This is a genomic window from Streptomyces sp. B21-105 (assembly GCF_036898465.1).
GTDB lineage: Bacteria > Actinomycetota > Actinomycetes > Streptomycetales > Streptomycetaceae > Streptomyces.
On the sequence record NZ_JARUMJ010000001.1, the window covers coordinates 3,265,574 to 3,496,259 of the forward strand.

Sequence of the window (230,686 nt, forward strand, 5' to 3'; positions counted from 1 at the left end):
TCCTGCGCCGCGTTGAACGACAGGCAGAGGGCGCGCAGCTCCTCGGGGGTCACCCGGTCTCTTCCTCCTCCGACGGCACGGCGGGCTCCACCGGCCGCACCGGCTCCACCAGCACCGTCACGATCTTGTTCCGGCGACCGGCCGCGGACTCGGCCGTCAGCCGCAGCTTCCGCCCGTCGGGCAGCTCGACCTCGGAGGACGCCCCGGCGATGGGCACCCGGCCGAGGGCCTTCGCCAGCAGGCCGCCGACGGTCTCCACGTCCTCGTCGTCGTACTCCTCCAGGCCGTACAGCTCGCCCAGGTCGGTGATGTCGAGGCGGGCGGTGACCCGGTGACGGTCGTCGCCCAGCTCCTCCACCGGCGGGAGCTCGCGGTCGTACTCGTCGGTGATCTCGCCGACGATCTCCTCGAGGATGTCCTCGATGGTCACGATGCCGGCCGTGCCGCCGTACTCGTCGATGACGACGGCCACGTGGTTGCGGTCCTGCTGCATCTCCCGCAGCAGGTCGCCCGCGTTCTTGGTGTCGGGGACGAAGACGGCCGGCCGCATCGCCGTCGACACCAGCTCGCCCTCGGCGTCCCGGCTGATGTGCGTCTTGCGGACCAGGTCCTTCAGATACACGATGCCGACGATGTCGTCCTCGCTCTCCCCGGTGACCGGTATCCGGGAGAACCCGGAGCGCAGGGCGAGGGTGAGGGCCTGCCGGATGGTCTTGTAGCGCTCGATGACGACGAGGTCGGTCCGCGGCACCATGACCTCGCGCACCAGGGTGTCACCGAGTTCGAAGACCGAGTGCACCATGCGGCGCTCCTCGTCCTCGATCAGCGACTCCTTCTCCGCGAGGTCGACCAGCGCCCGCAGCTCCGCCTCGGAGGCGAACGGACCCCGGCGGAAACCCTTGCCGGGGGTGAGCGCGTTGCCGATGAGGATCAGCAGCGACGGGATCGGGCCCATGATCCTGGCCAGCGGCAGCAGCACGTACGCGGCCGCCGTCGCCGTGTTCAGCGGGTGCTGACGGCCGATGGTGCGCGGCGAGACGCCGACCGCCACGTACGACACCAGCACCATCACGCCGATCGCGGCGAACAGCGCCGGGGCCGTGCCGTCGATCTCCTGCAGGCACTCGTAGGTGACCAGCGCGGCGGCCGCCATCTCGCACGCCACCCGGACCAGCAGCGCCACGTTGAGATAGCGGGTGGGGTCGGCGGCGATCTGCGCGAGCTTGGCGCTGCCGCGCCGCCCGGACCGTACGGCCTCCTCGGCGCGGAAGCTGGACACGCGCGCGAGGCCCGCCTCCGCGCAGGCTGCGAGCCACGCTACGACGACCAGGGCGATCGCGCCGGCGATGAGGGTGGGGCTCATGAGACGGTCGGCGCCGGCGACGGACCGGTCAGGCCCTTCTCGGCCCGCCAGCCGTCCACGATGGCCGCCTGAAGGCCGAACATCTCGGCCTTCTCGTCCGGCTCCTCGTGGTCGTAACCCAGCAGGTGCAGCACCCCGTGGACCGTGAGCAGTTGCAGCTCCTCGTCCATGGAGTGCTCCGTGGGCGCTTCCTTGCCCTGCCGCTCGGCGACCTCGGGACACAGCACGATGTCACCGAGGAGGCCCTGCGGGGGCTCGTCGTCGTCCTTCGACGGCGGCCTCAGCTCGTCCATCGGGAAGGACATGACGTCGGTCGGCCCCGGCAGGTCCATCCACTGGATGTGCAGCTGCTCCATGGCGTCGGCGTCCACGACGATCACCGAGAGTTCGGAGAGCGGGTGGATGCGCATCCGCGCGAGCGCGTAGCGGGCGATGTCGAGGACCGCCTGCTCGTCGACCTCGGTTCCGGACTCGTTGTTGACGTCGATCGACATGGCGCTGCTCGTCTACTTCCGCTTGTTACGGCCGCCCTGGTGGGTGCCGTTCTCCGTACCGTTGTGGCTGTCGTACTTCTCGTACGCGTCGACGATACGGCCGACCAGCTTGTGCCGGACGACGTCCTGGGACGACAGGCGGGAGAAGTGCACGTCGTCGACGCCCTCGAGGATCTCCTGGACCTGCCGCAGGCCCGACTTGGTGCCGTTCGGCAGGTCGACCTGCGTCACGTCACCCGTGATCACGATCTTCGAGTCGAACCCGAGCCGGGTCAGGAACATCTTCATCTGCTCGGGGCTCGTGTTCTGCGCCTCGTCCAGGATGATGAAGGCGTCGTTGAGCGTGTTGTGCGTCAGCAGATAGTCCGTGGTGACGTAGAGGGAGTCCTCGGCGGCCACCTGGATGCAAACGGTCTCCTCCCGACCGGCCGGCTCGATCGAGTCGATGAACCGCATCGGGCGTCCGCCGCCTCCAGACGCGATGTACTTGTCGCGCTTGCGAGCGAGGCGGAAGGGCTCGATGCCTTCAGGGAGGCGGATGTCGACGACGTGGGCGTCACGGCGATGCACGACTTCCCGCCCGCCCGCAAAGCCCGGTTCGCGGCCCTCCGCCGGCCTGCGGCGGGTGTACGCGACTCCGCCCAGCGACTGCACGAGCGCGATCACGTCGTCGCGGAGCAGGATCGATGTCGTCGTGTACTGAATGCGGCAGGTGCGGTCCTTCTGCGTGACGGGACCGCCGTCGGAGTCGAGCAGGCCCTGCAGGACGGCCAGTCGGACGTCGGCCGAGTTGTACAGGTAGTCGTCAGGGACGAACTTGGTGTGCGAACGGGTGCGCAGCAGGTCCATCTGGCGCAGAGCCCGTGTGACGGGATTCTCCAACGTGACCACGTCACCCGGAGACTTGATCCGGTTGAGGACGTAGTCGGGTCCGCTCGTGTGTCGCACCACGACACCGGGAAGCGCGCCTTCCAGCGCCTCGGCCAGCTCCGGATCTTCCGTGGCGAAGGACGGCGTCATGGAGCCGGTGAGGCACCCGTCACCCAGCAGCAGCCCCAGCGCGTAAGGGTCCATCGGGACCTCACGCTCGGGGAAGCACACCGGTGCCGTGAGCGTCGGCAGCTCGTACCGGCGCGCGTGCGCCGCACGCAGGTTGCCGATCATCTCCTGGGTCTCCAGGACCCGCCAAGGCTTGTTGCGGCGCACATCGGCGCGTGTCCTGACTGTCCACAGATGCTCACCGCAGCACAGAGTCCAGGAACCGTCCTGGGCCGTAACGCGGTAGATGTCCCGCTCCCCCTGCGGGTAGACACCAAGGACCGGCGTCGGCTCACCATTCGAGCCGATGACCAAGTCACCGACCTCAAGGTCGCCCATAGGGCGCCAGCCGTCTGGCGTCAGCACGTTCGTGAACACAGGTTGACTGCGGCCCCGCATGTATGCCAGCGGGGCCACCTCGATCGTGCCCGAGGCCATCAGCTTCGGGATCGAGTCCGGGTCCAGCATGTCGTGCAGCGCGTCGTAGAGCGGGCGCAGGTAGGGGTCGATCTTCTCGTAGAGGGTGCCCGGGAGGAAGCCGAGGCGTTCGCCGGCCTCGACCGCGGGGCGGGTCAGGATGATGCGGTTGACCTGCTTCGACTGCAGGGCCTGGACCGCCTTGGCCATGGCCAGGTAGGTCTTGCCGGTGCCCGCGGGGCCGATGCCGAAGACGATCGTGTGCTTGTCGATCGCGTCGACGTACCGCTTCTGGTTGAGGGTCTTGGGTCTGATGGTGCGGCCGCGCGAGGACAGGATGTTCTGCGTCAGAACCTCGGCCGGGGTCTCCTGGCCGTCGTTCGTCCCGTTCTCACTCGCCCGCAGCATGGCGATCGAGCGTTCCACTGCGTCCTCCGTCATCGGCTGCCCGGTGCGGAGCACCAGCATCATCTCGTCGAACAGGCGCTGGACAAGGGCGACTTCCCGAGGGTCGCCGACCGCGCTGATCTCATTGCCCCGGACGTGGATGTCGGCCGCCGGGAAAGCCGTCTCGATCACGCGCAGGAGGGAGTCTCCGGATCCCAGCACGGTCACCATGGGGTGCTGGGCGGGAACGGTGAACTGTGCTCTCGCCTTGCCCTGCGCGGGCGTGTGAGCTGTCGGTGTGTGAGTCATAGGCCGGCCCGAAGGCCTCTACGTCCTCCCGGATACGTCTCGCCTGCCACAAGGGCGGCCTGGCGGTTCAAGGGTACGCCAGGGGGCTGACAACGCCCCAGCGCTTTTGTCATGTGCCGGTGGTCGTGCCGAACGGCCGGCGGTCAGGCCGAACGGCCGAAACCGATCGTCGGCACCGCCCTGCGCAGCGGCCACGGGGCGGCCTCCGCCGCCGGGAGCAGCGCCGGCAGCAGACCGTCCAGGAACGCGTACCGGTGCAGCGCCTCGGGGTCCTGGCCGTCGACCGACTGGACCCTGCGCCACCAGGCCGCGATCTCGGACCAGCCGGGGGCGGAGAGCGAGCCGCCGAACTCCTGCACGGACAGGGCCGCCGTGAGGCCGGCGAAGGCCAGCCGGTCGGCCAGCGGCCACCCGGCCAGGGTGCCGGTGACGAAGCCGGCCACGAAGACGTCCCCGGCGCCGGTGGGGTCGAGGGCCTCGACGGCGATGGCGGGCACCTCGGCGCTCTCGCCCGTCGCACGGTCCACCGCGTACGCGCCCTCCGCGCCGAGGGTGACGACCGCGAGCGGGACGTGTTCGGTGAGGGCGTGCGCGGCGGCGCGGGGGCAGTCGGCGCGGGTGTAGCGCATGGCCTCCTGCGCGTTGGGCAGGAACGCCTCGCAGTGCTCCAGGTCGGCGAGGCCGGCCAGGTCCCAGGCGCCGGTGTCGTCCCATCCGACGTCGGCGAAGACGCGGGCGCCGCGGCGGGCGGCCTGGGCGATCCAGGGGGCGCGGATGCCGGGGGTGAGGGAGGCGACGGCGGCGCGGGCGTGCGGCGGGCACTCGGGCGCCGGCTCCTCGGGCGGCGGCTCGTGCCCGTGCGAGACCATGGTGCGTTCGCCCTCGTAGGCCATGGAGACGGTGACCGGGGAGTGCCAGCCGGGGACCGAGCGGGAGGGGGTCAGGTCGATGCCCTCGCCCTGTTCCAGGGCGTCCCAGCAGTACTCGCCGTAGTGGTCGTCGCCGAAGGCCGCAGCGAGGGAGGTGCGCAGGCCGAGGCGGGCGAGCGCGGTGGCCATGTTGGCGACGCCGCCGGGGCTCGAGCCCATCCCGCGCGCCCAGGACTCGGTGCCGCGGACCGGGGCGGAGTCGAGCCCGGTGAAGATGATGTCGAGGAAGACGGTCCCGGTGAGGTAGACGTCCCACGGCGGATCGTCGGCGGTGCGCCGCTCCCCCAGCGGGTCGACCCGGGCGGCCCGCCGCCCCTGACCCGGGTGGCCGTTCTGGCCGGTGTGGCCTGTGTGGCCGGCATGACCGGCGTGGCGGTCCTGGCCGGCGTGGTCGGTGTCGCCGTTCGGGCCGGTGTGGCCGGTATGACTCTTCGGGTCGGTGTGGCGGTGGCGTCCCTCTCCGGTGGACGCGTTGGACGCGGTCACGGTGCGCTCCCTGACGTGGTGCCGATCTGGCCAGTGTGCACCACGGTGCGGACACCGCGGGGTCCGTCACGCCCGGGGCGGCACGGCCTACCCGCCGGTACGCGACGCCCTCGGCCTGCCGCTCCGGCGTGTCGTGGGGTCGCCCGGAGGGGTGGCCGGTCGCGCGACGCGCCGCGTGTCCCGCGCGGGGGCGCCGGTCACCAGCGCGGCATCGCCGGCGTCACCCAGTCCGGGTCGGCCACGCGCATCGCCGCCGCGTCGTCGCGGTCGCGCAGGGCGCCGTCGTCGTCGAGCCAGCGCCGGTGGAGGAAGGCGAGCCGGTCGTGGTCGAGTGCGACGCCGAGGCCGGGCGCGTCGGAGACCGCGACCTTGCCGTCGTCGAAGGTCAGCCGTTCGGTGAGGACGTCCTCCGACTGCCAGGGATAGTGGGAGTCGCAGGCGTGGTGGAGGTCGGGGACGGTGGACGCCACGTGGGTCATGGCGGCCAGCGAGATGCCCAGGTGGGTGTTGGAGTGCATGGAGACGCCGACGCCGAACGTCCGGCAGATCGCGGCGAGTTGCCGGGTGTTGCGCAGTCCGCCCCAGTAGTGGTGGTCGGACAGGACGACCTGGACGGCGTCGCGGCCGAAGGCCTCCTTGATCTCGGCGAACGTCGTCACGCACATGTTGGTGGCGAGCGGCACGTCGGTCCGCGCGGCGACCTCGGCCATCGCCGGGGTGCCGAGCGCGGGGTCCTCGAGGTATTCGAGGAGTCCGCCGATCTCCCCGGCCACCTTCAGCGAGGTCTCGACGGACCAGGCGCCGTTGGGGTCGAGGCGCAGGGGGCGCCCGGGGAACGCCTCGGCGAGGGCGCGTACGGCGGCGATCTCCTCGTTCGGCGGGAAGACGCCGCCCTTGAGCTTGAAGGAGGTGAAGCCGTGGCGCGCGGTGAAACGGCGGGCCTGTTCGACGATCCCGGCCGGGTCGACGGCGGCGCCCCAGTCGTCCTTCTCCGCGGGCACGCCGTCGGGGTGGTCGGCCCACTTGTAGAAGAGGTAGGCGCTGTACTCGACCGCGTCGCGCACCTTGCCGCCGAGCAGCGCGTGCACGGGGAGGCCGAGCGCCTTGCCGAGGGCGTCGAGGCAGGCGACCTCGAAGGCGGAGACGACGGACAGGCGCAGTTTGTCGGCGGTCTGGACGCCGCGGAGCCCGCCGACGTCGACCTGCCCGGAGGTCCGGGAGCCGTCGACGTCCACCTCGTCGGCGAGCGTGAACAGGCCGTTCAGGTCCAGGGCCTGACGACCGATCAGTTTCGCGGCGTACGGGCGGGCCAGTTCCAGGTACTTGGTGTCGCCGTACGTCTCGCCGACGCCGGTGGTCCCGTCGGCGGTGACGACCTCGACGATCAGCCGGGGGGTGTACGGCTGGTGCACGCCCTGGGTGTTGAGCAGGGGCGGGTCGGCGACCAGGATCGGGGTGAGGCGGACGTCGGTGATCGTGAGGTTCACAGTGTGGCTCCTACGAGGGCGAGGCCGGCGGTCAGGAGGGTCCGGAGCTCGTCGAGGTGGGCGGGTGAGGGGTCGGTGAGCGGGGCGCGGACCGGGCCGACGGGCCGGCCGCGCAGCCGGGCGGCGGCCTTCACCAGCGACACGGCGTATCCGGGCACCCGGTCGCGGAGTTCGACGAGCGGGACGTAGAAGTCGCGCAGCAGCCGGTCCGCCGCCTTGTCGTCCCGGTCGCGTACGGCGGCGAAGAAGGCGTTCGCGATCTCCGGGGCGAAGGCGTGGACGGCGGAGGAGTAGGCGGGGACGCCGACGGCGGCGTAGGCGCGGGCCTGGATCTCGGCGGTGGCCGCGCCGTTGAAGAAGAGGAAGTCGTCGGGGGCGGCGAGGGTGAGCCGCTGGAGGCGGTCGAGGTCGCTGTGGCCGTCCTTGAGGCCGACGACGGTCGGGAGGGCGGCGACGCGTCTGAGGGAGGCGACCGTGAACGCGACCTGGCCGCGCTGGTAGGCGATGAGGGGCAGCCGGGTGCGGGCGGCGATCTGCTCCAGCTGCGCGACGAGGCCGTCCTGCGGGGCGGCGACGAGGTAGTGCGGGAGGACGAGGAGGGCGTCGGCGCCGGCTTCCTCGGCGATGCGCGCGAATCGGACGGCCTGGGCCCAGCCGTAGCCGATGCCGGCGACGACGGGCGCCCGGCCGGCCGCCTCCTCGACGGCGATCGTCACCACCTGCCGGTACTCGTCCTCGTCGAGGGAGAAGAACTCGCCGGTGCCGCAGGCCGGGAAGAGGGCGCCGGGGGCGGTGGCGAGCTGAGCGGCGACGTGCGCGCGGAAGCCGTCGGGGTCGAGGGAGCCGTCGTCGTGGAAGCTCGTGAGCGGGAACGACAGCACCCCCTGCGCCATGCCGTTCCGCAGGCGTCGGACCGTGTCCTGGTCGGGGCTCACCGTCACCATGTCCCGCCATCTCCCTATGTAGACGTCATCCATGTATGCAGATGGAGGTTAGATACACGAACGCCGCTCGTCAATGGAGCCGTGCCCGCCCTTACGATCGGCTCATGCCGGAGACAGGGGAGACAGCGGAGACGGGGGGCGTGCGGGAGGTGAAGTCCGCGGCGCGCACGGTCGAGCTGCTGGAGCTGCTCGCGGCGCGCGGCGACCGGCCCGCGCGGCTGCAGGAGCTCGCGGACGAGCTGGGCGTGCCGCGCAGCTCGATGTACGCGCTGCTGCAGACCCTGATCAGTCGCGGCTGGGTGCGCACCGACGTCACCGGGTCTCTCTACGGCATCGGCATCCACGCCCTGCTGACGGGCACGAGCTATCTCGACTCCGACCCGCGGGTGCGGCTGGTGCGCCCCTACCTCGACGAGGCGTCCGAGGCGCTGGGCGAGACGATCCACCTGGGGCGGCTGGACGGCCGGGGGGTCGCGTATCTGGCGACGCGCGAGTCGCACGAATACCTGCGCACGATCAGCCGGGTCGGCAGACGGCTCCCGGCGCACGTCGGCGCGCTCGGCAAGGCACTGCTGGCCCAGCGGCCGGACGAGGAGCTGCCCGACGGTCCCTACGAGGCGCTGACCCCGCACTCCCACACCAGCAGGCGCGCCCTGCTGGCGGATCTCGCGAAGACACGGGAGCGCGGTCACTCCGTGGACCGTGAGGAGGGCGTCCTCGGCATCGTCGGCTTCGGCTTCGCCCTGCGCTACGACACTCCCGCGCAGGACGCGATCAGCTGCTCGGTACCGGTGGCCCGGCTGACGCCGGAGCACGAGGAGCGGATCGTGACGGTGATGCGGGAGATCAGGGCCAAGATCGAGGCGACCGCGCCGGGCTCCGCGGGCGCGGGCGACTGGCGTTAGCGTGCTCAGAAACGCCCTCGGCTGCCGCTCCGCCGTCCCCGGCACACCGGATCAGAAGACGTAGGCGTCCACCTCGGCGAGGTAGCGTGCCCGCCGCTCCTCGTCGTCCTCCAGGAACGAGGCGACGAAGGAGTTGCGGGCCAGCTCGCGCAGCCGCTCCTCGTCCAGGCCCAGGGCGGTGCGCACGGCGTCGAAGTTGTCGCCGGCGTAGCCGCCGAAGTAGGCGGGGTCGTCGGAGTTGACCGTGCACAGCAGCCCGGCGTCGAGCATGGCTGGCAGCGGGTGCTCCGCCAGCACGTCGACGGTCCGCAGCCGTACGTTGGACAGCGGGCACAGCGTCAGCGGGATCCGCTCCCGCACCAGCCGCTCCACCAGCGCCGGGTCCTCCATGCAGCGCAGCCCGTGATCGACGCGCTCGACGCCGAGGACGTCGAGGGCCTGCGTGATGTACTCCGGCGGGCCCTCCTCACCGGCGTGCGCGACCCGCCGCAGCCCGAGCGCGGCGGCGGCCTCGTAGACCTCACGGAACTTCACCGGCGGGTGCCCGACCTCGGCGGAGTCCAGTCCGACGCCGGTGATCCGGTCGAGGTGCGGCTTGGCCGCATCCAGCGTCGCCAGGGCCGACTCGGCGGACTCGTCGCGCAGGAAGCAGAGGATCAGCCGGGTGGAGATGCCGTGCCGGGCCTCGCTGCGGCCCAGCGCCCGCCACAGGCCCTCCACCACGGTGGCCATGTCGACCCCGCGGGCGAGGTGCGCCTGCGGGTCGAAGAAGATCTCCGCGTGCCGCACGCCCTGCGCGGCCGCCCGGGCGAGGTAGGCCTCGGCGAGGTCCTCGAAGTCCCGCTCGGTGCGCAGGACCGTCATGAGCTCGTAGTACAGGTTCAGGAAGGACTGCAGGTCCTCGAACCGGTACGCCTCGCGGAGCTCGTCGGTGTCGGCGTAGGGCAGCGCGATCCCGTTGCGGGCGGCCAGCGCGAACGCCAGCTCCGGCTCCAGGGTTCCTTCGATGTGCAGGTGCAGTTCGGCTTTGGGGAGGGGCATCAAAGCATCGTACGGCCGTTTCAGCGCCGTTTCGGAACCGGGACCCGCTGGAGGTCGTGGGCGACGGTCAGCTCGCCGTCGAACCCGGCGGCGCGCGCCTGCCGCTCGAACTCTCCCCCACTCTCGGCTCCGCTCGAGCGGGAGGTGCCCCCACGCTCGGCGTAGCGCTGGCTGAAGTGGGTGAGGACCAGATGCCGTACCCCGGCGTCCCGGGCGACCCGGGCGGCCTGACCGGCGGTCAGATGACCGTGGTCCACGGCGAGCCGCTCGTCCTCGTCGAGGAAGGTCGACTCGATGACGAGCAGGTCGGCGCCCTCGGCGAGGGCGTGCACGCCGTCGCACAGCCGGGTGTCCATCACGAACGCGAACCGCTGTCCGCGGCGGACCTCGCTGACGTCGTCGAGCGAGACCCCGCCGAGCGAGCCGTCGCGCTGGAGACGGCCGACGTCGGGTCCGCCGATGCCGTGCGCGGCGAGCCGTTCGGGCAGCATGCGGCGGCCGTCGGGTTCGACGAGGCGGTAGCCGTAGGACTCCACCGGGTGCGACAGCCTGGCGGTCTCCAGCCGGTAGGAGGCGGCGGTGGCGAGCGGCCCGTCCGTGTCGACCGGCGCCTCGGTGATGCCGACGGTCTCGCGGTAGGCGGTGGAGTAGCGCAGCCGCTCGAAGAACCGCTGCCCGGAGCGCGGGTAGTGGGCGGTGACCGGATGCGGCACCTGGTCCAGGTTGATGCGCTGGATGACGCCGGCGAGGCCCAGGGAGTGGTCGCCGTGGAAGTGGGTGACGCAGATCCGGTGGATGTCGTGCGCGGCGACCCCGGCGCGCAGCATCTGGCGCTGGGTGCCCTCGCCCGGGTCGAAGAGGAGTCCCTCGCCGTCCCAGCGCAGGAGGTATCCGTTGTGGTTGCGGTGCCGGGTGGGGACCTGGCTGGCGGTGCCGAGGACCACCAGTTCGCGTACGGACACGGCGGCCTAGCCGGGGGGCCAGTGCAGACCGCGGCCGCCGAGGACGTGCGCGTGCGCGTGGAACACGGTCTGGCCGGCGCCCGCGCCGGTGTTGAAGACGACGCGGTAGCTGTCCAGCTTGTCCTCGTCGGCCACGGCCTGGGCCTCGCGCAGGAGGTCGGCGGTGAGGGCCGGGTCGGCGGCCGCGAGGGCGGCGGCGTTCTCGTGGTGCGCCTTCGGGATCACCAGGACGTGGGTGGGCGCCTGGGGGTTGATGTCCCGGAAGGCGACGGTCGTTTCGGTCTCCCGCACGATCGTCGCCGGAATGGTCCCCGCGACGATCTTGCAGAACAGACAGTCGTCCTGCGCTTCCCCTGCCATGCGGGTTCCTCCTCAGCCGGTTGATCAGTACGGGGGCATGGTAGCGGGGGACCGCGTCGCACCGGCCCGTGCGGGCGGCGCGGGTCGCGGTCCCGGTCAGGGCGGTACGGGCGGCTGCCCCGGTCAGGGCAGGACGGGCGGTGTCTTCGCCGGGGTGGATTCCAGCGAGGCCAGGGCCGACGCCACCGCAGCGTCGAGCTGGACGTCACGGGCGGCCGCGTAGTCCTGCGGGGCGCACACCACCTCGACGTCGGGGTCGACGCCGTGGTTCTCCACGCCCCACCCGTAACCCTCCAGCCAGAAGGCGTACTTGGGCTGGGTGACGAGCGTCCCGTCGACGAGCCGGTAGCGGCTGTCGATCCCGATCGTCCCGCCCCAGGTGCGCGTCCCCACCACCGGCCCGATGCCGAGCGCCTTGATCGCCGCGTTGACGATGTCCCCGTCCGACCCGGAGAACTCGTTGGCGACGGCGACGACCGGCCCCCGCGGCGCGTCCTCCGGATAGCTGGACGCGCGCATGCCGCGCGGCAGGTCCCAGCCGACGATGCGCCGGGCGAGCTTCTCGACGACCAGCTGGGAGGTGTGGCCGCCCCGGTTCTCCCGGACGTCCACGATCAGCCCCTCCCGGGCCACCTCGACCCGCAGGTCGCGGTGGATCTGCGCCCAGCCGGGCGCCTGCATGTCGGGCACGTGCAGGTAGCCCAGCCGGCCGCCGGAGGCCTCGTGCACGTACGCCCGCCGGTCGGCGACCCACGCGTGGTAGCGCAGCGCCTCCTCGTCGGCGACGGGGACGACGACGGCGTGCCGCGGCTCACCCCCGCCGGACGGCGAGATCGTCAGCTCGACGACCTTGCCGGCCGTGCCGATCAGCAGCGGCCCGGGCCCGGTGACCGGGTCCACCGGCTGCCCGCCGACGGCGACGATCGCATCCCCGGCGCGCACCGCGACGCCGGGCGCGGCGAGCGGGGAGCGGGCGTCGGGGTCGGAGGTCTCCGAGGGCAGCACCCGGTCGATGCGCCAACTGCCGTCCGCGTGGCGGGAGATGTCCGCGCCGAGCAGGCCCTGCCGGGCCCCGCCGCCGTGGCCGCCGCGCGGGGAGACGTAGGCGTGCGAGGTGCCGAGCTCGCCGTGCACCTCCCACAGCAGGTCGACGAGGTCGTCGTGGGTCGCGACCCGCTCCAGCACGGGGCGGTAGCGGTCGAGGACGCCGTCCCAGTCGACGCCGCCGAGGTCGGGCCGCCAGAAGTTGTCCCGCATGATCCGGCCGGTCTCGTCGTACATCTGCCGCCACTCGGCGGACGGGTCCACGACGCGGCGGATCCGGCCGAGGTCGACGGTGACGTTGCTGTCGCTGTCCTCGTCGCCGGAGGCGCGCCGGTCGCTGGGGACGACCTTGAGCTTGCCGTCGGTCCACAACAGCAGCCGCTTGCCGTCGCCGCTGACCTCGAAGCGGTCGGCGTCGCCCGCGAGGTGCTCGATGCGCAGGTGGACGAGGTCGTAGCGCTCCAGCTCGGTGTCCGGGCCGGGGTCGTCGGGGTTGGCGCGGGATGCGCCGAGGACGCCGTGCACGGGATGCCGCAGCCACAGCACGCCGTCCTTCGCCGCGGCGAGCCCGGAGTAGCGGCCCGCCTCGACCGGGAAGGGCACTATCCGGTCGGCGAGGCCCTCGAGGTCGATACGGGTGGTGGGGGTGCCCTCGCTGTCGGGCGTCTCCTCCTTGTCGGGCGCCTCGAACGGCTTGCCGTGCCGCTGCGGCCCGAACGGCGAGGGGGTGGTCGCCGCGAGCGTGATGAGGTGCGGGCGGGCGCCGGCCACGAAGGAGAGGTCGAAGACGTGCTCGTCGTAGACCGGGTCGAAGGCGCGCGTGGAGAGGAACGCGAGGTGCTTGCCGTCGAGGGTGAAGGCCGGCGCGTAGTCGCGGAAGCGCAGCGGCGTCGCCTCGGTGACCGACAGGTCGGTGACATTGGCGAGCTTGAGCTGGCTGAGCGGGCGCGGGCCGGGGTGCGACCAGGCGAGCCAGGCCGAGTCCGGTGAGAAGACCAGGTCGGACACCTCGCCGTCGGGGCTGCTGTCGACCTCGCGGACCTCCCCGGTCTCCCGCTCGACGAGCAGCAGCCGTCCGTCGTGCGCGGCGACGGCGGCCCGGCTGCCGTCGGGCGCCATGGCGAGCTCGAGGACCCGGCCGAGCCGTCCGGCGGCGAGCCGGCGCGGGGTGGCGCCCGGGGCGGGGCCGGTCGCCGGGGCGAACTCCAGCGCGTCCTCGCCCTCGGCGTCGGTCACCCACACCGCCCACTCCTCCCCCTCCGTGCGGAAGGTGCGCGGCAGCCGGGCGCGCACGCCGGGTTCGGCGGCGAGCGCCCGGGCGGGCCCGGAGCGGTGGGTGACCCAGTGGACGGCGCCGCGCACCTCGACGGCGCTGCCGCGCGCGGTGTGGTCGGGCGCGGCTCCGCCCAGCCAGCGGGAGGCAGCGACGGGGTAGGGACGGCGGTCGGTGCGCTGGCCGCCGAGCCGGACGTCGAGGCGGCGCGGTTCGGCGCCGTCGAGGTCGTCGAGCAGCCACAGCTCGCCCGCGGACATGTACACGATGCGGGTGCCGTCGCCGGCGGCCTGACGTGCGTAGAGGCCGTCGAGGGGCGTGTGCCGACGCAGGTCGGAGCCGTCGGCGAGGGAGGAGTACAGGGCGCCCGTGCCCTCGTGGTCGGAGAGGAACGCGATGCGGTCCCCGGCCCACACCGGGCACTCGATGTTGCCGTCCAGCTCCTCGTGCAGCCGGACGAACTCCCCGTCGCCCTCCCGGTCGATCCACAGCTTGCCCGCGGTGCCGCCCCGGTAGCGCTTCCAGTGGGCGGCCTCGCGGCCCATCGGCGCGGACAGCAGCACGGTGTGCGGGCCGTGGGCGACCGTGCCGACCGGCCCGTACGGCAGGGTCGTCGCCGGTCCGCCGTCGACGGGGACGGCGCGGGCCCAGCTGCGGCGCAGGGTCGCCTGGTCGTAGGTGCTGACGGCGAGGACCCGGCCGTCCGGGGTCCAACCGCGCACCCGGGTCTGGGCGTTGCCCCAGTACGTCAGCCGGGTCGAGGGTCCGCCGTCGACGGAGGCGATGTGCACCTCGGGCGCGCCGTCACGGGTGGACGTCCAGGCGACGGTGGCGCCGTCTGGCGAGATGCGCGGCGAGGAGACCGGCATGTTGTCGGAGCTGACCCGCCAGGCGCGGCCGCCGTCGAGGGGGGCGAGCCACACGTCGTCCTCGGCGACGAAGGCGGCCAATTCGCCGTGCAGGTGCGGGAATCGGAGATATGCGGCAGGCGTCGCGGACTGGGTCACCGGATCACTGTATGCATCGATGGGCCCGCTGGTCAGGGGTTTACGTCACTTCCCCGTACCGCTCCCGCCGCTCCCGCCGCCCGTGCGGACGGTCTCGGTGACGGTGACCGTCACGGTGACGGTCGGCCGGGCGCCGGGGGCGGCGCTGCCGGACGGCTTGACCGGCGACGGCGTCGCGGACCCGCAGTCGCCGAGCCCGCTGACCCGGAACAGCTGCTTCCGGCCGACGGCCGCGGTGAGATCCCCCCGTACGCAGGCCCCGTCGACCGCCCGCGCGACCTGCCCCTTGACGGTGATGTCGCGTCCGTCGGCGGTCTTGCCCCGGCAGTCGACGGCGGCGACGGCGCCCGCCTTCTTCTCGTCCTCGTAGTGAGCCGTGCAGGTCAGCCAACGCACGTCCACGTCCCGCCGCTGGATCTCGGCCGTCACGGCCACGTCGGTGGTGTGCGCCACCGACATGGTGCTCAACCCGCCCGGCTCGCACCCCACGACACCGATCGCCGCGACCGCGACCGCCGTCACCGGAACCAGCCGAATACGCCTCAATGCCCCCATGGACGGCAGCGTGCCACTCGGGCGCACGGTGCGGTAGCCCGTATGCGGTCACGTTCCACGGCGTTCCACCGTGTTCTACCGTGGGCCCATGAGCGGCCGGCGGCACAGAACCCTCGTCGTGGACGAGACGACCGTCTACGGGTGGACGGTCCGGCACCGGCACGGCGACGGACAGCCGTGCCGGGAGATCCTCACTCTGCACCGGGACGGCCTGCGCACCCGCATCGTCTTCCGGGACGGCGAGGGCCGGTACTCGGGCGGCGGCGGATACGGGGCGCACAGCGGCGGGGTGGGCGATCGCCGCCATCACCTCAACCTCCACGAACCCGGAGTGGTGCGCGCCTTCGTCGACGAGGCCGTCCGGCGCGGACTGCTGCCGCCGGACGGGGGGTTGGACGGGGAGCTGGACGGCTGGGAGCTGTTCACCGCCGTCGCGCTCAGCCGCGCAGCAGGAGCCACTCCTGAAGCTCCACCAGGTTCCCCTCCGGGTCCTTGAGGTGGGCGACGCGCATCCGGTCGGTCATCGGGGCGGGGCCGTGGATCAGTGCGGCGCCGCGAGCGGTGACGCCCGCGCAGTAGGCGTCCAGGTCGTCGACGCGCAGCACCACCAGAGAGCGGTGCCCGTTCGCCGCGTCGCCCAGCTCACCGAGCACCTCCGCCATCATCGCGCGGTCCTGGATCGCGATGCCCGCCGACCCGGTGGCGGGGCTGAACTTCTCGTACGGCCCCTGCTCCGCCCCCGACTGCGGCTTCAACCCGAGAACGTCGGCATAGAACCGGTAACAGAGCGCGAAGTCCGAGACCAGCAGCCTGACTTGGACAAGTTCCACATGGACCTCCGAAGGACGGGCGAACAAGCGACCGCCGACCGGCCGGGCCGCCGCACGAGCGGGCGAGCGGAAGACGGGCGGCGAACGGCGGAGCGAACGGGCGGCCGACAACCGACAGCCGGACGGGCAGACGGCATGCGGGCGGGGCGAGCAGACGGACATGCGGGCCCACACCGAACCAGACGCCACTGCCGACAAACGGACTGCGGCGGGCCGGACGGCGCAGCACACGGGCAGGCCGCCAACAGCCGGACGGGGCGAGCAGGCGGACAGGCGAGCAGGCGGACAGCCGACCGGCATGCAGGCGGGCAACCGACATGGCGGGCGGGCGGCGGCATGCGCGGGCCGTCAGGACCAGCGGCCGGTGCGGCCGAGGACGAGGGCCGCGGCCGCCGTGCCGGCGGTCGAGGTGCGCAGCACGCTCCGGCCCAGCCGGTACGCCTTCGCGCCCGCCTCCTCGAACAGCGCCAGCTCCTCCGGCGACACGCCCCCCTCGGGACCCACGACGAGCACGATCTCGCCCTCGGCGGGGAGTTCGGCGGCGGCCAGCGGCTCGCTGCCGTAGTCGCGGTCCTCGTGCAGGACGGCGGCGAAGTCGGCCCGGGCGAGCAGTGCGGCCACCTGGCGGGCGGTCGACGCCTCCGCGACCTCGGGGAAGCGGACCCGGCGGGACTGCTTGCCGGCCTCGCGGGCGGTGGCCCGCCACTTGGCGAGCGCCTTGGCGCCGCGCTCGCCCTTCCACTGGGTGACGCAGCGCGCGGCCGCCCACGGCACGATCGCGTCGACGCCGGTCTCGGTCATCGTCTCGACGGCCAGCTCGCCCCGGTCGCCCTTGGGCAGGGCCTGTACGACGGTGATCCGGGGCGTCTCGACGGGCTCCTCGACCGTCTCGCCCAGCCGCACGACCAGCCGGTCCTTGCCCTCGGCGGCGACGACCTCGGCCTGCGCCCAGCGTCCGGCGCCGTCGGTGAGGACGACGTCCTCTCCGGCCCGCAGCCGCTTCACCGAGACGGCGTGCCGGCCTTCCGGCCCGTCCAGCACGAACTCCGTCCGGCCGTGCGGGAGTTCGTGCGGGAGTTCGTCGACGACGAAGACGGGGGCGGTCATCGGGCACCGCCCTCGCCGGGTGCGAAGCCCTGTGACAACGCTGTCCGCGCCGCGGCGAGTTCGGACATCAGTACCTCCACCAGTCGGCCGGCGGGCAGTTCGCGGGCCATCCGGTGGCCCTGCCCCGCCCACAGCGCCATCCCCTGGGCGTCCCCCGCCTTGGCCGCCGCCTTGCGCAGCGGCACGGTGAGGTGGTGCACCTCCGGGTAGGCGGCGGGCGCGTACGGGCCGTGCTCGCGCAGGAAGCGGTTGACCAGGCCGCGGGCCGGGCGGCCGGAGAAGGCGCGGGTCAGCTCGGTGCGCACGAACAGGGGGTTGGTCAGTGCCTGCTTGTGCACGGCGTGCGCGCCGGACTCGGGTGTGGCGAGGAACGCGGTGCCCAGCTGGGCCGCGCTCGCGCCCGCCGCGAGGACCGCGGCGATCTGGCTGCCGCGCATGATGCCGCCGGCGGCGACGATCGGCAGGCTCACGGACTCCCGGACCTGGGCGACCAGGGAGAGCAGACCGATGCCGCAGCCGTCGTTCTCGGGGTTGTCCCGGTGGCTGCCCTGGTGTCCGCCGGCCTCCACGCCCTGCACGACGACCGCGTCCGCCCCGGCCCGCTCCACCGCGAGGGCCTCCTCGGTGGTGGTCGCCGTGACCAGCGTGAACGTTCCCGCGCGGCGCAGCGCCTCCAGGGTCTCGCCGCTCGGGACGCCGAAGTGGAAGGACACGACCGGCACCGGGTTGTCCAGCAGCACCGCGAGTTTGGGGTCGTACCCGTCGTCGCGGCCGCTGTCCGGATCGCCGAGCTCCGTGTCGTACCAGACAACCTCACCGGCCAGCTGGTGGGCGTAGACGTCGACGGCGCCGGCAGCGGGGGGCGCGGCGACAGCCGCTCCGGTGGAGCCGGTGCTCGCACCGGGGTACTCGGGCTGCGGCATGAGCAGGTTGACGCCGAAGGGGCGGCCGGTGAGGCTCCGCAGCTGCTTGATGTCCTGGTACACGCCGTCGGCCGTCTTGTACCCGGCCGCGAGGAAACCGAGGCCGCCCGCCTCGGACACGGCGGCCGCGAGCTGCGGGAGGGAGACACCGCCCGCCATGGGGGCCTGCACGATCGGGTGTGGGAAGAGATCGGTCAGCGCGGAGGACATGACGGCATGTTGTCACGTCCTCCGAACAAGTCCGAATCAACCCTTCCCCCTGGCATCCGGTGTCACCGTCAGCCCGTCCGGCGCTTGAGGACGAGGCCCTTTCGGGGCCGAAAGCGGGGGTCCGGGGGCGCGGCCCCCGGGGACGGGAAAGGGAAGGGGCGGCGGGGGCGGAAACAGCCCGCCGCACCCCCACCCGTCACCGCCCGTTGAAGGCGTCCTTCAGCCGTGAGAACAGCCCCTGCTGCCCGGGCTGGAACTGCCCCGTGGGCCGCTCCTCGCCCCGCAGCTTCGCCAGCTCCCGCAACAGCCGCTCCTGCTCGGGATCCAGCTTCGTCGGCGTCTGCACCTCGACGTGCACGATGAGGTCGCCGCGCCCGCCGCCGCGCAGATGCGTGACGCCCCGGGAGTGCAGGGGGATCGACTGACCGGACTGGGTGCCGGGCCGGATGTCGACCTCCTCCAGGCCGTCCAGCGTCTCCAGCGGCACCTTCGTGCCCAGGGCCGCCGCCGTCATCGGCAGGGTCACCGTGCAGTGCAGGTCGTCGCCGCGCCGCTGGAACTGCGCGTGCGGCAGTTCGTGGATCTCCACGTACAGGTCGCCGGCGGGGCCGCCGCCGGGGCCGACCTCGCCCTCGCCCGCGAGCTGGATGCGGGTGCCGTTGTCGACGCCGGCCGGGATCTTCACCGTCAGCGTGCGACGGGAACGGACCCGGCCGTCGCCGGCGCACTCCGGGCACGGGGTCGGCACGACGGTGCCGAAGCCCTGGCACTGCGGACACGGCCGCGAGGTCATGACCTGGCCCAGGAAGGACCGGGTCACCTGCGACACCTCGCCGCGGCCGCGGCACATGTCGCACGTCTGGGCGCTGGTGCCGGGGGCGGCGCCCTCGCCGCTGCACGTCGTGCAGACGATCGCCGTGTCGACCTGGAGGTCCTTCGTGGTGCCGAAGGCGGCCTCCTCGAGGTCGATCTCCAGCCGGATCATCGCGTCCTGGCCGCGCCGGGTGCGCGAGCGCGGCCCGCGCTGCGACGCCGTGCCGAAGAACGCGTCCATGATGTCGGAGAAGTTGCCGAAGCCACCCGCCCCGAAGCCGCCGGCGCCACCGCCGCCCGCCTGGGACAGCGGGTCGCCGCCGAGGTCGTAGACCTGCTTCTTCTGCGGGTCCGACAACACCTCGTAGGCGGCGTTGATCTCCTTGAACCGCTCCTGGGTCTTCGGGTCCGGGTTGACGTCCGGGTGCAGCTCGCGCGCGAGCCTCCGGAAGGCCTTCTTGATCTCTTCCTGCGACGCGTCGCGGCGCACGCCGAGGACGGCGTAGTAGTCCGTGGCCACTTACGACTCCGCCAGGATCTGTCCGACGTACCGTGCCACCGCTCGTACCGCTCCCATCGTTCCCGGGTAATCCATGCGGGTCGGTCCGACCACGCCGAGTTTGGCGACTGCCTCGCCGCCCGAACCGTAGCCGACCGACACCACCGAAGTGGAGTTGAGCCCCTCATAGGCGTTCTCGTGACCGATGCGTACGGTCATGCCCGAATCCCCCGCCTCGCCAAGGAGCTTGAGGAGCACGACCTGCTCCTCGAGGGCCTCCAGGACGGGCCGGATGGTGAGGGGAAAGTCATGTCCGAAGCGGGTGAGATTGGCGGTTCCGCCGATCATCAGCCGCTCCTCGTTCTCTTCGACGAGCGTCTCCAGCAGGGTGGAGAGCACCGTCGTGACGGTGCCGCGGTCCTCGGCCTCGAAGGCCTCCGGCAGATCCTCCACCAGCCGCGGCACGTCCGAGAACCGGCGGCCGGCCACGCGGCTGTTGAGCCGCGCGCGCAGATCCGCCAGCGAGGACTCCCCGAACGGCGCCGGGCAGTCCACCAGCCGCTGCTCGACCCGACCGGTGTCCGTGATCAGCACCAGCATCAGGCGGGCGGGCGCGAGCGAGAGGAGCTCCACGTGCCGCACGGTCGAACGGGTCAGCGACGGGTACTGCACGACGGCGACCTGCCGGGTGAGCTGCGCGAGCAGCCGTACCGTCCGCGCCACGACGTCGTCGAGGTCGACCGCGCCGTCCAGGAAGTTCTGGATGGCGCGCCGCTCGGGGCCGGTCATCGGCTTGACGCCGGCCAGTTTGTCGACGAAGAGCCGGTAGCCCTTGTCCGTGGGGATGCGCCCGGCGCTGGTGTGCGGCTGGGCGATGTACCCCTCGTCCTCCAGGGCGGCCATGTCGTTGCGGACCGTCGCCGGGGAGACGCCGAGGTTGTGCCGCTCGGTGAGCGCCTTGGAGCCCACGGGCTCCTCGGTGCCGACGTAGTCCTGGACGATGGCGCGCAGCACCTGGAGCCTGCGTTCACTCAGCATCGCGCGCACACCTCCAGAATTTCGTCCCCCAGTCCCCTGGGCCCTCGCGTTTGGCACTCTTCACATGCGAGTGCCAGCGTTCCCCGGCCAGTGTACGGCTGTGGGGTACACCCGGGGCAAGGTCGTGCCCGGCATGGATGCCGTGCGGTTAGCGTCGCGGGATGACAATGACTTGGGAAGAGCTGGGATGGGAGCGGGTCGCGGCCGGAGTGGGCCGGTGCCGGCTGCCGGGCTGGGACTGCACGGTGGGGCTGGTCGTCGGGGCGGGCGCGGCGCTCGTGATCGACGCCGGATCGACCCTGGCGGAGGGGTCGCTGCTGCGGGCGCAGAGTGAGGCGCTCGCCGGCGGGCGTGTGACTCATCTCGCGCTCACGCACCCCCATTTCGACCATGTGCTGGGTGCGGCGGCGTTCGCCGGCGCGGAGGTGTTCGGGGCGGTGGGCATCGACTCCGTGCGGGCCGACGAACTGAGGGAGGACGCGGTCCGGCAGGGCGTCGACGAGGCGGTGGCGACGGAGGCCGCGGACACGCTCGTCCGGCCCCGGCATTTCGTCTCCGGGGAGTGGACGCTCGACCTGGGCGCCGGCCGGCAGGTCCTGCTGGCGAACCTGGGCCCCGCACACTCCTCCCACGACCTGGTGGTCCTCGTCCCGGGTGCGGCGCCCGGCGAGCCCGAGACGGTCTTCTGCGGCGACCTGGTCGAGGAGTCCGGCGACCCGCAGGCCGGCCCGGACGCCGTTCCGTCGCGCTGGCCCGCCGCCCTCGACCGGCTCCTCGACCTCGGCGGCGAGGACGCGCGGTACGTGCCCGGTCACGGGGCCGTGGTGGACGCGGCGTTCGTGCGGGCGCAGCGGGACGCGCTCGCGGCGCGGTTCGGCGTGTCGCCGTAAGCCCGCAGCCGGGATTCTCCTATCGTCATCAGAATGCGCCAGTACTCCGCCGACCTGACCCCTCCCTGGAAGAAGCCGGCGCCGGTTCCCGAGGTCGCGGCGGAGCCCGGCCTGGTGGTGGAGGAGCCCGGCACCGGCTTCTGCGGCGCGGTGATCCGCTGCGAGGCGGGCACGGTGACCCTGGAGGACCGCTTCGGCAAGCACCGGGTGTTCCCGCTGGAGCCGCGCGGCTTCCTGCTGGAGGGCAGGGTTGTGACCCTCGTCAGACCGCCTTTTGGACCGGTACGTCCCACCCGTACCGCCTCCGGTTCGGTCGCCGTCCCCGGCGCCCGCGCCCGGGTCGCCCGCGCCGGCCGTATCTACGTCGAGGGCCGGCACGACGCCGAGCTGGTCGAGAAGGTGTGGGGCGACGACCTGCGCGTCGAGGGCGTGGTCGTGGAGTACCTGGAGGGGGTGGACGACCTGCCGTCGATCGTCGCCGAGTTCGGTCCCGGCCCGGACGCGAAGCTGGGCGTCCTGGTGGACCACCTGGTGCCGGGAACGAAGGAGTGGCGCATCGCGCAGTCGGTGACCAGCGAGCACGCCCTGGTCGTCGGACATCCGTACATCGACATCTGGGAGGCCGTGAAACCGGCGTCCCTGGGGATCGCGGGGTGGCCGCGGGTCCCGCACGGCCAGGACTGGAAGACGGGCGTGTGCCGGGCGCTGGGCTGGCCGTCGGAGAACACCGGGGCGGTGTGGCAGGCGCTCCTGAAGCGGGTGGAGTCCTACCGGGACCTGGAACCGGAACTGTTGGGATGTGTCGAGCGTCTCATCGACCACGTGACCGTGCCCTGAGCCCTGACGCATGCCGAGCCGTTGCTTCACCGGGACCGGTGGACTGCTCTCCGCCCGCGCGGAGGTGATCCGTCGATCAGTTCGTCCACGCGGCCGAGCAGGTCGTGCTCCCCGCTGTCGCGGGGGTTCGACCCCTCAGTCCACCAGGTCCCGCACCACCGCGTCCGCCAGCAACCGGCCCTGCAGGGTCAGCGCCGCCCGGCCCTCGTCGTAGGCCCCCTGCCGCAGCAGTCCTTCCGCGAGCGCCCGGACCGCGGCCGCGAGCCCCGCCTCCCGCAGCAGCGCCAGCGGAATGCCCTCCTTCAGCCGCAGCTCCAGCAGGATCCGCTCCACGCGGCGGTCCTCGTCCGACAGCAGCTCACGTCCCGCGCCGGGCGAGCGCCCGCCCGCCAGCGCCGCCGCGTACGCCCCCGGATGCTTGACGTTCCACCAGCGCACCCCGCCGACGTGCGAGTGCGCGCCCGGCCCCGCGCCCCACCAGTCGGCGCCGCGCCAGTACAGCTCGTTGTGCAGGCAGCGGGCCGCCCTCGACGTGGCCCAGTTGGAGACCTCGTACCAGTCGAAGCCCGCCGCCGACATCACCTCGTCCGCGATCAGATAGCGGTCGGCGTGCACGTCGTCGTCGGTCATCGGGACCTCGCCGCGGCGGATCCTCCGGGCCAGCTGGGTGCCCTCCTCGACGATCAGGGCGTACGCGCTGACATGGTCGGGTCCGGCGCCCAGGGCCGCCCCCAGCGAGGCCCGCCAGTCCTCGTCCGACTCGCCCGGAGTGCCGTAGATCAGGTCCAGGTTGACGTGGTCGAAGCCCGCCGCCCGCGCCTCCGCCACACACCGCTCGGGCCTGCCCGGCGTGTGCGTGCGGTCCAGCACCTTCAGCACGTGCTGCCGCGCGCTCTGCATGCCGAACGAGACCCGGTTGAAGCCGCCCTCGCGCAGCGCCGTCAGATAGGCGGGGTCGACGGACTCCGGGTTGGCCTCCGTCGTCACCTCGGCGTCCGCCGCGAGGCCGAACTCGTCGCGGATCGCGCCCAGCATCCGCACCAGGTCGGACGCGGCCAGCAGGGTCGGTGTGCCGCCGCCGACGAAGACCGTGCGGACCTCGCGCGGGTCGTCGCCGAGGACCTTGCGGGCCAGCCGGATCTCGTCGATCACGGTGTCGGCGTAGTTGTCGCGGGAGGCGAGGACCCCGCCGGTGCCGCGCAGCTCGGTCGCGGTGTAGGTGTTGAAGTCGCAGTACCCGCAGCGGGTCGCGCAGTACGGAACGTGCAGGTAGAACCCGAGGGGGCGGTCGGCGGCGCCGGCGAGCGCGGACGCCGGGAGCGCGCCGTCGCCGGGAACCGGCTCACCGTCGGGGAGTGCGGAAGGCATACGGCCCATTGTCCCGCACGCCCGCGGCGATCCTCGTCGGCACGGGTCCAGGACTGCGGCCGGGCCGCCTCAGCCCAGCAGTTCCGCCCCCAGCGGACGTCCCGGACCGGCGCCCGGCAGGACGTACGCCACCGCCGAGCCCCGCGTCTGGGTGAACGCGGACAGGTCGTCCTGTGCGGCCATCCGGCGCTGGACCCGGGCGAACAGCGCCGGATCCCGCATGAAGGCGAGGAACAGCAGGCCCTGGTCGGTGGGGCCGTCCGCGTAGGAGTAGCTGCGGCGCAGCATCCGGGCGCCGTCGTCGAGGCGCGGGCTCGCGACGCGCACGTGGGAACGCGGCGGCGTGGTGTGCCGGCCCTGAGCGTCCTTGGCGAGCGGGTCGACGTCGTCGTGCTCCGATCCTCCGTCGAGCGGGGCGCCGGTCGCGCGGCGGCGGCCGACGATCTCCTCCTGACGGTGCACGGCCAGCCGCGCGAAGTCCTCGACCCGCAGGTGGACGCGTCGCACGACGAGGTAGGTCGCGTCGCCCGACCACACCCAGCGCTCGCATTCCTCGGCGGTGGGGTTGGCGCTGCCGTTCTTGAATCCGAGCAGGTCGCGCGGGGTGCCGCCGCCGTCCGGGGAGGGCGGCAGGAAGCCCGCCTGACGCCAGCGCGGGCTCAGCGCGTCCCCCGCCAGCCGGGTCAGGGTGGCCGCGGTCGCCTCGGTGGCGTCGGACGAGTCGGCGCACAGTTGCACCAGCACGTCGCCGCCACAGCGGGCGGGGTCGAGCCGGTCGCCGGGGAACGCGGGCAGGTCGCGCAGGGCGTCGGGGACGCGCAGGCCGAGGCGGTCGGGCAGCCCGGGGCCGATGCCGAGCGTGACGGTGAGACGGGCCCCGCGGCCACCGCCGGCCTCCCTGCCCTCCCCGGCCTCCCTGCCCTCCGGGCCGATCTCCCGGGGTTCCTGGGGTTCCTGGGGTTCCTGGGGTTCCTCGGGCCCCTGGAGCCCCTCAAGGGCGCGGGTCCACCTCCCGAGCACCTCCTTCAGCTCCCGTGCGCCCGCCGTACCGCGCAGGGCGGGATCGAGGTCGTACGCGAGGATCAGCGCGGTGGCCTGTCGCGGGGTCGTCACCCCGGCCTGGCGGCGGCGCGCCGCGTGGGCCCCGGGCCCGGGCGCGCCCGCCGGCGCATCGGCCTCGCGGGTGCATGCGGTCGCGGCGGTCGCGGTCAGCCCGATCCCGGCGCCGGCGAGCAGGACGCGTCGGCGGGTTGGCGTGTCATCTGCGGCTTTCTTCGCCTTCGGCACAAAACGGGACCATACATGCGCGGAGCGCGCCCGGCCCGCGTCCCTCGCCGCCCGGCTCACGCCCTTCGCGGCCCCACTCCGACCAGCCACGCCCCCCGGGCCGCCCCCGCCCCAGGGCGCCGGGACCGCAGCGCCGCCGCCCCGACCACCAGCCGACCGACACCCGACCGCGGCATCCTCGCCGCCGCACCGGCTCCTTCGCCGCTGACCGCCGAGCCCTCCGCCCACTTATCGCGCCGACCATCACCCCGGCCGACCCGGGGACCGCCGACCCGCAGCCCCGACCACCAGCCGACCGACACCCGACCGCCGCCGGCACGCCTCGCCGCCGCCCCGGGCTCCTTCGGCCGTCTCGCCGGCAATCCGAGGGCCTGTTTCGGAAGTCCCGTCTGCCCGGCGTCGAGCGGCTCGCTACTGCGCCTGGAGCACCAGCAGGGCGAGGTCGTCGTCGGGCGGCTCCTCACCGAACTCATGCACCAGCTGCCGGATCCGGTCCGCGATCAGCTCCGCGTCCAGTCCCGTGCAGCCCGCCAGCGCCGTCGCGAGACCGTCCTCGTCGTCGAACTGGCGCAGTCCCGAGCGCCGTTCCGTCACGCCGTCGGTAACGCACAGCAGGCTGTCGCCGGGGTGCAGTTCCAGGCTGTCGCAGGTGTAGACGACGTCCTCGACGACCCCGAGAAGGGTCTGCGGGCGGCCGGCGGTGGCGACCGCGCCGTCCGGCCCGAGCAGCAGCGGCAGCGGGTGTCCGGCGGAGGCGAGCGTGCAGCGGATGCCGCCCTCGAAGGGCGCCAGTTCGCCGTACAGGAGCGACAGGAAGCGGGTCTGCGGGCCGTCCGCGGGACCGGCGGGGCCCACGAAGGCGCGGGCTGCTGCGTCGGCCGCCTCGGTCGCGTCGTCGAGGAGGAGCTGGTTGAGGCGGTCCAGCACATCAGGGACGCCGTACCCCTCGCGGGCCAGCAGCCGCAGCCAGGGCCGCGCCAGGCCGATGACGACGGCCGCCTCCGGGCCCTTCCCCTGGACGTCCCCCACGGCGAAGCACCAGCGGCCGTCGCCCGCCGGGAACAGGTCGTAGAAGTCGCCGCTCGGCCCGCCCTGCTCGCGCGGCTCGTAGACGAGGGCGCTGCACACGCCGGGGATCTGGGCGACCGCGCCGGGCAGCAGCCCGCGCTGCAGAACGGCGCTGATGGTGGCCTGGCGGGCGTACTGACGGGCCGCCCCGATGGCGAGCGCCACCCGGCGGCCGAGATCCTCCACGAGCCCGGTGACCTCGTCGGGGAAGACGCCCGGCCCGGCCCGTCCGAGGACCAGGGTGCCCAGCGGCCGGCCGCCGGCGATCAGCCGGTAGGCGAGCGAGGAGCCGTGCGGACCCAGCGCCGTCGCAGGCCAGGGATAGGGCTCCGGTCCCGAGCGGGGGCCGCCGTCGGGCGGGCACGGCGGGTCCTTCTCCAGGGCGCGGCGCAGCTCCTCGATGCGGTTCTCGCTGCTGTGCCAGACCCGGGCCAACCGCGGCCCCGGCCCGCCGGCCCAGTCGCCGCGGCCGCTGACCTCGTCCTCCAGCCACACCGCGCACCAGTCGGCGAGCCGCGGTACCAGCAGCTGGCCGGTCAGCGCGGCGACCAGGTCCTCGTCGAGCTGACCGGCGAGCAGGTCGGACGCCTCGGCGAGGAAGGAGAGGGCTCCGCGGTTCAGCCAGTTCGGGTCACCCCGCCGGTTCCCGCCGTTTTGGCCGTTCGGCTCGGGTTCGGGCGCGAGGACGTCGAGGAGACCGGTGAAATCGGCATGGCCTGGGTCGTGGCCGCATCCGTTGCCGTATCCGTTGCCGGGATCATGGCTGGGGTCGTGGTCGTGGCCGAGGCAGTCGTCGCACTCGGCGTCGGCCTCGCGCGCATCGCCGGTGAGGCCCGCGCCGTCGCCCGACAGGCCCAGCCCCTCGGCGGCCGTGGCCCCGCCGCCACCGGCGAAGCCCGACTCGGCGGACTCGATGGAATCGATGGTCTCGGCGGACGGCAGCAGCCGCGCCCAGACCGTCTTCGCTCCCCTGCGGTACGTGACGCCCCAGGCGTCCGCCAGCGTGGCGACCAGACGCAGGCCACGACCGTGCTCCGGCATGCCGTGGGGCGGATCGGGGGCGTGGTCGCGCGGGGTGCGGGAGGGGTGCCGGTCGCAGACCTCGACGACGACCGCGAGGTCGCCGTCGGGCGGGCCGGGCTCCGCCTCCAGCCGGCACACCAGCTCGACCTCGGTGCCGGCGTGGACCACGGCATTCGTGACGAGCTCGCTGACGACGAGTATCGCGTCCTCGGCAAGGCGCTCGCGCAGCTTCACGGCGCCGGGCAGGCCGGTCGCGGCCCACTCCGACAGTGCGACGCGGATGAGGTCTCGGGCGGTGCCGGGCGCGAGGGAACTGCCGGCCAGGATCGCGCGCGCGTGCGGGAGCCCACCCGCGCGCGCGGGCGCGCCGCCGGCCCGGGAGAGGGTCTCCCGTTGCGTCGGAATGGCTCCCATGCGCTGCTCCCCGGACGGTACGGATACCCACAGGGTGACAGACCGGTTCCGTCCATGAGCGCTGGGTCACCGAAGTGGGCCGCACGGAGCGAGAAGCGTGCTATGCGGGGGCATGCGTGTGCCCGTTGACGCACGATGACGCACGGTTGGGGTGGCATCCGAACATTCGGATGCCACCCCTCCACTTCTCACCGGCGTGGCGCCCGCGACACGCGCGAACTACGCCTCGCCCGAACTACGCCTCGTCCGAGCTGCACCTCACCCGAGCTGCACCTCACCCGAAACTACGCCTCGCGCGATCCGGCGTACATCTCGTCGATGAGGTGCTTGTACTCCCGCTCCACGACCGGCCGCTTGAGCTTCAGGCTGGGCGTGATCTCGCCGTGCTCGACGTCGAGGTCGCGGGGCAGCAGCCGGAACTTCTTGATGGTCTGCCAGCGCTGGAGGCCTTCGTTGAGCTGCTTGACGTAACCGTCGACGAGCTCGACGGTGACGGGCGCGGCCACGACCTCCGCGTACGACTTTCCGGCCAGGCCGTTGTCCTTCGCCCAGTCCAGGAGGGACGGCTCGTCGAGGGCGATGAGCGCCGTGCAGAAGTTCCGGTCGGCCCCGTGCACGAGGATGTTGGAGACGTACGGGCAGACCGCCTTGAACTGGCCCTCGACCTCGGCGGGCGCGATGTACTTGCCGCCGGACGTCTTGATGAGGTCCTTCTTGCGGTCGGTGATCCGCAGGTACCCGTCGGGCGACAGTTCGCCGATGTCGCCCGTGTGGAACCAGCCGTCGGCCTCGAGGACCTCGGCGGTCTTCTCGGGGAGCCCGTGGTAACCCTCCATGATGCCGGGGCCGCGCAGCAGGATCTCGCCGTCGTCGGCGATGCGCACCTCGGTGCCGGGCAGCGGCTTGCCGACCGTGCCGGTGCGGTAGGCCTCGCCCGGGTTGACGAAGGAGGCCGCGGAGGACTCCGTCAGGCCGTAGCCCTCGAGGATGTGGATGCCGGCGCCGGCGAAGAAGTAACCGATCTCCGGCGCGAGGGCCGCCGACCCGGAGACACAGGCGCGCAGGTTGCCGCCGAAGGCCTCGCGGATCTTGGCGAAGACGAGCGCGTCGGCGACCTTGTGCTTGGCGCCGAGCCCGAAGGGGACGGACGCGCTGCCGGTGCGCCGGAAGTTGTCCTGGGCGGCCTTGGCGTACTCCCGGGAGACCTCGGCGGCCCACTGGAAGATCTTGTACTTGGCCCCGCCGCCCGCGCGAGCCTTGGCGGCGACGCCGTTGTAGACCTTCTCGAAGATGCGCGGCACGGCGGCCATGTACGTCGGCCGGACGACCGGCAGGTTCTCGATGATCTTGTCGACGCGGCCGTCGACGGCGGTGACGTGGCCGACCTCGATCTGGCCGGAAGTGAGCACCTTGCCGAAGACGTGCGCGAGCGGCAGCCACAGGTACTGCACGTCATCGGGGCCGACCAGGCCGGTCGCGGCGATCGCCTTCGCCATGTACGACCAGTTGTCGTGCGGCAGACGCACACCCTTGGGACGGCCGGTGGTGCCGGAGGTGTAGATGAGGGTGGCGAGCTGGTCGGAGGTGATCGCGGCGACCCGCTCCTTGATCAGCCCGGCCTCCTTCTCCAGCCGGGCCGCGCCGCGCTTCTCGAGCTCGTCCAGGGTGAGGATCCAGTCGGCGGTCTCCACGCCGGCCGGGTCGATCACGACCACATGGGTGAGGTCGGGCAGCTCGGCGCGCTTCTCGACCGCCTTGGCGAGCTGGGCGGCGTCCTCGGCGATCAGCACCCGGCTCTCGGAGTCCGAGAGGATGAACGCGGACTCGTCGGCGTTGGTCTGCGGGTAGACGGTGGTGGTGGCGGCCCCGGCGCACATGATGCCGAGGTCGGCGAGGATCCACTCGAGGCGCGTGGAGCAGGCGAGTGCGACGCGCTGCTCGGACCGCACACCGAGCTCGATGAGGCCGGCCGCGATCGCGTAGACCCGTTCGGCGGCCTGCGCCCAGCTCAGCGTCTTCCAGGCGTCGGGTCCCTCGCCGGACGCGGCGGGCACGGGGTGGCGATAGGCCTCCGCGTCGGGCGTGGCCGCCACGCGCTCCAGGAAGAGGCCCGCGACGGACGGCGGACGGTTCTCGATCAGTGTCTGTGTGTCGCTCACGACATCCTCCGGGGCCCGCGACGGTGCGGCGGCTGGCTCGATGCGGCGTCGTTCGACGCGCGGCTGCTGTTGACGACGGCTCTTGTTGACGACGGCTGTGCTGGACGGCGGTGTAACTGGACGACGGTGTACTGGACGGCAGCGTGCTGAACGGCGGCTGTGTTCGGCTCAGCTGTTGTTCGGCTCAGCTGTTGTTTAACTCATGAGTAACTACCGAGCAGGCATCAGAGTAAAGGGCGACTGGCCAGCGCGTAAGGGTCTCCGGGCAGTCACTTTCTCCTGAGTACAGCCAAAGGGCCCGTCGCGCTACAGCACGACGGGCCCTCGGTACGCCCTGCACACCGGCCTACGGCGCGGCTACTTCTTGCCCTTGCCGGATCCCGCGCTGTCGTCACTGCTCAGGACGGCGATGAAGGCCTCCTGCGGAACCTCCACGGAACCCACCATCTTCATCCGCTTCTTGCCTTCCTTCTGCTTCTCCAGCAGCTTGCGCTTACGGGAGATGTCGCCGCCGTAGCACTTGGCGAGGACGTCCTTGCGGATGGCGCGGATGGTCTCGCGGGCGATGACCCGGGAGCCGACGGCCGCCTGGATCGGCACCTCGAAGGCCTGCCGCGGGATGAGTTCGCGCAGCTTGGCGACGAGCCGCACACCGTAGGCGTACGCGGCGTCCTTGTGGGTGACCGCCGAGAAGGCGTCCACCTTGTCGCCGTGCAGCAGGATGTCGACCTTGACCAGGCTGGAGGCCTGCTCGCCGGTGGGCTCGTAGTCCAGCGACGCGTAACCGCGCGTCTTGGACTTCAGCTGGTCGAAGAAGTCGAAGACGATCTCCGCGAGCGGCAGCGTGTAGCGGATCTCGACCCGGTCCTCGGAGAGGTAGTCCATGCCGAGCAGGGTGCCGCGCCGGGTCTGGCACAGCTCCATGATCGACCCGATGAACTCGGAGGGCGCGAGGATCGTGGCGCGTACGACGGGCTCGTAGACGTCGCTGATCTTGCCCTCGGGGAACTCGCTCGGGTTGGTGACGGTGTGCTCGCTGCCGTCCTCCATCACGACCCGGTAGACCACGTTGGGCGCGGTGGCGATGAGGTCGAGCCCGAACTCGCGCTCCAGCCGCTCCCGGATCACGTCGAGGTGCAGCAGACCGAGGAAGCCGACGCGGAAGCCGAAGCCGAGGGCGGCGGAGGTCTCCGGCTCGTAGACCAGCGCGGCGTCGTTGAGCTGGAGCTTGTCGAGCGCGTCGCGCAGCTCCGGGTAGTCCGAGCCGTCGAGGGGGTACAGGCCCGAGAACACCATCGGCTTGGGGTCCTTGTACCCGCCGAGGGCCTCGGTCGCGCCCTTGTGCAACGTGGTGATGGTGTCACCGACCTTGGACTGACGGACGTCCTTCACACCGGTGATCAGATAGCCGACCTCACCGACGCCGAGGCCGTCGGCCGACTTCATCTCCGGCGCGGACACGCCGATCTCGAGCAGCTCGTGTGTGGCGCCGGTGGACATCATCCGGATCCGCTCGCGCTTGTTGAGCTGGCCGTCGATGACACGCACGTACGTCACGACACCGCGGTAGGAGTCGTAGACCGAGTCGAAGATCATCGCGCGGGCGGGGGCGTCCTGGACGCCGACCGGAGCCGGGACGTCGGCGACGACCCGGTCCAGCAGCGCCTCGACGCCCAGACCGGTCTTGGCGGAGACCTTGAGCACGTCCGCGGGGTCGCAGCCGATGAGGTTGGCCAGCTCCTCGGAGAACTTCTCGGGCTGGGCGGCCGGCAGGTCGATCTTGTTCAGCACCGGGATGATCTTGAGGTCGTTCTCCATCGCCAGGTAGAGGTTGGCGAGAGTCTGGGCCTCGATGCCCTGGGCGGCGTCGACGAGGAGGACGGTGCCCTCACACGCGGCCAGCGACCGGGACACCTCGTACGTGAAGTCCACGTGCCCGGGGGTGTCGATCATGTTGAGGATGTGGGTCCTGCCCGGGTCCTCGGTCGGGGCCCAGGGCAGCCGGACCGCCTGGGACTTGATCGTGATGCCGCGCTCACGCTCGATGTCCATGCGGTCGAGGTACTGAGCACGCATCTGCCGCTGATCGACCACTCCGGTCAGCTGGAGCATGCGGTCGGCGAGCGTGGACTTGCCGTGGTCGATGTGCGCGATGATGCAGAAATTACGGATCAGAGCCGGGTCGGTACGGCTCGGCTCGGGCACATTGTTAGGAGTCGCGGGCACGCAGGGTCCTGTCTCTTGAGGCGCCTTGTGCCTCGGGTCGGATCGATACGTAGGCTCCATGGTCCCACGGGTGGCGACCGGAGACCGGTTTGGGCCACTCGGGCAGCCACTGCTAGTCTGGGCAGCTGTGTCTCATGCCCTCTCAGCGCGAGACACGCCCCAAGAAATCACCTGGTACGAGCCCGTGCGGCTCCGTGCCTGAACCTGAAAAGGCTCATTCGTGGCGAACATCAAGTCCCAGATCAAGCGGAACAAGACCAACGAGAAGGCTCGACTGCGCAACAAGGCCGTCAAGTCCTCCCTGAAGACCGCGATCCGCAAGGCTCGCGAGGCCGCTGCCGCGGGTGACGCCGAGAAGGCCACCGAGTACCAGCGCGCTGCCGCGCGTCAGCTCGACAAGGCCGTCTCCAAGGGCGTCATCCACAAGAACCAGGCCGCCAACAAGAAGTCGGCGCTTGCTTCCAAGGTCGAGTCCCTCAAGGGCTGAACCGCTTCACTGATCTGATCGTCGGCAGGGACCACAGCGGGCCCTCTCATCCGCTCCCGTCCGGCACCCTCGATGCCTGTACGCGGCCTGCGTTCGCCACGCGGGTACGGGCTCACCAGCTTGAACCGCTTTTCCCGCAAGGCCCCGGCGCTCCGCCCTTCCCCAGGGCGGGAGCCGGGGCCTTCGGCATGGCCCGGCTCTCACTGTGGCCCGGTCTTCAGCCCGACCCGGTCTTCAGCCCGACCCGGCAATCGGCCTTCACGACCAGAAGTCGTTGCTCTTGTCGATGTCCGAGACGCATTCGTCGAGGTCGGTGATCTTGTCGCCGACGACCCGGAAGACGATGCACCCGTCTTCCTCGAGATGCTTGCCGTTGCGGTCCGCGGTGAAGCGGTGCATGGCGACGGCGTGCCCCCGGCCGTCGACCATGATGTTGCGCAACTCGACGCGCATCGACCCCGCCGTCTCCGAGAAGAGCCTGCCGTACATGTCCGTGATCGCGTCGAGGCCCTTGAAGTCCCCGGAGAGCAAGTGGGAACCGGGCACGTGATGCGTACAGTCCCCCGTCATCAGCCCGCGCAGGGTGTCCATGTCACCGCGGGAGAAAGCCTCGTATCCCTCACGGACGAGTGCCGCGTGCGGGTGTTCAGCCATGTCGAACGCCACCTTTCGCATACGCCGGCGATGTGCGGCTGGTACGTCCGATTCTCCTCCCCGGCGGAAGAACGGCGACTGGATCACCCTGGCCCCACGAGCGTGAAGGCTTGCGGCGTGAGGCACACGGTATGAGGCGCCCGGCTTGGAGGCACTCGGGATGAAAAGGCAGCCGGCGTGACGCACGCGGACGGGACGGCTATCCGCGCCCCGCGGACCGCGCCGCACGCGCGATGGCCACGACGGCCTTCTCGAGGGCGTACTCCGGATCGTCGCCGCCGCCCTTCACTCCTGCGTCCGCCTCGGCCACCGCGCGCAACGCGACGGCCACCCCGTCCGGCGTCCAGCCGCGCATCTGCTGACGTACCCGGTCGATCTTCCAGGGCGGCATGCCGAGCTCCCGCGCCAGGTCGGCCGGACGGCCGCCACGCGCCGAGGACAGCTTGCCGATGGCCCGCACGCCCTGGGCGAGCGCGCTGGTGATCAGCACGGGTGCCACGCCGGTGGCCAGCGACCAGCGCAGCGCCTCCAGCGCCTCGGCGGCCCGCCCCTCCACCGCCCGGTCGGCGACGGTGAAGCTCGACGCCTCGGCCCGCCCTGTGTAGTACCGGCCGACAACGGCCTCGTCGATGGTGCCCTCGACATCGGCGACCAGCTGGGACACCGCCGAGGCCAGCTCCCGCAGATCGCTGCCGATGGCGTCGACCAGCGCCTGGCACGCCTCGGGCGTGGCCGATCTGCCGGTCGCCCGGAACTCCTGTCTGACGAAGGCCAGCCGATCCGCCGGCTTGGTCATCTTCGGGCAGGCCACCTCGCGGGCGCCGGCCTTGCGTGCGGCGTCGAGCAGCGCCTTGCCCTTGGCGCCACCGGCGTGCAGCAGGACGAGCGTGATCTCCTCGGCGGGCGATCCGAGATACCCCTTGACGTCCTTCACCGTGTCGGCGGACAGGTCCTGCGCGTTGCGTACGACCACGACCTTGCGCTCCGCGAAGAGCGAGGGGCTGGTCAGCTCGGCGAGCGTGCCGGGCTGCAGCTGGTCCGGGGTGAGGTCGCGTACGTCCGTGTCGGCGTCGGCGGCCCGGGCGGCGGCCACCACCTCCTGCACGGCACGGTCGAGCAGGAGGTCCTCCTGGCCCACGGCGAGCGTCAGCGGGGCGAGAGGGTCGTCATTCGCAGTCTTCCTTGCCATCACCGAAAGCATCCCACGAGCCACTGACAACGCGGCCTACGCGGCCTACGCACCCTACGGCTCCTCCCGCCAGCCCTCCCACTCCGCCGCGAACTCGTCCAGCGCCGCCGCGTCGAGCCGCCCGCCCTCGTCGTGCAGCAGGACGAGCCACTGCGCGTCCTCCGCGTCGTCCTCCCCGGCCAGGGCGTCGCGGACGATCCTCGGCTCCTCGCCGACGCCGAACCGCTCCCCGAGCGCCTGAGCCACCTCCTCCGCCGCGTCACGGTCGGGCAGCACCAGCACATGTCTCACATCGCTCACGGCACCATTTTCCGGCACACGCACCCGGCCCCGACCCACCCGGCCCGACCCACCGGGTCCGACGCGACCACCGAGGGCTCCGGGGGCCGGAGGTCCAGGGGTCCAGGGGTCCGGGGGGTCCGGGGGGTCCGGGGACTACCTCCTCGCGAGAACGGTCGGCACCCGCTCCAACTCGATCCCGAACCGCTCCCGATACACCCCCAACACCTCGACGTCGGCTTCCAGTTCACGTTCTCCGCTTGTCCCGTCCGCGGACGTCGTCTTGAACCGGCGTCCGCTGAGCGTGATCCTCCCTCCGTCCTCCGTGAGTCGCGAGCAGATCAGCGACCGTGTGAAGTGCGACTCCGGTGAGGTGCTGTGCCACCAGGCTCCCGCCACGAAGTCCGCCAGCACCCGGGGCCGCATCTCCAACCGGTACACCCGTGTACCGTCCCGCACGACGTCCATGTCCCGCGGCTGCGTCACCCCACCGGCTCCTGCCCCCGCGCCGCCCGGTTCCGGGCCGGCCTCGACGATCCTGAACGTCCCACCGGGGTCGGCCTGTTCGCCGTCCTGCCGCCATCGGAGCGGGTGGTGGCTGTGCGCCCCGAACCCGACGTCGGCCAGCCACTGCCCGCCGTCCACCGTCCTGACGAGCAGAGCGAGATGGTCGTACGGGACACCGAGCCGGCCCTCTTCGCCGTACACGCGCGCCGCCAGCAGGGTGACCTCGAAACCCAGCGCGGTCAGCAGGGCCCCGAACGCCCCGTTCAGCTCGTAACAGAAACCTCCCCTCCGGGCCTCGACGACCTTCGCGACCAGCCGCCTCTCCTCCAGCACGATCTCCTCCCCGAAATGCACCGACAGGTTCTCGAAGGGCACGGCCCGCAGATGCCTCAGATGCAGCTCACGGAGAATGCCGACGGTCGGAGGCGGGAGCGGGCCCTCGAGGCCGAGGCGGTGGAGATAGGCCTCGACCGAACGAGCGTCGGGAAAGCGGACGTCCTGGTGCCGCCCGTCGTCGGGAGGAGGGGCGGCCACGGGACGGGCGGCGTCCTGCGGGACCAGGTTCCGGGCCGGTTCGTCCTTCGGCTGTGCGGGATTCATGCCCTCAGTCTCGCGCCACCCGCAACTCCCCGCCCCCGCCCTCGCCACCCCCTCCGACGACCGCCAGCGCCCCGTCCCGGTCCGTCCGCAGCACCGCCGCCCCTCCCGCACGCAGTGCCGCCACCGTGCTGGGCGCCGGGTGTCCGTACGGGTTGTCCGCGCCGCAACTGATCAGTGCCAGCCGGGGCGCCACCGCCCGTATGAGGTCCGGGTCCTGATAGGCCGAGCCGTGATGCGCCACCTTCAGCACGTCCACTCCGCGTACCAGCGCCGCCGCCGGCGATCTCGACAGCGCCCGCTGCGCCGGAGGTTCGAGGTCGCCCAGCAGCAGCATGCGCAGCCCGGCCGATCGCACGAGCAGCGTCACACTCGCGTCGTTCGGCCCCTCCGGTTCCGGCGCCGGGAACGGCGCAGGCCACAACACCTCCCATTCCAGGGCGCCGACCCGCCGCCGTTCCCCGGCAACGGCCCGCACCACGGGGATGTTCCGCGCCCTCGCCTCCTTCCGTACGAACTCCACCTGCTCCACGGGTTCCTCGAATCCCGTGGTCTCGACAGCCCCCACCTCCCGGCCCCGCAGCACCCCCGGCAACCCGGCCACATGGTCGGCGTGGAAGTGCGTCAGCACGACGAGCGGTACCCTGGTGACGCCGAGCGTGCGCAGGCACTGGTCGACCAGCGCCGGATCCGGACCGGCGTCCACAACCACGCCGGCGCCGTCGCCCGCCGCGAGAACGGTCGCGTCGCCCTGTCCGACGTCGCACATCGCCAGCCGCCAGCCCGGCGGCGGCCAGCCCGTGAGCACCCGCGTCAGCGGCGGCGGGCGCACCACCACGAGCAGCAGCAGCGCCCCGCAGACCACGCACAGCCACGGATGTCTCGACAACCGCCGCCCGGACATCACCGCCACGGCCGTGACGACCCCCAGCAGCAGGGCTCCGGCCCAACTGCCCGGCCAGTCCATTCCCGCGCCCGGCAGTGCGGCGCCCGTTCGGGCCACGCCCGCGATCCACTCGGCGGGCCAACCTGCGCACCAGGCCAGTGCCTCGGCCACCGGCATCGCCACCGGCGCGGTCGCCAGCACCGCAAAGCCCAGCACTGTCGCGGGCGCGACCGCGAACTCCACGAGGAGGTTGCAGGGCACCGCCACCAGACTCACCCGTGCCGACAGCACGGCGACGACCGGTGCGCACAGGGCCTGCGCGGCTCCGGCTGCCGCCAACGCCTCGGCGAGCCTCGGCGGCACCCGCCGCCTGCGCAGTGCGGCACTCCAACGCGGCGCCAGTGTCAACAGGGCCCCGGTGGCGAGGACGGACAGCAGGAAGCCGTAACTCCGGGCCAGCCACGGGTCGTACAGCACCAGGAGCAACACGGCGGTCGCCAGTGCCGGGACGAGGGACCTGCGTCGGCCGGTCACCAGGGCCAGGAGCACGACCGCTCCGCAGGCCGCCGCGCGCAGCACGCTGGGGTCGGGCCGGCACACCACCACGAATCCGAGCGTGAGCGCCCCGCCGAGCACCGCGGTCGCACGGAGCGGGACGCCCAGCCGGGGCGCCAAACCACGCCGCTCGACCTGCTGGGCGAGGCCGGGCGGGCCGAGGAGCAGCGCGAGGATGATCGTGAGGTTGCTCCCGGAGACGGCCAAAGTGTGGGCCAGGTCCGTCTCCTTGAAGGCCTCGTCCAGCTCGGGCGTGATCCTCGAGGTGTCCCCGACCACCAGCCCCGGCAGCAGCGCTCTGGCGTCCGCCGGCAAGCCGTCGGTGGCCACACGCAGGCCGGCCCGCAGCCGCCCCGCCGACCGCTGCGCGGCAGAGGGACGTCCCACGATCGACGGCGCCGCCCGATCCCGCACCCGCAGCACCGCCGCGAACCGGTCCCCTCGGGCCAGGGCAGGCGCGAGCCGCCCGGCCACCCGCAGCCGGGTGGACGGCAACAACGCAAGCCACGGAGCCTCGGCCCGCCCTTCAGGACCTCGCGCGCCGCCAGACTTTTCCCGCCCGTCCGGCCCCGCCCGTCGGTCGCCGTCTCCGCTGCGCGATCCGGCGTCCACGATCAGCAGGACCGGCGTCCGCGTCGCCACCGCCGTCCGGCCAGCGCTCTCGACCCTGCGCACCTCCGCCTCGATCAGCACCGAGTCCGGCATCACATGGTCCCCTCTGACCCGGGGGCGCGTGAGCCGTGGGTCCGAGGTGAGCTCGACCTCCGCGGTGACGCTCGCGTACCTGTCCGCCAGCGCCGGCACCGGCCCGCGGCGCAGATCGGTGCCGTGCAGCCCGGCCGACGCGGCGGCCGCGGCCACACAGAGCAGCGAGGCGGCGACGGTCACACGCGGCCAAACCCTCCGCCGACCCGACAAGCCCGCACCCCCCGACCCCACATCCGCATCCGCGACGGTGACGGGCGGCGAACCCGTCCGACGCCCCGACAAGCCCGCTCCACGCCCCTCCCGCGACGCCACGCGCGGCGAAGCCCCGTGCCGACCCGACGTGACGGCGACATCCACCTCTCCGACGGTCGCACGCGGCCTTGCGCTCCAAGGGGCCGACGCGCCCGGCACATTCCTGTCCCCGCCCCTCCCCACGACGAGCAGGGTCGCGGCGACCGCCAGGCAGCCGACCACGAGGCCGCCCACCAGCCCCGTGGACGCGTCCAACGTGAGCGCGGCCGTGGCCCAGGCCGCGAGTGCGGGCGGCACGAGCCGGAGATCCAACGGCGCTTCCTGACGCGGGTGGGCGTCGCCCAGCCGCTTTCCGGAGTCGGCGTGCACGGCCTGCCGACCGCGCCGGCCCGGCACCGGCCGGACACCGCTCACAGCGGCCTCGGCCTCCTCCCCGCCCCGGCTCCTGAGCCCTTGAATCGTCCGTGAAGCGTGCGCCCGCCTCATGGCCGCACGAGATTTCGCAGGTCGGCGAAGCGCCGCTCCCCGATGCCGTTGACGTCCCGCAGTTCGTCCACCGACCGGAAACCGCCGTGCTGCGCCCGATGGTCGATGATGTGCTGCGCCAGCACCGGTCCCACACCGGGCAGGGCCTCGAGTTGGTCGACCGTCGCCGTGTTGAGGGACACGGGCACCGCGGGCCCACCGCCCGGACCTGCCGCGCCGCCGTACCTCGCCGATCCCGAACCCGCTCCTCCCGCTGCCACCCCGGCCACGGCGACCGGAGGGCCGCCGACGACGACCTGCTCGCCGTCCACGAGGAACCGGGCGCGGTTGAGGCCGTCGGTGTCGGTGCCCGGCCGCACCCCGCCGGCCGCGCCCAACGCGTCGACGACCCTCGACCCGGCCGGGAGGCGGTGGATCCCGGGTTTGCGCACCTTGCCGCTGACGTCCACCACGATCTCGGCGCCGCCCGTGCTCCCGGCGTCCCCCGCGGTTCCCGGCCCGGGTGGACCGTCGGTCGCTTCCGGCTCAGCCGCCGCCCCAGCCACCGAGCCCCGCCGGCCCTCCACCGCCCCGAAGGGGGCCGCTGCTCGCACCACCTCCGGCACCTTCACCGGCTGGACCCTTCCGGCCCAGAAGTGCTGCACGGCGAAGCCGGCGGCGGCGACCAGCAGTACGGTCAGCGCCAGCACGCTCCTGCGCTCCAGTCCGCACCGTGCCTGCAACCAGACCGGCATCCGCTCCCGCAGCGCAAGCCCCGTCCGCTCCCACCACGCCGCCCGGACCGACCGGACCGCCCGTGACGCCGGGCCCGCGGCCTCGGACGTACCACCGTCCGCAGCGACGACGGCACCCTCGGACGTCCCACCGCTCGCGAGGACGACTACGGCATCAGCGCCGGCGCTCTCGGCGTCGGCCGGTGCCCCACCCCCGAGACCCGGTGCCGCCGCACGGTCCGCCCTACGCGCACTCCCCGTGCCACTCCCAGGACCACCGCCGCCGGCAGCACCGCCCCCAAGGGAATCCGGCGGGCTGCTGACCCCACAGCCCTCACGGGACCCCGGCCGCCTGCTGCCACCATCACCCTCACCGGATTCCGGCCGCCTGCTGCCTCCGCCGCCCCGGTCGCCCGTGCTGCCGCCGCCCGGCGGTCCGACCCCCGGCTTCTCGGGCGCTCCCGCCTCCCGGGCCCGCGCGGTGAACAACGCCTGCGCTCGACGGCGGTTCTCCTCAGCCGAGGCGTGACGGTGTCCCGCCCGGCTGCCGCCAGGTGGACGAAGGCGGCGGGAACGGCCGTCGGAGCCGCGGGAGCGGCCGGGGCCACTGGTCGCGTAGGTGCTGCGTGAGCGTGATCGAAGTGCCATGCCACGAGGATCGGACACTCCGCCACATCGCGATGATCTTGCTCAATTTCCGTGGACCGACGCCCGGTTGTGGATAACTCCGCCACTCACAGGAGTGAGGGAACCCTCAGCGTGGCGAGACCACGACTCCCAGCAGCCCTGGTCCGGTATGGGCTCCGATCACCGCTCCGACCTCGCTGACATGCAGGTCGACGAGCCCGGGCACGCGGGACCGCAATCGGTCCGCGAGGGCCGACGCCCGGTCGGGGGCGGCCAGATGATGCACGGCGATGTCCACCGGTGCGCTGCCCGCCCGGTCGGCGCCGAGTTCTTCCAGGCGTGCGATCGCCTTCGAGGCGGTCCGTACTTTCTCAAGGAGGTCGATGCGCCCCGCGTCCAGCTGAAGGAGCGGCTTCACGGCGAGCGCCGAACCCAACAGGGCCTGGGCGGTGCCGATCCGGCCGCCCCGACGCAGATACTCCAGGGTGTCGACGTAGAAGTAGGCGGAGGTGCCGGCGGCTCGTTTCTCCGCCGCTGTGACCGCCTCGTCGACCGTCCCGCCCGTCTCGGCGACCTCGGCCGCCGCGAGTGCGCAGAAGCCGAGCGCCATGGCGACCATGCCGGTGTCCACCACCCGCACCGGCACCGGCGCCTCGCGCGCCGCGACCACCGCCGCGTCGTACGTGCCGGACAGTTCGGCGGAAAGGTGGAGGGAGACGATGCCGGCGGCGCCGGACTCGGCGACCCTGCGGTAGGTCTCGGCGAAGTACTGGGGGCTGGGGCGCGAGGTGGTGACGGGGCGTCGCTTCTGCAGCGCCTGGGCCAGCGAGCGGGTGGAGATCTCGGTGCCCTCTTCGAGTGCCTGGTCGCCGAGGACCACGGTCAGGGGCACCGCGGTGATGCCATGACGCTCCATCGTCCGCTGCGGCAGGTAGGCCGTTGAATCCGTGACGATCGCGACATGGCGGGACATGACCTGGAGGTTACCTGGCGTAGCCGCCGTGCGGCAGTCCGGCCCCTGGCAGCTGGGCTGCCCTTGACCGAATCAAATACCACGCCGAACAGTGCCCGAGCCGGGATCCCGTAAGGCGCCGGACCCGGGTCTCGCGACCCCGTCGCCGCGCGACGACCGCAGCATCAGCGTGCTTGCCGGCCGCTCTGCCGGCGGAGTGCGGGACCCTCGAATCCCGGATCCGCTCAGGTGGTGCTCTCCGGGCGCGGTTTCTTCTGCCAGGGGTAGGTCTGGCGCGGTCCGGGCGGGGTGATGGCAGACGGGGTCGGTTCGTCCGCGGCACGTGCGCCGGGGGTCTTCGGCCAGGTCTGACCCGCCGTCGGGCTGTCGGCCGCCGGTGCCTCGGGCCACGGCGGCGGCGGCCGGTCAGGTTCCGGGGTGGTCCAGTGCCGCAGGGCGCCGGCCTCGACGTCGATCTGGGCGCTGAGGGAGTCGAGGTCGTCCTCCGCGAAGCGGCGGGCACGGTCCCGGGCCGCCCAGCGCAGCGAGTCGGCCCCTCCTGTGATGCGCTCGGTGCGCTGTCGCAGCGAGGGCAGACGCTCGATGAGCGTCGCACGGTCCGGCTCCGACTCCAGGCGCTTGAGTTCGGCGTCCAGTTCGTGGCCGTGCGCGCTGAGCCGCTGGAAGAGGCCGAGGGACTCCTTGAGGGACGCGTCGTCCACGGAGCCCGCGTGCAGTGCGTCCTGGGTGGCTCGCATCGACGTGCGCAGGGTGAGCCGCAGCTGCGCGATTTCGCCCGCCGGTCCGAGCTGGGCGAAGGACTTGGCCCGCAGAGTGTGGTCCTCGACCGTGCGGCGGGCCTGGGTGATGGTGCGGTCGACGCCCCGCTTGGCGGCCCCGATCACCTTCACCGTGGCGTAGACGCCGAGGGCAAGGCACAGCACGAAGAGAAGGGCCATGACGGCGATCACTGCATCCACGAGCTCCTCCTTCGACCTGCACGACCGTCCGGCCCCGCAGACGGCACACCGCACTCGGCGCCCCGCCCTTCAAACGGTAAACGAGACGGGCGGGCCCGGAGTTCCAGAAGAACCCCGAACCTGCCCGCACGGAACCCCTAAGGGACGGCCGAAACCAGTGGACACCCCCGACCGAACCAGTGGACGCCCCCGGTCGAAACCCATGGACGTCCCCGGTCGGCGAACGAAGCCCTACGCCGGAACGATGTTCACCAGCTTCGGCGCCCGCACGATCACCTTGCGGATGCCGGCCCCGCCCAGCGCCTTGACGACCGCCTCGTCGGCCAGCGCGGCCTTCTCCAGCTCGTCGTCGGAGATGGCCGGGGAGACCTCCAGGCGCGCCTTGACCTTGCCCTTGATCTGCACGACGCAGGTCACGCTCTCGTCCACGACGTACGCCGGGTCGGCGACGGGCAGATCCGTGTGGACGACCGAGTCGGTGTGGCCCAGCTTGCGCCACAGTTCCTCGGCGATGTGCGGGGCCAGCGGGGCGGCCAGCAGCACCAGGTCCTCGGCGACCGTGCGCGGCAGTGCCCCGCCCGCCTTGGTCAGGTGGTTGTTCAGCTCGGTGATCTTGGCGATGGCGGTGTTGAAACGCAGGCCCTCCAGGTCCTGGCGCACCCCGTCGATCGCCTTGTGCAGCGCTCGCAGGGTCGGCTCGTCGGCCTCGACGTCGACGACGGTCACCTCGCCGGTGGACTCGTCGACGATGTTGCGCCACAGCCGCTGCAGCAGGCGGTACTGGCCGACCACCGCACGGGTGTCCCACGGGCGCGAGACGTCCAGCGGACCCATCGCCATCTCGTACAGGCGCAGCGTGTCGGCGCCGTACTCGGCGCAGATCTCGTCCGGAGTGACGGCATTCTTCAGGGACTTGCCCATCTTCCCGTACTCGCGCTTCACGGGCGCGCCCTGGTACAGGAACGTGCCGTCCCGCTCCTCGACCTCGGCGGCCGGGACGTACACGCCGCGGGCGTCGGTGTACGCGTAGGCCTGGATCATGCCCTGGTTGAACAGTTTATGGAACGGCTCCGCGGAGGACACGTGCCCGAGGTCGAACAGGACCTTGGACCAGAAGCGCGCGTACAGCAGGTGCAGCACGGCGTGCTCGGCGCCGCCGACGTACAGGTCGACGCCGCCGTGCGGCTGCCCCTCGCGAGGGCCCATCCAGTACTGCTCGACGGCCGGGTCGACCAGCCGCTCACTGTTGTGCGGGTCCAGGTAACGCAGCTCGTACCAGCAGGAACCGGCCCAGTTGGGCATGGTGTTGGTCTCGCGGCGGTAGCGTCGCGGACCGGCGCCGTCGCCCAGGTCCAGCGTGACGTTCACCCAGTCCGCGTTGCGGGACAGCGGCGTCTCCGGGGAGGTGTTCGCGTCGTCCGGGTCGAAGGTGCGGGGCGAGTAGTCCTCGACCTCCGGCAGCTCCAGGGGCAGCATCGACTCGGGCAGCGGGTGGGCGACGCCGTCCTCGTCGTAGACGATCGGGAAGGGCTCGCCCCAGTAGCGCTGGCGGCTGAACAGCCAGTCGCGCAGGCGGAAGTTGACTGTGCCCTCGCCGATGCCCCGGCCCTCGAGCCATTCGGTGATGCGCGCCTTGGCGTCGACGACGCCCAGGCCGTTCAGGCTGATCTCGTCGTTCGCCGAGTTGATGATCTTCGCGTCGTACGACGCGAAGGCGTTCTCCCACGTCGACGTGTCGGTGCCGCGGTCGTCGGTCGGCTCGACGATGCAGTGGATCGGCAGCTCGAAGGCGCGCGCGAACTCGAAGTCACGCTGGTCGCCCGCCGGGACGGCCATGATCGCGCCGGTGCCGTAGCCCATCAGGACGTAGTCGGCGATGAAGACGGGAACCTGCTCGCCGTTGACCGGGTTGGTCGCGTACACGCCGGTGAAGACGCCGGTCTTGTCCTTGGCCTCGGCCTGGCGCTCGACATCGGACTTCGAGGCCGCCTGCGCGCGGTACGCGGCGACGGCGTCGACCGGGGTGGCGTGGCCACCCGTCCAGACGTCGTGCGTGCCCTCGGGCCAGGTTTCCGGGGTGAACTTGTCGACCAGCGGGTGCTCGGGGGCCAGAACCATGTAGGTCGCGCCGAACAGGGTGTCCGGGCGAGTGGTGAAGACCGAGATCCGCTCGCCGTCCACGGGGAAGTCGACGCGCGCGCCTTCGGAGCGGCCGATCCAGTTGCGCTGCTGCAGCTTGATGGCCTCGGGCCAGTCCAGCGCGTCCAGGTCGTTCAGCAGGCGGTCCGCGTAGGCGGTGATGCGCATGTTCCACTGGCGCAGCTTGGCCTTGAAGACGGGGAAGTTGCCGCGCTCGGAGCGGCCGTCGGCGGTGACCTCCTCGTTGGCCAGCACCGTGCCCAGGCCGGGACACCAGTTGACCGGCGCGTCGGAGGCGTAGGCCAGGCGGAACTCCCCGAGAACGTCGGCGCGCTCGGCGGCGGTCAGCTCGTGCCACGCGCGCGTGTGCCCCGGTACGGGACGCTCACCGGACTCGAACTGGGCGACCAGCGCGGCGATCGGGCGGGCCTTGTCCGCTTCCGTGTCGTACCAGGAGTTGAAGATCTGCAGGAAGATCCACTGGGTCCACTTGTAGTACTCGGGGTCGATCGTGGCGAACGACCGGCGCTTGTCGTGGCCCAGGCCCAGCCGGCGCAGCTGGGACTTCATGTTCTCGATGTTGGCCTCGGTGGACACGCGCGGGTGCGTGCCGGTCTGCACGGCGTACTGCTCGGCGGGCAGCCCGAAGGCGTCGAAGCCCAGGGTGTGCAGGACGTTGTGGCCGGTCATGCGCTGGAAGCGCGCGAAGACGTCGGTCGCGATGTACCCCAGCGGGTGACCGACGTGCAGGCCCGCACCGGAGGGGTACGGGAACATGTCCATGATGAACTTCTTGGGCCGGGCGGCCATCTCGGGGTCACCGGCCAGGTCGCCCTGCGGGTTCGGCGCGGCGTAGGTGCCCTCGGCGTCCCAGAAGTCCTGCCAGCGTGCCTCGATCTCGGCGGCCATGGCTGCCGTGTAGCGGTGCGGCGCGGCCTCTGCCGGGACAGCGGCGGCAGCGGGGTTCGTCTCGCTCATGGTCCTCAAAGCTCCATCGATCGTCTCTGCCAGCGGGTTGTCGTCCAGGAAACGAAAAATCCCCTCGCACAGGAGGGGACGCCGCGCCGATTCCGAACCGTCCGATCACCGGCGGTCGGGACTGATCAGCGCGGCTCGCTAAGCAGAAGGCGTACAGCACGCATGGCGTTAGGGTACCGCAGGCCTTGAGCACGAGGCCACGCGCTTACGTATGCATGGTCGAGACAACGTTGCTGTGCCGAGAACGGGGGGTCGGAGCTGCATCCAGGGTCATGGTTACTTCGCGTAACAGCCGCTAAAGGACATCACAACAGCCACATCGTCGTTTCATAACAACGCAATAACTCAAACCTCGTACCCATCGGTATGGAGCCACTTAGAGTTCGGCAGCGGGACCGCTTTCCCGAAACTGCTCGGAGTTGCCCCCATGAACCCTCGTTCCAGTAACAGCACGCTCCCCAAGCCCGGCCGGTCGGCCTACGGGTTGGCGACGGCTGTCGTCCTGGTCCTCATACCTGTGGTCGTGCTGGTCGGCGGCGACCAGTTGCAGGCATTCCTCAACTTCGGTGCGGGTGTCCTGTCGCTGGTGTGCCTCACCTGCTCGGTCATCTGGGGCCTCGTCGCCCAGGACCGGCTCATCCTCAACACACGTCAGCGGATCCTCGCGCAGGGCGTCCACCGCGTGACCGCCGTCGGCTCCATCGCGTTCCTCGTGGTGCACATCACCGTCAAGCTGGCGCTGGAGCACACCGTCCTGATCGCCGCGCTGATCCCCTTCAGCCTGGGCGTCAAGGGCACTGCCGGGCTCATCGGCCTCGGCTCCCTGGCGGCCCTGCTCATGATCTTCGTGGGCATCACCGGTGCGCTGCGCAACCAGTTCGCCGCACCGGCCGAGGTCGCCGCCCGCTGGCGCGCGATGCACATGCTGGCCTACCCGGCTCTGTGCGCGGCCCTCATCCACGGCCTGTACGCGGGGCGCGCGGCGAAGCCGTTCTTCATGATCTCGTACGAGCTCTGCCTGGCCGGCGTCATGGCCGCCCTCGCGCTGCGCGCCGCTCCGCGCCCGTTCAAGCGCCGGGTCGCCGACCGCATCACCGCGCTCCTGGGCGCCCCGGACCGCTCCGCCATGGACGGCCTCGAGGCGTCACGCGCGCGCGTGTCGGAGACCGGCTCGTCGGCGCTGCCCGGGTACGAGGGCCGCTCCGGCCGATCGCCGCTGACGGACACGATGAGCTCCACCCGGATGACCCCGCCGTCGGCGTCGCCGCTGTACGGCACGCCCGCCACCCCCGAGCCGGCGAACGGCTTCGCGGCCGCCTACCGCGCCGTCAACACCCCGCCGCGCGGCCAGCAGCCGCCCTACATCGCCGATCAGACGGCTCGCATGAGCATGCCGTTCGACCTGCAGCAGGCCACCGAGGCGATCCCGCGGGCCGACAGCGGCGGCAGCACGTCGGGCAACTGGCCGATCCCGTCCCCGCCTCCGGTCGGCGAGGCGCCCCAGTCCGTCTACGACCCGCTCCAGGACACGGGATTCACCATCCCGGTCTATGGCAATCCGGGCAGTCCGGGAGCTGGCGGACGTGACGTGTACGACACAGGTGAGACGAACCCCGGGTACGGCGCGTACAACCAGAACGACACGTACAACAGCGGTCCCGCCAACGAACCATCGCCCGGTGCGTCGTACGACGCACCGGGTTCGGGCGAACCTTGGAACACGCCTTCCGGAGGCTATAGGTGAACGAGGCCCTGCCCGACGTCCCCGAAGTCCGCGTGGTCGGCCTTCCGCAACTCACGTCGGGTTTCGACCTTGTCGAGAGACTTGACCTGCCCATGCACCTGAAGGTGCACGGGCCGTTGGAACCCCTGGGCGGAGAGGCCCTCGCGAAGCTCTCCGAGAACATCAACCTGAAGGGCCGCGGCGGCGCGGGCTTCCCCTTCCACAAGAAGCTGCGCTCGGTCGCCGAGGCCGCGATCAAGCGCGGCGTACGGCCGGTCGTCGTCGTCAACGGCAGCGAGGACGAACCGGCCTGCCGCAAGGACACGGTGCTCATCAACCGTGCCCCGCACCTCATCCTGGACGGCGCGCTGCTCGTCGCGGAGGCGCTGGGTGCCCGCACGCTCGTGGTGGGGGTCACCCGCGAATCGACTCAGCGCTCCATAGAGGCCGCACTCTCCGAACGCGGACTCAGCAACGGCCGCCGATCGGCGCTGAAGGCGTTCGTCCAGCGCAACCCGATCCGCATGGTCACCGGTGCCGCGGCGTCGCTGATCCGTTCGATCGACGGCGGCCCGCCGATCCCGCCCGGCCGCAAGGTCAGCGCCTCGCAGAACGGCGTCGGTGGCGCGCCCACCCTGCTCTCCAACGCCGAGACGTTCGCCCAGCTGGCCATCGCCGCCCGGATCGGTCCGGAGCGGTACGGCAACACCGGCCTGTACGACGAGCCGGGCACCGTCATGCTGACGGTCTCCGGCGCGGTCGCCCGCCCGATGGTGATCGAGGTCCCCACCGGCGTGCCGCTGCGCTACGTCCTCCAGCTCGCGGGCGCCCCGCCGGTGCCCCAGGGCGTGCTGACCGGCGGCTACCACGGCAAGTGGATCGACGCGGCGACGGTCAACGAGGCGGTCGTCTCCCGCAACTCGCTCGACGCGGTGGGCGGGGCGCTCGGCGCCGGCGCGATCCTGCCGATCAGCCAGGAGACGTGCCCGCTGGGTGAGTCCCTGCGCGTGGCGCAATGGCTGGCCGACGAGAGCGCGGGGCAGTGCGGCCCCTGCTACCTCGGCCTGCCGGCCGCCGCGCGCGGCATGGAAGACATCATCAACGGCGGTGGCCCGGCCGCCCTGGAGGCGCTCAAGCAGGTCGCCAAGAACGTCAAGCGGCGCGGCGCCTGCTCGCACCCGGACGGCTCCGCGATGTTCCTGGAGTCGACCATCAAGGCGTTCACCGACGACCTCGCCGCCCACGTCCTCGGGAACGGCTGCGGACGGCCCGTGGAGGGCGTTCTGCCGCTCTTCGAGGCGGGCACGGCACCCGCGGCCATCACGAGCGGCAGAGCGCCGGAGGAGAGCGGCTCGAGCCGCCAGAAGATCTTCGTCGACTGGACGCTCTGCCGCGGCCACGGCCTGTGCGCCGACATCCTCCCCGAGGTCTTCCAGCTCGGCGCCGACGGCTTCCCGACAGTGGCGCAGGCGAAGGTACCGGAGTACGCCGAGGCAAAAGCTCTACGCGCGGTGCGTCGCTGTCCGGCGCTCGCCCTGCGCATCGAGGAGGACACGCGCGCGCAGGCGCCCGCCCGCAACCTCCCGGTCCTCTCCCAGGGCCGCGGCCGCCGCGCCCTCGGCCGCTGAGGGCACGCCGACGACCGACGGATCGGGGCCGCCTGAGAACAGGCGGCCCCGATCCGTCGCTCCGGACGACACCCCGAGAACGGAATGCCCCAATGCCCCAACGCAAAAAGATCCCGCCGGATCGCATCCGATCCGGCGGGATCTGCTGTGGAGCTAAGGAGAATTGAACTCCTGACCTCCTGCATGCCATGCAGGCGCTCTACCAACTGAGCTATAGCCCCTCGCGGTCAAGCGGCAGAACCACGATCTTGACCGTGCCGCCCGGTTTCCCCGGCGGCGACGCCAACTTTACCGGTCGGGCGGCGGACCACCAAATCCTTTCCGCCCCGTCCGATTTCGACCGTTATGCGACGTCAAGCGGTGACGAACGAATAGAACCGCTTGAGCGTGCAATGCTCCTCCAGGAGCCGGCCGTAGATCGGCTCGCCCTCCAGTTCGCGATACGTCTCGATCGGGTCGCCCTTTATGATCAGCGCCCGCGCGCATTCCTCGCACCAGTACTGGTAGTCGGGGTTGACCGGCTCCATGTCACGGACGATCGGAGTGCCGCTGCCGCACCAGTCGCACTTCCGCCTGTGTGCACCCATCGATCAGCTCCAGCTGTGGCCGCAGGCCGTGCACACGTAGGAAACCCCTCCGTTGTCGCCGAGAACCTGAGCCACGTGGGCCGAACCGCAGGAGAGGCAACGAAGACGGGTGGCCTTGCCCCGCCCCACCGCTGCTTCGGAGAGACGACCGACCCCTCCGCGGATGCTCGCAGGCATCGCTACTCCCTCCCGTCGGGCCGCGCCCCCTCCGGTCGTTTGATTCTGCCACGGCCGGAGCAATACGGTCAGCGACGCCTCAGTACCAGTCCGGACACGGCACCCAGGGCAGCTGTCGTAGCGAGCGCGTACATGCATGTGAGAAGCGCTTCCGAGGAGGTATACGCCTCCGGGGCCCCAAGTGACTCAAGGCGGTTGAAGAACAGTGTGCCGAAGACGGCCACACCGATCAGCTGCCCGAGCTGGGTGACCGTGGCCAGCAGCCCGCCGGCGTCCGCAGCGTCCTCGGGCAGCACGGCAGCCAGCGCCCCGGTCAGCGACGGGCTGAAGGCGAGCGCGAGCCCGACGCCCACTCCGGCGTACGCCGCGTAGAGCCACACGCCCCCGTCCTCACCACCCCGGAAGAGCAGCCCCACCGCGACCACGGACAGCGCGAGAAGCGCGAACCCGGACGGGATCAGGGCCCGTTGCCACGCGGCCGGCCACCTGCGCCAGGTCAGCCCGACCACGCCGAAGACGACCGCCGTCGGCGCGAAGGTGAGACCGGCGCGCAACGCGCTGAAACCCAGGCCGCCCTGGACGTGCAAGGTCAGCACGAACAGGAAGCCGCCGTTGACCGCCATGACGGCCGTCACCCGCAGGACGGCGAGCGCCATTCCGGGGTGACGCAGTACCCGGGGCGCGATCAGCGGGTCGCCGCCACGCCGGGCGAGCCTGGTCTCGGCACCGCAGAACAGCAGGAACACGAGGGCTCCGGAGGCCAGTGACCACCAGGACCACAAAGGCCAGTCCTCCTCCCGCCCGAGCACGAGCGGGACCGTGACCAGCGACACGGCAGCGCCCAGAAGCACCAGACCGGGCCAGTCCATCCTGCGCGACCCCTTCCGCGCCGCTGCGCCCTCCGCTCGCTCCTTCACCGCCCCCACGTCCGCCGTCGAGTACCCCGGCAGCCCCCCGCCCCGCGGCAGCACGCGTCCGCCCACGACCAGCAGGACCAGGCCCACCGGCACGTTCACGAGGAACACCGGACGCCAGCCGGCGCCCAGCAGATCGACGTCCACCAGCACACCGCCCACCACCTGTCCAGCGGCCGCGCCCACCGCGAGGACCGCGGAGTAGACGCCGAGCGCCCGGACCCGGGCCTCCCCGCTGAACGTGCGCTGGATGAGGCTGAGCACCTGCGGGATCATCACCGCCGACCCCGCGCCCTGCACCAGCCGGAACACGATCAGCTCGGTACTGCCCTGCGCCAGACCGCAGGCCAGCGAGGCGGCCGTGAAGAGGGCGAGCCCGACGAGATGGACCCGGCCGGGCCCGAACCGGTCGCCGAGCCGCGCACCGGTGATCAGCAGCACGGAGTACGTGATGGCGTAGCCGGCGACGACCAGCTGGAGATCGGCGCCGGAAGCATCGAGGTCGGAACCGATCGTGGGGGCCGCGACGTTCACGATGAAGACGTCGAGCAGTGCCATGAACTGGGCTGCGAGCACCACCGCCAGCAGCCGCCGGGGGTGACTGTCAGTGCCGGGGTCTTTACTGACAGCAGATCGTGAAGCGGGTGGGGCAACGGGGGGAACCGGGCTCGTCCGGGGTCTCGTCGTCATGCCGTCGAGCGTGACGAAGAACCGGTACGGGTGCCGAGAGCCCGCCGATGCTGGTACTGACAGCACCTGGCAGAGGACGGACGGGAGGCCGACCATGGGGGACGTGACGATGGGGGACGTGACGATGGGGACGTGGACAGGCATGCAGACGCGCGCACGGGAAGAGCAGCGGGCGGAGCGCCGACGACGGGCCGCGGCGGAACCCGGGCAGGGAAGCCGGCCGGAGACGGGACCCGGGCAGGGAAGCGGACCGAAGGCGGGAGGACGGTCGGGTCCGCCTCCGGCGGCGGAGCCAGGGCGCCCCAAGGCGCAGACGGCAGCACGGCGTCGGCCCGAGCTGGCCGTCTTCCTGCGCAGCAGGCGCGCCCGGGTGACACCGGGCGACGTCGGAATGCCGCCCGGACTGCGGCGACGCACACCGGGCCTGCGGCGCGAGGAGGTGGCCCAGCTCTCGGGCGTCGGCGTCACCTGGTACACCTGGCTGGAGCAGGGGCGGCCGATCAACGCTTCCGCGCAGGTCCTCGACGCCGTCGCGCGCACGCTGCGGCTGGACCCGCCGGAGCGGGAGCATCTCTACCACCTGGCGGACGTACCGTTCACGGCCGCCCCGGAGGCCCTGGTGCAGAGCGTGGGCCCCGAGATCCAGGGCATCATCGACGCGCTGGCGCCACGGCCGGCCGTGGTCTACAACTCGCGCTACGACATCCTCGCCGCCAACCCCGTCTACCGTGATCTGTTCATCACCCCGGTCGAAGCCTGCGCACCGGGTCCTGACAACGCCTTGTGGCGGCTGTTCACGGTGCGGGAGGAGGACTGCCCGCTGATGTTCCGCGACAAGGAACTCCCGGTGATGGTGGCAACCCTGCGGGCGGCCTACGGACTGCATGCCGGCGAGCCCGTCTGGGAGGAGTTCATACGCAGGATGTCCGAGGCGAGTCCGTTGTTCGCGCGGTTGTGGGAGACCGGTGACGTGGCGGAGCCCGGCCGCCGTGTGAAGGTCTTCCGGCACGCGGCCGTGGGCGAGCTGCGAATGACCTCCACCTCGCTGACGATCAACGGGATGCCGGAGTGCAGGATCGTCGTCTACACACCCGACGACGAGGAGACGGAGCGGCGCGCGGCTCTGCTACGCGACGGAACGACAAAAAATCCCGCCCCCTGAGGGGCGGGATCCTTCTGGAGCGATATCGACCGGTCTCTTCGATCTTTGACAACTCAACAGAGTGTCGACCTACTGGCCGACCGGCCAATCCGTGGAGCTAAGGAGAATTGAACTCCTGACCTCCTGCATGCCATGCAGGCGCTCTACCAACTGAGCTATAGCCCCTCGTGCCACGCGATGGAACCGCATGGTGTTTTCGCCCCGCTCGGCGATGCGAACAAGAAGAACTCTAGCCTGCGACCTGCCGGAAAGTGAAATCCGAGGCCCGTCGGCCCGACCGGTCGCTCAGTCGTCGTCGCCGAGCACCGGCTCGGGCAGGGTTCCGGCGTTGTGCTCGAGCAGACGCCAGCCCCGGGCGCCCTCGCCGAGGACGGACCAGCAGCAGTTGGAGAGGCCGCCGAGGCTCTCCCAGCTGTGCGCCTCCAGCCCGAGGAGACGGCCGATGGTGGTGCGGATGGTGCCGCCGTGGCTGACGACGACGAGCGTCCCGTCCTCGGGCAGCTTCTCGGCGTGCCGAACGACGACGGGGGCGGCGCGATCGGCCACCTCGGTCTCCAGCTCACCGCCGCCGCGGCGCACCGGCTCGCCGCGCTTCCACGCGGCGTACTCCGCACCGTGCCGGGCGATGATCTCCTCGTGCGTCAGCCCCTGCCACGCGCCCGCGTACGTCTCGCGCAGGGACTCCTCGTGCGTGACGGCCAGGCCGGTGAGCGCGGCGAGCTCGGCGGCCGTGTCGGCGGCCCGCGACAGGTCCGAGGCGACGAGGGCGTCGGGCTTGAGGGAGGCGAGCAGCCGGGCGGCACGACGGGCCTGAGCCCTACCGGTCTCGGTCAGCTCGACGTCCGTCGTGCCCTGGAAGCGGCGCTCGACGTTCCACGCGGTCTGGCCGTGCCGCCACAGGATGACCCGACGGCCCCGACGTGGCTGACGGGTCGCCGTCTGCTCCGGAGCTGTCACCGCAGGTCCTCGAATCCGGCGGTCTCGTCCTCCTCGGCCTGCAGCTTGGCGTGTTCCTGGGCCTTGCCCCGGGTCGCGAGGGCGTCTGCGGGCAGCGCCAGCTCGGGGCAGTCCTTCCACAGCCGCTCCAGGGCGTAGAAGACGCGCTCCTCGCTGTGCTGGACGTGCACGACGATGTCGACGTAGTCGAGCAGGATCCAGCGGGCGTCGCGGTCGCCCTCACGGCGCACCGGCTTGACGCCGAGCTCCTTCTGGAGGCGCTCCTCGATCTCGTCGACGATCGACTTGACCTGGCGGTCGTTGGGTGCGGAGGCCAGCAGGAAGGCGTCCGTGATCGACAGCACGTCGCTGACGTCGTAGGCGATGATGTCGTGCGCGAGCTTGTCGGCTGCCGCCTGGGCGGCGGTGTTGATGAGATCGATGGAGCGGTCGGTGGCGGTCACTACGTGGCTTTCCGTCGGCGGACACTTGTCCCCAAGGGTCTCACGGACCGCCGACGGCCCCCCACGTGATTACCGCGCTCCCGTCGGGTCATCCGGTCGAGGAGCGTTTGTAGTCCTTGCCCAGGACGACCGCCACATCGGCGTTCCCGGAGACGGCGCCCTTCTTCACAACGTCGGAGTCCAGCCCCAGGGTCTTGGCGACCTCGACGGCGTTCTCCTTGTCCGCGGCGTCCGCGTACAGGACCTGGGAGTCGGCCTTCGTGTCGGACGGGGCGCCGCCCTCAACGAAGGTGAAACCGCCGTTGAGGAGGACCACGCGCGCGTCCTCGGTGTTGGCCCTGGCGCCACTGGCGTTCTGGACGAGGACACTGACCGCCGCGTCCTTGTCGGGGCTCTTCGCGGTCCCGCCGAGGACGTCCTTGACGACGCTCGCACCGGCCTGGGCGCTGAGCGTGCCGTCGGCCTGGACCGGCAGCAGGGCGGTCTTGTAGTCGCCGCCCTTGGCGAGTTCGGCGAGCTCGGCCAGAAAAGCGCCGAGATCCTTGTCGGTCAGGGACGGGTCGAGGATCTGTGCGAGGGTCTGCACGGTGACGGTGGCGGCCTGTGCGTCGGAGGACACCTTGCGCAGCACACCCTGCATGACCTGGCCGAACCGCTCCAGCTGGGCGTTCTGGGCCTCGCCCTCCGCGCGGTGGGTGGCGTAGGCGACAGCCATCCTGCCGCTGAGGGTCTGGTTCTCGCCCTTGGCGACGAGGGGTGCCTCGCCCTTCTTGGCCTTCGGGCCGGGCACGGCTGTGTCGGTGTCGACCTCGATGCCGCCGACGAGGTCGACGAGGTTCTGGAGGTACGGGGTGTCGAGACGCCAGGTGCCCTGGATGCCGGTACCGAGCACGGTGTCCAGCGCGCCACGCGTTCCGTCGGAGCCGTCGTCGTCGACGGATTTGGCGAGGGTGGTCGTGGTGCCGTCGTCCTGCGTGAGGACGAGGGAGTTGGGCAGCAGGACCGTGGTGGCCTGCTTGGTGGTGGTGTTGTCGACGAGCAGCGCCGTGGAGGTGCCGCCCCCGGCGGTGTCGTGCAGGTGGACGACGACCACGTCACGCTTCTGGGCGGCAGTCGCGGTCGCGGCGCCGGTGCCGGAGTCCGAGGACGACGACAGACCGGGCAGCTTCCCGGCGTACCAGAGGTAGCCCACACCGCCGACCGCGACCAGCGCCAGGACCACGACGAGGGCGACGAGCCGGCTGCGGGCACGCCGCTTGGCCTCCTCACGGCGCTCGGTGCGGTTCTCGGTGAAGTTCAGCCAGTCGATGACGTCCTCGGAGTCGCCGTCGGGCTCCTCCACGAACGCGAACTGCTCGGTGTGGTACTCCCGTTGCTCCGGTCCGGGGGCTCCGGCGGCGTCCTGGTCGTCCCGGGCGTCCGTCGCCGCGCCGCCGGGACCCGGCCCGGTGGCGTCGTCCGCGCCGGCCCCGGCCCGGGGTTCGGCCGGGCCGGCCTGCTGCGGGATGTAGGCGGTCTGCTCGGCGGTGCGTGCCTGTTCCGCCCTGGGCTGCTGCCCGGCGGCGGTCTGCCCGTAGGGGTCGTAGGGGGTCTGCGTCGCGGTGCCGTAAGGGTCGTAGGCGGGGGCGGACGTCTGCGGGCCGGTGTCGTACGGGTCGTAGCCGGACGTCTGCTGCCCGCCCGTGCCGTACGGGTCGTAGCCGTACCCCTGCTGCCCCTGCCCCTGCTGCCCCTGGTACTGCTGCTGCCCGTACGGGTCGTAGGACTGCTGGGGGGACTGCTGGGGGGAGTGTTGTGGGAACTGCTGGGGCGCGGCCGGCCGGTAGACGGGCCTGCCGTACTCGTCGTAGCCGACGAGTTCGTACTGGTCGTCCCCGTACCCCGCGTCGTGTCGGTCGTTCACCGGTGCCCCTCTCGGCTCACTCGCCGCGGTACAGCTCGCGCTTGTCGATGTAGCGCACGACGCCGTCCGGCACCAGGTACCAGACGGGGTCGCCCTTGGCGACTCTCACACGGCAGTCGGTGGAGGAGATCGCGAGCGCGGGCACCTCGACGAGCGAGACGCCGCCCTCGGGCAGACCGGGATCCATGAGGTTGTGCCCCGGCCGGGTGACGCCGATGAAGTGCGCGAGGGAGAACAGTTCGGCACTGTCCCGCCAGGTCAGGATCTGGCCCAGGGCGTCGGCGCCGGTGATGAAGAAGAGGTCGGTCTCGGGGTTGAGGGCCCGCAGGTCGCGCAGCGTGTCCACGGTGTAGGTGGGACCGCCGCGGTCGATGTCGATGCGGCTGACCGAGAACTGCGGGTTCTCGGCGGTCGCGATGACCGTCATCAGGTAGCGGTCCTCCGCCGGGGAGACGCTGCGGTGGCTCTTCTGCCAGGGCTGGCCGGTCGGGACGAACACGACCTCGTCCAGGTGGAACTGCGCGGCGACCTCACTGGCCGCCACGAGGTGTCCATGGTGGATCGGATCGAACGTGCCGCCCATGACGCCGAGGCGGCGCCTGCCGGAGTTCGACGGGCCGGTGGCCATGTCCTGCTCTCCCATGCGTGCAGACCCTACCGGCCCGGTCGTGGGGACCCGGCCGACGGATGCCCGGAGTGCCCCGCTATGCCGGACTGCCCGTCGTCGAACACCCGGGGCTCAGCGGTCGCGGTTGAAACGGGTGGTGATCCACAGCAGGAGCATCAGGATGATGAAGGCACCGCCGCCCGTGACCAACGGGTCGAGGCTCTGGTGGTTGCCGCCGTGCTCCTCGCCCTCGGCGGCGAGGGTGACCAACTGGGCAGCGGCGCTGTGAAGGCTCATCTTCGGCAGGACCTATCCGATGGAGGTCCCCCCGCTCGAGCGAGGTCGAGAGTGGGGGAGCGCGGAGTAAAGACGTCGGCCCATCGTAAACGGGCGGCTCGGCGGAGATCACGCCGACTCCGCCATCGGGAACCTTCCCGACGGCTCAGTCGTCCTTCCGCTTGTAGCCCCGCAACACGAACCACGCGGTGAGCGCACAGCCGAGGAACATCACGATCAGTACGACGCGGAGCAGATTCCCCGCCCCCTGCTGCTGGGCGGCGCCGGCGGCATCGGAAAGCCAGGCGGTTGCGGGATGGTGCTCCATGGGGCGGGACTCCTTCGGTGTAGTGCCCGTCCACGGTAACTCCGCCTAGGCTGGCCTCTGCTTAGGGGGCGCAAAGGACCGCACAAGGGTCCGTAAAGGGTCATGTAAAGGGCCACACAGACGCACATGGGGGAAGACATGTCCGACGACGGCCACGAGCACAACGGCGCCGGCCACGAGCACGTGCCGAGCAGGCAGCGCAGGCGCTTTCCGGGAATCTCCTCACGTGCGTACGAGCACCCCGCCGACCGTTCGGCCCTGGTGGCGCTGCGCAAGCTGAGCGGTTTCGACACGGTGTTCAAGGCGCTCAGCGGGTTGCTGCCGGAGCGCAGCCTCAGGCTGTTGTTCCTGTCCGACTCCGTGCGGGTCTCCGACCAGCAGTTCGCGCACCTCAACGACATGCTGCGGGACGCCTGTTACATCCTGGACCTGGAGAAGGTCCCGCCGATGTACGTCAACCAGGACCCGCAGCCCAACGCCATGTGCATCGGTCTCGACGAGCCGATCATCGTGGTCACCACCGGTCTGGTCGAGCTGCTCGACGAGGAGGAGATGCGCGCGGTCGTCGGTCACGAGGTGGGCCACGCCCTGTCCGGGCACGCCGTGTACCGCACGATCCTGCTGTTCCTGACGAACCTGGCGATCCGGGTCGCCTGGATCCCGCTGGGCAACCTCGCGATCATGGCGATCGTGACGGCGCTGCGCGAGTGGTTCCGCAAGTCGGAGCTGTCCGCCGACCGCGCCGGTCTCCTCGTCGGCCAGGACCTGAAGGCCTCGATGCGGGGCCTGATGAAGATCGCCGGCGGCAACCACCTGCACGAGATGAACGTGGACGCGTTCCTGAAGCAGGCCGAGGAGTACGAGGCCGGCGGCGACCTGCGCGACTCCGTGCTGAAGATCCTCAACGTGCTGCCCCGCACCCATCCCTTCACCACGGTCCGCGCGGCCGAGCTGAAGAAGTGGGCGGAGTCCCGCGACCACCAGCGGATCATGGACGGCCACTACCCGCGGCGCAGCGAGGACAAGGACACCTCGGTGACGGACTCCTTCCGGGAGTCCGCCGCCCACTACGCGACGAGCGTCAAGAGCTCCAAGGACCCGCTGATGAAGCTGGTCACCGACATAGCGGGCGGTGCGGGCGGCCTGGGCGGGCGCGTCCGGCGCGGCTTCGACGGCTTCACCGGCCCGAATCCGTCGCAGGACCGGCCGCGCAACGGCTCGGACGGAGCCGACGGAGCGGACGGGGAAGGCGGGGCGGACGGAGAGGGCGGGGCGCGGGGCCCGAAGGACACGCCGCCGCGCGGCGGGAAGTGAACGGCTGCGCTCCCCTGCCCCGGGCTCACACCCTGGGTTGCGCGCTCGTCGCCAGGGCACCGCACAGGGCCGTCGCACCACCGGTCGCGTAGGGGTCCGTGCCGGCCGGGCCGCCCGTCTTCGCGGTCTGGCCGGCGAGCAGCGGCCGCAGGTGGTTCGTGGAGTCCTCGGCGCAGGAGAGCGGCCCCGCCTGGACGTAGGACACGATCAGCTGGAGCTGGTGGGTGCGCAGGTCCTCGCGGTCGAAGCGGAACTGCAGCTCACGGCGGACGGTGAACAGTGAGGCCGGGGTGCCGGCGGCGGCGCCGGCCGGCCGCAGCGCGTACACGAGCGTGTGGTCCGCGGTGACCTCGAGGGTCTGGGAATCGGTCTCGGCGGCCTGCAAGGTGCCCTGGACCCGGACCTCACGGTCGGCCAGCTGGGCCAGCGCGGGGTCGAAGCGGACCAGCCAGCCGGTCGGCGCGTGCCGGCCGTCGGCGGCGGGGTGGCTGAAGCTCTCGTCGAACTGGTCGAGCTGGTCGGCGTCGATCAGCGCCCGCACGGGCCGCACATGCTGCCCGGTGAGCACCTCCGGATGGAGGGAGGAGTGCACGATGTACTCCTTCGCCGTGGTCAGGGCGGTCACGACCTGGCTGTCGGAGAAGTGCGAGGTACGGCGGGAGGCGGGCAGCGGCACGCCCTCGGCACCGATGCGGAACTGCGCGGCGGGGCTGTGCGCGAAGAGCGATTCGGGGGCGGTCGCCCCCGGCACGGCGCCCTGCGGGGCGAGCGGGATGACGGTCATCCGCAGCGGTTCGGCGGTGCGGCGGGCCGCCTGGGTCTGGTAGGGGTTGCGCACGCCCATGTAGACGGCGGTGCCGAAGGCGATGGCGATCAGCAGTACCAGCAGCAGGGCCTGCCGGGACAGGCCGCCGCCGCGTCGCTGCGCGGGGCGGCGGCGGACGGCGGGAGCGTGGTCGGCCAGGCGCTCGTGCGCGGAGTACTCCTGGATGCGGGCAGCTCGGATGAACGATTCGTCGAAGACGACGGATCGGTACTCGTCCTCACCTCCGGGAGTGCCCTCGGGTGTCCCCTCCGGTGGGTCTCCAGGCCCGGCCATACTTTCAGGGTAGGTCGCACGGACCTCGGGTAAACGCCCTGCCTCACGCCAAGTTGCGACAGAGACTCACCGGCTTCCCGTCCGCGCACGTACGAGCCGTACTGCCTTGCGTCGCACAGGCGTTCAGGGCGTGTGCGGGACCGCCGAGACGGGTGGCCGGGACTGGTCGGCGGGTGCGGACGGCGGTGGCACGCTCCCCTGCTCGAGTCCGGTCGTGGCGGGTGGTGACGGCATCTGTTCACGGCTGCCCGAGGAGGTGCCCCGGTAGACCGCGGCGAAGGCCAGCGCGACCATGCCGACGCCCATGACGAGGGCGAGCATCCAGGCCACAGGGCGATGCCAGCGGACCTGTCTGCCGTAGGGCCCGTGGGTGCCGTAGCGGCGCTCCCACGCTTCGGCGAGGTCGGCGTCGTCCGGGTCGTCGAGCTCCGGATCATGGCCGAAATCGTCCGCGCCGTAGATGTCCTCGTAGCGGTCGCCTCTGGCGCGGGCTCTGCGGGCCTCGGCCTCCGAGGCCTCGGCTCTCGCCTCGGCGGCGGCGAGGAGGCGTTCGACGGCGGTCGGCTCGTGCACCGCTGCCGCCTGTACGAAGGCCTCGTCGAAGACCACGGAGGCGAACTCTTCGTCCGACACCCCGCGGTCGTGTTCGTCGTCGGGCTCCCAGCCGTCAGGGAACGGCGTACCCCCCACGTCCTCCGGCACGGGTCCAGAGTAGACCTGGGGGGTCGGTTTGGGCAGACGGCGGGAAAATTCATGGGCCGTATGAGACGCCCCTCACGGCTTTCGTCGCGCAGGGGCGCACTGGCCCGTTCGGGGCGTTCCCGCCGCCCGGATCAGCGCCGTACGTGTCCGTCGCCCGTGACGATGTACTTCGTGCTGGTCAGCTCCGGCAGCCCCATGGGACCGCGGGCGTGCAGCTTCTGCGTGGAGATGCCGATCTCCGCGCCGAAGCCGAACTGGCCCCCGTCGGTGAAGCGGGTGGAGGCGTTGACGGCCACCGTGGTGGAGTCGACCAGTTGGGTGAAACGGCGGGCAGCCTGCTGCGACGTGGTGACGATGGCCTCGGTGTGGCCGGAGGTCCACAACCGGATGTGCTCGACGGCCCGGTCCAGCGAGTCGACCACGGCGGCGGCGATGTCGTAGGAGAGGTACTCGGTCTCCCAGTCCTCCGGGGTCGCCTCGACGACGGTCGCCTTGGAGTCCTCGGCGTACGCCAGCACCCGCTCGTCGGCGTGCACGGTCACGCCCGCCTCCGCGAGGGCGTCGAGGGCGCGGGGCAGGAACGCGGGGGCGATGTCCTGGTGGACGAGAAGCGTCTCGGCGGCGTTGCAGACGCTGACCCGGTGGGCCTTGGAGTTGATCAGGATGTCGATCGCCATGTCGAGGTCGGCGTGGGCGTCGACGTAGACGTGGCAGTTGCCGGTGCCGGTCTCGATGACCGGGACGGTGGACTCCGTGACCACGGTCCGGATGAGCGAGGCACCGCCGCGCGGGATGAGGACGTCGACCAGTCCGCGGGCGCGCATCAGCTCGCGCACGCTGTCGCGGCCCTCCCCGGGCACCAGCTGCACGGCGTCGGCGGGCAGCCCGGCTCCGCCCACGGCGTCGCGGATCACCCGGACGAGGGCGCTGTTCGACTCGTAGGCGGAGGAGGAGCCACGCAGCAGGACCGCGTTGCCCGACTTCAGGCAGAGCGCCGCGGCGTCCACGGTGACGTTCGGACGGGCCTCGTAGACGATGCCGACGACGCCGAGCGGAACGCGCACCTGGCGCAGGTCGATGCCGTTGGGCAGGGTGGAGCCGCGGACGACCTCGCCGACCGGGTCGGGCAGCGCGACGACGTCGCGCACGTCGGAGGCGATGGCCCGGACCCGCTCCGGGGTGAGGGTCAGCCGGTCGACGATCGCTTCGCTGGTGCCGGCCTCGCGGGCCCTGGCGATGTCCTCGGCGTTGGCCTCGACGATCTCACTCGTACGGACCTCCAGCGCGTCCGCGATGGCGAGCAGCGCGTCGTCCTTGGCGGCCCGGGGCAGCGGCGCGAGGTCGGCGGCGGCCGCCTTGGCGCGGTAGGCGGCCCGGGTGACCGGGGACATGGAGTCGTATGGCGAAAGCGTGGTCATAGGGGAAGGGTAGTGCGCCGCACCGGCCCGTTCACCGCTCGTTCCACACCCCGAGACTTCCCGGCCAAGGACGCCTCGGGCAGGGACGCCTCGGGCAGGGACGCCTCGGGCAGGGACGCCTCGGGCGCGGCAGCGGGAGTCGTCAGTAGGGGTGGACCCCTACGGGCGTCGCCGGGGCCGGACCGTAGCCCTCGGAGATGCGCTGGTGGTAGGTCTGGCGGTCGATGACCTCCAGGCCGACGATCTCCCAGGGCGGCAGGCCGGCCGTCTGGCGGTGCTCGCCCCACAGACGCAGGGCGACGGCCGCCGCGTCATGCAGGTCGCGGGCCTCCTCCCAGTACCGGATCTCGGCGTGATCACCCGCGTATCTACTGGTCAGGAGGAAGGGATGGTCGTGGGCGAGCTGTTCCAGAGCCCGCCGGACCTCCTGCACCGGGGCCTCCTCGCCGGAGACGCTGAGGGTGACGTGCCACAGTCGCGCGACCTCCACGGGCTGTCCGCCCTTCGGCTCGGCGACCTCCTGCGCCCGGTAGCGCTCACCGGCGGCCACGCTGGTCAGGGCGCGCTCCTCACCGGGCGGGCGCGGCGCGGCCGAACCGGCCCCGCCGGTACTCCCACGAGCCGCTGCCACCCCAGGGCGCACTCGTCTCACGACGGCCTCCTTTACGCAGCGCTCGTGCGGGTGTCCCGCGTTTCACCGCAGTCGCCCGCGGCCGTGTCCTTGAGTCAAAGTTGAGCAGGCCGCACGCCTTCGCGGGGCGGTTTCACGGAACGTCCCCCACCGGTACGGATCGTTCGAGCGTGTTTACGGGTGGAGGATCACCAGGTCGTCCCGGTGGACGACCTCACGCTCGTACTCCGCGCCCAGTTCGCGTGCCAGGTCCCGGGTCGACCGCCCGATCAGCTGGGGGATCTCCTTGGCGTCGAAGTTGACGAGACCACGGGCCACCGCGCGCCCCCGGGCGTCCCGCAGCTCCACGGGGTCGCCCGCGCTGAACTCGCCCTCGACGGACGCGATCCCGGCCGGCAGCAGCGATGTGCGCCGCTCGACGACCGCGCGCACCGCGCCGTCGTCCAGAGTCAGGGAGCCCTGCGGGGTGGAGGCGTGCTGGAGCCACAGCAGCCGGTCTGCGGAGCGCTTGCCGGTCGGCCGGAAGTAGGTGCCGGTGTCCCCGCCGGTCAGGGCGTCCGCCGCGTGGACGGCGCTGGTGAGCACCACGGGGATGCCGGCGGCGGCCGCGATCCGGGCGGCCTCGACCTTGGTGACCATGCCGCCGGTGCCGACGCCCGCCTTGCCGGCGCTGCCGATCTCGACGTGCGCGAGGTCCTCGGGCCCGCGCACCTCGGCGATCCGCGCGGTGCCCGGCGTGCTGGGGTTCCCGTCGTAGACCCCGTCGACGTCCGACAGCAGGACCAGCAGGTCGGCGTGGACGAGGTGGGCGACGAGGGCGGCGAGCCGGTCGTTGTCGCCGAAGCGGATCTCGTCGGTGGCGACGGTGTCGTTCTCGTTGACGATCGGGAAGGCGCCCATCGCGAGCAGCTTGTCGAGGGTGCGGGAGGCGTTGCGGTGGTGGGCGCGGCGGCTCATGTCGTCGCTGGTCAGCAGCACTTGCCCGACTCGGACGGCGTAGCGGGCGAACGAGGCGGTGTAGCGGGCGACGAGCAGCCCCTGGCCGACGCTGGCAGCGGCCTGCTGCCGGGCGAGGTCCTTGGGGCGGCGGCGCAGCCCCAGCGGGGCGAGCCCGGCCGCGATGGCCCCGGAGGAGACGAGGACGATCTCCTTCTCTCCCCCGCTGCGGCTCTTGGCGAGGACGTCGACGAGCGCGTCGACCCGGTCGGCGTCGAGGCCGCCCGAGGCGGTGGTCAGCGACGAGGAGCCGACCTTGACGACGATCCTGCGGGCTTCCACCACGCGCTTTCTTGCCACTGTCACCTGGTCGTCCTCACTTGGCTGTCCTGCACGCCGCGTGCTCCCCCGCGACGGCGCTGCCTCGCAATCTACGCGAGCGCGGGGCGGTGCCGCCCTCCGGTTTCGCCGGTCGGACAGGCCCGCCGGAGGAAGCGACAGGCTTGCTGCGGGAACAGGGAAGACAAGGTGGTCGGGCCGAAGACGGCGGCCCGACCACCCCTCCAGGGACGGCCGGGCCACTGCCGGAAGGGTTCAGCCCCGGTTCGCCAGCGAGGCGCGGAAGGCCACGCACTCTTCGTACACCGGCAGGAGGCCCGCCTCGCGGGCCTCCGCCAGCGTCGGGCCCTGGGCGTCCTTGGCGGACAGTTCGGGTTGGCCCGCGACCGGCCACTCGACGCCGATCGCAGGGTCGAGGGGATGGACGGTCCGCTCGCGCTCGGGCGCGTACCCCTCGGAGCAGAGGTAGGTGACAGTCGCGTCGTCGGTCAGCGCGCAGAAGCCGTGGCCGAGGCCCTCGGAGAGGTATACGGCCTGGCGTTCCTGGTCGTCGAGGCGCACCGCCTCCCAGCGGCCGAAGGTCGGCGAGCCGACCCGGACGTCCACGATCACGTCGAGGACGGCGCCGCGGACGCAGGTGACGTACTTCGCCTGGCCGGGCGGCACGTCGGCGAAGTGGATGCCGCGCACGACACCCGAAGCGGAGACCGAGAGGTTGCCCTGCTTCAGGTCGAGCGGGTGGCCGACGGCCTCGGCCATGAGCTCGGCCTTGTACCACTCCAGGAAGAGGCCGCGGGCGTCCCCGTACTGCTGGGGGACGAACTCCCAGGCGCCCTCGATGCCAAGGGGGTTCACCTTCATGGAACCGTTTCCGTTCTCTCTCAGGCCTCGTACGCGAGCAGGTCGAGCAGGTAGTCGCCGTACCCGCTCTTGGTCAGCGGCTCGGCCAGCGTGCGCAGCTGGGCGTCGTCGATGAACCCGGCACGCCAGGCGGCCTCTTCGACGCAGCCGATCTTCATGCCCTGTCGCTCCTCGACCACCCGCACGTACTCGGACGCCTGGACGAGTGACTGGAAGGTGCCGGTGTCGAGCCAGACGGTGCCACGGTCGAGGACCGAGACCTGCAGTTCGCCGCGGTCGAGGTAGTACTTGTTGACGTCGGTGATCTCCAGCTCGCCGCGGGCGCTCGGCTTGAGGCCCTTGGCGATCTCGACGACCCGGCCGTCGTAGAAGTACAGGCCCGGTACGGCGTAGCGGGACTTGGGGTTCTTCGGCTTCTCCTCGATCGAGCGGGCGCGGCCCTGCTCGTCGAAGTCGACGACACCGTACGCGGTCGGGTCGGAGACGGCATGGGCGAAGACCACGCCGCCTTGGGGGTCGCTGTACCGGGCGAGCTGCCGGCCGAGGCCGGCGCCGTGGAAGATGTTGTCGCCGAGGATAAGCGCGACGGGTTCGTCGCCGATGAATTCCTCGCCGATGACGAATGCCTCGGCGATTCCGTTGGGGTGGTCCTGCGTGGCGAACTGGATGTTCAGTCCGATGTCGGATCCGTCACCCAGAAGCCGCTCGAACTGGGGACGCTCGGCGGGGCCGGTGATGATCAGGATGTCCCGCAGTCCGGCCCTCACAAGGGTGGTCAGCGGATAATAGATCATCGGCTTGTCGAAGACCGGCATCAGTTGCTTCGACACCGCACGGGTGATCGGCCACAGTCGGGAACCGGTACCACCGGCGAGCAGAATTCCACGCATGGGCCCGCAGCCTACGGCAGGGCACGGACCGCTCACGCCACCCCCCGGCGAAACGGCCCGCTGAACAGCGGGCGACACGACGCACTATAGAATGTGGGTTCCTATGAAGATTCTTGTCACCGGCGGTGCCGGGTTCATCGGTTCACAGTTCGTGCGGGCACTGCTTCTCGGCGAGCTGCCCTCGGGCGAGGGGGCCCAGGTCACGGTTTTGGACAACCTGACCTACTCCGGCAACGAGGGGAACCTCGCCCCGGTCGCCGACAAGGCCGGTTACACGTTCGCCCACGGCGACATCCGCGACGTCGCGACGGTCGACGACGTGATGCGCGGCCAGGACGCGGTGGTGCACTTCGCCGCCGAATCCCACGTGGACCGCTCGATCGCGGACTCCTCGCCCTTCGTGACCACGAACGTGCTCGGCACCCAGGTGCTGCTCGACGCGGCGAAGCGCCACGGCGTGGGCCGGTTCGTGCACGTGTCCACCGACGAGGTGTACGGCTCGATCACCGAAGGCACGTGGACCGAGGACTGGCCGCTGGCGCCCAACTCGCCGTACTCGGCCTCGAAGGCCGGCTCGGACCTGCTGGCGCTGTCGTACCACCGCACACACGGCATGGACGTCGTGGTCACACGGTGCTCCAACAACTACGGGCAGTACCACTTCCCCGAGAAGATGATCCCGCTGTTCACCACGAACCTGCTGGACGGCAAGAAGGTGCCCCTGTACGGCGAGGGCCTCAACGTGCGCGACTGGCTGCACGTCTCCGACCACTGCCGGGGCATCGAGATGGTGCTGCGCGGCGGCCGGGCCGGTGAGGTCTATCACATCGGCGGCGGCACCGAGGTCACCAACAAGGAACTCACCGGCATGCTCCTCGCGGCGTGCGGGGCGGGCTGGGACATGGTCGAGCACGTTGCCGACCGCAAGGGGCACGACCTCCGCTACTCCCTGTCGATCGCCAAGATCCAGAAGGAGCTCGGCTACGCGCCGCTCGTCACTTTCGAGCAGGGCCTGGCCGACACCGTCCAGTGGTACCGCGACAACCGCGCCTGGTGGGAGCCGCTCAAGGCGAAGGCGGCGCTTCCGGAATGACCCGTTGGCTGCTCACCGGCTCGGGCGGCATGCTCGGCCGTGACCTCACCGAGATGATCTCGGCAGGCGGGGCGCGGAGCCTCACCGCGCTGACCCGCCAGGACTTGGACGTCACCGACGCCGCCGCGGTCCGCGCCGCGGTGGCGGATCACGACGTCGTGGTCAACGCGGCCGCGTGGACCGACGTGGACGGCGCCGAGGCCGAAGAGGCCGCGGCCACCCGGATCAACGGCGAGGGCCCGCGAATGCTCGCTGAGGCGTGCGCGGACAGCGGCGCCGTCCTCATCCAGGTCTCCACCGACTACGTCTTCCCCGGAAACGCCACCGAGCCGTACCGGCACGACGCCCCGACCTCGCCGGTGAACGCCTACGGACGCGGCAAGCTCGTCGGCGAACAGGCGGTGACCGAGCTGTTGCCCGAGCACGGCTACGTGGTGCGCACGGCATGGCTGTACGGCGCCCATGGGCGCAACTTCGTCGCGACGATGCTGAACCTGGCCGAGCAGCGGGAGACCGTGGACGTGGTCGACGACCAACTGGGCCAGCCGACCTGGACCGTCGCGCTCGCCCGCCAGATCACGGAGCTCGGCGAGTCGGCCGTGGCGGGCGGGGCTCCGGCGGGCGTGTACCACGGCACCGCGTCCGGCACGGGCACCTGGTTCGACCTGGCACGGGCCGCGTTCGAACTGGCCGGGCTCGACCCGGAACGGGTGCGCCCGACGACGTCGGAGAAGTTCGTGCGGCCGGCCCGTCGGCCCGCGTACAGCGTGCTCGCCCACGACCGGTGGGCCGAGGCGGGTGTGGCGGTTCAGCCGCACTGGCGTAATCAGCTCGACGAGGCCCTGAAGGTGACCCTTCCAGGCGGGCGGACCGGCGCGTGAGCCTACTGGACCGCATCACCACGGCCCTGCCGCAAGGCACGGCGTTCGTGGGCGCCGGCACGGCGGTGCTCGGCGCGGCGAGCTACGTCCATCTAGCGGCGGCGGGCCACTCGCTGGCCGTCGACGACATGGCGAGTTTCTCGGTCCTGTGGACCGTGGTCTTCTCCATCGGCCTGGGGCTGTTCTTCCCGGTCGAGCAGGAGATCACCCGGATCGTGGCCGGCCGCGTGGTGCGTGGCGACGGAGCGCTCCCGGTGCTGCGGCGCGGCGCGGTGCTCTCCTTCGGGCTGCTCGCGGTGGTGCTCGTGCCGCTCGCCCTCTTCGCTCAGCGGCTCGCCGACCTGTTCTTCCACGGTGACACGAGCCTGGTCCTCGCGCTCGGCATGGCGTTCATGTCGCTGGCTGTCGCGTACGTCACGCGGGGCGTCCTGGCCGGACTGGGCCGCTTCCAGGCGTACGGCATGCAACTCGGCCTGGACGGCCTGCTGCGGATCGTGCTGTCCGGCGGGCTCGCAGTGGCCGGAGTGGACTCGGCGTTCGCCTTCGCGTCGGTCCTCACGGTGGCCCCGCTGCTGGCCGTGGTCGCCACGATCGGGCCGGTCTTCCAGGGCGCTCAGCGGGGGTCGTCGGCACACTGGCGGGACCTGATCGAGCACCTGGGGCTGCTCGTCGGATCGACCCTTCTGGCGCAGTTGCTGGTGAACATCGCGGTGATCAGCACGAAGCTGATCTCGACGGACGACGACGCGCTGGTCGCGGCGCTGCTGTCCGCCCTGGTCCTGGCCCGGGTGCCGCTGTTCGTCTTCGGCGCCTTCCAGGTGTCGCTGCTCGCGGGGCTCTCTTCGGCCGCGGCCGAGGGGGACACGCAGGGTTACCGGCGGCTGCTGTTGCGGGCCGCGTCCGTCACGGGGGGCCTCGGCGTGGCCGGGGGCCTCGGCGCCGTGGCGATCGGACCGGCGCTGCTGCCGACCGTGTTCGGGGCGCCGGACGTGCTGGAGGCGGCCGACTTCGCCTGGCTCTCGCTCGGCACGACGCTGTACATGCTGGCCATGGTGCTGGGGCAGGCGTTGCTGACAAGCGGAGGTGCGCGCATGCAGCTCATGTCATGGATCGTGGGAACGGTGGTGCTGGTAGCGGTCACCCTGAGTTCCCTTCCGCTGCGGACACGGGTCGAAGTGGCGTACGCGGCAGGGTCGTTCGCGGTGGTCGCCTGCATGACTCTCACCGTTCGCGCTCGTGTAGGCTACCGTTCGTTGCGCTCCTAAGAATTAATTCTGTCGCTCTCCGTAAGCATGACGACAAAATGCGACGGACGAGCGGACTGCAGTCCGGCGGCCTCCTTCTGCGGCCGCCCATCCCCGGAAATTCCCTGGAAGAGTAGACAGGCCCTTTCCATGAGTCGTCCGATACACCGGAGTGCAGCATGAGTTTGTGGATGCTGACCTCGGTCACCGGAATCTTTCTCGTCCTGTGCATCGGCGAGTTGCTGCGTCGCCGCAAACTCAAGGAGAAGTACGCCTTCCTGTGGGTGGTCACCGGCCTGGTGATCATCCCGCTCGGCTTCTTCCCCTCCGGTCTGGACTCGGTGGCCCGCGCGGTCGGGGTCGCCTCGGGCGTCAGCCTCATCCTGTTCCTGAGTGTGGCCTTCCTTTTCATCGTGTGTCTCCAGCTCAGCTGGGAGGTCGGCCACCTGGAGGAGGAGGGCCGGACACTGTCCGAGGAAGTGGCCCTGCTCCGTATCGACGTCCAGGAGCTGCGGTCCCGGCCCGCCTCGCAGCAGACCCCGACCGCATCAGCCGAACGGGGGAACCTGAAGTGATCGACGGCAAGCGTGTACTGATCATCATGCCCGCGTGGAACGAGGCCGACGGCGTCGCCGACGTCGTCAAAGAGGTCTATACCACACTTCCCGGTGTGGACGTCCTCGTCGTGGACGACGGCTCCGCCGACAACACGGCCGCCGTCGCCCGTGCCGCCGGCGCGACCGTGATGAAGCTGCCGTACAACCTCGGTGTGGGCGGCGCGATGCGGGCGGGCTACAAGTTCGCGCACGACCGCGGTTACGACGTGGCCGTCCAGGTCGACGCCGACGGCCAGCACGACCCGCGCAACGTGCCCGAACTGCTGGCCCACCTGGAGACCGGCGCTGACCTGGTCATGGGCGCCCGGTTCGCCGGCACCGGCGAGTACCAGGCCCGCGGCCCGCGCCGCTGGGCGATGCTCGTCCTCGCCTTCTGGCTCTCCCGCATGGCGCGCACCAAGCTGACCGACGTCACCTCCGGCTTCCGCGCCTGCAACCGCGACCTGATCGAGGCGTTCGCCCGTTGGTACCCGGTCGAGTACCTTGGCGACACCGTCGAGTCCACGATCGCCGTACTGCGGGCCGGCTACCGCGTCGAACAGGTCCCCGTCGCCATGCGCGCGCGCGTGACCGGCACACCGAGCCAGTCCCCGTGGCGAGCCACCCTCTACCTCGGCCGCATAGGCATGATCCTGCTCCTCGCATTCAGCCGCCGCTCCTCGCTCGGTCCGGCGCAGAAGGGCAAGTGAGCCAGGTGCAGACCCTCGACATCATGCTGCCGCACTACGGCGACACCGTCCTGATGCAGGAAGCAGTGCGCAGCGTGCTGGACCAGACCGACAAGGACTGGCGGCTCACCGTCGTCGACGACGGCGCTGAGGAGGGCGTACCGGAGTGGTTCGCCTCCCTCGGCGACAGCCGGGTCCACTACCAGCGCAACGAACAGAACCTGGGCATCACCGGCAACTTCCGCAAGTGCGTGGAGCTGGTCGAGTCGACGCACTTCACCATGCTCGGCAGCGACGACCTGCTGATGCCGACGTATGTCGAGACGCTTCGCGCGGCCGTCGAGGCCGAGCCGGACGCGGCGATCTACCAACCGGGCGTCGAGGTCATCGACGAGCACGGCAACCCGTCCACCTCACTCGGCGACGAGGTCAAGCGGCGGCTCTACGCACCGAAGAACGAAGGCCGCCGGCTGGTGCTCTCGGGCGAGTCCCTCGCCGCGAACCTGCTCGGCGGCAACTGGCTGTACTTCCCGTCGATCTGCTGGCGCGCCGACGCCGTCAAGGCGGTCGGATTCCGCGAGGACCTCTCCGTCATCCAGGACCTCGCCCTGATCATCGAGCTGATCCGGCGCGGTGAGAAGCTGGTCGTCGACCCCGCGCCGGCCTTCCACTACCGGCGCCACTCGAACAGCCTCTCCTCGGCCGAGGCCCTGACGGGCGCCCGCTTCGGCGAGGCCGTACGGTTCTTCAACGAGGTGGCCGACGAACTCGACCAGCACGGCTGGTCCAAGGCCGCCCGGTCCGCCCGGCGGCACCTGTCCATGCGGCTGCACGCGCTGACCCTTCTTCCCGGCGCACTGCGCCACCGCCGCTCGGACGCCGTACGCCGCCTGCTCGGGTACGCCCTGACCAGATCCGAGTGATCGTCACGCGCCGGGGCCCGGTTTCACGCCCCGCAGACTCCCAGCCCGCCGAAAACCCCTCCGAAGGCCCAAGCCCACATGACTCCCACGCAAGCCGCAGAGGCGACTCCCGACCCTCGGTTCAGCATCATCGTGCCGGCCTACGGCGTCGAGGCGTATCTGCGTGACTGCCTCGACTCCGTGCTGAGCCAGTCGTTCGGGGATTTCGAAGTCATCGCGGTCAACGACGCCTCGCCCGACGCCTGCGGCGAGATCATGGAGGAGTACGCGGCGGCGGACCCGCGTGTAGTGACCGTGCAGCTGGAACAGAACGTGGGGCTCGGCCGGGCGAGGAACGCGGGCATGGCCCGTGCCCGGGGCGCCTACCTGCTCTTCCTCGACAGCGACGACACGCTGCTGCCGGGCTCCCTGCAGGCGATCGCCCGCCGCCTGAACGAGACCGACGACCCGGATCTGCTGGTCTTCGACTATTCGCGCACCCACTGGGACGGGCGGGTCACCCCCAACGCCAAGCGCTCGGTACTCGCCAAGAGCCCCAGCGGAACCTTCCGCCTGGACGACAACCCCGAACTGCTCGGGCTGCTCCAGGTCGCATGGAACAAGGCGTACCGCCGCGACTTCGTGGAGCGCTGGGGCTTCGTCTACCCGCAGGGTTACTACGAGGACACCCCGTGGACCTACCCGGTCCTGGTGGCCGCCGAGACCATCACGGTCCTGGACCGGGTCTGCGTCCACTACCGCCAGCGGCGCCAGGGCAGCATCCTGCACTCCACGAACCGCAAGCACTTCGACGTCTTCGACCAGTACGAGCTGGTCTTCGCGTTCATCGCCGACCACCCCGGGTTCGCACGCTGGCAGAGCGCGCTGTTCGAGCGAATGACCACTCACCTGCGAGTGATCGACAAGTCCCCCGGCCGACTGCCCGACGACGCGCGGGCCGAATTCCGTGCCCGATGGGCGCAGGCCGAGCGGGCCCACCGCCCTGCCGGCTACCGCGAGCCGACGGGCGGCAGCCGGACGTCGCTCGCCGCCCGGGCCGCCCGCCGGCTGCCGCGGCCGCTGCGCTCCGCCGCCCGCAAGGCCCGCCGGCTCCCGGGCAAACTGAAGCCGCCGGTGCGCACCGCGGTCCTGGCGGGCTACTACCGGGCGCAGCGGATGCTGCCGGTGAAGAAGGACGTCGCCGTCTTCGCCGCGTACTGGAACACCGACTACGCCTGCAACCCGGCGGCTGTGCATCAGAAGCTGCTCGAACTCGCCCCGGAGATCAAGACGGTCTGGGTCCTCAAGGCGGGCTCACGCAGCACCCCGCCGCCCGGCACCGCCGTCGTCCACCCGGGCTCCTTCGGCTTCTGGCGTGCGATGGCCCGCGGCAAGTACTTCGTCAACAACGTGAACTTCCCCACCCGTGTGCTGAAGCGGCCGGGCCAGGTTTACGTGCAGACCCACCACGGCACGCCGCTCAAGCGGATGGGCGTCGACCTGGTCGACTACCCGATCGCCCAGGGCGACCTGGAGATGCAGACGCTGATGCAGCGGGTCGACCGCTGGGACTACAGCGTCTCCTCGAACAGCTTCACCACGGCCGTCTGGGAACGCGCCTACCCGGCCGAGTACACCTCCTTGGACTACGGCTACCCCCGCAACGACGTCCTGGTGAACGCCACCGACGAGGACCGGGCGCGCGCCCGCGAGAAGCTCGGCCTCGCCCCCGGCGCCAAGGTCGTGCTGTACGCGCCGACCCACCGTGACTACCACGTGCGCCCACGGCCGCTGCTCGACCTGGAGCACTTCGCGGAGCGGCTCGGCGAGGACTTCACCGTGCTGGCACGGGCCCACTACTTCAACCTGGTCACGGGGGCCGGCGCCGCCGACGGCTCCCGCATCGTCGACGTGAGCGGACACACCTCGATCGAGGAGCTGTACCTCGCGGCCGACTGCCTGCTGACCGACTACTCGTCGCTGATGTTCGACTACGCGCTGCTGGACCGGCCCATCGTGATCTTCGCCAACGACTGGGAGATCTACCGGGCCACCCGCGGCACGTACTTCGACATCCACGTCGAATCACCGGGCCACGTGGTGGAAACCGAGGAGGACCTCCTCGGCGTCTTCCTTTCGGGACGCTGGTCCGACGACAGCGCGGCGAAGGCACGGGCGGAGTTCCGCAGGCGGTTCTGTGAGTACGACGACGGCCGGGCCGCCGAACGGCTGGTCCGCAGGGTATTCCTCGACCAGGAGCAGGTTCCACCGGTGGCCGTCTCCCCGGAGCGTCCGAGCAGTCCCGCACGCGGCTAGAGCTAGCGTGGTGGACGAGCCCGGCTGCCGCCGCCGCAAACGAACACCTGAGAAAGGCCCAGTACCCCAGATGTCTCCCCGTCTGTCACTAGTCGTTCCCGCCTACAACGTGGAACTCTTCCTCGACGAGTGCCTGCAGTCGATCGCGGACCAGACGTTCACCGACTGGGAGGCGATCGTCGTGGACGACGGCTCCACCGACGGCAGCCTGGCGATCGCCGAGCGGTGGGCGGCCAAGGACGAACGGTTCCGGGTCGTCGTGCAGAAGAACAAGGGTCTGGGGCCGGCCCGCAACACCGGTGTCGCTCATCTGACCGAAGGCACCGAGTTCCTGGCCTTCGTCGACAGCGACGACATCGTGCTGCCCGACGCCTACCAGCGGTGCATCGCCAGTCTGGAGGAGTCCGGCTCGGACTTCGTCAGCGGCAACGTCAACCTGCTCAAGGCCGGCGAGATCCTGAGCTCCCCGCTGCACGCCAAACGACTGGGCACCGACCGCAGGCGGACCCACATCAGCCGCGACAAGGACCTCGTCTACGACCGCACGGCCTGGAACAAGGTCTTCCGCCGCTCGTTCTGGGACAAGCACGCCTTCGAATTCCCGGGCATCCTCTACGAGGACGCCCCGGTCACCCTGCCCGCGCACTTCCTGGCCTCCGCCGTCGACGTGCTCAGCGAGCCGGTCTACCTGTGGCGCCAGCGCACCGGCGGCGCCCCCTCCATCACCCAGCGCCGCACCGAGCCGGTCAACGTCCGCGACCGCATAAAGTCGTGCGCCTCCGTGAGCCGGTTCCTGGCCGGCGAGCCGGGCGAGGCGTACGCCCAGCACAAGCGCTGGTACGACGAGATCTTCATCACCGATGAGCTGCCGCTCTTCATGGGCGTCCTCGACCAGGCAGGCGACGAGTTCCGCGAACTGTTCATGTCCGGCGCCGCCGACTTCCTCAGCCGGGTCGACCCACAGGTCATGCCCCGGCTGCCGGTCTCACTGCGCCTGAAGTGCCACCTGATCCGTGAGAGTCGTCTCGACGAGCTCATGGAGCTCGTCGCGTACGAGCGCGAGACCGGCCGGGCCGTGCCGGTGGTCCGACAGGGCCTGCGCTACTTCGCCGACTACCCGGTGATCGACAAGAAGCGCATGGTGCCCCGTTCGGTGCTGCGTGTGGACTCCGACTTCGCCGCCCGTGCCCGCGCCGAGGAGATCGTCTGGCGCGACGGCAGACTGCACGTCGACGGCCACGCCTACATCCGCAACCTCGCCGCCCCCCGCCCGCAGCCGACCACCCTGCGTGTGCTGATGCTGCGCGAGACCGGCAGCCGGCGCACGGTCCTGGTGCGGCCCAGCCGGACCCAGGCCTCGCGCGCCACGCAGACCTCCGGTCAGTCGCTGCACAACTACGACTGGTCTGGCTTCTCCCTCGATCTGGACCCGGCCAAGCTCAGGGCTCGCGGTGGCTGGCGTGACGCCGTGTGGCGGGTCACCGTCGCCACCGTCCAGCAGGGCATCGTGCGCCACACCCGGCTCAAGGCCGGCGAGAGCGGCAGCGCCGAGAGCCCGGCCCCGTTCTGGGTGGAGAAGGACGTGCGGGTGGTCCCCTTCGTCAACGACGATCACCTGTATGTGCGTGTCGAGCGGGTCCGCGCCAGGCTGACCGGCCACCAGGCCGTGGACGGGGTCCTGGAACTGACCGGCGACCTCGGTCACGAGGCCGCCGTCGGCGACGCGGCGCTCGCCCTGCGTCTCAAGCACGGCTCGACGGCGGCGACGCTGGAGTACCCGGTGGAGCGCGCTGCCGGCCAAAAGTTCTCTCTCCGGGTCCCGCTCGCCGACCTGGACGTCGAGGGCCGCGACTCCGTGAACCTGGAGAGCGTGGACAAGTGGACGGCCGAGCTGCTGATCGGCGACTCCCAGCGCGGGTTCTCCGTGGCCGTCGGCCGCGGCCAGAACGACCTGATTTCGCAGCACTCGCTCGACGGCAGACCGACCGCCGAGTGGGGCGGGCGCGTCGCGGCAGTCACCGACGACGGCGTGGGGCGCCTGGCGTTGCGCACCCAGCCCGTGCAGCCCATGATCGGCGAACTCTCCGTCACCGCCGAGGGTCGGATCGTCCTGACGGGCTCACTGCCCGTGTCCGAGGACGAGCCGGTCGAGATCGTGCTGCGTCACAGTCGGCACGCCGAGGAACACACCCACCCGACCACTGTCGCCGACGGCGCCTTCCGGGCCGACTTCCTGCCCGTCCCCGACGGCCTCAGCGAGGTGCCGCTGCGCCAGGGCCGCTGGTACCTGTTCGCCCGCTCCACCCGGACCCGGGTCGAGGTGCCGGTCCGTGTCGTGCCGTCGGCGCTCGATGCCCTGCCCATGCACTTCTCCCTCCGCGGCCGGGACTACACGCTCACCCACCGCTTCTTCGACCGGCTCCTGATCGAGGCGGCGCCCGACCTGGGCCCCGACGAGTTCGGCTGGTTCCGTCAGCGGGACATGCGCACCACCGTGTACGAGCAGGCACGCACGGCCCCGCTGCGGGACACGGTCCTGTACGCCTCCTTCTCCGGCCGCCAGTTCTCGGACTCGCCACGCGCGGTCTACGAGGAGTTGTTGCGCCAGGGCTCCGACATGGAGCACATCTGGGTCGTGGAGGACCGCCGCGCCGAGATCCCCAAGGGCGTCAAGGTCATCCGGCGCTGGAGCCGCGAGTGGTACGAGGCGCTCGGCCGCAGCCGGTACGTCGTCACCAACACGCACCTGCCGCACTGGATCCGGCGCCGCGAGGGCCAGGTCATCGTGCAGACCTGGCACGGCACTCCGCTCAAGCGGATCGGTCACGACATCGACAGTGTCCAGTTCGCCGACCGCTCGTACCTGTCGAAGGTCGCGGAGGAGACGCCGAGCTGGAGCTTCCTCGTGTCGCCGAACCGGTTCTCGACGCCGATCATGAAGCGTGCGTTCCAGTACGACGGCGAGATCCTGGAGTCGGGCTACCCGCGCAACGACGTCCTGCTCTCCAAGGAGACGGAGGACCGGGCGCGGACCGTGCGCGAGCGCATCGGGCTGCCGGAGGGCAAGAAGGTCGTGATGTACGCTCCGACCTGGCGGGACGACCAGTTCTACCAGGCCGGCAACTACAAGTTCGATCTGCGGCTCGACGTGAAGAAGGCGGCCGAGCGCCTCGGTGACGACCACGTTCTCCTCATCCGTAAGCACTCGAACATCGTCGACGCGGTGCCCGGCACCGGTGACGGCTTCGTCTTCGACGTGTCCAGCTACCCGGACATCGCCGAGCTGTTTCTGATCACCGACGTGCTGGTCACGGACTACTCGTCGCTCATGTTCGACTTCGCGAACACCGGCCGTCCCATGCTGTTCTTCACGTACGACCTGGAGTACTACCGCGACCAGCTGCGTGGCTTCTACTTCGACTTCGAGAAGCGGGCCCCCGGTCCGCTCCTGCAGACTTCGGACGAACTCATCGACGCGCTCGCCGACATCGAGGGCATCAGCGCCTCGTACACGGACGCCTATCGCAAGTTCAAGGACGTGTTCTGCGACCTCGACGACGGGCATGCCGCCGAGCGGGTGATCACTCGGATGCTGGAACTCGCGCAACCCGACCGCCCCCCTCTTGAACCCGCGGAGCAGCGTTGAAAGCACCCACGATTTCCTTCGACACAGTGCGTTTGAGAGAGCGTCTGGAACGCATCCCGAAGGAGCGTCGGCTACCCCTGGCCGTCTACGCCGTCACGCAGGCGATCTTCCTGCTCTGGTGGGCGGCGTTCTATCCGGGTGGGATGAGCTACGACTCCATCTCGTACGTGTGGCACGTCACCACCGGTCACTGGATGTCCAACCACTCGGTGGCCTATGACGGGTTGGTCTGGCTCTCGCTGCAGACCACCGGTGATCTGGCGATCCTCACGTTGGCTCAGTCCATCGCCATGGCGGCCGCGCTGGCCTATGTGACGGTGACACTGCGGCAGTTCGGGGTGCCGGGCAAGTGGAGCGCGTGGGCCGCGATAGTCTGCGCGGCTCTGCCGTCGCTGGGCACGTTCACGATCTTCGTCTGGAAGGACGTGCCGTTCGCCATCGGCGCGGTTCTGGCATTCGGAGCGGCCGGGCGGCTCGTCGCGCGCCGCATGCGCGACGAGCAGTCCGTGCGGGACAAGGCATTCCGTAACGAGATCGCACTCCTGTTCCTCGGCTTCCTGTGCATGGGCCTGTTTCGCAACAACGGCCTGCTCGTCGCGGTCATCGCCGCGCCGGTGCTGCTGCTGGTACTGCCGCGGATGCGCAAGGCACTGCTGGTCGCGACGGTGATCCCGGTGCTGATCTCGGGCCTGCTGAACCTCGTCGTCTATCCCGCGCTGGGGGTGATCACGCCGACGAAGGACCAGGTGTACGCGATGAACTATGCGGACATCGCGGTCGTCTACGGCAAGGCCCCGAAGACCTTCACCAAGGCCGACACGGAGCTCATGGCGAAGGTGGCGCCGCTGTCGCACTGGAGCGGCAGGGCGGCCAACTGCTACAACGCCGACTGGGCGATGCAGAAGCCGATGGACCGTAAGAAGGCCGCGCAGCTCAACACCCAGCTGATAGACCTGTGGACGCGTGTCCTGAAGCGGACGCCTGACCAGATGATCGGGGCGCGGCTGTGCCGCTCGCAGATCGCCTGGTCGCCGTTCCCGGGTCCGGCCGACCTGGCGGGCAACACGCTGATCAGCGTCCCGTCGGTGCCGAAAAACCTGTTCGGCTGGACGAACTGGAACCCCGAGATGCGGGACAGCCCGTACCGCCCGGAGCTGAAGATCCGTCCGCTCAACGACCACCTGCACGACGTGGCGTACTTCACGTGGAAGGCCAGTAAGACGCCGCAGCTGCAGTGGCTGCTGTTCCGAGGCGCCACCTGGTGCTTTGCAGCGTATGCCGCTGTCTGGGTGTTCTCGCGCCGGCAGCGGTCCTGGGCGCCTGTGGGCCTGATGGCGGTCACGCTGTCGCTCCAGCTGACGGTGGTGGTGGCGAACCCGGCCCCGCTGGCGCGGTACATGTTCGCACCGATGTTCCTGGGCATCCTGACGTTGCCGCTGATCGGCGCGAACCCGCGGTTCGGCAGGCGAAGCGGGGCCGAGCCCCAGGCCTCCGGCCCGTCCCGCAAGTCGGAGGACCCCTCCTCCACCGGCCTCGACGCGCAACCCGCACCGGTGTCCTGATTTCGGGCGGGTCACCGATACGACGAAGGGCCCGTCGGCTCCCCTGGGGAGCCGACGGGCCCTTCGTCGTGACAGGTCGTGCAAGTACCGGGCACTGTTCATCGAGGGTCGGACCGTCGCCATGTGCGCCCCGCGCCGACAGCGCTCCGCGCCTTGGTCACCTCGCAAGGTGGCGGCCTGCTCGAAGCGGCGCGCACGGCCAGGGCACTGCGTGACACCGTGCAGTCGGGCGGGGACCGGAGATCCGGCGTCCGGGCCGGACGCCGGATCTCCGCCCTAGAACGCTTCGAAGTCGTCGAACTCCTGGTCGGCCTCGTCCCGCTCCGCCTGCCGGTCGTGGCGGCGCTGCGCGGCCGGGCGAGGGGCGTCGAAGCGGTGGTCCTCACCACGTCGGCCCAGCATCTCCGCGCCGCTCATCATCGTCGGCTCCCAGTCGAAGACGACGGCGTTCTCCTCGGGCCCGATGGCCACACCGTCTCCGGCACGGGCGCCGGCCTTCATCAGCTTGTCCTCCACACCGAGGCGGTTGAGCCGGTCGGCGAGGTAGCCGACGGCCTCGTCGTTGTTGAAGTCGGTCTGGCGCACCCAGCGTTCGGGCTTCTCGCCCCGGACGCGGAACAGGCCGTCCTCCTCCAGCGAGACGGTGAAGCCCGCGTCGTCGACCGCCTTGGGACGGATGACGACCCGCGTCGCCTCCTCCTTCGGCTTGGCAGCTCGCGCCGCGCCCACCATCTCGGCGAGTGCGAAGGACAGTTCCTTCAGACCCATGTGGGCGACCGCGGACACCTCGAAGACGCGGTAGCCACGCTCCTCCAGATCCGGGCGGACCATCTCGGCGAGGTCCTTGCCGTCCGGGACGTCGATCTTGTTCAGCACCACGAGCCGCGGCCGGTTGCCCAGGCCGCCGTACTGCTTGAGCTCCTCCTCGATGATGTCGAGGTCGGAGAGCGGATCGCGCTCGGACTCCAGGGTCGCCGTGTCCAGCACGTGCACCAGGACGCTGCACCGCTCGACGTGGCGCAGGAACTCCAGGCCCAGCCCCTTGCCCTGGCTGGCGCCCGGGATCAGGCCCGGCACGTCGGCGATCGTGTAGACCGTGGAGCCGGCCGTCACCACGCCCAGGTTCGGCACGAGGGTCGTGAACGGGTAGTCCGCGATCTTCGGTTTGGCTGCGGACAGGACGGAGATCAGCGAGGACTTGCCCGCGCTCGGGTAGCCGACGAGCGCCACGTCCGCGACCGTCTTCAGCTCCAGGACGATGTCCTGGAGGTCACCGGGCTCGCCGAGCAGCGCGAATCCAGGCGCCTTGCGGCGGGCTGAAGCGAGGGCCGCGTTGCCGAGGCCACCGCGGCCGCCCTGGGCGGCGACGTACGAGGTGCCGTGGCCGACCAGGTCGGCCAGCACATTGCCGGCCTTGTCCTGGATAACCGTGCCGTCCGGGACCGGCAAAATCAGGTCCTGACCGTCCTTGCCGGAGCGATTGCCGCCCTCGCCGGGCTTGCCGTTGGTGGCGTTGCGATGGGGCTTGTGGTGATAGTCGAGGAGCGTCGTGACCGACTGGTCGACGACCAGGATCACATCGCCGCCACGGCCGCCGTTGCCCCCGTCGGGGCCACCGAGCGGCTTGAACTTCTCACGGTGGACGGAGGCACAGCCGTGGCCTCCGTTACCCGCGGCGACATGCAGTTCGACGCGGTCCACGAAGGTGGTCATGGTGGGTGCCTCCAGCACTACGAAAACGTACGGGTCTCTACTGGTCTATCTGATGCCTACTGCTCCAACACGCGAAAGGCGGACCCGCCTTCCCACCAGGGAAGTGAGGTCCGCCTCGCGAAACGTTCGGTCAAGCCATGAATCAGGTACTGACTCAGGCGACCGGAACGATGTTCACGACCTTGCGGCCACGGTGGGTGCCGAACTGCACCGAACCGGCCTGCAGGGCGAACAGCGTGTCGTCGCCGCCACGGCCGACGCCCGCGCCGGGGTGAAAGTGCGTGCCGCGCTGGCGGACCAGGATCTCACCCGCGTTGACGACCTGACCGCCGAAGCGCTTCACGCCGAGCCGCTGGGCATTCGAGTCGCGACCGTTCCGGGTGGACGATGCGCCCTTCTTGTGTGCCATCTCTCCTCAGTCCCTTACTTCGCAGCCGCGGGGATCTCAGTGACCTTGATCGCCGTGTACTGCTGGCGGTGGCCCTGACGACGGCGGTAACCGGTCTTGTTCTTGTAGCGAAGGATGTCGATCTTCACACCCTTGTGGTGGTCCACGACCTCGGCCTGGACCTTGATACCGGCCAGCACCCACGGGTCGCTGGTCACAGCGTCGCCGTCGACAACGAGGAGGGTCGAGAGCTCGACCGTGTCGCCAACCTTGGCAGTGGAAATCTTGTCAACCTCAACGATGTCGCCGACAGCAACCTTGTGCTGGCGACCACCGCTGCGCACGATGGCGTACACGCGGATCTCACTCTCTTACTCAGGAACGGCACCCCCGCAGTCCAGCCGCCGGGCAAAACCCATGGGCGGGCCTCTCCCGGCCACCGAAGTACCCGGGAGGAAAAGGTTTACGGGGATGTGGCGCGCCGCTCGACACGCCGACGATCCAGGTTACGGGGCCTGGACCGAGGGGTCAAACCGGCCGGGTCTCACCCGCCGACGGCCCTGACGTAGGCAGTGTAGACGTCCTTGATCTGGTCGGGCTCGAGGTCGAGGTGTTCGAGGATCGTGTAGCGGCCGGGCCGGGTCTCGGGGGCGAACTCCACGGCGCGGACGAATTCGTCCACCGTGAAGCCGATCTCCTCGGGCAGGACGGGCAGTCCGTGCCGGCGCAGCACCTGGGCCATGTAGGCCGACTCCTCGTGGGCTCCGCGCAGGTACATCGCGAAGGCCGCGCCGAGTCCGCACTGTTCGCCGTGGGCGGCGGCCCGCTTGGGGAAGAGCAGGTCGAAGGCGTGGTTGATCTCGTGGCACGCGCCGGAGGAGGGGCGGGAGTCGCCCGACACCGACATCGCGATGCCGCTGAGCACCAGCGCCTCGGCCAGCACCTGGAGGAAGCCGGTGTCGCCGATGCCGCCCGGGTGTCGCAGCACGGCCTCGCCGGCCTGGCGGGCGATCGCGGCCGCGAGACCGTCGATCTTCTCGCCCCTGACCCGGTTGGCGAGCTCCCAGTCCGCGATGGCCGAGATGTTGGACACCGCGTCGCCGATGCCGGCGCGCACGAACCGCACCGGGGCCTCGCGGATGACGTCCAGGTCGATCACCACGGCGATCGGGTTCGGCACGCCGTAGGAGCCGCGGCCCGCGTCGTTGTCGAGGGTGGCGACCGGCGAGCACAGCCCGTCGTGCGCGAGGTTCGTCGGCACCGCGACCAGCGGCAGGCCCACCCGCGCCGCGGCGAACTTCGCACAGTCGATGATCTTGCCGCCGCCCAGGCCCACAACCGCGTCGAAGTGGCCGGCCTTGATGTCGCCGGCCAGCCTGATCGCGTCGTCCAGCGTGCCGCCGCCCACCTCGTACCAGGTGGCGTCCGGCATCGAGGCGGCCAGCCGCTCACGCAGCCGCGCGCCCGAGCCACAACTGACGGCGACCGCGAGCTTGCCCGAGTGCGAGATCCGCTCGTCGGCAAGGACGTACGCGAGGTCGTCGAGGGCGCCCGGGCGGATGTCCACGACGAGCGGCGAGGGGATCAGCCGGGTCAGTACAGGCACGCGATCTCCCGTCCACGGGCGAGATCGTCGTGGTTGTCGATCTCCACCCACTCGACGTCGCCGATCGGCGCCACGTCGATACGGAAGCCGCGGTTCACCAGCTCCTGGTAGCCGTGCTCGTAGAACTGCTGCGGGTCGGTCTCCCACACGGCCTTGAGGGCGTCGGCCAGTTCGGGAGCCGCGTCGCCCTCGATGAGGGTGACGCCGATGTACTCGCCGGTGGCCTCGGCCGGATCCATCAGCTTGGTGATCTTCGTCATGCCCCGCTCGGGGTCGACGACGACCTTCATCTCCTCGTCCGCGAGGGACTTCACGGTGTCCAGCGCGAGGATGATCTTCCTGCCCTCGCCGCGGGCGGCGAGCAGCGTCTTCTCCACGGACACCGGGTGCACGGTGTCGCCGTTGGCGAGGATCACGCCGTCCTTGAGAGCGTCACGACCGCACCACAGGGAGTAGGCGTTGTTCCACTCCTCGGCCTTGTCGTTGTCGATGAGGGTGAGCTTGAGGCCGTACTTGGCCTCCAGCGCCGCCTTGCGCGCGTACACGGCCTCCTTGCGGTAGCCGACGATGACCGCGACCTCGGTCAGCCCGATCTCGGCGAAGTTGCCGAGCGTCAGGTCCAGGACCGTGGGCTCGCCTTCCCTGCCCGCGGGCCCCACCGGCACCAACGCCTTGGGCAGACTGTCCGTGTAGGGCCGCAGACGCCGTCCGGCGCCGGCCGCCAGCACGAGGCCGATCATCGCTGTTTCCTCCTGATGGTTCACACCCGTGGGTGAGGGCCGAAGCGCTTGTGCCCTGTCCGACAACGGACAGGGCACAAGCGCCGGTGAGCGGGTCAGTCCTCTTCGGCCGCGACCGAGACGGACTGCGCGTTCTGCTGGGCCGCCACCGTCTTCTTCGCCGTGGCCTTCTTGGCCGTCGTCTTCTTGGCTGCGGTCTTCTTGGCTGCGGTCTTCTCCGCGACCGCCTTCTTGGCCGCCGTCGTCTTCTTCGTGGCGGCCTTCTTCGCCGTGGCCTTCTTGGCCGTCTTGCGAGCGGCCGTCTTCTTGGCCGGAGCCGCCTCCGTGTCCTCGGGAGCGGGGACCTCCGCCTCGGGCTCGGCGGCCGGGGCTGACGGGACGACCACGACGGCCGTCTCTTCGGCCGCGGTGGGCGCGGCGGGCGCGGTGGCCTTGCGCACCGCACGACGCCGCGGACGGGCCGGCGCCGCGCTCTCCGCGACCGGCTCAGCCACGGACTCGGTCTCGGGCTGCTCCTGCGGAGTGACCGGGGCCTGTCCCGGCGACGGCTCGACGACCGTCACCACGGCGGCCTCCGCCCCCGCGGGCGAACCGGCCGGCGCGGACACCTTGCGGGTGGCGCGACGCCGGGTACGGCCCACGGGTGCGGCCTCGTCGACGACCAGGGTCTCATCGGCCGGAGCCTCGACGACCGGGTCCTCGACGGCTACCGGCTCGGCGTGCGCCGCGGCCGCCTCGGCGGGCCGCACCACACGTTCGGCCGCCGCCTCGGCGGTGACCTCCTGCGCGGTGGGCGCTTCGACGAGCGTCTCGGGAGCCGCCGGCGACGCGGGGGCCGCCTCGACGGTCTCCGCCGCGCCGAACGCCTCGGAACCGTCCGTCCTGCGCGACGCGCCGCCTCGCGGCGTGCCCGCCGGGGCGGACGCCCTGCGGCTCGCCCGACGCCGGCCCCGGCCACGGGTGGCGGAGGCCTCCGCCTCGGCGATGCTGCTGTACAGCTCCTCGTCCGGCGCGAACTCCGGAGCGGCGAGCGCGACCGGCTCGGCCACCTCTGCGGCGACCTCGGCCTCGCTCTCCGCCTCCTGCTCGACGCCCAGCGGCTCGACGACGTCGACCGCCGCCTCGTGCTCGTGGGCGTGCCCGTCGCCGCCACGGCCGCGCTTCTTGCGCTTCCCGCCGCCGCCGACCGCGGTCGGCTGCTCCATGTGGACGATGACACCGCGCCCGTTGCAGTGCACACAGGTCTCCGAGAACGACTCCAGCAGACCCTGGCCCACCCGCTTGCGGGTCATCTGGACCAGACCCAGCGAGGTGACCTCCGCCACCTGGTGCTTGGTGCGGTCGCGGCCCAGGCACTCCAGCAGCCGGCGCAGCACCAGGTCCCGGTTGGACTCCAGCACCATGTCGATGAAGTCGATGACGATGATGCCGCCGAGGTCGCGCAGCCGCAGCTGACGCACGATCTCCTCGGCCGCCTCCAGGTTGTTCCTGGTGACCGTCTCCTCGAGGTTGCCGCCCTGCCCGGTGAACTTGCCGGTGTTGACGTCGACCACGACCATCGCCTCGGTCCGGTCGATCACCAGCGAACCGCCGCTGGGCAGCCAGACCTTGCGGTCCAGCGCCTTGGCGAGCTGCTCGTCGATCCGGTAGGTGGCGAAGACGTCGACCTCGGAGGTCCACTTCGACAGCCGCTCGGCGAGATCGGGGGCGACGTGCGAGACGTACCCGTGGATCGTCGACCAGGCCTCGTCACCGCTGACGATGACCTTGGTGAAGTCCTCGTTGAAGATGTCGCGCACGACCCGGACGGTCATGTCCGGCTCGCCGTACAGCAGCGTCGGGGCGTTGCCGCCGTTCTTCGCCTTCTTCTGGATGTCCTCCCACTGGCCCTGCAGCCGCTCGACGTCACGGCGCAGCTCGTCCTCGCTCGCGCCCTCGGCGGCGGTGCGCACGATGACGCCCGCGTCCTCGGGGACGATCTTCTTGAGGATCGTCTTCAGCCGGGCCCGCTCGGTGTCGGGCAGCTTGCGGCTGATGCCGGTCATCGAGCCCTCGGGCACGTACACCAGGTAACGCCCCGGGAGGGAGACCTGGCTGGTCAGACGCGCGCCCTTGTGCCCGATCGGGTCCTTCGTCACCTGGACGAGGACCGACTGGCCCGACTTCAGGGCGGCCTCGATACGGCGCGGCCCGTTGGCCATGCCGAGCGCCTCGAAGTTGACCTCGCCGGCGTACAGGACGGCGTTGCGCCCCTTGCCGATGTCGATGAAGGCGGCCTCCATCGACGGCAGCACGTTCTGGACCTTGCCCAGGTAGACGTTGCCGACGTACGAGGTGGCCTGCTCCTTGTTGACGTAGTGCTCGACGAGCACGTTGTCCTCGAGGACGCCGATCTGGGTGCGCTCGCCGCTCTGGCGGACGACCATCACCCGCTCGACGGCCTCGCGACGGGCCAGGAACTCGGCCTCGGTGATGATCGGCACCCGGCGGCGGCCCTGCTCACGGCCTTCCCGGCGGCGCTGCTTCTTGGCCTCCAGACGCGTCGAGCCCTTGATGGACTGCACCTCGTCGGACGGCTCGGAGGGCTTGCGCGGCTCGCGGACCTTGACGACGGTGCGCTCCGGGTCGCCGTCGCCGGGCTCGGCCTCGGTGGACGAGTCCCCGGCGCGACGACGACGGCGACGGCGGCGACGGCTTCCGGCGGTGGAACCGCCCGCCTCGTCGTCCTCCGTGTCCTCGTCCTCCTGCTCGGCGGTGTCCTCGGCGTCCTGCGCGCTCTGTTCGGCCTGCTCTGCGGCGAACTCGTCGGAGTCGGCGTCCCCGGAGTCCCCCTCGCCGTCGGCGGCGTCGCCACGGCGACGGCGACGGCCGCCCCGGCGGCGACGGCGGCGCGAACCGGTCTCCTCGGTCTCGTCGTCGCCGTCGGCGACGTCCTCGGCGGGCTCGTCGGCGTCCTCCGGCTCGGTCTCCGGCTCGACCTCGGCGACGGGGGCGGCGGGCGCGGCGGTGCGCTCGGCCTCGGCCTCGGTCTCGTCGCCGGATCCGGCGGCCCGACGACGACGGCGGCGGCGCGAACCGGCCGGCTCCTCCACCGCCTCCTGGACCTCTTCGCGCTCCTCCGGCTCCTCCTCGCCGGCGTCGGCCTCCGCGGCGGCAGCCTCGGCGGCGGCCCGCTGCGGGGTCTGGAACTGCGGCTCGGCGAACACGGGCGCCTGGAACACGGCGACCGCGGGCCGCGCGGGGCGGCTCGGCGCGTCGGACTCCGCGCGCTCCTGGGCGGGCGCGGTGAAGCCGCCCGCGGCCCGGCGCACCACGCGCCGTCGCCCACGCCGGGAACCGGCGTCCTCGTCGTCGGCGGAGGCATCGGCGGCGGCAGCGGCCTCGGGTGCCTTCGCGACTGCCTTCGTCTTGGTCTGCGTCTCGGCAGCGGCTGCCTGGGCCGACTCGACGGGTTCGGCGACCGGCTCGGCCTTCACGGCCTCGGGGACCTCGGCCTCGGCGGGCGCGGCGGCGCGGCGGGTCGCGCGGCGACGGGCGCGGGGCGCGGGCTCGGCGGGCGTCTCGTCGGCGGCGGGCGTCTCGTCGGCGGCGGGCGCCACAGATTCAGCGGCCGCGGGCGTCTCGGCCTCGGCGGCGGCGGGCGTCTCGGCCTCCGGGGCTCCGGCGGGGGCGGTCGCCCGACGGGTGGCCCGCCGACGGGCACGCGGGGCGGCCTCGACGGGCGCCTCGGGCTCCGGCTCGGGCTCCGCGACGGCCGTCGTGGAGGCAGGCTCGACGACGGACTCGACGACGGGCTCGACGACCTCGGCCGCGGTCTCCTCGGCCGGCGCGGACACGCGGCGCGTGGCCCGACGGCGGGTACGGCGAGGAGCGGCGTCCTCGGCAGGGGCCTCTTCGGCCACGGCCACGGCCTCGGCCTCGGCCTGCTCGGCGGGAGCTTCCTCCGCCGCTGCCACGGGCACGACGGTCTCGGCGGCCTCGACGGCGGCCGGGGCGCCGGCGGGCGCGGACGCACGGCGGGTGGCACGGCGGCGCGTACGGGGCGCGGCCTCGGGCTCCTGCGCCTCGGCGTCAGCGGAGGCCTTCTCCTCCGGGACGGTCACGTCCTGAAGGTCCTCCTCCGCCAGCTGCTCGGCGGACTCCACCGCCGGTATGGCCGGCGTGGTGATCTCGGCCGAGGAGTCGGCGGCGGCGACCGGCGGACCCGCCGGCCGGGAAGCGGCACGGCGCCGACGACGCGGCGGCAGGGTGTCGCTGGGGGTGTTCGCATCGGAGTCCGGAACGGACTCTGTGGATTCGGTTGGCTCGAGCATGCGGGCGTTTCTCCCGTCAGGCTCCCGGGCGCCGCGCCTGGTCCGGCGGCGATCACGAAGGATCGACCGCCGTTGACGTCCGCGGCTCGCGCGATGCGCGGTGCCGCCGTCCGGGGCGCGGGCGCCGCACGGGAGCTTTCTGTGTCCTGTCTCGCCGGTTCCGTACGCCGAATGCGTACGGCCTGGCGAAAGTCTTCTGGTCGGTTCGCCGCCCGACCCAGGTGGCTCCCGAGTACGAGGGCGGCGCTACGACGTACGTTCCTTCGCGGAACCTTCCCTACGCGGGCGCCTTCGCGGCGGCAGCGGGTTCGGCCGTTGTGTGGGCCTGAACTGCCTCGCGGTCGGGCGCGAGCGGGTCGGTCACCGTGCCGGTCTCTGCATCGAACAGCCCCTGCGCCAGCCTGGTCACCGCTGCGGGGACCGGCGGCGCCAGGTCGGCCACGGCGCGGAGACCGGACAGGACGTCGTCGGGTCGTACGGCAGGCGTCACGTGCCGAACAACCAGCCGCAGTATCGCACAGGGCTGGTCGGTCGGCCTATCAGCGGGTTCACTGTGCGTTTCCAGTCGGACGACCGCGGCACGGGCGTCGAAGGTACGGACGCCGTTCTTGGTCGTGCGCTGGACCTCGACGGCGTCGGCCGCGTTGAAGGCGTCCACCGCACGGTCGGCGACGGCCGGGTCCACGCCGTCCAGCCGCAGCTCCCACACGGAGGCCGTCAGCCGGTCGGCGAGCCCCGAGGTCCGGGCCTCGACCGCGTCGACGACGTCGAGCCCAGTGGGCAGCGACTCGTCGAGCAGGACTCTCAGTTTCTCCGGGTCCCGCGCCGCGGTGAGCGCGATCTCCAGATACTCCGCCTCACTGCCCGTGCCGGTGGGTGCGGCATTGGCGTACGACACCTTCGGGTGCGGCGTGAACCCCGCCGAGTACGCCATCGGCACCTCGGCACGGCGCAACGCACGCTCGAAGGCGCGCTGGAAGTCACGGTGGCTGGTGAACCGGAGGCGGCCGCGCTTGGTGTAGCGCAGTCGGATGCGCTGCACCGCGGGTGCGGGCGGCGGGCCTTCGGGCTGTCGCTTGCCCAGTGTCGTTCAGTCCTTCGTGAGAGCGGTCGTCCTGCTACCAAGAGTACGTGCCTCGCCCCTCGATGGTTCCCGCCGGCCGACCGCCGCCGGCTGCCGCGGCTTCCCGAAGAGCAGCCGCCGCACGTCGGCGCGGGCCTGCCGGGCCGTCTCGCGGGCGGCGGCCAGCGCCTGCCGGGTGGCCCGGCCCACGCCGCGCGCGGCGCGCGCGGCCGGCCGCAGCACGGCGTCGCGGACGGCGTGCCCGACCGGGGTGAGGACGGTCCGGTACACCCAGCGCACCGGCTCGACGAAGATCCACCGCAGGAGGGTCCCGAGGAACCGGCCGACCGCCAGCGAGATGCGTCCGGCGATCCGCCAGGCCTGCCCGAGCGCGTCCCCCACCTCCCGGGCGACGACCGCGAGGAAACGGCCGACGGGGGCGAACACCCAGCGCCACAGGGCGGCCGCGGGCAGCACGACCAGGATCCGAGCGGTCCAGTACGCGGTCCGGTACAGGGCCGTCCCGACCCCGCTGACCAGCAGACCCACCAGCCGCCCCACACCGAGCGCGCACCAGGCGACGGCCCGGCCGACCGGGGCGAGGATCCACGTGTGGAGCAGGCGGGCGGGGACGCCGACGAGATACCGCAACAGCCAGGTGACGGCCGTGTACACGCCGGCCCCGGCAGCGGCGAGGACGGTTCCGATTCCCTTCGCCAGCCACGCGAGCGCGTGCCCCACGGGCGTCAGCACGCGCGCGTACACCCACCCGAACCCGGCCCCGACGACCCGCGCCAGCCAGGCGATGCCCTGCCCGACCGGCGTCAGGACGTACCGATGGAGCCAGAGCGCCGGTACGACCAGCAGCACGTGCCCGAGCCAGACGAGCGCCTTGCCCGCGGGCGTCAGGACGTACCGCCACAGCCCGATCAGCGGCAGGACGAACAGCGCCTTCCCCAGCCAGAGCAGGGCCCGCGCGAACGGCCGCAGCACGGTGTCCCGGAGGAACCGCCCCGCGACCACGAGCACGTCCCACACCATCCGCACGGGCACGACCAGCACGAGCACGACGATCCGCAGGGGCAGCCGGATCGCGACGACCAGACAGCCTTCGAGAGCCCGGTCGTCGGACGCGGACGGCTGCACGGGCGGTGGGGCGATCGGTTTCTGCAGGTCCATGTGGAGGTAGACGCGACAACCGGCTCGGTGGATGCACCAGCGTGAACACGCCGACCCGAACGGCCCAACACGGACGGGTGCGGACACGTCATGAAGGAGCGTCAGGAGGACCAGCGGCACTGACCGCCGGCTAGGGCTCGCGGTCCCGCGCGGCCTTCCCGGCCCGGGCCGCCCTCGGACGGCGTACCGGGGTGGCATGCCCCGACCCGGCCTCGACGTGCGGGAGGGAGAGCTTCCGGTTGCTCTCGAGCTGCCTGCGGACGGCGTCGGGCAGGTCCGGCATCGCCAGCAACGCGTCGCAGGCCCGGACGGCGGCCGTGTGGTCGCCGACGCCGTAGGCGCACACGGAGAACTCGAAGAGCAGTCCCCACCGGTACACCCAGGACCTGGTGAAGAGCAGATCGTCCGGCTCGTGACGGCCCACGACCGCACCGAGCAGGGAGAACGCCGTGTGGTACCGGCTCCGCAGGCGCAGCCGCGAAGCCAGTTCGTAGACGGCTTCGAGCCGGGCGGGACGGGACTCCCAGGCGCGGGAGAACGCGTCCATGGCCCCGGGCCAGTCGTCGGTCCGCTCCGCCCGGAGGATCCCTGCCTCCAGGAGCGCGCAGTACACCTCCTCCCCCCAGCCGCCCAGTTCGGCCCGCCGCTCGTACAGCACGATCGCCTCGTCCGCATGCCCCAGATCACGTTCGGTGTTGGCGAGGTAGAAGACCGTGCGTGGGTTGGCGGGGTCGCGCTCCAACTCGGCGCGCAGCAGCCCCGCGTCGCGCTCGGACCTGCCGCTGCGGCAGCCGCCGTCCGCGTGGTCCTCGATGACGAGCGCGTCCAGGTTCTCCTGCCGGTCGGGACCGTCCTCGGTGCGGGGGTACTCGTAGACGACGCCCTCGTACCGCCACGCGCGGTCGCCCCGCATGAGGTGCTTGAAGCGGTGCTGGGTGCGGGGGTTGTCGTAGCGCAGCATGTACGAGTCCGCCGTCAGCCGAGGCAGCGGGGCGTCCTGCCGCAGGACGTGGTCGGCGTCGAGCGTGAGCACGTAGTCGGCCATGCCGAGAGCGTGCCGGATGTTCCGTGTCCGGTTGTGCCCGAAGTCGACCCAGGGTTCCTCGTGAAGCTCGCCCGGAATGCCGTCGAGCGCCTCCCTGATCAGGTCCGGCGTCCCGTCCGTCGAACCGGTGTCCGAAATCACCCAGTAGTCGATGAGGGGGCGGACGGACTCCAGGCAGCGGGCGATCACCTGCGATTCATCCTTGACGATCATGCACAGGCACAGCGTCTGGTGTCTCACGGGCGTCAACGTCACACGGGACCCGCGTCCGGCTGTCCGTACCACGCGAGGAATACCCCATCGGAACGCCGTAAAGAGTCCGATACGTCGATTAGAAGTATCTTTCAGGCAGGTCGGCAAGGTCACCGCTGCGGCACGGCGAGGAACCCGGCCAGACGGTCGAGGGCGGCAGGCAGGATCCGGTAGTAGACCCAGGTGCCGCGACGTTCGCAGTCGATGAGCCCCGCCTGCCGGAGCAGCTTCAGATGGTGCGAGATCGTGGGTTGCGAGAGGTCGAAGGCAGGGGTCAGCTCACATACGCACACCCCCCTCCCTCCCGCGAAGCGATCATCGACATGAGTCGCAGACGCACCGGGTCGCCCAGGGCTTTGAAGGCCTTCGCCAGGTCGGCGGCCTGCTCGTCCTTCAGGGGCGCTGCGGCCAGCCCCTCGCAACAGGCGGTGTCGCCGTTCCGGTCCAGGATCTTCAGTTCGTGATTCGACATGCTTCTATGTTGACGTTTCTCGATCCAGGGCGCAAGGTTGAATCAATGAACGTCAATACAAGCCGTTCAGGGCAGTGCCCATGCCATCGCCAGTGCCATTGCCACGCCCAGTCACTCAGGAGACATCCATGTCCGAGCAGTCCACCGATCTGCGGGAAACCGTCCGTCAGCGCTATGCGGCAGCAGCCGTGCAGGTCAGCGAAGGCGGCACCACGTGTTGCGGGCCCCAGCCCGTCGAGGTCGACGAGAACTTCGGCTCCACCCTGTACGCCGCCGACGAGCGCGAGACCCTGCCCGCCGAGGCCGTGGCCGCCTCCCTCGGCTGCGGCAACCCCACCGCCGTCGCCGAACTGCGCGAGGGCGAACGCGTCCTCGATCTCGGTTCCGGCGGCGGCATCGACGTCCTGCTCTCCGCCCGCCGCGTCGGCCCCGCCGGCAAGGCCTACGGCCTCGACATGACCGACGAGATGCTCACCCTGGCCCTGGCCAACGCCGAGAAGGCCGGCGCGACGAACGTCGAGTTCCTCAAGGGCACGATCGAGGCGATCCCGCTGCCCGCGGACACCATCGACGTCGTGATCTCCAACTGCGTGATCAACCTGTCCACCGACAAGCCCGCCGTCTTCGCCGAGACCTACCGGGTTCTCAAGCCCGGCGGCCGGATCGGCGTGTCGGACGTGGTCGCCGACGACTCCCTGCCCCCGGCCCAGCGCGCGGAGCGCGGCGACTACGTGGGATGCATCGCGGGCGCGCTCTCCTTCGAGGAGTACCGCGCGGGCCTGGAAACGGCCGGGTTCACCGACGTCGAGATCATTCCGACGCACACGGTCGCCGACGGCATGCACTCCGCGATCGTCCGCGCGTCCAAGCCGACGGCGCCCCGGCCCGACGCTCGGACGAACACATCGGCCGACTCCTGCTGCGGGGTGAACGCCTGCTGCACCGACGCCGAGACACCGACAGACCCCACCGTCACCGTCAGCGCGGCCAAAACGGCATCAGCCTGCGGCTGCCAGACCTGACCAGCCAGGACTGCCCCCTCCCGACCGATGCATCCTCGGGCGGCACAGGCCCCACCAGCGCTCTCCAGGGTCTTTGCCGGCCACGTACCAGAGATGGTGCCACGGTTCGTGGTCGCAGTGATCTTCAGAAGGTTTCCATCCTTATTGGTCTGGGTCTCCCGCACCTGCGTATCACTCCCGAAGACCCCCCTGGCCGCGGCGGCAATCCACTCGTCGGCCTGGACGGCGGATTCAACGAGAGCACGCTTCTGGTCATCCATCGCAACGCTGTCGACCCGGTCGATCCGTAACTCGAATACGCCCCCAACGGCCAACACGGCGAGCGCGCCAAGCGAAGTGCCCCATGCGAGATCACGCAGCGGCTTGCCTGGAGATCGCCGCCGTCGGTAGATCCAGAGGGCCCCTGCCAGGGAGCCCAGTAGTGCGCCGGTCGCATTGGACGCAAGGTCCGTCACGCTGCACGAGCGGCCCAGCTGTCCAGCCGCTTGTGCGATTTCCACCGCCCCGCTGAGAGCCCCGAAGGCAGCTGCCGCCGATTGCGGGCCTCCGGGCGATCGGGCGCGCCCCCAGACCCGTTCTCCCCTTCGGACCGGATCCGCGAAGAGCCCTCGGGCGACGGCAGCGGCGTTCTCAGCACATGGGCACGGCACGCCGCTCTCGCCCTCTCAGCGCCCCAAGTGACCCGAGCGCCGCGGCCACCTCGTCCTCCGTGGCGTCAGCCACGGCCTCGGCGATCGCCGCAGCGCTTCGCTCGCCTCAGTGCCCGTGGCCGCTGGTCGCAGCGTCCTTCTTGACCGTGAGCGGCAGCAGCTTCCGGCCGGTCGGGCCGATCTGGATGTGCGTGTCGAGCGCCGGGCACACGCCGCAGTCGAAGCAGGGGGTCCAGCGGCAGTCCTCGACCTCGGTCTCGTCGAGGGCGTCCTGCCAGTCCTCCCAGAGCCAGTCCTTGTCGAGGCCCGAGTCCAGGTGGTCCCAGGGCAGGACCTCCTCGTACGTCTTCTCGCGGGTCGTGTACCAGTCGACGTCCACGCCGAAGGCGGGCAGCGTCTTGTCGGCGCAGGCCATCCAGCGGTCGTAGGAGAAGTGCTCGCGCCAGCCGTCGAAGCGGCCGCCGTCCTCGTAGACGGCCCGGATGACCGCGCCGATGCGGCGGTCGCCGCGGGAGAGCAGGCCCTCGACGATGCCGGGCTTGCCGTCGTGGTAGCGGAAGCCGATGGAGCGGCCGTACTTCTTGTCGCCGCGGATCTTGTCCCGGAGCTTCTGCAAGCGCGCGTCCGTCTCCTCGGCGGAGAGCTGCGGGGCCCACTGGAAGGGGGTGTGCGGCTTGGGCACGAACCCGCCGATGGAGACCGTGCAGCGGATGTCGTTCTGCCCGGAGACCTTGCGGCCCTCGGCGATCACGTTCATCGCCATGTCGGCGATCTGCAGGACGTCCTCGTCCGTCTCCGTGGGCAGACCGCACATGAAGTACAGCTTCACCTGACGCCAGCCGTTGCCGTACGCGGTGGAGACGGTGCGGATCAGGTCGTCCTCGGAGACCATCTTGTTGATGACCTTGCGCATGCGCTCGGAGCCGCCCTCGGGGGCGAACGTCAGGCCGGAGCGGCGGCCGTTGCGCGTCAACTCGTTCGCCAGGTCGACGTTGAAGGCGTCCACGCGGGTGGAGGGGAGGGACAGGCCGATCTTGTCCTCCTCGTAGCGGTCCGCGAGGCCCTTGGCGACCTCGCCGATCTCGCTGTGGTCGGCGCTCGACAGGGAGAGCAGGCCGACCTCCTCGAAGCCGGTGGCCTTCAGGCCCTTCTCCACCATCTCGCCGATGCCCGTGATGGACCGCTCGCGCACCGGGCGGGTGATCATGCCAGCCTGGCAGAAACGGCAGCCGCGGGTGCAGCCGCGGAAGATCTCCACCGACATGCGCTCGTGGACCGTCTCGGCGAGCGGGACCAGCGGCTGCTTGGGGTAGGGCCATTCGTCGAGGTCCATGACCGTGTGCTTGGACACCCGCCACGGCACGCCCGACCTGTTCGGCACCACGCGCGCGATACGGCCGTCCGGCAGGTACTCGACGTCGTAGAAGCGCGGGATGTACACCCCGCCCGTCTTCGCGAGGCGGAAGAGGACCTCCTCGCGGCCGCCGGGGCGACCCTCGGCCTTCCACTCGCGGATGATCTTCGTCATGTCGAGGACGGCCTGCTCGCCGTCGCCGATGACCGCCGCGTCGATGAAGTCGGCGATCGGCTCGGGGTTGAAGGCCGCGTGGCCGCCCGCGAGGACGATCGGGTCGTCGATCGTGCGGTCCTTGGCCTCCAGCGGGATGCCGGCCAGGTCCAGGGCGGTCAGCATGTTGGTGTAGCCCAGCTCCGTGGAGAAGGACAGGCCGAAGACGTCGAAGGCCTTCACCGGACGGTGGCTGTCCACGGTGAACTGCGGGACGGCGTGCTCCCGCATCAGCGCCTCGAGGTCCGGCCACACGCTGTAGGTGCGCTCGGCGAGGACGCCCTCCTGCTCGTTCAGCACCTCGTAGAGGATCATGACGCCCTGGTTGGGCAGGCCGACCTCGTACGCGTCCGGGTACATCAGCGCCCAGCGGACGTCGCAGGACTCCCAGGGCTTGACCGTGGAGTTGAGCTCGCCGCCCACATACTGGATCGGCTTCTGCACATGCGGGAGCAGTGCTTCGAGCTGCGGGAAGACCGACTCGACAGACATCGCGGGGGCACCTTCGTGAGCTGACTGGGGGTCCCCCGGGCGAAGGCTGGGGGGTGACCATCTAGCGTAACCCGGCCGAAGGCCTCCCCCACCCGCGAAAGATCCGTAGCGGTCGGCCGTCAAACCTCCGTCGCCCCGCGGATCCTCTCCCAGACCGCCGGCAGTTCCTTCTCCACCAGCTCGGCCCGCCGTTCCTCCCGTCCGTAGAGGAGCCCGTACGTGAACGCGCTCTCCCCCGCCGCGTGCGCCACGGCGGACAGCTCGCGCAGGGTCTGCCGGGCCATGACGCTGTCCTGGTGCTCGCCGAGCCGGCTCTGCAGCGACTTCATGGACTTGGCCAGCGCCTTGGCCGGACCGCCGATCGCCGGGGTGGCCGTCTCGGCCGCGTACCGGGTCCGCTTGGCCTTCTTGCGCGCCTCGTGCAGCCCCTCGTCTCGGTCGTGGCCTGGCGGCGCCGCCAAGGCCTGCTCGACGAGGTCGGACACCTTCTGGAGGTCCTTGCGCACGGCCTTGGCGAGCACCTTCGCCGGTTTGCCCTCGGCGGCCGTCCGCAGCGGCGGGTCGGCGACGAACGCGTCCAGGGTGTCCAGCAGGGTGAGATAGCGCGCCGAGTCGAGGACGCCCAGCAGCCGGCGGCGGGAACCGTGGTGCTGTGCCTTGGCCCAGGTCCGCAGTCGTTCGCCGACCGGGCCGGAGACGAGGGTGTGCGGCAGGTCGGCGAGGCCGTCCGTGAGGCGTTCGGCCAGCACCTCCTGGTCGCGGCCCACGCCCAGCTCGCCGGCCAGCCACTTCAGCTCGACGCCGATCGGGTCGGTGACGGCCCGGTCCAGGACCTTGCGGAAGGAGCGGAAGGTACTGCGCAGCCGGCGGGTGGCGACCCGCATGTCGTGCACGGCGTCCTCGGTGTCCTGGCGGACGGCCGGATCCAGCGCGAGGATCGCGTCCCGCTGGGCACGGGCGTACGCCAGCACGTGATCACCGGCGGTCACGGGCTCCCGGTCCGGGGCCCGCCGTCCCGTCCTGTTCGCCTCGACCGCCGACGTCCCCTTGGCGCCGCCCTTCCCCTTGGCGCCGCCCTTCCCTTCCGCCGCCGTCTTCGCCCCGTCGTCGCCCTCGGCCGCCGCCTTCGCCCTGGCCCGCTTCTTCCTGGGCGCCGTCTCCGCCAGGGCCCGCGCCAACTTCGAGGCCGACCGCGAGGGCCGCACGCCGGCCTTCCGCAGCCGCTTCTCCAGTTTGTCGAGGAGGGCGGGATCGCCGCCGTCGGCGAGCTCCACCTCGATCTCGGTCCACTGGGCGCTGCCTTCGCCACCGAACAACCGGTCCGCCCGGACGGCGTCCACGCTGGCCTCGGCGAGCAGCCGGCCCTTGGCGTCGAGGAGATGGCGGACGTCCCGGTCCGAGCGGAGTCGCACCACGGGTACCAGTTGTCCCTCGCGGACGCGGGCACGGACCAGCCCGGCGAGTTCTTCGGGCACGGTGTCGGAGAGCGGGGCCCGGATCTCGTCCCGGACGCCGGCGGCGACGGGGAGTTTCAGGTGCCAGCCGGCGTCGGATCCCCCGGTACGGCGGCGCAGGGTGATGGCGGCCGCCGCCAGCCGCAGGTCGGACGTGTCGTAGTAGGTCGCGTCCAGCTCGGCGACGCCTTGGTCGAGGACGGACGCGACTCCCGCCACGCCGGTGAGGTCGGGCAGTCCACTGTCATCGGATTCGTACTTGCGCTCGATCTCGCGTTTCGTCTCCGCCATGAATCGAATCTAGTCGGAGTCGGGCCCGTACGGCAGGGCGTACGGGCCCGGATCCCGGCCTGACTCGGGCAAAGCGCAAGGTCTCCGCGTGCTTACGCGGACATCGGCCGCTGCACCCGGATGGACTGCAGCAGACCCACCGCCACCCAGACGGCGAACATCGACGTGCCTCCATAGGAGACGAAGGGCAGCGGCAGGCCCGTCACGGGCATGATCCCCAGGGTCATCCCGATGTTCTCGAAGGACTGGAAGGCCAACCAGGCCACGATGCCGGCGGCGACGATCGTGCCGTACAGCTCCGTCGTCTCACGCGCTATGCGGCAGGCGCGCCAGAGGATCACACCGAGCAGGACGATGATCAGGCCCGCGCCGAGGAAGCCCAGTTCCTCGCCCGCGACGGTGAAGACGAAGTCGGTCTGCTGTTCCGGGACGAACTGGCCCGTCGTCTGTGAGCCGTGGAACAGACCGGCGCCGGAGAGACCTCCGGAGCCGATCGCGATGCGGGCCTGGTTGGTGTTGTAGCCGACGCCCGCGGGGTCGAGGCTGGGGTTGGCGAAGGCGGCGAAGCGGGCGATCTGGTAGTCGTCCAGGATGTGGAGCTGCCAGACGGCGACGGCGCCGGCCGCGCCCGCGCCGAGCAGTCCGAAGACCCAGCGGTTGGAGGCTCCGGAAGCCAGCAGCACACCCAGCACGATCAGCACCATGACCATGACGGACCCGAGGTCGGGCATCAGCATCACGATCAGCATGGGGACGGCCGCGAGTCCGAGGGCCTGGAGCACCGTGCGGTGGTCGGGGTAGAGCTTGTCGCCCGCGTCGACCCGGGTCGCGAGCAGCATCGCCATGCCCAGGATGATCGTGATCTTCACGAACTCGGAGGGCTGGAGCGAGAAGCCGCCGCCGACGACGATCCAGGAGTGCGCGCCGTTGACCGTCGAGCCCAGCGGCGTCAGCACGGCCAGGATGCCCATGAGCGAGAGGCCGTAGAGGACCGGTACCGCGTTGCGCAGGGTGCGGTGGCCGAGCCAGAGCGTGCCGATCATCAGGCAGATCCCGATGCCGGTGTTCATGAGGTGGCGGAGGAGGAAGTAGTACGGGTCGCCCTGGTTGATCTCGGTGCGGTTGCGGGTCGCCGAGTAGACGAGGAGCGAGCCGATCAGGGACAGGGCGACCGCCGACATCAGAATCGGCCAGTCCAGCCGCCGGGCCAGCGAGTCACGGGCGAAGACCCGGGTCCAGCCGGCCCGCTCGGGCCCGTATCCGGAGACGGAGAAACCGTTCGCGCCGGTCATGTGCACATCCTCCGGCTTCCCCTCTTGCGCCGTCGCCTGCGGGTGTCGCGGTTGGCGCCGGTGTTCTGTTGGACGGTGGCCGCGGTCTGCGTCCCGTCAGGCTCGGGAGCGGTCTGCTGGCTGGCGCGCTGCTCCTTGGCCGGGTCCTTGGAGATCTTCGGGGGCTTGATCGTGCCGTCCGCCTGGACCTTCGGCAGGCCGGCCTGCGGGGTGGGCAGCAGGGCGTTCTTCTTGTCGATCTTGCCGTCGTCGGAGACGCCGTACATCGCGTTGTAGATGTGCCGCACGGCCTCACCGGAGGCGCCCGAGCCGGTACCGGCCTGGGCGATCGTCATGATGACCGTGTAGTCCTCGCTGTATGTGGCGAGCCAGGACGTCGTCTGCTTGCCGTAGACCTCGGCGGTACCGGTCTTGGCGTGCAGCGGGATCTCCTTCTGCGGCCAGCCGCCGAACTTCCAGGCGGCGGTACCGCGGGTGACCACGCCCTCCAGGGCGGCGTCCATTCCCTTGATCGTGGCCTTGTCGACCGGCAGCCTGCCCTTGGGCTTGGGCTTGATCTCCTGGACGGTCTTGCCGTCGGCGCTGACGATGGCCTTGCCGATGGTCGGGGTGTACATCGTGCCGCCGTTGGCGAGCGCCCCGTAGATCACGGCCTCCTGGATCGGGGTGACGAGGGTGTCGCCCTGACCGATGGAGTAGTTGATCGAGTCGCCCTCGCGCATCTTGTTGCCTTCGAGGCAGTTCTCGTACGCGATCATCTCGACGTAAGTGCCGCCCTTTTTGCCGTACTTGCACCAGGAGGCCTTGTTGGCCTTCCAGTAGGACTCCTTCCACTGGCGGTCGGGGACCCGGCCGGTGACCTCGTTGGGCAGGTCGACGCCGGTCTCCTTGCCGAGGCCGAACTGGTGGGCCGCCTTGTAGAAGTAGTCCTTGGGCTCACCCTTCTTCGGGTTGATGCCGCCGTCCTTCTTCCACTCCCGGTCCGCGAGGCCGTAGAAGACGGTGTCGCAGGAGACCTCGAGGGCCCGGCCGAGCGAGATGGGGCCGAAGCTCTCCCCCTCGAAGTTCTTGAAGACCTGGCCGCCCACCGAGTACGAGCTGGTGCACGGGTAGCCGCCGTCCCACTCGTAGCCCGCCTCGACCGCGGCGGCCGTGGAGACCACCTTGAACGTCGAACCGGGCGCCGACTGACCCTGTATGGCCCGGTTGAGCAGCGGGTAGTCGGAGTTCTTGCCGGTGAGCTTCTTGTAGTCCTTGGCGGAGATGCCGCCGACCCAGACGTTGGGGTCGTAGGCGGGCGCGGACGCCATGGCGACGACGCGGCCGGTCTTGGCCTCCATCACCACGACCGCCCCGGAGTCGGCCTTGTAGTTCTCGCCGGTGATCTTGTCGAACTGGGTGCGGGCGATCTTCATCGCGTTGTTCAACTCGTACTCGGCGACCCGCTGGACGCGGGCGTCGATGCTGGTGACGAGGTTGGCGCCGGGCTGTGCCTCGTCCGCCTCGGCCTCGCCGATGACGCGGCCGAGGTTGTCGACCTCGTAGCGGGTGACGCCGGCCTTGCCGCGCAGTTGCTTGTCGTACTGACGCTCCAGGCCGGAGCGGCCGACCTGGTCGGAGCGCAGGTAGGGCGAGTCGCTGTCCTGGGCCTTGGTGATCTCCTCGTCGGTGACCGGGGAGAGGTAGCCGAGGACCTGGGCCGTGTTGGCGTTGCCGGGGGCCGCGTAACGACGCACGGCCTCGGGCTCGGCGGTGATGCCGGGAAAGTCCTCGGCGCGCTCGCGGATCTGGAGAGCCTGCTTGGCGGTCGCCTCGTCGGTGATGGGGATCGGCTGGTACGGCGAGCCGTTCCAACAGGGCTGGGGGGTCTTCGCGTCGCACAGCCGGACCTTCTGCGCGACCTCGTCGGGCTTCATGCCGAGGACGCCCGCGAGTTTGGCCAGGACCGCCTTGCCGTCGTCCTTCTGCTTCAGCAGGTCGGTGCGGGAGGCGGAGACCACGAGCCGTGTCTCGTTGTCGGCGAGGGGGACCCCGCGCGCGTCCAGGATCGAGCCGCGGACCGCGGGTTCGACGACCTGCTGGACGTGATTGCCGGAGGCCTCCTTGGCGTACGCCGCTCCCTCCCGGATCTGGAGGTACCACAGGCGGCCGCCGAGGGTGCCGAGCAGGGAGAGGACGAGGATCTGGATCACGACGAGCCGGATCTGGACCCGTGGGGTCCGGCCGGTCTCGGGGATGTTGGTCACTGCGGCTGCTCCCCCTCTCGGTGCGCCTCTCGGCGCGTCTCCCGGTGCGTCTCTCGGTGCGCGAACATGTGTGCGCGGACGAATGATGAACGATCGGCCTGTGAGGCCCCGTTCCGCCTGGCCGTACCCCGTTCGGGTGATTCGTCGACTGGTGCGCTCCGCGTGCGGGCCCCGGTGCTCACAGCCGCTTGACCCCCTTGATGCGGCCCGCCCGGGTCGCCCGCGACTTGGCCGCCTTCAGCTTGAGTCCGCCGCGCTGCCCGCCGATCCGCAGGCCGGTCCCGGAGGAGAGCCAGCCGGAGGAGATGTCGGGGCTGTTGGCGGCGGAGTTGGTCTCCGCGAGGGGGTCGTTGTCGGCGCGCCGCGCCAGGAACATGATCGCGGGGACGACGAACGGCGCGAGCAGCAGGTCGTACAGGGCGGCCGTGAACAGCAGCCCGGTGAGGCCGACATGACGGGCGGCGGTGTCGCCGACGAGGGCGCCGACCCCTGCGTACAGCAGGGTGGAGCCGATGGCCGCGCCGACCACCACGACCATCGGTCCGGTGGCCGACTTGATCTGCCCGGTCTCGGGCTTGGCGAGCCCGGCGAGGTAGCCGATGACGCACAGCACGAGGGCGTAGCGGCCGGCGGCGTGGTCGGCGGGGGGCGCCAGGTCGGCGAGCAGACCGGCGCCGAAGCCGATGAGGGCGCCGCCGACATGGCCGTACACCATGGCGAGGCCCAGGACGGTGAGCAGGAGCAGGTCGGGGACGGCTCCCGGGAGATGGAGCCGGGCGAGGACGCTCACCTGGATCACCAGGGCGACCACTACCAGCGGGACGGAGAGCAGGATCCGGTTGACGCGCATGATGGTTGTCAGCTCCTACTGCTGCTGGCCGTCTTCGGGTGCGTTCGCGCTCGGCATGACCGTGACGGTCACCGTCGGCGTGGGGACCGGTTTGGGCTTCGAGGGGAGCACGGTGTCGCGCGGATCCTTCTTCGGGGCCTCGACGACGACGCCCACGATGTCGAGCTTGGTGTAGCTGACGTACGGCGTGACGTAGAGGGTGCGGGTGAGGTCGCCGCCGGAGGGGTCGACGCGGGAGACGACGCCGACGGGGACGCCGGGCACGAAGGGCTTGTCGGCCTGCGAGCCGAACGTGACCAGCCGGTCGCCCTTCTTCACGTCGGCCTTGCCGTTGAGGAGTTCGACGCGCAGCGGCCGGTCGCCCTGCCCGGAGGCGAAGCCGAGCTCGTCGGACGCCTCCATCCGGGTGCCGACCGTGAAGTCGGGGTCGCTGGCGAGGAGGACGGTCGCGGTGTTCGGGCCGACGGTGGTGACACGCCCGACCAGCCCGTCCCCGTTGAGGACCGTCATGTCGCGCCTGACGCCGTCGCGCGCGCCGATGTCGATGGTGATCGTCCAGGAGAAGCCCTGGGCCGCTCCTATAGCGATGACCTCCGCGCCCTTGATGCCGTACTGACCGGCGCCGGCGATCTTCAGCGTCTTGTCGAGCTGTGCCAGCCGGCTGCGGTTGCGGTCGTCGCTGCCGAGCTTCGCCTTGAGAGCCGCGTTCTCCTGCTCCAGCGCGGCCAGCCGGTCATGGCGTTCGCCGGAGTCGCGGACGGCGGAGACGGCGTTGCCGACGGGGTCGACCGCCGACGCCACGCCGTCCTCGATCGGGCCGAAGGCCGCGGCCGCGGCCTGCCGGGCGCCGTCGACCGGGGAGTCCTCCCCGCCGCGGATGTCCACCGTGATCAGCGCGAACGCGACGGCGATCAGCAGCACCAGGAGCAGCCGGCTCTCTCGTGTGTCCCTCACGTGCGGCGGCCGTGCCCTTCCTCGAGAGAAAAACCAAGAACAGGAATCAGGATTCAGGAATCAGAAGCAAGGTCAGGAAGCGGGTGTCGGGTTCCGGGAGGCGGAATCGGTAATTCGGGTAGCCCCGGGCCGACATGGCCAAGGGCGCTTTGTGGGAGCTTATGCCTCTGGATCAACGATCCGCCGCACGAGAGGGGATCATCCCGTACGGCGGAATCGAAGCGTTACGTCATCTGCGCGGCGCGGCGTCCAGAACCTGCTGGAGCGCCTCGAACTCCTCGACGCACTTGCCGGAGCCGAGCGCCACGCTGTCCAGCGGGTCCTCCGCGATGTGGATGGGCATGCCGGTCTCGCGGCGCAGCCGTTCGTCCAGCCCGCGCAGCAGGGCTCCGCCGCCGGTCAGAACGATTCCGCGGTCCATGATGTCGCCGGACAGCTCCGGCGGGCACTTGTCGAGCGTGGTCTTCACGGCGTCCACGATCGCGTTGACCGGCTCCTCGATCGCCTTGCGCACCTCGGCGGCCGAGATGACGACGGTCTTGGGCAGCCCGGAGACGAGGTCCCGGCCGCGGATTTCGGTGTGCTGGTCGTCGTCGAGGTCATAGGCGGAACCGATCGTGATCTTGATCTGCTCAGCCGTCCGCTCACCGAGGAGGAGCGAGTACTCCTTCTTGATGTGCTGGATGATCGAGCTGTCCAGCTCGTCACCCGCGACGCGGATGGACTGGGCGGTGACGATGCCGCCGAGCGAGATGACCGCGACCTCCGTGGTGCCGCCGCCGATGTCCACCACCATGTTGCCCGTGGCCTCGTGGACCGGCAGGCCGGAGCCGATGGCCGCGGCCATGGGCTCCTCGATGATGTGCACCTGACGGGCGCCGGCCTGGGTCGACGCCTCGATGACGGCGCGGCGCTCGACGCCCGTGATGCCCGAGGGCACGCAGACGACGACTCGCGGCCGAGCCAGATACCGCCGCTTGTGGATCTTCAGGATGAAGTAGCGGAGCATCCGCTCGGTGATCTCGAAGTCGGCGATCACGCCGTCCTTCAGCGGGCGCACGGCAACGATGTTGCCGGGGGTGCGCCCGATCATCTTCTTCGCTTCGGCGCCGACCGCGAGGATGCCACCGGTGTTGGTGTTGATCGCGACGACGGACGGCTCGTTGAGTACGATCCCGCGACCCCTGACGTACACCAGCGTGTTGGCGGTCCCGAGGTCGACAGCCATGTCACGGCCGATGAACGACATTGAGTTCCCCATCAGGATTCGACTGGCCTTCCATGAGCTTTGAGGGCTTTTCAGGTCGGCGAGGTGGGTGCTGTGACGTGAAGGCTTCCATCGTAAACGCGCCTGCACGAACACTGCGGAGCGGTCTCCGCCATTGTTTGCAGATGCTGTGTGGGTTCGCTTCCGGAGACGGGCGTTCGGGGGCTCACGTTCCCTCGATCGCCCGCTCGGCCGCCGCGAAAGCCCTCGGATCAGGCGCGGCCGGGGAAGAAGATCTTCACCTCGCGCTCGGCGGACTCCTCGGAGTCGGAGGCGTGGATCAGGTTCTCGCGGACGATCACACCGTAGTCGCCCCGGATGGAGCCGGGCGCGGCGGCGATCGGATCGGTCGGGCCGGCCAGCGCGCGCACGCCCTCGATGACCCGCTCGCCCTCGACGATCAGCGCGACGACCGGGCCGGAAGCCATGAACTGCACCAGCGGCTCGTAGAAGGGCTTGCCCTTGTGCTCGCCGTAGTGCTGCTCCAGCGTGTCCTGGTCCAGGGTGCGCAGCTCCAGCGCCGTGATCCGCCAGCCGGCCTTGCGCTCGATACGGCTGATGATCTCGCCGGTCAGGCCACGACGGACGGCGTCGGGCTTGAGCAGGACGAGGGTGCGCTGGCTCACGAGGTGACTCCTTCTACTGCCTGGTGTGCTGTTTCTACTGCCGGTGTGCTGTGCCGATGCGCCGGCGCCGGGTGGCGGCGCCGGCGTGTGCGGTGGGATGAGGTTACAGGGCGTGTCCCGGCGTTTGTCACACAGCGTCAGCAGGGTCCGGGGAGGGGCCGGCGGCCTGCGCGGCGAAGCGGGCCTTCGCCTCGTCGACCTTTCTGCCGTAGTGCACCGAAGCCCACCACAGGGCGCCGAAGAGCACGCCCAAGAAGAACATGATCGGGACGAAGAACCCGGACGCGACGAGAGCGATCTGCAGCGCCCAGCCGAGGGCGACGCCCCCGGGCCGGGTGACCACGCCGCACAGCAGCACGCTGAGGAGCATGGCGACGCCGCAGACCGTCCACACCGTGGACGTGGACAGGTCGGCGTCCTTCATCGCGACCAGGCCGGCGAAGCCGATGACGAAGAACTCGCCGATCAGGGTCGAGGAGCAGAGAGTGCGCATGGGTCCTCAGCCCTTCCCGAGGAGCAGTCGGGCCTCGCCGACGGTGATGACGGAACCGGTGACGAGCACGCCCCCGCCGGCGAACTCGCCCTCCTCCTCGGCGAGCGTGATGGCCGCCTCGAGGGCGTCCGGCAGCCGGGGTTCGACCTGGACGCGGTCGTCGCCGAACACCTCGACGGCGATCGCGGCGAGCTCGTCGGCGTCCATCGCGCGATGGCTGGTGTTCTGGGTGATCACGACCTCGGCGAAGATCGGCTCGAAGGCCTCCAGGAGTCCCCGGACGTTCTTGTCGGCGCTGGCCCCGACCACGCCGATCAGCCGGGAGAAGTCGAAGGCCTCGCCGACGGCCTCGGCGGTGGCGCGGGCGCCGGCCGGGTTGTGCGCGGCGTCCAGGACGACGGTCGGGGAGCGCCGGACGACCTCGAGGCGGCCCGGCGAGGACACCGCCGCGAACGCCTTGCGGACGGTGTCGATGTCGAGCGGTTCGGGCCGCTGGGAGCCGACGCCGAAGAACGCCTCGACGGCGGCGAGCGCGACGGCGGCGTTGTGCGCCTGGTAGGGGCCGTGCAGCGGCAGGTACACCTCGGGGTACTCGCCACCCAGGCCGCGCAGGGTGACGAGCTGTCCGCCGACGGCGACCTGGCGGGCGACGACCCCGAACTCCAGCCCTTCCCGGGCGACCGTGGCGTCGACCTCGACGGCCTTGCGCAGCAGCACCTGCGCCGCGTCGACGGGCTGCTGGGCGAGGATGACCGTGGCGTCCTGCTTGATGATCCCGCCCTTCTCGGCGGCGATCGCCCCGGGCGTCTCGCCGAGCCGGTCGGTGTGGTCGAGGTCGATGGGCGTGACGACGGCGACGTCGGCGTCGATCACGTTCGTGGCGTCCCACGAGCCGCCCATGCCGACCTCGACCACGGCGACGTCGACGGGCGCGTCGGCGAAGGCCGCGTAGGCCATGCCGGTCAGCACTTCGAAGAACGACAGCCGGTAGGGCTGCATGCCGTCGACCATCTCGACGTACGCCTTGATGTCGTCGTACGTCTCGACGAACCGCTCGGCGGAGACGGGTGCGCCGTCGAGGCTGATCCGCTCGGTGATCGACTGGACGTGGGGGCTCGTGTAGCGGCCGGTGCGCAGTTCGAAGGCGCCGAGCAGCGCCTCGATCATGCGGGCGGTCGACGTCTTGCCGTTCGTGCCCGTGATGTGGATGGAGGGGTACGAGCGCTGCGGCTCCCCCAGCACGTCCATCAGCGCGGCGATGCGGTCGACGGAGGGCTCCAGCTTGGTCTCGCCCCAGCGGGTGGCCAGCTCGGCCTCGACCTCGCGCAGGGCCTTGTCGACCTCCGGGTCCGCGGGGCGCGCGGGCGTGTCGGACTGCGGGGCGCCGCCCTGGGTGCGCAGGGTGCGGCTGCCGGCTTCGATGACCGCGAGGTCGGGATCGCGGTCGGTCTCCTCGGCGATGATCTCGTCGAAGGGATCGAGGGGTTCGAAGGGGGCGGGCAGGTCGTCTGGGTTGCCGTTCGGGGGGAGCTCGCTCACGGGCCCAGTCTACGGACGGGCGGTGACAGAGGTGGGCGGAGGTGGCGGAGACGGGCGGAGGTGGGCGAAGGCCCCCGGAACCGTGCCGGCTGTGCCGGTCCCGGGGGCCCTCGTCCGTCGCGGTGTCCTACGCCTCGGGCAGGCGCTCCAGCTGGGCCTGGATGCGGGCGATGTCCTCGTCCGCCTTGGCGAGGCGGGTGCGGATCTTGTCGACCACATTGTCCGGGGCCTTCGCCAGGAAGGCCTCGTTGCCGAGCTTGGCGTGGGCCTGGGCCTTCTCCTTCTCGGCGGCGGCCAGGTCCTTGGCGAGCCGCTTGCGCTCCGCGGCCACGTCGATGGTGCCGGAGAGGTCCAGCGTGACGGTGGCGCCCGCGACGGGCAGGGTCGCCGTGGCGGAGAAGCCCTCGCCCTCGGGCTGCAGGCGCAGCAGTTGCCGGATGGCGGCCTCGTGGGACGCCAGCGCCGTGCCGTCGAGCGTCAGGCGGGCGGGGACCCGCTGGCCCGGCTGGAGGCCCTGGTCGGCACGGAAGCGGCGGACCTCGGTGATGACCGACTGGAGGCTCTCGATCTCACGCTCCGCGGCGGCGTCCCGGAAGCCCCCCGGGGCGTCAGCCCCAGGAACGAACACAGCGGTCGGCCACTCGGCGATGACGACGGACTCGCCGCCTGTCAGCGTCGTCCAGAGGGTCTCCGTGACGAACGGGACGATCGGGTGCAGCAGCTTCAGCGTGACGTCGAGGACCTCGCCGAGGACGCGGCCGGAGACCTTCGCGGGCTCACCGCCGGCCATGAACGTCGTCTTGGACAGCTCGACGTACCAGTCGAAGACCTCGTCCCACGCGAAGTGGAACAGCGCGTCGGAGAGCTTCGCGAACTGGTAGTCCTCGTAGAGCGCGTCGACTTCGGCGACGACGGAGTTGAGCCGGGAGAGGATCCAGCGGTCGGCCGCCGACAGCTGCGAGGCGTCCGGCAGCGGGCCGTCGACCGTGGCGCCGTTCATCAGCGCGAAGCGCGTGGCGTTCCAGATCTTGTTGGCGAAGTTGCGCGAGCCCTGGACCCAGTCCTCGCCGATCGGGACGTCGACGCCGGGGTTGGCGCCGCGCGCGAGGGTGAACCGGAGCGCGTCGGAGCCGTACTTGTCCATCCAGTCCAGCGGGTTGACCGCGTTGCCGAAGGACTTCGACATCTTCTTGCCGAACTGGTCGCGGACCATGCCGTGCAGGGCGATGGTGTGGAACGGCGGGGTGCCGTCCATCGCGTACAGGCCGAACATCATCATCCGGGCGACCCAGAAGAAGAGGATGTCGTAGCCGGTGACCAGGACGGAGTTCGGGTAGAACTTCGCGAGCGACTCGGTCTGTTCGGGCCAGCCGAGCGTGGAGAACGGCCACAGGCCCGAGGAGAACCAGGTGTCGAGGACGTCGGTGTCCTGACGCCATCCCTCGCCGGTCGGTGCCTCGTCGTCGGGGCCGACGCAGACGACCTCGCCGTTCGGGCCGTACCAGACCGGGATGCGGTGGCCCCACCACAACTGCCGTGAGATGCACCAGTCGTGGAGGTTGTCGACCCAGTCGAAGTAGCGCTTCTCCATCTCCTGCGGGTGGATCTTGACGCGGCCGTCGCGGACGGCGTCTCCGGCGGCCTTGGCCAGCGGGCCGACCTTGACCCACCACTGCATGGACAGGCGCGGCTCGATGGTGGTCTTGCAGCGCGAGCAGTGGCCGACGGAGTGGACGTACGGGCGCTTCTCGGCGACGATCCGGCCCTCGGCGCGCAGCGCGGCGACGATGGCGGAGCGGGCCTCGAGCCGGTCCAGGCCCTGGAACGGGCCGTGGGCGGTGATGACCGCGTGCTCGTCCATGACGGTGAGCGACGGCAGGTCGTGCCGCTGGCCGATCTCGAAGTCGTTCGGGTCGTGCGCCGGGGTCACCTTGACCGCGCCGGTGCCGAACTCGGGGTCGACGTGGGTGTCGGCGACGACCGGGATGGAACGGTCCGTCAACGGCAGCCGGATCAGCTTGCCGATCAGATGCCGGTAGCGCTCGTCGTCGGGGTGGACGGCGACGGCGGTGTCGCCGAGCATCGTCTCCGCGCGCGTGGTGGCGACGACGATCGTGTCGTCCCCCTCGCCGTACTTCATGGAGACGAGTTCGCCGTCGTCGTCCTGGTACTCGACCTCGATGTCCGAGATCGCCGTCAGACAGCGCGGGCACCAGTTGATGATGCGCTCGGCGCGGTAGATGAGCTCGTCGTCGTAGAGCCGCTTGAAGATGGTCTGGACGGCCTGGGACAGGCCCTCGTCCATGGTGAACCGTTCACGCGACCACGCGACGCCGTCTCCCAGTCGGCGCATCTGGCCGCTGATCTGGCCGCCGGACTCGCCCTTCCACTGCCAGACGCGCTCGACGAACGCCTCACGGCCGAGGTCGTGACGGGACTTGCCCTCCTTGCCCAGTTCGCGCTCGACGACGTTCTGGGTGGCGATGCCCGCGTGATCCATGCCGGGCTGCCAGAGCGTCTCGAAGCCCTGCATGCGCTTGCGGCGGGTGAGGGCGTCGATGAGCGTGTGCTCGAAGGCGTGCCCGAGGTGCAGGCTGCCCGTGACGTTCGGCGGGGGGATGACGATCGTGTACGGAGGCTTCTCGCTCTTGGCGTCCGCCTCGAAGTAGCCCCGCTCTACCCAGCGCTCGTACAGCGGCCCCTCTACATCGGCCGGCGCGTACTGGGTCGGCAGTTCGGTGTGGGGCGCTGATGGCTGCTGCTGAGCGTTCTCGGTCACGGGCCCAGTTTAGGGGTGTCACGGGGCCGTCCCGAAACGTGTTTGCCGTGTAACGGTGGGGCCCCCGCCGACGTGCAGGTGACGCCTTTGAGCCAGGATGTGAAAATCACATAAGCATCTGGAGGGGAACCCCGGAATGAGTCACCACCAGCCGGGCCCGTACGGCGGGCAGCCCCAGCAGCCCGGACCGTACGGACAGCCCGGGCCGTACGGACAGCCGCCGCAGGCGCCCCAGCCCGGCTACGGCTACCCCCAGCAGCCCCCCGCCCCGCAGCCCGGCTACGGCTATCCCGCCCAGCCCCCGCAGGGCGTCCCCCCGCAGACCCCGCCCTACGGCCAGCAGCCCGCGTACGGTCAGCAGCCGCCCCCTCCCTACGGCCAGCAGCCGCCCTACGGCCAGCCTCCCTACGGCGTCCCGCAGCCCCCGCCGCCGAGCGGCGGGGGCAAGAAGACGGGCCTGGTCATCGGCGCGGTGGCGGTCGTGGCGGCGATCGGCGTGGGCGCCTACTTCGTGCTCGGCGCAGGCGGCGGCGCAGGCGGCCTGAAGGACGACGGCCCGCACAAACTGGACACCCCGGCGACGGCGCTCACCGACTACAAGCGGGTCGGCAAGGGCGGCGAGACCACCGACGGAGACATGACCAAGTCCCTGGCGGCCAGCGGCGTCAAGGACGGCAAGGCCGTCATCGGGCAGTGGTCGACCGCCGACTTCGGCGACTACGACCCGCAGAACCCCGACCCCGCCGACCTGCCCAGCCAGGCAGAGCTCCTGACGGCCAGAGGGTTCTCGATGCTCGGCGGCTACGGCAAGATCGCGAACCCCGAGGCGTCGCTGGACATCTACTTCGCCGCCATCCAGAAGGAACTGCAGAAGAGCAGCAACTCTTCCAGTTCGTCGAGCAGCACCCAGGGCAAGACCGAGCTGATCGGTCAGCCCGAGGAGGCCGACATCGACGGCGCGGTCATGAAGTGCCAGTCGCTGAAGAGCGTCAACTCGCTGACCAAGAAGGACTCCACCGACTGGTTCTGCATCTGGGCCGACTACAGCACGATCGCCATGGTGTCCCCGGGCGACAACACCAAGAGCATCACCAAGGACGTGGCGATCGACATCACCACAAAGCTGCGCGACGTGGTCCGCGTCAAGGCCTGACATCCCTGGAGCACCGCTCAGGACACGGCGAAGGGGCCCCGGTCGACCGGGGCCCCTTCGCCGTGCCGTCTCGTACGGGTGCGGATCAGGCCGTCTTCTGCTCGCCCGGGCCGCGGCCGCCGCGGGCGTCGCGCGGGATCAGGGTCGGGTTGACGTTGGAGAGGACGACGTCCGCCGTGATGACCACGCGGGCCACGTCCTTGCGGGACGGGACCTCGTACATGACCGCCTGGAGGACTTCCTCCATGATGGCGCGCAGACCGCGGGCGCCGGTCTGGCGCAGGATGGCCTGGTCGGCGATGGCCTCCAGCGCCTCGCGCTCGAAGTCCAGCTCCACGCCGTCGAGTTCGAAGAGCCGCTGGTACTGCTTCACCAGGGCGTTGCGCGGCTCGATCAGGATCTGCAGGAGCGCCTCACGGTCCAGGTTGTGGACCGAGGTGATCACGGGCAGCCGGCCGATGAACTCGGGGATCATGCCGAACTTGACCAGGTCCTCGGGCATGACGGCCTCGAACTGGTCCTTGGACTCCAGCTCGCGCTTGGAGCGGATCGTCGCCCCGAAGCCGATGCCCTTGGCGCCGGCCCGGGTCTCGATGATCTTCTCCAGACCGGAGAACGCGCCGCCCACGATGAACAGCACGTTCGTGGTGTCGATCTGGATGAACTCCTGGTGCGGGTGCTTGCGGCCGCCCTGCGGCGGCACCGAGGCGGTGGTGCCCTCCAGGATCTTCAGCAGGGCCTGCTGCACGCCCTCGCCCGACACGTCACGCGTGATGGAGGGGTTCTCACTCTTGCGCGCGACCTTGTCGATCTCGTCGATGTAGATGATCCCGGTCTCGGCCTTCTTGACGTCGTAGTCGGCCGCCTGGATCAGCTTGAGCAGGATGTTCTCGACGTCCTCGCCGACGTATCCCGCCTCGGTCAGCGCCGTCGCGTCGGCGATGGCGAACGGGACGTTCAGCATCCGGGCGAGGGTCTGCGCGAGGAGCGTCTTGCCCGAACCGGTGGGGCCGAGCAGGAGGATGTTGGACTTCGCCAACTCGATGGCGTCCTCACGGCCTTGGCCCCCGCCGTTCTCGCCGGCCTGGACGCGCTTGTAGTGGTTGTACACCGCGACCGACAGGGCCTTCTTCGCAGGCTCCTGGCCCACCACGTAGCCCTCGAGGAACTCGTAGATCTCGCGAGGCTTGGGGAGTTCCTCCCAGCGGACCTCGCTCGTCTCGGCGAGCTCCTCCTCGATGATCTCGTTGCAGAGGTCGATGCACTCGTCGCAGATGTACACACCGGGCCCTGCGATGAGCTTCTTGACCTGCTTCTGGCTCTTGCCGCAGAACGAGCACTTGAGCAGATCGCCGCCGTCACCGATGCGTGCCACGGTGTGCTTCCCCTTCGCCTGGGAGACGACTGGACGCTTACGAATCCAGCGGCTCCTGGTGCTGCCTTATTCCGACGGTACCTTGCCTGGCCCCCCGTTCGGGCCCCCCTTGGCACGGTTCACTGCGACACGGACCGCGTCACACCGTACCGAGGGGGGCCGCACCGGACGACCTCGTGCGTCAACGCAGGTTGTCGTTGTTCATCTTCCGGGTGGAGATGATCTGGTCGATCAGGCCGTACGACAGCGCGTCCTCGGCCGTGAGGATCTTGTCGCGCTCGATGTCCTCGCGGATCTTCTCGATCGGCGTGGTGGAGTGCTTGGCCAGCATGTCCTCCAGCTGACCGCGCATCCGGAGGATCTCGTTGGCGGCGATCTCCAGGTCGGAGACCTGACCGCGGCCGGTCTCGCTGTACGGCTGGTGGATCAGCACGCGCGCGTTCGGCAGGGCCATGCGCTTGCCCGGCGTACCGGCGGCCAGCAGGATCGCGGCGGCGGAGGCCGCCTGGCCCATGCAGACCGTCTGGATGTCGGGCTTCACGAACTGCATGGTGTCGTAGATCGCGGTCAGCGCCGTGAAGGAGCCGCCGGGGCTGTTGATGTAGACGGAGATGTCCCGGTCCGGATCCATCGACTCCAGGCACAGCAGCTGCGCCATGACGTCGTTGGCGGAGGCGTCGTCGATCTGCACGCCGAGGAAGATCACGCGCTCTTCGAAGAGCTTCGCGTAAGGGTCGTACTCGCGGATGCCCTGGGAGGTGCGCTCGACGAAGCGCGGGATGACGTAACGGGACTCGGCGCGGGGGCCGGTGTATTCGGCCTCGGTGCGGGCGTAGATGCCGCTGCCGGGGAAGTCGTTCACGGTGTCTCCTGGAGAGAGGGCTGGGGCGGTGGACTGAAGGGGCTGGAGAGGGGCGCTGACGGCTTCCGGGGGCCGCGGGCCCCCGCTGGGAGGCTCCGGGTGGCCCGGGGGCCCCGGAGGGCTTCCCGGGCCTCCGGGAGGCCTCAGCGGGCTCCTGGAGCCCTGGAAGGGATCAGGGGCTCAGGGGGCTCCGGGGAGCGCCCTGGGCGGCCCTGCCGCCGTCAGCGGCGACCCTCAGGCCGCCCCGGTACCGCCGCCGCCCGGCATGCCGGCGGCCGTGGGGATGACGTCGTCGATGAGGCCGTACTCCTTGGCCTCGAAGGCGTCGAACCAGCGGTCGCGGTCCGAGTCGCGGGTGACCTGCTCGACCGTCTGGCCGGTGTGCTGCGAGGTCAGCTCGGCCATGCGCTTCTTGGTGTGCAGCAGCCGCTCGGCGTGGATCTTGATGTCCGAGGCCGAACCCGCCAGGCCGGCGGAGGGCTGGTGGATCAGGATCTCGGCGTTCGGCAGCGCGAAACGCTTGCCGGGGGTGCCCGCGCTGAGCAGGAACTGGCCCATGGAGGCGGCCAGGCCCATCGCGATGGTCACCACGTCGTTCTTGATGAACTGCATGGTGTCGTAGATGGCCATTCCCGCGGTGATGGAACCGCCGGGGCTGTTGATGTAGAGGTAGATGTCCTTGTCCGGATCGGCGGCAAGGAGCAGCAGCTGTGCGGTGATCTTGTTGGCGATGTCGTCGTCGACCGGCTGGCCGAGGAAGATGATCCGCTCGCCGAGCAGCCGGTTGTAGACCTGGTCGCCGAGGCCACCACCGATGGAAGGCTCGCCGGCGGCGGAGGGCATCAGATTCGTCACGTATCCACCTGCTCGTCTTACGACGGCGCCGGGCCGTCTCACGTGTACTGCCGGGGGCAACGGGGACTCCCCTGCCCTCGTATTCATGGACCCTAACGCGCGGGTCCCTTCGGGGAATCCCGGAGAGCTGGGTGTTCGCCGGGGGCGTAGCCCGGGGGGCCGGGTCGCGGGACGGGTACGGCACCCGGGGCCCGGGCCGCGGGGCGGGTACCGGTCGGGTTCCGGCCGCGGGCGGGCGTCGGCCGCTCACGCGTTTCCCGCGTCCCCGGGGAGGACGACGGGCCCCGGGACAGAAGTCCCGGGGCCCGTCGCACCTGCTTCAGAAACCGCTCGAGGCTCAGGCCTCGGGCTTCTCCTCGGGCGTCTCCTCGGTCTCGGCAGCGGCCTCGGCGGCCTCCGGAGCGGCCTCGTCCTCGTCCTCGTCGTCCAGGTCGATGACCTCGCCGTTGGTGTCCTTCACCGTGGCGGACTCGACGACCGTGGCCAGCGCCTTGCCGCGGGCGACCTCGCCGACCAGGAGCGGAACCTGGCCGCCCTCGACGACCGCCTGGGCGAACTGGTCGGGGGACATGCCGGAGGAGGCGGCACGGCGCATGAGGTGCTCGGTGAGCTCCTCCTGGTTGACGTTCAGCTTCTCGCGCTTGACGAGCTCGTCGAGCACGAACTGGGTCTTGATGCCCTTGACCGCGGCCTCACGGGTCTCGGTCTCGAACTCCTCGGCGGTCTTGCCCTGGATCTCCAGGTACTTGTCGAGGTCGAGGCCCATCTGGCCGAGCTGGTGGTGCTCCAGGTTGTGCTTGCGGGTGTTGACCTCGTCCTCGAGCAGCTTCTCGGGGACGGGCACCTCGACGAGCTCCAGCAGCTTCTCGAGGACGCGCTCCTGGGCCTGCGTGGCCTGGTCGTACTGCTTCATGTTCTCGAGGCGCTTGCGGCTGTCCGCGCGGAGCTCGTCGAGGGTGTCGAACTCGGAGGCGAGCTGCGCGAACTCGTCGTCCAGCTCGGGGAGTTCGCGGGCGGCGACCTGGGTGACCTTGACGGTGACCTCGGCCTCCTTGCCGGCCGCCGAGCCGCCCTTCAGCTCGGAGGTGAAGGTGGTCTCGCCACCGGCCTCCAGGCCCTTGACGGCCTCGTCGATGCCTTCCAGCAGCTCGCCCGAGCCGATGGTGTAGGAGACGCCGCTGGCGACGCCGTCCTCGAGGACCTCGCCGTCGACCTTGGCCTCCAGGTCGACCGTCACGACGTCGCCGTCCTCGGCGGCACGCTCGACCGGGGAGGTCGAGGCGAAGCGCTCACGGAGCTGCTCGACCGACTTGTCGATGTCCTCGTCCGTCACCTCGACGGCGTCGACCTCGACCTCGATGGAGGAGAAGTCCTCGGGGAGCTCGAGGGCGGGACGGACGTCGACCTCGGCGGTGAAGTTCAGCGTCTCGCCGTCCTTCAGCTCCGTGATGTCGACCTCGGGCTGGCCGAGGACGTCGATCTCGGCCTCGTTGACCGCCTCGGTGTAGAACTTCGGAAGCGCGTCGTTGACGGCCTCCTCCAGCACGGCGCCACGGCCGAAGCGCTGGTCGATGACCCGGGCGGGAATCTTGCCCTTACGGAAGCCCTTCACCGTGACCTGCTGGTTGATCTTCTTGTACGCCGCGTCGAGGCTGTCCTTGAGCTCCTCGAAGGGCACCTCGATGCTGAGCCGAACCCGAGTCGGGTTCAGGGTCTCCACGGCGCTCTTCACGGTTCGGTCTCCTTGGGGGCTGACATCTTGGTTTCCGCCGGAGCCAGACCGGCTCCCGCAAATTCGCCGCCCGGAGGACTTCAGCAGGAAGAGACACACGGGCGTGCAGCTTGCATAGTAACGGCAGCAGGGACACGCCCCAAAGGCGATCAAGCGAGGTGATCGCGGAGATGGCCGGTGACGGCAGGCGAGAGCCGCGGTACTGGTCGGGGTGGCGGGATTTGAACCCACGGCCTTCCGCTCCCAAAGCGGACGCGCTACCAAGCTGCGCCACACCCCGTCTGGTGCGACACGTAGGGTACATGCCCGCAGGCCGTCTGACCGCCGCATTTACCGAGCCCCGGGGTGGCCCGCGAGGGGACACGGAAAACGCGGTGTGCGACAGGGGGCGCCGACCCGCTACGATGCCTGCAGTGCCGCGGTCGGCTGACCTGCGGCGCGACGTGTGCGGGCGTAGCTCAATGGTAGAGCACTAGTCTTCCAAACTAGCTACGCGGGTTCGATTCCCGTCGCCCGCTCTGCACGACGTAGGCCCGGGTGAGAGGGCGATTTCCTCTCCTCGGGCCTTCGGCGTTCCCTGGGGGCGTTCCAGCCCTTCGCGCGGCGGTCGCCAGGATCAGAAACTGATCGAGTTGATCGTGTCGGCGAGCGAGTCGAGGAAGCGTTGGATCGACGGGGCCATGCCGGTCGAGGCGAGGAAGAAGCCGAACAGTATGGCGACGATCGCCGGGCCGGCCTTGATCGACCCGCCCCGGATCAGTACCACCAGGATGATCGCCAACAGCAGCACCACTGACAGTGAGATGGCCACAACTGATCACACGCCCTCGGTCGGTCCGCACTCCCGAGACCATCGTGCCACCAACCCGGCTCACCTATGCGGCCCATGACGCATCATCGCGCGGCCGGTCGGTCGCCGACATGCCGCGGACTGTTCGGATCACGCGCCGACGCGCGTGCCGACTCATGTGCCGACCCATATGCCGGGAGCGGGAATTGGGGGGCTCGGTTTCCTTGTCCACACAATGCCTGCGCAGTTATTTCGAATTGTGGCCGCAGGGGCGGTGCCGTGCATCAACTACCGGCCCACAAGCGGCGTTTTGCACCTTTTAGTCGGGATGAAATGTGACATCACGGATGGTCTCCCGCCCCATCCCGTCCTGTCGGCCGTGCCGTCGAAGAGAAATACGAGGAATGACCAGCGGCGTTTTACGCATTGCCGCGCGCGGCACTAGGGTGCCTCAAATGTCCCACGCCGCCTCGTCTCTTGTTCCGAGCACGCGCTCGTCCCCGAACCAGAACGACCAGCACGACCAGAAGGCTCAGAAAGCTCAGAAAGCTCAGAAGGGTCAGAAGGGTCAGCAGGGCCAGCACGACCAGAACGGTCCACGCGGTCGGCGCGACCGGTCCCGGGACAGATCCGCCGAGCGCCCGGCCCCGCGGACCACCGCGCCGCGTGACGCCTTCTTCGACAACGCCAAGTACCTGGCGATCGTGCTGGTGGCCGTGGGGCACTCCTGGGAGCCGCTCAAGGGCGACAGCCGGGTGCTGCAGGCGGCTTACATGTTCGTGTACGCGTTCCACATGCCGGCTTTCATCGTCATCTCCGGCTTCTTCTCCCGAAGCTTCGACGGCAGCCCCGCCCGGCTCAAGCGCCTGATCACCGGCATCGCCGTGCCGTACGTCGTCTTCGAGACCGCCTACCCCGTCTTCCGGCGCTACGTCGACCACAACCCCGCCCAGGACATCAGCCTTCTCGACCCCTGGTACCTCACCTGGTTCTTGTGCGCACTGTTCGTCTGGCGGCTCACCACCCCGGCCTGGAAGCTCGTCCGGCATCCGCTGCCGCTGGCGCTGGGCCTCTCCATGCTGGCGACCGTCACCCCCGCCATCGGCGACGACCTGGACCTCCAGCGGGTACTGCAGTTCCTGCCGTTCTTCGTGCTGGGCCTGTGCCTCAAGCCCGAGCACTTCCGCCTGGTGCGCCGGCGCGCGGTGCGGATCGCGGCCGTGCCGGTGTCGGCGTTCGCGCTGGCCTTCGCCTACTGGGCGGTGCCGCGGATGAACGTCTCCTGGCTCTACCACCGCGACTCCGCGCAGGAGCTGGGCGCTCCCTGGTGGGCCGGGCCCGTCATGCAGCTCGCCCTGTTCGGCTGCTCGCTGCTGCTGAGCGCCTGTTTCCTCTCCTGGGTGCCGGGCCGCACGACGTGGTTCACGGTCCTCGGCGCGGGCACGCTGTACGGCTATCTGCTGCACGGTTTCCTCATCAGGACCGCCGACTACCGCGGCTGGTTCGAGCACCCCGCGCTGCACCGCCCGCTCGGGGAGATCGCCGTCAGTGTCGCCGTGGCCGTGGCCGTCACCCTGTTGTGCGCCCCGCCGGTACGACGCGCCTTCCGGTTCGTGATCGAGCCGAGGATGGAGTGGGCCTTCAAGCGGGACGCCGCCCGGCTCGCCCGCGAGCGCGAGAAGAGCGAGCAGGGCGAGCGGCCCGCGGAGAGCCGGCGGCTCGAGAAGGGCGAGCGGCTCGAGGAGGAACCGCAGCAGGTGGCGGGACGGCTCGGGGGCTAGGCATCTTCGTGCCCGAGGCCGGGGCGTCGCTCCGGAGGGGTGGCGAGGCCGAGGAGTGCGCGCATGCGTGCGTACTTCTCCGTCAGCCGCGTGCGGGTGGCTTCGTCCAGGGTGGCGAGCCGGGTGGGGTCCGCGTTGTGTGCCAGGTCCGCCTCCTTCACCAGCAGGGCGCCCGGCGTGGCCAGGACCCGGGCCGCGTACGTCTCGGGCGTCTGCCCCGCCCGCTTGGTCAGGGCGAGGACGACGGCCTTCGTGCGGTCGCTCAGCGCGGCCGCCGCCAGCCAGGCCTCGGTGAGGGCGTCGTCCTCGACGGCGTCGTGCAGCCAGGCGGCCGCGATCTGGTCGTCGTCGCCGCCACGCGCGCGTACCCCCTCCGCGACCGCCTGGAGGTGTTCGGCGTAGGGGCGGCCCGCCTTGTCGGTCTGCCCCTCGTGGGCGTCGCGGGCGAGGGCCTCGACCTCGGGCAGGGTGAGCAGGACGGTCCCCTCTCGTCGGGAGAGCTCACGGTTCGCGGGAGCTCGGTTCTGGCGGGCGTTCAGATGTGGTCGGAGCTCGGATTTCGTCAGAGCTCGGATTTCGTCGGAGTTCACGGTTCAGGACAGCGTTGCCGGCTGGGCCGTCGGGCCCTCGTGGCAGATCAGCAGCAGGGCGCGGTCGTCGTTGACGTCCTTCGCGACGGCCTCGATCAGGTGCCAGGCGGCGCCCTGGAAGCCGCCGGCGACATAGCGGTCGGCCTCGCCGGTGAGGCGGTCGATGCCCTCGACGATGTCCCGGTCGGAGGTCTCCACCAGGCCGTCGGTGAACAGCATCAGCACGTCACCGGGGCGCAGCGAGCCCTTCACCGGGTCGAACTGGGCGCCGTCGTACACCCCGAGGAGGGGGCCTTCTGCGGCCTTCTCCTCCCAGCGGCCGCTGCCCGCGCTGAGCTGGAGGCCCGGCGGGTGGCCGGCCGAGTAGAGCTCGTAGTCGCCGGAGTCGAGGTCGAGGACGAGGTGGATGGAGGTCGCGAAGCCCTCGTCCCAGTCCTGGCGCAGCAGGTAGCCGTTGGCGGCCGGGAGGAAGGCGTGCGGGGGCAGCGAGCCGAGCAGGCCGCCGAAGGCGCCCGACAGCAGCAGCGCGCGCGAACCGGCGTCCATGCCCTTGCCGGAGACGTCGGTGAGGACGACTTCCAGGGTGCGGCCGCCGTTGGTGCGGGCCGCGACGACGAAGTCCCCGGAGAACGACTGGCCGCCCGCGGGCCGCAGCGCCATCTCGCGGTGCCAGCCCGGCGGCAGACCCGGCAGCTTGCTCTGCACGCGGATGCGTTCGCGCAGGTCGAACAGCATGGTTCCGCCGCGCCGCCAGGGCACGCCGACGCGGCTGCGGAACTGGGCGATGAGCAGTCCGAAGAAACCGCATGCGGCGACCACGAGCACCACGCCGGGCGTGACCCGGGAGGGGCCGTCCGTATAGGGGCCAAGCCGCACCGACTCCACGATGAGGGCGGTCGCGGCCGCCGCGTACAGCCCGAGCAGACTCGACGGGCGCAGCAGCAGGCCACCGGCGACGATCGGCAGGACGAGGGCGGCCGGGGAGCACCACACCGAGTTGGCGAGGGTGGTGGCGGCGATCAGCGGGACGGTGAGCAGCAGGAAGGCGAGGGCGATCCAGTCCGAGCCGTCGCCGCGGAAGTAGTCGACGGCGCTTCTGCGCACGCCGGTGCGGACCCGGTGCATCAAGTGCTTCAACCGGGCCGTCAACGTCTCGGCTTCCGCGCGCCGCTGTCGTCCTGCTGCCATTAGTTCGGGACCCTATCCATCCAACCCGCCGCTTGGCACGGGAGGTCCCACTTGTCCCCCGTCCGAGGTTCGCCCTCACAGTGAACGTCACGGAAAGCGCTCGCGCCGCCAAGAGGGCGAAATTCCCTGGCTCGACCCCGTTCGGGCTGCTACGCATGAGCTCATGACGAGTGAGACGGGTGAGGCGGGTCACGGTGGAGCGGCGCGGGCGACGACGACCGGGATGCGGGTGCTGCGGCAGGACGAATGGGACACGTGGTACGACGCTCTGGTGCGCGCCTTCGGCGGGGTCCCCGAGCCGGCCGAGGAGCGGGAGCTTTACCGGTCGCTCACCCCGTACGACCGCTGCCTCGGTGTGTGGGACGGCGACGCGTGTGTGGCGACGGCGGGTGCGTACGACTTCCGGCTGACCGTGCCCGGCGGGGCGTCGACGCCGGCGGCGGGCGTGACGATGGTCGGGGTGAGCGCGACGCACCGGCGGCGCGGGATTCTGACGTCGATGATGCGGCGGCTGCTGGACGACGCGCGCGCGGAGGGGCGGCCGCTCGCCGTTCTCACCGCCTCCGAGCCTGACATCTACGGACGGTTCGGGTTCGCCGCGGCGACTTTCGGGCTGTACGCCGAGATCGACACCAGCCGGGTGCGGCTGGCCGTCCCGGACGGCACGGACGAGGTACGGCTGCGGTACGCGGACCCCGGCGTGGAACTGGCGGTGTGCGAGGCGGTGTACGCGCGGACGGTGGCCGGCCGGGCCGGGATGCTCGCGCGGCGGCCCGGCTGGGAACGGCTCGGAGTGCTCGATCCGGAGAGTTCGCGGGGCGGGGCGTCGCCGCTGCAGTGCGTGGTCGCCGAACGAAACGGCGAGGTGAGCGGTTACGCCCGTTTCCGGGTGCGTCCCGAGTGGCGGCACAGCGGGCAGAACGGTCGGGTGGTGCTCCAGGATCTGGCCGCGGTCGACGCGCTGTCGCAGGCCGCGTTGTGGCGGTTCCTGTTCGGGATCGACCTGACCACCTCGCTGGAGGTTCGGGGACGGCCCGTGGACGAGGGGTGGCAGCATCTCGTCTCCGATGTCCGGCGGTGCGAACTGCGGGTGCGGGACGCGTTGTACGCGCGGCTCGTGGAGGTCGGCGCGGCGCTGGAAGCGCGGACGTACCAGGCGCCGGTGGACGTGGTGCTGGACGTCGAGGACGCCTTCTGCCCCTGGAACTCCGGGCGTTGGCGGCTCTCCGGGGACGTCAAGGGCGCGGTGTGCTCGCGGACGTCCGACGCGGCCGACCTTGCCCTGTCCGTACGGGAGTTGGGGGCGGCCTACCTCGGCGGGGTGAGCCTGGCGGCGCTGGGCACGGCCGGCCGGGTGCGGGAGATCAGGCCGGGAGCACTGGCAGAGGCGGCGTTGGGGTTCGGGGAGGTCACAGCGCCCTGGCTGCCGCACGGGTTCTAGCCCGGCCGGGGAGGGGGTGGTCGCGGGGCTCTGGCTGCCGCACGGCTTCTGGCCCGGCCGGGGAGGTCAGTTCTTCTGGCAGGTAGGGCACCAGAAGAGGTTGCGGGCGGCGAGGTCGGCGGTGCGGACGGCGTCGCCGCACAGGTGGCAGGGCTGGTGGGCGCGGCGGTAGACGTACACCTCGCCGCCGTGGTCGTCGACCCGTGGCGGGCGGCCCATCGCCTCCGGGGTGTGCTCCGGGCGGACCGTGTCGATGCGGTTGTCGCGGACGCCCTGGTGCATGAGGGCGACCAGGTCGGACCAGATCGCGTCCCACTCGGCGGGGGTGACCGTGCGGCCCGCGCGGTACGGGTCGACGCCGTGCCGGAAGAGGACTTCGGCGCGGTAGACGTTGCCCACGCCGGCGATGACCTTCTGGTCCATGAGGAGCGCGGCGATCGTGGTACGGCTGCGGGAGACGCGGGTGTACGCGGCCTGCGGGTCGGCGTCGGCGCGCAGCGGGTCGGGGCCGAGGCGGGCGTGAACGGCGTGCTTCTCGTCGTCCCCGATGAGGGCGCAGGTCGTGGGGCCCCGCAGGTCGACGTAGGAGGTCGGGTCGGCGAGGCGGAGCCGGACGGTGTCCGTGGGCGGCGGCGCGGGGGCCGGACCGAAGGTGACCTTGCCGAAGAGGCCCAGGTGTATGTGGATCCACCGGTCGGCGGTGAAGCCGAGGAACAGATGCTTGCCGTGTGCCTCGGTGCGGGTCAGGGGAGCGTCGGCGAGGAGGGCGGCCGCCGCGGCGAACTTGCCCTGGGGGCTGCTCACTCGCAGGGGCCGGCCGGCGAAGCGGGCGTAGTCCTGCGCCAGTCGGTGGATCGTGTGGCCTTCCGGCACCGGTGTGTTCCTTCCCCGCCCGGGCCGCCCGGGATCCGTCTCGCCCACCCGCCGGGTCCGGTCGGGTGGGCGGCGCCTTCCGCCTGCGGCCGGAGGGTTACCGCTGGGGGTGGTGGGGCGGGACGGGGGGCAGGTCGCCGGACGTCTCGTAGTCCGCCAGCATGTCGATGCGGCGGATGTGACGCTCGTCCTGGGAGAACGGAGTGGCCAGGAAGGTCTCGACGAACTTCGTGACCTCGTCCTCGGTGTGCATGCGGGCGCCGACCGCGACGACGTTGGCGTTGTTGTGCTGGCGGCCGAGGGACGCGGTCTCCTCGCTCCAGGCCAGCGCCGCACGGACGCCCTTCACCTTGTTCGCGGCGATCTGCTCGCCGTTGCCGGAGCCGCCGATCACGATGCCGAGGGAGTCGGGGTCCGCGGCCGTCTTCTCCGCCGCGCGGAGGCAGAAGGGCGGGTAGTCGTCCTGGGCGTCGTAGATGTGGGGTCCACAGTCGACCGGGTCGTGGCCCGCCGCCTTGAGCCATTCGACAAGGTGGTTCTTGAGTTCGAAGCCGGCATGGTCCGAGCCGAGATACACGCGCATGGGACGAGTGTGACACGGGGGCCGCGGGGTAGCAGCGCCGGGTGCCGCGTCTGGAAACGCTCAAGGATCCCATGGAAGCTCAGGAAAACCTCAAGTAACGATATGAGATCAAAGGTTCCTGAAGTCATTCACCTCGGATTCACTGGACCGGCTTGTATGCCCCCCACCGCACGATCCCCCTGATTCCCCTCACGCGGCGCAAAGGAAAGACACCCCCATGACTTCGCAGCCGACCCTCACCAAGGCAGAACCAGGCCCCGGAGGCCCGGGAGAACCCGGTCCCGGACTCCAGGCAGGTCTCAAGAACCGGCATCTGTCGATGATCGCCATCGGTGGCGTCATCGGCGCCGGGCTGTTCGTCGGTTCCAGCTCCGGCATCGCCACCGCCGGGCCGGGCATCCTGCTCTCCTACGCGCTCGTCGGCACGCTCGTGGTGCTGGTGATGCGCATGCTGGGGGAGATGTCCGCGGCCAATCCGACCTCGGGTTCCTTCTCGGCGCACGCCGACCGCGCGCTCGGACGCTGGGCCGGGTTCTCCATCGGCTGGCTGTACTGGTTCTTCTGGGTCGTGGTGCTGGCCGTGGAGGCCACCGCCGGGGCCAAGATCCTCGAAGGGTGGATGCCCGCCGTTCCCCAGTGGGGTTGGGCGCTCATCGTGATGGTCGTGCTGACCGCCACCAACCTCGTCTCCGTCGGCTCGTACGGCGAGTTCGAGTTCTGGTTCGCCGGCATCAAGGTCGTCGCCATCGGCGCGTTCATCGTGGTGGGCGGGCTCGCCGTGTTCGGCGCGCTTCCCGGCGTCGACAGCGACAAGGCCGGACTGGGCAACCTCACCGGGCACGGCGGCTTCCTGCCCAACGGACCCGGCGCGATCCTCACCGGCGTGCTGCTCGTCGTCTTCTCCTTCATGGGCAGTGAGATCGCGACCCTCGCGGCCGGCGAGTCCGAGAACCCGCAGCGGGCCGTCACAAAGTCCACCAACAGCATCATCTGGCGGATCGGCGTCTTCTACCTCGGCTCGATCTTCGTCGTCGTCACGCTGCTGCCCTGGGACGACCCGTCCATCAAGGAGCAGGGCTCCTACGTCGCCGCCCTCGACTCGCTCGGGATCGCGCACGCCGGTCAGATCATGAACTTCATCGTGCTGACGTCGGTGCTGTCCTGCCTCAACTCGGGGCTCTACACGGCTTCGCGCATGGCCTTCTCGCTCGGCGAGCGGGGCGACGCGCCGAAGGTGTTCGCCCGGACGACGCGCCGTGGCGTCCCGCTCGCGGCGATCGTCTCCTCCGTGGTCTTCGGGTTCGTCGCCGTCTTCTTCAACTACCGGTTCCCGGACTCCGTCTTCCTCTTCCTGGTGAACTCCAGCGGCGCCGTGGCGCTGTTCGTCTGGCTGGTGATCTGCTTCTCCCAGCTGCGGATGCGGAAGATCATCCAGGCCGAGTCGCCCGAGAAGCTGGTCGTGCGGATGTGGCTGTACCCGTATCTGACCTGGGCGACCGCCGCACTCATCGTCTTCGTGCTCGGCTACATGCTGACCGACACCGAGGGCGAGAGCAGCGGACGGACGACGGTACTGCTGTCGCTGCTCGTCGCCGCGGTGGTGGTCGCCATCGCCGTGGTGAAGGAGCGGGGCTCCGGGGCTCGGCTGTCGGGCCACTCCCCCACCGGTCCCGCCACTACCGCCGCTTGCTCCGACTCCACCCCCTCGGACTCCGCTCCCTCGGACTCCGCTCCCTCGGACTCCGCGATCGGCTCCTCCTCCGCTGCCGGCTCGCCGGTCGACAAGGGCTAGCCAGGGCTGTTCCAGTCAGTGCGCAGGTCCGGTGACAGGGGGTCCGCTTCGGCGGGCCCCCTGTCCGTTGGATCGCCCGAGGACCGCGGCAGAACGCGGAAGAGGTCCGCCGGGGCGCGTCGCTGGACGACCCGGGCGGACCTCTTCCGCACCGGCCGGGCAGGCCGGCCGGAATGCGTTGCCGACCCCTACCGCTTGACGAGCTTCCACGCCGCCGGCAGCAGGCCCATCGCCAGGGCGGCCTTGACCGCGTCCCCGATCAGGAAGGGGGTGAGGCCGGCCGCGATCGCCTGGGACGCGGAGAGGTCGGCCGCGTAGGCCAGGTACGGGACGCCGACGGCGTAGACGACGGCCTCGCCCAGCAGCATCGCGCCCGCCGTGCGCGGCACCGAGCGGTCGGCGCCACGGCGGGCGAGGGCGCCCACGACGGCCGTCGCGAGGATCATGCCGAGGATGTAGCCGAAGGAGACGCGGATGCCGGAGGTGCCGTCGGCGAACCACGGCACGCCGGCCAGGCCGGCCAGGGCGTAGACGGCGAGCGAGGAGACTCCGCGACGGGCGCCGAGGGTCGTGCCGACGAGCAGCGCGGCGAAGGTCTGGCCGGTCACCGGAACGGGGCTGCCGGGGATCGGGACCGCGATCTGGGCGGCGAGTCCGGTCAGCGCGGCGCCGCCGAGTACGAGCGCGAGGTCCCGGACGCGGGAGGCCGGGAGGAGGTCGGCGAGGACCTTTCCGGGGCGTGCGGGGGTGGCGGCGGCGGTGCTCATGGGGACTCCGCGGGGATCGGGGGCGGATCGGGACACGGCGACGCTATCCCAGCGCGGTCGAGCCGCTCACCGTCAACGCTCGACAAAGCGGGCGGCCACGGCTTGGTGGGCTCCACACAAAGAATGCCGGTTACACCGAACATGACGTGACGCCGATCACTGAGGTGGGGATGTTTCGCTCACCTTTCCGTCTGCGACGGGATTGTGAACTCCCGCCAACTAAATCCTAGTGGACTGGTGGGATTCGGGTTCACCGCCCTACGCTTTCGGTCATGCCAGCCCTCGACCAGTCCAGGAACCTCACGTCGCGTCGCCATGTCGACCTGCGACGCCAGGGCTCGGCCACCTGTCGCCGGCCGATCTGAGGCGCGGTCACCCTCTGCCGCTGACACGCGGTCATTCCCTGACGCTGAGGCGCGCGATCATCCTCTGTCGCTGACGCGCGCAGTCTTCCCTGTCGCTGACGCGCGGGATCCTCTGTCCGCTGACGCGCGGGGCCCTCCGCGTGCGCGTTCCTCTGGCCGGGACCGTCCTGCTGCGACGGCCGGCTCCTGTGTTCCATCTGCGTTTTCCACTGCTCTCCCCTTGGGGGTCCTGTCGTGCCTGCCACCTATGACCGACGCGTCTTCCTCACCTCTCTGCTCGGCGCCGCCGCCGGTGTCGCCGGTCTCAGCGGCTGCGCCGACAGCAGCGCCGCCGCGAGCGGGAACGGCGCCTTGGCCGCCCCGCTCTCGGACAGCGTGCCCGCCGGCACGAGTCTGAAGATCGCCTCGTTCCAGAACGTCCAGCAGTTGCAGTTCAAGCTGGCGAGACTGCCGGCGCTGCCGTTCGAGGTGTCGGACTGGCTCAACATCGGGGCCGGTCCGGACGTCATCAACGCCTTCCGCGCGAAGTCCCTGGACCTCGGCAACAACGCGGGAATTCCGCCGATCCAGGCGCATTTCCAGGGTTACGACGCGAAGATCGTCGCGATCAACGTCACGCGGAAGCCGAACTACCTCTTCGCCACCAAGCCCGGCAGCGACATCCGCACCGTGGCGGACTTCCGCGGCAGGAGAATGGCGTTCTCGCAGGGACAGGCCCAAGGCGTGGTCCTGCTGCGGGCGCTGAAGAAGGCCGGCCTGGCGTACGACGACGTGAAGCTCGTCCCGCTGACCAGCAACCAGTTCCTCACGGCGCTGCAGTCGGGCCAGGTCGACGTCGCCCCGCTCGCCAACACCCAGGCGCCGGCCTACCTGCAGCAGTACGAGTCGAAGGGCGCCCGCACCGTCACCACCGACGTCGTCGACCTGCTCAACCTGCTGTGGGCGCCGGCGTCCGTGCTGAACGACAGGGCGAAGGCGGCCGCCGTCGCCGCGTACATCCCGCAGTGGGCGCAGGGCCAGGTGTGGCAGTACGAGCACCCGGACGTATGGAACGAGGAGTTCTACGTCAAGACGCAGAACCTGAACCTCGGCCAGGCCCGGGCGATCACCACGCTCGCCAACAAGCCGTTGTTCCCGCCCGGTTGGGCCGAGGCCGTCCGGTGGGAGCAGGAGACCGCCGATCTGCTCGCTGAGGGCGGCTTCGTGAAGAAGTTCGACGTCTCCTCGCTCTTCGACCACCGCTTCGAAGGCATCGCCGCGCAGTCCGTAGCCGCCGAATACCGGAAGTGACCGCCATGACCACCACCACCCTGAGCACGGCTCCGGTCGCCACCGCCGGACCGGAGCCCCGCCGACGCCGCCGCCGCGGCCTCTCCCCCGGCAAACGCCTGCCCGCCGCCCGCATGATCGGACCGCTCGTCGTCCTCGCCCTGTGGGCCGCCGCCTCCGCCGCCGGGCGGCTCGACCCCGCGGCGGTCCCCGCGCCCTGGACGGTGCTGGAGACCGGCGCCCGGCTGTGGAGCGACGGCACGCTCGCCACCGATGTCCTGACCTCGCTGGAACGCGCCGGATACGGCTTCGCGATCGGCCTGACCGCCGGGGTGGCGCTCGCCCTCGCATCCGGGCTGTCCCGGACCGGGGAGGCGCTGATCGACGGGACCGTGCAGCTCAACCGGGCGATCCCGACCCTCGGCCTGATCCCGCTGTTCATCCTCTGGCTGGGCATCGGCGAGACCTTCAAGATCGCCATCATCGCGATCGTCGTCTACATCCCGATCTACCTCAACACACATGCCGCGCTGTCCGGCATCGACCACCGGTTCGTCGAACTCGCCGAGGTGCAGGGGCTGTCGAGGGTGCGGTTCATCCGGGAGATCGTGATTCCCGGGGCGCTGCCCGGATTCTTCGTGGGACTGCGGCTCGGCGTCACCGGATCCTGGCTCGGTCTGGTCGTCCTCGAGCAGATCAACGCCACCAGCGGCCTCGGCTACCTGATGTTCCAGGCGCAGAACTACGGCCAGTCGGACGTCATCCTGGTCGGTCTCCTCATCTACGGCGTCCTCGGTCTGATCTCCGACAGCGCGGTCCGTCTCGTCGAACGGAGGGTGCTGTCATGGCGCCGCACACTGAGCAGCTGACCCGTACCGCCGCCGCCGTCCGGCTGCGCGGGCTGACCCGGTCGTTCGACGGACGCACGATCCTCGACGCCGTCGACCTGGACATCCCCGCCGGGCAGTTCGTGGCCCTGCTCGGGCACAGCGGATCCGGCAAGAGCACCCTGCTGCGGGCGGTCGCGGGCCTGGACCACGCGGTCGCCGGGAGCGGAGAGCTGACGGCTCCGGAGCGGGTCTCCGTCGTCTTCCAGGACTCGCGGCTGCTGCCCTGGCGGCGGGTGCTGGCGAACGTCCTGCTGGGACTCGACGGCAAGGAGGCCGAGCGCCGGGGTCGCGAGGCTCTCGCCGAGGTCGGGCTGAAGGGGCGCGAGCGGGCCTGGCCCGACGAGCTGTCCGGCGGTGAGGCGCAGCGCGCCGCGCTGGCCCGCTCCCTGGTCCGCGAGCCCGAACTCCTGCTGGCCGACGAGCCGTTCGGGGCGCTGGACGCGCTCACCCGGATCAGGATGCACAGCCTGCTGCGCGAACTGTGGGAGCGCCACCGGCCCTCCGTGCTGCTCGTCACGCACGACGTGGACGAGGCGATCGTGCTCGCCGACCGCGTCCTCGTCCTCGAGAACGGCCGGATCGGGCTCGACCTGACCATCGAGCGGCCGCATCCGCGCTCGTACCGGGATCCGCTGCTCGGCGAGTACCGCGAGCGGCTGCTGACGGCGCTGGGCGTGACCGGCGACGCCGGCTGAGCCAGGCCGACACGGGCCGGCCGAGGCCTGGCGATGCCGGCCCACCGATGCCGGCCAGCCGCACCGATGCCGGCCGGGGGGCTGCCCGGGCCTCGTCCTCGAACGGCGGACCGGCTGAGTCTTCCCGGCGTTCGTCCCCCCTTCCCCTCCCCTTCCCCTCCCCTTCCCCTCCCCCGCCTTCTTCCCCTCCCCCTCCTGACTGCCTGAAGGACACCCCATGCCCCGCCAGCTTCATCTCAACGCGTTCCTCATGAACACCGGTCACCACGAGGCCTCGTGGCGGCTGCCCGAGAGCGATCCGTACGCCCATGTCGAGCTGAGCCACTACGTCCATCTGGCCCGGATCGCCGAGCGCGGCGCCTTCGACTCGCTGTTCCTCGCCGACGGACCGCAGCTGTGGGGCGACCTGGCCCAGCGGCCGGCCGGCGCGCTGGAGCCGCTCACGCTGCTCACCGCACTGGCGACGGCGACCGAGCACATCGGCCTCATCGCCACCGCGTCGACCTCCTACAACTCCCCCTACAACCTGGCCCGCAGGTTCGCCTCGCTGGACATCATCAGCGGCGGCCGGGCCGGCTGGAACATCGTCACCACGGCCGGCACGGAGGCCGCGCGCAACTTCGGTCTCGACGCCGAGCCCGCGCACGCCGAGCGGTACGCCAGGGCCGCCGAGTTCCTCGACGTGGCGCTGAAGCTCTGGGACAGCTGGGAGGACGACGCGATCGTCGCCGACAAGGCGGCCGGCGTCTGGGGCGACGACCGAAAGATCCATCCGCCCCGGCACCGGGGGACGTACTTCAGCGTCGAGGGCGCGCTCAACGTCCCGCGTTCGCCGCAGGGTTACCCGCTGCTGGTGCAGGCGGGCTCGAGCGGGGACGGCAAGGTGTTCGCCGCCCGGTACGCGGAGGCGGTGTTCACGGCCCAGCAGACCCTCGCCGACGCGCAGGCCTTCTACGCCGACCTGAAGGCCCGCACGGCGGCGGCCGGCCGCGATCCCGGCCACGTCAAGGTGCTGCCCGGGATCGTGCCGGTGATCGGCTCCACGGAGGCGGAGGCGCGGGCGCACGAACGCGTCCTCGAGGACCACATCGTGTACACGCACGGCGTGGGGCGGCTGGAGTCGCTGCTGCAACTGGACCCCGGCACACTGGAGTTGGACGCGGAGCTGCCCGCCGTCCTGCCGCCCGAGGAGGCCATCGAGGGCGCGAAGAGCCGCTACACGCTGGTGGTGGAGCTGGCCCGGCGCGAACGTCTCACCGTGCGGCAGCTGATCGGGCGGCTCGGCGGCGGCCGCGGGCATCACACCTTCGCGGGGACGCCCGAGCAGGTCGCCGACACGATCGAGACCTGGTTCCGGCAAGGGGCCGCCGACGGTTTCAACATCATGCCCGCGGTCCTGCCCTCCGGCCTCGACGCCTTCGTGGACCACGTCGTCCCGATCCTGCGCACCCGGGGACTGCTGCGCACCGGGTACGGCCCGCGCACGACCCTGCGCGAGCGGTACGGCCTGCCACGCCCCGCCAACCAGTACGTCGGCCCCGCACTCGCCACCGCGTCGACGTGACCCGGTCCCTCAGGACCGGGTCGAGCCGACCGCCTTTCCCGTACGGCGACCGTGCGAGTCGCGATGCCCGGACGGCGCGGGAGGTTCCCGGCGGACGCCGTCGCGGGTGACAGTGTTCCGCATGGGTCTTCCGAAAAGGCGGTGCCCCAACTGCGGGGACACCGAGCAGCACTTCCGGCGCCTGCACGACGCCGAGCGGATCTACGCGCTCGGGCGGGTGCGCGGCGCGGAGGTCGACAAGTACCGGCGCTGCACCCGCCAGGGCTGTGTGCGGGTGCAGTCCTACTTCAACTGGAGGGCCGGCTTCGACCTCCCGGAGGAGTTCCGGACGTCTGCCGAGCCGGCGGGATCCTGAGGCCTCACAGGTTGCTGAAGTCGGGGCCCTTGGTCCGGGTGCGCTTGATCTCGTAGAAACCGGGGACCGAGGCCACCGCGAGAGTGCCGTCCCACAGGCGGGCGGCTTCCTCGCCCTGGGGGGCGGGGGTGACGACGGGGCCGAAGAAGGCGATCTGCTCGCCGTCGGGTCCGGGCACGGCGATGACGGGGGTGCCGACGTCCTGGCCGACCTTCTCGATGCCCTCCTTGTGGGAGGCGCGCAGCTGGGCGTCGAACTCGAAGTCCGACTGCTCGGCGTAGTCGATCAGGGAGGCGGGCAGGCCGACGTCCTTCAGCGCGCCGGCGATGGCCTCCACGGTCGGGCCCTCGCCGTTGTTGTGGATGCGGGTGCCGAGGGCGGTGTACAGCGGGCCGAGGACGTCCTCGCCGTGCAGCTGCCAGGCGGCGGTGACCACGCGCACCGGCTGCCAGGCCTGGACCGCCAGCATCTCGCGGTACTCGTCGGGCAGCTCGTCGAGCTTGTTCTCGTTGAGGACGGCGAGGCTCATCACATGCCAGCGAACCTCTATGTCACGGACCTTCTCCACTTCCAGCACCCACCTGGAGGTCATCCAGGCCCACGGGCACAGCGGATCGAACCAGAAGTCGACGGGGGTCTTCTCCGACATGTCTCTCCTCAGAGATCCTCAACAGGCACGGCTTTCCCGGGTCAACACCGCCGCCCGTGCCGCACATTCCCTGCTGCCCGATGTCAGGGGCGCATGACAGGATCGCTCCTGTCCGTCAGACCCATGCGCCACGCAGTGAGGGAGTACCGCCCGTGCCCGGTGAGAACCTGTCCCGCGACGAGGCCCGGGAGCGGGCCGCCCTGCTGTCCGTCGACGGGTACGACGTGTCCCTCGACGTCCGTTCGGCGGTCGACGACCGGTCGGCGACCGGAGACAGCTCGGGGACGACCGGAGACCGGTCCGGGGACGCGCCGCGCACCTTCCGGTCGGTCACCACGATCCGGTTCCGCTGCAACGAGCCCGGCGCGTCGACCTTCGCCGACCTGATGGCGCCGAGTGTGACGTCCGTCTCCCTCAACGGCCGCGACCTCGACCCCGGCGAGGTCTTCGACGGCGCCCGGATCCTGCTGGAGGACCTGGCGGCGGAGAACGAGCTGGTGGTGGACGCCCGGTGCGCGTACTCCCGCTCGGGCGAGGGCCTGCACCGCTTCGTCGACCCGGAGGACGGCGAGGTCTACCTCTACACGCAGTACGAGCCCGCCGACGCGCGCCGGGTCTTCGTCACCTTCGAGCAGCCCGATCTCAAGGCCCCCTTCCGCTTCGAGGTGCGCGCGCCCGAGGAGTGGACGGTGTGGAGCAACGGCGCCGGGGAGCTCACGGACGGGGTCTGGCGGTTCGCGGAGACGAAGCCGATCTCGACGTACATCACCTGTGTCGTGGCCGGCCCCTACCACTACGTGACGGACACGTACACGCGCGACCTGGGCGACGGCACGACGCTGGAGATCCCCCTCGGCGCGATGTGCCGCAAGGGGCTGGCCCCCTACTTCGAGCCCGACGACGTCTTCCTGATCACCAAGCAGGGCCTGGACTTCTACCACGACCACTTCGACTACCCGTACCCCTTCGGCAAGTACGACCAGGCGTTCGTGCCCGAGTACAACCTGGGCGCGATGGAGAACCCGGGCCTGGTGACCTTCCGCGAGGAGTACATCTTCCGGGGGAAGGTGACGAAGACCTCCTACGAGGCGCGGGCGAACGTCATCCTGCACGAGATGGCCCACATGTGGTTCGGCGACCTCGTCACCATGGTGTGGTGGGACGACCTGTGGCTGAAGGAGTCCTTCGCCGACTTCATGGGCACCTTCGCCAGCGTCGGCGCGACGCGCTTCTCCGACGCCTGGATCACGTTCGCCAACCGCCGCAAGGCCTGGGCCTACCGCGCGGACCAGCTGCCCTCCACGCACCCGATCACCGCCGACATCCGCGACCTCCAGGACGCGAAGCTCAACTTCGACGGCATCACCTACGCCAAGGGCGCCAGCGTCCTCAAGCAGCTGGTCGCCTACGTCGGTGAGGACGCGTTCCTGGAGGGCGCCCGCCGCTACTTCAAGCGGCACGCGTACGGCAACACCGGCCTCGGCGACCTGCTGTCGGTGCTCGGCGAGACCAGCGGCCGGGACATGGGCGCGTGGGCGCGGTCCTGGCTGCAGACGGCGGGCGTGAACTCGCTGACCCCGCAGGTGCTGCTGGACCCGTCGGGGCGGGTCGCCGAGCTGGCGGTGCTCCAGGAGGCCCCGGAGTCCCACCCGGAGCTGCGGCCGCACCGGGTGGCGGTCGGTCTCTACCGCCGCGAGGAGGGCCGTCTGGTGCGGTACGCGCGCGCCGAGGCGGACGTCGACGGGCCGCGCACGATCGCCCTGGACCTGGCCGGCCAGGAGGCGCCCGAGCTGGTCCTGGTCAACGACGACGACCTGACGTACTGCAAGACCCGCTTCGACGAGACCTCGCTGGAAACCCTGCGCTCCTCCCTGGGCGACATCACCGACCCGCTGGCGCGCGCGCTGTGCTGGTCGGCGCTGTGGAACATGACGCGGGACGCGCTGCTTCCCGCGCGGGACTTCATCGGGCTGGTGCTGCGCTTCGCGGGCCGCGAGTCGGACATCGGCGTGCTGCAGATGCTGCACGCGTGGGCGGAGTCGGCGCTGGTGCACTACGTGGCGCCGCCGCTGCGCGAGACCGGCGCGCGGCTGCTGGCCGAGGGCGCCGAGCGCGAGCTGTACGCCGCCGAGCCGGGCAGCGAGCACCAGCTGGCCTGGGCGCGGTTCTTCGCCGGCACGGCCGAGCGCCCGGCCGGCTTCGCGCTGCTGCAGGGCCTGCTGGACGGCACGTCGACGGTCGAGGGGCTGGAGGTGGACCAGGAGCTGCGCTGGACGTTCCTGGAGCCGCTGGCCGCACACGGGTACGCGGACGAGAAGGCGCTGGAGGCCGAACTGGCGCGTGACGACACCGCGTCCGGCAAGCGCCACCAGGTGCGCTGCCTCGCCGCCCGCCCCTCCGCGGCGGTGAAGGCCCAGGCGTGGGCGCAGGTGGTGGAGTCCGACGCCCTGTCCAACGCCCTGATCGAGGCGACGATCGCCGGGTTCGGCCAGCCCTCGCAGCGGGAGCTGCTGGCGCCGTACCGGGACAAGTACTTCGCCGCGATCGAGCGGGTCTGGTCCGAGCGTTCCATCCAGATCGCGATGACCATCGTCAAGGGCCTGTTCCCGTCCCTGCAGGACACCCCGCAGACGCTGGTGGAGACGGACGTCTGGCTGGCCGCGCACGACTCGGCGCCCCCGGCGCTGCGCCGGCTGGTCCTCGAGGCGTGGGACGACCATGCGCGGGGCCTGCGCGGGCAGGCGTACGACGCGAGGGCCGAAGCGAGGTCCGAGACGAGGGCCGAAGCGGAGGCCGAAACGGGAGCCGAAGCAGGGAACGCGGCCGACTAGGACCTGTCCGAGCCTGCCTGAGCCCGTCCCAGCCGGCCCGGGCGCCGCCAGCCGGTCCGGACGCCTTCCTGCGAGGCCTGCCTTTGGCCATGAATTCTGCCGACGGTCACCGTTACGGAATTCCGCCGATCCGACCCGTAACCCCTGGCCCCCTCATTCGGGACCAGGGGTTTTCGGTGCCTACTCGGCACCCGAACACCCGTCCTTTAGGGCGAACTTGTCCCGATTTGTCGACGAGCGTGTAACAGCGGTTAATCGGCCCGGCGAGCGCGGAATCCCCGATGCATGAACCACAACACCCCGCTCCCCCGCGTCCCCTCGGCGTCCCCCCGCCCCGTCCGCCGCCTCTCCGACATCCACCGCCGCGTCGCCACCGCCGCCCGTCTCCGCTCGCAGGGCGTGGCGTCCGCCGAGGCCGAGGAGCAGTGCCGTCCCGGCGGGCCCTGGCAGCAGGTGCTGCCCGGCGTGTACCTGCTCCACCCGGGACCGCCCACCAGCGAGGAGCGGCTGCACGCGGTGCTGATGTACGCGGCCCGTGAGACGTCGGCGCCCGGGGTGCCGTCCCAGCCCGCCTCGGGGGATCCGCACCGGCCGGTGTACCGGGACGCGATGATCACGGGGCTGGCCGCCCTGAATCTGCGCGGTCTGGCGTCCGCGCCGCCGCTGACCTCGCTGGAGCACGTCGACGTCCTGGTGCCGCGGCTGCGCCGACTGCGCTCGACGGGCTGCGCGCACGTCGTCCGCACGGCCTCGCTGCCGGCGCCCGAGCAGGCGACCGGGGTCCCGGTGGCGCCGGTGCCGCGCGCCCTGGCCGACGCGGTGGCCGCTCTGACGGACGCGGTCCTGGTGCGCCGGCTGCTGTCGGAGGCGGTACGCGGGGGTCACTGCGAACCGACCGCCGTGGTGCGGGAGTTGAACGACGCGAAGCTGCTGAGCCGGCCGCACGTGGTGGACGCCGTGGACGCGTTGCTCGCGGAGGGGCGCGCGATCGCGGAGGACCGCCTGTACGCGATGGTGCACGAGCACGGCCTGCCCGACCCGGTGTGGAACGTGGACCTGCGCCTGCCGGGCGGCCCCCACCTCGGCGGCCTGGACGCCTACTGGCCGGACCAGGCGGTGGCGGTGGAGCTGGACACCCGGGCCCCGCGCCAGGACGAGGACGCGCTGTGGTCCGAGTACGCGCGCAAGCGGGAACACCTGGAGCGTCTGGGTATCACCGTCGTGTACGTCACGCCGAAAAAGCTGCGGGACGCGAGCGAACAGCAGGCGGCGGTGGTCCGCACGGCCCTGATGGCGTCGGGCGACCGCGACCCGGCCGCGTATGTCGTGGTGCTGCCCCGGTAGGGGCCCGGCCGGGAGCGGACCGATACCGACCGGTGCCGACCGGGGCGGCATCAGGAGGGGAGAGGAGGGGCCGTCGGAGCGGGACCGACGGCCCCTCCTCGGGCGTCTCATCCTCCGGGCGGCACGGCAGTCCGGCCGGTCACCGGGCGTTCCCGCCACAGTGCGAGCGCGGTGTCGACCAGGCGGACCCGGGTGAGGGAGGCGACCGCGTCCAGGTCGTGCCAGGCGGCCATGTCGGTGGAGCCGTTCACCTCGTGGCGCAGTTCCCCGCCGACGACCCGCCCCTCGTAGAGCACGCGGACGGCGTGATGGTCCTCGGGACCGCGCAGGCCCTTGCGGCCGAGGGCGGGGCGGAAGGTGCGGCCGAAGGTGCGGCGGGCGGAGTCGATGCCGAGCAGGCCGGTCACCTCGACGCGGTAGCCGGTCTCCTCGTCGAGCTCGCGCACGACGGTGTCGAGGGGATCCTCGCCGTGCTCCATGCCGCCGCCGGGGAGCACCCACTCGGGCGTGCCGTCGGGAGCCGGCGAGCGGGCGAGCAGCAGCCGGCCGTCGCGGACACAGACGGCGTAGGCCGCCACCCTCAACGTCTTGCGCATACCCGGACGGTAGCCGCATCGGCCGGCCCGGGCAGCGGGTTTTCCGTCCGCTCGGCTGCCGCCCGCACCGCGGCCCCGACGGCGGCGGAAGAGCGGTCGGACAGCGCGTGCACAGTCGGCTCATAGAGGGTTTTCCCCAAACATCCATCTCGATTCCATCAACTCTCCCCAAACAACTGACTCTTAGGCAAAACTTTGCGGTCATCCGGGAGCGCGTTCCGGAGGACCGTGATCAGGCAGGAACGGCCTGTTCACGTGCTGCTCGTTCCTTTACCTACAAGGGATGCCGATGACCCACACCCCCGAGCGTGAACCCATATCGGGCGCAAGACGCGTGGCGCGGATAGCCGTGGCCGCGGGACTCGTGGCCGCGCTGTCCGCGGCCGGACCGATACCCATGGCCTTCTCCGCCGACGCCGGCCAGGCCCCGGTCACGGCCGACCCGGGCGTGAAGTCCGCCCACGACAAGCTCGGCTCCGACGACGCCGACCTCCTCGCCGAGGCCAAGGCCGCCGGCGACAAGAACGTCACGCTGATGGTCGCGACCGCCCCCGGCCAGACCGAGCAGGTCGCCGAGGAGCTGGACGGGGTCAAGGGCGGCTCCGTGGGCCAGTCCTACGACAAGCTCGGTTACGTCCGCGCCACCGTCCCGACGGGCAAGGCCGACTCCGCGATCGCCGCGGCCGCCAAGCTGTCCTCGGTGCATGCCATCGACCTGCGCCAGGACATCGTCCTCGACGACCCGGCGCCCAGCGCGGACACCGCAACGACCGCCAAGTCCGCGAAGTCCGCCGCGAAGGCGAAGACCTACCCCGCGCCGGGCAGGAAGACCCCCGCCGAGAACCCGTACAACCCGTCCTTCGAGACGGGCGCCGTCGACTTCGTGAAGAAGAACCCGAAGGCGGACGGCCGCGGCGTCACCATCGGCATCCTCGACTCCGGCGTGGACCTCGGCCACCCCGCGCTGCAGAAGACCACCACCGGCGAGCGCAAGATCGTCGACTGGGTGACGGCCACCGACCCGATCCTCGACGGCGACGCCTCGTGGCGCCCGATGACGACCTCGGTGTCCGGTCCCAGCTTCGCCTTCGGCGGCCGGACCTGGACCGCGAAGCCCGGCTCGTACCAGGTCAACCTGTTCCGCGAGTCCGCCACCGCCGGCGGCGACGCCAAGGGCGACGTCAACCGTGACGGCGACACCACCGACGTGTGGGGCGTCCTGTACGACGCGGCCGCCGGCACCGTCACCGTCGACGTGAACAACAACGGCGACTTCGGCGACGACACCGCGATGAAGCCGTACAAGGACGGTTACCAGGTCGGGTACTTCGGCACCGACGACCCGAAGACCGACATCGCCGAGCGGCAGCCGTTCGTCGTGCAGATCCGCAAGGACGTGCCGATGGACCCGTTCGGCGGCGACTGGGTCGGCAAGAAGGCCGACTTCGCCAACATCGGCCTCATCGCCAGCGAGCACGGCACCCACGTGGCCGGCATCACCGCCGCGAACGGCCTGTTCGGCGGCAACATGGACGGCGCCGCGCCCGGCGCGAAGCTCGTCTCCTCCCGCGCCTGCGTCTTCGGTCCGGGCTGCACCAACGTGGCCCTCACCGAGGGCATGATCGACCTGGTCGTCAACCGCGGCGTCGACATCGTCAACATGTCGATCGGCGGTCTGCCGGGTCTGAACGACGGCAACAACGCGCGCGCCGAGCTGTACACCCGCCTCATCGACACCTACGGCGTCCAGCTCGTGATCTCCGCGGGCAACGAGGGCCCCGGCGCGAACACCATCGGCGACCCCGGTCTGGCCGACAAGGTGATCTCGGTCGGCGCGGGCATCTCCAAGGAGACCTGGGCGGCCAACTACGGCTCGCAGGTGACGAAGAAGTACGCGCTGCTGCCGTTCTCCTCGCGCGGCCCGCGTGAGGACGGCGGCTTCACGCCGACGCTCGTCGCGCCCGGCGCCGCGATCAACACCACCCAGACCTGGCTGCCGGGCGCCCCGGTCGCCGAGGCGGGCTACCAGCTGCCGGCCGGCTACTCCATGCTGCAGGGCACCTCGATGGCCTCCCCGCAGGCCGCGGGGGCCTCGGCGCTGCTGATCTCGGCCGCCAAGCAGCACAAGGTCGCGCTCACCCCGGCGATCCTGCGCACGGCGCTCACCTCGACCGCCCACCACATCAAGGGTGTGCAGGCGTACGAGGAGGGCGCTGGCGCCATCGACGTCGTGGACGCCTGGAAGTCCATCAGGAAGGGCGCCACCGCCCACGACTACACCGTCAAGGCCCCGGTCGACACCGCGCTCGACCAGGCCCTGAAGACCCCGGGCTTCGGCACCGGCATCTACGACCGCGAGAGCGGTCTGAAGGCCGGGCAGAAGAAGACGTACGACGTCACCATCACCCGTACGTCCGGTCCCGCCACGGCGGTCCGCCACGAGCTGGAGCTCGAGAACAACGCCGCCGGCACCTTCAAGATCCTCGGCGACGACGAGGTGAAGCTGCCGCTGAACAAGCCGGTGACGGTCCGGATCCAGGCCAAGCCGAGGGCCGCGGGCATCGCCAGCGCCATCCTCGAGGTCGACGACCCGAAGACCGAGGGCGTCGACAAGCAGATCCTCAACACGGTCGTCGTCTCGACGCCGCTGAAGCACAAGTTCGCCGTGTCGAACACCGTGCAGCGCAACAGCTTCCAGTCGTACTTCCTGACCGTGCCCGAGGGCGCCAAGTCGTTCGAGGTCGCGATCGGCGGTCTGAAGGACAAGAGCCAGACCCGGTTCATCTCGATCCACCCGTACGGCGTCGCGGTCGAGGACAGCTCCACGATCTACTGCTACAGCAACTACCCGAACACCAACGGCTGCCGGCCGGACGCCCGTTCGTACCTGAACCCGCAGGCCGGCGTCTGGGAGATCGAGGTCGAGTCGCGCCGCACCTCGCCGCTGCTGGACAACCCGTACAAGCTGGAAGCCACCGTCTACGGCGCTGCCTTCGACCCGGCGACCGTGACCGTGCCCGAGGTGAAGGTCGGCACCCCGGCCACCGCCTCCTGGAAGGTCACGAACAACTTCGCCGCGATCGACGGCAAGCTGGCCGGCGGCCCGCTCGGCTCGTCCAAGGCGACCCGTCCGACCATCGCGAACGGCGAGACCCAGACCACCACGGTCGAGGTCCCGGCGGGCGCCAAGTCGCTCGACGTCTCCATCGGCAACGTCTCGGACGCCTCCGCCGACCTGGACCTCACGGTCTTCGACGCGGCCGGCAACCAGGTCGCGCAGCAGGCCGACGGTGACTCGGAGGAGGCGGTCTCCATCCCGGCGCCCGCCGCCGGCACGTACACCATCGAGGTCGCGGGCTACTCCGTCCCGGCCGGCACGACGGCGTACGACTACCTGGACGTGTTCTTCTCGTCCTCCCTGGGCGCCGTCGCCGTCGACGAGTCGACGCCGGTGAAGCTGGGCACGGGCGCCTCGACGTCGGTCAAGGCGACGGTCACCGCCGCGGCCGCGGCGCCCGAGGGCCGGGCCTTCTTCGGCCAGGTCCAGCTCGTGAACGCGCGGGGCACCGTCGCGGGCTCCGGCAGCGTGGCGATCGAGAAGGTCACCCCGTAACACGTAACACCGAGCACAGCAGTGGGGGCGGGCGTCCGTAAGGGCGCCCGCCCCCCGCCGTTCCCGCCGCCGACCGGCCCCGTCAGGGCACGCGCCGCGCGACCCGACCCGTCCCGGCGGCCCGGTCGGCCCGTCACCCGGTCAGCCGGGCGGGGTTCCGTCACAGGTGAGGCCGGCCGTCTCGGGGAGGGCTCGGGCGAGCGCGGTCCGCTGGGGCACGATGTCGGCCTCGCCGACCGCCCAGACGTCGGGCGTGGCCGACCCCCGCCCCAGCGCGACCAGCACGTGGTCGCCCGCCGCCGGCAGCGGGTCCGTGTCGTGCTCCAGGTCGAAACCCGCCTCCGGCGAGCTCACGGCGGGCCGGTACGCGTGCGTGACGCGCAGCGTGACGCGCTCGCGGGTCGTACCGGGCAGCGGGCGGACGTCCGTCACCTCCCCCTCCACCACGAGCCGGGCGCACACGAGGTACCCGGGGTCGCCGAGCGGGCTGCCGGCGTCCTCGGTGCCCTTGGCCCCCGACCCGTCGGCGCCCGCGCCCGCGTCGCTCGCGGCGCTCGCCTTCCCGTCGGCGTCGTCGGACACCCCGTGCCCCACCTGGACGACCCCCCACCCGACCCCGAAGACCGTCGCGCCGGCGGCGGCGACGCACGCGGCCCGCAGCACGAGAGGCCGCAGCCGGGCCGCCGGCCCGGGCCGGGACGGCGAGGGGAGCCGGGACGCGCGGGGCGGCCGGGGGCGCCGGAATCGCCCGGGCCGGTGTGCCGGGTCGGCCCGCTGCTCCGCCCGGGCCGCCGGGTCCGCCGTGAGGGCGTCCGCGAGGGCGCCGAGCTGCTCGCGCAGCAGCGCGAGGTCGGCCGTCGCCGAGCGGTGTTCCGCCATGAAGGCGTCGTCCGCGCGGCTCTCGTACGGCAGCGGCTCGTCGACGATCGCGGCCATCAGCGCGTCCAGACCGGCGCGGCCCTCGTGTTCCGCGGTCACGTCACACCACCTCGTCCTCGTGCAGGCGGGCGCGCAGCGCCCGGACCGCTGTGTGCAGGCGGCTCTTGACGGTGCCCTCGGGGACGCCCAGCTCCCGGGCTATCGAGCGCACCGGCAGGTCGGCGTAGAAACGCAGGACGAGGACCTGCCGCTGGGCGTCGGGCAGCTCGTCCAGGCCCTGGGCGACGGCGAGGGAGAGCACGCTGGTGTCCTCGCCCGAGGCGGGCTCGTGCTGGCGCAGCGAGGCCAGCCGCTCCCCCAGCCGTTCCTGACGGCGTTTGGCGCGATGCCAGTCCATGGCGAGGTTGGAGGCCACGACCGCCGCCCACGCGGAGACGTCGCGCGGCGCCTCGTAGCCTTTCGCCGCGCGTTCCAGCAGCCGCAGGCGGACCTGCTGCACCCCGTCCGGCAGGTCCGCCTGCGGCATCCCGCCGAGCGCGAGCACCGCCCGCACCCGGCGTTCCTGCGCCGCGTCCAGGGGGTCGTCGCCGGACACGGCCCCGTCCTCCCCCAGGACGCGGTGGGCCCTTCTGCGCAGCACAGCCACCCCTCCCTACCGCGTTTCCTCTATGACGCCGTGGGCCGCGGAAACGTTCGGCGGAGCCGTGGGGGATCGCGCAGAGGCGTACGTCACACCGGCGCGTGCGGCAGCACGGCTTGCGGTGCGGGGTGGGCGCGGGGCGAATTCCTCCAGTTCAGCGGGGTGTGGGAGGGAGTTCCGTAACCGGCGGGCGCGGCGGGGCGTCCCAGCCCTCGGGCATGCGGGGCAAAGAATTGGACAGGCGGGCCGGGGTCGGCCGCATCATGGAATGGCCTGGGCCAGGCAACACGCACGTAAATGGGACGGACAGAGGGAGTCGCCGTGAGGGTCGGAATCGTCGGAGCCACCGGTCAGGTCGGCACGGTCATGCGCAGGATCCTCAAGGAGCGGGACTTCCCGGTCACGCAGCTGCGCCTGTTCGCGTCGGCCCGCTCGGCGGGGACGGTCCTGGACGGCGTGACGGTGGAGGACGCGGCGACGGCCGACTACGCGGGGCTGGACATCGTCCTGTTCTCGGCGGGTGGCGCGACGTCGAAGGCGCTCGCGGAGAAGGTCGCCTCGCAGGGCGCGGTCGTGATCGACAACTCGTCCGCCTGGCGCAAGGACCCCGCGGTTCCGCTGGTGGTCTCCGAGGTGAACCCGCACGCGATCGCGCACCGCCCCAAGGGCATCATCGCCAACCCGAACTGCACCACGATGGCCGCGATGCCGGTCCTGAAGCCGCTGCACGCGGAGGCCGGCCTGGAGGCGCTGGTGGTCGCCACGTACCAGGCGGTGTCCGGGTCGGGCGTGGCGGGCGTGGCGGAGCTGCACGGCCAGGCGCAGAAGGTGGTGCCTGAGGCGGACAAGCTGACCCACGACGGCGGGTCGGTCGACTTCCCCGAGCCGCAGGTCTACAAGCGTCCCATCGCCTTCAACGTCGTCCCGCTCGCCGGCTCGATCGTCGAGGACGGCCTGGGCGAGACGGACGAGGAGCAGAAGCTCCGCAACGAGTCCCGCAAGATCCTGGAGATCCCGGACCTCAGGGTCTCCGGCACCTGTGTGCGGGTCCCGGTGTTCTCCGGGCACTCCCTCCAGGTCAACGCCCGCTTCGCCCGTCCGCTGTCGGCGGAGCGTGCGACGGAGCTGCTGTCCGAGACCGCCGGCGTGGTCCTCACCGACATCCCGACGCCGCTCGAGGCGGCCGGCAAGGACCCGTCCTTCGTGGGTCGTATCCGCCGGGACGAGACCGTGGAGCACGGCCTCGCCCTGTTCATCTCCAACGACAACCTGCGCAAGGGCGCCGCGCTGAACGCGGTGCAGATCGCGGAGCTGGTGGCGGACGAGCTCAAGGGCTGACGCCCTCGCACACGTGCGCAGGGGTGGCCGCCGGTGTTCGGCGGCCAACCCTGCGGTGCGCTCAGACGGTGCGCTCAGAGAGCGAGGTGCCGCCGGAGTGCGCCGTCGATCTCCGCCATGCGCGGTCGTGGTACCGCACCGATCCGCGCGAGGATCCGCTCCGGAGCCACGGCTCGCACCTGCTCGCACTGAGCCTTCGAGTCCTTGGGCAAGTGGCACTCGTCCGCGCCGAGGAACACCTGGAACGTCAGGACGCGCGTCGTGTTCGACGTGAGGGGCACCACGGTGATCACCCCTCGGCCGTGGCGCTCGACCGACCGGTTGGCGGCGTCGTTGGACACGATCACCGAGGGGCGCGCCTTGTTCACTTCGCTGCCCCGCGTCGGCTCGTAGTCGACCAGACAGATGTCACCTCGCCTCATCGACCAGCCCGTCGCCCGCGAACCTGTCCCAGAACCCGGCGTCCTCGCCCGCGTCCCACTCCTGGAAAGCCTCCGCGTACTCGGCCTCCAGCTGGCCGGCACGCAGCAGCTCGATGGCAGCGTGTATCACGGCGGACCGCGAATCGGCCTCGGTTCTGGCCGCGTACTCATCGACGAAGGCGACGTCCTCCTGGGGCAGACTCACACTGATCTTCATACCCCCGATACTACCCGCAGTAGCCAAACCGTAGCCACTCCAGCGTGGGCGGACTTCGTGGAAGGATGACGCAACCGACACATATCGAGGAGATGACCGCGTGCCTGGCACAAACCTGACTCGCGAAGAGGCGCAGCAGCGGGCGAAGCTGCTCACCGTTGACTCGTACGAGGTCGATCTCGACCTCTCCGGCGCGCGGGAGGGCGGCACTTACCGGTCCGTGACCACCGTGCGCTTCGACGTGGCCGAAAACGGTGCCGCGTCCTTCATCGACCTGGTGGCCCCGGCCGTCCACGAGGTGACGCTCAACGGGGAGGAGCTGGCCCCCGAAGAGGTGTTCCAGGACTCCCGGATCGCGCTGCCGGGCCTGCTGGAGGGGCGTAACGTCCTGCGGGTCGTGGCGGACTGCGCGTACACCAACACCGGTGAGGGTCTGCACCGGTTCGTCGACCCGGTCGACGAACAGACCTATCTCTACACCCAGTTCGAGGTACCGGACGCCCGTCGGGTGTTCGCGTCCTTCGAGCAGCCCGACCTCAAGGCGACCTTCCAGTTCACCGTGAAGGCGCCGACCGGCTGGACCGTCGTCTCCAACTCGCCGACGCCGGAGCCCAAGGACGACGTCTGGGTGTTCGAGCCGACCCCGCGGATCTCCAGCTACATCACCGCGCTCGTCGTCGGCCCGTACCACAGCGTCCACAGCGTGTACGAGAAGGACGGGCAGTCGGTGCCGCTCGGCATCTACTGCCGGCCCTCGCTCGCCGAGTTCCTCGACTCGGACGCGATCTTCGAGGTCACCCGGCAGGGCTTCGACTGGTTCCAGGAGAAGTTCGACTACGCGTACCCGTTCCAGAAGTACGACCAGCTGTTCGTGCCGGAGTTCAACGCGGGCGCGATGGAGAACGCGGGCGCGGTCACCATCCGCGACCAGTACGTGTTCCGGTCCAAGGTGACCGACGCCGCGTACGAGGTACGCGCGGAGACGATCCTGCACGAGCTGGCCCACATGTGGTTCGGCGACCTGGTCACCATGGAGTGGTGGAACGACCTGTGGCTGAACGAGTCGTTCGCCACGTACACCTCGATCGCCTGCCAGGCGTACGCGCCGGACTCGCGCTGGCCGCACTCGTGGACCACGTTCGCCAACTCCATGAAGACCTGGGCCTACCGACAGGACCAGCTGCCCTCGACCCACCCGATCATGGCCGAGATCCGCGACCTGGACGACGTCCTGGTCAACTTCGACGGCATCACGTACGCCAAGGGCGCGTCCGTCCTGAAGCAGCTCGTGGCGTACGTCGGCATGGACGAGTTCTTCGCGGGCGTGCAGGCGTACTTCAAGCGGCACGCCTTCGGCAACACGCGGCTGTCCGACCTGCTCGGCGCGCTGGAGGAGACCTCCGGCCGTGACCTCGCCACGTGGTCGCAGAAGTGGCTGCAGACGGCCGGCATCAACGTGCTGCGCCCCGAGATCGAGACGGACGCCGAGGGCGTCATCACCTCGTTCGCGGTCCGCCAGGAGGCCCCGGCGCTCCCGGCCGGTGCGAAGGGCGAGCCGACGCTGCGCCCGCACCGCATCGCCGTCGGCCTGTACGGCCTCGACGACGACAGCGGCAAGCTGCTGCGCGACGAGCGCGTGGAGCTGGACATCGACGGCGAGCTGACGGCCGTCCCGCAGCTGGTCGGCAAGCGCCGTCCGGACGTCGTCCTGCTCAACGACGACGACCTGTCGTACGCCAAGGTCCGGCTGGACGAGCAGTCGCTCGCCTTCGTCACCGAGCACCTGGGCGACTTCGAGGCGTCCCTGCCGCGCGCGCTGTGCTGGGCGTCGGCGTGGGACATGACCCGGGACGCCGAACTGCCCGCCCGTGACTACCTGTCCCTGGTGCTGTCCGGCATCGGCAAGGAGTCGGACATCGGCGTGGTCCAGTCGCTGCACCGTCAGGTCAAGCTCGCCGTCGACCTGTACGCCGACCCGACGGCCCGCGAGGCACTGCTGACCCGCTGGACGGACGCCACGCTCGCCCATCTGCGGTCCGCCGCCGCGGGCAGCGACCACCAGCTGGCCTGGGCGCGCGCGTTCGCGGCCACCGCCCGCACGCCGGAGCAGCTGGACCTCCTGGACTCCCTGCTGGACGGTTCGCAGACGATCGAGGGCCTGGCTGTCGACACCGAGCTGCGCTGGGCGTTCGTGCAGCGGCTCGCGGCGGTCGGCCGGTTCGACGAGGCGGAGATCGCCGCCGAGTACGAGCGCGACCGCACGGCGGCCGGCGAGCGGCACGCGGCGAGCGCGCGGGCCGCGCGTCCGACGCCGGAGGCCAAGGCGGAGGCGTGGGCGCAGGTCGTCGAGGACGACAAGCTGCCCAACGCCCTTCAGGAGGCGGTCATCGGCGGCTTCGTCCAGACCGACCAGCGTGAGCTGCTCGCGCCGTACACCGACCGCTACTTCGAGGTCGTCAAGGGCATCTGGGAGTCCCGTTCGCACGAGATCGCCCAGCAGATCGCGGTCGGCCTCTACCCGGCGGTCCAGGTCTCCCAGGAGACCCTGGACCGCACGGACGCCTGGCTGGCCTCGGCCGAGCCGAACGCGGCCCTGCGCCGCCTCGTCTCCGAGTCCCGCTCGGGCGTGGAGCGCGCGCTGAATGCCCAGGCGGCCGACGCGCGCTAGTCGACGCGGTACGGCGGAACGCGGCGCGTACGCAACACAGCGCGTGCGTCGGCGCGTGGACGACGGCGAGGGCGCCCGGTGATCACACCGGGCGCCCTCGCCGCATGCTCACCTCACCTCACCGCGTCTCACTTCCCCGCGGCCGCCCGCGCGGGCGGGAGGTCGGCGGCGGCCCCGAGGTCCTCGCGGGGGCGGGTCGCGGCCGGCACGGGCGGCCGCCGCGGCGTCAGCTGCCCCGCCACCGTCGCGGCGAAGGCCAGCGCCATGCCCGTCAGCTGCACGGGCGTCAGCGACTGGCCGAGCGCCGCCCAGCCGACGACGGCCGCGGTCAGCGGCGAGAGCGGGGCGAGGAAGGTGACCTGGGTGGCGCTGAGGCGGCCGATGCCGCGGAACCAGAGCCAGTACGAGACCGCCGTGTTCGCCAGGGCGAGGTAGAGGTAGCCGGCGACCGCACGGCCGTCCAACGCGGGCGGGGCGCCCTCGACGAGCAGGGCGAGCGGCGCGATGAGCAGGCCGCCCACGGTGAGCTGCCAGCCGGTGAGGGCGAGCGGGCCGACCCCTTCGGGACGGCCCCACTTCTTCGTCAGGACCGTTCCGGCCGACATCGACGCCGTGGAGGCGAGCGCGGCGACCACCCCGAGCGCGTCCGGCGCCCCGGCCGCCTTCAGCACGACGAGGCCGACGCCGAACACGGCCACCACGCCGGTGAGCAGGGTCCGTGCGGTGGGCCGTTGCCTCAGCAGCACCGCCGACAGGCCGACCACGAGCAGCGGGCCGACCGAGCTGACGATGGCCGCCATGCCGCCGGGCAGCCGGTAGGCGGCGAGGAAGAGGAGGGGGAAGAAGGCGCCGATGTTCAGCGCGCCGAGCACCGCGGCCTTCCCCCACCAGACCCCGCGCGGCAGCACCCGGCCGAGCGCGAGCAGCAGCAGCCCGGCGGGCAGCGCCCGCATCAGGCCGGTGAACAGGGGCCGGTCGGCCGGGAGGAACTCGGAGGTGACGGCGTAGGTGGTGCCCCAGGAGATCGGGGCGAGGGCGGTGAGCAGGACGGTGGCTGACCTCTTCATATAGGTAGCTTAGCGCTAAGCTACTTACTTGCAAGTCTCTTGTCTGTCATCCGCTAGTTCGTGAGCCACTTTCTTGCGGGTCACCGAAGGCGGGCGGATACTCACCCCATGAGCAGCCAGTCCCCCACGCCCGCGGACCCCACGCCGGCAGACTCCCCGCCTGCGGCGCACTCGCCCAAGGACCCCTCGCGCAAGGACCGCACGCGCAAGGACGTCACGCGCAAGGACCCCGTCGACGCGATCGCCGAGCAGTGGGCGACGGTGCGGCCGGACCTCGACACCGCCGCCATGGAGGTGTTCGGCCGCATCGGCCGGATCGCCCGCGCGATGGGCGACCGTACGGAGCAGGCGTACGCGGCACTCGGCATCGCCCGCGGCGAGTTCGACGTACTCGCCACTCTGCGCCGCTCCGGCGAGCCCTACACCCTCTCGCCGCGTCAGCTCTCGGCGACGCTCATGCTGACCACCGGCGGCATGACCGGCCGCCTCGACAAGCTGGAGCGGGCCGGGCTGCTGCGTCGCTCCCCCGACCCGCACGACCGCCGCGGCCTCCAGGTGACGCTGACCGAGCGCGGACTGGAACTCGTCGACCGTGCCGTCGTCGCGGGCCTCGCCGTCCAGACGGATTCCCTGGCCGCAGCCCTGAACGCCGAACAGGCCGGCCGACTGGCCGACCTGCTGCGGGAGTTGCTGCTGTCCACGGAGACCCCGCGAGGCTGACGACGCCCGATCCCGCCCGTCCCGGCCCGTCCGGTCTGGTGTCGAAGGGCCATGCGAAGCCGAGTTCCTCGGCCCGCTCGCGGGTGCCGCCGCTGACCCGGCTGTAGCGCTTCGAGTCCTCCTCGGCCAGCCGACGCAGGGCGGCCGCGGCCTGCTCCCGCGGTGGCGCGCCGTCGTCCCAAACGGCCCACTGGAACACCAGCGGGTCCCCTTCCGATCGTCCGGGGCGCTCACCGGACGGTGGGGGACTCGATTCGGTAGGTCATGCGCACCAGCCTGCCCGCCGAGCCGCCCGGCCTGTCGACGGATTTCCGGACTGCGGCCCGCCGCCCTTCGGTCCGGACACACAGCGAGGGCGCCCGTCCCGCCGTGCACGGTCTGTGCGTACGTGCGGTGGGACCGGCGCCCTCGAGGAGCGTGCCGAGAACGGGAACCTCAAGCCTTGGCGGGCTTGGCCTTCCCCCGGACGGAGATGTTGGAGCTGGTGTCGTCGCCCCGGTCCTTCGACCTGTCCAGCACCCACACCAGTCCGGCGATCAGCGCGAACAGTACGAGGGGGGCCGCGACGTAGAGGCCCAGCGTCTCGATGACGCTGAGACCCGGGCCGGGGTCGTCGCCGTCGTCGCGGGTGAGCGCGAGCGCGGGGGACGACATGAGCAGCATCATCAGCGTCGTACCGGCGGCCAGGGCGCCGGCGCGCAGGGCGTTCTTCTTGTCCACGGTGCCCAAGTTAGCGAACGGCGTCGCGACGCGCGCGTCCGGGGTGCCGTATGAGGCGCGCGCGACCGTCACGTCCCCGCCCGGGCGTCGCCGGGGGAAGCGCGGGGCGGCCGTCACGCCCCCTCCCGCGCGTCGCCGGGCTGCTCGCCGAACGGGTCGCCGGACGGGACGCCGGGTGGGTCGCCGGGCGGGGGGTCCTGACCCCGTTCCCGCAGGACGTCCATCAGTGCGTGCAGTCGCGGAGAGGCCGTCAGTTGTTCCAGGGTCACCGGGCGGCCCTCGGCGTCCGCGACGGGCAGCCGCCAGTTCGGGTACTGGTCCCAGGTTCCGGGGAGGTTCTGCGGGCGGCGGTCGCCGACGCCGTCCGGCAGCCAGACGCCGATCATGCGGGCCGGGGTGCGCAGCAGGAAGCGGTGGACGGCCTGGACCTCGGCCTCCTCCGAGGAGGCGTCGCTGCCGCCGCCGGTGCCGGCCAGGAGTCCGAGCCGGCTGAGCTCGGCCAGCCATTCGCCGGTGTCGTTGGCGGCCTCGGTGCGCTCCTCCTCCAGCGGCCGGGCCAGCAGGCCCAGCCGGTCGCGGAGTTCGACGTGCTCGCCGGTGAGCCGGGCGGCCGTGGACGGCAGGTCGTGGGTGGTCGCGGTCGCCAGGCAGTCGGCCCGCCAGCGGTCGGGCGACAGCGGACGTCCGTCGCCCTCCCAGTCCCGCTCGAACCACAGGACGGACGTGCCGAGCACCCCACGCTCGCGCAGCGCCTCCCGCACGCCCGGCTCGACGGTGCCGAGGTCCTCGCCGATCACCGCCGCGCCGGCCCGGGACGCCTCCAGCACCAGGACGGCGAGCATGGCCTCGGCGTCGTAGCGGACGTAGGCGCCCTCGGTCGGCGGCTCGCCCCGCGGGACCCACCACAGCCGGAACAGGCCCATGACGTGGTCGATCCGCAGCGCGCCGGCGTACCGGAACAGCGCCCGCAGCAGCCGGCGGTAGGGGGCGTAGCCGGAAGCGGCCAGCCGGTCGGGGCGCCAGGGCGGCAGGCCCCAGTCCTGGCCGCGGGCGTTGAAGGCGTCCGGCGGGGCGCCCACCGACATGCCGGCGGCGAAGTACTCCTGCTGCGCCCACGCGTCGGCGCCCTCGGGATGCACGCCGACCGCCAGGTCGTGCACGATCCCGACGGGCATGCCGGCCTCGCGCGCGGTGCGCTGGGCGGCGGTGAGCTGCTCGTCGGTGAGCCAGGCGAGCCGCGAGTGGAAGTCGACGCGGTCCATCAGCTCGCCCCGCGCGCGGGCGGTCTCGGCCGAACGGGGGTCGCGCAGTCCGGACGGCCACTGCCGCCACTGCGAGCCGTGCACCTCGGCGAGGGCGCACCAGGTGGCGTGGTCCTCCAGGGCCTGCCCCTGCTCGGCGAGGAAGTCGCAGTAGGCGGCGCGCCGGCCGGGTCCGAGCGGCACGCGGGCGACGAGTTCCAGGGCCTCCCGCTTGAGCCGCCACACCGCGTCCCGGTCGATCAGCTCGCCCTTGTCCAGGACGGCCTCGCGCAGCCGGCCGGCCCGCTCGAGCAGCGCGGCGCGCAGGGCGTCGTCCGGGACGTACGCGTATTCGGGGACGCCCTCGACGCGCAGGTGCACCGGGTCGGGGAAGCGCCGGGAGGAGGGCCGGTAGGGGGAGGGGTCGGTGGGGGTGCCGGGCACGGCCGCGTGCAACGGGTTGACCTGCACGAATCCGGTGCCGAGCGTCCGCCCCGCCCAGCCGGTGAGTTCCCCGAGGTCGCCCAGGTCACCCATGCCCCACGAGCGGCGGGAGAGCAGCGAGTACAGCTGGACGAGGAGCCCGTACGACCGTCCGGCGGGCGCGGGCAGGCGGGCCGGGGCGACGACGAGGTGGGACGCGCCGGTCCGGCCGTCGGGTGCGGTGACCGTCAACCGGTGTACCCCGAGCGGGAGTTCTGCGATGCCGTCACGGCTCTCGCCCTGTTCGGTCTCGACGTGCAGCCGGCTGCCCTCGGGGAGGGCCGCCAGCGCCTCGGGCGGGCTGCCGCTCCAGCACACCACGGTCGGCGGCAGCAGTCGCTCACGCAGCTGCGCCTCCCGGGCGGCGAGCGCGGCACGCACGGCCCGCGGCGCGCCCGCGTCGACGCCGAGGGCTGCCAGGACGCGGGTGACGGCGGCCGCGGAGGCCGTGACCGTGCGGTCCGCGGAGGGCTGGTAGGAGGTGGCCACGCCGTGCAGCGCGGCGAGCCGGGCGAGCTCTTCCCCGGGGGGTGCGGTCATCTACGGCCTCGTGGAGTCGGAGTCCGCGGCGGCGAGCGGCGGCTCGCTGGTCAGGGGCTCGGCGTGGGGCAGCGGGGGTTCGCTGGTCAGGGGCTCGGCGTGGGGCAGCGGGGGTTCGCTGGTCAGCGGGGGTTCGGCGCAGCTTCCTTCGGCGCTGAAGGCGCACAGGCGGACGTCTTCGGTGGCGGCGGAGAGCTCCGCCGGGCGTTTGGACCGGGGCGGCGCGATCACGGTGGCCTCCTCATCGGATACGACATCGGTTACCGCAGCCCTACCCAGCGGACGCCGGGCCAGACGTCCCCTCGAACGCCCCGCTGAACATCCCGCTGGACGCCGCGCTGAACGTCCGCGGCCGACGCGCCGCGTCACACGCTGCCACATCCCCGTGCCCCATCCGGGCGCCATGGCAACGGACGCGTCGGGTTCACACCTGCGACGTGGCGAAACGGGGCGGCCGAGCGACACGGCCGCCGCCGGCGCCGTCGCCGATACCGGCAAGATCAATGGGTAAATTCGGAACACCCCGCCACAATCCAGACGGTGAAAAATCGCCCTACTTTAGACAACTCGACGACAGTGTTGAGGCAACAGCGCACCCCTTGAAAGAAGTTGACCTTTCACGAAGCGGACTGATACTTTCCAGAAACGGGCTGAAGAACCCTCAGCCGCACGGGGGACGGGGAATGTGGGGGAAGTGTGTTCGCAACTTCACAAGTGCCTGACCCCGTGCTTGACGCACATTGAAACAGGGGAAAGCATGAAGCGCGGTACGCGTATTACCACGATCGTCGGCACGGCCGCCGTGATCACTCTGGCGATGGCCCCCATCGCCGAGGCCAACTGGAGCAGCTCCATAACCGGCGCCAGCGCCAGCTTCGAGTCCCGCCGCTGGTCGGACGAGCTGTACTCGCAGGTGAAGTTCACCGGGTGCACCACCGACGGCTCGAAGAGCACCGACGTGCAGATCTGGAACGACATCTCGTTCCAGCCTGACGAGGCCTACGACAACAAGACGTTCACCGCCTGCTTCAACGGCGGTACGAGCAACGGCGAGTGGACCGACCTGCCGTCCGGCATGCGCGACTACTACTTCAAGCTCATGAAGATCGGCGGCTCCACCTTCGGCCCGCAGCTGAGCGTGCGCACCGTGTCGGTGGACACCACCAAGGCTGACTAGACGGCTGACAGACCAGCCCTGAGGGGCGTCCCGCACGGGGCGCCCCTCTCCGGCCGACAAGTGGTTCGGTGAGACTGCATGAAATTCAGCACCACTCTGCGCAGCGGTAGTGTGCGATGGGCTGGGCCCATTATTCTCCTACTGACATCCCTTTACTATGTCGTAGGCCAGACAGCCCCTCTCTCGAGTTACTTCCATTACGCGCCGAGCATTGTCGCAGAGCCACTGACGACACTTTATGCACTGGCTTATGCGACGGCCGCGGGACTTGCCTGCTGGGAGAGTGGCCGTCTGAAAAGCGCACGGATATGGGCCTTGGCTCCTGCCCGTTCCCGCTATCGGATCGCGGCCAACATCCTGGCCCCGGTGATCGCGCTCTCGTGGCTTGTTCTCCTTCTTCCCCCCGCGGTCTCACTCGCACGGTCGGCGACCATGCCCAGCCTCGACAGCCTGCGCCTGCCGCTCGCGGCGATGGTGATATGCGTCGCACACGCGATCGTGGGATTCGCCGTGGGCTGCTGGGCTCCCCGCATCATCGCCACGCCGATCCTGGCCGTGGCCGACTGGCTCGTCGTCGCCTTCACCCGGGCGATGCTGCCGTACTGGCCCCGCCATGTGTCCGGGCAGTTCGGCACGATCGGCTTCGGCGAGGTGCCCCGGTTCGTCACGGCGGCTGCCCCGATGCTGCTGGCCGGCGGCATCGCCGTCGGACTGCTCCTCCTCTGGCTGCCCTACGGGTGGCGCCTGCTCCGGGTCGCCCTCGCGGCCGCGGTCGCCGTGGGCGGCGCCTTCGGCGCCTACCGGATCACCGCCGACTGGTCGGCCACTCCGCCGATCACCACCGGGAACGTGGCGATGGCGTGCACCGGCAGCGCGCCGCGCATGTGCGTGCCGGAGTTCAACGAGCGTTATCTCTCCAAGGCGCAGAGCGCCAGCGCCAAGGCGCTGAGCGTGCTGCGGGACGCCGGGGCGACCTCGGCCCGGCCCGAGCTGATCACCGACGGCTACGTCGACGGCCGCCATCAGAAGGCGTCCACGGACACGGAATGGCGCATGATGCTGACCGTGCCCATGCAGCGGGGCGACGCGGTGTACCAGGTCGTGGTGCGCTCGCTGAAGTTCCGCTGCGAGGAGGTCGACGTCCGTACCGCGCACTCGGCCTGGCTGTGGGCCGCCACGAAGACGGGGCAGGCGAAGGCCTACCAGATGCGCCGGGAGCAGGAGGGCATGAACCCCGAGGACCGGCAGCTGGAGAAGCAGATCAAGGCCGACGTCACCCGGGTGCTGGCCGAACCCGCGGCCGAGCAGACCAAGTGGATCAAGCAGCAGCTCGACACCTGTCAGGGGAACCCGTCGTGAGGTGGTGGTTCACGGCCCGGCGGGGGCACACGCTGCTGCCGCTCGCCCTCGCCGTCTTCACCGCCGCCCTCTACGCCGTCCAGGACGCCACGGTGCTGTTGCCGGCCATCACCGGCAGTCCCAGGGTCGCGCTCGCCCTGTTCGTCCCGGTGCCCCTCTTCGCCATCCTGATGGCGGTGCTGGAGTCCCGGCTGCCCGCGGCCGAGGTCTCCGGAGTACGGTCCGTGACCCGGCTCGACAACCTGCTCGTCACCGGGGTCATGGCGGCCGCGGTGCTGTGCAGCCTCGTCGTCAGCGCCCTGCAGGGAACCGGGACGGCCACGACCGGAGGGCGCAACGCCCTGTTCCTGACCGGCCTCATGCTGCTCGGACGCGCCTGGGTCGGCCAAGGAGCCGTGATGCTCCCCGTGGGATGGTTGGTCACCGTCGCCGTCATCGGGTTCCGTGGGAACGTCCCGCGCTCGTGGACCGTCATCGCGCTCCCTGCGGACGACCTGTTCGCAGCAGCCGCCTCCCTGGTGGTGTTCGCCCTCGGACTCGCCGCCCAGATCCGCTCGTCGAGGAAAACAGCGTGACACTCGAACTCCGCAACTGCACCTACGGCTACCGGCGCTGGAAGCAGCCCGTGCTGCAGGACTTCTCCTACAGCCTGCCGGAGGGCCTCACCGTGCTGCTCGGTCCCAACGGGGCCGGCAAGTCGACGCTGCTGAAGCTCGCGGCCTCGGTGACCACCCCCCAGAAGGGGCACGTCGCCCTCGACGGGGCGCCGGCCGGCACCGCGGCGTACCGGCAGGCCGTGGCCTGGATGCCACAGGACATCGTGCCCATGCCGACGCTCACGGCCCGCGAGTACGTCGCCTACATCGGCTGGCTCAAGGGCATGAACCGCACGGACGCCTGGAAACAGGCACGCAAGGCCCTCGCCCGGGTGGAGCTGACGGAGAAGATCGACGCCCGCACGAGCCAGCTCTCCGGCGGCCAGCTGCGGCGCGTCGGTGTGGCCGGGGCGCTGGTGCACGGCGCCCGGGTCCTGCTGCTGGACGAGCCGACCGCCGGCATGGACCCCTACCAGCGCCGCGTGTTCCGCGACATCCTGCGCGGGCTGACCGGTGACGTGCGGGTCCTGCTGTCCACGCACGACGTCGCCGACCTCGCGGAGGAGGCGGACCACGTCACGGTCATGTACGGCGGAGCCGTCCTGCACCACGGGACCACCCACACGTTCCTGGCCCACACTCCGCCGGGAACCCTCGAGGGGCGCGCCGCGGAAGGCGCGTACACCGCGCTGCTGCGAAGCCACAACGTCGCCGCCTGACGCCCGGGGCCGTCGGCGGAGCCCCGGGCGGGCTCCGCCGACGGCACGCACGGCACGCACGGCACGCGCCCGAGCGGCTAGGCGGAGATGCCGTCGATCCTGGCCAGGGCGTCGTCCGCGCCGTACGGCTGCAGGTACGGCAGCCAACGCGGGTCCCGGTGACCCGTGCCGATGATGCGCCAGGCGAGGCCTGAGGGCGGGGCGGGCTTGTGGCGCAGGCGCCAGCCGATCTCGACGAGGTGCCGGTCGGCCTTGGTGTGGTTGCAGCGACGGCAGGACGCCACGACGTTGTCCCACACGTGCTTGCCCCCGCGGCTGCGCGGGACGACGTGGTCGACGCTGGTTGCGACGCCACCGCAGTACATGCACCGGCCCCCGTCCCGGGCGAACAGCGCCCGACGGGTCAGCGGGACGGGCCCCCGGTAGGGAACCCGGACGAATCGCTTGAGCCGGACCACGCTGGGTGCGGGGACTGTGACGGTCGCGCTGTGCAGGAAGGCGCCCGATTCCTCGAGGGAGACTGCTTTGTTCTCCAGGACGAGGACGAGCGCGCGGCGGAGCGGTACGACGCCGAGTGGTTCGTACGACGCGTTGAGGACCAGGACGTGCGGCACGGATGCCTCCTTGGGCGTCGGCGGCGCGTGGCTCGCGCCGGGACGATCTGTGGTCAGTCTCCCCTCTCGCCTGCTGGACGCGCCACCATGTGCCGGTAACGGGCTGGGAGTGTTTTCGACCACACCCTGTTGTCTCCCCAGGATCATGGCCTGTGCAAGCACGGGTGAGGACCGTCTCTCCTTCACCGAACGCGCCGAACCACTCACGATGCCCCGTTAGTGTGGTGGTTCTGTCTGTCCGGTGACCTTTCCGTGACCTGGTCGAGCGTGTCGCCTTCGACCGCCGCACCGGACGCAGCAGTAGCAGCACCTGGAGGTACCTGCCGTGTCCTTGCACGCCGTCCTACTGGCCGCCGACGCGTCGCCGACGCCGACTCCCTCGGAGTCGCCGTCCACGGTGACGGTGCCGTCCCTCCAGGACGCCCAGGAGAGCGCGACGAACGCGGCCAGCTGGGTCGAGCAGAACTGGTCGACGTGGCTGGCGATCGGGCTGCGGGTGCTGCTGATCCTGGTGATCGCGGTGGTGCTCAGAGTGGTGGTGCAGCGGGCGATCACCAAGCTGATCGACCGGATGAACCGCACCGTCGCCTCGGTCGACGGCACGGCGCTGGGCGGGCTGCTGGTCAACAACGAGCGGCGGCGTCAGCGCTCGCAGGCGATCGGCTCGGTGCTGCGCTCGGTGGCGAGTTTCCTGATCATGGGCACGGCCGCGCTGATGGTGCTGGGCACCTTCGAGATCAACCTGGCCCCGCTGCTGGCCTCGGCCGGTGTCGCGGGCGTCGCGATCGGTTTCGGCGCGCGCAACCTGGTCACGGACTTCCTCTCCGGCGTGTTCATGATCCTCGAGGACCAGTACGGCGTCGGCGACCAGATCGACGCGGGCGTGGCCTCCGGCGAGGTCATCGAGGTGGGCCTGCGGGTGACCAAGCTGCGCGGCGCCAACGGGGAGATCTGGTACGTCCGCAACGGCGAGGTCAAGCGGATCGGCAACCTCTCGCAGGGCTGGGCGACAGCCGGCGTCGACGTGACCGTCAAGGCGTCCGAGGACCTCGACCGGGTGAAGGCCACCCTGGACGGGGTCGCCGAGAAGATGAGCAAGGAAGAGCCCTGGAACGAGCTTCTGTGGAGCCCGATCGAGGTCCTCGGCCTGGACAGCGTCCTGCTCGACTCGATGGTGGTCCACGTCTCTGCGAAGACGATGCCGGGCAAGTCCCTGACGGTCGAGCGGGAGCTGCGCTGGCGCGTAAAGCGCGCTTTCGAGGCGGCCGACATCCGCATCGTGGGCGGCGCGACCGCCCCCGCGACGGAGGACCCGGCGGATCCGTCGGCGGCGGTCGCGGCCCCCTCCGTGTACGCCAACGCCGACTCCCCGCAGTCCGCGGCGGCGACGCCGATCACCCCACCGCGGACGGCCGCACCGTCGACCCCCGCGAAATAGCGGAACGGCTCAGCACCCTCGTTCGAGTGAACGGCAGGGGCACCGGTGCGACGAGGAGAACCAGCACCCCGCACCACCGCACCCTCCGGATCCCCCACACCCCCACACCCCCACAACCGCATACCTGCACCCCGCAGCAGGTCGTCCTGCCGACGGCGAGGCCCGGCGTCGCTTTCTTCTTCACGCAGAAGGCGTTCGCCGAAGGTGTCACTCTCACCGGAGTGAAGGGTCAACAAGGCATGAAACTCACCGTGGTCGCGCGCCTTCTTCGAAGGCTGAGCGGCCCCCGCCGAGGGCGCGCGGGTCTGGCGAGGGCGCTCGGGTCTGCCACGGGACGCGCAGGTCTGCCACGGGGGGCGCGTTCTCGCATCGGGACGCGCGTTTCCGCCGTGGGAGCGGGGCGCGCGACCAGGCAGGACGCCCCCGCGCACCGAAGCCGACGCACGCCCCCGGGAAGGAACCGAACACCCGCCCCAGGCGTATTCATGGGCAGGGGTGACTGCGATCTGATCAAGATCCAGTGAAGGCCGGTGCGCAGTACCGCTCCCGCCGGGGATACTGACCGGCGGGAGATGACCATGGGGGAGGTCGAACAGTGGCAGATCCGGCAACCAGCACGGCACCACCGCCGGTCAAGGCGCCGGTCACAGCGCCGGTCAAGGCGTCGGTGCCGACGCCGTCCGGCCCGCGCCGGACGGCTTTCGCCGAGGGCGTCGACAGGGCCCGTGCCGCGGCGACCACCGAGCCCGGGCGGCTGCGTGTCATCGGCGCCGTCCTCGCCCTGCTCGTCCTCGCCTTCGGCGCGGTGACGGCGTGGCAGACCACCGACCGCGCGGCCGCCGCCGACGACGTGCTGCACAAGAGCCAGCCGCTGAGCTCGGCCGCGGCCGACATCTACCGGTCGCTGGCGGGCGCCAACACGGCCGCCTCCGACGGCTTCCTGGCGGGCGGCCAGGAGACGGCGACGTCCCGGCAGCGCTATGAGGAGAACATCGACAACGCGGCCGAGAAGCTCGTCAACGCCGCCAACAGCGCCGACGCCGACTCCGCCTCCACCGAGTACATCGTCAAGCTGAACAGGATGCTGCCCGAGTACAAGGGTCTGGTGGAGCGCGCGCGGACGTACAACCGGCAGGGCTTCCCGGTCGGCGGCGCCTATCTGCGCTACGCCAACCAGAAGATGCAGGACGAGATGCTCCCGGCGGCCCAGGAGCTCTACGACAGCGAGAACCGGCGGCTGCAGGACGACTACGGCGACGCCACCCCCTACCCCTGGGCGGCGATCGTGCTCGGCGTGCTCGCGCTGGCGGGCCTGGCCTGGGCGCAGCACCGCAACTACCGCCGTACGAACCGGGTCCTGAACCACGGCCTGGTCGCCGCGACGGCCACCACGACGGTCGTCCTGCTGTGGCTGGTGGTCGGGCACAGTGTGGCGCGCGCCGGGCTCGACGACTCCTACGACCACGGCGTCCGCTCGCTGAACGTGCTGCACGACGCGCGGATCGCCTCCCTCAAGGCCCGGGGGAACGAGAACCTGACCCTGGTGGCGCGCGGCGCCGAGACGGTGAAGGTGACCGCCGACGGCAAGGACGTGACGCTCGACAAGTACGACCACTCCTTCAACACCGACATGACCGACCTCGGCAAGGGCCTCGCCCAGGCGGCGAAGCTCGCCGACGACGAGGCCGGCGAGAAGCCGGTCACGTCGGCCGAGAGCAACATGGCGGAGTGGAAAGAGCGCCACTCCGCGGCCCGCGCGCAGGACGACAACGGCAACTACGAGCAGGCGCTGGCTCTCGTGATCGGCGGGAAGAACGCGACGGGCGCGTGCTTCGACAGCGTCGACGCAAATCTCGCCACGGCGCTGGAGCACGAGCGGCTCGAGTTCCGTAAGGCGGCGAGCGGCGGTCTGGACGCGATGACGGGGCTGCCGATCGGTGCCGCCGTGCTCGCCGTGCTGGGCGCGGCGGGCGCGCTCCTCGGCATCGGCCGCAGGCTGTCGGAGTACCGGTGATGGGGGGCGTGACGATGCGTGTGCGACGTGTGCGGGCGAGCCTGCGGGGCTGGGGCGGAGTCGGCGCGATGGCAGGCCTGTGCGCCCTCGCGCTGGCCTTCGCGCTGCTGCTGCCGTGGACCGGCTCCGGACCGGCCGCCGGTGCGGGAGCCGGCCAGGGCGGCCGGGGCATCGCCTCGGGTACCCCGGCGGCCGACGCGACCTGCACGGACCCGGAGAAGCAGACGCTGGCGCCGTCGAGCGCGGACGGTGCGACGATCGCCGCGATCAAGGCCCGGCAGGGCGAGAAGCGCAAGCTGATCGTCGGCGTCGACCAGAACAGCTACCGCTGGGGCTACCGCGATCCCAACAACTCCGTCGCGGAGCTCGAGGGCTTCGACATCGACCTGGTCCACCGGATCGCGCAGGACATCCTCGGCGACCCGAAGGCGGTCCAGTTCAAGGCCATCCCGACCAACCAGCGCATCCCGGCCATCCAGGAGGGCCGGGTCGACATGGTCGTGCGCACGATGACGATCTCCTGCAGCCGGCTCGGCGAAGTCGCGTTCTCCGCGCCCTACTTCAAGACCGGTCAGCAGGTCCTCGCCCCCAAGTCCTCGGCGGTGGACGGCTACGACGCCACGCTGGCGAAGAAGAAGATCTGTGCGGCGGCCGGTTCGACGGCCTACACCCGGCTCGCCGACGACCAGAAGACCGGCAAGCTCGCCGCCGGCGCCACCATCGCCACGGTCCCCAACCAGCTCGACTGTCTGGTGCGGTTGCAGCTCGGCGAGGTCGACGCGGTGGTCACCGACGGTGCTCTCGCGGCCAGTCAGGCCGCGCAGGACCCGACGGTGGAGCTCAAGGGCGCCCCGTTCACGACCGAGTACTACGGCGTGGCGATGAAGAGCAGCGCGAGTGATCTGGTTCGCCGGGTCAACCAGATCCTGGTGGCGTACAGCGCGAGCGGCTGGCAGACGTCGTACGACAAGTGGCTTTCGGCCACACTGGGCGGTGACGCGGCCACGTCGCGACCGCCCACACCGCCGCAGTACCTGCGCACGAGCTGACGGGCCGCCACCGGGCGGCACGCCGGAGCGATCACCGACGGGCCGGCCGCACAGAACGGGCGGGAAGGGCCGGGCAGGCGGGCGGGGGAGGCGGACGAGCAGACGGGCGGGGCAGGCGGAGCAGGGCAGGCAGCGGACAGCGCAGGCAGCGGAACCGACACAGCAGCGAGAGGTGATCGATGGGCGTCACGGGACCCCCCGGGCCGGTCATGGACCGGGACGAGGTCGACCGTGCGCTGGCGCGGCTCGGCGCGGAACACGAGGCGATCGAGACCTCGCTCCTCGCCCTTCAGGACCACGCGGGCCGCAGGCTCCTCGAAGGCGCCGAGCTCACCGGCGTCACCAAGGAGCGCTGGGCGTCCGCGGAGACGTCGATCACCCTGCTGTGGGCGTACTTCGACGCGTACACGGCGGCCCTGCGCGGCGCCCGTGAGATCCGCTCGCGCCGCCGCTGGTCCAGCCGCGAGGACCTGGCGGAGCTGACCGAACTGCTGCGCGGCGAGTCCGTCACCGTCGCCGGTTCGCTCGCGGGTCCGTCGGCCGCGACGGCCAACGCGCCGACGCTGCACGGCACGGGCAAGCTCAGCCAGACCTTCTCCCTGACGACGCTCGTCGACCGGATGAACGAGCTGTACGCGTCGTCGCTGGACCTGGTCGTGGCCGCCGACGCGGTGTGGTCGGCGCTGCCCGCCCGGATAGACCTCCTGGCCGCCGAGCTCCAGCGCACCCGCCGGCTGGCGCACTCCGTCGGCGTCCGCCCGGGCGAGCACCCCGCGGGCGACGACCTGGAGCGCATCACCCGCACGCTGACCGACCTGCGCGAGCAGGTGGTGTCGGACCCGCTCGCCTACTGGACGCCCGCGCAGGGCAGTTCGGCGCCGGGCGGCGGCCGTCCCGACACCACGGTGTACGACCGTGAGGCGCGCGCCCTGGACGACGTGCGCCGGGAGATCGACGCCGTTCTGACGGTCCGGCAGGACGCCGAGCAGCGGCTGGTGCGGCTGCGGGACGTCCTCAGCCGTGCCGACCGCACCCTCGCCGAGGCGCGCGCCGCGCGCGGCGAGGTGCTGGCGAAGATCGCCGCCACCGAGGTGCCGGTGGTCAGCGGCCCGCCGACGGCGCTGCAGGAGCAGCTCGCGACGGCCGCCGAGTACCGCCGGCACGCCCAGTGGCACCGCCTGTCCCCGCTCCTGGAGTCCCTGGAGCAGAAGGCGGAGGACGAACTGCTGCGCGCCCGCGAGTCGTTGGGCGCGGTCACCCAGCCGCTGGCGGTCCGCGCGGAGCTGCGCGGCCGTCTCGACGCGTACAAGGCGAAGGTCGCCCGCCACGGGCTCGCCGAGGACCCGTTCCTCATCGAGCGCTATGACGCGGCGCGCCGCATGCTGTGGAGCGCACCCTGCGATCTGCGCGTCGCCGAACAGGCCGTCCTGCGCTTCCAGCAGGCGGCCGCCGAACTGCTCACCGCGCCACGCGTGCCGGAGCAGGGCGGACCTCAGGACCACAGGGGGGAGCAGTAGCCATGAGTCAGGCAGGGCAGGCGTGTCAGCGGCCGGGCTGCGAGGGGTCGTACGAGGACGTGGGCGGCGGCGAGCTGTACTGCGACACCTGCGGTCTGGCCCCTGTCGTGGCGTCCGGGGGCACCTCCTCCGGAGCAGGCCTGGTGGGCTCGCCGCCGACCGGGGTGACCGGCGGCGGCAAGGGCTCGTCGGGCAGCGCAAGTTCGCGTTCCAGCGGGCGCAGCGCGCGTACGGCGTCGCAGTCGGCGAAGTCCCGCCGCTCGGTGTCCGGGCGGCTGTCGCGTTCGCTCTCGGGCACGTCGACGGGCCGGTCGGTGTCGGTGCGCAGCTCCGGCTCGACGTCGAGCTCCTCCGGGCGGGCCCGGCTGGGCGCCGGACTGGTCATGGTGCCGCAGGTGCCGAAGCCGGACCCCCGCTCGATGGTGCTGGACAACCCCGAGGTACCCGAGCGCAAGCGGTTCTGCTCGCGCTCCGACTGCGGTGCCCCGGTGGGCCGTTCGCGCGGCGAGCGAGAAGGCCGCACGGAGGGCTTCTGCACCAAGTGCGGCCACCCGTACTCCTTCGCGCCGAAGCTGAAGGCCGGTGACGTCGTGCACGGCCAGTACGAGGTCGTGGGCTGCCTCGCGCACGGCGGGCTCGGCTGGATCTACCTGGCCATCGACCGCCCGGTGGGCGACCGGTGGGTCGTCCTGAAGGGCCTCCTGGACACCGGCGACCAGGACGCGATGGCCGCGGCCATCTCCGAGCGGCGCTTCCTCGCCGAGATCGAGCACGCCAGCATCGTGCGGATCTACAGCTTCGTCGAACATCTCGACCAGCGCACCGGCTCCCTCGACGGCTACATCGTCATGGAGTACATCGGCGGCAAGTCCCTCAAGGAGATCGCCAACGACCGGCGCACCCCGCAGGGCAAGCGGGATCCGCTCCCCGTCGAGCAGGCCTGCGCGTACGGCATCGAGGCGCTCGAGGCGCTCGGCCATCTGCACAGCCGCAACCTGCTGTACTGCGACTTCAAGGTCGACAACGCGATCCAGAGCCAGGACGAGCTCAAGCTGATCGACATGGGCGCCGTCAGACGCATGGACGACGACGAGTCGGCCATCTACGGCACGATCGGCTACCAGGCGCCGGAAGTCGCCGAGGTCGGCCCGTCGGTCGCCTCCGACCTGTACACGGTGGGCCGTACGCTCGCCGTCCTGACCTTCGACTTCCAGGGCTACACGACCGTCTTCGCGGACTCGCTGCCCGACCCCGACAACATCGAGGTCTTCCGGCAGTACGAGTCCTTCTACCGGTTCCTGGTCCGCGCCACCGACCCCGACCCGGACCGCAGGTTCGCCTCCGCCCAGGAGATGGCGGAGCAGCTGACGGGCGTACTGCGCGAGGTCGTCTCCCTCCAGAGCGGCCGCGCGCGGCCCGCGCTGTCGACGCTGTTCGGACCGGAGGTCAAGGTCACGGACACCGAGCTGTTCCCGAAGCTGGACGGGGAGGTGTCGCGGCTGGGCGCGCGCGTCGCCGTCCCGTCCCGCGGGCTGTTCGGGGGCGCCCGGTCCACGGCGGCACCGGGCGGCGGTCCCGGCCGCACGGCCGCCCTCGCCGCCGCTCCCGCCACGGCGACCGGTCCGTTCCCCGCACCGCGGACCGGTCCCGCGCTGCCGGGCGCGGGCGGGGGCGGGGCCATCGCGCCCGGCGGTGCGCCCTCGCCCGGTGTTTCCGCACCCGGTGTTCCCGCCCTGCCGATCGCCGGCGGTCTCGTCAGGGCCGTTCCCGCGCCCGCCGCGGCCCTCGTCCTGCCCGCTCCGCATGTCGACCCCACCGACCCCAACGCGGGTTTCCTCGCGGGTCTGCTGGCGTCCGCGCCGGGCGAACTGATCACGGTTCTCGCGGCCGCGCCGGCGCCGTCGGTCGAGACCCGGCTGCGGCAGATCCGCGCCTGGCTGGAGAACGGCGACCACCAGGCGGCCCTCATGTCGCTGGCGAAACTGGAGGGGGAACGGCCCGACGACTGGCGGGTGGTCTGGTACCGGGGCGTGGCCTCGCTGGTCACCGGCGACCACGAAGGCGCGGCGCTGGCCTTCGACGCGATCTACGACGCCTTCCCCGGCGAGACCACGCCGAAGCTGGCGCTCGGCCTGTGCGCGGAGGTGCTGGGGCAGCTGGACAACGCCGCCGAGTACTACCGGCTGGTGTGGTCGACCGACCCGAGCTATGTGAGCTCCGCGTTCGGCCTGGCCCGCGTGCAGCTCGCGGCCGGCGACCGCGGCGGCGCCGTACGGACGCTGGAATCGGTGCCCGAGTCCTCCATCCACTACACCGCGGCCCGGGTGGCCGCCGTGCGCGCGAGACTCCGGCAGCGGACCGCCGCCGCCTCCGACGTACCCTTCCTGGAGGACCTCACCGCCGCCGCGGCCCAGGTCGAGGCGCTGGACGCGTACGGTCTGGACCCGACGCGGCGCGAGCAGTTGTCCGCCGAAGTCCTCGGCTGCGCCCTCGACTGGATACTCTCCGGTGGCCAGGGCGCGGGACCGGCCGCCCGGGTGCTGCTCGGCAGCCGACTGGACGAACGGGGGCTGCGCTTGGGACTGGAGCGCACCTACCGCACGCTGGCCCGGCTGGCGACCGGCGGTGAGGAGAGAATCGACCTGGTGGAACGTGCCAATCGTTACCGCCCCCGGACGTGGGTGTAGTTGATGTCGCAGATGCCCCGGCAGGCCGCCCTGCCGACGTGTCCGAGCTGCGCGGAGCCGCTCGACGCCGGTGACCGCTTCTGCGGTGCGTGCGGATACAACCTGTCCGTCGTACCGCCGAGCCCGGACGACCACCCGACCCTGACGATGAACGGCTCGGCGCCGCCGGCTCCGTTGGAGAGCGGCGGCACGGTCCACGAAGCCCGGGAAGCGCACGCGGCCCCGGAAGCCCACGCCGCCCGGGAAACGCGCGTCTCCGGTGTTTCCGGCGACCCCGGTGTCTCCGGCGGCCGGGGTGCGGCTGACGTCTCCGGCGTTTCTGCCGGCCCCGGGGTCGGTGACGCCTCCGGTGTCCGGTTCGACCGTCCCGCTGAGCCGGACGAGTACGCCCTGCAGGCGCCGGACCCTCGGGTCGCGGCCGAGGCAGCCGTCGTGGCGGAGACCGCGAAGGTGTGCGTGGCCTGCCGTGCGGGCCGGGTCGACGGCGACGGGTACTGCGAGAACTGCGGCCACGCCCAGCCGCGCGAACGCGACCACATGGAACGGGAGTCGGGCCCGATCGCCGCCGTCAGCGACCGCGGCCTGCGCCACCACCGCAACGAGGACGCCTTCGGCCTCGGCTGCACCGCCCTGCCCGACGGCTCGCCGGCGCTCGTGGCGATCGTCTGCGACGGCGTGTCCTCCGCGACCCGCCCGGACGACGCCTCCCTCGCCGCGTCGAAGGCGGCGAGCGAGACGCTGCTGGCCGCTCTGCCCCAGGGCACGCACCCCCAACAGGCCATGCACGAGGCGATCGTCGCCGCCTCGCACGCGGTGAACGCGCTGGCCGAGGAGCCCGCCACGGCCCGTGAGCACGCCCCGCACCAGAACGCCCCCGCCTGCACCCTGGTGGGCTCGGTGGTCACCGCCGGGCTGCTGGTCGTCGGATGGGTCGGCGACAGCCGTGCCTACTGGGTCCCGGAGGACCGCAGTTCGCCCCCGGCCCGCCTCACCGAGGACGACTCGTGGGCGGCGCAGATGGTCGCCGCGGGCCTGATGAACGAGGCGGAGGCCTACGCCGACGAGCGCGCCCACGCCATCACCGGCTGGCTCGGCGCCGACGCCTACGAACTGGAGCCGCACACCGCTTCCTTCAAGCCGGACCGCCCCGGCGTGGTGGTGGTGTGCACGGACGGCCTGTGGAACTACGCCGAGGCCGCGGAGGAGATGGCGGGCGTCGTCCCGCCGGACGCCTCGACCCGGCCGCTGCACAGCGCACGCGTCCTGGTCGGCCACGCCCTGGACGGCGGGGGCCACGACAACGTAACAGTGGCCGTCGTACCGTTCCCCGCCCCCGCGCAGGGGGCAGGATCGGCCTGAGGCCGCAGAACGAACTACGGGAAACCCGGGAATCACGGGCATCACGCGAGCCCCGGGATGCACGGTGGTGATCACGGCAACCACGGCAATCGCTGAAACGACGGCAGCAACGGCAGCAACGGCAGTAACGGGGAAGCACGCGTGCGGACCGGAGGGGACCGGTCCGTGTCCACACATCGCCCCACCGACGTGGGGTTTCCGAGGGGGATTTGAGTAGGCATGGCCAATTTCTCGAAGTCGAACGTGCCGCAGTTCTCGGTGGACGTCTACCAGAACGAGTACCTGCCGGAGGGCGGCCGCGAGGTCAACGCGATCGTCACGGTGACCGCCACCGGCGGCGGCACGGTGGGCAGCGCAGCAGCCGCGCCGCACCTGTACTCGCCGAGCCAGGGCCCGTCCGCCGCGGTGGCGATCATGGTGGACTGCTCCGGCTCGATGGACTACCCGCCGACCAAGATGCGCAACGCCCGCGACGCCACCGCCGCCGCCGTCGACACCCTGCGCGACGGGGTGCACTTCTCGGTGATCGACGGCACGCACGTCGCCAGGGAGGTCTACCCCGGCGGAGGCCGCCTCGCGGTCGCCGACGCGACCACCCGCGCCCAGGCCAAGCAGGCGCTGCGCCGGCTGAGCGCGGGCGGCGGCACCGCGATCGGCACCTGGCTGCGGCTGGCCGACCGGCTGCTGTCCACGGCGGACGTCGCCATCCGGCACGGCATCCTGCTCACCGACGGCCGCAACGAGCACGAGTCGCCGCAGGACCTCAAGGCCGCCCTCGACGACTGCGCCGGACGTTTCACCTGTGACGCACGTGGCGTGGGCACCGACTGGGAAGTGAAAGAAGTCACAGGGATCGCGTCCGCCCTGCTCGGCACCGCCGACATCGTCGCCGACCCGGCCGGCCTCGCCGCCGACTTCACGCAGATGATGGAGGCGGCGATGGGCAAGGAGGTCGCGGACGTCGCGCTGCGCCTGTGGACCCCGGTCGGCACCGTCGTCAAGTTCGTCAAGCAGGTCGCTCCGACGGTCGAGGAACTGACCGGGCGCCGTGCGGAGGCGGGGCCGCGCGCTGGCGACTACCCCACCGGTTCCTGGGGCGACGAGTCCCGTGACTACCACGTGTGCGTCGAGGTCCCGGCGGCGAACGTCGGCCAGGAGATGCTCGCCGCACGGGTCTCGCTGGTGATCCCGGAGGCCGCGGGGAGCGTCCGGAACCTGGGTGCGCAGGGGCTGGTGAAGGCCGTCTGGACCGACGACATGGCCGCTTCCACGTCGATCAACCCTCAGGTCGCCCACTACACCGGCCAGGCCGAACTGGCACAGGTCATCCAACAGGGGCTCGATCTCCGCAAAGCGGGCGATATGGATGGAGCAACGGCCAAACTGGGCCGCGCGGTCCAGCTCGCCAGCGTCTCGGGGAACGCGGATACTGCGAAACTGCTTGCGAAGGTGGTGGACGTGGTCGATGCCACGACGGGTACTGTGCGACTGAAGGCCAAGGTCGCGGACGCCGACGAGATGACGCTCGAGACCCGGTCCACAAAGACTGTTCGTGTAAAGAAGTGACCTGAACGATCTTCTGGGACACCGAAGGCTTCTGGGACACCGAAGGAGAGAGGGGGACGCGCCGACATGCCGACCTGCCCGAACGGACACCAGTCGGGTTCCGACGACTGGTGCGAGGTCTGCGGTCACCGCATGGCCGGTGCCGTGCCTCCGCCCCCGCCCCCGCCGCCCCCCACCGCGGGCGGCGGCTACGGCTTCCCGCCGCCCCCGCCCGGCCAGGGCGGCGGCCGGCCCGACGGACGTCGCCTGCCCTCGGCGCCCGGCCACGAACCCGAGCTCTGCCCGCAGTGCCGCACGCCCCGCGAGGGCGGCGCGCCGTTCTGCGAGGAGTGCCGGTGGAACTTCCTCACCAACACCGCGACCTCGTACACCCCGGCTGCTCCCCCGCGCACGCCGGGCCCCGGCCCGGGCGGTCCTGGTGGCCCCGGTCAGATGGGTCCCGGCGGGCAGGGTCCGGGGGCGCCGGGCCCGGGCGGGCCGGGGTCCGACGGGCGGTTCCAGCCACCGCCGCCGTCCTACGGGGGCAGTGATTCCTTCGAGTACCAGGGTTCCCGCCCGTCGCAGGTGAACCGTCCCGCGGAACCGATTCCGCAGGGCCCGCCGTTCGGCGGCGAGCAGCCGGGACGGCAGGGCGGTCCCGGCGGCGTGGGCGGCCCCGCGGGACAGGCCGGCGCACCCTCGCCGTTCGGACGTGAGCCGGGCGGCCCCGGTGCACCGGGCAGGCCCGGTGGCGCACCCGGTCCCGCCGGCGGCCCCCCGGCGGGCGCCTTCGGCGGTCCCCCCACCGCTCCTGGCGGCGACCCCTTCGGCCGTGGGCCCTCCGGCCCCGGTGCCGGACCCGGCCCCGGCGGCCGTCCGTCCGGCGATCCCTTCGGGCAGCCGCCGGGCCCGCCCTCGGACCCCTACCGGCGCGAACAGGGCGGCCAGTCCGCCGATCCCTTCGGACGTGAGCCGTCCGGCCCGTCCGGCGACCCCTTCGGACGTGAGCCCTCCGGACCCGGCGGCCGTCCCCCCGGCCCGGCCCGTCCCGGTGAGGGCGGCCCCTCGGGCTTCGGCGGCGAGCCCTCGCGGCCGGGCCCGCCCGGACCGACGACCACGGCAGGTCCCGGCTTCCCGGGCCAGGGCGGCCCCGGAGGTCACGGCGGCCAGGGCGGTCCCGGTGGCCCCGGTGGCCCCGGAGTCGCGCAGGCCTACCAGCCGTCCGGCCCGCCGTCCCCGCCCGGCTACCCGCAGGAGACCGGCCGGCAGCAGCCCGGCGGCCTGCCCTTCGGCGGGGGTGACGACGACTGGGTGATCTCCCCGCCGTCGCACACGGGCCCCGGCCAGGGGGACCCCAGGAGTCAGGGCGCGCCCCGGGGCGGCGGTGGCTACGGCTACCCGCAGACGGGGGCCGCACAGGCCCCGCCCCCGCCCGACCAGGGGTTCCAGCAGCAGCCGACGACCTGGACGGCGACCATCGGTCCGGACCGCTCGTACTTCATGGCGATGATGCACCGCTCGGGTCCCGAGGCCGCGGGCCTGAACCTGCCCGCGTACTCGCCCGAGCAGCAGCGCACGCTCACCGGCAACCAGATCACCATCGGCCGCCGCCGCCATTCCACGGGCGAGACCCCCGACATAGACCTGTCGGTGCCGCCGGAGGACCCGGGCGTCTCACACCAGCACGCGGTGCTGGTGCAGCAGCCCGACGGCAGTTGGGCCGTCGTCGACCAGAATTCGACGAACGGCACGACGGTCAACGGCTCGGAGGAGCCGATCCAGCCGTTCGTCCCGGTGCCGTTGCAGGACGGCGACCAGGTCCATGTGGGCGCCTGGACGACGATCACCGTCCGCCGCGGCTGACCCGCCGCCCCGCCTCCTCGGGCCGCTCTCCCGGCCGGGAGAGCGGGTCACGGGTCACAGCTCGATCAGATCGGGGCCCGACGATCCCGGCAGGGGCCATGCGTACGGCCCCTCCGGATCGTCGAGCCACGCCCACGCGTGTCCGCCGCCGATCGTGATGCCGTAGCGCTCCCGTCCCGGCATGCCCTCGCGCTCCCACAACGAGCACGCCTCCTGCGGGTCGAGGGCCTCCCGGGTCAGGGACAGCAGGAAGCGGAACCGGTCGCTCTCCCTGGCCCGGCCGGGCACCCCCGCGGGGGTCACCGGCTCCGGGTCGGGCCGGTCCGACCCGCGCAGCGGCACGAAGTAGGCCGGGGTGTGCAGGAACCGCCCTTCCGCGTGTCCGGCGTCCCGGACCGTCAGCGCGATCAGCCCGGTGGCGAGCGGCGCGAGGATCAGGGCCCCGGGGGCGCACTGGGCGAGCCAGGCGCGCGGGATCGACGCCAGCGTGCAGGTCGCGATGATCCGGTCGAAGGGGGCACGTTCGGGAACCCCTCGCGCCCCGTCCCCGGTGACGACGGCGGGCCGGTACCCGGCGGCCGCGAGATGCCGGCGAGCGGACTCGGTGATCTCCGGATCCAGATCCACGGTGGTGACGTTCTCCTCGCCGAGCCGGTACGACAGCAGCGCCGCGTTGTATCCCGTGCCCGCGCCGATCTCCAGGACCCGGTCGCCGTCCTCGACCCGCAGCTCGGCCAGCATCAGCGCCATCAGCGACGGCTGGCTGCTGGACGAGAGCAGCACGCCGTCGCGCAGCCGGGTGGCGAGCGGGGTGTCCTCGTACGCGCCCCGCAGCCAGCGCTCCCTGACGCGCCGGTCGGGACTCTCGCCCCAGCGTCGCTCGTAGCCGCCGGGGCCGGCGACGTAGTAGTACGGCACGAAGAGGTGGCGCGGCACCGTCGCGAAGGCCTCCCGCCATCGCGGGTCGGCGGCGAACGATCCGCTCGCCTCGATCTCCCGCACCAGCAGGGCCCGCGCGGAGGCGGCGAGGCCGGCCGCACCGGCGGGTTCGAGATCGTGGACACCCATGACTCCACTGTGCGGTGCGCGGCCCCCCGAAGCGAGCATCCGGGAAGGGCGGGTCCTTGGGCAGGTCCTAAGCCTCGAGTCCTCCGTCGCGGCGTCTGAGACCATGGGAGGCGTGACAGAGATTCGGCGCGGCACGCTGCAGGAGCAGACCTTCTACGAGCAGGTCGGCGGGGAGGAGACCTTCCGCCGGCTGGTCCACCGCTTCTACCAGGGTGTCGCCGAGGACCCACTGCTGCGGCCCATGTACCCGGAGGAGGACCTGGGCCCGGCCGAGGAGCGCTTCACTCTGTTCCTCATGCAGTACTGGGGCGGCCCGACGACCTACAGCGATCAGCGCGGTCACCCGCGGCTGCGCATGCGGCACGCCCCCTTCGCCGTGGACCGGGCGGCGCACGACGCGTGGCTGGCGCACATGCGGGTCGCGGTGGACGAACTCGGCCTGTCGCAGGAGCACGAGCACACGCTGTGGAAGTACCTGACGTACGCGGCGGCGTCGATGGTGAACACCCCGGACTAGACCCCCGACATGCCGCACGGGACGTCAGGGCCAGACACGTCAGGGCCAGGCACGCCGACGGCGTCGGACGACGTCAGCGCGCGACGGTGTCGGACGACCAGGCAAGGTGTGGGAGACGTCACGCGCAACGTGTCGGACGACGACGTCAGCGCACGCTGACGTCGAGCGCTCCGAGCCGTCCCGCGCGCCGTACCGCGATGGACCCGTACGGGGTCCGCAGCCGCAGCCACCCGCCGAGTGAGAGCAGCGTCAGGTCCCCGGGGCCGGCCGCGGGCCGGAGGAAGCCGAGCGACTGGGCCGCGTGCACGGCCCGCACGGGAAGTCCGGTGTCCCCGATGGTCCGGGACCAGATCTCCCGTCCGATCCGGTCGAGTTCGGCCCGGGTCCGCAGTTCGGCCGCCAACTCCTCGGTGCGGGACCGGAATTCGGCGACGACCGCACCGACCGCCGCCCGCAGCGCGTCCGGCGCGGGCAGGCCCGCCTCGGGCCGCCACCCGCCGCGCGGCGGCAGCACGCCGGCCCACGGCGGCCCGGTGACCGCGGCGGGGACGCCGACCGTGGCGGCGCTCTCGGCCACCGCCTCCAGCAGCTGCCCCGCCGACACCGTCACGTCCAGCGTGACGTCGAGGCCGTCCTCGTACGGCTTGGCGAGCCGGACCGCGCGGATCGCGAGCACCTCGAAGGACGGCGGCCGTCCGAAGACGGCGAGCGCGGTGCCCGCCGCCTGCAGCCGCACCGCGGCTCCGCGGTCGTAGTGGAGCAGCCGGGAGAGGAAGGCCGCGAGGTCCGCGGCCTCCCCCTCGTCGGCGAGGTGGAGCACCGTCATGCGGCGACGGCCTTCTCGGCGTCGTCGTCCTGGTACTCCTCGAGGAAGAGGCGTTCCTCGGCGGTGATCCGGCGCGGCCGTTGCGTCGCGAAGTCGAACGGCACGATGACGGTGGAGGCCCGCACGTACACGTCGTCGCCGTCCTTCACCTCGTAGGAGATGGTGAAGGACGCCGCCCGTATGTCGGTGACCCACAGCTCGATGTCCACGGGCGTGTGCCGGTGGACGAGCTGCCGCTTGTAGTCGATCTCGTGGCGCGCCACCACGGACCCCTGCTGGAAGTCCTTCTCCGGACGAAACAGGAAGTCGATACGGGCTTCCTCCAGATAGCGGAGGAAGACCACGTTGTTGACGTGGCCGTACGCGTCCATGTCCGCCCAGCGCAGCGGGCAGCGGTAAGTGTGCCGCAAGATCGATCAGTCCCGGGTCAGCTTCTTGTAGGTGGCACGGTGCGGACGCGCGGCGTCCGCGCCCAGCCGCTCGATCTTGTTCTTCTCGTACGACTCGAAGTTGCCCTCGAACCAGAACCACCGGGAGTCACCCTCGTAGGCGAGGATGTGGGTGGCGACCCGGTCCAGGAACCACCGGTCGTGGGAGACGACCACCGCGGCGCCCGGGAACTCCAGCAGCGCGTTCTCCAGGGAGGACAGCGTCTCCACGTCGAGGTCGTTGGTCGGCTCGTCGAGGAGGAGCAGGTTGCCGCCCTGCTTGAGGGTGAGCGCGAGGTTCAGACGGTTGCGCTCACCGCCGGAGAGCACACCGGCCGGCTTCTGCTGGTCGGGCCCCTTGAAGCCGAACGCGGAGACGTACGCGCGTGACGGCATCTCGACCTGGCCGACGTTGATGTAGTCGAGCTCGTCGGAGACCACGGCCCACAGCGACTTCTTCGGGTCGATGTTCTCGCGGCTCTGGTCGACGTACGAGATCTTGACGGTGTCGCCGACCTTGATGGACCCGGAGTCGGGCTCTTCGAATCCCTGGATCATCTTGAAGAGGGTCGTCTTGCCGGCGCCGTTCGGGCCGATGACGCCGACGATGCCGTTGCGCGGCAGCGTGAAGCTCAGGTCGTCGATGAGGACCTTGTCACCGAAGGCCTTGGAGAGGTTGTTGACCTCGACGACGATGGAGCCCAGGCGCGGGCCCGGCGGGATCTGGATCTCCTCGAAGTCCAGCTTCCGCATCTTGTCGGCTTCGGCGGCCATCTCCTCGTAGCGGGCGAGACGGGCCTTGGACTTGGCCTGACGCCCCTTGGCGTTGGACCGCACCCACTCGAGCTCTTCCTTCAGACGCTTGGCGCGCTTGGCGTCCTTCTGTCCCTCGACCTTGAGACGGCTCTGCTTCGTCTCCAGGTAGGTGGAGTAGTTGCCCTCGTAGCCGATGGCCCGGCCGCGGTCGAGCTCCAGGATCCAGCCCGCGACGTTGTCCAGGAAGTACCGGTCGTGGGTGACGGCGACGACGGTGCCGGGGTACTTCGCGAGGTGCTGCTCCAGCCACTGCACGGACTCGGCGTCCAGGTGGTTGGTGGGCTCGTCGAGAAGCAGCAGGTCGGGCGCCTCGAGCAGCAGCTTGCACAGCGCGACGCGGCGGCGCTCACCGCCGGAGAGGTTGGTGACGGGCCAGTCGCCGGGCGGGCAGCCCAGGGCGTCCATGGCCTGCTCGAGCTGGGTGTCCAGGTCCCACGCGCCTGCGTGGTCGAGGTCCTCCTGCAGCTTGCCCATCTCGTCCAGCAGCGCGTCGGAGTAGTCCGTCGCCATCAGCTCGGCGACCTCGTTGAAGCGCTTGAGCTTGCCCATGATCTCAGCCGCGCCGTCCTGCACGTTCTCCAGGACGGTCTTGGACTCGTCGAGCGGCGGCTCCTGCAGCAGCATCCCGACGCTGTAGCCGGGCGACAGGAACGCGTCGCCGTTGGAGGGCTGCTCCAGTCCCGCCATGATCTTCAGAACGGTGGACTTACCGGCGCCGTTCGGCCCGACCACACCGATCTTCGCGCCGGGCAGGAAGCTCAGCGTTACGTCGTCAAGGATGACCTTGTCGCCGTGTGCCTTGCGCGTCTTGCGCATGGTGTAGATGTACTCAGCCAAGAGAAACCGTCCGGCAGCTTGAAATCTGGCAGTGGGCAGATACACCCCATCTTGCCGGACGGCTACCCCTCGGGGGAAACCCGTCCGGGCAGGGGGCTTTGATCTGGGGTTTTCGCCGGGAGGACCCGGGGGCGGGGCGCCGGCGGTGCCGTTGATCGGCAAGCGGTGCCAGTGGTCGGCGGGCGGCCGCGGCAGTGTTCTGTCGCGGCACGCCGCCCGTGGTGCCGTGCGGTGCGGTGCGGTGCGGTGCTAGAGCTTGGTCATCTTGGCGTAGGGGCTCAGGATCCGCTCTTGTGCCGAGCCGAAATCCACGAGCGCGGCGATCCCGTCCTCGATGCCGATCACTCGGCCGAGGCCGTACATGTCGTGTGTCACCTGGTCGCCCACGGCAAAGTGCTTGGGCACGAGTGTGGTCGGCGCCTTGAAGGGGCTGGTGGGCAAGTGACGCTTCGGTGCAGAAGGTTTTGTCATTGCCTTCAGTATGCGCCTGGATCGGGGTGGAAATCGGCTGGAGTCCGCGGTCGGCCTTCTTCTAGGGTCTCCCGGGTGGACTGGAACAGGTGGCACGACCGGTACGACGCCCCGGATTCGCCGCTTGCCCGGCGCCTGTCGACGGTGCGGGAACAGGTGCGGCTGGCACTGGACGACTGTCCGCCCGGCCCGCTCCGGGTGGTGAGCCTCTGCGCGGGGCAGGGACGCGATCTGCTGGGCGTTCTGCCTGGTCACCCGCGTCGCGAGGACGTGCGGGCGCGGCTGGTGGAGCTTGATCGGCACAACGTCGACGCGGCCCTCGACGCCGTGCGGTCGGCCGGTCTCGCACAGGTCGAGGTCGTCGCCGGCGACGCCTCGCTCCTCGATCACTACGCCGGGATGGCGCCGGCCGACCTCGTGCTGCTCTGCGGAGTGTTCGGAAACATCACAGATCCGGACATCGAACGGACCGTCGACGCCTGCACGCAGCTGTGCGCGACCGGAGGCCGGGTGATCTGGACCAGGAATCGCAAGGCCCCGGACCGGGTTCCACTGATCTGCGGGTGGTTCGAGGAGCGGGGCTTCGAACGCGAGTGGGTCACGGACGAGGAGCAGTTTCAGTCCGTGGGCGTGCACCGCTTCCGGGGACCGTCCCGGCCGTTGCAGCCGGGCGAGCGCGTCTTCACTTTCGTGGGGTACGACAGGCTGCGCCCCGCGACCTGAGCCCGAGGCCGCCGGTCAGCTCTGTGAGCCGTTCTCCTTCCGTCCGATGAACAGGAGCGCCGCTCCGCCGATGACCACCAGGCCGATGGCCGTGCCCGCGATGAGCGGGGTGGCACTGCTGCCGCCCGTCGCGGCGAGGTCGGTGTCGTCCGCGGTGGAGACGCCGCCCACGGTGGCCGGGCTCGGTTCGCTCAGGGTCTGGGTGGTCAGGTCGGCGACCTCGTCGGACTGCGTGCGGCAGTCCAGGACGCCGGTGAACCTGTGCTGGTCGCCCTGCGGGCCGACGATCGAGAAGTCGTAGGCCTGGTCCTCCTGCAGCGGGACCGTCACCGTCTTGGACCCGCCGGCGGGGATGGTGTGCTGCAGCCCCATCAGCTCGAAGGTGAAGGCCTCGTCGCCCGGGTTGGCGGCGGCGATGTCGACGCCGGTCTTCGCGCAGTTCTTCGCCGCGGACAGTGCCGGTATGGCGCCCTTCTGGGCCCAGGCCGCGCTCGCGGTCGCCGACACCGTGGACTCGCTGGAGCCGGCCAGGATCTGGGTCTGGCTGCGGCTGTCGGAGGTGAAGGCTCGGCCGACCGGGACGGTGGTGGAGGCCTGCACGGTCAGTTCGGCCGAGCCGGCGGCCGTGTCGGCGGGCACGTCGAAGAACAGCTGGCTGCCGTCCGACACGGCCGTGAGCGGCTTGCCGTCCTTGCCGACGATCCGCACTCCGCTGGTGGCGGCGTCCACCGGCGGTGCCACCGTCGCGCTCGTCGCGTTGGTGTGGACCGTCACCGGGCCGAGCAGTTCGCCCGGGCGGCCGGACACGGCGGGCGCGTCGAGGGTGAGGGAGGCCGCGGGTTCCGCGACGACCCGGGCGGCCTTCTGCAGGTAGTCCGCGAGCCGTTCGGCCTGCGGGTCGACGGCGTCGACCACCGCGCCGTCCGAGTAGCGCCAGACGGCCACCTGGGTGCCGGCGGCCGCGTCCTGCTCGGTGAGGCCGCCGCCGATGCCGGCCTTCTCGGCGAGCGAGGCGAGATCGTTGATCTGGGGGTAGGAGTGCTGCAGGATCCAACGGATGCGGCCCGCGTTCCGGTTGGCGGCCAGCAGCGTGCCGCTCCAGGGCGTCTCGTGGTACTTGGCGTCCCTCTGCGTGGGGTTGTAGAGGTCGACGGAGTACGTCTGCAGGGTGCCGCCGCCCTCGACGGACATCTCGAACAGGCCGGCCGACACCTCCTGGTCGCCGCCGTCGGCATGGACCAGGGCGGGACCGTAGGTCTTGAGGCCGCCGATCGTCGCGGTGGCCCCGCCCTGACTCTGTGTCATCTCTGTCGCGGCGGCCGTGCCCGCGGTGGCGAGCACGCCGACGGCGACGAGGCCGGACGTCACGGCCGCCACGGACGCCGCCGCGAGACGGACCGGGCCCCGCCCGCGTGCGAACAACGCGGAGAACGAAGAAATCACACAATTCCCCTTCGAGCAGGACCCGTTGATGTGGGGGTACGGTCCCACCAGCAGAATCAGAAGCCCCAGTGAGCTACGTCCGGCATCCTAGAGACGCCGCGCACCACGCCTGCCGGTCATCTCGTCGGATCACCGATCCGACTCGGAATCGTTATCCCCAAGATCGTCCACCGATCGGCTCGAGGGTGCGACATGTCGACTTGTCCACTCCGTCGCTCCGCGCGGATGCGTCGATATGCCACGACCCACTGTTGACTGACCGTCATCACTGCACTCCGCTGCGGATCGCCGGGCCGGTTCAGGTCACCCCCGCCGGCTCGCGACGCCGTGCGTCGTCGGACTTCGCGTCCGCCGCAGCGGCGACCGGGGTCGCCCAGTCGGGCTCGGGCTGTGGCGGCGGTCCTGCCGCCGCGGACTCGGCACGGCCCTGCCGCCGGAATGCCGACGTGCCCCGTGCGATGTCGTGGCCGATCGCCACGGCGTCGATGTCCGCGGAGGTCCAGCCCTGCTGCCCCTCGCGAGACTCCGTGCGCACCTTCAGCCTCCCCTGGACGATCACCGGGTCCCCGACGTTCAGCGAGGCCATCGCGTTCTGGGCCAGCTGCCGGTTGGCCCAGACCGTGAAGAAGTTGGTGTGTCCGTCGGTCCAGGCGCTCTTCTCCCGGTCCCAGTAGCGCGAGGTCACCGCCAGCCGGAACCTCGCCGACGCACCCGCCGCAAGGTCCCGGTAGACCGGCTGCGTCGCCACGTTGCCCACTGCGCAGACCATCGTCTCGTTCACGCGAACCCCTCCTTCGCCCGGACGGTCGTGCCGCCCGGTCACACGCACGGGCCCGTCCCGTACGGCTGCGTCCGCCGCGACGGCCGCGGTGGTGTTCACCGTGTGCCGTCAGCGCCGTTCGCGGCGACCGCGTCCGTCGCGACCGCCGCGAAGCCAGACTGCCTCCGTCGGGCCGGGCCCGCCGAGCACTGTGGACCACCGCCCGCCTGTGGAAAACTCCACCACCCGGACGAGTGATCCACGCCCGTGCTCCCGAAGCTCACCCCCAGCGGATCCGCTCCTCGGTCTCGGGTCCCAGAAGACCGGACCCGCCCGACCGTCCAGGCTCAGACGACCGGCCCGCTCAACGGTCAGGACCCCTGAGGCCCCAGTCCGCGCGCCGCTTCACCGTGCGCCCGTTCACCGCGCACCCCCTCACCTCACCGCGCGCCCGCCACCGCCCCTGTGACCCTGGCGTACTGCTCCCGCACCTCCCGGTAACGCAGCAGTTCCGAGGCGACGGGGTCCAGCACCCGGGCCCGTCCGCAGCCGGCTGCCGCCTCCCGCAGCCGGCGTTCCGCGTCGTGCCCGTACCGCCGGGCCGGTCCCCGGGCCGCCATGCGGCAACTCCACTCGACCAGCGGGCCGCCGACGATGCCGGCCACCATCAACAGCACCGGAACCCCGAGGTTGGGGGCCATGACTCCGACGATCTGACCGACCAGCCACAGTCCGCCGACGACCTGCAGGAGCGTCATGCCCGCCTGCGCCAGGACGGCGACCGGCCACCAGCCCGGCCGGGGCGGTCGTCCCGGCGGCAGCCCGGCCCGCGCCGCCAGGTCGTCCAGCGCCTCGGGCAGTCCCTGCGCGCCACGTACCGCCGCCTCCCGGACGGCCTGTGCCCAGGGCGCCGGCAGCCCGGCCGAGGCCCGCTCCGACAGGGTGCGCACCGCCTGTTCGACGCGCTGCCGTGCAGTGGCCTCCTCGTCGGCCTGGGCGCGGACCGGCAGCCGTCCGGTGGGAGGGTCGCGCCGGTCCTGATGCCATCGCCACAGCCGCAGCCAGGGCGTCCCGCACGCGCGGTTGGCGTTGCGCAGCCAGGCGCGCTCGGCGGCCTCACCCGCCGCGGTGGCGCCCACCGCGTCCGCCAGCCGGTCGGCGAACTCGTCCCGCGCCTCCTCGCTCAGCCCGATGCGTCGTCCGGTGGCGTAGACGGACCGCAGTCGCCAGGCCGCGGCGTCCACGTCGGCCGAGATGCGCCGGGCGGCGGCGCCGCGCTCCGCGACGAACTGGCCCAGCACCTCGCGCAGTTCGCCGACGCCGTCGCCGGTCAGCGCGGACAGTGCGAGCACGGTGGCGCCCGGTTCGCCGTACTCGCCGAGGGCGACGCCGTCCTCGTCGAGCAGCCGCCGCAGATCGTCCAGGACCAGCTCGGCGGCCTCGCCGGGCAGCCGGTCGACCTGGTTGAGGACGACGAACATGACCTCCGCGTGCCCGGCCATGGGCCGCAGATACCGTTCGTGCAGGACGGCGTCGGCGTACTTCTCCGGGTCGACGACCCAGATGACGGCGTCCACGAGCGCCAGCACCCGATCGACCTGCTCACGGTGCCGCACGGCCGCCGAGTCGTGGTCAGGCAGGTCGATCAGGACGAGCCCGCGCAACTGCGCCTCCGCCTCCGCGCTCTGCACCGGCCGTCTGCGCAGCCGGCCCGGGATGCCGAGCCGGTCGATGAGGGACGACGCGCCGTCGCTCCAGCTGCACACAATGGGCGACGACGTGGTCGGCCGGCGAACGCCCGTCTCCGAAATCGTGACGCCGGCGAGGGCGTTGAACAGCTGCGACTTGCCGCTGCCGGTTGCGCCCGCGAGAGCGACCACGGTGTGCTGCCCGGAGTGTCGGCGCCGGGCGGCCGCCTCGTCCAGGACCCGGCCGGCCTGGGCGAGTGTCCTGCTGTCGAGGCGCGTGCGGGAGAGCCCCACGAGTTCACGCAGCGCCTCCAGCCGCGAGCGCAGCGGCGCGTCGTAGACGAGCGGGGTCGAGGGCAGGGCGCCGCCTCCGCCGCCGGACCGAGCCGCCTTGTCGGCCGCCGCCGCCTGTTCAGCGGCGGCGGCCTCGCTCACACGACGGGCGATGAGACCGTCGTCCCAGGCCTCGTCGGAGTCCTCGTCGGCGTCCGGACGCGGCAGGACGTCGTCCTCGGTCCCGTCGGCCACGCGCGCGTGGCCGGTCGGCTCCTGCGCCGTGCTCTCGGCGCACTCCTGGACGCCGCGGTCCTCCTGCTGCCGCTGCCGGTCCTCACGCCCCTGATTCTCCTGGTCCATCTGGTGCTCTTGGTGCTCCTGGTGGCTTTCGTGACCCGGGCCTTCCTTCTCCTCCTGTTCCATGTGACCTGTCTGGTCCGTGTGGCCTGTCTGGTCCGTGTGACCTGTCTGTTCCGTGTGACCTGTCTGGTCCGTGTGGCCTGTCTGGTCCGTGTGGTCCTGGTCAGTGACGGCGGTCACCGGTCACCTCTCCTTCTGCAGTACGGACAGCGCGGCAATGAGTTCGGCCTGGGGTTCGGCGTGGACGTCGAGTCCGTCGAGGGGGGCGAGCCGGCGTTCTCGTTCGGCGTGCATGACCCGGTCGAGGTGTTCGGCGAGCAGCCGCCCGCCCCGGTCGCGCAGCCGCAGCGCCCCGTGGGCGCCGATCCGCTCGGCGAGCCCCTCGCCCGCGGAACGCGCCCTGCGCCCGCCCAGCAGCGCCGTGGCGACGAGGGCGGCGACCGACTCCGCGTCGAGCGTGACGCCCCGCGCCAGGGCACGTACCTCGTCCTCGGCGTACTCCTCCAGCTCGCGCCGCCACCGTCGTACGGCGAGGCCGATGCGGTGCTCGGCGCTCTCCGGGGAGGCGTCTTGGACCGTCAGCTCCGCGGCCTGTGAGCCCGGTTCACGACGCCAGGCCTCGTCGACGCGTTCGTCGGCGGCGGTGACCGCGCACAGCAGCAGCGTGGCGAGGCTCTCCACCAGGGCGTCGAGGAGTTCACCGGCGGTGCAGTCCAGTGGGAAGGCCCGCCAGCGTTTGAGCGCGTCGCCCGCGAGGACCGCGCCGTTCTGCAGACGACCCCGCACGCGCGTGTACTCGCTGTCGTACGCTGCCTCGGCGGCCGATGTGAGCCGCAGTGCGGCCGCGTACTGCGCGGCGGCGGCGCCGGCCAGTTCGGGCATCCGCGCCTTGAGGGAGTTCAGGACGCCGTGGGCGGTGCGGGCGAGGGCGTGGTTGCGGGCGGCCGGGTCCTGGGCGTGGTGGACGAGCCAGGCGCGCAGTTGCGCCACGGCGGTGGCCGGAAGAAGCCCACCGCCCCAGGCCGACTCGGGCAGTTCGGGCACCGTGAAGCGCGGCACCTCGCCCAGCCCGGCTTTGGTGAGCAGGGCGCCGTACTGCCGGGACACCTCGGAGACGACCTGGTGGGGCACCCGGTCGAGGACGGTCACGAGCATGACGTCGTACTCCTTGGCGGTGCGCAGCAGGTGCCAGGGCACGGCGTCGGCGTAGCGGGAGGCCGTCGTGACCATCACCCAGATGTCGGCGGCGCAGATCAGTTCGGCGGCGAGTACGCGGTTGTCGGCGACGAGCGAGTCGATGTCGGGCGCGTCGAGAAGGGCGAGACCGGGCGGGAGCGTGTCGGCGGTCTCGATCCGCAGCACGGGTCTGCCGTTCTCTCCGGTGAGCAGCAGATCGTCCGCCGACTCCCGATGGGGGGCCCACGCGCGGGCGAGTCCGGGCAGCACCCGCATGCCGCTGAACCAGTGATGGTCCTCCGGATGGCACACCAGCACCGGGGTCCGTGTCGTCGGCCGCAACACGCCCGCCTCGCTGACGCGCCGCCCCACCAGGGAGTTGACGAGGGTCGACTTGCCGGCGCCGGTGGAGCCGCCCACCACCGCCAGCAACGGCGCGTCGGGCTGGCGGAGCCGTGGCACCAGGTAGTCGTCGAGCTGGGCTAGCAGTTCGTCGCGGTTGGCACGCGCGCGCAGGGCCCCTGTCAGGGGCAGCGGGAAGCGTGCGGCGGCGACACGGTCGCGCAGGGCGGAGAGTGCGTCGAGCAGCTGAGGCCTTACGTCCAAGGTCACCACACGCGAAGAATGCCCAATTTTAGGGGATTTATGAAGCATATAGGCATGTCTGCGCGCCGATAGGACACAAGGGACGGAAGGCACGAGTGGGACAGAGGCGCAGCGCAGGCATAACGAGTGCACAACACCCGTGGCCAGGGACGCCAAAAGCGGTGCACGATTCGCACCTGCCTGCGATTATCAGGACCGCTTCACCGAACCTCCACATTGAGCCACGGAGGCGAAGCAACCGGGACAAGGAACCGGGAGCCCTATCCTTGTCCCCGGCAACGTCGCGGATCAGCCCACACCCGGGCAGCACGTACGAGGCCACCACATCGGCCCCCGTAGCTCAGTGGATAGAGCAGGCGCCTTCTAAGCGCTTGGCCGCAGGTTCGAGTCCTGCCGGGGGCGCAAGTCTCCGCCCTCCCTCCGGGAGGGCATTTTTGCTGCTCAGAGCACGCTTAACCCCTTGGCGAGATCATTCACGGAGGGTTTTCCGCTGCCCGCGAGGGCATTTTGAGAACTGCGGCGACCGTGGCCTGGACGCTCCCCGTCGCCGACCCATCGCCGCTCCCCCGCCCGTTCAGCGGCTGTGCGCGGCGAGTATCGCCGATCCGTCGCGCGGGACGACCCGCAGGTCTCCTGGTCCGCTCACGGCGCCACGGGCCCCCGCCGCCGCCCCTGTCTCCGGCACTGTTGTCGCCACCGTCGCCGGGTGCACGCCGTCGACGAGCAGGTCCGCCAGACGCAGGTCGGACAGACGCAGGTCGGTCAGGTGTGGGGCGGGGTGGGCGGGGGGCGCAAGTGGCCAGGCGAGTAGGGCCGGGGGTGCTTCGGGCGGCGAGACCTCGAGTCCGCGCAGCGGCAGGCGCAGGCCCACGCCGAGGGCCTTCAGCACGGCCTCTTTTCTGGTCCAGACGCGCAGGAAGGCGGGGTGGCGCTCGGCGGGGGGCAGGGCGTGCAGGGCGGCGAGCTCGGACCCGGACAGTGCGGTCCGTGCGGCGGCGTCTACGTCGAGGGGCACGTCGACGTCCTCGACGTCCAGGCCCACGGCCCCGTCCGGGGACACCGCCACGCCGACGAGGGCGCCGCTGTGGGTCACGGAGAAGTCGTACGGCGCGGGGTCGTCCGGCACGTCCAGCCGGACCTTTCCGTGCGGTCCGCCGCAGCGGGGACACACACGCCGCAACGGCACGTCCGCCGGGGGCAGGTCGAGCAGCTCGCCCAGGAGCAGACGGCTCAGGGCGCAGCCGACGAGGAAGCGGGCCCGGTCGGCCGGGGCGGCGGTCTCCTCGTGGCGGCCGCGCTCCACGGGATCGAGGAGCGTCAGCAGATCCGCGTGGGCGTCGCCGAGGCCCGCCCACGCCACCTGTACGGAGATCACGAACCCGCCGGTACGGAGATCACGGGCCCGGTGCCGGAAGGAAAGGAACGGGTCAGTGCACGGCGCGCAGCATGCGCGTGACGTTGATCCGGGTCGGCGAAAGGCCGAGTTCCACGCTCTGCATCATCCGCTCGCCGTTCAGCCGACCGTAGGCGAGGAGATCCACGTTGGCCAGGCTGAATTCGGGCCAGGTGTGAATGCTCAGATGCGATGCGGAAAGCAGCAGAATGGCGGTGACCGCACCGTTCGGGAAAACGTGCGACGCCTCACCGAGAACCGTGGCGTTACCCTTTTCGGCGGCCGTGCGCAGCACCTTGAGGAGGCGCTCCTCGTCGGTCAGGATGCTGTGGTCGCTCACCCATACGTCGACCGCATAAGAGCACAGATCGTCGACGTTTATACCCTCGGTGGCGAGGCTGGCGGAGTTGGTCATGGGGAACCGGGGGTGACGAACAGCCTCCCCCGTCTCCTTTCACATAGGCGCTCGGTGGCCCCCAGCGTAGCATCCGGGATGCCCTACGGCTCGCGCATGCCCTCTGTCAAGGGGGCCCAGGGACACTCGAGACATTCCGCCGGAAATCCTTCCGGACTGTTTCGGAAGCCCTTGCAGAAGCCGTTGCAGAAGCCGTCACGGAAGCTGTTTCGTATTCTTTCCGCGAACCGTCCGCCACCTTCCGGAATCGCCGCACAACCGCTGACGAAACACTTCGGAAAACATTTCTCCGCTTTCCCTTTCGTAACGCGATCTCCCATTGTTTCCGCGTTGCGGGAGTGGGTCCGTTCGGCCGCCTACCAGCCCGTATACTGGATGGTCCCGCAATCCATCGAACAGCTTGCCTGGAGCAGCATTGTGACCAACGCGCGTCGGCACCCTGGGAGCAGCACCACCGAATCCGTGCCCGCCGAGTCCGTGCTCACGGAAGTCGCGGACGCCGTCCGGCTCCAGGAGGGTCCGCCGGGAGTGCGGTCCGTCCTGCGCGCCCTGCGCCGGCTGGCCCCCGCCTCCACCAAGGACCTCAGCCGGGCCACCGGGCTGCCCGTCCCGATCGTCGCCGCCCTGGGGAACGAGCTGCGTCGGCGCGGCCTCGTCACCACGCAGCGCCCGTCGCGGCTGACCGAGGCCGGTGAGAAGCTCGTCGCCCGGCTCGGCATGGACCTCGTCCTCGACGCCACCTGCCGCGCCTGCGACGGCCGCGAGCTGGTCATTCCCGACGTGCTGGACGAGGCGGTGCGGCGGCTGCGCGCGCTGATGGAGTCGGGTCCCGCCGCCGACATGGCGATCGACCAGTCGCACTGCACGGCCGAGACCAAGGTCCGCCGGGTACTCGCGCTGCTCACGGCCGGCGCGCTGCCGGGCGGCTCGCTCCTGCTGATCGGGGACGACGACCTGATCTCGCTCGCCGTCGCCGTGGTGGGCGATGTGCTCGGCGGCCCCATCGTCGAGCAGGTCACCGTCGTGGACATCTCCGAGGAGATCCTCGACCACATCCAAAAGACGGCGGCCGGTCTCGGCACGCGCGTGGAGACCGTCCGGCACGATCTTCGGCTGCCGCTGCCCACCGCGCTGCACGGGCAGCACGACGTGGCCATGACCGACCCGCCGTACACCCCGGAAGGCGCCCGGCTCTTCCTCTCCCGCGCCGTGGAGGGCCTGCGGCCCGGTCCGGCGCACAGTGTCTTCTTCTCCTTCGGCGGCAAGAGCCCGGACGAGATGCTGGAGGTGCAGCGGGAGATCATGGCGCTCGGCCTGGTCACCAACGGCTACATCCGCAACTTCAACGAGTACGAGGGCAGCGGCATCCTCGGCGGCGTCGGCTTCTTCCAGCATCTCCTGACGACCACCTCGACGGCCCCCTCCCATCTGGGCGAGTTCAGCGGCCCCCTCTACACGGGCGACAAGCGGACCCGGCAGCGCGAGTACACGTGCGCGGCGTGCGACGCCCGGATCCGCGTCGGCCCCGGCGCCCGCTGGACGTCGGTGGCCGCCCTGCGCGCCGACGGCTGCCCGAGCTGCGGCAAGGGCCCCTTCCGCCCCGGCCGCCTGGTCCCGGCGGAGGACCCGACGCCCCCGGCCCCGCCACCGGCACCCACCCCGCAGGACGCGGCCCCCGCCCCGACACCCGTCACACCCCCGACGCCGCCCGCACCCGTCACGGCCCCCGCCTCCCCTACGTCCCCGACCTCCCCCACCTCCCCCTCCGGCCGCGTCCACGGCTGGCGCCCCCCGGACGACGACGACCGGGCCGCCCTCGCCGAGCGGGCACAGCCGTACGTCACCCGTCAGGCCGACGAGCGCGATCTGCCGGCCATCGGACGGTTCGAGGCCGAGATCGCCCGGGTCTCCTTCGGCGAGGACGCCATCGACGACCCCGAGCGCTGGGCGACCCGCCTCGGCCGGGCCATGGAGAAGTCGAAGGAGGGCATGATCGTCGCCAATGCGCCGGGCGGGGAGCCCGTCGGCTGGTGCTGGGTGAGCATCAACCAGAACGCGATGACCGGCGACCGTTACGCCAACTTCCGCTCCCTCGCGGTGTCCCCCGTCGACAACCGCAGCGACGTCGCGGAACTCCTGCTCACCGCGGGCCTGGAGTTCTGCCTGGCGAACGGCATCACCGAGGTCGTCGGCCGGGTGCACGTGGGCAACGTCCCGATGCGCACGGTCTACCGCAAGTTCGGCTTCGACCCCACCAGCCTGGCGATGAAGCTGTTCCTGCCGGAGCAGGACGGCGTCCGATGACCGGCACGGAGGGCTTCGACCCCGACCGGGTCAAGTGCGTCGTCTGGGACCTCGACGGCACGCTGTGGGACGAGATCGCCGTCGAGTCGGCCACCGACGACCTGCCCACGCCCCGCCCCGCCGCCCTCGCCGCGATCGACGCACTGGCCGCCCGCGGCGTGCTCAGCAGCATCGCCAGCCGCAGCGCGCCCTCGGTGCTCGACCGGCTGGACGACGTGCCCGACCTGCGGGCGCGCTTCCTCGCCCCGCAGGTCTCCTGGCAGGACAAGAGCGAGTCGCTGCGCGCGATCGCGAAGGACCTCGGCATCGCCGTGGAGTCTCTGCTCCTGGTCGACGACTCGCCCTACGAGCGCGCCGAGGTCGAGGCCCTGCTGCCGGGCGTGCGCACCCTCGACCCCGCGGAGGTCCCCGCGCTGCTGGCCGCCTTCGAGGACCGGGAGGAGACCCCCGAGTCCCGCGCGCGCGTGCAGCGCTACCGCACCGAGGAGACCCGCCGGGCCGAGGGCGAGCGCTTCCAGGGCACCCGCGAGGAGTTCCTGCGCTGGTGCGGCATGCGCCTCACCGTCGGCGCCGCCACACCCGAGGAGATCCCGCGCGCACTGGAGCTCGCCGCCCGCACGCACCGGCTGAACTCCTCCGGCCTCACCCCCGACCGGCTGCGCGAACTAGCCGTCTTCGCGGGGCACGAGCTGTTCACAGCCGCCATGACGGACCGTTTCGGCGACTACGGCGTCATCGGTGCCGCCCTCGTCGACGGCACCGATCCCGCCGTCCGGTCCGTGCCGCTGCTTGCCCTCTCCTGCCGGGTGGCCGGACGGGGCGCTGCGGCCGCATTCCTGTTCCGGCTGATGGAGCGCTCCCGCACGGCCGGCGCCGAGGAGTTCCGGGTGACGCTGCGCCCGACGGACGCCAACCTCGAGATGCGCATCCTGCTCCGCCAGGCGGGCCTGCGCCGCACGGACGCCACCGCCGCCACCGCCGACACCGCCGCGGGTGCGGTCCTCGGCAGGTCCCTGCACGGCGACCTGCCCGAGCCGCCCGCGTGGCTGCACGTTTTCGACCGAGAGGACACCAAGGCGTGAGCGACACCCCGGACCGGGCCGCGGTGGAACGGGAGATCCGTTCGATGATCGCCGAGGCTGCCCGCCTGGACGAGACGTTCGTCGCGGAACTCCCCTCCGACGCCGACCTGTTCGGTCCGCGCATCGGCCTCACCTCGCTGGCCGGCGTCGCCCTGCTGGGCGCGATCGACCGGCGCTACGGCGTCGATGTGGCCGCGCTGGACCTGAGCCTGGACAGTCTGCAGTCCATCGCCACCCTGGCCGACTTCGTCGCGACCTGTCTCCAGTCGCACTAGCCACCCGTCTGTACTACTCCCTGTCCAAAAAGGGTGATCCGTACGGCCGTCCCGTGACCGGTCGGGGGCGGCGGCGTTGAACGGGGCGTGCGACGGCGCCCCCTGCCGCCGCACGTACCGAATCACTTAAGGAGAACGTGATGTCTCGCATCGCGAAGGTCGCCGCTGTTGCTCTCGGCACCAGCGCCGTGGTGGTCAGCGGAGCCGGCCTGGCCATGGCGGACGCGGGTGCGCAGGCCGCGGCCGTGGGCTCGCCGGGTGTCGTGTCGGGCAACGTCGTCCAGGTCCCGATCAACATCCCGGTCAACGTCTGCGGCAACACCATCAGCGTCATCGGCCTGCTGAACCCGGCCTTCGGCAACACCTGCGCCAACGTCGGCGGCGACCACCACGACAAGGGTGGCGACCACCACGACAAGCACGGCCACGGCGGCAGCGGTTACGGCGGCTGAGCAGTCGTCCGTACGCCTCGCGCGTACACCCCGGTCGTACGCACCGTACGCACCACCAGGAGAGCCCCGGCACCTCGAGCGCCGGGGCTCTCCCCTGTCCTCCCGTGTCCTCCCGCCGTGCCCCGGCATCCCGCCGTGCCCCGGTGACCGAGGACCCGGGCCGGGGACGTCAGGCGTACCGGTAGGTCCGGGACATGTCCTCCAGCTGATCCGGCGTCACGTCCCACGGCGGCAGCTTCTCCCGGCGGGCGACGACCCGTCGGTACTGGCCGCTGGTCGGGCCCGGCGGCTCGGCCGGCAGATAGCGGTGGTCGCGGTGGCGGCTCTGCCAGCGGGTCCACAGCAGGTCGACGAAGGCGTGGTGCAGCCAGAAGGCGGGGTCGTTGACGGAGGCGCCGCCCAGCATGACCCCGCCGACCCAGCGGTGCACCCGGTTGTGGTTGCGCCACGCGGCGCTGCCCGAGCCGGTCCCCCATCCCTCCAGCTTGTTGCGGAAGCCCCGGGTGAGGGTGGAGTCGTAGGGCGAGACGTCGTAGACCGGGTCCTTCAGCGCCCACTCCACGTCGGCGGCGGTCGGCAGGCCGATCGGAGCGGCGGCCCGGCCCAGGTCCCGGGTGAGGAACTTGCCGTCGGTGACGTTCTCCTTGATGGTCCAGTCACCGGTCGCGTAGGCGAACGGCCCGGTGGTCACCTGATGGTCGGAGCGCCGCCCGTTGCCGCCCAGCAGGTCCGCCGTCCAGGGCGCGGCGGTCGTGGTCCGGTGGCGCGTCCAGTCCCAGTAGGGCACCGTCACCGAGGAGTCGACCCGGCGCAGCGCCTCCTCCAGGTCGAGCAGGAACCTGCGGTGCCAGGGCAGGAAGGAGGGCGCCATGTGAGCGCTGCGCAAGCCGCCTTCGCCGTCCGCGACGTAGTGTTCGATGTGCATCCGCACGAACTCGTCGTACTCCCCCTTGCGTTTGATCTCGAGCAGCGCGTTCACGAAGCGCCGCCGTTCGGCGGCGGTGAGCGTGCTGACGTCCTTACGGATGTAGGCCATGGTGTCCCCCCATGTGCGTGTCGTCGTGGTGTGCCGGGCCCGCCTCGCGCAGCCGCTGTCCGGGGCCGAGTTCGTCGACGGCGGCCCGGGCCGCCTCCAGCGGAGTGGCGTACGAGCGGTAGTGGTCGACCATGCTCAGCCAGGTGCCGTCGGCCCGGCGCATGAGGTGCAGCGGACGACCGTCGACCGTGATCGCCCACTCGGCGTGGCCCGCGCCCGCGGCCCCGGCCGTGGTGAGGAGCCCCAGGATGCGCCGCCCCCGGTAGGTCTCCTCGAAGGAGGTGTCCGCGGGGCCGCCGTCCGCCCGGGTGCGCGACCGGGTGGCGGTGACGACGGGGACGATCGCGAGGGCGGCGGAGGCGCCGAGCAGCCCGCGCAGCAGGTCGCGTCGTCGTGTGCGGCGCGGTGCGGCGGGTCTTGCCGGGCCTGCCGGCGGCGCGGTCACGGGTACTGCGTCGACGCTGACGGCCATGGTGTGCTCCTCGTCCGGGATCGCTCGCCCCCGTGGTCCGGTGGGGCCTTCGTGGGGGTAACCGTCCGGTGGGCCGACTGGTCACCGCCCGGCCCTCGATCGGCCCGCCGAAGCGCGGAGCCCGGGCACGGCGACCAAGAGGGCCACGGGTACAGCGACGGACATGGCGACGGACATGGCGACGGACATGGCGACGGGCCCGGGACGAGGCGTCCGGGCCCGTGGTCGTGGCGGTCCGTCAGTCAGTCGGAGTCGGTCAGTGGGTCGTGGGACGGCGTCTACAGCCCTTCGCCCAGACCGAGGTCCGCGCCGGGCGCCGTCTGCAGCACGGGGGTGATCACGCCGACCTGGGGCTGCTGGAGGGCCGGCAGACCGAAGCGTTGCGGGTCGGGTGCGGTGAGCGGGGCGTCCAGCGCCAGGCCCGGGCCCTGTGTGCGGAGGTCTGAGGAGGGGGCGTCGAGGCCGACGTGGTCGAGGTCGGCTCCGAGGACCTTCGGCAGCGGCCCCTGGACCCCGAGGCCGGGCAGTCCGGCGGCGACGGGCAGCGGCGGAACGACCCGGTCCGGAATGAGCCGGCCCTCCACGAAGCGCGGCCTCTCGGGCGCGGCCGGCGTCGGCAGGGGGATCTCGCCGCCGACCGCGGGCAGTTCCGCGTTGAGGGACTTCTCGACGCCGTCCAGCGGTACGAGGACGGGGACCGTGCCGATCGCGGCGGCCGGGGTCACGGAAGCAACGGCGCCCGCGGCGGCGGCCACGCAGGTGATCACTGCGGCGAGGGTTCCTCGGGTGGTCGACTTCATCTCGGGTACGGTCCCTTTCGACAGGCGAGTTCCACAGGTGAACGGCAAGGCGTCACGTCCGTACCGGGTAACGAGCCGGAAAACGGCATCAGTGCACATTCCCCCCGGCTGCCGTATTAGTGCTACCGCGTGAGTACTGACGCCGCGCCGCTCAGCCGGTCCAGAAACTCCACCACCGGGTCAGGATCAGCATCCCGATGGTCCCGATGTGCAGCAGCGGCAGCACCCAGGTGAATTCGGCGAAGAACGTCCGCACACCGGCCGGAACGGGCAGAAACCCGTGTCGTACGTCGAACGAGACGGCGTACCAGAAAGCGAGGATCGTGGCGACCCATGCCAGACAGCACCACAGGCACAGCGCGTTGATCCGGTACAGCGACTCGAACTGCAGCCACGACACGAACCCCACGCCGAACAGGCAGCCGGCGGTGAAGGTCAGCCAGTACCAGCGCGGGAAGGCGGCCCGGGCGAGCAGGCTCATGCCGACGCACACGACCATGCCGTAGGCCACCAGGCCCAGTATCGGGTTGGGGAACCCGAACGCCTCGGCCTGGTCGCTCCGCATGACGCTGCCGCAGGAGACGACGGGGTTCAGGCTGCACCCCGGAGTGAACCCGGGGTCCTTCAGCAGCTTGAACTCGTCGAGGGTGATGACCCAGGACGCCAGCAGCCCCGCCGCGCCGGCCAGCACCAGCAGCAGGGCGAACGCGCGGCCGCCGCCCACCGCTTCCGGCTGCCGCGGCGGCCTCGTCGGCCGCGACCTCATCAGCCGCGCAGGCGGCGGGCGGGCAGGGCGATGTGCGCCGCCGCCGTCAGGGTCTCCTCGGCGCCCGCGAACGCGCCCAGCGCCTCGGGCGTGACGGCCTGTCCCGGGATGGCCTCCGGCCAGGCGCGGCAGGTGAGGACGAGGTAGGCGTAGCCGCGCTGTTCGACGGCCGCGAGCCACTCCCGCGGCGGCAGGCACCGGGCGTTGAGTCCCGGCATGTCCAGGACGGCCGCGCCGGACTCGACCAGCAGGCTGAACGCCAGGCTGGGCCGCTCGGTGCCGTCGACGACGCCGCCGCCGACGGGCACGCCGTTGTCGCTGAGCAGCCGCGCGATGGCCAGGCCCGTCCCCTCGGGGCCCTCCGCGGTGTCGCCGAGGGAGTACGCGAGGAGGTAGGGCATGTCGCTGCCGTCGGGAGCCTCGCCGCTCCACGGCATCACGACGAGGGTGCCGAGATCGGTCACGCGGAAGGGCCGGGTCGCGCTGGGGGTTGAGGTCACCGCGCGACCCTATCGGCGTGCCGGAGGGCCCTCGAGCGCGTTCTCACCCGACCGGGCGACGCCGGTGCGCTGCTCCACACGAACGAGGGACGCGCCGCTCGACCGGTCTCGAACAGCGCGCAGGGCCGGTCCCGTCGGTGACGGGGACCGGCCCTGCGGCGGCGGGCGTCTCAGCCCTGCAACGGCAGCCCGCCGAGGAGCGGGTTGTGGGCGTTGAGTGCCTCGGCGGCGCCGTTCACGGTGTGCAGGACGGAGTCCTTGTTCTCGGTGTCGAGCGCGTCCGACTGGTGCTGCAGCGGCAGCGCGTCCTCCACGTTGATCGGCCCCCTGGCCAGCGTGTCCACGGCACCGTTGAGGCTGGTGGGCGGGAGGTCGGCGGGGGCGGCGGGGGCGGCGAACGCGGGCGCAGCGACGCCGGCGAGAATCACGGATCCGGCAGCGACGACGGCGGCCTTCAGGGACTTCATCGGATTCCTTTCATCGGCGACTCTGCGCGTCGGCACAGCAAGTCACCAGGGGAAATTCTGACGCCGTGCCTAACGAGCCCCGTCCGATGCGGAAACCGTGTGCGCAGGAATTTCCGCACCCCGGCGCCCTTTTCGGAGCCGGGGTGCGAAAGGTGCGGAGCTGCGGAGAAGTGCCGTGCGGCGGCCGTCAGCCGGCGGGCAGCGCCGGCACCGCCGGAGCCGCGGGCCCCACGGACAGAGCCGGCGCGGCCGGCAGCACCGGGGCCGCGGGCGGCGGAGCCGCGGGAAGCACCGGCGCGGCGGGCGCCTGCGCCGGGACGGCGAATTCATCCGCCGGGACGGCAGGCTCCTCCGCCGGAAGGGCGGGCCGGCTCGGCGGGGTCAGGCCGAGCCCGGCCAGCGTCCCGGACAGCAGGTCGAGGAGGCCGTCCACCACACCGGTGACCGCAGACGCGATCTCGTCGACATCGAGCGACATCGCCGCCGCCAGCAGGTCGTCGACGGCCTTCTGCACGGCGACGAGGGCGTCAGGCACCGGGTCGGCAGCGGCCGCCTTCGGCTTTGCGGCCGCGACGGCCGGCGTCGGCGCGGAGTCCGCGAGCCCCGAGGCGGCCGGAATCACGGGAGCGGCCGGGCTCGCCGGCAGCGCGGCAGCCGGGTCGGCGGCAGGAAGGGCCGGAGCTGCCGGAGCTGCCGGAAGCGCGGGAGCGTCCGGGGCTGCCGGACCGTCCGGCGTTACCGGCTTTACCGGCGTTGCGGGAAGCGCCGGGTCGGCCGGTGGTGCCGGAAGCGTGACGGGCGGGTCGGCGGGGTCGGGCGGGTCGGCGGGCAGGGTCGGGGTCGCCGTCGCGGTGATCTTCGCTACGGCCGTCTTCACGGCGCCGGCGAGCTGGGTCGCCTGGTCGGCGGTGAGCTGACCGTCGTCGGCCTTGAGGACGGTTCTGAGCAGGTCGGTGACGGGGGTGACCACGGCGCCGAGGCGGCCGAGGCTCTCGACCCGGGCGAGCAGCGCGGCGGCGCCGGGGACGGGCGCATCCGACGCCGCGGCGATGCGCTCACGGGCCGCGGCTCCGTCGGCCGCCATGGCGGCGGGGGCGGTGATGCCGAGGACGAGGGAGGCGCACAGAGCGGTGGAAGCGATACGCCGTACGGGCAGACCACGCATGGGAAATCCTTTCGATTGCGTCGGGTCTCGTGCCCACCGTGCGAAAAGGAGTCGCACTCCGCAACAGATCACCTGCGCTGCGTGACCGCCGACAATCTCGTCCCGCCCGCTTCGTCGCAGGTGGGAAGGCCTGTCAAGGACTGCCGAGCGTGTCGCGGCCCCTCCCCCCGTTCGGGGTAACGCCTTTCGCGAACGCGAACGGCCGCCCTCCTGGCGGAAGGGCGGCCGTTCAGCGGATGACGTGTCGTGACCTCCGGGTGAGGTGACGTCAGTCGTTGACGCAGGTGTTGCCGAACGCCGGGTTCAGCAGGCCGATCACGTTGACCGTGTTGCCACAGATGTTGACCGGGATGTGGATCGGAACCTGGACGACGTTGCCGGAGAGCACGCCCGGGGAGTGCGCGGCGACGGCGTTCGCGCCACTGTCGGCGGTGGCGATGCCGGAGGCGCCGACGACGGCCGCGGCGGCAACGGAGGTCAGGGCCAGGCCCTTCGCGATACGCGACATGGAGAGGTGCTCCTTGGGGGTTTTGACACAAGCACTGGGCGGGGATGCCCGGCGCTGAAGTCAACGCGCCACAACCACAGGAGTTGTGCCGCCAAAAGAGTGATGTCGCCGGAGACCTCGCTTCACCATTCCGACACACTTGTCCTGTTTCTACGGATTAATCCGGACAGAAGTTAGAGTTGCGCCCCATCTGCCGCACGCCTATAGCAAGCAAATCGCACGAAAGGCCACTGCCGGTCATGCGCAATTCCCTGGGTCCGCTGTTGCGCCGCGCGACGGTCGGCGTCCTCGCCCTCGCCTCGATCTGGGCGCCGTCCGGCGCCCGTGCGGCCGGCGCGCCGCCCGCCCCGGAGGCGAAGAGCCTCGCCTTCCAGCAGCGCTACCACGCCAGACAGCACGGCGGGATCGTCCGCGCGGCCAACGCGGCCATCAGCTGCCGGGCCGCTCCGGCGGTCCGCGCGGTGCCCTCCTGCCCCTCCGTCCGCCGGGGCGGGGCGGGCGTCAACAACAGCTTCGACATGTTCTACGTCGACGTCGACAGCGACCCGAACACCTACAACTCCTCCCGGGCGGAGGTCCGTCTGCCGAAGGGCGCACAGGTGACGTACGCGCGCCTGTACTGGGGCGGCAACCTGCGCGTGGGCGAGCAGAAGCCGCCCAAGGACAACGGGAGGGTGCTCATCGCCGAGCCCGGCGGGGCGTACAAGGCGGTGCTCGCCGACACGGTCGTCGGCCACCGGGTCGCCCAGGGCGCCGACGCCTTCCAGGCCTCCGCGGACGTCACCCGGCTGGTGCGTCGGAGCGGCCAGGGCCTCTACACGGTCGCCCAGGTGAACGTGGCCATGGGCCGTTCGACGACCGGGGCGTGGGGCGGCTGGACGCTGGTGGTGGCGTACCGCGACCCGAAGGAGCCGCTGCGCGATCTGTCGGTGTGGGACGGCTTCGACACCCTCGGCTCCGCCGCCGGCAAGGAGATCCGGCTGCGCGGGCTGCACATCGCGCCCGGCGCGGGCGGCCGGGCGGGGCTCGTGGCCTACGACGGCGACCGCGGCCGTTCGGGTGATTCGCTCATGCTGTCGACCGGTGGCGGGCAGGCCGTCGCGCTCACCGACCCGGTCAATCCATCTGACGATGTGTTGAACTCCACGATCAGCGAGCCGGGGGAGGCTCCGGCGGCGCGTGTACCGGCGTACGTCAACACGCTCGGCTACGACTCCGACGTGTTCGATCTCCGCAGGGGTTTGCGGCGCGGCGGTGACCAGCTGGCCGTCCGGCTCGTTTCCCACCGGGACGCGGCGTGGGCCGGGGCGCTCTTCGTAGCCGTCGACACACGGAAGAAGTAATCAGGCGCGTTCCGCAGTCCCGAGCGCCACCGTGAGCGAGGAATCCGCGCAATGCACCAGCCAGAACCCGACGCCAGAACCCGGGTCCTGCACCTCACCCAGCCCGTGGACGGCGGGGTCGCCCGGGTCGTGACCGACCTGGCGCGGGCCCAGCTCGCGGCGGGTCTGCACGTCACCGTCGCCTGTCCGGCCGGCGCGCTCGCCGGGGAACTGCGCTCCCTGGGCGCGCGGACGGAGCACTGGGCGGCGACCCGGTCGCCGGGGCCCTCCCTCCCCGGCGAGGTGCGGCGGCTCGCACGCCTGATCGCCGGGGTACGCCCCGACCTCGTGCACGCGCACAGTGCGAAGGCGGGGCTGGCCGGCCGGCTCGCGGTGCGCGGCCGGATCCCGACCGTGTTCCAGCCGCACGCCTGGTCCTTCGAGGCCGTCGGGGGCTCCACCGCGGCGCTCGCCCTCACCTGGGAACGGTTCGGGGCGCGGTGGGCGGACCGGCTGGTGTGCGTGAGCGCGGCGGAACGCGACGCCGGCCGGCGTGCGGGGATCGCCGGGCGATGGAGCGTCGTCCCCAACGGCATCGACTCCGGGCGTTTCCATCCCGCCCCCGTCGACACCGTGCGTGCCTCGCTGCTGCCCGGCGTCGGCCCGGCGGCACCGCTGGTGGTGTGCGTGGGCCGGCTGTGCCGGCAGAAGGGGCAGGACGTACTCCTGCGGGCGTGGGACACGATCGTGCGCAGGACGCCCGCCGCCCGACTGGTGCTGGTCGGCGACGGTCCGGACGCGGCGCGGCTGCGGTCCCACGCACCGGAGTCGGTGCTGTTCGCCGGGGCCGTCGCCGACGCCGTGCCCTGGTACCAGGCGGCCGATCTGGTGGTGCTGCCCTCGCGCTGGGAGGGCATGGCGCTGGCCCCGCTGGAGGCGATGGCCTGCGGCAGACCCGTGGTGGTGACCGACGTGAACGGCGCCCGGGAGAGCCTGCCCGCCGAACTCGTCGAGCGCTGTCTGGCCCCCGCCGAGAACCCCGCGGCGCTCGCCGACGCGGTCTGCGCACTGCTGCCCGACCCGCTGCTGCGCGAGTCGCTCGGCCACCAGGGGCGCCGGCACGTCCTGGCCACGCACGACGTGCGGCGCACGGCCGAGGCGGTCGAGGGCGTGTACCGGGAGCTGCTCACGACCATCGACGGGGCGCCGGTCGCGCCCACCGAGTGCAGGGAGTCCATCCACTCGTGACTGCGGAAAGCACCGTCCCCTCTCCCGGCGCGCAGGCCGGATACTCGCCCGTCTCGGTCATCGCGCGGCGAGGAAGCGCGGCGGGATTCCGGTTCCCCGTCCGCCGGCCCCCGGCGCGGCCCGTGTCGCCGCTGCCGCTGCTGCTCGCCGACGGGCTCGCCGCGTTCGCGGGCGGGCTGGCCCTGACCGGGGCGCAGCGCCGCCCGTTACTGGTGGCCCTGCTGGTGACGGCGACGATACTGCTGCGCCCTCGGCGCGCGCGTCCGGTGGCGGGGGTGTTGGACGAACTGCCCGCCGTGTGCGGCCGGATCGCGGTGGCCTGGCTGGCGCTCGGCGCGCTCGCCGCGGCATGGCACCCGGCGCACGCGCTGTCGGCCCGCACCCTGGTCCTCGGCTGCGCGGCACAGGCCTCGGTCGGCTGCGCGGCCCGCGCGGTCGTGCATCTGCGCCGGCGCCGGGCGCTTCTGCGCCGGCCGCGCGCCGCACTCGTCATCGGCCCCGCCGCGACCGCGCAGCGGGTGGCCGCCGCGGTGCTGCGGCATCCCCGGTGCGGGGTCCGGCCGGTGGGGATCGTGGCCGAGAGCCCCGGCGGCTGCGAGGGGCTGCCGGTGCTGACCTCCGGTCAGGAGGTGCAGCGGGCCCTCATCCAGAACGGTGTGCGGGACGTGCTGTGCGTCCACCCCGGCGTGCGCGGTGTGCAGGGTCCGCTGCTGCGGGCGCTCGCCGAATCGGGCTGCACGGTGTGGGAGGTCGACGCCGACATCCCGTCGTACGCGAGCCGCGAGCAGTTGGCCGGGTTCTCCTGCCGGCGCCTCGACATGGGCGCCCGTCGGCGCGGCAGCCTCGGCAAGCGGCTGCTGGACGTCGTGGTGTCCGGGGCGCTGCTGCTGCTGGTGAGTCCGCTGCTGCTGCTGTGCGCGGCCGTGCTGCGGCTGACCGACGGACCCGGGGTGGTCTTCCGGCAGGAGCGCATCGGCAAGGACGGCCGGCCCTTCACCCTGCTGAAGTTCCGCACCCACCGCCCGGTCGACGAGCACGAGTCGGCGACCCGCTGGAGCGTGGCCGGGGAACGCGAGATGAGCCGTTTCTGCCGCTTTCTGCGCCAGACCTCGCTGGACGAGCTGCTCCAGTTGTGGAACGTCCTGCGCGGCGACATGAGCCTCGTCGGACCGCGCCCCGAACGCCCCTTCTTCGTCGGCCAGTTCAGCCAGACCTACCCGGGTTACGCGGCCCGTCACCGGATGCGGGCCGGCATCACCGGCCTCGCCCAGGTGCAGGGGCTGCGCGGCGACACCTCGATCGAGGACCGGGCCCGTTTCGACAACGCGTACATCGACAACTGGTCGCTGTGGCAGGACGTGTGCATCCTGCTGCGCACCGCGGCCGCCCTCGTGCGACCGACCGGGAGCTGAACCGCCGATGACCCTCGCCCCGCCCCTTCCGCTGACGCTGCCCCGCAACCGCGCCCGCGCCCGTACGCTGTCGCCGGTCCTGCCGGTGGTCGCCGTGATCGCCCTGCTCGGTCTTCCCCCTCCCCGGGCGGCGAGGGCGGCGCCGGGCCGGCCGACGCGCTGTCCGCGCTGGTCGTGCTGTTCTGCGTGGTGCGGCTGCTGCGGCAGCGGGTGCGCCCGCTGTCCCGTACGGCGGCCGTGGTCCTCGGGATGCCGGTCGCGGGGCTCGCTCTCGCGGCGATGGGCGCGTCCTCGCCGGGCGCGGGGCTCACCGGGCTCGGCCGTTATCTGCAGATCTTCGTGCTGGTCCCGGCGGCCGTCGTGCTGCTGGTCCGGAACCGGGCCGACCTGCGGCTGCTCGCCTGGTCGTTCGTCGGGCTCGCGGGCTGGCAGGGGGCCGTCGGCGTCCACCAGTTCGTCACCGGGACCGGCGCCTCCTACCAGGGCGAGACGATCCGGGCGGTCGGCACCTTCGGGCCGCAGGACGTGATGGGCATGGCGACCGTCGTGTCCTTCGGGCTGGTCTGCGCGGTCGGTCTGGCGCTCGGCGGCTCCGGTGCGCGGCAGCGGGCGGTCGCCGCCGCCGCCGCGCTCGCCCTGCTGGCGCCGCTCGCGCTCTCCTTCAGCCGGGGGGCGTGGATCGCGACCGCGCTGACCTGCACGGTCCAGCTGGCCCTGGCCGGACTGCGCCGGGCGCTCAAGGTGGGCGCGGCGGCGGTCGCGGCCGGGGTGGTCCTGGTGGGCGGCTTCGGCGTCGGCTCGGCGATGCTCCAGGAACGCGTCAGCAGCATCACGCAGGTCGCGGACGCCCCGGACCAGTCGGTCGTCGACCGGTACACCCTGTGGGCGTCCGCGGTCGGCATGTGGGCCGAACAGCCGCTCACCGGCGTCGGGTTGAAGGGCTTCCCCGAGCACCGGGACGCGCACGCCTCCCTCGCGCTGTCGTCCGGCAGCGACACCGACGGCGCGGGCTCCGGCTTCGTCCGGCAGCCGCTGCTGTCCCCGCACAACATGTATCTGCTGGTCCTCGGCGAACAGGGCCTGATCGGACTGCTCGCCCTCGCCGGCGGCTGGCTGGCGATGCTGGCGTGCGGGCTGCGGGGGTGGCTGCGCGCCCGGCGCTCCGGCCGTGGTCTCGACTGTGCGCTGTTCGCCTGCGGCCTGCTGGTCTGGCAGCTGATCGACTTCGCGTACGCCGACATCGGCGGACCGTCGACGGTGCTGACCGCCGTCGTCTTCGGGATCGTCGCCTGGTGGGCGCTGGTCGGCGCGGACGCCGGCGCCGGTAACAGCAACGGCAACGGCAACGGCAACGACAGCGGCAGTGGCCGTGACCTCGGCCTCGAGGGAGTGCGGGCAGGATGACCGTGACGCCTCCTCGGACACCCCGCGCGGACGGGCCCGTGTCCGTGCCGCCCGCGCGGTCCGCCGCCCGGTCCGGGGAGACGGACCCCGAGGCTGCCGGAGAGGCGGGCGAACTCCCCGCCGCCTCCAGTGGTTTCCTCGCCAAGGCCGCGCTCGTCACCGCCGCCCTGTCCGTCGCCGGGGCCCTGCTCGGGCTGGTCCGGGACCAGGCGCTGGCGCGGCTCTTCGGGGCGGGCAGCGACACCGACGCCTTCCTCGTCGCGTGGACGGTGCCCGAGTTCGCGGCCACGCTGCTGATCGAGGACGGACTGGCGTTCGCCCTCATCCCGGCGTTCAGCATGGCGCTGGCCCGCCGTTCCCAGGGCGCGCCCGGCGACCCGGTCCGGGCGCTGGTCGCGGGCACGCTGCCCCGGCTGTCGCTGGCGTTCGTCGCGGTGGGCGCGCTGCTCGTCGGCGCCGCCCCGCAGGTCGTCGACGTCCTCGCGCCCGGCCTCCCCGACCCGGCGCTCGCCGTCGACTGCACCCGGCTCACCGCGACCTGCGCGGTGACCTTCGGCCTGGCCGGGTACTGCAGCGCGGCCCTGCGCGCCCACCGGCGGTACGTGGCGCCCGCGGCGATCTACGTGGCCTACAACGTCGGCATCGTCACCGGGATGTACGTGCTGGGCGGGCGCTGGGGCGTGCGGTCGGCGGCGGCCGGGGTGGCGGTGGGCGGGCTGCTGATGGTCCTCGTGCAGCTGCCCTCGCTCATCGGCCGGCTCCGCAGGGGGCGGACGGCCACGGTGGGGCCCGTCGGACAGGAGGAGCCCCGGCCGCTGGACACCGAGCTGCTGGCGACCGTCCTGCTCTTCGCGCTGTGCCGGCAGTCCCAGACGCTCATCGAGCGCTTCCTCGCCTCCCAGCTTCCGGCGGGGGCGATCTCGCACCTCAACTACGCGCAGAAGGTCGCGCAGATGCCGATGATCCTGTCGGTGATGGTGTGCACGGTGACCTTCCCGGTCGTCGCGCGGGCGCTGGCCGAGGGGGACGCCGAGCGGGCCCGCAACCGGGTGGAGCGGGATCTGGCGCTGGCCTCGTGCATCGTGCTGCTGGGCACCGCCGCGGTCGTGGCGTGCGCCCCGCAGATCGTCGAACTGCTCTTCCAGCGCGGCGCGTTCACCAGCGGGGACACGCTGGCGACGGCGGGCGTCATGCGGGTGTACGCGCTCGGGCTGCTCGGCCAGACCCTGGTGGGCGTGCTGGTCCGCTCGTACTTCTCGGGGGGCCGCGGCTCCTGGTACCCGGTCGGCGCGATGGCCGGCGGGATCGTCGTGACGTCTTGGATCGGCGCGTTGAGCGTCGGCGCCTGGGGCGTGTACGGCATCGCCGTCGCCAACGCGACCGGTATCACCGTCACCGCCCTGGTGCTGCTGGCCGGCATGGGTCCGCGCAACGTCCCGATCGGTGTCCGGGGCGTGCTGCGCGAGCTGAGCCGGCCGGTGCGGGCGGCCGTGGTGGCGACCCTCGCGGGGGCGCTCGCCGCCATGCGGTTCGCCGACCCGGTGCGCGCGCTCGCCGTCGGGGGCCTCACCGTGACCGTCGTCTTCCTGCTGGTGGGCCGGGCCCTGGGCGCCCAGGGCATCGTCTCCGCCTTCCGTTCCGTACGTTCCGCGACCCGAAAGCTCTCCCATGGCCGCTCCTGACCTCACCCGCGCCCCCGTCCCGTGGGTGGCGATGTACCACTCCGTGAGCGACTGCTCCGACGACCCCTACCGCATCACCGTGACCCCCGGACGGTTGGAGCAGCAGCTGGCGTGGCTGCGCCGGCGTGGACTGCGCGGCGTCTCCATGGCGGAGCTGCTGGCCGCCCGCGCCCGGGGCGAGGGCCGCGACCTGGTGGGCCTCACCTTCGACGACGGCTACGCCGACTTCCTCACCGGGGCGCTGCCGGTGCTGCGCCGGCAGGGCTGCAACGCCACCCTGTTCGTGCTGCCCGGCCGGCTCGGCGGCGACAACGCCTGGGACCCGCTGGGTCCGCGCAAACCCCTGCTGACCGCCGACGGGATCCGCCGCGCGGCCGCTGAGGGCGTCGAGATCGGCTCGCACGGCCTCACCCACGTCGACCTGACCCGGGCCGACGACAGCACCCTGAAGGCGGAGACGGTCGAGAGCCGAGCCGCCCTCGCCGCCCTCCTCGGGACCGAGATCGACGGCTTCTGCTACCCGTACGGCACGGTCGACCGGCGTGCCGTGGACGCCGTGGACGAGGCCGGCTACTCCTACGCCTGCGCGATCGACCCCGGCCCGCTGAACGGCCCGCTCGCCTTCCCGCGGGTCCATGTCGGGCAGGGCGACGACACCGTCCGGCTGTTCCTGAAGTACCGCCTGCACCGGTTGCGCCGGCGTCCCGTCGAGGGGCTGCGGTGAAGGCGCTGCACATCATCACGGGGCTGGGCGTGGGCGGCGCCGAGCAGCAGTTGCGGCTGCTGCTGCGGCATCTGCCGGTCGACTGCGAGGTGGTGACGCTGACCAACCCGGGGTCGGTGGCCGACGGGCTCGCCGAGGACGGCGTCAAGGTCGTCCATCTGGGCATGGCCGGCAACCGCGACCTGGGCGCGCTGCCGCGGCTGGTCCGGGTGGTCCGCTCCGGGGGCTACGACCTCGTGCACACGCATCTGTACCGGGCCTGCGTCTACGGCCGGCTGGCCGCGCGGCTCGCCGGGGTCCGCGCGGTGGTGGCCACCGAACACTCCCTGGGCGAGTCTCAGTTGGAGGGCCGGCCGCTGACCGCCGGGGTGCGCGCGCTGTATCTGGCCAGCGAGCGGCTGGGCCGCACCACGGTCGCCGTCTCCCCCACGGTCGCCGACCGGCTGCGCGGCTGGGGTGTGCCGGAGCCGCGGATCGAGGTCGTCCCCAACGGCATCGACCTGGCCCGCTTCCGCTTCGATCCGGCGGCCCGGCTGCGCACCCGCCGGCGTCTCGGGCTGCCCGACGACGCCTGTGTGGTGGGCGGTGTGGGACGCCTGACGGCCGGCAAACGCTTCGACGTCGTCATCCGCGCACTGGCCCGGCTCCCGTCGGACCACTGGCTGCTGCTGGTCGGCGGCGGCCCGGAGGAGAACGTGCTGCGGCGCGTCGCGCAGGAGGCCCAGGTCGCCGACCGGGTGCTGTTCGCCGGCGAGCGCCCCTATGTGGCGGACGGCTCTCCCGGCCCCGACCTGCCCTCCCTCGCCTGTGCCATGGACGTGTTCGTCTCGCCGTCCGCCGAGGAGACCTTCGGGCTGGCCGTTGTGGAGGCGCTGGCGTCGGGATTGCCCGTGCTCTACGCCTCCTGTCCCGCGATCGAGCAGTTGCCCGCGCGGGCGGCGCCGGGCGCGCGCCGGGTGACCGGCGGCGCCGACGCGTTCGTCCGGGCGCTGTCCGAGGTCCGCGCGCCCGCCCCGGGTCCGCGCGCCGCGCCCGAGGCGGCGCTCCACTACGACATCGCCCGCAGCGCCGCCCAGCTGATGGACGTGTACGCGACCACCGTTTCCGGACCACCCCAGTCGTCCTCCGCTTCCCCTACACCCCAGGGAGTCAGTTCCCCATGACCGAGAACCCTCGCCGTCCCGCCGCCCCGCGCCGCGCCAAGTCGCTCCCGCCCTGGGCCCTGCTCGCGGCCGGAGTCGTCGTCGGCGGCGCGCTCGGCGGTGCCTACGGTGTCGTCAAGCCGCCCGTGTACACGGCCACCGCCTATGTCGTCGCCGTCCCCACGGCGAAGTCCGACCCGGCTTCGGCGCTCGGCTTCGCGCAGGCCTACGGCCGGGTCGCCACCCAGCTCGCGGTGCTCGGGGACGCGCAGGTGTGGGCCGGCGTGCCGGTGAGAACACTTCAGCAGAGCGTGCAGACGGCGACCTCGCCGGACGCCCCGATGGTCTCGATCACGGCGACCTCGCCGCGCGCCGACCTGGCCGCCGACATGGCCAACGCGGTGTCCCGCTCGCTGACCCAGCACGCGAAGAGCTCCCAGGCCACCACCAACGTCGAACTCCAGCAGTTCGCCCGCGCGGTGAAGCCGACCGGGCCCTCCTCGCCGTCCCCCGTGCTGACCGGGGCGGTGGGGGCGAGCGCGGGCGGACTGCTCGGCGGGCTGGTCCTGCTGGTGCGGCCGAAGAAGCGTACGCAGGACGAGGGGGCGCTCCCCGCCGCCGTCCCCGGGCCGGCCCTCGCCGCCGAAGCCCACGGGGCGCTGTGAAGGCGACGTTCACCACCGAGGTCGTCACCGACGAGCGGGCCTTCGCCGCCCTCGCCCCGGCCTGGGACCGGCTCTACCAGCGGTGCGCGACGGCCACCCCGTTCCAGAGCCACGCCTGGCTGCACTCGTGGTGGCTGTCGTACGGCCGCCCCGGCCGGCTGCGGCTGCAGCTGGTCCGGGACGGCGCGGAACTCGTGGCCGTCGCCCCGCTGACCGCCGTGCGCCGGCCGGTGCCCGCGCTCGTGCCGCTTGGCGGGGCGATCTCCGACTACGGGGACGTCCTGGTCGACGACGAGCACGGTGAGCGGGCCGTCGGCGCGCTCACCGAGGCCCTCGCGACCGCCGCCCGCACCGCGCTGGTCGATTTCCGCGAGGTGCGGCCGGGCGGTGCGGTGGAGCGCGTCTACGAGCACTGGCGCGGGCCGCGGCGGCGGGTCGGCGACTCGGTGTGCCTGGAGCTGCCCGCCGTGCCCATGGACGAGCTGGTGGCCCGGCTGCCGTCGGCGAAGGCCCAGCGGGTGCGCGCCAAACTGCGCAAGCTGACCGCGCTCGGCGTGCAGCGCCAGGCGGTGCGCCCGGAGGAGGTGGACGCGGCGCTGCGGCGGCTGCTGGAGCTGCACCGGCTGCAGTGGCAGGGGCGGAAGGTGACGGGCGAGCACCTGCGCGACCGGTTCTGCGAGCACCTGGTGCGTTCGGTCGGTCCGATGGTGCGCTCCGGAGCCGCGGTGGTCACCGAGTTCCGGCTCGACGACGACGTGGTGGCCGTGGATCTGACGCTGCTGTCGCGGCGGCTGGCCGGGGGCTACCTGTACGGCGCCCATCCGCGGCTGCGGGAACGCAAGGCGGACGTGGCGGTGATGCTGCTGGAGGCGTGCGCCGAGCACACCCGCGACGGTGGGCGGGCCGCGCTGAGCCTGCTCCGCGGCGACGAGCCGTACAAGCATCACTGGCGGCCCGAACCGGTCGTCAACCAGCGGCTGCTGCTGGCCCGTCGGCGTACCGCGCCGCTGCTGTCCGCGGTCGCGTGCGACGTGGCGGCGCGGCGGCGGGGCAAGGAGCTGCTGCTCCGGCTGGAGCAGCGGAGGGAGCGTGCCGGTGGCGGCGGGCCCTGACGCGGGCCGGCCGCCACCGCACATCGGTTCACCCGTTGCGCGACCACCAGTCCAGGCGGATGCACAGCTTGCCGCCGAGCCAGTACTCGACCCAGTCGCCGAGGTCCATCGGCGTGCAGTTCACCGGGGGTTCGCCGGTGGGATCGGTGGTGGGCGGCTCGGTCGTGGGCGGGGTCGTCGGGTCCGTGGTGGGCGCCGGGGTCGTGGGCTCGGTGACCGGCTCGTCGGTGCGGCCGGACAGCAGCGAACGGTAGACGTCGGACGACCGCGGGTTCTGCCCGCACTGCCACACGCCGTGCGGGCAGTAGTCGGTCAGCGTGTTGTACAGCGGCCGGTGCTCGTCCATCCAGGCGATCATGCGCCGCATGTATTCGGCGTTGTCGCCGTTGCGGAAGAGTCCCCATTCGGGATAGGAAATGGGCTTGCCGTGGGATTTGGCGAAGTCCACGTGTGCCTGCAGCCCGTAGGGTTCACTCACCTGCTCGTCGAAGGACAGACCGGTCGGCTGGTCGTACGAGTCCATTCCGATGATGTCGACCGTGTCGTCCCCCGGATAACACTCGGTCCACGGAACGGCGTCCTTGCCGCGCGTCGGCGTGAAATCGAATCTGAATTTCTGGCCCGGCACCGCACGCATGGCGGTGACGATCCTGTTCCAGTACTTCTTCCAGGCCTCCGGGTCCGGCCCGCAGCGATGGGTGTACGTGATGCCGTTCATCTCCCAGCCGAGCACGATCACCGTGTCCGGCACCTTCAGCGCGACCAGCCGCTCGGCGAGAGCCGTGAAGTGGTGATCGAACTCGCCGTCCGCGCCCTGCCGCAGCAGCCGGCGCACCTCGGAGTCGGAGACGCCTTCCTCGTTGCGCTCCATCATGGGCACGTTGAGGACGAGCATCCGGTCGTCCTTCTCCAGCCGCCAGTCCGCCCACACGTCGAGGAAGCCGGCCGGGCCCTCGATGTTGTGCCAGCGGTCGCCCGGCAGGTAGGTGTGGCCGACGCGCAGTTCGGACCCGCCCAGCCAGGCGCTGAGCTCGGCGATGCGGGCCACGCCGCTGGCTCCGTAGTCGAGGTAGGCGCCGAAGGCGGGGGCGGCGGCCTCGGTCGGCGGGGCCGGGGGCGTGGGGATCTGCACCGGGGACTCGCCCGGGGCCGGTGCCGGGGACTCGCCCGGGGTCTGTTCCGGACTCGCCTGTGCCTCCGGGGTGGTGGCCGGGGCGGGGACGGCTTGTTCGACCGCGGCGGGCGCCGGTTCGGGCGCGGCAGGCACGGGGACGGCCGGAGTGGGCGTCGGGACGGTCGGGGCGGGTGCCGGTTCGGGTGCGGCGGGCATCGGGACGGTCGGGGCGGGAGCCGGTTCGGGTGCGGCGGGCATCGGGACGGTCGGGGTGGGAGCCGGTTCGGGTGCGGCGGGCATCGGGACGGTCGGGGCGGGAGCCGGTTCGGGTGCGGCGGGCATCGGGACGGTCGGGGTGGGAGCGGGAGGATCGCCGACCCGCAGCACCCCCGAACCCGCGGCGAATCCAGGTCCGGACGCCAGGGCGGCCGACGCCGCGACGGCGGCCGCGACGACGGCAAGCCGCCGCGACCGTGCGCGTCGCTGTTGTGGAGTCATGCCTGCTCCTTTCTCCACTCTCGCGTAACGCGCACTGCCCGCGCATTACTGACACTCAGTCATATGAAAGTCACACGAAAAGGAATGACGCCACCTCCGATACGGCTTTCGAGTGCCTTGATCGCCCGTATCGGTGAACCGAGCCGAAGGATCCGCTGAAAATGCCTCAGTCGCTGCTCGACACCCGCGTCCCCGCCGTTCTCCTGCGGATCGACCGGAATCCCTTCCACCACGGCACGCTGGGCGCCGTGCGCTCGCTCGGCCGGGCCGGAATCGACGTGCACGTCGTCGCCGACGCGACCGGAAGTCCCGTGCGCGCCTCCCGTTTCGTACGCGAGTCGCATCCCCCGCCGCCGCCCGGCGCCACCCACGCCGACATCGCCGCCGCCCTGCTGCGGGTGGCGACCCGCGTCGAACGGCCCGCCGTGCTCATCCCGATGGACGACGCCGGCGCGATCGCGGTGAGCCGGCGGCGCGCCGAGCTGGCGCCCGCCTATCTGCTGCCGCAGCAGCCCGGTGCGGTGCCCGAACGGGTCGCCGACAAGGCGGAACTGGTCGCCCTGTGCGCGGCGGCGGACGTGCCGCACCCGCTCACGGTGATCCCCGACAGCGCGGCACAGGCAGCCTCCGAGGCCTGGCGGCTTGGCCTGCCGGTGGTGGCGAAGTGGAGCCGGCCCTGGCTGCTCCCCGCCGGTTCGGGGCTGCGCAGCACGGCGCTGGTGCGCTCCCCGCGGGAAGCGCGCGAACTGTATCTGCGCACCGAGGAGGCGGGCAGCCGGCTGCTCCTCCAGGCCTTCCTGCCACCTGGTCCCGACCGTGACTGGTTCTTCCACGGGTACGCCGACCGCTCCGGCGCCCTACGGGCCGGCGGTCCCGGCCGCAAGCTGTGCGCGTGGCCGCGCGGGGCGGGGCTCACCGCGGTCGGCGAGTGGACGGAGAACCCCGAGGTGCGCGCGCACGCCGAGCGGCTCGTCGGCACCCTCGGCTACCGAGGCATCCTCGACCTCGACTTCCGCCGCTGCGGCGGCACCGGCGAGTACCACCTGCTCGACTTCAACCCACGCCCGGGCGCCCAGTTCCGGCTCTTCACCGACTCCGCCGGAGTGGACGTCGTCCGCGCACAGCACCTGGACCTGACGCACCGTCCGCTGCCCGCCGGGGAGCCACAGCCCGGACGGACGTTCGTCGTGGAGAACTATGCGCCGCTGGCCGCGCTGCGACCGACGCGCCGGGGCCGCGAACTGGCCTGGCACACGGGCGACGACACCGCTCCCGGCCGGGCCATGTGGGGACTGTGGGGCGCGCACGTCGTGCGCCGACTGCTCCACCGTTTGCGCGGGCTGGGCCCGGCGGCCGCCGCCGGGGACGGGCCCCGCGTGGTCCGCCAGTCACCGCCGCCCCCGTCCTCCCTGACCCGCCTGCGCACCCAGACCGGACCCGCCGGACAGCGCGGGCGCACCGCACCGGCCGCGGCCGGACCGACCGACGACGAGAAAGCGAGCAGCTGCTGATGTACGACCTGCTGGTGGTGGGAGCGGGCCCGTACGGCCTGTCCATCGCGTCGCACGCCGCGGACGCCGGGCTGAGCCTGCGCGTCTTCGGCCGGCCGATGGCCTCCTGGCGCGACAACATGCCGGGCGGGATGTTCCTCAAGTCCGAGCCGTGGGCGTCCAACCTGTCGGACCCGGCGGCCCGCTGGCGGCTCGACGCGTACTGCGCGACCCGGGGCATGACGGCCCGTCACGGAGAGCCGATCCCCGTGGAGACGTTCGCCGAGTACGGCCTGTGGTTCGCCCGCAACGCCGTCCCCGAGGTGGACGAGCGCACGGTGGTCCGCGTCGCGGCGCTGCCCGGTGGCTTCGAGGCGGTCACCGAGGACGGCGAGACCGTGCAGGCCCGCACGGTCGCTCTCGCGGTCGGGGTGATGCCGTTCGTGGAGATCCCCGCGGCCCTGCGCGGGCTGCCGTCCTCGCTCGTCTCGCACAGCAGCCACCACGGCGACCTCGAACGCTTCCGCGGCCGGGACGTCACCGTGATCGGCGGCGGGCAGGCCGCCCTCGAGACGGCCGCGCTGCTCGCCGAACAGGGCACCCGGGTCCGCGTGCTGGCCCGCTCCGACCGGCTGCGCTGGAACGACGTCCCGCCGCCCTGGGAACGCCCGTGGTGGCGGTCGGCCCGCTCCCCGCACAGCGGCCTCGGCTGCGGCTGGCGCAACTGGTTCTACGCCGAACGCCCCGGCCTCTACCGGCGGCTCCCGGAGCCGACCCGCGCACGGATCGCGGCGACGGCGCTCGGACCGGCCGGCGCCTGGTGGGTGCGCGACCGGGTGGAGGGCGCCGTGGAGGTGTGCCTCGACCACGAGGTGACGGCGGCGGTCGCGGCGGACGGCGGAGTGCGGCTGGACGTGACGGGCGCGGAGCCCTTCGAGACCGAGCACGTGATCGCGGCCACCGGCTTCCGGGCGACCCGCGATCGGCTCGGACTCCTCTCCGGCCCGCTGCGCGACGCACTGGCCACGGTGGCCGACGGCTCCCCCGAGGTGGGCCGGGACTTCGAGTCGTCCTGCCCCGGACTGTTCATGGCCGGCCTGGTCACGGCCGCCGGGTTCGGGCCGGCGATGCGTTTCGTGCACGGCGCGACCTTCACGGCGGGGACGCTCGTGCAGGGCGTGCAACGCCGGCTGCGCACAGGGCTGTCGGGCGGGGCGATCCCGGCGCCGGGCCGACGCGGGGCGGCGGAGTCCGTGCGGCGCTGAGCGCGGCACGGGCCTGTCGGGTGGACGCGGCAGAAGGGCCTGTCGGTGGATCAGGTCGCAGCCATTGCGATCTGATCCACCGGCAGGCCCAGGGTGTGGCGTGGACGCCGGCCGCGCGGGCGGTCGGCACCGGGTGCGTTCAGCGCCGGGAGGCGGCCCTGCCTCGCCGGTACAGCACGACGCCGCCCGCGATCAGCGCCGCGCTGACGCCGGAGGCGGCCAGCAGCGCCGCGTTGTCCCTGCCGGTGTGCGGCAGCTCGGGCGGGGTGTGCCCGCCGCCACCGCCGTTGTGCGGGGGCGCGGTGTGCTCGCCGCCGGGGGGCGTGCTGTGCCCGCCGTGCGGGGGCGGGGTGCTGTGCCCGCCTCCGGGCGGAGGCGTGCTGTGACCCCCGTGCGGAGGCGGTGTCGAGTGCCCGCCGTGCGGGGGCGGGGTGCTGTGGCCTCCGGGCGGGGGCGGGGTCGAGTGCCCGCCGTGCGGGGGCGGGGTGCTGTGGCCTCCGCCGGGAGGCGTCCAGTGGCCGCCGCCGGGAGGTGTCGAGTGACCCCCGCCGTGAGGAGAGCTGTGACCCCCGCCGGGAGGCGTCCAGTGACCCCCGCCGGGAGGCGTCGAGTGGCCCCCGCCGGGAGGCGTCGAGTGACCCCCGCCGTGAGGAGAGCTGTGACCCCCGCCGGGAGGCGTCCAGTGACCCCCGCCGGGAGGTGTCGAGTGCCCCCCGCCGGGAGGAGAGCTGTGACCGCCGTGCGGAGGGTGGGTGGAGTGGCCTCCGCCGGGAGGCGTCGAGTGGCCGCCACCGGACGGGGTGCCGTGGCCGTGACCGCCGCCCGGAGGCGTGTGGCCTCCGCCGCCGCACGTGTCGCCGTAGCCACCGCAGTCGTCTCCGTGCCCGTGGCCGCCCTGACCGGAGCCGCCGTATCCGGAGTCGCTGTAACCCGGCTCCTCGTCGCCGGAGTCGCCGTAACCCGGCTCGTCCTCGTCGGAGTCCCCGTAACCGGAGTCGCCGTAACCCGGCTCCTCGTCGCCGGAGTCGCCGTAACCGGACTCCTCGTCGTCGGAGTCGTCGTGCGGTGTCCCGTGCGCGCGGTTGGCGCCGGCATGCGCGGCGCAGGCGTTGCCGAACGCGGGGTCGAGCGCGGCGATGACGTCGGCCGAGTTCCCGCAGACCTTCAGCGGGATGTGCAGCGGGGCCTCGACGTGGTTGCCCGCGAGGGATCCTGGTGAACTGTTGGCCGCCCCCACGGCGTTCGCGTCGGCGAGGGCGTAGCCGCCCCCGCACAGGGACAGAATGCTCGTCGCGGCGGCGGCCGCGACCATTCCCCTGCTCAGGGTCTGTCGCAATCTCGTGGTCTTCCTGCTCGGAGAAGTGGGAAGGGCCGGCCTCGGACCACACGGAAGTCGTCCAAGGCCGGCCCGGACCCGGCTGAAAGGCCGGGAATGACGTTTCGTCAGTCGTTGATGCAGAAGTTGCCGCCGGCCGGGTTCAGAGCGGCGATGACGTTGATCGAGTTGCCGCACACGTTGATCGGAATGTGGATCGGAATCTGGACGATGTTGCCGGACAGGACACCCGGCGAGCCGATGGCAGCGGCGTTGGCACCGGCGTCGGCGAAGGCGGGGGCGGCCCCGCCCAGGGCCAGGATCAGACCCGCGACAACAGCAGCACTCTTCTTCATGGGTTTCCCTTCTCTGCGGTCATGCCTAGATGACGGTCGAAACCGAGCGAACGCAACTGGAACGGCTCGCACCATGACTCGCAGGCTGCAAACGACAGATGGACGATCGAAGAAACTCAGAAACGCGTGCCGTCCGGTTATTCACTCGAACGCCTTCATACAATTGACCCGCCGGACCCAACAGGGAGAAACGATTCGCCTGAGCGGCGCAGCAGAAATTGACAGAACATCAGGGAAATCGCCGGGAGAAGAACGAAGCCGGACGGTCCGCCGAAAGAGGCAGGGACCGTCCGGCGAGCGGTGCCGGGGAGGGCGTCAGCCGTTGGCCACGCCGTTGCCGCCCACCACTGAGTCCGACGTGGTGAACGGGTTCTTTTCCTGGGCCCCCGGGTGGATTCTCCACCCGGGCAGCGGGCCGCCGGATCATCGGCGGCCCGCTGTTCTAGCGTGCGGCGCGTGACGACGAAGAGAAACCTACTGCCACGTCGGCTGGCGATTCCCTCAATCGTCCTGGCCGCCACCGGCGCACTGCTCGGCTCCTCCGTGCTCTCCGGCCGGGAGCACTCCCCGCGCGCGATGAACGTCCTGGTGATGGGCACCGACGAACGGGACACCATCTCCGCCGACGAGAAGCACAAGTTCCACGCCGGCGGCCAGGCCTGCGGCTGCACGGACGTCCTGATGCTGATCCATCTCTCGGCGCGGCGGGACCGAGTCAGCGTGATCGGCCTGCCCCGTGACTCCTGGGCGAACATCCCGCAGTACCGCGCCCCGGACGGCAAGCAGCGCAAGGCGCATTCGGCGAAGCTCAACGCCGCGTACCAGGAAGGCGGCGCGGAGCTCACCGTCAAGACCGTCGAGTCCATGACCGGGCTGAACGTCGACCGGTTCGTCCAGGTGGACTTCCGGCGCTTCATGGACTCCGTGAACGAGGTCGGCGGCGTCGAGGTGTGCACGCCGCGGCGACTGAAGGACCTCGCCACCGGCATGGACCTCAAGCCGGGCAAGCACCGGCTCGGCGGCGGGCAGTCGCTGCAGTACGTTCGCTCGCGGCACGTCGACACCAGCGCCGACCTCGGCCGCATCCAGCGTCAGCAACGCTTCCTGTTCCAGTCGTTGCGCGAGGTGCAGGAACGCAAGCTGCTCGGCGACCCGCGGCGCACCCTGCACCTGATGCGCACCCTCCTCGGGAGCGGCTCGCAGGGGTTCTCGCTGAACGAGCTCGTCCAGGAGGCGGCGGCGCTGCGCAGGCTGCCGGACGCGGCGACGGAGTTCACGACCGTGCCGATCGGCGGATTCGCCCCGGCCTCGGTGGGCATCGGTTCGGCGCTGGCCTGGGACGACCGGAAGACGGACGCGCTCTTCAAGAAGGTGCACCAGGACCAGCCGCTGCTCGCCCGGGGCGAGAACCCCGGGCCGAAGGATCCGCCGACCATTCTCGGCAGCACGGTGCCGGTGCGCGGGGGCACGTACGCGTGCAGGTGAGGGGGGCGCACGGTGGGTGCGGCCGGTGCGCTGGGCCGATCGGGGCACGCTACGCAATCCCGGTCGGAGGCGGGCCTTGTCGATCACAAGGCTCCTCCCCGCTCCTACAGGTCCAGGTGGTCGGCGTCGGCGATCGCGTCGGCGAGGGCGGTGACGTCCGCGTCCTCGGTTTTCTTCGCCAACGTGCGGGCTGTTTCCTCGAGTTCGGTCAGATCGGGGGCGTCCGGGAGCGGGGTCGTGGGGCGGCGCAGGGCGTCGGCGAAGTAGGCGGCCGTCGCCGTGACCCGGAAGCGGGCGGAGGCGTCGGCGAGGTCGTCGTGCAGGGCGCCCGTCTCCAGTCGGCCGGCGTTCTCGTGCGGGGTGCGGGTCTTGGGGTCGAGCCAGCGGACGGTGGCGGTGGCGAGGGGCCCGTCGGCGCCGTGCTTGACGCGCACGGCGTAGAGGGCGGTGACCGTGTGGCCGGGGCCGACCTCGCCGCCGTCGACGCCGTCGTCGCGGAAGTCGTCGTCGGCGACGCGGCGGTCGTCGTAGCCGATCAGGCGGAACTCGGCGACGGTGTCGGGGTCGAAGGCGACCTGGGCCTTGGCGTCGCGGGCGGTCAGGTCGACGTTGCGCGGGAGGTCTTCGCAGAAGACCTTGCGGGCGTCGGTCTCGTCCGACACGTAGACGGTGTGGCCGTCGCCCTTGTCGGCGAGGCGTTCCATCAGGGCGTCGCCGTAGTCGCTGCCGACGCCGACGCCGAACAGGGTGACGCCGTGTTCGCGGCGGGCGGTGTCGATGCGCTCCAGGATCGCGTCGGCGTCGGTGTCGCCGGTGTTGGCGAGGGCGTCCGAGATCAGGACGACCCGGTTGGTGGCGCCCTTGCGCAGGCCCTCGACGGCGGTGGCGTATCCGGTCTCGACGCCGGCGCCGAGGTTGGTGGAGTCGGTGGGTTCCAGGCCGTCGACGGCGTCGTGGACGCGGCCGCGGTGCTCGCCGAGGCGGGTCATCGGCAGGACGGTCTCGGCCTCGCCGCTGAAGGTGACGAGGGCGACGGAGTCGTCGTCGCGCAGGCGATCGGCCATCGTGCCGAGGGAGGACTTGGCGAGGTCGAGGCGGCCGGGTTCGCCCATCGAGCCGGAGACGTCGATGACGAAGGTGAGGGCGGCGGGCGGGCGTTCGCCCGCTTGCGCGGCCGTGCGGGTGGCGAGGCCCACGCGGACCAGGGACCAGTCGTCGTCGCCGGTGCGGGCGCCGTCGACGGTGACCGAGAAGCCGTTGCCGTCCGGGCGTTCGTAGTCCTGGCGGAAGCTGTTGACGAACTCCTCGGGGCGGACGGTGGCGGGGGCCGGGCGGCGGCCTTCGGCGAGGGTGCGGCGGGCGTAGCCGTAGGACGCGGTGTCCACGTCGAGGGCGAAGGTGGAGAGACGGTCGGAGCGTCCGTCGTCACCCTGCTCGTCGCCCTTCGCGTCGTCCTTCGCGTCGCCTTGCTCGCCGCCGCGCGGTGCGCTCGGCGCGGGGAGGGCCTCGTTGTGGCCGGCGGTTCCGTCCGCGGCCTTGCTGCCGCCGGAGTCCGCGCTCGCGCCGCAGCCGGTCAGCAGCAGTGCCGCCGCGGCCGTGAAGGCGAGCAGTGCCGGTGCCCGATGGTTGTTCATGTCGGTGCCCCCTGTGTCCGTCGTCTCTGTGACTGTGACGCGCCAGGGGGCCGGAACGTGCGACATGGGGAGTTGCGGATACGTCTCGAACCGGGCACGGAAGACGGCCTTCGAGACCGGCGGGTGATCCTCCGGTGACCCGGGAGTTGTCAGGAGACGACGTCCTTGCGGGCGAAACCCCGGAAGGCCAGGGCGAACAGGACCAGGGCGTACGTCACGGAGACGGCGGTGCCCTGGATCATGCCGGACCACTCGGGGGTGGGCTGGACGGCGTCGGCCCAGGCGAACTGCCAGTGCGCGGGCAGGAAGTCGCGCCAGTCGCCGAGGGCGGTGACGGCGTCCAGGACGTTGCCGACGATGGTCAGGCCGACCGCGCCGCCGACCGCGCCGAGGGGGGCGTCGGTCTTCGTGGAGAGCCAGAACGCCAGCCCCGCGGTGACCAGTTGGGAGACGAAGACGTACCCGACCACGACAACAAGCCGCTGGGCGGCCGTGCCCGGGTCGAGCGCGCCGCCGGTGGGCAGCTCCAGCGACCCCCAGCCGTAGGCCGCGCTGCCGACGGCGAGGGCGACGACCGGCAGCAGGACCATCGCGGCCAGGCTGAGGCCGAGGCCGACGACGAGCTTGGACCACAGCAGGCGGGCGCGGGGCACGGGTGCGGCGAGGAGGTAGCGCAGGGAGGACCAGCCGGCCTCCGAGGCGACGGTGTCCCCGCAGAACAGGGCGACCGGGATGACGAGCAGGAAACCCGCCGACACGAACAGGTTGACCGCGGCGAAGTTGGCGCCCGAGGCGGTCGCCGTGTCCATCAGGGACACCTGGTTGTTGCGGCCGCCGGGTTCGCCGCCGATGGCGAAGGCGATGAGCAGGACGAACGGCAGGGCGGCGAGGATGCCGCCCATGACCAGCGTGCGGCGGCGCTTGAGCTGGCGGACCAGCTCGACGCGCAGCGGCAGGGTGCGGCCGGGCCGGTAGCCGGAGGCGACCTCGGTGAGCGTGCTCATGCGGAACCTCCGATCAGGGTGAGGAAGGCGTCCTCGAGGCGGCGGTGCGGGCCGACGGAGGTCACCGGCACGTCGAGCCGGACGAGTTCGGCGATCAGGTGCCGGGCGGTGCCGTCGGCGTCCAGGCGGATCAGCAGGCCGTCGTCGGCGGGGAGCGCGGAGGCCACGCCGGGCAGCGCGGCGATCTTCTCGACGATCGGCTCGTCCACGGGGACGGCGGTGCCGACGAGGAGGGTGTCGCCGGAGCCGATGATCTCGGCGACCGGACCGGCCTGGACGAGCCGGCCGCGGTCCATGACCACGAGGTGGGTGCAGGACTGCTCGACCTCCGCCAGGAGGTGGCTGGAGACGATCACCGTGCGGCCGGCCGCCGCGTAGCGGATCATCACCTCGCGCATCTCGCGGATCTGCGGCGGGTCGAGGCCGTTGGTCGGCTCGTCGAGGATGAGCAGGTCGGGCAGGCCGAGCATGGCCTGGGCGATGGCCAGGCGCTGGCGCATGCCCTGGGAGTAGGTGCGCACCGCGCGGGCGAGGGCGTCGCCGAGGCCGGCGATCTCCAGGGCCTCGTCGAGGTGGGCGTCCTCGGCCGGGCGGCCGGTGGCCCGCCAGTACAGCTCGAGGTTCTCCCGGCCGGTCAGGTGCGGCAGGAAGCCGGCGCCCTCGACGAAGGAGCCGACGCGGGAGAGGACGGGGGCGCCCGGGCGGACGGCGTGGCCGAAGACTCGGATCTCGCCGCCGTCGGGCGTGATCAGGCCCATCAGCATGCGCAGGGTCGTCGTCTTGCCGGCGCCGTTCGGGCCGAGCAGTCCGAGGACCTGGCCCTTATCGACCTGGAAGGACAGCTCGCGGACGCTGTAGCGGTCGCCGTTCGCGTACTTCTTGCTCAGGTCGGTGATCCGTAGCGGGACGTCGGCGAGCGCCGGGTCAGGGGCGGGGGTGGCGGTGCGGCGGCGGGCCGTCAGCAGCAGGGCGAGCGCGAGTGCCGCGCCGGTGAGGGGCAGCCACCAGACCCAGGACGGGAGCGGGGCGGCGGCGGTCGTCACGGCCGGGGCGGTGGGGACCTTCAGCTCGCCCTTCATCGACACGGTGTACGTCGCCGGGTTCATCGGGGAGGCGTAGCCGAGGTCGGTGGAGGCGAGGACCAGGCGCAGCCGGTGGCCCTCCTCTACCTTGTGGTCGATCGCCGGGAGGGTGATCGTGACGTCCTTGCCGGCCTTGGCGCCGTCGACGCGGACCGGGGCGACGAGCTGGGAGGGCAGCACCTGGCTGCCGCCGCCGCCGACGTCGTAGACCTTGGCGAAGAGGACGGCGGTGTCGGTCGTCGACTTCACGTGGACGGTGACCGTCGGGGAGCCGGTGACCCGCAGGTCGTCGGCGAGCGGCGCGGAGTCGAAGGCGGCGTACTGGCCGGGGAAGTCGAGGGAGACGCCGACGCCGAGGGCGGACAGCTGGGAGAGGCCGCCGCCGCCCAGTCCGGGCAAGGCCGAGACGGCGGGCGGGGTGGCGCCGGGCGGGTTGGTGAACGACTGCTCGGTGCGACGGCCGGTCAGCGGGAACGAGCGGTCGCCGCTGGTCAGGCCCGGGTAGGCGGTCGCGCTCGCGCCCCGCAGCTGGGCGGCGCCGTCGGTGGAGTCGACGCCTCCGGTGCGGGTGACGCGGAAGGCCGGGCCGGTGTCGGCGGACTTGTCGTCCTTGAGGTAGCGGTCGAACCAGGAGGCGACGCGGGCCTCGACGCGGGAGGTCTCCCGGTCGCCGCCGTCGTGGCCGCCGGCGATCCAGTCGACGTCGACGGGCGCGCCGTTGGCGCGGATCGCCTTCTCGGCGGCGTCCGACTGGGCGAGGGTGAAGAGGGAGTCGGTCTGGCCCTGGAGGAGGAGGGTGGGGACCTTGATGCGGCCGGCGACGGCGGACGGCGAGCGCTGTTCGAGCAGGGCGCGTGCGGCGGCGTCCGGGGCGCCGGACTCGGCGACCCGCTCGTACATCGCGGCCAGCGCCGGTTCGAAGCGGGCGGAGCCGCCGCCGGTGTTGAAGAAGACGCCGGCCCACAGCTTCTTGAACACGCCGTCGGGGAACAGGGCGTCCGCGAGGTTCCAGTAGGTGATCGCGGGGGCGATGGCGTCGACGCGGTCGTCGTACCCGGCGGCGAGCAGGGAGATCGCGCCGCCGTAGGAGGCGCCGGCCACGCCCACGCGCGGGTCGCCGGGCTTGTCGAGCCGGACCTCGGGCCGCTTCGCGAGCCAGTCGATCAGCTTGGAGGCGTCGGCGACCTCGCCCTTCGGGTCGTTGAGCCCGATCCGGCCGGTGGACTTGCCGAAGCCGCGCGCGGACCAGGTGAGGACCGCGTACCCGTCGCGGGCGAGCTGCTCGGCCTGCTGCCGTACGTCGTCCTTGCTGCCGCCGAAGCCGTGCGCGAGGAGGACGGCGGGACGGCGGCCGGCGGCGCCGGAGGTGAAGTACGAGGTGTCCAGGCGTACGCCGTCCACGGCCATGACCCGGTCGGTCTGGTGCACCGCGGGCGTGTCGTCGTCGGCGACGGCCGTCCAGGTACCGGCGCCGGCGAGTACGACCACGGCGGCCACGGCGGCGAGGAGCCGTCGCGGCCGCCGTGGTCCTCGCAGACCGGGCAGTCGAAGATCCATGCTTCAACCGTACGGGGTCAACCTGTCGTGGACTTGTCGACCGCAGACCGAACCCGGGGACCTCCCCGAGGCGTACACGGCCGTCGCCGCATACCGCGGACGCGGTACACGCGGCACCCGCGGGGCGCGACGCTTGCGGGGCACGACGCTTGCGGGCGCGACGCTTGCGTGGAGGGGTGCGCCGGGTTCCGGCCAGAAAGTGAGGCGACGTCCGGCATGAGGTCGTGTCAGTGTGACCCATTAGGGTCGGGGTCACAGACGAAGCACAGGGGTGGGGACTCATGAAGGCGAAGTACGCGGGGGCTTGGACGGCGGTCACGGTGGCGGCCCTGGTCACGACGGCCGGGTGCGGCAGCGAGGGCGTCAAGGACGCGGCCAAGGCCGTGGACGGCACGGACGCGATCATGGCGGCGCTCGGCCGGGCGACCGACCGCACCGAGAAGCTCGGTTCGGCGGAGGTGAAGATGACCACCTCCATGGGCTCGGGCGCTCCGGTCGCGATGGAGGGCACCTACTCCTGGGGCGACGGCTACGCGTTCGACGTACTGATGGACACCGCGGCCGCGCAGATGCAGCAGCTGCAGGACGCTCCGAAGATGCGCATGCTCTTCGTGGACGGCGCGTACTACTACGACGTCGATCCGCAGGCCTCCGGCCCGCTCAAGGGCAAGGAGTGGATGAAGATCGACGGTTCGGCGGTCTTCGGCCAGCAGGGCGCGCAGGCGCTCAGCGGCAGCAACGGCAGCCCGTCGGCGTCCATGAAGGGCCTGAAGTACGCGGACGACGTCGAGAACCTCGGTTCGGAGAAGATCAACGGCAAGTCCGCCACGCACTACCGGGCCGTCATCGACCAGGCCGGGATGGGCAAGTTCAAGAAGGCGTACGGCGACAAGGACAATCTCTTCGGCTCGCTCACCGGCGGCGCCACCTCGATCACCATGGAGGTGTGGGTCGGCGACAAGGATCTGCCGGTCCGCATGATCCAGGAGATCGGCACCATGAAGGTCACCATGGACTTCGAGAAGTTCGGCCAGACGGCCCCCGTCAAGGCGCCGCCCGCCGCGCAGACCGGCGACCTCACCGAGATGGTCAAGGAGGCCGGCGGCGGCACCGGCACCACCGCCGGCTGACGCGCAGGCGACACCGGCTGACGCGTACGCCGCACGGCTGACGCACGGCGACGCCCTGCCTCCCGGACGGGGCAGGGCGTCGTCGTTCGTGGGGGGTGGTCGAGGTCAGGGTCAGTGGTTGCGAGGGAAGCCCAGGTCCACGCCGGCCGGGGCGTCGGCCGGGTCGGGCCAGCGGGTGGTGACGACCTTGCCGCGGGTGTAGAAGTGCGTGCCGTCGTTGCCGTAGATGTGGTGGTCGCCGAAGAGCGAGTCCTTCCAGCCGCCGAAGCTGTGGTAGCCGACGGGGACCGGGATCGGGACGTTCACGCCGACCATGCCGGCTTCGACCTCCAGCTGGAAGCGACGGGCCGCGCCGCCGTCCCGGGTGAAGATCGCGGTGCCGTTGCCGAACGGCGAGGCGTTGATGAGGGCGATGCCCTCGTCGTAGGTGTCGACGCGCAGCACGGTCAGCACCGGGCCGAAGATCTCGTCCTGGTAGGCCTTCGCGGTGGTCGGCACCTTGTCGAGGAGGGAGATGCCGATCCAGTGGCCGTCCTCGAAGCCGTCGACGGTGTAGCCGGTGCCGTCGAGGACGACCTCGGCGCCCTCGGCCGCCGCGCCCGTCACGTACGACGCCACCTTGTCGCGGTGGACGGCCGTGATGAGCGGGCCCATCTCGCTCGTCGGGTCGTTGCCGGGACCGATCTTGATCTTCTCGGCGCGCTCGCGGATCTTCTCCACCAGCTCGTCGCCGATCGCGCCGACGGCGACGACCGCGGAGATGGCCATGCACCGCTCGCCCGCCGAGCCGTACGCGGCGGAGACGGCGGCGTCGGCGGCGGCGTCCAGGTCCGCGTCGGGCAGGACCAGCATGTGGTTCTTCGCGCCGCCCAGCGCCTGGACGCGCTTGCCGTTCGCGGAGGCGGTGGTGTGGATGTAGCGGGCGATCGGCGTCGAGCCGACGAAGGACACGGCCTTGACGTCCGGGTGCTCCAGGAGACGGTCCACGGCCACCTTGTCGCCCTGCACGACGTTGAACACGCCGTCCGGGAGGCCGGCCTCGGACAGCAGCTCGGCGATCTTCAGCGAGGCCGACGGGTCCTTCTCGGACGGCTTCAGCACGAACGTGTTGCCGCAGGCGATCGCGATCGGGAACATCCACATCGGGACCATCGCCGGGAAGTTGAACGGCGTGATGCCCGCGACGACGCCGAGGGGCTGGCGGATCGACGCGACGTCCACCCGGCTGGCCACCTCGGTGGACAGCTCGCCCTTCAGCTGCACGGTGATCCCGCAGGCCAGGTCCACGATCTCCAGGCCGCGCGCGACCTCGCCGAGCGCGTCGCTGTGCACCTTGCCGTGCTCGGCGGTGATCAGCTCGGCGATCGCGTCCCGGTTCGCGTCGAGCAGCGCCCGGAACGCGAACAGGATGGTGCTCCGCTTGGCCAGCGAGGAGGTGCCCCAGGTGGCGTAGGCGTCCTTCGCGGCCGCGACCGCGGAGTCGACCTCGTCCACCGAGGCGAACGCGACCTTCGTGGTGACGGCGCCGGTCGCCGGGTCGGTGACCGGCCCGTACGAACCCGACGCGCCTTCGACGGTCTTGCCGCCGATCCAGTGGTTGACGATCTTCGTCATGACCGAGTGCTCCTTCACAGATGGCGGCGTCGGGTAGAGACGTGCCGTTCGTACAGCTCACGTGCCTTCACCGCGGACGCGCGCGTCGCGGTCTCGGCCACAGGTACATCCCACCAGGCCTGCGCGGGCGGCGGCCCCGACACAGTGTCGGCCGTTTCGGTCTCGACGTAGACACATGTGGGAGTGTCGGCGCGGCGCGCCTCGGCGAGGGCTTCGCGCAGTTCGCGGACCGTCTTCGCGCGCAGCACCCGCATGCCGAGGCTGGCCACGTTGGCGGCCAGGTCCACGGGCAGCGGGGCGCCGGTGAACGTGCCGTCGTCCGCGGTGTAGCGGTAGGCGGTGCCGAAGCGCTCGCCGCCCACCGACTCCGAGAGGCCGCCGATCGAGGCGTAGCCGTGGTTCTGCACGAGCAGGATCTTGATCGCGATCCCCTCCTGCACGGCCGTCACGATCTCCGTCGGCATCATCAGGTACGTGCCGTCGCCGACCAGCGCCCAGACGTTGCGCTCCGGGGCGGCCAGCTTCACGCCGATCGCGGCCGGGATCTCGTACCCCATGCAGGAGTAGCCGTACTCCAGGTGGTACTGGTCGCGGGACCGCGTCCGCCACAGTTTGTGCAGGTCGCCGGGGAGCGAACCGGCCGCGTTGATGATCACGTCGGACTCGTCGACGAGGGCGTCCAGCGCTCCGAGCACCTGCGGCTGCGTCGGGCGGACGTCGGGCTCGTCGGCCTCGTAGCAGGCGTCGACGCGCTGCTCCCAGCGTTCCTTGTCCTCGGAGTACGCGCAGACGTAGGCGTCCGCGACCCGGTGCCCGTGCGGACGCAGCGCCTCGGTCAGCTCGCCGAGGCCGCTGCGGGCGTCCGCCACGAGGGGCAGGCCGGCGAGCTTGTGGCCGTCGAAGGAGGCGATGTTGAGGTTGAGGAAGCGGACGCCGTCGCCCGCGAACAGGGTGTTGGAGGCGGTGGTGAAGTCGGTGTAGCGGGTGCCCACGCCGATGATCAGGTCCGCCGTGCGGGCCAGTTCGTCGGCGGTCGCGGTGCCCGTGTGGCCGACGCCGCCCACGTCCTGCGGGTGGTCGTGGCGCAGCGAGCCCTTGCCGGCCTGGGTGGAGGCGACCGGGATGCCGGTGGCCTCGGCGAACTCGGCGAGGGCCTCCTCGGCGCGGCTGTGGTGGACGCCGCCGCCCGCGATGACCAGGGGGCGTTCGGCCGACCTGATCGCCCGTACGGCCTCGGCGAGTTCGACGGGGTCGGCGCCCTGACGGCGGACCGTCCAGACGCGCTCGGCGAAGAACTCCTCGGGCCAGTCGTAGGCCTCGGCCTGGACGTCCTGCGGCAGGGCGAGGGTGACCGCGCCGGTCTCCACCGGGTCGGTGAGGACGCGCATCGCCTGCAGCGCCGCCGGGATCAGCGCCTCCGGGCGGGTGATCCGGTCGAAGTACTTCGACACCGGGCGCAGGCAGTCGTTGACCGACACGTCGCCCGCGTAGGGGACTTCGAGCTGCTGGAGCACCGGGTCGGCGACCCGGGTGGCGAAGACGTCGCCGGGCAGCAGCAGGACCGGCAGCCGGTTGACGGTGGCGAGGGCGGCGCCGGTGACCAGGTTGGTCGCGCCGGGGCCGATCGACGTCGTCACCGCGTGGGTGGACAGCCGGTTCGACTGGCGGGCGTAGCCGACGGCCGCGTGGACCATCGACTGCTCGTTGCGGCCCTGGTGGAACGGCATGTCGTCGGCGTACTCGACCAGCGCCTGGCCGAGGCCCGCGACGTTGCCGTGGCCGAAGATGCCCCAGGTCGCGCCGATCAGCCGCTGCCGTACGCCGTCGCGCTCGGTGTACTGGGCGGCGAGGAAGCGCACCAGCGCCTGGGCGACCGTCAGCCGCGTCGTCGAGGTCTGCGCCGCCGAGGTCTGCGCCGTCATCGGTAACCCCCTGTGCTCTCTACGTGGTCCGGGTGGAAGCAGATCCGCCACTCCCGGGTCTGCCCCGGTCCCGCCATGACGTTCAGGTAGTACATGGCGTGCCCCGGCTGGGCGATCGCCGGTCCGTGCCAGCCGTCGGGGACGAGCACGGCGTCGCCGGAGCGCACCTCGGCGAGGACGTCGGCGCCGCCCTCGCGAGAGGGGGACACCCGCTGGTAGCCGAAGCCGTTCGGGCCGTCGATCTCGAAGTAGTAGATCTCCTCGAGTTCGGCCTCCTCGCCCGGCCGGTGCTCGTCGTGCTTGTGCGGCGGGTACGAGGACCAGTTGCCGCCGGGTGTGACGACCTCGACGGCGATCAGCTTGTCGCAGTCGAAGGCGTCGGCGGAGGCGAAGTTGCGCACCAGACGGGCGCAGTTGCCGCTGCCGCGCTCTTCGACGGGGACCTCCGGCGCGGGGCCGTAGCGGGCGGGGAGTCGTCGCTCGCACTTCGCTCCTGCCAGGGCGAAGCGGCCTCCCGCGCCGGAGGCGATCTGGACCCGGGCGTCCCGGGGAACGTACGCGAAGTCGGAGACCGACGCGAACACCGTTTCCCGGCCCAGGAGTTGGAACTCTTCTTGATCTGTGCGCACGGTACATGCGCCTTCGAGGGGCAGCACGATCCATTCGCTGTCACCCGTGTCGAAGACGTGCCCGCCGCCCGGCTCCAGCTCGACGACCCGCAGGCTGCAGTAGCCCCAGCCCGCTCGTGCGGGATCGATGTCGAGCGCGTAGTCGGCGTGCGCGGTGGTCCCGCGCGCGAGGTACAGGTCCTGGCTCATGCGGTCCTCACAGCAGTCCTACGGCGGTGTCCACGGCGGCGGCGACGTCCCCGTCCGCCGGGTACAGCAGCGAACGTCCGACCACCAGGCCCTGGACGGTGGGCAGTTGCAGGGCCCCGCGCCACTTCTCGTACGCGCCGTCCTGGTCGTCGCCCACCTCGCCGCCCAGCAGGACGGCGGGCAACGTGGACGTCTGCATGACCTCGGCCATGTCGTCGGGGTTTTCGGTGACGGGCACCTTCAGCCAGGTGTAGGCCGAGGTGCCGCCCAGCCCGGAGGCGATGGCGATGGACCGGGTGACGGCCTCCGCGGAGAGGTCGTTGCCGAGCCTGCCGTCGGGGCCGCGCCGGCTGATGAACGGCTCTACGAAGAGGGGGAGTCCGCGGGCGGCCATGTCGTCGACGGCACGGGCGGTGGTCTCGAGCGTGGTGAGGGAGCCCGGGTCGTCGTAGCCGAGGCGCAGCAGCAGTTTGCCGGCGTCGAAGTTGAGCCGCTCGATGTCCTCGGCGCGGTGGCCGGTGAAGCGGTCGTCGAGCTCGAAGGAGGCGCCCTGGAGGCCGCCGCGGTTCATGGAGCCCATGACGACCTTGCCGTCGAGGGCGCCGAGCAGCAGCAGGTCGTCCAGGATGTCGGCGGTCGCGAGGACGCCGTCCACGCCGGGGCGCGACAGGGCGAGGCAGAGGCGTTCCAGCAGGTCGGCGCGGTTGGCCATGGCCAGCCTGCGCCCGCCGACGCCGAGCGCGCCGCGGGCCGGGTGGTCGGCGGCGACGATCATCAGCCGGCCGGAGTCGCCCAGCAGCGGCCTGCGGGTGCGGCGGGCGGCGGCCTCGGCGATCGCCTCGGGGCGGTGGCTTCGCAGCCGGACGAGTTCGGAGACGTCGACGGTGGTCACAGGACGGCTCCCGCCTCGATCGCCGCGGCCACTTCGTCCGACGTCGGCATCGCCGAGGAGCACTCCAGCCGGGAGGCGACGATGGCGCCGGCGGCGTTGGCGTGCCGCATGGTCTTCTCCAGGTCCCAGCCCGCGAGGAGGCCGTGGCAGAGGGAGCCGCCGAAGGCGTCGCCGGCTCCGAGGCCGTTGAGGACGTTCACCGGCAGCGGCGGGACCTCGGCGGACGCGCCCGTGCGGTCGACGGCGAGAACGCCCTTGGGGCCCTGCTTGACGACGGCGAGCTCGACGCCGGCGTCCAGCAGCGCCTGCGCGGCGGCCCGGGGCTCGCGCACGCCGGTCGCCACCTCCACCTCGTCGAGGTTGCCGACGGCGACGGTGGCGTGCTTCAGGGCCTCGGCGTAGAACGGGCGGGCGGCGTCGGGGTCGCTCCAGAACATCGGGCGCCAGTCGAGGTCGAACACCGTGATGCCGGCCTTGTCACGGTGGGCGAGGGCGGCGAGGGTCGCGGTGCGGCTGGGCTCCTCGCTCAGGCCGGTGCCGGTGACCCAGAAGACGCGGGCCTCGCGGACGGCGTCGAGGTCGAGCTCGTGGGCGGCGATCTCGAGGTCCGGCGCCTTGGGCTGCCGGTAGAAGTACAGCGGGAAGTCGTCCGGCGGGAAGACCTCGCAGAAGGTGACGGGCGTCGGCAGGCCGGGCACCGGAGTCACCCAGCGGTCGTCGACGCCGAAGCCGCGCAGGGCCTCGTGCAGAAAGACGCCGAAGGGGTCGTCGCCGGTGCGCGAGATCACCGCCGTGGACCGGCCGAGCCGGGCCGCGGCGACCGCCACGTTGGTCGCCGATCCGCCCAGGAACTTCCCGAAGGACGTGACCTGCGGGAGCGGGACGCCCGTCTGCAACGGATAGAGGTCCACCCCTATCCGCCCCATGGTGATCAGGTCGTACGCCATCGACTTCCCTTCGTGTCGGTCGTCTCCGTGAGTAGCCTCCGCGAGTCGCGGGTCGCCTCCGAGAGTCGTCCCCGTGACGCCGCTCGTGGCATGTTCTCGGCACACGTCCCGTATCGGCTCTCAGGCTTTGTAGCCCCGCACGGCGGGCCCTGTCAATGTTTTGTCCAGACATTCGGACCAGGCCTTGACACCCCTTCGGTGAGACCGCACTCTGGCGGCCATGACGTCGTTGTCACCTCAGTCCTCACTTTCCCGCATCCGGATCGGATCGGCCCCCGACAGCTGGGGCGTCTGGTTCCCGGACGATCCCGCCCAGGTCCCGTGGCAGCGTTTCCTCGACGAGGTGGCGCAGTCCGGCTACGAGTGGATCGAGCTCGGCCCCTACGGGTACCTGCCGACCGACCCCGCAGTCCTCACCGAGGAGACGTCGAAGCGCGGCCTGAAGGTCTCGGCGGGCACGGTCTTCACCGGCCTGCACCACGGCGAGGCCGTGTGGGAGAAGACCTGGGCGCACGTCGCCGACAACGCGGTGCTCGCGCAGGCGATGGGGGCGCGGCACCTGGTGGTCATCCCGTCCTTCTGGCGGGACGACAAGACCGGCGAGGTGCTGGAGTCCGACACGCTCACGCCCGAGCAGTGGCGCAACCTGACCTCGCTGACCGAGCGGCTGGGCAAGGAGGTGCGGGAGCGGTACGGCCTGCAGATCGTCGTCCACCCGCACGCCGACACCCACGTCGACAGCGAGGAGAACGTCGCCCGGTTCCTGGACGGCACCGACTCCGACCTGGTGTCACTGTGCCTGGACACCGGCCACTACGCCTACTGCGGCGGCGACAGCGTCAAGCTGATCGAGACGTACGGGGAGCGCATCGGCTACCTGCACCTCAAGCAGGTCGACCCGGAGATCCTGGCAGACGTACGCGCCAAGGGGACCCCGTTCGGGCCGGCCGTGGCGCAGGGCGTCATGTGCGAGCCGCCCGCCGGCGTGCCGGCGCTGGGGCCCGTGCTGGAGGCGGCGCAGAAGCTGGACGTGGACCTGTTCGCGATCGTCGAGCAGGACATGTACCCCTGCGCACCGGACACCCCGCTGCCGATCGCCCAGCGCACGCGGGCGTTCCTGCGGAGCTGCGGCGCCTGAGGTGGTGCGGCGTGTGACGAGCTGCGGCGCCTGCGGAGGTAGGCGGGTCCGCCGGGCGGCCCGCCGGGCCCCGTCCCGCCCACTTTGATCCGGCCCCGATCCTCTCTGATCCGACCCCGGCCGGATCGGGGCGGATCGGGGCGGATCACGGCGGGCCTGCGGCAACCCTGGCGGTGCCACGCGCGCTGGAGCAACATAAGCGCCCATGGCTGCACGGATGGTACGCGCCCGGTCCGAGCAAGGGCCGGGCGGCTCCTGGGAGTTCGTGACCGCGCTTCCTCATCCACGGCTGCGGCCGGGGGTGATGAGCTACCGCGGGATCCGGCTCGTGATGCCCCGGCCCCGGCGGCGGCTCGAAGCGCCCATCGGGGCCTCCACCCTGCTGCTGGGCTTCGACGAGCCGGTGCGGATCTGGCGAGCGGGGCAGGCGCCCGACACCCTCGTCTCCGTGTACTGCGGGCCCACGACCACGCCCGCCGTCGGGGAGCACTGCGGACGGTTCTCGGGCATCGAGGTGCTGTTGACCCCGTGGGCCGCGTTCGCCCTGTTCGGCACCCCGCAGCACGAGCTCGTCAACCGCACGGTGGATCCGGACGAGCTGCCGCACACCCTCGGCTCACCCCTCGGCGAACTCACCGCCGCCCTCGCCGCGTTGCCGTGCTGGGAGCGGCGGTTCGCGCTGCTCGACGACACGTTCGACCGCTGGCGGCGGGCGGCCGCGCCGGGATCGGAGCGGGTCGCGCGGGCATGGTCGCTGCTGGTGCGCACGGACGGCGCGCTGCCGGTCCCCCGGCTGGCCGAGGAGGTCGGCTGGAGCGTACGGCAGCTGGAGAGCCGTTTCCGTGAGCAGATCGGGCTGGGCCCGAAGGCGGCGGCCCGCGTGCTGCGGCTGCAACGGGCCCGACGGCTGCTCGCCGAGGGGCGGAGCGCGGCGGAGACGGCGGCCCTGTGCGGCTTCTACGACCAGGCCCATCTCAGCGGCGAGTTCAAGGCGATGACGGGCTGCACGCCGAAGCAGTTCGCGCAGGCCAGGCGGTTGCCGGAACCGGCGTCACCGGCTGCGGACCGGCTGAGCGGCGAGGCGACCAGCCTGCTGCTGCCGGCACCGGCCGGTGATTGGTCCGGACCGGGTGCGCATTTTTCCAAGACCGGGCGCATTGGCTGAATACAGGCTGGGGTCCTGCCAGTTGGATCCGGTCGTTCCGGTCGACCCGGCCGATCAGGCGCATGCGGTGCTCCGGCCCATGCGGTGGATCCGGCCCGGTCCGGCGGACGGGGACGTACCGGGGGGATGGCGGGGAACGGGGTCGGGCCGGGCCTGTCGCAGCGGGCCCGGCCCGTCTCCCGTCGAACCGGGCCCGGCCCGTCTCCCATCGCCCACACGCACCCTCCCCCGGCCGCACCCGCGGGTGCTTTCTCGCGGATCCCACCGGACCCCACCGGAGACCCCCACCCACACCACTGGACACCACGCGCGACTTTGCATCGCTCGTGTCACAAACACCCCCTTCCCGTCACACATGTCGCGTATACGCGGACCTTGTGTCACACACCGTCAACAGCCGCGCCCGCCAGGTAACCGCACCGCGCTCACGGGGCACAGGCCCGTTGATCGTCAGCGCAGCGCCGGGCTCCCCCGGGCGGCCTCCCGGCCGCCGCCCCGCGCGCGTGGAGAAGGGGCGGCTCATGACCGACCGAAGGCTCTGGTCCTACAAGGAGATCGCGGCGCACATCAGGGTGCAGCCGGACACCGTCCGGTCCTACCGCAAACACGGACTGCTGCCGTCGCCCGACCGCGTCGAGGGCGGCAAGCCCTACTGGTACGCCGACACCGTCCACGCCTGGGTCGCCTCCCGCCCGAGCAACCGCGGCCGCAGGCCGGACTGACCGACCGCCACTGACCGACCGCCACTGACCGACCGCCGCTGACCGACCCGCCGGGGGTGACCCCGGCGCCGCCCTGTGCCCCACCCCTGACGTGGGGCACATGACAGCGACCCGGTCTCAGGTCCACGGCTCGACGACGGTCATCCCCGCGCCCGGGCTCGCCCCCAAGGCCGCCAGCGCCGCCGGGGCGGCGTCGAGCGTGATCGTGGACGTCACCAGCAGGTCGGGGCGCAGCACGCCCGCCCTGACCAGCTCCAGCATCTCCGGGTAGGCGTGCGCCGCCATGCCGTGGCTGCCCAGGATCTCCAGCTCCAGGGCGACGGCGCGGGCCAGCGGCACCGACGTCATGCCGTCGGCGGAGGGCAGCAGTCCGACCTGGACATGACGGCCCCGGCGGCGCAGGCCGTTGACCGAGGCGGCGCAGACGGCCGGGGAGCCGAGGGCGTCGAGGGAGAGGTGCGCGCCGCCGCCGGTCAGCTCACGGACCGCCTCGGCCGTGTCCGGCACCCGGGACGCGTCCACGCACTCCGCCGCGCCGAACGCCCGCGCGAGATCCAGGGCCTGCGGCGAGACGTCCACCGCCACCACGTGCGCCCCGCTCGCCCCCGCGATCATCACGGCTGAGAGGCCCACCCCACCGCAGCCGTGCACCGCCACCCACTCCCCGGCCGCGACCCGGCCCTGCTGCACGACCGCCCGGAACGCGGTGGCGAACCGGCAGCCGAGGGAGGCGGCCGTCGCGTACGACAGGTCGTCGGGGAGCACGACCAGGTTGACGTCGGCATGGTCCAGGGCCACGTACTGGGCGTAGGAGCCCCAGTGCGTGAAGCCGGGCTGGGTCTGGCGCTCGCACACCTGGTGATGGCCGGCCGCGCAGGAGGGGCAGCTGCCGCAGCCGCACACGAAGGGGACGGTGACCCGGTCGCCGGGCCGTCGTCGGGTGACCAGCTCGCCGACCTGCTCCACGACGCCCGCGAGTTCGTGCCCCGGCACGTGCGGCAGGGCGATGTCCGGGTCGTGCCCCATCCATCCGTGCCAGTCGCTGCGGCACAGACCGGTGGCCTCCACCCGCACGACCACCCCATGAGGGGCGGGCCGGGGGTCGGGCACCTCACGCACCTCGGCCGGTTCGCCGTACCGCTCGAAGACCACCGCTCGCATCCGCGCTCCCGTCGCCGCTCTCGCCGTAGATCTCGCCGTAGATCTCGCCGTCTCGTCTGCGGTACATCGTCGCCGGTGGACCGCTCGGCGAGAACACGGGTACGGGCCGGACCCGCGGCGCGTCGACCCTCCCCTTTGGTTAATACCCCCTAGGGGTATACTCTCGACAACGGCAGGCCCAGCGACGCCGCCCGCCCCAGCCGCCTCTACGAGGAGAACGACATGACCGCTGCAACCGACACCCCTGGCTCCGTGACCGCCGTCTACCAGGTGAGCGGCATGAGCTGCGGCCACTGCGAGGGCGCCGTCTCCGGCGAGCTCTCGGAGCTCGCCGGCGTCACCTCGGTGAAGGCCGTCGCCTCGACCGGCGAGGTCACGGTCGTCTCCGCCGCCCCGCTCGACGAGGAGGCCGTGCGCGCCGCGGTCGACGAGGCCGGCTTCGAGCTGACCGGCCGGGTCTGAGCCGACCGCCGGGTCAGCACAGGCCCGCCCGGCCCGAGCAGGACCGCCCGGCCCGAGCAGCACCGCCGGGTCCGAGCCGACGCTTCCCCATCCCGAGGCATTCACCGGGCCGTGCCGACCAGCTGATACTGGTTCCGTACGGCCCGGTCCGTTTTCTGGAGTACGGACATGACCAGCACCGCCACCTCCGCCGCCGAGTCCGCGACAGCCGCTCCCCCTTCCGAGGTCGAGCTGCTGATCGGCGGGATGACCTGCGCCTCCTGCGCGGCACGGGTGGAGAAGAAGCTCAACCGCATGGACGGCGTGACCGCCACGGTCAACTACGCGACCGCGAAGGCGCGGGCCAGTTATCCGGCCGGCGTCGAGGTCGCCGACCTGATCGCGACCGTCGTGAAGACCGGTTACACGGCCGAGGAACCCGCGCCCGAGCCCGCCCAGCAGGAGGCCGACGACGCCCCGCGGGACCCCGAGCTGACGGACCTGCGCCACCGTCTCCTCGTCAGCGCCCTGCTCGCCGCGCCTGTCGTGCTGCTCGCGATGGTCCCGTCCCTGCAGTTCGACAACTGGCAGTGGCTCTCGCTGACGCTCGCCGCCCCGGTGGTGGTCTGGGGCGGCGCACCGCTGCACCGGGCGGCCTGGACGAACCTGCGGCACGGCGCGGCCACCATGGACACCCTGGTCTCCGTCGGCACGCTGGCCGCGCTCGGCTGGTCGCTGTGGGCGCTGTTCTTCGGCGACGCGGGGATGCCCGGCATGCGGCACCCCTTCGAGCTCACCGTCTCCCGCACCGACGGCGCCTCGACGATCTATCTCGAGGTCGCCGCCGGCGTCACCGCCTTCATCCTGCTCGGCCGCTATCTCGAGGCCCGCTCCAAGCGGCGCGCGGGAGCGGCTCTGCGGGCGCTGATGGAGCTGGGCGCGAAGGACGTCGCCGTGCTGCGGGACGGGCGCGAGGTGCGGATCCCCGTCGACCGGCTGGCGGTCGGGGACCGGTTCGTGGTGCGGCCCGGCGAGAAGGTCGCCACCGACGGGACGGTCGTACAGGGCACGTCCGCCGTGGACGCCTCCATGCTGACCGGTGAGTCCGTGCCGGTGGACGTCACGCCGGGCGACGCCGTCACCGGGGCCACCGTGAACGCGGGCGGCCGGCTGGTCGTCGAGGCGACCCGGATCGGCGCGGACACCCGGCTCGCCCGTATGGCGCGGCTGGTGGAGGAGGCGCAGAACGGGAAGGCCGAGGTGCAGCGGCTGGCCGACCGGATCTCCGGCGTGTTCGTGCCGGCGGTGCTGCTGCTCGCGCTCGCCTGCTTCGGTGGCTGGCTCGTGGCGACGGGCGACACGGTCGCCGCGTTCACGGCGGCCGTCGCCGTGCTGATCATCGCCTGCCCGTGTGCGCTCGGGCTCGCCACGCCCACCGCGCTCATGGTGGGCACCGGGCGTGGCGCGCAGCTCGGCATCCTCATCAGGGGCCCGGAGGTCCTGGAGTCCACGCGCCGCGTCGACACCGTCGTCCTCGACAAGACCGGCACCGTCACCACCGGACGGATGACCCTTCAGGACGTCGTCGTCGCCGACGGCGTGGACGAGCGGCTGCTGCTGCGGCTCGCGGGCGCCCTGGAGCACGCCTCGGAGCACCCGGTCGCCCGGGCGGTGGCCGCGGGCGCCGAGGAGCGGGTCGGCGGGCTGCCGGCGGCCGAACGGTTCGAGAACGTGCCCGGCCGGGGCGTGCGCGGGCTGGTGGAGGGCCGCGAGGTGGCCGTGGGACGCCTGTTCGCGTCCCTGCCCGAGGAGTTGGCGCGCGCCAGGGACGAGGCCGAGCGGGGCGGTATGACGGCCGTCGTCGCCGGGTGGGACGGCGTGGCGCGCGGGGTGCTCGCGGTCGCCGACACGGTCAAGGAGACGAGCGCGGAGGCGGTGCGGGAGCTGCGGGCGCTGGGGCTCACGCCGGTGCTGCTGACCGGGGACAACCGAAGGGTCGCGGAGGCGGTCGCGGAGGCCGTCGGAATCGACCGGGTCGTCGCCGAGGTGCTGCCGGAGGACAAGGTCGACGTCGTGCGGCGGCTGCAGGGCGAGGGTCGAGTCGTCGCCATGGTCGGGGACGGGGTCAACGACGCGGCCGCGCTCGCCACCGCCGACCTGGGACTGGCCATGGGGACGGGCACCGACGCGGCGATCGAGGCGAGCGACCTGACGCTGGTGCGCGGCGACCTGCGGGTGGCCGCGGACGCGATCCGGCTGTCCCGGCGGACCCTCGCCACGATCAAGGGGAACCTGGTGTGGGCCTTCGGCTACAACGTGGCGGCGCTGCCGCTGGCCGCGGCGGGACTGCTGAACCCGATGATCGCGGGGGCGGCGATGGCGTTCTCGTCGCTGTTCGTCGTCACCAACAGCCTGCGGCTGCGCGCCTTCAAGTGAGGACGGACCGTACCGCCGAGTAGGACCAGGCCTTTCGACGAGAACCCTGGAGTCCTGCGCGTACCTCACATAAGCTCTTCACAAGGCTCGCGCATCATCCTTACGCTTGGGCCCCGATCGCCGTATCCGGTCTCTTGCGCATCTAACGGACATATGCAAGAGACACAGATCACAGTGATGTGAAGGTAACCATCGAAGGGGTTCGAAGGTCTAAGTTGACGATGTCAGGAAGCGTCTTGGGGGGCGTGCCCTGACGTCTGAGGATGTCTTGGGGGACTTCCTCAGCGATGCGTTGCCGGGGCACGCACACCGGGAAGCTTTGAGCGGCCCTCCCAGCGTGCGTTGTCCCGGCAGGCCGCACACTGCGGTGGTAGGGCAGTTCTGCTCGTTCTGCTCACCCGCAGGCACAACAACCGCATACCGTAAGGAAAAACAGCGAATTCAGGCGCTGTCCTCACAACGCCCGGCCGGATCCCGTGGGGGGAATCCGCACCGGGACATGGGAAGGCGCCCTGGTCGTCGGCCCGTGGGGGGACTGGCGCCGGGGCGCCTTCCGTATGCCCGCACACGGAAAGCCCGCGAGCCGGGTCGGCTGAGCCCGCGGGTCGTCGGCCGACGACCCGGTCGGCAGGAGAAGGACGTGGAGCTCCCGTCCCGGCAGCGGTCCGCCAAGACCGCGTGAAGACCGACGACGGCGGCGTCAAGAAGGCGCGAAGATTCGGGCGGCACGGGGACGGGCGCGTTGGCTGCCGCTTGTGTCGATACCGTTCAAGCGGCTGATCGTGGGCCGCCCCCTGAGTAGTGACCGTCTGGGCGAGCAGATGCTGCCCAAACGGATCGCCCTGCCCGTCTTCGCCAGTGACCCCTTGTCGTCGGTGGCGTACGCGACGCAGGAGATCCTGCTGGTGCTGACGCTGGGCGGGCTGGCCTATCTGCACCTGGCGCCGTGGGTGGCGGCCGCAGTGGTGGTGCTGCTGACGGTCGTGGTGCTGTCCTACCGGCAGGTGGTGCAGGCCTATCCCTCCGGTGGAGGCTCCTACGAGGTGGCCTCGCGCAACCTCGGCCCGTGGGCCGGGCTGGTCGTGGCCTCGGCCCTGCTGGTGGACTACGTGATGACGGTTGCCGTGTCGGTGGCGGCCGGGGTGGACAACATCATCTCCGCGGTGCCCGCGCTGGATGCCTACCGGGTCATGGTGAACCTGGGCTTCGTCGTGCTGCTGACCGCGATGAACCTGCGCGGCGTCCGCGAGTCGGGCCGGCTGTTCGCGGTGCCGACATACCTGTTCGTCGTGGGCGTGCTGGCGATGATCGTCATCGGACTGCTCCAGTCGGCGTTCGGTCACGCGCCGGTGGCCGAGAGCGCCGGCTGGCAGGTCCGGGCGGAGCCGGGGCACGTGGGGCTGACCGGAACGGCACTGATGCTGCTGGCGCTGCGGGCGTTCTCCTCCGGCTGCACGGCGCTGACCGGAGCGGAGGCCATCTCCAACGGAGTACCGGCGTTCAAGCCCCCCAAGTCACGCAACGCGGCCACCACCATGGCAGTGATGGGCGGGCTGTCGATCATCATGTTCGCCGGCATCACCGCGCTGGCCGTGATCAGCCGCGTTCACTACGTGGACGACGCCTGCCAACTGGTCGGCTTCCCCGGGAACTGCGCGACCGGAACCCAGCGCACGGTGATCGCGCAGATCGCCGCGGCGGTGTTCGGCGGCACGCATTCGGTGATGTTCTTCTACATCCAGGCCGCCACCGCGCTGATCCTGATCCTGGCGGCCAACACCGCCTTCAACGGCTTCCCGCTGCTGGCGGCGATCCTGGCCGAGCACCGCTACCTGCCCCGGCAGCTCCACACCCGCGGGGACCGGCTGGCGTTCTCCAACGGCATCGTCATCCTGGCCATGGTCGCCGGCGTCCTGATCTATGCCTTCGACGGGTCGGTGACCCGTCTGATCCAGCTCTACATCCTCGGCGTGTTCACCTCCTTCACCCTCTCCCAGGCCGCCATGGTCCGGCACTGGAACCGGGAGCTGGCCCGATCGGCCGATCCTGTGCGGCGTCCACGCATCCACCGCTCCCGGGTGATCAACGCGGTGGGAGCCTGCCTGACCGCGCTCGTGCTGGTAGTGGTCCTGGTCACCAAGTTCAGCCACGGCGCCTATCTCGTGGTGATCGCCATGCCGGTGCTGTACGCGATGATGCGCGGCATCCGCCGCCATTACGACCGGGTGGCCCGCGAGCTGAGGCCGCAGCCGGGCGGCATGGTGCTGCCCAGCCGTATCCACGCGGTGGTGCTGGTCTCCCGGCTGCACCTTCCCACCCTGCGGGCGCTGGGCTATGCCCGCGCCACCCGCCCGGACACCCTCACCGCGCTGACCGTCGAGATCAGCGAGGAGGAGGAGCGGACACTGCGCGCGGAGTGGGAGGAGCGGGAGATCCCGGTGCCGCTGACGGTGATCGCCTCCCCGTACCGCGACATCACCGGATCGGTCCTGGGGCACATCGCCCGCCTGCACGAGGAGCACCCGCAGGACCTCATCGCCGTCTACATCCCCGAGTATGTGGTCGGCCACTGGTGGGAGCATCTGCTGCACAACCAGTCGGCGCTGCGGTTCAAGGCCCGGCTGCTGTTCCAGCGCGGGGTGATGGTCACCAGCGTGCCGTGGCAGCTGGACTCCAGCGACCGCTTGACCGAAGGACAGCCGGGTCCCGCCTCACCTGGCGCCGGGGCGACGGTCGGTTAGCGTTCGATCATGGAGAGGCGGGATCCGACACACCACGGTGAACGGCGCCGCACGAGTACGGGCCGCAGGCTGGCCACGGCCGGCGCCGTCGCGGCGAGCCTGGC

Annotated in this window: 191 protein-coding genes, 5 tRNA genes and 2 pseudogenes (2 of these 198 cut by a window edge); 75 read left to right on the forward strand and 123 right to left on the reverse strand. The window is 71.7% G+C overall.

All coding sequences use genetic code 11. The features are described from left to right. From QA802_RS14730 to QA802_RS14760, 7 genes are all read right to left on the reverse strand, one after another. Positions 1-53 carry the beginning of an MmcQ/YjbR family DNA-binding protein gene (locus tag QA802_RS14730; RefSeq protein ID WP_334522213.1) on the reverse strand. It extends 307 nt beyond the left edge of the window, so only the first 53 of its 360 coding nucleotides appear in the window; the start codon lies at positions 51-53; its stop codon lies beyond the left edge, outside the window. Then, positions 50-1,363 (reverse strand): hemolysin family protein, encoded by a 1,314-nt coding sequence (locus tag QA802_RS14735; RefSeq protein WP_319168468.1) that lies wholly within the window; start codon positions 1,361-1,363, stop codon positions 50-52. The genes QA802_RS14730 and QA802_RS14735 overlap by 4 nt, the downstream gene beginning before the upstream one ends. Continuing rightward, entirely contained in the window at positions 1,360-1,857 is a 498-nt protein-coding gene (gene ybeY, locus QA802_RS14740) for an rRNA maturation RNase YbeY (protein WP_057574725.1), read from the reverse strand. Before ybeY ends, QA802_RS14735 begins: the two co-directional genes overlap by 4 nt. A gap of 12 nt (positions 1,858-1,869) precedes the next feature. Beyond that, on the reverse strand, positions 1,870-4,008 hold the full coding sequence (locus QA802_RS14745; RefSeq protein ID WP_334522216.1) for a PhoH family protein: 2,139 nt from the start codon (positions 4,006-4,008) through the stop codon (positions 1,870-1,872). A 143-nt stretch (positions 4,009-4,151) separates the two neighbouring features. Further along, positions 4,152-5,225 carry a carbohydrate kinase family protein gene (locus QA802_RS14750; protein WP_334534640.1) on the reverse strand — a complete coding sequence of 358 codons (1,074 nt, stop codon included), beginning with the start codon at positions 5,223-5,225 and terminating at the stop codon, positions 4,152-4,154. Positions 5,226-5,620: 395 nt separating this feature from the next. Next, complete coding sequence (locus QA802_RS14755) at positions 5,621-6,910, reverse strand: glucarate dehydratase family protein (protein WP_334522219.1); 1,290 nt, start codon at positions 6,908-6,910, stop codon at positions 5,621-5,623. Then, positions 6,907-7,854: a 5-dehydro-4-deoxyglucarate dehydratase gene (locus QA802_RS14760; RefSeq protein WP_334534642.1), complete on the reverse strand. Its 948-nt coding sequence runs from the start codon at positions 7,852-7,854 to the stop codon at positions 6,907-6,909. Before QA802_RS14760 ends, QA802_RS14755 begins: the two co-directional genes overlap by 4 nt. Before the next feature lie 104 nt (positions 7,855-7,958). Here QA802_RS14760 and QA802_RS14765 point away from each other — a divergent pair, with 104 nt between their 5' ends. Continuing rightward, positions 7,959-8,759, forward strand: a complete 801-nt coding sequence (locus QA802_RS14765; RefSeq protein ID WP_334522222.1) for an IclR family transcriptional regulator — start codon at positions 7,959-7,961, stop codon at positions 8,757-8,759. A 51-nt stretch (positions 8,760-8,810) separates the two neighbouring features. On the opposite strand, the gene QA802_RS14770 is transcribed toward QA802_RS14765, so the two are convergent. The 5 genes from QA802_RS14770 to QA802_RS14790 all read right to left on the reverse strand — a co-directional run bounded on the left by QA802_RS14770 (position 8,811) and on the right by QA802_RS14790 (position 15,001). Next, on the reverse strand, positions 8,811-9,800 hold the full coding sequence (locus QA802_RS14770; RefSeq protein WP_334522225.1) for an adenosine deaminase: 990 nt from the start codon (positions 9,798-9,800) through the stop codon (positions 8,811-8,813). Between the two features lie 20 nt (positions 9,801-9,820). Further along, entirely contained in the window at positions 9,821-10,762 is a 942-nt protein-coding gene (locus QA802_RS14775; protein ID WP_334522228.1) for a ribonuclease Z, read from the reverse strand. Between the two features lie 6 nt (positions 10,763-10,768). Next, entirely contained in the window at positions 10,769-11,122 is a 354-nt protein-coding gene (locus tag QA802_RS14780) for a histidine triad nucleotide-binding protein (RefSeq protein ID WP_334522231.1), read from the reverse strand. Between the two features lie 123 nt (positions 11,123-11,245). Further along, on the reverse strand, positions 11,246-14,446 hold the full coding sequence (locus tag QA802_RS14785; RefSeq protein ID WP_334522234.1) for a S41 family peptidase: 3,201 nt from the start codon (positions 14,444-14,446) through the stop codon (positions 11,246-11,248). 45 nt (positions 14,447-14,491) lie between these two features. Further along, positions 14,492-15,001, reverse strand: a complete 510-nt coding sequence (locus tag QA802_RS14790; RefSeq protein ID WP_334522237.1) for a hypothetical protein — start codon at positions 14,999-15,001, stop codon at positions 14,492-14,494. A gap of 88 nt (positions 15,002-15,089) precedes the next feature. Between QA802_RS14790 and QA802_RS14795 the strand changes: the two genes are divergently transcribed. Then, positions 15,090-15,497, forward strand: coding sequence for a hypothetical protein (locus tag QA802_RS14795; RefSeq protein ID WP_334522239.1), 408 nt, complete (start codon positions 15,090-15,092; stop codon positions 15,495-15,497). Here the strand turns inward: QA802_RS14795 and QA802_RS14800 are convergent. The 5 genes from QA802_RS14800 to hrcA all read right to left on the reverse strand — a co-directional run bounded on the left by QA802_RS14800 (position 15,439) and on the right by hrcA (position 20,421). Next, positions 15,439-15,831, reverse strand: coding sequence for a VOC family protein (locus QA802_RS14800; protein WP_334522242.1), 393 nt, complete (start codon positions 15,829-15,831; stop codon positions 15,439-15,441). The genes QA802_RS14795 and QA802_RS14800 overlap by 59 nt on opposite strands. Before the next feature lie 348 nt (positions 15,832-16,179). After that, complete coding sequence (locus tag QA802_RS14805; RefSeq protein WP_319168456.1) at positions 16,180-16,938, reverse strand: 16S rRNA (uracil(1498)-N(3))-methyltransferase; 759 nt, start codon at positions 16,936-16,938, stop codon at positions 16,180-16,182. Continuing rightward, on the reverse strand, positions 16,935-18,071 hold the full coding sequence (locus tag QA802_RS14810) for a nitronate monooxygenase (protein ID WP_334522246.1): 1,137 nt from the start codon (positions 18,069-18,071) through the stop codon (positions 16,935-16,937). Before QA802_RS14810 ends, QA802_RS14805 begins: the two co-directional genes overlap by 4 nt. A 196-nt stretch (positions 18,072-18,267) precedes the next feature. After that, positions 18,268-19,404, reverse strand: a complete 1,137-nt coding sequence (dnaJ, locus tag QA802_RS14815) for a molecular chaperone DnaJ (protein ID WP_319281708.1) — start codon at positions 19,402-19,404, stop codon at positions 18,268-18,270. Beyond that, complete coding sequence (gene hrcA / locus QA802_RS14820) at positions 19,405-20,421, reverse strand: heat-inducible transcriptional repressor HrcA (RefSeq protein WP_306952350.1); 1,017 nt, start codon at positions 20,419-20,421, stop codon at positions 19,405-19,407. A gap of 161 nt (positions 20,422-20,582) precedes the next feature. Between hrcA and QA802_RS14825 the strand changes: the two genes are divergently transcribed. After that, a complete protein-coding gene (locus tag QA802_RS14825) occupies positions 20,583-21,311 on the forward strand; it encodes an MBL fold metallo-hydrolase (protein ID WP_334522252.1) in 729 nt (242 codons plus the stop codon). A 33-nt stretch (positions 21,312-21,344) separates the two neighbouring features. Beyond that, positions 21,345-22,148, forward strand: coding sequence for a DUF3097 domain-containing protein (locus QA802_RS14830; RefSeq protein WP_334522255.1), 804 nt, complete (start codon positions 21,345-21,347; stop codon positions 22,146-22,148). A 135-nt stretch (positions 22,149-22,283) separates the two neighbouring features. Here the strand turns inward: QA802_RS14830 and hemW are convergent, their stop codons facing one another. The 5 genes from hemW to lepA form a co-directional block, all read right to left on the reverse strand. Beyond that, positions 22,284-23,516, reverse strand: a complete 1,233-nt coding sequence (hemW, locus tag QA802_RS14835) for a radical SAM family heme chaperone HemW (RefSeq protein ID WP_334522258.1) — start codon at positions 23,514-23,516, stop codon at positions 22,284-22,286. A gap of 69 nt (positions 23,517-23,585) precedes the next feature. Beyond that, the gene (locus QA802_RS14840) at positions 23,586-24,803 is read right to left on the reverse strand and encodes a Dyp-type peroxidase (protein ID WP_334522261.1); all 1,218 of its coding nucleotides are present in this window, start codon (positions 24,801-24,803) and stop codon (positions 23,586-23,588) included. Positions 24,804-25,214: 411 nt separating this feature from the next. After that, positions 25,215-27,308 (reverse strand): SpoIIE family protein phosphatase, encoded by a 2,094-nt coding sequence (locus tag QA802_RS14845; RefSeq protein ID WP_334522264.1) that lies wholly within the window; start codon positions 27,306-27,308, stop codon positions 25,215-25,217. A gap of 284 nt (positions 27,309-27,592) precedes the next feature. Then, on the reverse strand, positions 27,593-29,467 hold the full coding sequence (locus QA802_RS14850) for an AMP-dependent synthetase/ligase (protein WP_334522267.1): 1,875 nt from the start codon (positions 29,465-29,467) through the stop codon (positions 27,593-27,595). 357 nt (positions 29,468-29,824) lie between these two features. Beyond that, positions 29,825-31,693 (reverse strand): translation elongation factor 4, encoded by a 1,869-nt coding sequence (lepA, locus tag QA802_RS14855; protein ID WP_334522270.1) that lies wholly within the window; start codon positions 31,691-31,693, stop codon positions 29,825-29,827. A 220-nt stretch (positions 31,694-31,913) separates the two neighbouring features. On the opposite strand from lepA, the gene rpsT reads away from it, so the two are divergent. Further along, complete coding sequence (rpsT, locus tag QA802_RS14860) at positions 31,914-32,180, forward strand: 30S ribosomal protein S20 (protein ID WP_057574704.1); 267 nt, start codon at positions 31,914-31,916, stop codon at positions 32,178-32,180. Positions 32,181-32,438: 258 nt separating this feature from the next. Here the strand turns inward: rpsT and QA802_RS14865 are convergent, their stop codons facing one another. The 9 genes from QA802_RS14865 to leuS all read right to left on the reverse strand — a co-directional run bounded on the left by QA802_RS14865 (position 32,439) and on the right by leuS (position 44,682). Beyond that, the gene (locus tag QA802_RS14865) at positions 32,439-32,834 is read right to left on the reverse strand and encodes a nuclear transport factor 2 family protein (protein ID WP_334522273.1); all 396 of its coding nucleotides are present in this window, start codon (positions 32,832-32,834) and stop codon (positions 32,439-32,441) included. Between the two features lie 199 nt (positions 32,835-33,033). Continuing rightward, positions 33,034-34,023, reverse strand: coding sequence for a DNA polymerase III subunit delta (holA, locus tag QA802_RS14870; RefSeq protein WP_319168445.1), 990 nt, complete (start codon positions 34,021-34,023; stop codon positions 33,034-33,036). Between the two features lie 54 nt (positions 34,024-34,077). Continuing rightward, positions 34,078-34,323 (reverse strand): hypothetical protein, encoded by a 246-nt coding sequence (locus QA802_RS14875; RefSeq protein WP_319168444.1) that lies wholly within the window; start codon positions 34,321-34,323, stop codon positions 34,078-34,080. Between the two features lie 135 nt (positions 34,324-34,458). Next, the gene (locus QA802_RS14880; RefSeq protein WP_334522278.1) at positions 34,459-35,409 is read right to left on the reverse strand and encodes an arylamine N-acetyltransferase family protein; all 951 of its coding nucleotides are present in this window, start codon (positions 35,407-35,409) and stop codon (positions 34,459-34,461) included. A 4-nt stretch (positions 35,410-35,413) separates the two neighbouring features. Then, positions 35,414-38,176, reverse strand: a complete 2,763-nt coding sequence (locus QA802_RS14885; RefSeq protein ID WP_334534644.1) for a ComEC/Rec2 family competence protein — start codon at positions 38,174-38,176, stop codon at positions 35,414-35,416. Between the two features lie 113 nt (positions 38,177-38,289). After that, positions 38,290-39,027: a ComEA family DNA-binding protein gene (locus QA802_RS41565; RefSeq protein WP_443042111.1), complete on the reverse strand. Its 738-nt coding sequence runs from the start codon at positions 39,025-39,027 to the stop codon at positions 38,290-38,292. Between the two features lie 733 nt (positions 39,028-39,760). Continuing rightward, entirely contained in the window at positions 39,761-40,606 is an 846-nt protein-coding gene (locus tag QA802_RS14895) for a DegV family protein (protein WP_334522282.1), read from the reverse strand. 224 nt (positions 40,607-40,830) lie between these two features. Continuing rightward, complete coding sequence (locus tag QA802_RS14900) at positions 40,831-41,565, reverse strand: hypothetical protein (RefSeq protein WP_334522285.1); 735 nt, start codon at positions 41,563-41,565, stop codon at positions 40,831-40,833. Positions 41,566-41,796: 231 nt separating this feature from the next. Then, positions 41,797-44,682 (reverse strand): leucine--tRNA ligase, encoded by a 2,886-nt coding sequence (gene leuS, locus QA802_RS14905; protein WP_334522287.1) that lies wholly within the window; start codon positions 44,680-44,682, stop codon positions 41,797-41,799. 427 nt (positions 44,683-45,109) lie between these two features. On the opposite strand from leuS, the gene QA802_RS14910 reads away from it, so the two are divergent. Together QA802_RS14910 and QA802_RS14915 are read left to right on the forward strand one after the other, a co-directional pair. Beyond that, entirely contained in the window at positions 45,110-46,426 is a 1,317-nt protein-coding gene (locus QA802_RS14910; protein WP_334522289.1) for a cytochrome b/b6 domain-containing protein, read from the forward strand. Next, positions 46,423-48,033 (forward strand): NADH-ubiquinone oxidoreductase-F iron-sulfur binding region domain-containing protein, encoded by a 1,611-nt coding sequence (locus QA802_RS14915; protein WP_334522291.1) that lies wholly within the window; start codon positions 46,423-46,425, stop codon positions 48,031-48,033. Before QA802_RS14910 ends, QA802_RS14915 begins: the two co-directional genes overlap by 4 nt. A gap of 148 nt (positions 48,034-48,181) precedes the next feature. Here QA802_RS14915 and QA802_RS14920 read toward each other — a convergent pair. The 3 genes from QA802_RS14920 to QA802_RS14930 form a co-directional block, all read right to left on the reverse strand. After that, positions 48,182-48,254 (reverse strand) — tRNA-Ala (locus tag QA802_RS14920). Positions 48,255-48,386: 132 nt separating this feature from the next. Further along, positions 48,387-48,620, reverse strand: coding sequence for a hypothetical protein (locus tag QA802_RS14925; protein ID WP_003976229.1), 234 nt, complete (start codon positions 48,618-48,620; stop codon positions 48,387-48,389). Between the two features lie 245 nt (positions 48,621-48,865). Beyond that, on the reverse strand, positions 48,866-50,287 hold the full coding sequence (locus QA802_RS14930) for an MFS transporter (protein WP_334534646.1): 1,422 nt from the start codon (positions 50,285-50,287) through the stop codon (positions 48,866-48,868). 208 nt (positions 50,288-50,495) lie between these two features. Here QA802_RS14930 and QA802_RS14935 point away from each other — a divergent pair, with 208 nt between their 5' ends. Continuing rightward, on the forward strand, positions 50,496-51,563 hold the full coding sequence (locus tag QA802_RS14935) for a helix-turn-helix transcriptional regulator (protein WP_443042112.1): 1,068 nt from the start codon (positions 50,496-50,498) through the stop codon (positions 51,561-51,563). Between the two features lie 92 nt (positions 51,564-51,655). Here the strand turns inward: QA802_RS14935 and QA802_RS14940 are convergent. The 7 genes from QA802_RS14940 to QA802_RS14970 form a co-directional block, all read right to left on the reverse strand. Continuing rightward, positions 51,656-51,728 (reverse strand) — tRNA-Ala (locus tag QA802_RS14940). A 120-nt stretch (positions 51,729-51,848) separates the two neighbouring features. Beyond that, positions 51,849-52,520 (reverse strand): histidine phosphatase family protein, encoded by a 672-nt coding sequence (locus QA802_RS14945; protein ID WP_334522293.1) that lies wholly within the window; start codon positions 52,518-52,520, stop codon positions 51,849-51,851. After that, positions 52,517-52,963: a ribosome silencing factor gene (rsfS, locus tag QA802_RS14950; RefSeq protein ID WP_319168435.1), complete on the reverse strand. Its 447-nt coding sequence runs from the start codon at positions 52,961-52,963 to the stop codon at positions 52,517-52,519. The genes QA802_RS14945 and rsfS overlap by 4 nt, the downstream gene beginning before the upstream one ends. A gap of 88 nt (positions 52,964-53,051) precedes the next feature. Further along, a complete protein-coding gene (locus QA802_RS14955) occupies positions 53,052-54,866 on the reverse strand; it encodes an LCP family protein (RefSeq protein ID WP_334522296.1) in 1,815 nt (604 codons plus the stop codon). Positions 54,867-54,882: 16 nt separating this feature from the next. Next, a complete protein-coding gene (gene nadD, locus QA802_RS14960) occupies positions 54,883-55,509 on the reverse strand; it encodes a nicotinate-nucleotide adenylyltransferase (protein ID WP_334522299.1) in 627 nt (208 codons plus the stop codon). Between the two features lie 96 nt (positions 55,510-55,605). Beyond that, positions 55,606-55,770 (reverse strand): hypothetical protein, encoded by a 165-nt coding sequence (locus QA802_RS14965; protein WP_319168432.1) that lies wholly within the window; start codon positions 55,768-55,770, stop codon positions 55,606-55,608. Between the two features lie 145 nt (positions 55,771-55,915). Further along, on the reverse strand, positions 55,916-56,077 hold the full coding sequence (locus QA802_RS14970) for a hypothetical protein (protein WP_334522303.1): 162 nt from the start codon (positions 56,075-56,077) through the stop codon (positions 55,916-55,918). A 126-nt stretch (positions 56,078-56,203) separates the two neighbouring features. On the opposite strand from QA802_RS14970, the gene QA802_RS14975 reads away from it, so the two are divergent. Beyond that, positions 56,204-57,391, forward strand: coding sequence for a M48 family metallopeptidase (locus QA802_RS14975; protein ID WP_443042113.1), 1,188 nt, complete (start codon positions 56,204-56,206; stop codon positions 57,389-57,391). A 25-nt stretch (positions 57,392-57,416) separates the two neighbouring features. On the opposite strand, the gene QA802_RS14980 is transcribed toward QA802_RS14975, so the two are convergent. The 7 genes from QA802_RS14980 to rfbA form a co-directional block, all read right to left on the reverse strand. Beyond that, positions 57,417-58,490, reverse strand: coding sequence for an SCO2583 family membrane protein (locus QA802_RS14980; RefSeq protein ID WP_334522306.1), 1,074 nt, complete (start codon positions 58,488-58,490; stop codon positions 57,417-57,419). Between the two features lie 123 nt (positions 58,491-58,613). Beyond that, positions 58,614-59,192 carry an SCO2584 family spore wall biosynthesis protein gene (locus tag QA802_RS14985; protein WP_334522309.1) on the reverse strand — a complete coding sequence of 193 codons (579 nt, stop codon included), beginning with the start codon at positions 59,190-59,192 and terminating at the stop codon, positions 58,614-58,616. A gap of 131 nt (positions 59,193-59,323) precedes the next feature. Continuing rightward, on the reverse strand, positions 59,324-60,610 hold the full coding sequence (locus QA802_RS14990; protein ID WP_334522312.1) for a glutamate-5-semialdehyde dehydrogenase: 1,287 nt from the start codon (positions 60,608-60,610) through the stop codon (positions 59,324-59,326). 142 nt (positions 60,611-60,752) lie between these two features. Continuing rightward, the gene (locus QA802_RS14995) at positions 60,753-61,253 is read right to left on the reverse strand and encodes a DUF8830 family protein (protein ID WP_334534652.1); all 501 of its coding nucleotides are present in this window, start codon (positions 61,251-61,253) and stop codon (positions 60,753-60,755) included. 162 nt (positions 61,254-61,415) lie between these two features. Then, entirely contained in the window at positions 61,416-62,522 is a 1,107-nt protein-coding gene (gene proB / locus QA802_RS15000; RefSeq protein ID WP_334534654.1) for a glutamate 5-kinase, read from the reverse strand. A 249-nt stretch (positions 62,523-62,771) separates the two neighbouring features. Then, positions 62,772-63,377 carry a dTDP-4-dehydrorhamnose 3,5-epimerase gene (gene rfbC, locus QA802_RS15005; protein WP_443042114.1) on the reverse strand — a complete coding sequence of 202 codons (606 nt, stop codon included), beginning with the start codon at positions 63,375-63,377 and terminating at the stop codon, positions 62,772-62,774. A gap of 20 nt (positions 63,378-63,397) precedes the next feature. Then, entirely contained in the window at positions 63,398-64,267 is an 870-nt protein-coding gene (gene rfbA / locus QA802_RS15010) for a glucose-1-phosphate thymidylyltransferase RfbA (protein WP_319168427.1), read from the reverse strand. Between the two features lie 103 nt (positions 64,268-64,370). Here rfbA and rfbB point away from each other — a divergent pair, with 103 nt between their 5' ends. The 9 genes from rfbB to QA802_RS15055 all read left to right on the forward strand — a co-directional run bounded on the left by rfbB (position 64,371) and on the right by QA802_RS15055 (position 77,196). Beyond that, positions 64,371-65,360 (forward strand): dTDP-glucose 4,6-dehydratase, encoded by a 990-nt coding sequence (gene rfbB / locus QA802_RS15015; protein WP_319168426.1) that lies wholly within the window; start codon positions 64,371-64,373, stop codon positions 65,358-65,360. Next, positions 65,357-66,241, forward strand: a complete 885-nt coding sequence (rfbD, locus tag QA802_RS15020; RefSeq protein ID WP_334522317.1) for a dTDP-4-dehydrorhamnose reductase — start codon at positions 65,357-65,359, stop codon at positions 66,239-66,241. Before rfbB ends, rfbD begins: the two co-directional genes overlap by 4 nt. Then, positions 66,238-67,506: a hypothetical protein gene (locus QA802_RS15025; protein ID WP_334522320.1), complete on the forward strand. Its 1,269-nt coding sequence runs from the start codon at positions 66,238-66,240 to the stop codon at positions 67,504-67,506. The genes rfbD and QA802_RS15025 overlap by 4 nt, the downstream gene beginning before the upstream one ends. Positions 67,507-67,664: 158 nt before the next feature. Continuing rightward, positions 67,665-68,060, forward strand: a complete 396-nt coding sequence (locus tag QA802_RS15030; protein WP_319168423.1) for a DUF2304 domain-containing protein — start codon at positions 67,665-67,667, stop codon at positions 68,058-68,060. Then, entirely contained in the window at positions 68,057-68,791 is a 735-nt protein-coding gene (locus QA802_RS15035; RefSeq protein WP_334522323.1) for a glycosyltransferase family 2 protein, read from the forward strand. The genes QA802_RS15030 and QA802_RS15035 overlap by 4 nt, the downstream gene beginning before the upstream one ends. Then, positions 68,788-69,693: a glycosyltransferase family 2 protein gene (locus QA802_RS15040; RefSeq protein WP_334522326.1), complete on the forward strand. Its 906-nt coding sequence runs from the start codon at positions 68,788-68,790 to the stop codon at positions 69,691-69,693. Before QA802_RS15035 ends, QA802_RS15040 begins: the two co-directional genes overlap by 4 nt. A gap of 78 nt (positions 69,694-69,771) precedes the next feature. Beyond that, a complete protein-coding gene (locus tag QA802_RS15045; protein WP_334522329.1) occupies positions 69,772-71,988 on the forward strand; it encodes a bifunctional glycosyltransferase/CDP-glycerol:glycerophosphate glycerophosphotransferase in 2,217 nt (738 codons plus the stop codon). Between the two features lie 70 nt (positions 71,989-72,058). Then, positions 72,059-75,634, forward strand: a complete 3,576-nt coding sequence (locus tag QA802_RS15050; protein ID WP_334522332.1) for a bifunctional glycosyltransferase/CDP-glycerol:glycerophosphate glycerophosphotransferase — start codon at positions 72,059-72,061, stop codon at positions 75,632-75,634. Positions 75,635-75,666: 32 nt separating this feature from the next. Beyond that, complete coding sequence (locus QA802_RS15055) at positions 75,667-77,196, forward strand: DUF6020 family protein (RefSeq protein WP_334522335.1); 1,530 nt, start codon at positions 75,667-75,669, stop codon at positions 77,194-77,196. Positions 77,197-77,472: 276 nt separating this feature from the next. Here QA802_RS15055 and obgE read toward each other — a convergent pair whose 3' ends face one another. From obgE to QA802_RS15105, 10 genes and pseudogenes are all read right to left on the reverse strand, one after another. Next, the gene (gene obgE / locus QA802_RS15060; protein WP_334534658.1) at positions 77,473-78,909 is read right to left on the reverse strand and encodes a GTPase ObgE; all 1,437 of its coding nucleotides are present in this window, start codon (positions 78,907-78,909) and stop codon (positions 77,473-77,475) included. Positions 78,910-79,063: 154 nt separating this feature from the next. Then, on the reverse strand, positions 79,064-79,318 hold the full coding sequence (gene rpmA / locus QA802_RS15065) for a 50S ribosomal protein L27 (RefSeq protein WP_010041940.1): 255 nt from the start codon (positions 79,316-79,318) through the stop codon (positions 79,064-79,066). Between the two features lie 14 nt (positions 79,319-79,332). Then, a complete protein-coding gene (gene rplU, locus QA802_RS15070; protein WP_007381993.1) occupies positions 79,333-79,653 on the reverse strand; it encodes a 50S ribosomal protein L21 in 321 nt (106 codons plus the stop codon). Positions 79,654-79,841: 188 nt separating this feature from the next. Then, positions 79,842-80,903, reverse strand: a complete 1,062-nt coding sequence (locus QA802_RS15075; protein ID WP_334522375.1) for an iron-containing alcohol dehydrogenase family protein — start codon at positions 80,901-80,903, stop codon at positions 79,842-79,844. After that, entirely contained in the window at positions 80,891-81,643 is a 753-nt protein-coding gene (locus QA802_RS15080) for a phosphocholine cytidylyltransferase family protein (RefSeq protein ID WP_334522378.1), read from the reverse strand. The genes QA802_RS15075 and QA802_RS15080 overlap by 13 nt, the downstream gene beginning before the upstream one ends. Before the next feature lie 95 nt (positions 81,644-81,738). Continuing rightward, complete coding sequence (locus tag QA802_RS15085; protein ID WP_334522381.1) at positions 81,739-85,956, reverse strand: Rne/Rng family ribonuclease; 4,218 nt, start codon at positions 85,954-85,956, stop codon at positions 81,739-81,741. Positions 85,957-86,233: 277 nt separating this feature from the next. Continuing rightward, a complete protein-coding gene (locus tag QA802_RS15090; RefSeq protein WP_334522384.1) occupies positions 86,234-86,998 on the reverse strand; it encodes a TIGR03936 family radical SAM-associated protein in 765 nt (254 codons plus the stop codon). A gap of 48 nt (positions 86,999-87,046) precedes the next feature. After that, positions 87,047-88,198, reverse strand: a complete 1,152-nt coding sequence (locus QA802_RS15095) for a hypothetical protein (RefSeq protein WP_334522387.1) — start codon at positions 88,196-88,198, stop codon at positions 87,047-87,049. 130 nt (positions 88,199-88,328) lie between these two features. Next, positions 88,329-89,483 carry a glycosyltransferase gene (locus QA802_RS15100; RefSeq protein WP_334522390.1) on the reverse strand — a complete coding sequence of 385 codons (1,155 nt, stop codon included), beginning with the start codon at positions 89,481-89,483 and terminating at the stop codon, positions 88,329-88,331. Between the two features lie 122 nt (positions 89,484-89,605). After that, positions 89,606-89,967, reverse strand: a pseudogene (locus QA802_RS15105) (ArsR/SmtB family transcription factor). 128 nt (positions 89,968-90,095) lie between these two features. Here QA802_RS15105 and arsM point away from each other — a divergent pair. After that, positions 90,096-90,989 carry an arsenite methyltransferase gene (gene arsM / locus QA802_RS15110; protein WP_334522393.1) on the forward strand — a complete coding sequence of 298 codons (894 nt, stop codon included), beginning with the start codon at positions 90,096-90,098 and terminating at the stop codon, positions 90,987-90,989. Positions 90,990-91,745: 756 nt separating this feature from the next. Here arsM and QA802_RS15115 read toward each other — a convergent pair. The 11 genes from QA802_RS15115 to QA802_RS15165 form a co-directional block, all read right to left on the reverse strand. Then, complete coding sequence (locus QA802_RS15115; protein ID WP_334522396.1) at positions 91,746-93,698, reverse strand: TIGR03960 family B12-binding radical SAM protein; 1,953 nt, start codon at positions 93,696-93,698, stop codon at positions 91,746-91,748. Positions 93,699-93,817: 119 nt separating this feature from the next. Continuing rightward, a complete protein-coding gene (locus QA802_RS15120; protein ID WP_334522399.1) occupies positions 93,818-95,443 on the reverse strand; it encodes a CYTH and CHAD domain-containing protein in 1,626 nt (541 codons plus the stop codon). A gap of 92 nt (positions 95,444-95,535) precedes the next feature. Beyond that, on the reverse strand, positions 95,536-96,735 hold the full coding sequence (gene rodA, locus QA802_RS15125) for a rod shape-determining protein RodA (RefSeq protein WP_334522402.1): 1,200 nt from the start codon (positions 96,733-96,735) through the stop codon (positions 95,536-95,538). After that, the gene (gene mrdA, locus QA802_RS15130; RefSeq protein ID WP_334522405.1) at positions 96,732-98,981 is read right to left on the reverse strand and encodes a penicillin-binding protein 2; all 2,250 of its coding nucleotides are present in this window, start codon (positions 98,979-98,981) and stop codon (positions 96,732-96,734) included. Before mrdA ends, rodA begins: the two co-directional genes overlap by 4 nt. Before the next feature lie 178 nt (positions 98,982-99,159). Next, positions 99,160-99,831, reverse strand: a complete 672-nt coding sequence (mreD, locus tag QA802_RS15135) for a rod shape-determining protein MreD (RefSeq protein ID WP_266717688.1) — start codon at positions 99,829-99,831, stop codon at positions 99,160-99,162. A 15-nt stretch (positions 99,832-99,846) separates the two neighbouring features. Then, positions 99,847-100,785: a rod shape-determining protein MreC gene (gene mreC / locus QA802_RS15140; protein ID WP_319171301.1), complete on the reverse strand. Its 939-nt coding sequence runs from the start codon at positions 100,783-100,785 to the stop codon at positions 99,847-99,849. Positions 100,786-101,014: 229 nt separating this feature from the next. Then, entirely contained in the window at positions 101,015-102,034 is a 1,020-nt protein-coding gene (locus QA802_RS15145) for a rod shape-determining protein (protein WP_054244925.1), read from the reverse strand. 230 nt (positions 102,035-102,264) lie between these two features. Then, on the reverse strand, positions 102,265-102,678 hold the full coding sequence (gene ndk, locus QA802_RS15150) for a nucleoside-diphosphate kinase (protein WP_107443950.1): 414 nt from the start codon (positions 102,676-102,678) through the stop codon (positions 102,265-102,267). Positions 102,679-102,805: 127 nt separating this feature from the next. Continuing rightward, positions 102,806-103,171 (reverse strand): DUF4233 domain-containing protein, encoded by a 366-nt coding sequence (locus QA802_RS15155; protein WP_307056132.1) that lies wholly within the window; start codon positions 103,169-103,171, stop codon positions 102,806-102,808. A gap of 6 nt (positions 103,172-103,177) precedes the next feature. Then, positions 103,178-104,710 (reverse strand): bifunctional tetrahydrofolate synthase/dihydrofolate synthase, encoded by a 1,533-nt coding sequence (folC, locus tag QA802_RS15160; protein ID WP_334522417.1) that lies wholly within the window; start codon positions 104,708-104,710, stop codon positions 103,178-103,180. 127 nt (positions 104,711-104,837) lie between these two features. Further along, positions 104,838-107,489 carry a valine--tRNA ligase gene (locus tag QA802_RS15165; RefSeq protein ID WP_334522420.1) on the reverse strand — a complete coding sequence of 884 codons (2,652 nt, stop codon included), beginning with the start codon at positions 107,487-107,489 and terminating at the stop codon, positions 104,838-104,840. A gap of 136 nt (positions 107,490-107,625) precedes the next feature. Here QA802_RS15165 and QA802_RS15170 point away from each other — a divergent pair, with 136 nt between their 5' ends. Then, a complete protein-coding gene (locus QA802_RS15170) occupies positions 107,626-108,642 on the forward strand; it encodes a hypothetical protein (protein ID WP_334522423.1) in 1,017 nt (338 codons plus the stop codon). Positions 108,643-108,727: 85 nt separating this feature from the next. Here QA802_RS15170 and clpX read toward each other — a convergent pair whose 3' ends face one another. The 5 genes from clpX to QA802_RS15195 all read right to left on the reverse strand — a co-directional run bounded on the left by clpX (position 108,728) and on the right by QA802_RS15195 (position 113,746). Beyond that, positions 108,728-110,017 (reverse strand): ATP-dependent Clp protease ATP-binding subunit ClpX, encoded by a 1,290-nt coding sequence (gene clpX / locus QA802_RS15175; protein WP_057574661.1) that lies wholly within the window; start codon positions 110,015-110,017, stop codon positions 108,728-108,730. A gap of 181 nt (positions 110,018-110,198) precedes the next feature. After that, on the reverse strand, positions 110,199-110,879 hold the full coding sequence (locus tag QA802_RS15180; protein ID WP_057574660.1) for an ATP-dependent Clp protease proteolytic subunit: 681 nt from the start codon (positions 110,877-110,879) through the stop codon (positions 110,199-110,201). Positions 110,880-111,113: 234 nt separating this feature from the next. Continuing rightward, the gene (locus QA802_RS15185) at positions 111,114-111,722 is read right to left on the reverse strand and encodes an ATP-dependent Clp protease proteolytic subunit (RefSeq protein WP_057574659.1); all 609 of its coding nucleotides are present in this window, start codon (positions 111,720-111,722) and stop codon (positions 111,114-111,116) included. 349 nt (positions 111,723-112,071) lie between these two features. Then, positions 112,072-113,466, reverse strand: a complete 1,395-nt coding sequence (gene tig, locus QA802_RS15190) for a trigger factor (protein ID WP_334522426.1) — start codon at positions 113,464-113,466, stop codon at positions 112,072-112,074. Between the two features lie 203 nt (positions 113,467-113,669). Further along, positions 113,670-113,746 (reverse strand) — tRNA-Pro (locus tag QA802_RS15195). A gap of 167 nt (positions 113,747-113,913) precedes the next feature. Here QA802_RS15195 and QA802_RS15200 point away from each other — a divergent pair. Further along, positions 113,914-113,984 (forward strand) — tRNA-Gly (locus tag QA802_RS15200). Positions 113,985-114,082: 98 nt separating this feature from the next. Here QA802_RS15200 and QA802_RS15205 read toward each other — a convergent pair. Beyond that, the gene (locus QA802_RS15205; RefSeq protein WP_319171307.1) at positions 114,083-114,277 is read right to left on the reverse strand and encodes a hypothetical protein; all 195 of its coding nucleotides are present in this window, start codon (positions 114,275-114,277) and stop codon (positions 114,083-114,085) included. Positions 114,278-114,711: 434 nt separating this feature from the next. On the opposite strand from QA802_RS15205, the gene QA802_RS15210 reads away from it, so the two are divergent. Further along, on the forward strand, positions 114,712-116,037 hold the full coding sequence (locus QA802_RS15210) for an acyltransferase family protein (protein WP_334522431.1): 1,326 nt from the start codon (positions 114,712-114,714) through the stop codon (positions 116,035-116,037). Here QA802_RS15210 and QA802_RS15215 read toward each other — a convergent pair. Together QA802_RS15215 and QA802_RS15220 are read right to left on the reverse strand one after the other, a co-directional pair. Continuing rightward, positions 116,034-116,513, reverse strand: coding sequence for an HD domain-containing protein (locus tag QA802_RS15215; RefSeq protein ID WP_334534660.1), 480 nt, complete (start codon positions 116,511-116,513; stop codon positions 116,034-116,036). The two genes, QA802_RS15210 and QA802_RS15215, sit on opposite strands and share 4 nt — an antisense overlap. A gap of 117 nt (positions 116,514-116,630) precedes the next feature. Continuing rightward, positions 116,631-117,815, reverse strand: coding sequence for a SpoIIE family protein phosphatase (locus QA802_RS15220; protein ID WP_334522434.1), 1,185 nt, complete (start codon positions 117,813-117,815; stop codon positions 116,631-116,633). Between the two features lie 223 nt (positions 117,816-118,038). On the opposite strand from QA802_RS15220, the gene QA802_RS15225 reads away from it, so the two are divergent. Beyond that, entirely contained in the window at positions 118,039-119,256 is a 1,218-nt protein-coding gene (locus tag QA802_RS15225; RefSeq protein ID WP_334534662.1) for a GNAT family N-acetyltransferase, read from the forward strand. A gap of 66 nt (positions 119,257-119,322) precedes the next feature. Here QA802_RS15225 and QA802_RS15230 read toward each other — a convergent pair whose 3' ends face one another. Continuing rightward, positions 119,323-120,129, reverse strand: coding sequence for an Fpg/Nei family DNA glycosylase (locus tag QA802_RS15230; protein WP_334522437.1), 807 nt, complete (start codon positions 120,127-120,129; stop codon positions 119,323-119,325). Positions 120,130-120,226: 97 nt separating this feature from the next. Then, entirely contained in the window at positions 120,227-120,712 is a 486-nt protein-coding gene (locus QA802_RS15235; protein ID WP_334522440.1) for a ribose-5-phosphate isomerase, read from the reverse strand. A gap of 217 nt (positions 120,713-120,929) precedes the next feature. On the opposite strand from QA802_RS15235, the gene QA802_RS15240 reads away from it, so the two are divergent. Further along, on the forward strand, positions 120,930-122,504 hold the full coding sequence (locus QA802_RS15240; protein WP_334522443.1) for an amino acid permease: 1,575 nt from the start codon (positions 120,930-120,932) through the stop codon (positions 122,502-122,504). Between the two features lie 188 nt (positions 122,505-122,692). Here QA802_RS15240 and QA802_RS15245 read toward each other — a convergent pair whose 3' ends face one another. Further along, the gene (locus QA802_RS15245; RefSeq protein WP_334522446.1) at positions 122,693-123,271 is read right to left on the reverse strand and encodes a biotin transporter BioY; all 579 of its coding nucleotides are present in this window, start codon (positions 123,269-123,271) and stop codon (positions 122,693-122,695) included. A gap of 272 nt (positions 123,272-123,543) precedes the next feature. On the opposite strand from QA802_RS15245, the gene QA802_RS41570 reads away from it, so the two are divergent. From QA802_RS41570 to QA802_RS15270, 6 genes are all read left to right on the forward strand, one after another. Then, a complete protein-coding gene (locus tag QA802_RS41570) occupies positions 123,544-123,636 on the forward strand; it encodes a putative leader peptide (protein WP_416070969.1) in 93 nt (30 codons plus the stop codon). Between the two features lie 234 nt (positions 123,637-123,870). Then, a complete protein-coding gene (locus QA802_RS15250; protein WP_334522449.1) occupies positions 123,871-124,926 on the forward strand; it encodes an ABC transporter substrate-binding protein in 1,056 nt (351 codons plus the stop codon). A gap of 5 nt (positions 124,927-124,931) precedes the next feature. Continuing rightward, positions 124,932-125,774: an ABC transporter permease gene (locus QA802_RS15255; RefSeq protein ID WP_334522453.1), complete on the forward strand. Its 843-nt coding sequence runs from the start codon at positions 124,932-124,934 to the stop codon at positions 125,772-125,774. Next, complete coding sequence (locus QA802_RS15260; RefSeq protein WP_334522455.1) at positions 125,750-126,490, forward strand: ABC transporter ATP-binding protein; 741 nt, start codon at positions 125,750-125,752, stop codon at positions 126,488-126,490. The genes QA802_RS15255 and QA802_RS15260 overlap by 25 nt, the downstream gene beginning before the upstream one ends. A gap of 217 nt (positions 126,491-126,707) precedes the next feature. Further along, complete coding sequence (locus QA802_RS15265) at positions 126,708-128,054, forward strand: LLM class flavin-dependent oxidoreductase (protein WP_334522458.1); 1,347 nt, start codon at positions 126,708-126,710, stop codon at positions 128,052-128,054. 121 nt (positions 128,055-128,175) lie between these two features. Beyond that, positions 128,176-128,409: a hypothetical protein gene (locus tag QA802_RS15270; protein WP_334522461.1), complete on the forward strand. Its 234-nt coding sequence runs from the start codon at positions 128,176-128,178 to the stop codon at positions 128,407-128,409. Positions 128,410-128,413: 4 nt separating this feature from the next. On the opposite strand, the gene QA802_RS15275 is transcribed toward QA802_RS15270, so the two are convergent. After that, positions 128,414-129,058, reverse strand: a complete 645-nt coding sequence (locus QA802_RS15275; RefSeq protein WP_334522464.1) for a mycothiol-dependent nitroreductase Rv2466c family protein — start codon at positions 129,056-129,058, stop codon at positions 128,414-128,416. Positions 129,059-129,210: 152 nt separating this feature from the next. Between QA802_RS15275 and pepN (QA802_RS15280) the strand changes: the two genes are divergently transcribed. Together pepN (QA802_RS15280) and QA802_RS15285 are read left to right on the forward strand one after the other, a co-directional pair. Next, positions 129,211-131,889, forward strand: a complete 2,679-nt coding sequence (gene pepN, locus QA802_RS15280; protein WP_334522467.1) for an aminopeptidase N — start codon at positions 129,211-129,213, stop codon at positions 131,887-131,889. Between the two features lie 285 nt (positions 131,890-132,174). After that, on the forward strand, positions 132,175-133,233 hold the full coding sequence (locus QA802_RS15285) for a hypothetical protein (RefSeq protein ID WP_334522468.1): 1,059 nt from the start codon (positions 132,175-132,177) through the stop codon (positions 133,231-133,233). 107 nt (positions 133,234-133,340) lie between these two features. On the opposite strand, the gene QA802_RS15290 is transcribed toward QA802_RS15285, so the two are convergent. After that, complete coding sequence (locus tag QA802_RS15290) at positions 133,341-133,829, reverse strand: NUDIX hydrolase (protein ID WP_334522470.1); 489 nt, start codon at positions 133,827-133,829, stop codon at positions 133,341-133,343. 289 nt (positions 133,830-134,118) lie between these two features. Between QA802_RS15290 and QA802_RS15295 the strand changes: the two genes are divergently transcribed. Continuing rightward, positions 134,119-137,442, forward strand: coding sequence for a S8 family serine peptidase (locus tag QA802_RS15295; protein ID WP_334522471.1), 3,324 nt, complete (start codon positions 134,119-134,121; stop codon positions 137,440-137,442). 141 nt (positions 137,443-137,583) lie between these two features. Here QA802_RS15295 and QA802_RS15300 read toward each other — a convergent pair whose 3' ends face one another. Together QA802_RS15300 and QA802_RS15305 are read right to left on the reverse strand one after the other, a co-directional pair. Next, positions 137,584-138,420 carry a hypothetical protein gene (locus QA802_RS15300; protein WP_334522473.1) on the reverse strand — a complete coding sequence of 279 codons (837 nt, stop codon included), beginning with the start codon at positions 138,418-138,420 and terminating at the stop codon, positions 137,584-137,586. A gap of 1 nt (position 138,421) precedes the next feature. After that, a complete protein-coding gene (locus QA802_RS15305) occupies positions 138,422-138,967 on the reverse strand; it encodes a sigma-70 family RNA polymerase sigma factor (protein WP_443042115.1) in 546 nt (181 codons plus the stop codon). A gap of 315 nt (positions 138,968-139,282) precedes the next feature. On the opposite strand from QA802_RS15305, the gene QA802_RS15310 reads away from it, so the two are divergent. Beyond that, the gene (locus QA802_RS15310) at positions 139,283-140,299 is read left to right on the forward strand and encodes an aspartate-semialdehyde dehydrogenase (RefSeq protein WP_334522479.1); all 1,017 of its coding nucleotides are present in this window, start codon (positions 139,283-139,285) and stop codon (positions 140,297-140,299) included. A 74-nt stretch (positions 140,300-140,373) separates the two neighbouring features. Here QA802_RS15310 and QA802_RS15315 read toward each other — a convergent pair whose 3' ends face one another. Next, positions 140,374-140,721 (reverse strand): type II toxin-antitoxin system PemK/MazF family toxin, encoded by a 348-nt coding sequence (locus QA802_RS15315; RefSeq protein WP_334522482.1) that lies wholly within the window; start codon positions 140,719-140,721, stop codon positions 140,374-140,376. Beyond that, positions 140,708-140,938, reverse strand: coding sequence for a ribbon-helix-helix domain-containing protein (locus tag QA802_RS15320; RefSeq protein WP_334522485.1), 231 nt, complete (start codon positions 140,936-140,938; stop codon positions 140,708-140,710). Before QA802_RS15320 ends, QA802_RS15315 begins: the two co-directional genes overlap by 14 nt. Before the next feature lie 100 nt (positions 140,939-141,038). On the opposite strand from QA802_RS15320, the gene pepN (QA802_RS15325) reads away from it, so the two are divergent. Then, complete coding sequence (gene pepN / locus QA802_RS15325) at positions 141,039-143,606, forward strand: aminopeptidase N (RefSeq protein WP_334522488.1); 2,568 nt, start codon at positions 141,039-141,041, stop codon at positions 143,604-143,606. Positions 143,607-143,734: 128 nt separating this feature from the next. Here the strand turns inward: pepN (QA802_RS15325) and QA802_RS15330 are convergent, their stop codons facing one another. Beyond that, positions 143,735-144,673: an EamA family transporter gene (locus QA802_RS15330; RefSeq protein WP_334522490.1), complete on the reverse strand. Its 939-nt coding sequence runs from the start codon at positions 144,671-144,673 to the stop codon at positions 143,735-143,737. 108 nt (positions 144,674-144,781) lie between these two features. On the opposite strand from QA802_RS15330, the gene QA802_RS15335 reads away from it, so the two are divergent. Continuing rightward, the gene (locus tag QA802_RS15335) at positions 144,782-145,393 is read left to right on the forward strand and encodes a MarR family winged helix-turn-helix transcriptional regulator (RefSeq protein WP_334522492.1); all 612 of its coding nucleotides are present in this window, start codon (positions 144,782-144,784) and stop codon (positions 145,391-145,393) included. 435 nt (positions 145,394-145,828) lie between these two features. Here QA802_RS15335 and QA802_RS15340 read toward each other — a convergent pair whose 3' ends face one another. From QA802_RS15340 to QA802_RS15350, 3 genes are all read right to left on the reverse strand, one after another. Beyond that, a complete protein-coding gene (locus QA802_RS15340) occupies positions 145,829-146,113 on the reverse strand; it encodes a hypothetical protein (protein ID WP_319171339.1) in 285 nt (94 codons plus the stop codon). Positions 146,114-146,226: 113 nt separating this feature from the next. Beyond that, positions 146,227-148,377, reverse strand: a complete 2,151-nt coding sequence (gene malQ, locus QA802_RS15345) for a 4-alpha-glucanotransferase (protein ID WP_334522495.1) — start codon at positions 148,375-148,377, stop codon at positions 146,227-146,229. Further along, complete coding sequence (locus QA802_RS15350; RefSeq protein ID WP_443042116.1) at positions 148,378-148,608, reverse strand: hypothetical protein; 231 nt, start codon at positions 148,606-148,608, stop codon at positions 148,378-148,380. A gap of 526 nt (positions 148,609-149,134) precedes the next feature. On the opposite strand from QA802_RS15350, the gene QA802_RS15355 reads away from it, so the two are divergent. From QA802_RS15355 to QA802_RS15370, 4 genes are all read left to right on the forward strand, one after another. Then, positions 149,135-149,554, forward strand: coding sequence for a hypothetical protein (locus QA802_RS15355; RefSeq protein WP_334522498.1), 420 nt, complete (start codon positions 149,135-149,137; stop codon positions 149,552-149,554). A 432-nt stretch (positions 149,555-149,986) separates the two neighbouring features. Next, positions 149,987-150,913: a hypothetical protein gene (locus QA802_RS15360; RefSeq protein ID WP_334522500.1), complete on the forward strand. Its 927-nt coding sequence runs from the start codon at positions 149,987-149,989 to the stop codon at positions 150,911-150,913. Beyond that, entirely contained in the window at positions 150,910-151,488 is a 579-nt protein-coding gene (locus QA802_RS15365) for a hypothetical protein (RefSeq protein ID WP_334522502.1), read from the forward strand. The genes QA802_RS15360 and QA802_RS15365 overlap by 4 nt, the downstream gene beginning before the upstream one ends. Further along, positions 151,485-152,228: an ATP-binding cassette domain-containing protein gene (locus QA802_RS15370; protein WP_319171345.1), complete on the forward strand. Its 744-nt coding sequence runs from the start codon at positions 151,485-151,487 to the stop codon at positions 152,226-152,228. The genes QA802_RS15365 and QA802_RS15370 overlap by 4 nt, the downstream gene beginning before the upstream one ends. Positions 152,229-152,305: 77 nt before the next feature. On the opposite strand, the gene QA802_RS15375 is transcribed toward QA802_RS15370, so the two are convergent. Then, on the reverse strand, positions 152,306-152,842 hold the full coding sequence (locus tag QA802_RS15375) for an HNH endonuclease (protein ID WP_057574627.1): 537 nt from the start codon (positions 152,840-152,842) through the stop codon (positions 152,306-152,308). A 325-nt stretch (positions 152,843-153,167) separates the two neighbouring features. Here QA802_RS15375 and QA802_RS15380 point away from each other — a divergent pair, with 325 nt between their 5' ends. The 4 genes from QA802_RS15380 (at position 153,168) to QA802_RS15395 (ending at position 158,860) form a co-directional block, all read left to right on the forward strand. Further along, complete coding sequence (locus QA802_RS15380) at positions 153,168-154,280, forward strand: mechanosensitive ion channel family protein (RefSeq protein WP_334522508.1); 1,113 nt, start codon at positions 153,168-153,170, stop codon at positions 154,278-154,280. A gap of 595 nt (positions 154,281-154,875) precedes the next feature. After that, on the forward strand, positions 154,876-156,294 hold the full coding sequence (locus QA802_RS15385) for a GlnX family signal transduction membrane protein (protein ID WP_443042117.1): 1,419 nt from the start codon (positions 154,876-154,878) through the stop codon (positions 156,292-156,294). Between the two features lie 14 nt (positions 156,295-156,308). Next, positions 156,309-157,343 carry a glutamate ABC transporter substrate-binding protein gene (locus tag QA802_RS15390; RefSeq protein WP_334522511.1) on the forward strand — a complete coding sequence of 345 codons (1,035 nt, stop codon included), beginning with the start codon at positions 156,309-156,311 and terminating at the stop codon, positions 157,341-157,343. Positions 157,344-157,522: 179 nt separating this feature from the next. Then, positions 157,523-158,860, forward strand: a complete 1,338-nt coding sequence (locus QA802_RS15395) for a coiled-coil domain-containing protein (RefSeq protein WP_334522514.1) — start codon at positions 157,523-157,525, stop codon at positions 158,858-158,860. Positions 158,861-158,885: 25 nt separating this feature from the next. Here QA802_RS15395 and QA802_RS41575 read toward each other — a convergent pair whose 3' ends face one another. Next, complete coding sequence (locus QA802_RS41575; protein WP_443042118.1) at positions 158,886-159,245, reverse strand: hypothetical protein; 360 nt, start codon at positions 159,243-159,245, stop codon at positions 158,886-158,888. Between QA802_RS41575 and QA802_RS15400 the strand changes: the two genes are divergently transcribed. The 4 genes from QA802_RS15400 to QA802_RS15415 all read left to right on the forward strand — a co-directional run bounded on the left by QA802_RS15400 (position 159,244) and on the right by QA802_RS15415 (position 166,314). After that, positions 159,244-161,547, forward strand: a complete 2,304-nt coding sequence (locus QA802_RS15400; RefSeq protein WP_503461612.1) for a serine/threonine-protein kinase — start codon at positions 159,244-159,246, stop codon at positions 161,545-161,547. The two genes, QA802_RS41575 and QA802_RS15400, sit on opposite strands and share 2 nt — an antisense overlap. Beyond that, the gene (locus QA802_RS15405; RefSeq protein ID WP_334522520.1) at positions 161,548-162,906 is read left to right on the forward strand and encodes a PP2C family protein-serine/threonine phosphatase; all 1,359 of its coding nucleotides are present in this window, start codon (positions 161,548-161,550) and stop codon (positions 162,904-162,906) included. A gap of 219 nt (positions 162,907-163,125) precedes the next feature. Beyond that, positions 163,126-164,472, forward strand: coding sequence for a vWA domain-containing protein (locus QA802_RS15410; protein ID WP_334522523.1), 1,347 nt, complete (start codon positions 163,126-163,128; stop codon positions 164,470-164,472). A 66-nt stretch (positions 164,473-164,538) separates the two neighbouring features. Next, positions 164,539-166,314, forward strand: a complete 1,776-nt coding sequence (locus QA802_RS15415; RefSeq protein WP_334522526.1) for an FHA domain-containing protein — start codon at positions 164,539-164,541, stop codon at positions 166,312-166,314. A gap of 54 nt (positions 166,315-166,368) precedes the next feature. On the opposite strand, the gene QA802_RS15420 is transcribed toward QA802_RS15415, so the two are convergent. Beyond that, positions 166,369-167,382, reverse strand: a complete 1,014-nt coding sequence (locus QA802_RS15420) for a methyltransferase domain-containing protein (RefSeq protein WP_334522529.1) — start codon at positions 167,380-167,382, stop codon at positions 166,369-166,371. Between the two features lie 103 nt (positions 167,383-167,485). On the opposite strand from QA802_RS15420, the gene QA802_RS15425 reads away from it, so the two are divergent. Beyond that, a complete protein-coding gene (locus tag QA802_RS15425; protein WP_319171356.1) occupies positions 167,486-167,899 on the forward strand; it encodes a globin in 414 nt (137 codons plus the stop codon). Positions 167,900-168,044: 145 nt separating this feature from the next. On the opposite strand, the gene QA802_RS15430 is transcribed toward QA802_RS15425, so the two are convergent. The 4 genes from QA802_RS15430 to QA802_RS15445 all read right to left on the reverse strand — a co-directional run bounded on the left by QA802_RS15430 (position 168,045) and on the right by QA802_RS15445 (position 171,277). Further along, positions 168,045-168,725, reverse strand: a complete 681-nt coding sequence (locus QA802_RS15430) for a DUF8010 domain-containing protein (RefSeq protein ID WP_334522533.1) — start codon at positions 168,723-168,725, stop codon at positions 168,045-168,047. Next, positions 168,722-169,135: an acyl-CoA thioesterase gene (locus tag QA802_RS15435; protein WP_319171358.1), complete on the reverse strand. Its 414-nt coding sequence runs from the start codon at positions 169,133-169,135 to the stop codon at positions 168,722-168,724. Before QA802_RS15435 ends, QA802_RS15430 begins: the two co-directional genes overlap by 4 nt. A 6-nt stretch (positions 169,136-169,141) precedes the next feature. After that, the gene (gene ettA / locus QA802_RS15440; protein ID WP_307043023.1) at positions 169,142-170,806 is read right to left on the reverse strand and encodes an energy-dependent translational throttle protein EttA; all 1,665 of its coding nucleotides are present in this window, start codon (positions 170,804-170,806) and stop codon (positions 169,142-169,144) included. A gap of 249 nt (positions 170,807-171,055) precedes the next feature. Then, positions 171,056-171,277: a hypothetical protein gene (locus QA802_RS15445; protein WP_334522538.1), complete on the reverse strand. Its 222-nt coding sequence runs from the start codon at positions 171,275-171,277 to the stop codon at positions 171,056-171,058. 75 nt (positions 171,278-171,352) lie between these two features. Between QA802_RS15445 and QA802_RS15450 the strand changes: the two genes are divergently transcribed. After that, positions 171,353-172,000: a class I SAM-dependent methyltransferase gene (locus QA802_RS15450; RefSeq protein WP_334522541.1), complete on the forward strand. Its 648-nt coding sequence runs from the start codon at positions 171,353-171,355 to the stop codon at positions 171,998-172,000. A gap of 15 nt (positions 172,001-172,015) precedes the next feature. Here the strand turns inward: QA802_RS15450 and QA802_RS15455 are convergent, their stop codons facing one another. The 4 genes from QA802_RS15455 to QA802_RS15470 all read right to left on the reverse strand — a co-directional run bounded on the left by QA802_RS15455 (position 172,016) and on the right by QA802_RS15470 (position 178,318). After that, positions 172,016-173,443 carry a TQXA domain-containing protein gene (locus tag QA802_RS15455; RefSeq protein ID WP_334522544.1) on the reverse strand — a complete coding sequence of 476 codons (1,428 nt, stop codon included), beginning with the start codon at positions 173,441-173,443 and terminating at the stop codon, positions 172,016-172,018. Between the two features lie 298 nt (positions 173,444-173,741). After that, positions 173,742-174,224: a single-stranded DNA-binding protein gene (locus QA802_RS15460; RefSeq protein ID WP_334522547.1), complete on the reverse strand. Its 483-nt coding sequence runs from the start codon at positions 174,222-174,224 to the stop codon at positions 173,742-173,744. A gap of 419 nt (positions 174,225-174,643) precedes the next feature. Beyond that, entirely contained in the window at positions 174,644-176,590 is a 1,947-nt protein-coding gene (locus QA802_RS15465) for a YfjP family GTPase (protein ID WP_443042120.1), read from the reverse strand. A gap of 120 nt (positions 176,591-176,710) precedes the next feature. After that, positions 176,711-178,318: a dynamin family protein gene (locus tag QA802_RS15470; protein WP_334522552.1), complete on the reverse strand. Its 1,608-nt coding sequence runs from the start codon at positions 178,316-178,318 to the stop codon at positions 176,711-176,713. Positions 178,319-178,638: 320 nt separating this feature from the next. On the opposite strand from QA802_RS15470, the gene QA802_RS15475 reads away from it, so the two are divergent. Then, positions 178,639-178,711 (forward strand) — tRNA-Arg (locus QA802_RS15475). A gap of 172 nt (positions 178,712-178,883) precedes the next feature. On the opposite strand, the gene QA802_RS15480 is transcribed toward QA802_RS15475, so the two are convergent. Both QA802_RS15480 and QA802_RS15485 read right to left on the reverse strand, forming a co-directional pair. Continuing rightward, on the reverse strand, positions 178,884-179,684 hold the full coding sequence (locus tag QA802_RS15480; RefSeq protein ID WP_334522555.1) for a 4'-phosphopantetheinyl transferase family protein: 801 nt from the start codon (positions 179,682-179,684) through the stop codon (positions 178,884-178,886). Positions 179,685-179,736: 52 nt separating this feature from the next. Next, complete coding sequence (locus tag QA802_RS15485; RefSeq protein WP_319172048.1) at positions 179,737-180,117, reverse strand: S-adenosylmethionine decarboxylase family protein; 381 nt, start codon at positions 180,115-180,117, stop codon at positions 179,737-179,739. Positions 180,118-180,579: 462 nt separating this feature from the next. Between QA802_RS15485 and QA802_RS15490 the strand changes: the two genes are divergently transcribed. From QA802_RS15490 to QA802_RS15505, 4 genes are all read left to right on the forward strand, one after another. Then, positions 180,580-182,421: a GNAT family N-acetyltransferase gene (locus QA802_RS15490; protein ID WP_334522562.1), complete on the forward strand. Its 1,842-nt coding sequence runs from the start codon at positions 180,580-180,582 to the stop codon at positions 182,419-182,421. Next, positions 182,418-183,503 carry an HAD-IIIC family phosphatase gene (locus QA802_RS15495; RefSeq protein ID WP_334522565.1) on the forward strand — a complete coding sequence of 362 codons (1,086 nt, stop codon included), beginning with the start codon at positions 182,418-182,420 and terminating at the stop codon, positions 183,501-183,503. The genes QA802_RS15490 and QA802_RS15495 overlap by 4 nt, the downstream gene beginning before the upstream one ends. Beyond that, on the forward strand, positions 183,500-183,778 hold the full coding sequence (locus tag QA802_RS15500; RefSeq protein WP_334522568.1) for a phosphopantetheine-binding protein: 279 nt from the start codon (positions 183,500-183,502) through the stop codon (positions 183,776-183,778). Before QA802_RS15495 ends, QA802_RS15500 begins: the two co-directional genes overlap by 4 nt. A 140-nt stretch (positions 183,779-183,918) precedes the next feature. Next, complete coding sequence (locus QA802_RS15505; RefSeq protein WP_334522571.1) at positions 183,919-184,230, forward strand: chaplin; 312 nt, start codon at positions 183,919-183,921, stop codon at positions 184,228-184,230. Positions 184,231-184,399: 169 nt separating this feature from the next. On the opposite strand, the gene QA802_RS15510 is transcribed toward QA802_RS15505, so the two are convergent. The 8 genes from QA802_RS15510 to QA802_RS15545 all read right to left on the reverse strand — a co-directional run bounded on the left by QA802_RS15510 (position 184,400) and on the right by QA802_RS15545 (position 189,944). After that, the gene (locus QA802_RS15510; protein ID WP_334522574.1) at positions 184,400-185,266 is read right to left on the reverse strand and encodes a tyrosinase family protein; all 867 of its coding nucleotides are present in this window, start codon (positions 185,264-185,266) and stop codon (positions 184,400-184,402) included. Beyond that, positions 185,250-185,738, reverse strand: a complete 489-nt coding sequence (locus tag QA802_RS15515; protein ID WP_334522577.1) for a tyrosinase family oxidase copper chaperone — start codon at positions 185,736-185,738, stop codon at positions 185,250-185,252. Before QA802_RS15515 ends, QA802_RS15510 begins: the two co-directional genes overlap by 17 nt. A 278-nt stretch (positions 185,739-186,016) precedes the next feature. Next, positions 186,017-186,538, reverse strand: a complete 522-nt coding sequence (locus QA802_RS15520) for a hypothetical protein (protein WP_334522580.1) — start codon at positions 186,536-186,538, stop codon at positions 186,017-186,019. 151 nt (positions 186,539-186,689) lie between these two features. Continuing rightward, positions 186,690-187,304, reverse strand: a complete 615-nt coding sequence (locus QA802_RS15525) for a vitamin K epoxide reductase family protein (protein ID WP_334522584.1) — start codon at positions 187,302-187,304, stop codon at positions 186,690-186,692. After that, complete coding sequence (locus QA802_RS15530; protein ID WP_334522587.1) at positions 187,304-187,804, reverse strand: DUF5949 family protein; 501 nt, start codon at positions 187,802-187,804, stop codon at positions 187,304-187,306. The genes QA802_RS15525 and QA802_RS15530 overlap by 1 nt, the downstream gene beginning before the upstream one ends. Positions 187,805-187,974: 170 nt before the next feature. Beyond that, positions 187,975-188,271 (reverse strand): hypothetical protein, encoded by a 297-nt coding sequence (locus tag QA802_RS15535; RefSeq protein WP_334522590.1) that lies wholly within the window; start codon positions 188,269-188,271, stop codon positions 187,975-187,977. Between the two features lie 187 nt (positions 188,272-188,458). Continuing rightward, positions 188,459-189,436 carry a hypothetical protein gene (locus QA802_RS15540; protein ID WP_334522593.1) on the reverse strand — a complete coding sequence of 326 codons (978 nt, stop codon included), beginning with the start codon at positions 189,434-189,436 and terminating at the stop codon, positions 188,459-188,461. Positions 189,437-189,704: 268 nt separating this feature from the next. Continuing rightward, positions 189,705-189,944, reverse strand: coding sequence for a chaplin (locus QA802_RS15545; RefSeq protein ID WP_319172036.1), 240 nt, complete (start codon positions 189,942-189,944; stop codon positions 189,705-189,707). Positions 189,945-190,183: 239 nt separating this feature from the next. Here QA802_RS15545 and QA802_RS15550 point away from each other — a divergent pair, with 239 nt between their 5' ends. The 9 genes and pseudogenes from QA802_RS15550 to QA802_RS15590 all read left to right on the forward strand — a co-directional run bounded on the left by QA802_RS15550 (position 190,184) and on the right by QA802_RS15590 (position 200,655). Beyond that, complete coding sequence (locus QA802_RS15550; RefSeq protein WP_334522598.1) at positions 190,184-191,287, forward strand: DUF3344 domain-containing protein; 1,104 nt, start codon at positions 190,184-190,186, stop codon at positions 191,285-191,287. 51 nt (positions 191,288-191,338) lie between these two features. Further along, positions 191,339-192,514, forward strand: coding sequence for a glycosyltransferase (locus tag QA802_RS15555; RefSeq protein WP_334522601.1), 1,176 nt, complete (start codon positions 191,339-191,341; stop codon positions 192,512-192,514). Beyond that, positions 192,511-193,926 carry an exopolysaccharide biosynthesis polyprenyl glycosylphosphotransferase gene (locus QA802_RS15560; RefSeq protein WP_334522604.1) on the forward strand — a complete coding sequence of 472 codons (1,416 nt, stop codon included), beginning with the start codon at positions 192,511-192,513 and terminating at the stop codon, positions 193,924-193,926. Before QA802_RS15555 ends, QA802_RS15560 begins: the two co-directional genes overlap by 4 nt. A gap of 7 nt (positions 193,927-193,933) precedes the next feature. Beyond that, positions 193,934-195,330 (forward strand): annotated as a pseudogene (locus QA802_RS15565) (O-antigen ligase family protein). Further along, on the forward strand, positions 195,327-197,012 hold the full coding sequence (gene murJ, locus QA802_RS15570; protein ID WP_334522606.1) for a murein biosynthesis integral membrane protein MurJ: 1,686 nt from the start codon (positions 195,327-195,329) through the stop codon (positions 197,010-197,012). The pseudogene QA802_RS15565 and the gene murJ overlap by 4 nt, the downstream one beginning before the upstream one ends. Continuing rightward, positions 196,999-197,736 (forward strand): polysaccharide deacetylase family protein, encoded by a 738-nt coding sequence (locus QA802_RS15575; RefSeq protein WP_334522609.1) that lies wholly within the window; start codon positions 196,999-197,001, stop codon positions 197,734-197,736. Before murJ ends, QA802_RS15575 begins: the two co-directional genes overlap by 14 nt. Next, a complete protein-coding gene (locus tag QA802_RS15580; protein ID WP_334522613.1) occupies positions 197,733-198,899 on the forward strand; it encodes a glycosyltransferase in 1,167 nt (388 codons plus the stop codon). The genes QA802_RS15575 and QA802_RS15580 overlap by 4 nt, the downstream gene beginning before the upstream one ends. Beyond that, complete coding sequence (locus QA802_RS15585; protein WP_334522616.1) at positions 198,896-199,543, forward strand: YveK family protein; 648 nt, start codon at positions 198,896-198,898, stop codon at positions 199,541-199,543. The genes QA802_RS15580 and QA802_RS15585 overlap by 4 nt, the downstream gene beginning before the upstream one ends. Continuing rightward, a complete protein-coding gene (locus QA802_RS15590; RefSeq protein ID WP_334522619.1) occupies positions 199,540-200,655 on the forward strand; it encodes a GNAT family N-acetyltransferase in 1,116 nt (371 codons plus the stop codon). Before QA802_RS15585 ends, QA802_RS15590 begins: the two co-directional genes overlap by 4 nt. Before the next feature lie 28 nt (positions 200,656-200,683). Here the strand turns inward: QA802_RS15590 and QA802_RS15595 are convergent, their stop codons facing one another. Then, positions 200,684-202,267, reverse strand: a complete 1,584-nt coding sequence (locus QA802_RS15595) for a glycoside hydrolase family 26 protein (protein ID WP_334522621.1) — start codon at positions 202,265-202,267, stop codon at positions 200,684-200,686. A 161-nt stretch (positions 202,268-202,428) separates the two neighbouring features. Here QA802_RS15595 and QA802_RS15600 point away from each other — a divergent pair, with 161 nt between their 5' ends. Continuing rightward, entirely contained in the window at positions 202,429-203,778 is a 1,350-nt protein-coding gene (locus QA802_RS15600) for a carboxylate--amine ligase (RefSeq protein ID WP_334522624.1), read from the forward strand. Continuing rightward, positions 203,778-205,022, forward strand: coding sequence for an FAD-dependent oxidoreductase (locus QA802_RS15605; protein WP_334522627.1), 1,245 nt, complete (start codon positions 203,778-203,780; stop codon positions 205,020-205,022). Before QA802_RS15600 ends, QA802_RS15605 begins: the two co-directional genes overlap by 1 nt. Before the next feature lie 139 nt (positions 205,023-205,161). On the opposite strand, the gene QA802_RS15610 is transcribed toward QA802_RS15605, so the two are convergent. Both QA802_RS15610 and QA802_RS15615 read right to left on the reverse strand, forming a co-directional pair. Further along, entirely contained in the window at positions 205,162-206,358 is a 1,197-nt protein-coding gene (locus QA802_RS15610) for a chaplin family protein (RefSeq protein WP_334522630.1), read from the reverse strand. A 107-nt stretch (positions 206,359-206,465) separates the two neighbouring features. Next, on the reverse strand, positions 206,466-206,693 hold the full coding sequence (locus tag QA802_RS15615; protein WP_334522633.1) for a chaplin: 228 nt from the start codon (positions 206,691-206,693) through the stop codon (positions 206,466-206,468). 456 nt (positions 206,694-207,149) lie between these two features. On the opposite strand from QA802_RS15615, the gene QA802_RS15620 reads away from it, so the two are divergent. Beyond that, positions 207,150-208,178 carry an LCP family protein gene (locus tag QA802_RS15620; protein WP_334522636.1) on the forward strand — a complete coding sequence of 343 codons (1,029 nt, stop codon included), beginning with the start codon at positions 207,150-207,152 and terminating at the stop codon, positions 208,176-208,178. Positions 208,179-208,282: 104 nt separating this feature from the next. Here QA802_RS15620 and QA802_RS15625 read toward each other — a convergent pair whose 3' ends face one another. The 3 genes from QA802_RS15625 to QA802_RS15635 all read right to left on the reverse strand — a co-directional run bounded on the left by QA802_RS15625 (position 208,283) and on the right by QA802_RS15635 (position 213,455). After that, the gene (locus tag QA802_RS15625; RefSeq protein ID WP_334522639.1) at positions 208,283-209,812 is read right to left on the reverse strand and encodes a vWA domain-containing protein; all 1,530 of its coding nucleotides are present in this window, start codon (positions 209,810-209,812) and stop codon (positions 208,283-208,285) included. Between the two features lie 149 nt (positions 209,813-209,961). Beyond that, the gene (locus QA802_RS15630; protein WP_334522642.1) at positions 209,962-210,816 is read right to left on the reverse strand and encodes an ABC transporter permease; all 855 of its coding nucleotides are present in this window, start codon (positions 210,814-210,816) and stop codon (positions 209,962-209,964) included. Then, positions 210,813-213,455, reverse strand: coding sequence for an alpha/beta fold hydrolase (locus QA802_RS15635; protein WP_334522644.1), 2,643 nt, complete (start codon positions 213,453-213,455; stop codon positions 210,813-210,815). The genes QA802_RS15630 and QA802_RS15635 overlap by 4 nt, the downstream gene beginning before the upstream one ends. Before the next feature lie 281 nt (positions 213,456-213,736). Between QA802_RS15635 and QA802_RS15640 the strand changes: the two genes are divergently transcribed. After that, a complete protein-coding gene (locus tag QA802_RS15640) occupies positions 213,737-214,585 on the forward strand; it encodes an SCO4651 family lipoprotein (protein ID WP_334522645.1) in 849 nt (282 codons plus the stop codon). A gap of 111 nt (positions 214,586-214,696) precedes the next feature. Here QA802_RS15640 and mmsA read toward each other — a convergent pair whose 3' ends face one another. The 5 genes from mmsA to iolC are packed head-to-tail and all read right to left on the reverse strand — an operon-like array spanning position 214,697 to position 220,778. Then, positions 214,697-216,199 (reverse strand): CoA-acylating methylmalonate-semialdehyde dehydrogenase, encoded by a 1,503-nt coding sequence (gene mmsA, locus QA802_RS15645; RefSeq protein ID WP_334522647.1) that lies wholly within the window; start codon positions 216,197-216,199, stop codon positions 214,697-214,699. A 14-nt stretch (positions 216,200-216,213) separates the two neighbouring features. After that, positions 216,214-218,121 carry a 3D-(3,5/4)-trihydroxycyclohexane-1,2-dione acylhydrolase (decyclizing) gene (gene iolD / locus QA802_RS15650; protein ID WP_334522649.1) on the reverse strand — a complete coding sequence of 636 codons (1,908 nt, stop codon included), beginning with the start codon at positions 218,119-218,121 and terminating at the stop codon, positions 216,214-216,216. After that, the gene (gene iolB / locus QA802_RS15655; protein ID WP_334522651.1) at positions 218,118-218,939 is read right to left on the reverse strand and encodes a 5-deoxy-glucuronate isomerase; all 822 of its coding nucleotides are present in this window, start codon (positions 218,937-218,939) and stop codon (positions 218,118-218,120) included. The genes iolD and iolB overlap by 4 nt, the downstream gene beginning before the upstream one ends. Before the next feature lie 7 nt (positions 218,940-218,946). Continuing rightward, the gene (locus QA802_RS15660; protein ID WP_334522653.1) at positions 218,947-219,831 is read right to left on the reverse strand and encodes a Cgl0159 family (beta/alpha)8-fold protein; all 885 of its coding nucleotides are present in this window, start codon (positions 219,829-219,831) and stop codon (positions 218,947-218,949) included. Further along, the gene (gene iolC, locus QA802_RS15665) at positions 219,828-220,778 is read right to left on the reverse strand and encodes a 5-dehydro-2-deoxygluconokinase (protein ID WP_334522655.1); all 951 of its coding nucleotides are present in this window, start codon (positions 220,776-220,778) and stop codon (positions 219,828-219,830) included. Before iolC ends, QA802_RS15660 begins: the two co-directional genes overlap by 4 nt. 220 nt (positions 220,779-220,998) lie before the next feature. On the opposite strand from iolC, the gene QA802_RS15670 reads away from it, so the two are divergent. The 3 genes from QA802_RS15670 to QA802_RS15680 all read left to right on the forward strand — a co-directional run bounded on the left by QA802_RS15670 (position 220,999) and on the right by QA802_RS15680 (position 223,803). Further along, on the forward strand, positions 220,999-221,916 hold the full coding sequence (locus tag QA802_RS15670; protein WP_334522657.1) for a sugar phosphate isomerase/epimerase family protein: 918 nt from the start codon (positions 220,999-221,001) through the stop codon (positions 221,914-221,916). Positions 221,917-222,247: 331 nt separating this feature from the next. Then, entirely contained in the window at positions 222,248-223,081 is an 834-nt protein-coding gene (locus QA802_RS15675) for a helix-turn-helix domain-containing protein (protein WP_334534667.1), read from the forward strand. Between the two features lie 521 nt (positions 223,082-223,602). After that, positions 223,603-223,803, forward strand: a complete 201-nt coding sequence (locus QA802_RS15680) for a helix-turn-helix transcriptional regulator (protein ID WP_334522659.1) — start codon at positions 223,603-223,605, stop codon at positions 223,801-223,803. A gap of 117 nt (positions 223,804-223,920) precedes the next feature. Here QA802_RS15680 and QA802_RS15685 read toward each other — a convergent pair whose 3' ends face one another. Then, the gene (locus tag QA802_RS15685; protein ID WP_334522661.1) at positions 223,921-224,964 is read right to left on the reverse strand and encodes a zinc-dependent alcohol dehydrogenase family protein; all 1,044 of its coding nucleotides are present in this window, start codon (positions 224,962-224,964) and stop codon (positions 223,921-223,923) included. A gap of 222 nt (positions 224,965-225,186) precedes the next feature. On the opposite strand from QA802_RS15685, the gene QA802_RS15690 reads away from it, so the two are divergent. The 4 genes from QA802_RS15690 to QA802_RS15705 form a co-directional block, all read left to right on the forward strand. After that, positions 225,187-225,426, forward strand: a complete 240-nt coding sequence (locus QA802_RS15690) for a heavy-metal-associated domain-containing protein (protein WP_334522663.1) — start codon at positions 225,187-225,189, stop codon at positions 225,424-225,426. A 168-nt stretch (positions 225,427-225,594) separates the two neighbouring features. Beyond that, complete coding sequence (locus QA802_RS15695; RefSeq protein ID WP_334522665.1) at positions 225,595-227,841, forward strand: heavy metal translocating P-type ATPase; 2,247 nt, start codon at positions 225,595-225,597, stop codon at positions 227,839-227,841. A 755-nt stretch (positions 227,842-228,596) separates the two neighbouring features. Further along, positions 228,597-230,582: an APC family permease gene (locus QA802_RS15700; RefSeq protein ID WP_443042121.1), complete on the forward strand. Its 1,986-nt coding sequence runs from the start codon at positions 228,597-228,599 to the stop codon at positions 230,580-230,582. A 9-nt stretch (positions 230,583-230,591) separates the two neighbouring features. Then, on the forward strand, positions 230,592-230,686 hold the 5' portion of the coding sequence (locus tag QA802_RS15705) for a sensor histidine kinase (RefSeq protein WP_334522667.1). It continues 1,318 nt past the right edge of the window; the window shows 95 of its 1,413 coding nt (coding positions 1-95); the start codon lies at positions 230,592-230,594; its stop codon lies beyond the right edge, outside the window.

Bases quoted from the DNA above. Each gene is read 5' to 3' on its own strand.
- QA802_RS14735 (WP_319168468.1), bottom strand. From the start codon at position 1,363: ATGAGCCCCACCCTCATCGCCGGCGCGATCGCCCTGGTCGTCGTAGCG.
- ybeY (WP_057574725.1), bottom strand. From the start codon at position 1,857: ATGTCGATCGACGTCAACAACGAGTCCGGAACCGAGGTCGACGAGCAG.
- QA802_RS14745 (WP_334522216.1), bottom strand. From the start codon at position 4,008: ATGACTCACACACCGACAGCTCACACGCCCGCGCAGGGCAAGGCGAGA.
- QA802_RS14760 (WP_334534642.1), bottom strand. From the start codon at position 7,854: ATGGTGACGGTGAGCCCCGACCAGGACACGGTCCGACGCCTGCGGAAC.
- QA802_RS14765 (WP_334522222.1), top strand. From the start codon at position 7,959: ATGCCGGAGACAGGGGAGACAGCGGAGACGGGGGGCGTGCGGGAGGTG.
- QA802_RS14770 (WP_334522225.1), bottom strand. From the start codon at position 9,800: ATGCCCCTCCCCAAAGCCGAACTGCACCTGCACATCGAAGGAACCCTG.
- QA802_RS14780 (WP_334522231.1), bottom strand. From the start codon at position 11,122: ATGGCAGGGGAAGCGCAGGACGACTGTCTGTTCTGCAAGATCGTCGCG.
- QA802_RS14790 (WP_334522237.1), bottom strand. From the start codon at position 15,001: ATGGGGGCATTGAGGCGTATTCGGCTGGTTCCGGTGACGGCGGTCGCG.
- QA802_RS14795 (WP_334522239.1), top strand. From the start codon at position 15,090: ATGAGCGGCCGGCGGCACAGAACCCTCGTCGTGGACGAGACGACCGTC.
- QA802_RS14805 (WP_319168456.1), bottom strand. From the start codon at position 16,938: ATGACCGCCCCCGTCTTCGTCGTCGACGAACTCCCGCACGAACTCCCG.
- QA802_RS14810 (WP_334522246.1), bottom strand. From the start codon at position 18,071: ATGTCCTCCGCGCTGACCGATCTCTTCCCACACCCGATCGTGCAGGCC.
- hrcA (WP_306952350.1), bottom strand. From the start codon at position 20,421: ATGCTGAGTGAACGCAGGCTCCAGGTGCTGCGCGCCATCGTCCAGGAC.
- QA802_RS14825 (WP_334522252.1), top strand. From the start codon at position 20,583: ATGACAATGACTTGGGAAGAGCTGGGATGGGAGCGGGTCGCGGCCGGA.
- QA802_RS14830 (WP_334522255.1), top strand. From the start codon at position 21,345: ATGCGCCAGTACTCCGCCGACCTGACCCCTCCCTGGAAGAAGCCGGCG.
- hemW (WP_334522258.1), bottom strand. From the start codon at position 23,516: ATGCCTTCCGCACTCCCCGACGGTGAGCCGGTTCCCGGCGACGGCGCG.
- QA802_RS14845 (WP_334522264.1), bottom strand. From the start codon at position 27,308: ATGGGAGCCATTCCGACGCAACGGGAGACCCTCTCCCGGGCCGGCGGC.
- QA802_RS14865 (WP_334522273.1), bottom strand. From the start codon at position 32,834: ATGGCTGAACACCCGCACGCGGCACTCGTCCGTGAGGGATACGAGGCT.
- holA (WP_319168445.1), bottom strand. From the start codon at position 34,023: ATGGCAAGGAAGACTGCGAATGACGACCCTCTCGCCCCGCTGACGCTC.
- QA802_RS14880 (WP_334522278.1), bottom strand. From the start codon at position 35,409: ATGAATCCCGCACAGCCGAAGGACGAACCGGCCCGGAACCTGGTCCCG.
- QA802_RS41565 (WP_443042111.1), bottom strand. From the start codon at position 39,027: ATGCCGGTCTGGTTGCAGGCACGGTGCGGACTGGAGCGCAGGAGCGTG.
- QA802_RS14895 (WP_334522282.1), bottom strand. From the start codon at position 40,606: ATGTCCCGCCATGTCGCGATCGTCACGGATTCAACGGCCTACCTGCCG.
- leuS (WP_334522287.1), bottom strand. From the start codon at position 44,682: ATGAGCGAGACGAACCCCGCTGCCGCCGCTGTCCCGGCAGAGGCCGCG.
- QA802_RS14910 (WP_334522289.1), top strand. From the start codon at position 45,110: ATGAACCCTCGTTCCAGTAACAGCACGCTCCCCAAGCCCGGCCGGTCG.
- QA802_RS14925 (WP_003976229.1), bottom strand. From the start codon at position 48,620: ATGGGTGCACACAGGCGGAAGTGCGACTGGTGCGGCAGCGGCACTCCG.
- QA802_RS14935 (WP_443042112.1), top strand. From the start codon at position 50,496: ATGGGGGACGTGACGATGGGGGACGTGACGATGGGGACGTGGACAGGC.
- nadD (WP_334522299.1), bottom strand. From the start codon at position 55,509: ATGGGAGAGCAGGACATGGCCACCGGCCCGTCGAACTCCGGCAGGCGC.
- QA802_RS14965 (WP_319168432.1), bottom strand. From the start codon at position 55,770: ATGAGCCTTCACAGCGCCGCTGCCCAGTTGGTCACCCTCGCCGCCGAG.
- QA802_RS14970 (WP_334522303.1), bottom strand. From the start codon at position 56,077: ATGGAGCACCATCCCGCAACCGCCTGGCTTTCCGATGCCGCCGGCGCC.
- QA802_RS14975 (WP_443042113.1), top strand. From the start codon at position 56,204: ATGGGGGAAGACATGTCCGACGACGGCCACGAGCACAACGGCGCCGGC.
- QA802_RS14980 (WP_334522306.1), bottom strand. From the start codon at position 58,490: ATGGCCGGGCCTGGAGACCCACCGGAGGGGACACCCGAGGGCACTCCC.
- QA802_RS14990 (WP_334522312.1), bottom strand. From the start codon at position 60,610: ATGACCACGCTTTCGCCATACGACTCCATGTCCCCGGTCACCCGGGCC.
- rfbC (WP_443042114.1), bottom strand. From the start codon at position 63,377: ATGAAGGTGAACCCCCTTGGCATCGAGGGCGCCTGGGAGTTCGTCCCC.
- rfbA (WP_319168427.1), bottom strand. From the start codon at position 64,267: ATGCGTGGAATTCTGCTCGCCGGTGGTACCGGTTCCCGACTGTGGCCG.
- rfbB (WP_319168426.1), top strand. From the start codon at position 64,371: ATGAAGATTCTTGTCACCGGCGGTGCCGGGTTCATCGGTTCACAGTTC.
- rfbD (WP_334522317.1), top strand. From the start codon at position 65,357: ATGACCCGTTGGCTGCTCACCGGCTCGGGCGGCATGCTCGGCCGTGAC.
- QA802_RS15030 (WP_319168423.1), top strand. From the start codon at position 67,665: ATGAGTTTGTGGATGCTGACCTCGGTCACCGGAATCTTTCTCGTCCTG.
- QA802_RS15045 (WP_334522329.1), top strand. From the start codon at position 69,772: ATGACTCCCACGCAAGCCGCAGAGGCGACTCCCGACCCTCGGTTCAGC.
- QA802_RS15050 (WP_334522332.1), top strand. From the start codon at position 72,059: ATGTCTCCCCGTCTGTCACTAGTCGTTCCCGCCTACAACGTGGAACTC.
- obgE (WP_334534658.1), bottom strand. From the start codon at position 78,909: ATGACCACCTTCGTGGACCGCGTCGAACTGCATGTCGCCGCGGGTAAC.
- rpmA (WP_010041940.1), bottom strand. From the start codon at position 79,318: ATGGCACACAAGAAGGGCGCATCGTCCACCCGGAACGGTCGCGACTCG.
- QA802_RS15080 (WP_334522378.1), bottom strand. From the start codon at position 81,643: ATGATCGGCCTCGTGCTGGCGGCCGGCGCCGGACGGCGTCTGCGGCCC.
- QA802_RS15085 (WP_334522381.1), bottom strand. From the start codon at position 85,956: ATGCTCGAGCCAACCGAATCCACAGAGTCCGTTCCGGACTCCGATGCG.
- QA802_RS15095 (WP_334522387.1), bottom strand. From the start codon at position 88,198: ATGGACCTGCAGAAACCGATCGCCCCACCGCCCGTGCAGCCGTCCGCG.
- arsM (WP_334522393.1), top strand. From the start codon at position 90,096: ATGTCCGAGCAGTCCACCGATCTGCGGGAAACCGTCCGTCAGCGCTAT.
- QA802_RS15115 (WP_334522396.1), bottom strand. From the start codon at position 93,698: ATGTCTGTCGAGTCGGTCTTCCCGCAGCTCGAAGCACTGCTCCCGCAT.
- QA802_RS15120 (WP_334522399.1), bottom strand. From the start codon at position 95,443: ATGGCGGAGACGAAACGCGAGATCGAGCGCAAGTACGAATCCGATGAC.
- rodA (WP_334522402.1), bottom strand. From the start codon at position 96,735: ATGACCGGCGCGAACGGTTTCTCCGTCTCCGGATACGGGCCCGAGCGG.
- mreD (WP_266717688.1), bottom strand. From the start codon at position 99,831: ATGCGCGTCAACCGGATCCTGCTCTCCGTCCCGCTGGTAGTGGTCGCC.
- QA802_RS15145 (WP_054244925.1), bottom strand. From the start codon at position 102,034: ATGTCGTTCATCGGCCGTGACATGGCTGTCGACCTCGGGACCGCCAAC.
- QA802_RS15155 (WP_307056132.1), bottom strand. From the start codon at position 103,171: ATGCGCACTCTCTGCTCCTCGACCCTGATCGGCGAGTTCTTCGTCATC.
- QA802_RS15170 (WP_334522423.1), top strand. From the start codon at position 107,626: ATGAGTCACCACCAGCCGGGCCCGTACGGCGGGCAGCCCCAGCAGCCC.
- QA802_RS15185 (WP_057574659.1), bottom strand. From the start codon at position 111,722: ATGCCCTCCGCCGCCGGCGAGCCTTCCATCGGTGGTGGCCTCGGCGAC.
- QA802_RS15210 (WP_334522431.1), top strand. From the start codon at position 114,712: ATGTCCCACGCCGCCTCGTCTCTTGTTCCGAGCACGCGCTCGTCCCCG.
- QA802_RS15220 (WP_334522434.1), bottom strand. From the start codon at position 117,815: ATGGCAGCAGGACGACAGCGGCGCGCGGAAGCCGAGACGTTGACGGCC.
- QA802_RS15225 (WP_334534662.1), top strand. From the start codon at position 118,039: ATGCGGGTGCTGCGGCAGGACGAATGGGACACGTGGTACGACGCTCTG.
- QA802_RS15235 (WP_334522440.1), bottom strand. From the start codon at position 120,712: ATGCGCGTGTATCTCGGCTCGGACCATGCCGGCTTCGAACTCAAGAAC.
- QA802_RS15240 (WP_334522443.1), top strand. From the start codon at position 120,930: ATGACTTCGCAGCCGACCCTCACCAAGGCAGAACCAGGCCCCGGAGGC.
- QA802_RS15245 (WP_334522446.1), bottom strand. From the start codon at position 123,271: ATGAGCACCGCCGCCGCCACCCCCGCACGCCCCGGAAAGGTCCTCGCC.
- QA802_RS41570 (WP_416070969.1), top strand. From the start codon at position 123,544: ATGCCAGCCCTCGACCAGTCCAGGAACCTCACGTCGCGTCGCCATGTC.
- QA802_RS15255 (WP_334522453.1), top strand. From the start codon at position 124,932: ATGACCACCACCACCCTGAGCACGGCTCCGGTCGCCACCGCCGGACCG.
- QA802_RS15260 (WP_334522455.1), top strand. From the start codon at position 125,750: ATGGCGCCGCACACTGAGCAGCTGACCCGTACCGCCGCCGCCGTCCGG.
- QA802_RS15265 (WP_334522458.1), top strand. From the start codon at position 126,708: ATGCCCCGCCAGCTTCATCTCAACGCGTTCCTCATGAACACCGGTCAC.
- QA802_RS15270 (WP_334522461.1), top strand. From the start codon at position 128,176: ATGGGTCTTCCGAAAAGGCGGTGCCCCAACTGCGGGGACACCGAGCAG.
- QA802_RS15275 (WP_334522464.1), bottom strand. From the start codon at position 129,058: ATGTCGGAGAAGACCCCCGTCGACTTCTGGTTCGATCCGCTGTGCCCG.
- QA802_RS15285 (WP_334522468.1), top strand. From the start codon at position 132,175: ATGAACCACAACACCCCGCTCCCCCGCGTCCCCTCGGCGTCCCCCCGC.
- QA802_RS15290 (WP_334522470.1), bottom strand. From the start codon at position 133,829: ATGCGCAAGACGTTGAGGGTGGCGGCCTACGCCGTCTGTGTCCGCGAC.
- QA802_RS15295 (WP_334522471.1), top strand. From the start codon at position 134,119: ATGACCCACACCCCCGAGCGTGAACCCATATCGGGCGCAAGACGCGTG.
- QA802_RS15315 (WP_334522482.1), bottom strand. From the start codon at position 140,721: ATGAGGCGAGGTGACATCTGTCTGGTCGACTACGAGCCGACGCGGGGC.
- QA802_RS15320 (WP_334522485.1), bottom strand. From the start codon at position 140,938: ATGAAGATCAGTGTGAGTCTGCCCCAGGAGGACGTCGCCTTCGTCGAT.
- QA802_RS15330 (WP_334522490.1), bottom strand. From the start codon at position 144,673: ATGAAGAGGTCAGCCACCGTCCTGCTCACCGCCCTCGCCCCGATCTCC.
- QA802_RS15335 (WP_334522492.1), top strand. From the start codon at position 144,782: ATGAGCAGCCAGTCCCCCACGCCCGCGGACCCCACGCCGGCAGACTCC.
- malQ (WP_334522495.1), bottom strand. From the start codon at position 148,377: ATGACCGCACCCCCCGGGGAAGAGCTCGCCCGGCTCGCCGCGCTGCAC.
- QA802_RS15355 (WP_334522498.1), top strand. From the start codon at position 149,135: ATGAAGCGCGGTACGCGTATTACCACGATCGTCGGCACGGCCGCCGTG.
- QA802_RS15360 (WP_334522500.1), top strand. From the start codon at position 149,987: ATGCCCAGCCTCGACAGCCTGCGCCTGCCGCTCGCGGCGATGGTGATA.
- QA802_RS15390 (WP_334522511.1), top strand. From the start codon at position 156,309: ATGCGTGTGCGACGTGTGCGGGCGAGCCTGCGGGGCTGGGGCGGAGTC.
- QA802_RS15395 (WP_334522514.1), top strand. From the start codon at position 157,523: ATGGGCGTCACGGGACCCCCCGGGCCGGTCATGGACCGGGACGAGGTC.
- QA802_RS15400 (WP_503461612.1), top strand. From the start codon at position 159,244: ATGGTGCCGCAGGTGCCGAAGCCGGACCCCCGCTCGATGGTGCTGGAC.
- QA802_RS41575 (WP_443042118.1), bottom strand. From the start codon at position 159,245: ATGACCAGTCCGGCGCCCAGCCGGGCCCGCCCGGAGGAGCTCGACGTC.
- QA802_RS15410 (WP_334522523.1), top strand. From the start codon at position 163,126: ATGGCCAATTTCTCGAAGTCGAACGTGCCGCAGTTCTCGGTGGACGTC.
- QA802_RS15415 (WP_334522526.1), top strand. From the start codon at position 164,539: ATGCCGACCTGCCCGAACGGACACCAGTCGGGTTCCGACGACTGGTGC.
- QA802_RS15420 (WP_334522529.1), bottom strand. From the start codon at position 167,382: ATGGGTGTCCACGATCTCGAACCCGCCGGTGCGGCCGGCCTCGCCGCC.
- QA802_RS15425 (WP_319171356.1), top strand. From the start codon at position 167,486: ATGGGAGGCGTGACAGAGATTCGGCGCGGCACGCTGCAGGAGCAGACC.
- QA802_RS15430 (WP_334522533.1), bottom strand. From the start codon at position 168,725: ATGACGGTGCTCCACCTCGCCGACGAGGGGGAGGCCGCGGACCTCGCG.
- QA802_RS15445 (WP_334522538.1), bottom strand. From the start codon at position 171,277: ATGACAAAACCTTCTGCACCGAAGCGTCACTTGCCCACCAGCCCCTTC.
- QA802_RS15465 (WP_443042120.1), bottom strand. From the start codon at position 176,590: ATGGAACAGGAGGAGAAGGAAGGCCCGGGTCACGAAAGCCACCAGGAG.
- QA802_RS15485 (WP_319172048.1), bottom strand. From the start codon at position 180,117: ATGACCAACTCCGCCAGCCTCGCCACCGAGGGTATAAACGTCGACGAT.
- QA802_RS15495 (WP_334522565.1), top strand. From the start codon at position 182,418: ATGACCGGCACGGAGGGCTTCGACCCCGACCGGGTCAAGTGCGTCGTC.
- QA802_RS15505 (WP_334522571.1), top strand. From the start codon at position 183,919: ATGTCTCGCATCGCGAAGGTCGCCGCTGTTGCTCTCGGCACCAGCGCC.
- QA802_RS15510 (WP_334522574.1), bottom strand. From the start codon at position 185,266: ATGGCCTACATCCGTAAGGACGTCAGCACGCTCACCGCCGCCGAACGG.
- QA802_RS15515 (WP_334522577.1), bottom strand. From the start codon at position 185,738: ATGGCCGTCAGCGTCGACGCAGTACCCGTGACCGCGCCGCCGGCAGGC.
- QA802_RS15520 (WP_334522580.1), bottom strand. From the start codon at position 186,538: ATGAAGTCGACCACCCGAGGAACCCTCGCCGCAGTGATCACCTGCGTG.
- QA802_RS15525 (WP_334522584.1), bottom strand. From the start codon at position 187,304: ATGAGGTCGCGGCCGACGAGGCCGCCGCGGCAGCCGGAAGCGGTGGGC.
- QA802_RS15535 (WP_334522590.1), bottom strand. From the start codon at position 188,271: ATGAAGTCCCTGAAGGCCGCCGTCGTCGCTGCCGGATCCGTGATTCTC.
- QA802_RS15540 (WP_334522593.1), bottom strand. From the start codon at position 189,436: ATGCGTGGTCTGCCCGTACGGCGTATCGCTTCCACCGCTCTGTGCGCC.
- QA802_RS15545 (WP_319172036.1), bottom strand. From the start codon at position 189,944: ATGTCGCGTATCGCGAAGGGCCTGGCCCTGACCTCCGTTGCCGCCGCG.
- QA802_RS15550 (WP_334522598.1), top strand. From the start codon at position 190,184: ATGCGCAATTCCCTGGGTCCGCTGTTGCGCCGCGCGACGGTCGGCGTC.
- QA802_RS15555 (WP_334522601.1), top strand. From the start codon at position 191,339: ATGCACCAGCCAGAACCCGACGCCAGAACCCGGGTCCTGCACCTCACC.
- murJ (WP_334522606.1), top strand. From the start codon at position 195,327: ATGACCGTGACGCCTCCTCGGACACCCCGCGCGGACGGGCCCGTGTCC.
- QA802_RS15575 (WP_334522609.1), top strand. From the start codon at position 196,999: ATGGCCGCTCCTGACCTCACCCGCGCCCCCGTCCCGTGGGTGGCGATG.
- QA802_RS15585 (WP_334522616.1), top strand. From the start codon at position 198,896: ATGACCGAGAACCCTCGCCGTCCCGCCGCCCCGCGCCGCGCCAAGTCG.
- QA802_RS15595 (WP_334522621.1), bottom strand. From the start codon at position 202,267: ATGACTCCACAACAGCGACGCGCACGGTCGCGGCGGCTTGCCGTCGTC.
- QA802_RS15600 (WP_334522624.1), top strand. From the start codon at position 202,429: ATGCCTCAGTCGCTGCTCGACACCCGCGTCCCCGCCGTTCTCCTGCGG.
- QA802_RS15605 (WP_334522627.1), top strand. From the start codon at position 203,778: ATGTACGACCTGCTGGTGGTGGGAGCGGGCCCGTACGGCCTGTCCATC.
- QA802_RS15615 (WP_334522633.1), bottom strand. From the start codon at position 206,693: ATGAAGAAGAGTGCTGCTGTTGTCGCGGGTCTGATCCTGGCCCTGGGC.
- QA802_RS15625 (WP_334522639.1), bottom strand. From the start codon at position 209,812: ATGAACAACCATCGGGCACCGGCACTGCTCGCCTTCACGGCCGCGGCG.
- QA802_RS15630 (WP_334522642.1), bottom strand. From the start codon at position 210,816: ATGAGCACGCTCACCGAGGTCGCCTCCGGCTACCGGCCCGGCCGCACC.
- QA802_RS15635 (WP_334522644.1), bottom strand. From the start codon at position 213,455: ATGGATCTTCGACTGCCCGGTCTGCGAGGACCACGGCGGCCGCGACGG.
- QA802_RS15640 (WP_334522645.1), top strand. From the start codon at position 213,737: ATGAAGGCGAAGTACGCGGGGGCTTGGACGGCGGTCACGGTGGCGGCC.
- mmsA (WP_334522647.1), bottom strand. From the start codon at position 216,199: ATGACGAAGATCGTCAACCACTGGATCGGCGGCAAGACCGTCGAAGGC.
- iolD (WP_334522649.1), bottom strand. From the start codon at position 218,121: ATGACGGCGCAGACCTCGGCGGCGCAGACCTCGACGACGCGGCTGACG.
- iolB (WP_334522651.1), bottom strand. From the start codon at position 218,939: ATGAGCCAGGACCTGTACCTCGCGCGCGGGACCACCGCGCACGCCGAC.
- iolC (WP_334522655.1), bottom strand. From the start codon at position 220,778: ATGGCGTACGACCTGATCACCATGGGGCGGATAGGGGTGGACCTCTAT.
- QA802_RS15670 (WP_334522657.1), top strand. From the start codon at position 220,999: ATGACGTCGTTGTCACCTCAGTCCTCACTTTCCCGCATCCGGATCGGA.
- QA802_RS15675 (WP_334534667.1), top strand. From the start codon at position 222,248: ATGCCCCGGCCCCGGCGGCGGCTCGAAGCGCCCATCGGGGCCTCCACC.
- QA802_RS15680 (WP_334522659.1), top strand. From the start codon at position 223,603: ATGACCGACCGAAGGCTCTGGTCCTACAAGGAGATCGCGGCGCACATC.
- QA802_RS15685 (WP_334522661.1), bottom strand. From the start codon at position 224,964: ATGCGAGCGGTGGTCTTCGAGCGGTACGGCGAACCGGCCGAGGTGCGT.
- QA802_RS15690 (WP_334522663.1), top strand. From the start codon at position 225,187: ATGACCGCTGCAACCGACACCCCTGGCTCCGTGACCGCCGTCTACCAG.
- QA802_RS15695 (WP_334522665.1), top strand. From the start codon at position 225,595: ATGACCAGCACCGCCACCTCCGCCGCCGAGTCCGCGACAGCCGCTCCC.